The sequence below is a fragment of the Sphingomonas sp. BK069 genome (genome assembly GCF_014193405.1).
Lineage (GTDB): Bacteria > Pseudomonadota > Alphaproteobacteria > Sphingomonadales > Sphingomonadaceae > Sphingomonas.
In genome coordinates this window covers 336,581-555,553 of the sequence record NZ_JACHZH010000001.1, presented here as the reverse complement: position 1 = coordinate 555,553, position 218,973 = coordinate 336,581, and the positions used below count along the sequence as shown (strand labels likewise).

Annotated in this window: 246 protein-coding genes, 5 tRNA genes, 1 other RNA gene and 1 pseudogene (2 of these 253 only partly in view); 136 read left to right on the top strand and 117 right to left on the bottom strand. The window is 69.7% G+C overall.

The annotated features are described in order from the left end of the window. Both FHY02_RS02905 and FHY02_RS02900 read left to right on the top strand, forming a co-directional pair. Positions 1-923, top strand: partial view of a glycoside hydrolase family 3 protein gene (locus FHY02_RS02905; RefSeq protein WP_183920278.1) — the 3' portion only. It extends 1,477 nt beyond the left edge of the window; the window shows 923 of its 2,400 coding nt (coding positions 1,478-2,400); the start codon falls outside the window, past its left edge; the stop codon is at positions 921-923. Positions 924-925: 2 nt separating this feature from the next. Beyond that, entirely contained in the window at positions 926-1,915 is a 990-nt protein-coding gene (locus FHY02_RS02900) for an alpha/beta hydrolase (protein WP_183921402.1), read from the top strand. A 222-nt stretch (positions 1,916-2,137) separates the two neighbouring features. Here FHY02_RS02900 and mltG read toward each other — a convergent pair whose 3' ends face one another. From mltG to fabD, 6 genes are all read right to left on the bottom strand, one after another. Further along, the gene (gene mltG, locus FHY02_RS02895; protein WP_183920277.1) at positions 2,138-3,106 is read right to left on the bottom strand and encodes an endolytic transglycosylase MltG; all 969 of its coding nucleotides are present in this window, start codon (positions 3,104-3,106) and stop codon (positions 2,138-2,140) included. 12 nt (positions 3,107-3,118) lie between these two features. Next, entirely contained in the window at positions 3,119-4,375 is a 1,257-nt protein-coding gene (gene fabF, locus FHY02_RS02890; protein ID WP_183920276.1) for a beta-ketoacyl-ACP synthase II, read from the bottom strand. A 137-nt stretch (positions 4,376-4,512) separates the two neighbouring features. Then, complete coding sequence (locus FHY02_RS02885) at positions 4,513-4,749, bottom strand: acyl carrier protein (protein ID WP_028056834.1); 237 nt, start codon at positions 4,747-4,749, stop codon at positions 4,513-4,515. Between the two features lie 130 nt (positions 4,750-4,879). Beyond that, positions 4,880-5,617, bottom strand: coding sequence for a 3-oxoacyl-[acyl-carrier-protein] reductase (fabG, locus tag FHY02_RS02880; protein WP_183920275.1), 738 nt, complete (start codon positions 5,615-5,617; stop codon positions 4,880-4,882). A 3-nt stretch (positions 5,618-5,620) separates the two neighbouring features. Further along, a complete protein-coding gene (locus FHY02_RS02875) occupies positions 5,621-6,046 on the bottom strand; it encodes a GxxExxY protein (protein WP_183920273.1) in 426 nt (141 codons plus the stop codon). Positions 6,047-6,079: 33 nt separating this feature from the next. Then, positions 6,080-7,039 (bottom strand): ACP S-malonyltransferase, encoded by a 960-nt coding sequence (gene fabD / locus FHY02_RS02870; RefSeq protein WP_183920271.1) that lies wholly within the window; start codon positions 7,037-7,039, stop codon positions 6,080-6,082. 209 nt (positions 7,040-7,248) lie between these two features. On the opposite strand from fabD, the gene rpsF reads away from it, so the two are divergent. The 5 genes from rpsF (at position 7,249) to FHY02_RS02845 (ending at position 10,428) form a co-directional block, all read left to right on the top strand. Further along, the gene (rpsF, locus tag FHY02_RS02865; protein ID WP_183920269.1) at positions 7,249-7,677 is read left to right on the top strand and encodes a 30S ribosomal protein S6; all 429 of its coding nucleotides are present in this window, start codon (positions 7,249-7,251) and stop codon (positions 7,675-7,677) included. Then, positions 7,677-7,901 (top strand): 30S ribosomal protein S18, encoded by a 225-nt coding sequence (gene rpsR / locus FHY02_RS02860; protein ID WP_007403456.1) that lies wholly within the window; start codon positions 7,677-7,679, stop codon positions 7,899-7,901. Before rpsF ends, rpsR begins: the two co-directional genes overlap by 1 nt. Before the next feature lie 12 nt (positions 7,902-7,913). Further along, positions 7,914-8,507, top strand: coding sequence for a 50S ribosomal protein L9 (rplI, locus tag FHY02_RS02855; RefSeq protein ID WP_183920267.1), 594 nt, complete (start codon positions 7,914-7,916; stop codon positions 8,505-8,507). A 418-nt stretch (positions 8,508-8,925) separates the two neighbouring features. After that, positions 8,926-9,090: a hypothetical protein gene (locus FHY02_RS02850; protein WP_183921522.1), complete on the top strand. Its 165-nt coding sequence runs from the start codon at positions 8,926-8,928 to the stop codon at positions 9,088-9,090. 381 nt (positions 9,091-9,471) lie between these two features. After that, positions 9,472-10,428, top strand: coding sequence for a transposase (locus FHY02_RS02845; protein WP_183920265.1), 957 nt, complete (start codon positions 9,472-9,474; stop codon positions 10,426-10,428). A 40-nt stretch (positions 10,429-10,468) separates the two neighbouring features. On the opposite strand, the gene mutL is transcribed toward FHY02_RS02845, so the two are convergent. Then, positions 10,469-12,247, bottom strand: coding sequence for a DNA mismatch repair endonuclease MutL (gene mutL, locus FHY02_RS02840; protein ID WP_183920263.1), 1,779 nt, complete (start codon positions 12,245-12,247; stop codon positions 10,469-10,471). Positions 12,248-12,394: 147 nt separating this feature from the next. Between mutL and FHY02_RS02835 the strand changes: the two genes are divergently transcribed. The 9 genes from FHY02_RS02835 (at position 12,395) to FHY02_RS02795 (ending at position 19,745) form a co-directional block, all read left to right on the top strand. After that, a complete protein-coding gene (locus tag FHY02_RS02835) occupies positions 12,395-13,435 on the top strand; it encodes a rod shape-determining protein (RefSeq protein WP_132907502.1) in 1,041 nt (346 codons plus the stop codon). A 24-nt stretch (positions 13,436-13,459) separates the two neighbouring features. Further along, a complete protein-coding gene (gene mreC / locus FHY02_RS02830; RefSeq protein ID WP_183920261.1) occupies positions 13,460-14,362 on the top strand; it encodes a rod shape-determining protein MreC in 903 nt (300 codons plus the stop codon). After that, entirely contained in the window at positions 14,359-14,868 is a 510-nt protein-coding gene (gene mreD, locus FHY02_RS02825) for a rod shape-determining protein MreD (protein ID WP_183920259.1), read from the top strand. The genes mreC and mreD overlap by 4 nt, the downstream gene beginning before the upstream one ends. Next, entirely contained in the window at positions 14,868-16,979 is a 2,112-nt protein-coding gene (gene mrdA / locus FHY02_RS02820; protein ID WP_183921400.1) for a penicillin-binding protein 2, read from the top strand. The genes mreD and mrdA overlap by 1 nt, the downstream gene beginning before the upstream one ends. Beyond that, the gene (gene rodA, locus FHY02_RS02815) at positions 16,976-18,082 is read left to right on the top strand and encodes a rod shape-determining protein RodA (protein WP_183920258.1); all 1,107 of its coding nucleotides are present in this window, start codon (positions 16,976-16,978) and stop codon (positions 18,080-18,082) included. The genes mrdA and rodA overlap by 4 nt, the downstream gene beginning before the upstream one ends. Before the next feature lie 113 nt (positions 18,083-18,195). Next, a tRNA-Lys gene (locus tag FHY02_RS02810) sits at positions 18,196-18,271 on the top strand. 86 nt (positions 18,272-18,357) lie between these two features. After that, the gene (locus tag FHY02_RS02805) at positions 18,358-18,726 is read left to right on the top strand and encodes a DUF6481 family protein (RefSeq protein WP_183920256.1); all 369 of its coding nucleotides are present in this window, start codon (positions 18,358-18,360) and stop codon (positions 18,724-18,726) included. Beyond that, on the top strand, positions 18,723-19,388 hold the full coding sequence (locus tag FHY02_RS02800) for a spermidine synthase (RefSeq protein ID WP_183920254.1): 666 nt from the start codon (positions 18,723-18,725) through the stop codon (positions 19,386-19,388). Before FHY02_RS02805 ends, FHY02_RS02800 begins: the two co-directional genes overlap by 4 nt. Before the next feature lie 84 nt (positions 19,389-19,472). Further along, positions 19,473-19,745, top strand: a complete 273-nt coding sequence (locus FHY02_RS02795; protein WP_132907495.1) for a DUF1488 family protein — start codon at positions 19,473-19,475, stop codon at positions 19,743-19,745. 497 nt (positions 19,746-20,242) lie between these two features. Here the strand turns inward: FHY02_RS02795 and FHY02_RS02790 are convergent, their stop codons facing one another. Continuing rightward, positions 20,243-20,857: a superoxide dismutase gene (locus FHY02_RS02790; RefSeq protein WP_183920252.1), complete on the bottom strand. Its 615-nt coding sequence runs from the start codon at positions 20,855-20,857 to the stop codon at positions 20,243-20,245. A 63-nt stretch (positions 20,858-20,920) separates the two neighbouring features. After that, positions 20,921-21,994, bottom strand: a complete 1,074-nt coding sequence (gene pspF, locus FHY02_RS02785) for a phage shock protein operon transcriptional activator (protein ID WP_183920250.1) — start codon at positions 21,992-21,994, stop codon at positions 20,921-20,923. Positions 21,995-22,169: 175 nt separating this feature from the next. On the opposite strand from pspF, the gene FHY02_RS22815 reads away from it, so the two are divergent. The 9 genes from FHY02_RS22815 (at position 22,170) to FHY02_RS02745 (ending at position 25,391) form a co-directional block, all read left to right on the top strand. Beyond that, positions 22,170-22,301 carry a hypothetical protein gene (locus FHY02_RS22815; protein WP_260159435.1) on the top strand — a complete coding sequence of 44 codons (132 nt, stop codon included), beginning with the start codon at positions 22,170-22,172 and terminating at the stop codon, positions 22,299-22,301. An 81-nt stretch (positions 22,302-22,382) separates the two neighbouring features. Continuing rightward, positions 22,383-23,045 (top strand): phage shock protein PspA, encoded by a 663-nt coding sequence (pspA, locus tag FHY02_RS02780; RefSeq protein ID WP_183920248.1) that lies wholly within the window; start codon positions 22,383-22,385, stop codon positions 23,043-23,045. Between the two features lies 1 nt (position 23,046). Further along, a complete protein-coding gene (gene pspB, locus FHY02_RS02775; protein ID WP_183920246.1) occupies positions 23,047-23,343 on the top strand; it encodes an envelope stress response membrane protein PspB in 297 nt (98 codons plus the stop codon). Beyond that, positions 23,343-23,723 (top strand): envelope stress response membrane protein PspC, encoded by a 381-nt coding sequence (gene pspC / locus FHY02_RS02770; protein ID WP_183920244.1) that lies wholly within the window; start codon positions 23,343-23,345, stop codon positions 23,721-23,723. Before pspB ends, pspC begins: the two co-directional genes overlap by 1 nt. 31 nt (positions 23,724-23,754) lie before the next feature. Further along, positions 23,755-24,063, top strand: coding sequence for a hypothetical protein (locus tag FHY02_RS02765; RefSeq protein ID WP_183921399.1), 309 nt, complete (start codon positions 23,755-23,757; stop codon positions 24,061-24,063). A 113-nt stretch (positions 24,064-24,176) separates the two neighbouring features. Continuing rightward, positions 24,177-24,374: a hypothetical protein gene (locus tag FHY02_RS02760; RefSeq protein ID WP_373369008.1), complete on the top strand. Its 198-nt coding sequence runs from the start codon at positions 24,177-24,179 to the stop codon at positions 24,372-24,374. Between the two features lie 42 nt (positions 24,375-24,416). Continuing rightward, a complete protein-coding gene (locus FHY02_RS02755; protein ID WP_260172579.1) occupies positions 24,417-24,653 on the top strand; it encodes a hypothetical protein in 237 nt (78 codons plus the stop codon). Positions 24,654-24,679: 26 nt separating this feature from the next. Further along, positions 24,680-24,919, top strand: a complete 240-nt coding sequence (locus FHY02_RS02750; RefSeq protein WP_183920240.1) for a hypothetical protein — start codon at positions 24,680-24,682, stop codon at positions 24,917-24,919. A 55-nt stretch (positions 24,920-24,974) separates the two neighbouring features. Beyond that, the gene (locus FHY02_RS02745) at positions 24,975-25,391 is read left to right on the top strand and encodes a SufE family protein (RefSeq protein WP_183920238.1); all 417 of its coding nucleotides are present in this window, start codon (positions 24,975-24,977) and stop codon (positions 25,389-25,391) included. 193 nt (positions 25,392-25,584) lie between these two features. Here FHY02_RS02745 and FHY02_RS02740 read toward each other — a convergent pair whose 3' ends face one another. From FHY02_RS02740 to FHY02_RS02680, 13 genes are all read right to left on the bottom strand, one after another. After that, on the bottom strand, positions 25,585-25,887 hold the full coding sequence (locus tag FHY02_RS02740; RefSeq protein WP_183920235.1) for a (2Fe-2S) ferredoxin domain-containing protein: 303 nt from the start codon (positions 25,885-25,887) through the stop codon (positions 25,585-25,587). After that, positions 25,884-26,432 carry a J domain-containing protein gene (locus FHY02_RS02735; protein WP_183920233.1) on the bottom strand — a complete coding sequence of 183 codons (549 nt, stop codon included), beginning with the start codon at positions 26,430-26,432 and terminating at the stop codon, positions 25,884-25,886. The genes FHY02_RS02740 and FHY02_RS02735 overlap by 4 nt, the downstream gene beginning before the upstream one ends. A gap of 55 nt (positions 26,433-26,487) precedes the next feature. Beyond that, an RNA gene (rnpB, locus tag FHY02_RS02730) (RNase P RNA component class A) lies at positions 26,488-26,880 on the bottom strand. 39 nt (positions 26,881-26,919) lie between these two features. Then, positions 26,920-27,609, bottom strand: coding sequence for an N-acetylmuramoyl-L-alanine amidase (locus tag FHY02_RS02725; RefSeq protein WP_183920231.1), 690 nt, complete (start codon positions 27,607-27,609; stop codon positions 26,920-26,922). Beyond that, positions 27,606-28,523 carry a DMT family transporter gene (locus FHY02_RS02720; RefSeq protein WP_311722364.1) on the bottom strand — a complete coding sequence of 306 codons (918 nt, stop codon included), beginning with the start codon at positions 28,521-28,523 and terminating at the stop codon, positions 27,606-27,608. The genes FHY02_RS02725 and FHY02_RS02720 overlap by 4 nt, the downstream gene beginning before the upstream one ends. 19 nt (positions 28,524-28,542) lie before the next feature. Continuing rightward, complete coding sequence (locus FHY02_RS02715) at positions 28,543-29,391, bottom strand: CheR family methyltransferase (RefSeq protein WP_183920229.1); 849 nt, start codon at positions 29,389-29,391, stop codon at positions 28,543-28,545. After that, positions 29,388-30,476: a chemotaxis protein CheB gene (locus FHY02_RS02710; RefSeq protein ID WP_183920227.1), complete on the bottom strand. Its 1,089-nt coding sequence runs from the start codon at positions 30,474-30,476 to the stop codon at positions 29,388-29,390. Before FHY02_RS02710 ends, FHY02_RS02715 begins: the two co-directional genes overlap by 4 nt. A gap of 35 nt (positions 30,477-30,511) precedes the next feature. Next, positions 30,512-30,877, bottom strand: coding sequence for a response regulator (locus tag FHY02_RS02705; RefSeq protein WP_183920224.1), 366 nt, complete (start codon positions 30,875-30,877; stop codon positions 30,512-30,514). 267 nt (positions 30,878-31,144) lie between these two features. Further along, entirely contained in the window at positions 31,145-31,585 is a 441-nt protein-coding gene (locus FHY02_RS02700) for a chemotaxis protein CheW (protein WP_183920222.1), read from the bottom strand. Beyond that, entirely contained in the window at positions 31,582-33,885 is a 2,304-nt protein-coding gene (locus FHY02_RS02695) for a chemotaxis protein CheA (RefSeq protein ID WP_183920221.1), read from the bottom strand. Before FHY02_RS02695 ends, FHY02_RS02700 begins: the two co-directional genes overlap by 4 nt. Positions 33,886-33,997: 112 nt before the next feature. Beyond that, positions 33,998-34,855 carry a hypothetical protein gene (locus FHY02_RS02690; protein ID WP_183920219.1) on the bottom strand — a complete coding sequence of 286 codons (858 nt, stop codon included), beginning with the start codon at positions 34,853-34,855 and terminating at the stop codon, positions 33,998-34,000. Between the two features lie 187 nt (positions 34,856-35,042). After that, complete coding sequence (locus FHY02_RS02685; protein WP_183920217.1) at positions 35,043-35,687, bottom strand: histidine phosphotransferase family protein; 645 nt, start codon at positions 35,685-35,687, stop codon at positions 35,043-35,045. A 9-nt stretch (positions 35,688-35,696) separates the two neighbouring features. Then, positions 35,697-36,149 (bottom strand): Mov34/MPN/PAD-1 family protein, encoded by a 453-nt coding sequence (locus FHY02_RS02680; RefSeq protein WP_183920215.1) that lies wholly within the window; start codon positions 36,147-36,149, stop codon positions 35,697-35,699. A gap of 22 nt (positions 36,150-36,171) precedes the next feature. On the opposite strand from FHY02_RS02680, the gene FHY02_RS02675 reads away from it, so the two are divergent. The 4 genes from FHY02_RS02675 to mtgA all read left to right on the top strand — a co-directional run bounded on the left by FHY02_RS02675 (position 36,172) and on the right by mtgA (position 40,061). Beyond that, positions 36,172-37,119 carry an RluA family pseudouridine synthase gene (locus FHY02_RS02675; RefSeq protein WP_183920213.1) on the top strand — a complete coding sequence of 316 codons (948 nt, stop codon included), beginning with the start codon at positions 36,172-36,174 and terminating at the stop codon, positions 37,117-37,119. Between the two features lie 73 nt (positions 37,120-37,192). Beyond that, positions 37,193-38,095, top strand: a complete 903-nt coding sequence (gene rpoH / locus FHY02_RS02670) for an RNA polymerase sigma factor RpoH (protein WP_183920212.1) — start codon at positions 37,193-37,195, stop codon at positions 38,093-38,095. 1 nt (position 38,096) lies between these two features. After that, the gene (locus FHY02_RS02665; RefSeq protein WP_183920209.1) at positions 38,097-39,317 is read left to right on the top strand and encodes an NAD(P)/FAD-dependent oxidoreductase; all 1,221 of its coding nucleotides are present in this window, start codon (positions 38,097-38,099) and stop codon (positions 39,315-39,317) included. Between the two features lie 69 nt (positions 39,318-39,386). Next, the gene (gene mtgA / locus FHY02_RS02660) at positions 39,387-40,061 is read left to right on the top strand and encodes a monofunctional biosynthetic peptidoglycan transglycosylase (protein ID WP_183920208.1); all 675 of its coding nucleotides are present in this window, start codon (positions 39,387-39,389) and stop codon (positions 40,059-40,061) included. Positions 40,062-40,247: 186 nt separating this feature from the next. On the opposite strand, the gene FHY02_RS02655 is transcribed toward mtgA, so the two are convergent. The 4 genes from FHY02_RS02655 to ald form a co-directional block, all read right to left on the bottom strand. After that, complete coding sequence (locus FHY02_RS02655; RefSeq protein WP_183920206.1) at positions 40,248-40,481, bottom strand: hypothetical protein; 234 nt, start codon at positions 40,479-40,481, stop codon at positions 40,248-40,250. An 84-nt stretch (positions 40,482-40,565) separates the two neighbouring features. Continuing rightward, positions 40,566-40,889 carry a YbaB/EbfC family nucleoid-associated protein gene (locus FHY02_RS02650; RefSeq protein WP_183920204.1) on the bottom strand — a complete coding sequence of 108 codons (324 nt, stop codon included), beginning with the start codon at positions 40,887-40,889 and terminating at the stop codon, positions 40,566-40,568. Further along, on the bottom strand, positions 40,886-42,517 hold the full coding sequence (locus FHY02_RS02645; RefSeq protein ID WP_183920202.1) for a DNA polymerase III subunit gamma/tau: 1,632 nt from the start codon (positions 42,515-42,517) through the stop codon (positions 40,886-40,888). The genes FHY02_RS02650 and FHY02_RS02645 overlap by 4 nt, the downstream gene beginning before the upstream one ends. Positions 42,518-42,691: 174 nt before the next feature. Beyond that, the gene (gene ald, locus FHY02_RS02640) at positions 42,692-43,777 is read right to left on the bottom strand and encodes an alanine dehydrogenase (protein ID WP_183920200.1); all 1,086 of its coding nucleotides are present in this window, start codon (positions 43,775-43,777) and stop codon (positions 42,692-42,694) included. Positions 43,778-43,889: 112 nt separating this feature from the next. On the opposite strand from ald, the gene FHY02_RS02635 reads away from it, so the two are divergent. Beyond that, positions 43,890-44,372, top strand: a complete 483-nt coding sequence (locus tag FHY02_RS02635; RefSeq protein WP_183920198.1) for an Lrp/AsnC family transcriptional regulator — start codon at positions 43,890-43,892, stop codon at positions 44,370-44,372. 110 nt (positions 44,373-44,482) lie between these two features. Here FHY02_RS02635 and FHY02_RS02630 read toward each other — a convergent pair whose 3' ends face one another. The 10 genes from FHY02_RS02630 to FHY02_RS02590 all read right to left on the bottom strand — a co-directional run bounded on the left by FHY02_RS02630 (position 44,483) and on the right by FHY02_RS02590 (position 50,548). Next, a complete protein-coding gene (locus FHY02_RS02630; RefSeq protein WP_183921396.1) occupies positions 44,483-46,012 on the bottom strand; it encodes a tryptophan halogenase family protein in 1,530 nt (509 codons plus the stop codon). Positions 46,013-46,171: 159 nt separating this feature from the next. Then, a complete protein-coding gene (locus FHY02_RS02625) occupies positions 46,172-46,315 on the bottom strand; it encodes an entericidin A/B family lipoprotein (protein ID WP_183920196.1) in 144 nt (47 codons plus the stop codon). A 58-nt stretch (positions 46,316-46,373) separates the two neighbouring features. Continuing rightward, positions 46,374-47,255: a hypothetical protein gene (locus FHY02_RS02620; protein WP_183920194.1), complete on the bottom strand. Its 882-nt coding sequence runs from the start codon at positions 47,253-47,255 to the stop codon at positions 46,374-46,376. Positions 47,256-47,257: 2 nt separating this feature from the next. Continuing rightward, positions 47,258-47,434 (bottom strand): hypothetical protein, encoded by a 177-nt coding sequence (locus FHY02_RS02615; protein ID WP_183920192.1) that lies wholly within the window; start codon positions 47,432-47,434, stop codon positions 47,258-47,260. Then, a complete protein-coding gene (locus tag FHY02_RS02610) occupies positions 47,431-48,930 on the bottom strand; it encodes a PAS domain S-box protein (RefSeq protein WP_221198463.1) in 1,500 nt (499 codons plus the stop codon). The genes FHY02_RS02615 and FHY02_RS02610 overlap by 4 nt, the downstream gene beginning before the upstream one ends. A gap of 25 nt (positions 48,931-48,955) precedes the next feature. Further along, the gene (locus tag FHY02_RS22610) at positions 48,956-49,327 is read right to left on the bottom strand and encodes a CsbD family protein (protein ID WP_221198462.1); all 372 of its coding nucleotides are present in this window, start codon (positions 49,325-49,327) and stop codon (positions 48,956-48,958) included. Positions 49,328-49,340: 13 nt separating this feature from the next. After that, positions 49,341-49,613, bottom strand: coding sequence for a hypothetical protein (locus tag FHY02_RS02605; RefSeq protein ID WP_183920188.1), 273 nt, complete (start codon positions 49,611-49,613; stop codon positions 49,341-49,343). A gap of 93 nt (positions 49,614-49,706) precedes the next feature. Beyond that, positions 49,707-49,871 (bottom strand): hypothetical protein, encoded by a 165-nt coding sequence (locus FHY02_RS02600; RefSeq protein WP_183920186.1) that lies wholly within the window; start codon positions 49,869-49,871, stop codon positions 49,707-49,709. Between the two features lie 195 nt (positions 49,872-50,066). After that, positions 50,067-50,142: transfer RNA gene (locus FHY02_RS02595), tRNA-Ala, on the bottom strand. Between the two features lie 85 nt (positions 50,143-50,227). Next, entirely contained in the window at positions 50,228-50,548 is a 321-nt protein-coding gene (locus FHY02_RS02590) for a TIGR02300 family protein (protein ID WP_183920184.1), read from the bottom strand. 100 nt (positions 50,549-50,648) lie between these two features. Between FHY02_RS02590 and aroA the strand changes: the two genes are divergently transcribed. The 7 genes from aroA (at position 50,649) to FHY02_RS02555 (ending at position 57,196) form a co-directional block, all read left to right on the top strand. Then, the gene (gene aroA / locus FHY02_RS02585) at positions 50,649-51,992 is read left to right on the top strand and encodes a 3-phosphoshikimate 1-carboxyvinyltransferase (protein WP_183920183.1); all 1,344 of its coding nucleotides are present in this window, start codon (positions 50,649-50,651) and stop codon (positions 51,990-51,992) included. Next, positions 51,989-52,639 (top strand): (d)CMP kinase, encoded by a 651-nt coding sequence (gene cmk / locus FHY02_RS02580; protein WP_183920181.1) that lies wholly within the window; start codon positions 51,989-51,991, stop codon positions 52,637-52,639. Before aroA ends, cmk begins: the two co-directional genes overlap by 4 nt. Before the next feature lie 336 nt (positions 52,640-52,975). Continuing rightward, a complete protein-coding gene (rpsA, locus tag FHY02_RS02575) occupies positions 52,976-54,682 on the top strand; it encodes a 30S ribosomal protein S1 (RefSeq protein WP_183920179.1) in 1,707 nt (568 codons plus the stop codon). A gap of 208 nt (positions 54,683-54,890) precedes the next feature. After that, positions 54,891-55,175: an integration host factor subunit beta gene (locus FHY02_RS02570; protein WP_183920177.1), complete on the top strand. Its 285-nt coding sequence runs from the start codon at positions 54,891-54,893 to the stop codon at positions 55,173-55,175. A gap of 49 nt (positions 55,176-55,224) precedes the next feature. Next, positions 55,225-55,308: transfer RNA gene (locus tag FHY02_RS02565), tRNA-Leu, on the top strand. A gap of 74 nt (positions 55,309-55,382) precedes the next feature. After that, positions 55,383-56,768, top strand: coding sequence for an ABC transporter substrate-binding protein (locus FHY02_RS02560; RefSeq protein ID WP_311731762.1), 1,386 nt, complete (start codon positions 55,383-55,385; stop codon positions 56,766-56,768). Positions 56,769-56,773: 5 nt separating this feature from the next. Beyond that, on the top strand, positions 56,774-57,196 hold the full coding sequence (locus FHY02_RS02555) for a DUF4112 domain-containing protein (protein ID WP_183920175.1): 423 nt from the start codon (positions 56,774-56,776) through the stop codon (positions 57,194-57,196). A 3-nt stretch (positions 57,197-57,199) separates the two neighbouring features. Here FHY02_RS02555 and FHY02_RS02550 read toward each other — a convergent pair whose 3' ends face one another. Further along, positions 57,200-58,315 (bottom strand): anhydro-N-acetylmuramic acid kinase, encoded by a 1,116-nt coding sequence (locus FHY02_RS02550; RefSeq protein ID WP_260172577.1) that lies wholly within the window; start codon positions 58,313-58,315, stop codon positions 57,200-57,202. Between the two features lie 73 nt (positions 58,316-58,388). Between FHY02_RS02550 and rimO the strand changes: the two genes are divergently transcribed. The 3 genes from rimO to FHY02_RS02535 all read left to right on the top strand — a co-directional run bounded on the left by rimO (position 58,389) and on the right by FHY02_RS02535 (position 60,878). Next, positions 58,389-59,726, top strand: a complete 1,338-nt coding sequence (gene rimO, locus FHY02_RS02545) for a 30S ribosomal protein S12 methylthiotransferase RimO (RefSeq protein ID WP_183920173.1) — start codon at positions 58,389-58,391, stop codon at positions 59,724-59,726. Between the two features lie 52 nt (positions 59,727-59,778). Next, positions 59,779-59,855 (top strand) — tRNA-Met (locus FHY02_RS02540). Between the two features lie 315 nt (positions 59,856-60,170). Continuing rightward, positions 60,171-60,878, top strand: coding sequence for a helix-turn-helix domain-containing protein (locus FHY02_RS02535; RefSeq protein WP_183920171.1), 708 nt, complete (start codon positions 60,171-60,173; stop codon positions 60,876-60,878). A 345-nt stretch (positions 60,879-61,223) separates the two neighbouring features. Here the strand turns inward: FHY02_RS02535 and FHY02_RS02530 are convergent, their stop codons facing one another. The 3 genes and pseudogenes from FHY02_RS02530 to FHY02_RS02520 all read right to left on the bottom strand — a co-directional run bounded on the left by FHY02_RS02530 (position 61,224) and on the right by FHY02_RS02520 (position 65,051). Continuing rightward, positions 61,224-62,051, bottom strand: coding sequence for a DNA adenine methylase (locus FHY02_RS02530; protein ID WP_183920169.1), 828 nt, complete (start codon positions 62,049-62,051; stop codon positions 61,224-61,226). Positions 62,052-62,182: 131 nt separating this feature from the next. Next, positions 62,183-62,989: pseudogene (locus FHY02_RS02525) on the bottom strand (phage portal protein); the annotation flags it as partial. Continuing rightward, complete coding sequence (locus FHY02_RS02520) at positions 62,874-65,051, bottom strand: terminase large subunit domain-containing protein (RefSeq protein WP_183920167.1); 2,178 nt, start codon at positions 65,049-65,051, stop codon at positions 62,874-62,876. The gene FHY02_RS02520 and the pseudogene FHY02_RS02525, both read right to left, overlap by 116 nt. Before the next feature lie 148 nt (positions 65,052-65,199). On the opposite strand from FHY02_RS02520, the gene FHY02_RS02515 reads away from it, so the two are divergent. The 11 genes from FHY02_RS02515 (at position 65,200) to FHY02_RS02465 (ending at position 71,504) form a co-directional block, all read left to right on the top strand. Continuing rightward, the gene (locus tag FHY02_RS02515; RefSeq protein WP_183920165.1) at positions 65,200-66,030 is read left to right on the top strand and encodes a GPO family capsid scaffolding protein; all 831 of its coding nucleotides are present in this window, start codon (positions 65,200-65,202) and stop codon (positions 66,028-66,030) included. Positions 66,031-66,056: 26 nt separating this feature from the next. Further along, positions 66,057-67,148: a phage major capsid protein, P2 family gene (locus FHY02_RS02510; protein WP_183920163.1), complete on the top strand. Its 1,092-nt coding sequence runs from the start codon at positions 66,057-66,059 to the stop codon at positions 67,146-67,148. After that, on the top strand, positions 67,145-67,885 hold the full coding sequence (gene gpM / locus FHY02_RS02505; RefSeq protein ID WP_183920161.1) for a phage terminase small subunit: 741 nt from the start codon (positions 67,145-67,147) through the stop codon (positions 67,883-67,885). The genes FHY02_RS02510 and gpM overlap by 4 nt, the downstream gene beginning before the upstream one ends. 119 nt (positions 67,886-68,004) lie before the next feature. Then, complete coding sequence (locus tag FHY02_RS02500; RefSeq protein ID WP_183920159.1) at positions 68,005-68,607, top strand: head completion/stabilization protein; 603 nt, start codon at positions 68,005-68,007, stop codon at positions 68,605-68,607. Then, positions 68,604-68,822, top strand: coding sequence for a tail protein X (locus FHY02_RS02495; protein WP_183920157.1), 219 nt, complete (start codon positions 68,604-68,606; stop codon positions 68,820-68,822). The genes FHY02_RS02500 and FHY02_RS02495 overlap by 4 nt, the downstream gene beginning before the upstream one ends. A gap of 4 nt (positions 68,823-68,826) precedes the next feature. Then, positions 68,827-69,165, top strand: coding sequence for a hypothetical protein (locus tag FHY02_RS02490; protein ID WP_183920155.1), 339 nt, complete (start codon positions 68,827-68,829; stop codon positions 69,163-69,165). Beyond that, on the top strand, positions 69,162-69,656 hold the full coding sequence (locus tag FHY02_RS02485) for a glycoside hydrolase family protein (protein ID WP_183920153.1): 495 nt from the start codon (positions 69,162-69,164) through the stop codon (positions 69,654-69,656). Before FHY02_RS02490 ends, FHY02_RS02485 begins: the two co-directional genes overlap by 4 nt. Then, positions 69,653-70,108: a hypothetical protein gene (locus tag FHY02_RS02480; protein ID WP_183920151.1), complete on the top strand. Its 456-nt coding sequence runs from the start codon at positions 69,653-69,655 to the stop codon at positions 70,106-70,108. Before FHY02_RS02485 ends, FHY02_RS02480 begins: the two co-directional genes overlap by 4 nt. Positions 70,109-70,118: 10 nt before the next feature. After that, positions 70,119-70,343 (top strand): hypothetical protein, encoded by a 225-nt coding sequence (locus FHY02_RS02475; RefSeq protein WP_183920149.1) that lies wholly within the window; start codon positions 70,119-70,121, stop codon positions 70,341-70,343. Position 70,344: 1 nt separating this feature from the next. Next, the gene (locus tag FHY02_RS02470) at positions 70,345-70,842 is read left to right on the top strand and encodes a phage tail protein (protein WP_221198461.1); all 498 of its coding nucleotides are present in this window, start codon (positions 70,345-70,347) and stop codon (positions 70,840-70,842) included. After that, positions 70,839-71,504: a phage virion morphogenesis protein gene (locus FHY02_RS02465; protein ID WP_183920147.1), complete on the top strand. Its 666-nt coding sequence runs from the start codon at positions 70,839-70,841 to the stop codon at positions 71,502-71,504. Before FHY02_RS02470 ends, FHY02_RS02465 begins: the two co-directional genes overlap by 4 nt. A 9-nt stretch (positions 71,505-71,513) precedes the next feature. Here the strand turns inward: FHY02_RS02465 and FHY02_RS02460 are convergent, their stop codons facing one another. The 3 genes from FHY02_RS02460 to FHY02_RS02450 all read right to left on the bottom strand — a co-directional run bounded on the left by FHY02_RS02460 (position 71,514) and on the right by FHY02_RS02450 (position 73,236). Further along, on the bottom strand, positions 71,514-71,921 hold the full coding sequence (locus FHY02_RS02460; protein WP_183920146.1) for a response regulator: 408 nt from the start codon (positions 71,919-71,921) through the stop codon (positions 71,514-71,516). Between the two features lie 180 nt (positions 71,922-72,101). Further along, positions 72,102-72,722 (bottom strand): PEPxxWA-CTERM sorting domain-containing protein, encoded by a 621-nt coding sequence (locus tag FHY02_RS02455; RefSeq protein ID WP_260172576.1) that lies wholly within the window; start codon positions 72,720-72,722, stop codon positions 72,102-72,104. A 196-nt stretch (positions 72,723-72,918) separates the two neighbouring features. Further along, positions 72,919-73,236, bottom strand: a complete 318-nt coding sequence (locus FHY02_RS02450; protein WP_183920144.1) for a hypothetical protein — start codon at positions 73,234-73,236, stop codon at positions 72,919-72,921. 541 nt (positions 73,237-73,777) lie between these two features. Here FHY02_RS02450 and FHY02_RS02445 point away from each other — a divergent pair. Next, positions 73,778-74,065, top strand: coding sequence for a type II toxin-antitoxin system RelE/ParE family toxin (locus FHY02_RS02445; protein ID WP_183920142.1), 288 nt, complete (start codon positions 73,778-73,780; stop codon positions 74,063-74,065). Continuing rightward, positions 74,065-74,370 (top strand): HigA family addiction module antitoxin, encoded by a 306-nt coding sequence (locus FHY02_RS02440; protein ID WP_260172575.1) that lies wholly within the window; start codon positions 74,065-74,067, stop codon positions 74,368-74,370. Before FHY02_RS02445 ends, FHY02_RS02440 begins: the two co-directional genes overlap by 1 nt. Here the strand turns inward: FHY02_RS02440 and FHY02_RS02435 are convergent. The 7 genes from FHY02_RS02435 to FHY02_RS02405 form a co-directional block, all read right to left on the bottom strand. Further along, entirely contained in the window at positions 74,352-74,501 is a 150-nt protein-coding gene (locus FHY02_RS02435) for a hypothetical protein (protein WP_183920140.1), read from the bottom strand. The genes FHY02_RS02440 and FHY02_RS02435 overlap by 19 nt on opposite strands. Next, complete coding sequence (locus tag FHY02_RS02430; protein WP_183920138.1) at positions 74,498-74,896, bottom strand: type II toxin-antitoxin system HicB family antitoxin; 399 nt, start codon at positions 74,894-74,896, stop codon at positions 74,498-74,500. The genes FHY02_RS02435 and FHY02_RS02430 overlap by 4 nt, the downstream gene beginning before the upstream one ends. 26 nt (positions 74,897-74,922) lie before the next feature. Continuing rightward, positions 74,923-75,111, bottom strand: coding sequence for a type II toxin-antitoxin system HicA family toxin (locus FHY02_RS02425; protein ID WP_183920136.1), 189 nt, complete (start codon positions 75,109-75,111; stop codon positions 74,923-74,925). Between the two features lie 74 nt (positions 75,112-75,185). Continuing rightward, positions 75,186-75,737, bottom strand: a complete 552-nt coding sequence (locus FHY02_RS02420) for a hypothetical protein (protein ID WP_183920134.1) — start codon at positions 75,735-75,737, stop codon at positions 75,186-75,188. A gap of 37 nt (positions 75,738-75,774) precedes the next feature. Continuing rightward, a complete protein-coding gene (locus tag FHY02_RS02415; RefSeq protein WP_183920132.1) occupies positions 75,775-76,245 on the bottom strand; it encodes a hypothetical protein in 471 nt (156 codons plus the stop codon). Between the two features lie 174 nt (positions 76,246-76,419). After that, on the bottom strand, positions 76,420-76,659 hold the full coding sequence (locus FHY02_RS02410) for a hypothetical protein (RefSeq protein WP_183920130.1): 240 nt from the start codon (positions 76,657-76,659) through the stop codon (positions 76,420-76,422). Further along, positions 76,656-76,883: a hypothetical protein gene (locus FHY02_RS02405; RefSeq protein ID WP_183920128.1), complete on the bottom strand. Its 228-nt coding sequence runs from the start codon at positions 76,881-76,883 to the stop codon at positions 76,656-76,658. The genes FHY02_RS02410 and FHY02_RS02405 overlap by 4 nt, the downstream gene beginning before the upstream one ends. Positions 76,884-76,935: 52 nt before the next feature. Here FHY02_RS02405 and FHY02_RS02400 point away from each other — a divergent pair, with 52 nt between their 5' ends. The 3 genes from FHY02_RS02400 (at position 76,936) to FHY02_RS02390 (ending at position 79,166) form a co-directional block, all read left to right on the top strand. Beyond that, positions 76,936-77,475, top strand: coding sequence for a hypothetical protein (locus FHY02_RS02400; RefSeq protein ID WP_183920125.1), 540 nt, complete (start codon positions 76,936-76,938; stop codon positions 77,473-77,475). A 130-nt stretch (positions 77,476-77,605) separates the two neighbouring features. Then, positions 77,606-78,472 (top strand): DNA/RNA non-specific endonuclease, encoded by an 867-nt coding sequence (locus FHY02_RS02395; RefSeq protein ID WP_183920123.1) that lies wholly within the window; start codon positions 77,606-77,608, stop codon positions 78,470-78,472. Between the two features lie 61 nt (positions 78,473-78,533). Continuing rightward, positions 78,534-79,166 (top strand): SOS response-associated peptidase, encoded by a 633-nt coding sequence (locus tag FHY02_RS02390; RefSeq protein WP_183920121.1) that lies wholly within the window; start codon positions 78,534-78,536, stop codon positions 79,164-79,166. An 8-nt stretch (positions 79,167-79,174) separates the two neighbouring features. Here FHY02_RS02390 and FHY02_RS02385 read toward each other — a convergent pair whose 3' ends face one another. Beyond that, entirely contained in the window at positions 79,175-79,873 is a 699-nt protein-coding gene (locus FHY02_RS02385; RefSeq protein WP_183920119.1) for a hypothetical protein, read from the bottom strand. Between the two features lie 286 nt (positions 79,874-80,159). On the opposite strand from FHY02_RS02385, the gene FHY02_RS02380 reads away from it, so the two are divergent. The 17 genes from FHY02_RS02380 to FHY02_RS02300 all read left to right on the top strand — a co-directional run bounded on the left by FHY02_RS02380 (position 80,160) and on the right by FHY02_RS02300 (position 94,958). Beyond that, positions 80,160-81,056 (top strand): baseplate J/gp47 family protein, encoded by an 897-nt coding sequence (locus FHY02_RS02380; RefSeq protein ID WP_183920117.1) that lies wholly within the window; start codon positions 80,160-80,162, stop codon positions 81,054-81,056. Next, complete coding sequence (locus FHY02_RS02375) at positions 81,053-81,589, top strand: phage tail protein I (RefSeq protein ID WP_183920115.1); 537 nt, start codon at positions 81,053-81,055, stop codon at positions 81,587-81,589. The genes FHY02_RS02380 and FHY02_RS02375 overlap by 4 nt, the downstream gene beginning before the upstream one ends. 1 nt (position 81,590) lies before the next feature. Then, a complete protein-coding gene (locus FHY02_RS02370) occupies positions 81,591-83,459 on the top strand; it encodes a gp53-like domain-containing protein (protein WP_183920113.1) in 1,869 nt (622 codons plus the stop codon). Between the two features lie 9 nt (positions 83,460-83,468). After that, the gene (locus FHY02_RS02365) at positions 83,469-83,933 is read left to right on the top strand and encodes a hypothetical protein (RefSeq protein ID WP_183920111.1); all 465 of its coding nucleotides are present in this window, start codon (positions 83,469-83,471) and stop codon (positions 83,931-83,933) included. Then, complete coding sequence (locus FHY02_RS02360; RefSeq protein WP_183920109.1) at positions 83,930-84,160, top strand: hypothetical protein; 231 nt, start codon at positions 83,930-83,932, stop codon at positions 84,158-84,160. Before FHY02_RS02365 ends, FHY02_RS02360 begins: the two co-directional genes overlap by 4 nt. Positions 84,161-84,320: 160 nt before the next feature. Beyond that, entirely contained in the window at positions 84,321-84,527 is a 207-nt protein-coding gene (locus FHY02_RS02355; protein WP_183920108.1) for a molybdopterin-binding protein, read from the top strand. A 1-nt stretch (position 84,528) separates the two neighbouring features. Further along, a complete protein-coding gene (locus FHY02_RS02350; protein ID WP_183920107.1) occupies positions 84,529-84,900 on the top strand; it encodes a winged helix-turn-helix domain-containing protein in 372 nt (123 codons plus the stop codon). Positions 84,901-85,011: 111 nt separating this feature from the next. Further along, the gene (locus tag FHY02_RS02345; protein ID WP_183920106.1) at positions 85,012-87,414 is read left to right on the top strand and encodes a TonB-dependent receptor; all 2,403 of its coding nucleotides are present in this window, start codon (positions 85,012-85,014) and stop codon (positions 87,412-87,414) included. A 231-nt stretch (positions 87,415-87,645) separates the two neighbouring features. Then, positions 87,646-88,233, top strand: a complete 588-nt coding sequence (locus FHY02_RS02340; RefSeq protein WP_183920105.1) for a phage baseplate assembly protein V — start codon at positions 87,646-87,648, stop codon at positions 88,231-88,233. A gap of 5 nt (positions 88,234-88,238) precedes the next feature. Next, positions 88,239-88,586: a GPW/gp25 family protein gene (locus FHY02_RS02335; RefSeq protein WP_221198460.1), complete on the top strand. Its 348-nt coding sequence runs from the start codon at positions 88,239-88,241 to the stop codon at positions 88,584-88,586. Positions 88,587-88,599: 13 nt separating this feature from the next. Continuing rightward, positions 88,600-89,784, top strand: coding sequence for a phage tail sheath subtilisin-like domain-containing protein (locus tag FHY02_RS02330; RefSeq protein WP_183920103.1), 1,185 nt, complete (start codon positions 88,600-88,602; stop codon positions 89,782-89,784). Positions 89,785-89,810: 26 nt separating this feature from the next. Further along, positions 89,811-90,317: a phage major tail tube protein gene (locus tag FHY02_RS02325; RefSeq protein WP_183920102.1), complete on the top strand. Its 507-nt coding sequence runs from the start codon at positions 89,811-89,813 to the stop codon at positions 90,315-90,317. 14 nt (positions 90,318-90,331) lie between these two features. Continuing rightward, on the top strand, positions 90,332-90,661 hold the full coding sequence (locus FHY02_RS02320) for a phage tail assembly protein (RefSeq protein ID WP_183920100.1): 330 nt from the start codon (positions 90,332-90,334) through the stop codon (positions 90,659-90,661). An 8-nt stretch (positions 90,662-90,669) separates the two neighbouring features. Continuing rightward, positions 90,670-90,792, top strand: a complete 123-nt coding sequence (locus tag FHY02_RS02315) for a GpE family phage tail protein (RefSeq protein ID WP_183920098.1) — start codon at positions 90,670-90,672, stop codon at positions 90,790-90,792. A gap of 1 nt (position 90,793) precedes the next feature. Continuing rightward, entirely contained in the window at positions 90,794-93,529 is a 2,736-nt protein-coding gene (locus FHY02_RS02310) for a phage tail tape measure protein (protein WP_183920096.1), read from the top strand. Beyond that, positions 93,526-93,930 carry a phage tail protein gene (locus tag FHY02_RS02305; RefSeq protein ID WP_183920094.1) on the top strand — a complete coding sequence of 135 codons (405 nt, stop codon included), beginning with the start codon at positions 93,526-93,528 and terminating at the stop codon, positions 93,928-93,930. Before FHY02_RS02310 ends, FHY02_RS02305 begins: the two co-directional genes overlap by 4 nt. Further along, on the top strand, positions 93,927-94,958 hold the full coding sequence (locus FHY02_RS02300; protein ID WP_183920092.1) for a contractile injection system protein, VgrG/Pvc8 family: 1,032 nt from the start codon (positions 93,927-93,929) through the stop codon (positions 94,956-94,958). The genes FHY02_RS02305 and FHY02_RS02300 overlap by 4 nt, the downstream gene beginning before the upstream one ends. Positions 94,959-94,997: 39 nt before the next feature. Here FHY02_RS02300 and FHY02_RS02295 read toward each other — a convergent pair whose 3' ends face one another. After that, positions 94,998-95,756 (bottom strand): hypothetical protein, encoded by a 759-nt coding sequence (locus FHY02_RS02295; protein ID WP_183920090.1) that lies wholly within the window; start codon positions 95,754-95,756, stop codon positions 94,998-95,000. A gap of 98 nt (positions 95,757-95,854) precedes the next feature. Between FHY02_RS02295 and FHY02_RS02290 the strand changes: the two genes are divergently transcribed. Beyond that, positions 95,855-96,835, top strand: coding sequence for a hypothetical protein (locus FHY02_RS02290; RefSeq protein ID WP_183920088.1), 981 nt, complete (start codon positions 95,855-95,857; stop codon positions 96,833-96,835). Between the two features lie 228 nt (positions 96,836-97,063). On the opposite strand, the gene FHY02_RS02285 is transcribed toward FHY02_RS02290, so the two are convergent. Genes FHY02_RS02285 through FHY02_RS02275 form a run of 3 tightly spaced genes read right to left on the bottom strand, consistent with a single transcriptional unit; the run spans position 97,064 to position 98,548 of the window. Then, positions 97,064-97,471, bottom strand: a complete 408-nt coding sequence (locus FHY02_RS02285; protein ID WP_183920085.1) for a thermonuclease family protein — start codon at positions 97,469-97,471, stop codon at positions 97,064-97,066. A gap of 39 nt (positions 97,472-97,510) precedes the next feature. Continuing rightward, positions 97,511-97,807: an excalibur calcium-binding domain-containing protein gene (locus FHY02_RS02280; RefSeq protein WP_183920083.1), complete on the bottom strand. Its 297-nt coding sequence runs from the start codon at positions 97,805-97,807 to the stop codon at positions 97,511-97,513. 15 nt (positions 97,808-97,822) lie between these two features. After that, on the bottom strand, positions 97,823-98,548 hold the full coding sequence (locus tag FHY02_RS02275; RefSeq protein WP_183920081.1) for an XRE family transcriptional regulator: 726 nt from the start codon (positions 98,546-98,548) through the stop codon (positions 97,823-97,825). 85 nt (positions 98,549-98,633) lie between these two features. Here FHY02_RS02275 and FHY02_RS02270 point away from each other — a divergent pair, with 85 nt between their 5' ends. The 7 genes from FHY02_RS02270 to FHY02_RS02245 all read left to right on the top strand — a co-directional run bounded on the left by FHY02_RS02270 (position 98,634) and on the right by FHY02_RS02245 (position 102,721). Beyond that, entirely contained in the window at positions 98,634-98,990 is a 357-nt protein-coding gene (locus FHY02_RS02270; protein WP_183920079.1) for a hypothetical protein, read from the top strand. After that, the gene (locus FHY02_RS02265; RefSeq protein ID WP_183920076.1) at positions 98,987-99,481 is read left to right on the top strand and encodes a hypothetical protein; all 495 of its coding nucleotides are present in this window, start codon (positions 98,987-98,989) and stop codon (positions 99,479-99,481) included. Before FHY02_RS02270 ends, FHY02_RS02265 begins: the two co-directional genes overlap by 4 nt. Next, complete coding sequence (locus tag FHY02_RS02260; RefSeq protein WP_183920074.1) at positions 99,478-99,792, top strand: ogr/Delta-like zinc finger family protein; 315 nt, start codon at positions 99,478-99,480, stop codon at positions 99,790-99,792. Before FHY02_RS02265 ends, FHY02_RS02260 begins: the two co-directional genes overlap by 4 nt. Before the next feature lie 109 nt (positions 99,793-99,901). Then, positions 99,902-100,369, top strand: coding sequence for a hypothetical protein (locus FHY02_RS02255; protein ID WP_183920072.1), 468 nt, complete (start codon positions 99,902-99,904; stop codon positions 100,367-100,369). Next, positions 100,366-100,659 carry a hypothetical protein gene (locus FHY02_RS02250; RefSeq protein ID WP_183920070.1) on the top strand — a complete coding sequence of 98 codons (294 nt, stop codon included), beginning with the start codon at positions 100,366-100,368 and terminating at the stop codon, positions 100,657-100,659. The genes FHY02_RS02255 and FHY02_RS02250 overlap by 4 nt, the downstream gene beginning before the upstream one ends. Further along, positions 100,656-100,790 carry a hypothetical protein gene (locus tag FHY02_RS22810; RefSeq protein ID WP_260172564.1) on the top strand — a complete coding sequence of 45 codons (135 nt, stop codon included), beginning with the start codon at positions 100,656-100,658 and terminating at the stop codon, positions 100,788-100,790. The genes FHY02_RS02250 and FHY02_RS22810 overlap by 4 nt, the downstream gene beginning before the upstream one ends. 323 nt (positions 100,791-101,113) lie before the next feature. Next, positions 101,114-102,721 carry a recombinase family protein gene (locus FHY02_RS02245; RefSeq protein WP_183920068.1) on the top strand — a complete coding sequence of 536 codons (1,608 nt, stop codon included), beginning with the start codon at positions 101,114-101,116 and terminating at the stop codon, positions 102,719-102,721. 621 nt (positions 102,722-103,342) lie between these two features. On the opposite strand, the gene FHY02_RS02240 is transcribed toward FHY02_RS02245, so the two are convergent. Together FHY02_RS02240 and FHY02_RS02235 are read right to left on the bottom strand one after the other, a co-directional pair. Further along, positions 103,343-103,870, bottom strand: a complete 528-nt coding sequence (locus FHY02_RS02240) for a 2'-5' RNA ligase family protein (RefSeq protein ID WP_183920066.1) — start codon at positions 103,868-103,870, stop codon at positions 103,343-103,345. Beyond that, the gene (locus FHY02_RS02235; RefSeq protein ID WP_183920064.1) at positions 103,867-105,789 is read right to left on the bottom strand and encodes a potassium transporter Kup; all 1,923 of its coding nucleotides are present in this window, start codon (positions 105,787-105,789) and stop codon (positions 103,867-103,869) included. Before FHY02_RS02235 ends, FHY02_RS02240 begins: the two co-directional genes overlap by 4 nt. A gap of 135 nt (positions 105,790-105,924) precedes the next feature. Here FHY02_RS02235 and FHY02_RS02230 point away from each other — a divergent pair, with 135 nt between their 5' ends. Beyond that, on the top strand, positions 105,925-106,146 hold the full coding sequence (locus tag FHY02_RS02230) for a DUF3072 domain-containing protein (RefSeq protein WP_183920062.1): 222 nt from the start codon (positions 105,925-105,927) through the stop codon (positions 106,144-106,146). Between the two features lie 16 nt (positions 106,147-106,162). Here the strand turns inward: FHY02_RS02230 and FHY02_RS02225 are convergent, their stop codons facing one another. The 6 genes from FHY02_RS02225 to guaB form a co-directional block, all read right to left on the bottom strand. Further along, a complete protein-coding gene (locus FHY02_RS02225; RefSeq protein WP_183920060.1) occupies positions 106,163-106,804 on the bottom strand; it encodes a hypothetical protein in 642 nt (213 codons plus the stop codon). Continuing rightward, a complete protein-coding gene (gene ccmE, locus FHY02_RS02220) occupies positions 106,804-107,241 on the bottom strand; it encodes a cytochrome c maturation protein CcmE (RefSeq protein WP_183920058.1) in 438 nt (145 codons plus the stop codon). The genes FHY02_RS02225 and ccmE overlap by 1 nt, the downstream gene beginning before the upstream one ends. Positions 107,242-107,338: 97 nt before the next feature. Beyond that, positions 107,339-108,064 (bottom strand): heme ABC transporter permease CcmC, encoded by a 726-nt coding sequence (gene ccmC, locus FHY02_RS02215; protein WP_183920056.1) that lies wholly within the window; start codon positions 108,062-108,064, stop codon positions 107,339-107,341. A gap of 86 nt (positions 108,065-108,150) precedes the next feature. After that, positions 108,151-108,672 carry a M48 family metallopeptidase gene (locus FHY02_RS02210; RefSeq protein ID WP_183920054.1) on the bottom strand — a complete coding sequence of 174 codons (522 nt, stop codon included), beginning with the start codon at positions 108,670-108,672 and terminating at the stop codon, positions 108,151-108,153. 33 nt (positions 108,673-108,705) lie between these two features. Continuing rightward, a complete protein-coding gene (locus tag FHY02_RS02205) occupies positions 108,706-109,860 on the bottom strand; it encodes an RsmB/NOP family class I SAM-dependent RNA methyltransferase (RefSeq protein WP_183920052.1) in 1,155 nt (384 codons plus the stop codon). Then, entirely contained in the window at positions 109,861-111,318 is a 1,458-nt protein-coding gene (gene guaB, locus FHY02_RS02200; protein WP_183920050.1) for an IMP dehydrogenase, read from the bottom strand. Between the two features lie 132 nt (positions 111,319-111,450). On the opposite strand from guaB, the gene FHY02_RS02195 reads away from it, so the two are divergent. After that, entirely contained in the window at positions 111,451-112,413 is a 963-nt protein-coding gene (locus FHY02_RS02195; protein ID WP_183920048.1) for an SPFH domain-containing protein, read from the top strand. Next, the gene (locus FHY02_RS02190) at positions 112,413-112,859 is read left to right on the top strand and encodes an NfeD family protein (RefSeq protein WP_183920046.1); all 447 of its coding nucleotides are present in this window, start codon (positions 112,413-112,415) and stop codon (positions 112,857-112,859) included. Before FHY02_RS02195 ends, FHY02_RS02190 begins: the two co-directional genes overlap by 1 nt. 241 nt (positions 112,860-113,100) lie before the next feature. On the opposite strand, the gene FHY02_RS02185 is transcribed toward FHY02_RS02190, so the two are convergent. From FHY02_RS02185 to rpsB, 13 genes are all read right to left on the bottom strand, one after another. After that, positions 113,101-113,424 carry a PilZ domain-containing protein gene (locus tag FHY02_RS02185; protein WP_183920044.1) on the bottom strand — a complete coding sequence of 108 codons (324 nt, stop codon included), beginning with the start codon at positions 113,422-113,424 and terminating at the stop codon, positions 113,101-113,103. Between the two features lie 36 nt (positions 113,425-113,460). After that, the gene (gene rpmE / locus FHY02_RS02180; RefSeq protein WP_183920042.1) at positions 113,461-113,691 is read right to left on the bottom strand and encodes a 50S ribosomal protein L31; all 231 of its coding nucleotides are present in this window, start codon (positions 113,689-113,691) and stop codon (positions 113,461-113,463) included. A gap of 98 nt (positions 113,692-113,789) precedes the next feature. Next, positions 113,790-114,302, bottom strand: coding sequence for a 3-hydroxyacyl-ACP dehydratase FabZ (gene fabZ, locus FHY02_RS02175; RefSeq protein ID WP_183920040.1), 513 nt, complete (start codon positions 114,300-114,302; stop codon positions 113,790-113,792). Beyond that, positions 114,299-114,958, bottom strand: a complete 660-nt coding sequence (locus FHY02_RS02170) for an OmpH family outer membrane protein (protein WP_183920039.1) — start codon at positions 114,956-114,958, stop codon at positions 114,299-114,301. The genes fabZ and FHY02_RS02170 overlap by 4 nt, the downstream gene beginning before the upstream one ends. Then, complete coding sequence (bamA, locus tag FHY02_RS02165; protein ID WP_183921389.1) at positions 114,958-117,627, bottom strand: outer membrane protein assembly factor BamA; 2,670 nt, start codon at positions 117,625-117,627, stop codon at positions 114,958-114,960. The genes FHY02_RS02170 and bamA overlap by 1 nt, the downstream gene beginning before the upstream one ends. A gap of 124 nt (positions 117,628-117,751) precedes the next feature. After that, complete coding sequence (locus tag FHY02_RS02160; RefSeq protein ID WP_183920037.1) at positions 117,752-118,885, bottom strand: RIP metalloprotease; 1,134 nt, start codon at positions 118,883-118,885, stop codon at positions 117,752-117,754. Further along, entirely contained in the window at positions 118,882-120,039 is a 1,158-nt protein-coding gene (locus tag FHY02_RS02155) for a 1-deoxy-D-xylulose-5-phosphate reductoisomerase (protein WP_183920035.1), read from the bottom strand. The genes FHY02_RS02160 and FHY02_RS02155 overlap by 4 nt, the downstream gene beginning before the upstream one ends. Next, entirely contained in the window at positions 120,036-120,848 is an 813-nt protein-coding gene (locus tag FHY02_RS02150; protein WP_183920032.1) for a phosphatidate cytidylyltransferase, read from the bottom strand. Before FHY02_RS02150 ends, FHY02_RS02155 begins: the two co-directional genes overlap by 4 nt. Before the next feature lie 10 nt (positions 120,849-120,858). After that, positions 120,859-121,590: an isoprenyl transferase gene (locus FHY02_RS02145; protein ID WP_183920030.1), complete on the bottom strand. Its 732-nt coding sequence runs from the start codon at positions 121,588-121,590 to the stop codon at positions 120,859-120,861. Between the two features lie 28 nt (positions 121,591-121,618). Further along, positions 121,619-122,176, bottom strand: a complete 558-nt coding sequence (gene frr / locus FHY02_RS02140; RefSeq protein ID WP_183920028.1) for a ribosome recycling factor — start codon at positions 122,174-122,176, stop codon at positions 121,619-121,621. After that, on the bottom strand, positions 122,163-122,906 hold the full coding sequence (gene pyrH / locus FHY02_RS02135) for a UMP kinase (RefSeq protein ID WP_183920026.1): 744 nt from the start codon (positions 122,904-122,906) through the stop codon (positions 122,163-122,165). The genes frr and pyrH overlap by 14 nt, the downstream gene beginning before the upstream one ends. A gap of 329 nt (positions 122,907-123,235) precedes the next feature. Beyond that, on the bottom strand, positions 123,236-124,171 hold the full coding sequence (tsf, locus tag FHY02_RS02130) for a translation elongation factor Ts (RefSeq protein ID WP_183920024.1): 936 nt from the start codon (positions 124,169-124,171) through the stop codon (positions 123,236-123,238). Between the two features lie 144 nt (positions 124,172-124,315). Next, on the bottom strand, positions 124,316-125,101 hold the full coding sequence (gene rpsB, locus FHY02_RS02125) for a 30S ribosomal protein S2 (RefSeq protein ID WP_183920022.1): 786 nt from the start codon (positions 125,099-125,101) through the stop codon (positions 124,316-124,318). A gap of 319 nt (positions 125,102-125,420) precedes the next feature. Here rpsB and FHY02_RS02120 point away from each other — a divergent pair, with 319 nt between their 5' ends. After that, positions 125,421-125,660, top strand: a complete 240-nt coding sequence (locus FHY02_RS02120) for a hypothetical protein (protein WP_183920020.1) — start codon at positions 125,421-125,423, stop codon at positions 125,658-125,660. Here FHY02_RS02120 and FHY02_RS02115 read toward each other — a convergent pair. From FHY02_RS02115 to FHY02_RS02105, 3 genes are read right to left on the bottom strand one after another with little or no spacing between them, the layout of a single operon-like run. Next, entirely contained in the window at positions 125,596-126,408 is an 813-nt protein-coding gene (locus FHY02_RS02115; RefSeq protein WP_183920018.1) for a phosphatidylcholine/phosphatidylserine synthase, read from the bottom strand. The two genes, FHY02_RS02120 and FHY02_RS02115, sit on opposite strands and share 65 nt — an antisense overlap. Positions 126,409-126,410: 2 nt before the next feature. Further along, positions 126,411-127,133, bottom strand: a complete 723-nt coding sequence (locus FHY02_RS02110; protein WP_183920016.1) for a phosphatidylserine decarboxylase — start codon at positions 127,131-127,133, stop codon at positions 126,411-126,413. A 59-nt stretch (positions 127,134-127,192) separates the two neighbouring features. Next, on the bottom strand, positions 127,193-127,600 hold the full coding sequence (locus tag FHY02_RS02105; RefSeq protein WP_183920014.1) for a hypothetical protein: 408 nt from the start codon (positions 127,598-127,600) through the stop codon (positions 127,193-127,195). A 236-nt stretch (positions 127,601-127,836) separates the two neighbouring features. On the opposite strand from FHY02_RS02105, the gene FHY02_RS02100 reads away from it, so the two are divergent. From FHY02_RS02100 to FHY02_RS02090, 3 genes are all read left to right on the top strand, one after another. After that, entirely contained in the window at positions 127,837-129,057 is a 1,221-nt protein-coding gene (locus FHY02_RS02100; protein ID WP_183920012.1) for an NADP-dependent isocitrate dehydrogenase, read from the top strand. A gap of 371 nt (positions 129,058-129,428) precedes the next feature. Then, positions 129,429-131,204, top strand: coding sequence for a cation:proton antiporter (locus FHY02_RS02095; protein ID WP_183920010.1), 1,776 nt, complete (start codon positions 129,429-129,431; stop codon positions 131,202-131,204). A gap of 55 nt (positions 131,205-131,259) precedes the next feature. After that, positions 131,260-132,438: a glycosyltransferase family 1 protein gene (locus FHY02_RS02090; RefSeq protein WP_183920008.1), complete on the top strand. Its 1,179-nt coding sequence runs from the start codon at positions 131,260-131,262 to the stop codon at positions 132,436-132,438. A 171-nt stretch (positions 132,439-132,609) separates the two neighbouring features. On the opposite strand, the gene FHY02_RS02085 is transcribed toward FHY02_RS02090, so the two are convergent. Together FHY02_RS02085 and FHY02_RS02080 are read right to left on the bottom strand one after the other, a co-directional pair. After that, the gene (locus tag FHY02_RS02085; RefSeq protein ID WP_183920006.1) at positions 132,610-132,900 is read right to left on the bottom strand and encodes a DUF2218 domain-containing protein; all 291 of its coding nucleotides are present in this window, start codon (positions 132,898-132,900) and stop codon (positions 132,610-132,612) included. After that, the gene (locus FHY02_RS02080; protein ID WP_183920004.1) at positions 132,897-133,502 is read right to left on the bottom strand and encodes a PadR family transcriptional regulator; all 606 of its coding nucleotides are present in this window, start codon (positions 133,500-133,502) and stop codon (positions 132,897-132,899) included. Before FHY02_RS02080 ends, FHY02_RS02085 begins: the two co-directional genes overlap by 4 nt. A gap of 120 nt (positions 133,503-133,622) precedes the next feature. On the opposite strand from FHY02_RS02080, the gene FHY02_RS02075 reads away from it, so the two are divergent. From FHY02_RS02075 to FHY02_RS02035, 9 genes are all read left to right on the top strand, one after another. Further along, positions 133,623-134,945: a replication-associated recombination protein A gene (locus FHY02_RS02075; RefSeq protein ID WP_183920002.1), complete on the top strand. Its 1,323-nt coding sequence runs from the start codon at positions 133,623-133,625 to the stop codon at positions 134,943-134,945. Further along, a complete protein-coding gene (locus tag FHY02_RS02070) occupies positions 134,929-136,290 on the top strand; it encodes a serine hydrolase (protein WP_183920001.1) in 1,362 nt (453 codons plus the stop codon). Before FHY02_RS02075 ends, FHY02_RS02070 begins: the two co-directional genes overlap by 17 nt. After that, positions 136,287-137,150 (top strand): hypothetical protein, encoded by an 864-nt coding sequence (locus tag FHY02_RS02065; RefSeq protein ID WP_183920000.1) that lies wholly within the window; start codon positions 136,287-136,289, stop codon positions 137,148-137,150. The genes FHY02_RS02070 and FHY02_RS02065 overlap by 4 nt, the downstream gene beginning before the upstream one ends. A 17-nt stretch (positions 137,151-137,167) precedes the next feature. Continuing rightward, positions 137,168-137,243, top strand: a tRNA-Thr gene (locus FHY02_RS02060). A gap of 245 nt (positions 137,244-137,488) precedes the next feature. Further along, a complete protein-coding gene (locus tag FHY02_RS02055) occupies positions 137,489-138,262 on the top strand; it encodes a helix-turn-helix domain-containing protein (protein WP_183919999.1) in 774 nt (257 codons plus the stop codon). A 228-nt stretch (positions 138,263-138,490) separates the two neighbouring features. Further along, the gene (locus FHY02_RS02050; protein WP_183919998.1) at positions 138,491-139,030 is read left to right on the top strand and encodes a hypothetical protein; all 540 of its coding nucleotides are present in this window, start codon (positions 138,491-138,493) and stop codon (positions 139,028-139,030) included. A gap of 102 nt (positions 139,031-139,132) precedes the next feature. Further along, positions 139,133-140,146, top strand: a complete 1,014-nt coding sequence (locus FHY02_RS02045; RefSeq protein ID WP_183919997.1) for a hypothetical protein — start codon at positions 139,133-139,135, stop codon at positions 140,144-140,146. Positions 140,147-140,383: 237 nt separating this feature from the next. Beyond that, on the top strand, positions 140,384-141,619 hold the full coding sequence (locus FHY02_RS02040) for a hypothetical protein (protein WP_183919996.1): 1,236 nt from the start codon (positions 140,384-140,386) through the stop codon (positions 141,617-141,619). A 125-nt stretch (positions 141,620-141,744) separates the two neighbouring features. Beyond that, positions 141,745-142,410, top strand: a complete 666-nt coding sequence (locus tag FHY02_RS02035) for a hypothetical protein (protein WP_183919995.1) — start codon at positions 141,745-141,747, stop codon at positions 142,408-142,410. A gap of 427 nt (positions 142,411-142,837) precedes the next feature. Here the strand turns inward: FHY02_RS02035 and FHY02_RS02030 are convergent, their stop codons facing one another. Both FHY02_RS02030 and parA read right to left on the bottom strand, forming a co-directional pair. After that, positions 142,838-143,104, bottom strand: coding sequence for a ribbon-helix-helix domain-containing protein (locus tag FHY02_RS02030; RefSeq protein ID WP_183919994.1), 267 nt, complete (start codon positions 143,102-143,104; stop codon positions 142,838-142,840). 61 nt (positions 143,105-143,165) lie between these two features. Then, complete coding sequence (gene parA, locus FHY02_RS02025; protein ID WP_183919992.1) at positions 143,166-143,810, bottom strand: ParA family partition ATPase; 645 nt, start codon at positions 143,808-143,810, stop codon at positions 143,166-143,168. A 289-nt stretch (positions 143,811-144,099) separates the two neighbouring features. Between parA and FHY02_RS02020 the strand changes: the two genes are divergently transcribed. From FHY02_RS02020 to FHY02_RS01990, 7 genes are all read left to right on the top strand, one after another. Then, a complete protein-coding gene (locus FHY02_RS02020) occupies positions 144,100-144,375 on the top strand; it encodes a hypothetical protein (protein WP_183919990.1) in 276 nt (91 codons plus the stop codon). 4 nt (positions 144,376-144,379) lie between these two features. Then, the gene (locus tag FHY02_RS02015) at positions 144,380-144,652 is read left to right on the top strand and encodes a hypothetical protein (protein WP_183921521.1); all 273 of its coding nucleotides are present in this window, start codon (positions 144,380-144,382) and stop codon (positions 144,650-144,652) included. Positions 144,653-144,773: 121 nt separating this feature from the next. Then, the gene (locus FHY02_RS02010; RefSeq protein WP_183919988.1) at positions 144,774-145,028 is read left to right on the top strand and encodes a hypothetical protein; all 255 of its coding nucleotides are present in this window, start codon (positions 144,774-144,776) and stop codon (positions 145,026-145,028) included. 102 nt (positions 145,029-145,130) lie between these two features. Then, on the top strand, positions 145,131-146,567 hold the full coding sequence (locus tag FHY02_RS02005) for a hypothetical protein (protein WP_183919987.1): 1,437 nt from the start codon (positions 145,131-145,133) through the stop codon (positions 146,565-146,567). 11 nt (positions 146,568-146,578) lie between these two features. Further along, positions 146,579-146,872 (top strand): DUF2523 family protein, encoded by a 294-nt coding sequence (locus tag FHY02_RS02000; RefSeq protein ID WP_183919986.1) that lies wholly within the window; start codon positions 146,579-146,581, stop codon positions 146,870-146,872. After that, positions 146,872-147,969, top strand: a complete 1,098-nt coding sequence (locus tag FHY02_RS01995; RefSeq protein ID WP_183919985.1) for a zonular occludens toxin domain-containing protein — start codon at positions 146,872-146,874, stop codon at positions 147,967-147,969. Before FHY02_RS02000 ends, FHY02_RS01995 begins: the two co-directional genes overlap by 1 nt. Beyond that, positions 147,966-149,264 (top strand): type II secretion system protein GspD, encoded by a 1,299-nt coding sequence (locus FHY02_RS01990; protein WP_183919984.1) that lies wholly within the window; start codon positions 147,966-147,968, stop codon positions 149,262-149,264. The genes FHY02_RS01995 and FHY02_RS01990 overlap by 4 nt, the downstream gene beginning before the upstream one ends. 319 nt (positions 149,265-149,583) lie before the next feature. Here the strand turns inward: FHY02_RS01990 and FHY02_RS01985 are convergent, their stop codons facing one another. Together FHY02_RS01985 and FHY02_RS01980 are read right to left on the bottom strand one after the other, a co-directional pair. Further along, positions 149,584-150,195 (bottom strand): RloB family protein, encoded by a 612-nt coding sequence (locus FHY02_RS01985; protein WP_183919983.1) that lies wholly within the window; start codon positions 150,193-150,195, stop codon positions 149,584-149,586. Continuing rightward, positions 150,182-151,555, bottom strand: a complete 1,374-nt coding sequence (locus tag FHY02_RS01980) for an ATP/GTP-binding protein (protein WP_183919981.1) — start codon at positions 151,553-151,555, stop codon at positions 150,182-150,184. The genes FHY02_RS01985 and FHY02_RS01980 overlap by 14 nt, the downstream gene beginning before the upstream one ends. Before the next feature lie 494 nt (positions 151,556-152,049). Between FHY02_RS01980 and FHY02_RS01975 the strand changes: the two genes are divergently transcribed. Then, the gene (locus FHY02_RS01975) at positions 152,050-153,123 is read left to right on the top strand and encodes a tyrosine-type recombinase/integrase (protein WP_183919979.1); all 1,074 of its coding nucleotides are present in this window, start codon (positions 152,050-152,052) and stop codon (positions 153,121-153,123) included. Between the two features lie 435 nt (positions 153,124-153,558). Next, positions 153,559-154,044, top strand: coding sequence for a nuclear transport factor 2 family protein (locus FHY02_RS01970; protein ID WP_183919978.1), 486 nt, complete (start codon positions 153,559-153,561; stop codon positions 154,042-154,044). A 52-nt stretch (positions 154,045-154,096) separates the two neighbouring features. Here FHY02_RS01970 and FHY02_RS22805 read toward each other — a convergent pair whose 3' ends face one another. The 3 genes from FHY02_RS22805 to FHY02_RS01955 all read right to left on the bottom strand — a co-directional run bounded on the left by FHY02_RS22805 (position 154,097) and on the right by FHY02_RS01955 (position 157,139). Continuing rightward, positions 154,097-155,080: an SGNH/GDSL hydrolase family protein gene (locus FHY02_RS22805; RefSeq protein ID WP_183921388.1), complete on the bottom strand. Its 984-nt coding sequence runs from the start codon at positions 155,078-155,080 to the stop codon at positions 154,097-154,099. 119 nt (positions 155,081-155,199) lie between these two features. Further along, the gene (locus FHY02_RS01960) at positions 155,200-156,828 is read right to left on the bottom strand and encodes a cation acetate symporter (RefSeq protein WP_183919977.1); all 1,629 of its coding nucleotides are present in this window, start codon (positions 156,826-156,828) and stop codon (positions 155,200-155,202) included. Continuing rightward, positions 156,825-157,139 carry a DUF485 domain-containing protein gene (locus FHY02_RS01955; protein WP_183919976.1) on the bottom strand — a complete coding sequence of 105 codons (315 nt, stop codon included), beginning with the start codon at positions 157,137-157,139 and terminating at the stop codon, positions 156,825-156,827. The genes FHY02_RS01960 and FHY02_RS01955 overlap by 4 nt, the downstream gene beginning before the upstream one ends. Before the next feature lie 143 nt (positions 157,140-157,282). Here FHY02_RS01955 and mgrA point away from each other — a divergent pair, with 143 nt between their 5' ends. The 3 genes from mgrA to FHY02_RS01940 all read left to right on the top strand — a co-directional run bounded on the left by mgrA (position 157,283) and on the right by FHY02_RS01940 (position 160,316). Then, positions 157,283-158,359, top strand: coding sequence for an L-glyceraldehyde 3-phosphate reductase (gene mgrA / locus FHY02_RS01950; protein ID WP_183919975.1), 1,077 nt, complete (start codon positions 157,283-157,285; stop codon positions 158,357-158,359). A 103-nt stretch (positions 158,360-158,462) separates the two neighbouring features. Next, entirely contained in the window at positions 158,463-159,467 is a 1,005-nt protein-coding gene (locus FHY02_RS01945) for an NAD(P)-dependent alcohol dehydrogenase (protein ID WP_183919974.1), read from the top strand. A gap of 270 nt (positions 159,468-159,737) precedes the next feature. Beyond that, positions 159,738-160,316 carry an alpha-ketoglutarate-dependent dioxygenase AlkB gene (locus tag FHY02_RS01940; protein WP_183919973.1) on the top strand — a complete coding sequence of 193 codons (579 nt, stop codon included), beginning with the start codon at positions 159,738-159,740 and terminating at the stop codon, positions 160,314-160,316. Between the two features lie 18 nt (positions 160,317-160,334). Here the strand turns inward: FHY02_RS01940 and FHY02_RS01935 are convergent, their stop codons facing one another. Further along, positions 160,335-161,651, bottom strand: a complete 1,317-nt coding sequence (locus FHY02_RS01935; protein ID WP_183919971.1) for a chloride channel protein — start codon at positions 161,649-161,651, stop codon at positions 160,335-160,337. A 120-nt stretch (positions 161,652-161,771) separates the two neighbouring features. On the opposite strand from FHY02_RS01935, the gene FHY02_RS01930 reads away from it, so the two are divergent. Then, on the top strand, positions 161,772-162,131 hold the full coding sequence (locus FHY02_RS01930) for a PilZ domain-containing protein (protein WP_183919968.1): 360 nt from the start codon (positions 161,772-161,774) through the stop codon (positions 162,129-162,131). A gap of 1 nt (position 162,132) precedes the next feature. Next, positions 162,133-162,540, top strand: coding sequence for a PilZ domain-containing protein (locus FHY02_RS01925; protein WP_183919966.1), 408 nt, complete (start codon positions 162,133-162,135; stop codon positions 162,538-162,540). A gap of 718 nt (positions 162,541-163,258) precedes the next feature. Here FHY02_RS01925 and FHY02_RS01920 read toward each other — a convergent pair. Further along, positions 163,259-163,453 carry a hypothetical protein gene (locus FHY02_RS01920; RefSeq protein ID WP_183919964.1) on the bottom strand — a complete coding sequence of 65 codons (195 nt, stop codon included), beginning with the start codon at positions 163,451-163,453 and terminating at the stop codon, positions 163,259-163,261. Positions 163,454-163,569: 116 nt separating this feature from the next. Then, the gene (gene fliL, locus FHY02_RS01915) at positions 163,570-164,058 is read right to left on the bottom strand and encodes a flagellar basal body-associated protein FliL (RefSeq protein WP_183919962.1); all 489 of its coding nucleotides are present in this window, start codon (positions 164,056-164,058) and stop codon (positions 163,570-163,572) included. Between the two features lie 110 nt (positions 164,059-164,168). Here fliL and FHY02_RS01910 point away from each other — a divergent pair, with 110 nt between their 5' ends. The 10 genes from FHY02_RS01910 to FHY02_RS01865 all read left to right on the top strand — a co-directional run bounded on the left by FHY02_RS01910 (position 164,169) and on the right by FHY02_RS01865 (position 174,302). Next, complete coding sequence (locus tag FHY02_RS01910) at positions 164,169-164,867, top strand: endonuclease/exonuclease/phosphatase family protein (protein WP_183919960.1); 699 nt, start codon at positions 164,169-164,171, stop codon at positions 164,865-164,867. Beyond that, positions 164,864-167,167, top strand: a complete 2,304-nt coding sequence (locus FHY02_RS01905; RefSeq protein ID WP_221198458.1) for a patatin-like protein — start codon at positions 164,864-164,866, stop codon at positions 167,165-167,167. The genes FHY02_RS01910 and FHY02_RS01905 overlap by 4 nt, the downstream gene beginning before the upstream one ends. A gap of 367 nt (positions 167,168-167,534) precedes the next feature. Then, positions 167,535-167,891 (top strand): lipopolysaccharide assembly protein LapA domain-containing protein, encoded by a 357-nt coding sequence (locus FHY02_RS01900; protein ID WP_183919958.1) that lies wholly within the window; start codon positions 167,535-167,537, stop codon positions 167,889-167,891. Then, positions 167,891-168,565: an orotidine-5'-phosphate decarboxylase gene (gene pyrF / locus FHY02_RS01895; RefSeq protein WP_183919957.1), complete on the top strand. Its 675-nt coding sequence runs from the start codon at positions 167,891-167,893 to the stop codon at positions 168,563-168,565. The genes FHY02_RS01900 and pyrF overlap by 1 nt, the downstream gene beginning before the upstream one ends. A 330-nt stretch (positions 168,566-168,895) precedes the next feature. After that, positions 168,896-169,534: a phosphoribosylanthranilate isomerase gene (locus FHY02_RS01890; protein ID WP_183919955.1), complete on the top strand. Its 639-nt coding sequence runs from the start codon at positions 168,896-168,898 to the stop codon at positions 169,532-169,534. Continuing rightward, a complete protein-coding gene (trpB, locus tag FHY02_RS01885) occupies positions 169,531-170,790 on the top strand; it encodes a tryptophan synthase subunit beta (protein ID WP_183919953.1) in 1,260 nt (419 codons plus the stop codon). The genes FHY02_RS01890 and trpB overlap by 4 nt, the downstream gene beginning before the upstream one ends. Further along, on the top strand, positions 170,787-171,596 hold the full coding sequence (gene trpA, locus FHY02_RS01880; protein ID WP_183919951.1) for a tryptophan synthase subunit alpha: 810 nt from the start codon (positions 170,787-170,789) through the stop codon (positions 171,594-171,596). The genes trpB and trpA overlap by 4 nt, the downstream gene beginning before the upstream one ends. Next, positions 171,593-172,456, top strand: a complete 864-nt coding sequence (gene accD / locus FHY02_RS01875) for an acetyl-CoA carboxylase, carboxyltransferase subunit beta (RefSeq protein WP_183919949.1) — start codon at positions 171,593-171,595, stop codon at positions 172,454-172,456. The genes trpA and accD overlap by 4 nt, the downstream gene beginning before the upstream one ends. Positions 172,457-172,475: 19 nt before the next feature. Beyond that, entirely contained in the window at positions 172,476-173,798 is a 1,323-nt protein-coding gene (locus FHY02_RS01870; RefSeq protein WP_183919947.1) for a folylpolyglutamate synthase/dihydrofolate synthase family protein, read from the top strand. Positions 173,799-173,867: 69 nt separating this feature from the next. After that, complete coding sequence (locus FHY02_RS01865) at positions 173,868-174,302, top strand: DUF6628 family protein (protein WP_183919945.1); 435 nt, start codon at positions 173,868-173,870, stop codon at positions 174,300-174,302. A 195-nt stretch (positions 174,303-174,497) separates the two neighbouring features. Here the strand turns inward: FHY02_RS01865 and FHY02_RS01860 are convergent, their stop codons facing one another. Together FHY02_RS01860 and FHY02_RS01855 are read right to left on the bottom strand one after the other, a co-directional pair. After that, positions 174,498-175,832, bottom strand: a complete 1,335-nt coding sequence (locus tag FHY02_RS01860; RefSeq protein WP_183919943.1) for an AmpG family muropeptide MFS transporter — start codon at positions 175,830-175,832, stop codon at positions 174,498-174,500. A 638-nt stretch (positions 175,833-176,470) separates the two neighbouring features. Continuing rightward, complete coding sequence (locus FHY02_RS01855; RefSeq protein WP_183919941.1) at positions 176,471-176,914, bottom strand: response regulator; 444 nt, start codon at positions 176,912-176,914, stop codon at positions 176,471-176,473. Between the two features lie 96 nt (positions 176,915-177,010). On the opposite strand from FHY02_RS01855, the gene FHY02_RS01850 reads away from it, so the two are divergent. Both FHY02_RS01850 and rsmD read left to right on the top strand, forming a co-directional pair. Then, positions 177,011-178,390, top strand: coding sequence for a pseudouridine synthase (locus FHY02_RS01850; RefSeq protein ID WP_183919939.1), 1,380 nt, complete (start codon positions 177,011-177,013; stop codon positions 178,388-178,390). Further along, the gene (rsmD, locus tag FHY02_RS01845) at positions 178,387-178,926 is read left to right on the top strand and encodes a 16S rRNA (guanine(966)-N(2))-methyltransferase RsmD (RefSeq protein WP_183919937.1); all 540 of its coding nucleotides are present in this window, start codon (positions 178,387-178,389) and stop codon (positions 178,924-178,926) included. Before FHY02_RS01850 ends, rsmD begins: the two co-directional genes overlap by 4 nt. Before the next feature lie 7 nt (positions 178,927-178,933). Here rsmD and FHY02_RS01840 read toward each other — a convergent pair whose 3' ends face one another. From FHY02_RS01840 to FHY02_RS01830, 3 genes are all read right to left on the bottom strand, one after another. Beyond that, positions 178,934-180,244 (bottom strand): MFS transporter, encoded by a 1,311-nt coding sequence (locus FHY02_RS01840; RefSeq protein WP_183919935.1) that lies wholly within the window; start codon positions 180,242-180,244, stop codon positions 178,934-178,936. Between the two features lie 274 nt (positions 180,245-180,518). Continuing rightward, positions 180,519-182,159, bottom strand: coding sequence for an inorganic phosphate transporter (locus tag FHY02_RS01835; RefSeq protein ID WP_183919933.1), 1,641 nt, complete (start codon positions 182,157-182,159; stop codon positions 180,519-180,521). 141 nt (positions 182,160-182,300) lie between these two features. After that, on the bottom strand, positions 182,301-182,714 hold the full coding sequence (locus FHY02_RS01830) for a GFA family protein (protein WP_183919931.1): 414 nt from the start codon (positions 182,712-182,714) through the stop codon (positions 182,301-182,303). A 108-nt stretch (positions 182,715-182,822) separates the two neighbouring features. Here FHY02_RS01830 and FHY02_RS01825 point away from each other — a divergent pair, with 108 nt between their 5' ends. Beyond that, complete coding sequence (locus FHY02_RS01825) at positions 182,823-185,144, top strand: UvrD-helicase domain-containing protein (protein ID WP_183919929.1); 2,322 nt, start codon at positions 182,823-182,825, stop codon at positions 185,142-185,144. Between the two features lie 43 nt (positions 185,145-185,187). Further along, complete coding sequence (locus tag FHY02_RS01820; RefSeq protein ID WP_183919927.1) at positions 185,188-185,682, top strand: hypothetical protein; 495 nt, start codon at positions 185,188-185,190, stop codon at positions 185,680-185,682. 138 nt (positions 185,683-185,820) lie between these two features. On the opposite strand, the gene FHY02_RS01815 is transcribed toward FHY02_RS01820, so the two are convergent. From FHY02_RS01815 to FHY02_RS01805, 3 genes are all read right to left on the bottom strand, one after another. Continuing rightward, positions 185,821-186,249, bottom strand: a complete 429-nt coding sequence (locus tag FHY02_RS01815) for a hypothetical protein (RefSeq protein WP_260158995.1) — start codon at positions 186,247-186,249, stop codon at positions 185,821-185,823. A 5-nt stretch (positions 186,250-186,254) separates the two neighbouring features. Further along, the gene (locus tag FHY02_RS01810) at positions 186,255-186,578 is read right to left on the bottom strand and encodes a hypothetical protein (protein WP_183919925.1); all 324 of its coding nucleotides are present in this window, start codon (positions 186,576-186,578) and stop codon (positions 186,255-186,257) included. Positions 186,579-186,677: 99 nt separating this feature from the next. Then, on the bottom strand, positions 186,678-188,786 hold the full coding sequence (locus tag FHY02_RS01805) for a prolyl oligopeptidase family protein (protein ID WP_183919923.1): 2,109 nt from the start codon (positions 188,784-188,786) through the stop codon (positions 186,678-186,680). Positions 188,787-188,874: 88 nt separating this feature from the next. Here FHY02_RS01805 and FHY02_RS01800 point away from each other — a divergent pair, with 88 nt between their 5' ends. Continuing rightward, complete coding sequence (locus FHY02_RS01800; protein WP_183919921.1) at positions 188,875-190,311, top strand: MFS transporter; 1,437 nt, start codon at positions 188,875-188,877, stop codon at positions 190,309-190,311. A gap of 120 nt (positions 190,312-190,431) precedes the next feature. On the opposite strand, the gene FHY02_RS01795 is transcribed toward FHY02_RS01800, so the two are convergent. The 5 genes from FHY02_RS01795 to radA all read right to left on the bottom strand — a co-directional run bounded on the left by FHY02_RS01795 (position 190,432) and on the right by radA (position 195,171). Then, on the bottom strand, positions 190,432-190,764 hold the full coding sequence (locus FHY02_RS01795) for a DUF423 domain-containing protein (RefSeq protein ID WP_183919919.1): 333 nt from the start codon (positions 190,762-190,764) through the stop codon (positions 190,432-190,434). Continuing rightward, positions 190,761-192,527, bottom strand: a complete 1,767-nt coding sequence (locus tag FHY02_RS01790; RefSeq protein WP_183919917.1) for a cation:proton antiporter — start codon at positions 192,525-192,527, stop codon at positions 190,761-190,763. Before FHY02_RS01790 ends, FHY02_RS01795 begins: the two co-directional genes overlap by 4 nt. Beyond that, complete coding sequence (locus tag FHY02_RS01785) at positions 192,527-192,967, bottom strand: iron-sulfur cluster assembly scaffold protein (RefSeq protein ID WP_183919915.1); 441 nt, start codon at positions 192,965-192,967, stop codon at positions 192,527-192,529. The genes FHY02_RS01790 and FHY02_RS01785 overlap by 1 nt, the downstream gene beginning before the upstream one ends. Further along, positions 192,964-193,524, bottom strand: coding sequence for a CvpA family protein (locus tag FHY02_RS01780; protein WP_183919913.1), 561 nt, complete (start codon positions 193,522-193,524; stop codon positions 192,964-192,966). Before FHY02_RS01780 ends, FHY02_RS01785 begins: the two co-directional genes overlap by 4 nt. 270 nt (positions 193,525-193,794) lie before the next feature. Continuing rightward, the gene (radA, locus tag FHY02_RS01775) at positions 193,795-195,171 is read right to left on the bottom strand and encodes a DNA repair protein RadA (RefSeq protein WP_183921383.1); all 1,377 of its coding nucleotides are present in this window, start codon (positions 195,169-195,171) and stop codon (positions 193,795-193,797) included. A gap of 158 nt (positions 195,172-195,329) precedes the next feature. Between radA and FHY02_RS01770 the strand changes: the two genes are divergently transcribed. After that, positions 195,330-196,046, top strand: a complete 717-nt coding sequence (locus tag FHY02_RS01770) for a hypothetical protein (RefSeq protein ID WP_183919911.1) — start codon at positions 195,330-195,332, stop codon at positions 196,044-196,046. Positions 196,047-196,352: 306 nt separating this feature from the next. Here FHY02_RS01770 and FHY02_RS01765 read toward each other — a convergent pair whose 3' ends face one another. After that, a complete protein-coding gene (locus tag FHY02_RS01765; RefSeq protein WP_183919909.1) occupies positions 196,353-197,960 on the bottom strand; it encodes a phosphoenolpyruvate carboxykinase in 1,608 nt (535 codons plus the stop codon). Positions 197,961-198,138: 178 nt separating this feature from the next. Between FHY02_RS01765 and FHY02_RS01760 the strand changes: the two genes are divergently transcribed. Genes FHY02_RS01760 through FHY02_RS01730 form a run of 7 tightly spaced genes read left to right on the top strand, consistent with a single transcriptional unit; the run spans position 198,139 to position 203,235 of the window. Continuing rightward, entirely contained in the window at positions 198,139-198,843 is a 705-nt protein-coding gene (locus FHY02_RS01760) for a response regulator transcription factor (RefSeq protein ID WP_183919907.1), read from the top strand. After that, positions 198,812-200,389, top strand: a complete 1,578-nt coding sequence (locus FHY02_RS01755) for a stimulus-sensing domain-containing protein (RefSeq protein WP_183919905.1) — start codon at positions 198,812-198,814, stop codon at positions 200,387-200,389. The genes FHY02_RS01760 and FHY02_RS01755 overlap by 32 nt, the downstream gene beginning before the upstream one ends. Beyond that, positions 200,386-200,814, top strand: coding sequence for an HPr kinase/phosphorylase (locus FHY02_RS01750; protein WP_183919903.1), 429 nt, complete (start codon positions 200,386-200,388; stop codon positions 200,812-200,814). The genes FHY02_RS01755 and FHY02_RS01750 overlap by 4 nt, the downstream gene beginning before the upstream one ends. Continuing rightward, a complete protein-coding gene (gene rapZ, locus FHY02_RS01745; RefSeq protein WP_308462232.1) occupies positions 200,811-201,710 on the top strand; it encodes an RNase adapter RapZ in 900 nt (299 codons plus the stop codon). The genes FHY02_RS01750 and rapZ overlap by 4 nt, the downstream gene beginning before the upstream one ends. Positions 201,711-201,739: 29 nt before the next feature. Then, a complete protein-coding gene (locus tag FHY02_RS01740) occupies positions 201,740-202,147 on the top strand; it encodes a PTS sugar transporter subunit IIA (RefSeq protein WP_183921381.1) in 408 nt (135 codons plus the stop codon). Continuing rightward, a complete protein-coding gene (locus tag FHY02_RS01735) occupies positions 202,144-202,413 on the top strand; it encodes an HPr family phosphocarrier protein (protein WP_183919901.1) in 270 nt (89 codons plus the stop codon). The genes FHY02_RS01740 and FHY02_RS01735 overlap by 4 nt, the downstream gene beginning before the upstream one ends. Positions 202,414-202,434: 21 nt before the next feature. Further along, positions 202,435-203,235, top strand: a complete 801-nt coding sequence (locus FHY02_RS01730; RefSeq protein ID WP_183919899.1) for an RNA methyltransferase — start codon at positions 202,435-202,437, stop codon at positions 203,233-203,235. 562 nt (positions 203,236-203,797) lie between these two features. On the opposite strand, the gene FHY02_RS01725 is transcribed toward FHY02_RS01730, so the two are convergent. From FHY02_RS01725 to recR, 4 genes are all read right to left on the bottom strand, one after another. Then, positions 203,798-204,205, bottom strand: a complete 408-nt coding sequence (locus FHY02_RS01725) for a putative quinol monooxygenase (RefSeq protein ID WP_221198456.1) — start codon at positions 204,203-204,205, stop codon at positions 203,798-203,800. A 38-nt stretch (positions 204,206-204,243) separates the two neighbouring features. Next, positions 204,244-205,638, bottom strand: a complete 1,395-nt coding sequence (locus FHY02_RS01720; RefSeq protein ID WP_183919897.1) for a DNA recombination protein RmuC — start codon at positions 205,636-205,638, stop codon at positions 204,244-204,246. Positions 205,639-205,917: 279 nt separating this feature from the next. Further along, a complete protein-coding gene (def, locus tag FHY02_RS01715; RefSeq protein WP_183919895.1) occupies positions 205,918-206,451 on the bottom strand; it encodes a peptide deformylase in 534 nt (177 codons plus the stop codon). 45 nt (positions 206,452-206,496) lie between these two features. Then, complete coding sequence (gene recR / locus FHY02_RS01710; RefSeq protein ID WP_183921378.1) at positions 206,497-207,093, bottom strand: recombination mediator RecR; 597 nt, start codon at positions 207,091-207,093, stop codon at positions 206,497-206,499. A 55-nt stretch (positions 207,094-207,148) separates the two neighbouring features. On the opposite strand from recR, the gene fmt reads away from it, so the two are divergent. Together fmt and truA are read left to right on the top strand one after the other, a co-directional pair. Then, positions 207,149-208,054: a methionyl-tRNA formyltransferase gene (fmt, locus tag FHY02_RS01705; RefSeq protein WP_183919893.1), complete on the top strand. Its 906-nt coding sequence runs from the start codon at positions 207,149-207,151 to the stop codon at positions 208,052-208,054. After that, entirely contained in the window at positions 208,051-208,794 is a 744-nt protein-coding gene (truA, locus tag FHY02_RS01700) for a tRNA pseudouridine(38-40) synthase TruA (RefSeq protein ID WP_183919891.1), read from the top strand. The genes fmt and truA overlap by 4 nt, the downstream gene beginning before the upstream one ends. 197 nt (positions 208,795-208,991) lie before the next feature. On the opposite strand, the gene FHY02_RS01695 is transcribed toward truA, so the two are convergent. The 8 genes from FHY02_RS01695 to dapA form a co-directional block, all read right to left on the bottom strand. Then, entirely contained in the window at positions 208,992-210,167 is a 1,176-nt protein-coding gene (locus tag FHY02_RS01695) for a class I SAM-dependent RNA methyltransferase (protein ID WP_183919889.1), read from the bottom strand. Next, on the bottom strand, positions 210,164-211,564 hold the full coding sequence (locus FHY02_RS01690; RefSeq protein ID WP_183919887.1) for an NAD(P)H-hydrate dehydratase: 1,401 nt from the start codon (positions 211,562-211,564) through the stop codon (positions 210,164-210,166). Before FHY02_RS01690 ends, FHY02_RS01695 begins: the two co-directional genes overlap by 4 nt. Positions 211,565-211,972: 408 nt before the next feature. Continuing rightward, positions 211,973-213,694, bottom strand: a complete 1,722-nt coding sequence (gene ilvD, locus FHY02_RS01685) for a dihydroxy-acid dehydratase (RefSeq protein WP_183919885.1) — start codon at positions 213,692-213,694, stop codon at positions 211,973-211,975. 332 nt (positions 213,695-214,026) lie between these two features. Next, positions 214,027-214,374 carry a response regulator gene (locus FHY02_RS01680; protein WP_183919883.1) on the bottom strand — a complete coding sequence of 116 codons (348 nt, stop codon included), beginning with the start codon at positions 214,372-214,374 and terminating at the stop codon, positions 214,027-214,029. Positions 214,375-214,425: 51 nt separating this feature from the next. Then, positions 214,426-216,840, bottom strand: coding sequence for an ATP-binding protein (locus FHY02_RS01675; RefSeq protein ID WP_183919881.1), 2,415 nt, complete (start codon positions 216,838-216,840; stop codon positions 214,426-214,428). 320 nt (positions 216,841-217,160) lie between these two features. Further along, positions 217,161-217,727 carry a DUF2062 domain-containing protein gene (locus FHY02_RS01670; RefSeq protein ID WP_311731724.1) on the bottom strand — a complete coding sequence of 189 codons (567 nt, stop codon included), beginning with the start codon at positions 217,725-217,727 and terminating at the stop codon, positions 217,161-217,163. Then, positions 217,728-218,210 carry an SsrA-binding protein SmpB gene (gene smpB / locus FHY02_RS01665; protein ID WP_183919879.1) on the bottom strand — a complete coding sequence of 161 codons (483 nt, stop codon included), beginning with the start codon at positions 218,208-218,210 and terminating at the stop codon, positions 217,728-217,730. 436 nt (positions 218,211-218,646) lie between these two features. Next, positions 218,647-218,973 carry the final stretch of a 4-hydroxy-tetrahydrodipicolinate synthase gene (gene dapA / locus FHY02_RS01660; protein ID WP_183919877.1) on the bottom strand. It continues 555 nt past the right edge of the window, so the window shows 327 of its 882 coding nt (coding positions 556-882); the start codon falls outside the window, past its right edge; its stop codon occupies positions 218,647-218,649.

The following is a 218,973-nucleotide window of genomic DNA, read 5'->3' as shown; positions in this document are numbered from 1 at the left end:
TCGCCACCAAGCCCGACGTTGCGATCGTCGTCTTCGGCGAGCAGCCCTATGCCGAGATGCGCGGCGACGTGCGCACGCTGGAGTTCGAGGCCGGCGACAAACAGTCGCTCGCGCTGCTCAAGAAGCTGAAGGCGGCGGGCGTGCCAACCGTCTCGGTGTTCCTCTCGGGCCGGCCGCTGTGGGTGAACCCCGAGCTCAACCAGTCGGACGCCTTCGTGGCGGCCTGGTTCCCGGGTTCGGAGGGCGAGGGCGTCGCCGACGTGCTGGTCGGCGGCAAGCGCGACTTCACCGGCAAGCTCTCCTTCAGCTGGCCCAAGAACGCCGGCCAGTTCACGCTCAACAAGGGCGCGCCGGGCTACGACCCCTTGTTCGCGTTCAGCTACGGGCTGAGCTATGCCAGCCGCGGCAGCGTACCGACGCTGAGCGAGGAGGCGGGGGTCGACGCCAGCCTCGCCAACACCAGCCTGTTCTTCGCGCGCGGTCGCGTACCGGCACCGTTCCAGCTCGCGCTCGATCCGACGGTAACGCGTACCGCGGTGGACAGCGCGACCGCGCAAGAAGGTGCCGTGCAGCTGAGCTGGCGCGGCCCAGGCAGCGCGCGGATCACCGGCCCGGCGCTGTCGCTCGTGCGCGAGACCAACGCCGACCTCAATCTCCAGGTCAGCTACCGCATCGACCGCGCCGCGACCGGGCCGGTGTCGCTGGCGCTGGGCGCCGGCAAGGTCGATGTCGCGCGTGCGCTCGACTCGGGCGGCGGCTGGCACGTGCTGCGCGTCCCGTTGAAATGCTTTCGCGCCGCGGGCGCGACCATGGAGTCGGTCGACACACCGATGGCGCTGACCGCGGCCGCGCCGTTCTCGGTCGCGATCTCGGATATCCGGCTCGCCACCGACCCCGCGGGTGCGGTATGTCCGGGCGCATGACGATGGATCTACCCAGCCGCCGCGCGGTGGTCGCCGCGCTCGCCGCCGCGCCGCTCGCCGCGCCCCTCGCCGCCGCCGCGGCGCCGGCCGCTCCCGACGACATCCCGGGCGCGACGATCCAGCTCTGGCCCGACGCCGCGCCCGGCGCGCCCGCGACGTTGCCAACGCCCAAGATCGAGCAACGATCGAAGGACGCGGGCTTCAACGATCGCTGGGTCACCGGCGTGGCGCGGCCGGGGTTGACGGTGCGACGTCCCGCGCGCGCCAACGGCGCCGCGGTGCTGCTGATCCCCGGCGGCGGCTATGGCTTTATCGCGTGGGACAATGAGGGCGAGGAGCAGGCGCGCTGGCTCAACAAGCTGGGCGTCACCTGCTTCATCCTCTCGTACCGGCTGCCCGCAGAGGGCTGGGGCAACCGCGCGCTGGTACCGCTGCAGGACGCGCAGCGCGCGGTGCGCGTGATCCGCGCGCGCGCGGGCGAGTTCGGGGTCGATCCCAAGCGAGTCGCGGTGCTGGGGTTCTCCGCGGGCGGGCATCTCGCCGGCAGCCTCGCCACGCGTCACGCCGAGCCGGTCTACGCGCCGGTCGACGCCGCCGACGAGCAGTCGGCGCGGCCCGATCTCGCCGGGCTGATCTACCCGGTGGTCACCTTGGCGGAGACGTTCACGCACGAGGGTTCGCGCGACAACCTGCTGGGCACGCCGTCGAGCGACGCGCTGCGCCGCGACGCGTCGGTCGAGCGCCGCGTCACCGCGGACACGCCGCCCGTCTTCCTCGTCCATGCGAGCGACGACAACACGGTGCCGATCGAGAACAGCCTGGTGCTGTACCGGGCGCTGCTGGCGGCGAAGCGGCCCGCCGAGTTGCACGCCTTCGACCAGGGCGGGCACGGCTTCGGCACGCGTCTGCCCGACAGCGCGCCGGGATCGGTGTGGCCGAAGCTGTTCGCCGCTTATGCCGCTCGGCACGGGGTGCTCCCGGCGGCGGTGTGAGTCGGAATCGTCACTGGGCGCGGCCGGCATACGATCGTTGCGCCTCCCCCATTATTCCTGCGAAGGCAGGAATCCAGCTACGCAGAGCTTGCGGCTAGAAGCGAGACGTTCGCGTGTCTGGATCCCCGCCTGCGCGGGGATGACGAGGGTGGAGAAGACGGGAGCGGCCGCTCCACAAGGCCGTCGCTTAACCTGAACCCGTCCAGTGTGGCACCTCCGCCCTCACATCTCCCCGCGCGCGCGCCGGATCGCGAACCAGCGCTTCACGTTGGCGTTGTGCTGCTCGAGCGTGTCGGCGAAGACGTGCCCGCCGCTGCCGTCCGCCACGAAATACAACGCGCGCGACGGCGCCGGATCGAGCACCGCGTCGATCGACAGCCGCCCCGGGTTGGCGATCGGCCCGACCGGCAGTCCGGGCGAAGCATAGGTGTTGTAACCGTTCTTGGCGCGGAGCTCGCTCTGGCGGATGCGGCGGCCGAGCGGTCGACCCTTGGTGATGGGATAGATCACGGTCGGATCGGCCTGGAGCGGCATGCCGAGCCGCAGCCGGTTGGCATAGACCGACGCCACCATGCGCCGCTCCGCGGGCTTGCCGGTCTCCTTCTCGACGATCGAGGCCAACACCAACGCCTGCTGCGGCGTCGTCACCGCCGCCGTCGGCTTGCGCCGCGCCCAGGCCGTGGCGAGATAGTCGCGCATCGCGCGCTGCATCCGCGCCAGCACCGCGGCGCGCGGCTCGCCGCGCTCGAACGAATAGCCATCGGGCAGCACCGAGCCCTCCGCCGGTACCGCGACGTCGCCGCTGAGCGCGTCGGCGCGCAGCAGCACGTCGCGCACCATCACCGCGGGCAGGCCCTCGGGGATTACCACCAGCCGCTGGACCACCTTGCCGCTTTGGAGCAGCGCCAGCACCTGCGACGCGCTGGCCCGCGCGGGGATCGCATATTCGCCCGCGCGGATCGGCGTCGCGCTGCCGAACAGCCGCGCCTGCAGGCGGAAGTGGTGCGCCGAGGCGATCACCCCCGCCCGCTCGAGCGCGGTGGCGGCGCCCGCCAGCGAGCTGCCCTCGGCGACGGTCACGGTGGCGTCACGCCGCAGCGGACCGGCGCCCTTCCATCCCTGCGCGATCCACACGCCCGCGCCGAACAGCAGCAGCGCGACGATCAGTCCCAGGCAGCCGAGCCGGCGCATGATCCAGCGGCCTCAGATCGTCTTCATCACCAGCGAGGCATTGGTGCCGCCGAAGCCGAAGCTGTTGTTGAGCACCGCGCGCACCTCGCGGCGGCGCGCGACATGCGGCACGAGGTCGACCCCCTCGGCGCCTTCGGACGGATTGTCGAGGTTGAGCGTCGGCGGCACGATCTGGTCGCGCATCGCCAGGATGCAGAAGATGCTCTCCACCGCGCCGGCGCCGCCGAGCAGGTGCCCGATCGCCGACTTGGTCGAGCTCATCGACAGGCCACCGATCGCGTCTCCGAAGAGCCGCTTTACCGCGCCCAGCTCGATCATGTCCGCCATCGTCGAGGTGCCGTGCGCGTTGATGTAATCGATGTCCGACAGCGCGAGGCCCGACTTGCGCATCGCCATCTCCATCGCGCGATACGCGCCCGACCCTTCCGGCTCCGGCGCGGTGACGTGGAAGGCGTCGCCCGACAAGCCGTAACCGACCACCTCGGCGTAGATCTTGGCGCCGCGCGCCTTGGCCCGCTCATATTCCTCGAGCACGACCACGCCCGCGCCCTCGCCCATGACGAAGCCGTCGCGGTCGCGATCATAGGGGCGGCTGGCCTGCTCGGGCCGGTCGTTGAAGCTGGTGTTGAGCGCGCGCGCCGCGGCGAAGCCCGCGATGCCGATCGGGCACACCGTGCTCTCCGACCCGCCCGCGAGCATCACGTCGGCGTCGTCCAGCGCGATCATCCGCGCGGCGTCACCGATCGAGTGCGCGCCGGTCGAGCAGGCGGTGACGACCGCGTGATTGGGCCCCATCAGCCCGTATTTGATCGAGACCTGACCAGAGATCAGGTTGATGAGGCGGCCGTGGACGAAATGCGGGCTGACCCGCTTCGGTCCCTTCTCCGCCAGCACCAGCGACTCGCTCTCGATGCCCGGCAGACCGCCGATGCCCGAGCCGATCGAGCAGCCGGCGCGGAACCGCTCGGCCTCGCTCATCTCGGTGAGACCGGCGTCCTCCAGCGCCTGCCCCGCCGCGTCGATGCCGTAGACGATGAACGGATCGACCTGGCGCTGGATCTTGTGATCGACCCTTTTGTCGGGATCGAAGCCCCAGGGATGGTCCGCCGGCTTCACCTCGCACGCGATCGTGCACTTCTGGTCCGACGCGTCGAAGCGCGTGATCGGGCCGGCGCCCGACTTGCCCGCGATCAGATTGGCCCAGCAGGTCTCCACGTCGGCCCCGAGCGGGGTGACGAGGCCGAGACCGGTGACGACGACACGGCGCATAGACGTTCCTTCTTCCCCGGCACTGCGCCACGCGTCGCGCCGCCGGTCCTTCCAAACGAAACGGCTCCCCACCCCCTAGCCGAGGACGGAGAGCCGCTCAGATCAGCTCGCTAGAGCGGGAGGTCTCCCCCCGTTCCTCAGCCCTTGTGCTCGTCGATATAGGTGATCGCGTCCTTCACGGTCGAGATCTTCTCGGCCGCATCGTCGGGGATCTCGACGCCGAACTCTTCCTCGAACGCCATCACCAGCTCGACGATGTCGAGGCTGTCCGCGCCCAGATCGTCGATGAAGCTGGCGTCCTCGGTGACCTTGTCGGCCTCGACGCCGAGATGCTCGACGACGATCTTCTTCACGCGGTCGGCGGTCTCGCTCATAGCTTTCCCTCTTTCAATTGGGGGGTAGGTTTCGAATTGCTGAACGCAGGTAGAACGGGCTCGCTCCCGTGGCAAGGGTGCGAATGGCTCGCGACACCCCCCTCGCCTTAGCGTTTGCCGTCCCGGTGGCTCAGACCATCGCCATGCCGCCGTTCACGTGCAGCGTCTGGCCGGTCACGTAACCCGCCTCGCGCGACGCCAGATACACCACCGCGGCGGCGATGTCCTCGCCGCTGCCGAGATCGCCCGCGGGGATGCGGCCGAGCAGCGCGCTCTTCTGCGCCTCGGGCAGCACGTCGGTCATGGCGGAGCGGATGAAGCCCGGCGCAACGCAGTTGACGGTGATATTGCGGCTGGCGAGCTCCTGCGCCAGCGCCTTGGACATGCCGACCAGCCCGGCCTTGGAGGCGGCGTAATTGGCCTGGCCCGGGTTGCCCGTCTGCCCCACCACCGAGGTGATCGACACGACGCGGCCGAAGCGCGCCTTCATCATCGGCTTGGCGGCGGCGCGGATCAGGCGGAAGGCGGCCTCGAGGTTGACCCGGATGACCTGGTCCCACTCGTCGTCCTTCATCCGCATCGCGAGATTGTCGCGCGTGACACCGGCGTTGTTGACGAGCACGTCGAGCTTGCCGAGCGCCGCGACCGCGCGCGGCACCAGCGCGTCGACCGCGGCCGCGTCGGACAGGTCGCAGGCGAGCGCGACATGATCACCGCCGAGCTCGTCGCGGAAGCGCTCCAGCTTGTCGGGGTTCGAACCCGACAGCGCGAGGCGGGCGCCCTGCGCGGCGAGGCCGCGCGCGATGGCGGAGCCGATCCCGCCGGAGGCGCCGGTGACCAGCGCGGTCATGCCTGAGAGATCGAACATGCTTCACTCCGTATTTTGGTTCACGCGGAGGCGCGGAGACGCGGAGGGTCGATAGCGGTTGACGATCCGTCGCACCCCCTCCTTCAACGTCTCACCCCCGAAGTTGATGAGCAGCCCGACGGGCTGCTCGATGAGTCTCAGATATGTCAGAAGCTGCTTGCCGTGTACCGGCACCAGCTTCTCGACCGATTTCACCTCGACCACTAATCGGTTGTCGACCAGCAGGTCGATCCGAAAGGCCGCCGGAAAGACCTGCCCTTCGAAGCAGATGTCGACCGGGTGCTGCCGGGAGACAAGATAGCCGAGCGCCGCCAGACGCGCCGCGAGCACCCTCTCATAGACGCTTTCCAACAAGCCCGGTCCAAGCTCGCGGTGAAGACGAAGCGATAGGTCGAGAACGTCACCGCTGATCGCGCCGATATCCCTCACTTCTTCTCCGCGTCTCCGCGCCTCCGCGTGATCTCACATCCTTTTTAGCAGCGCCTCGACGTCGTCCATCGATACCACACTGACCGCCTCGACATCCGGCGCGATGCGCTTGACCATCGGCGCGAGCACCTTTCCGCCGAACTCGACGAACTCGGTCACCCCCGCCTCCACCATCGCCAGCACTGACTCGCGCCAGCGCACGCGCCCGGTCACCTGCTCCACCAGCAGCCGCCGGATCGCGCCGGGATCGGCCACCGCGGCGGCGTCGACGTTGGCGAAGACCGGCACCAGCGGCGCGCGCAGCTCGGCCTCGGCCAGCGCCGCCTCCATCGCCTGCGCCGCATCCTCCATCAGCGAACAGTGGAACGGCGCCGATACCGGCAGCAGCACCGCACGCTTGGCGCCCAGCTCCTTCGCCAGCGCGACCGCACGCTCCACCGCGAGGCGATGACCCGAGATCACAACCTGCGACGGGTCGTTGTCGTTGGCGACGGTGCAGACCAGCGGCTCGCCGCCCTCAGCGAGGATCGAGTCGACCGCGGCGCCCGCGATCGTCTCGGCCTTGGCGACGTCGGCGCCGAGCAGCGCCGCCATTGCCCCCTCGCCCACCGGCACCGCCGCCTGCATCGCCTGACCGCGCCGCTTGAGCAGCCGCGCCGTCGTGGCGAGGTCGAAGGTCTCGGCCGCGCACAAAGCGGTATATTCGCCGAGCGAATGACCCGCGACATAATCGGCCTTGTCGGCGACCATGACGCCGCCCTCGCGCGTCAGCACACGCAGGGTGGCGACGGCGTTGGCCATGATCGCGGGCTGCGCGTTCTCGGTCAGCGTGAGCTCGTCCGCCGGCCCCTCTGCCATCAGGCGGCGCAGGTTCTGGCCGAGCGCCTCGTCGACCTCGCCGAACACCTCGCGCGCGACCGCCGAGGCGTCGGCCAGCGCGGCGCCCATGCCGACTGCCTGGCTGCCCTGACCGGGGAAGATGAACGCGCGCATCGTGCCTCTCCTTGGAAAGGCTGCGCTGCTAGGGCGGCGCTCCCGGCCGGTCAACCGCGGGCCCTTGCGCGCGGAGGGGTTCTGCGGCATAGCACGCCTACTCGGGGCGGGAAGCTACGGCTTCTTCCGCCCCTTGCTGTTGCACGACAGCCGGAGGGGCGTGGCACGTGGGGTGTCCGTCAGCGATCGGCCAACATTGAGGTACATGCATGGCTCTGTACGAGCACGTGTTCCTTGCGCGCCAGGATCTGGCACAGGCGCAAGTGGACACGCTGGCGGAAGCCGCGACCAAGGTGGTCACCGACCACGGCGGCACGGTCGTCAAGACCGAGACCTGGGGCCTGCGCAGCCTCGCCTATCGCATCGCGAAGAACCGCAAGGCGCATTACGTGATGCTCGAGATCGACGCGCCGGGCGACACCGTCGCCGAGCTGGAGCGTCAGACCAGCATCAATGAAGACGTGATCCGCTACATGACCGTGCGCGTCGACGAGCACGAGCAGGGTCCGACCGTGATGATGCGCAAGCAGGAGCGCGACCGCGAGCGTCGCGGCGAGCGCGGGGAGCGTGGCGACCGCGGGGATCGTGGTGATCGGGGCGACCGTCCGCGTCGTGACCGCGAAGAGGAGAACGCATAATGGCGCGCCCGTTTTTCCGCCGCCGCAAGTCGTGCCCGTTCAGCGCCAAGGACGCGCCGCGGATCGACTATAAGGACGTGCGTCTGCTGCAGGGCTTCGTGTCCGAGCGCGGCAAGATCGTCCCGTCGCGCATCACCTCGGTGAGCGCGAAGAAGCAGCGCGAGCTGGCGCAGGCGATCAAGCGCGCCCGCCACCTGGGCCTGCTGCCCTACGTCGTGAAGTAAGGAGAAGAGCAGATGGATATCATCCTGCTTGAGCGCGTCGAGAAGCTCGGCGGCATCGGCGACGTGGTGAAGGTGAAGGACGGGTTTGCCCGTAACTACCTGCTGCCGAACAAGAAGGCGCTCCGCGCCAACGAGGCCAACCGCAAGGTATTCGAGGCCAATCGCGCGCGCATCGAGGCCGACAACGCCTCGCGTCGCTCGGACGCGGAGAAGGAGGCCGGCTCGTTCAAGGACGCGCAGGTCACGCTGATCCGTCAGTCGTCGAACACCGGCCAGCTGTACGGCTCGGTCGCGGTGCGCGACCTGGTCGAGGCGCTCGAGGCCGACGGTCACAAGGTGACCAAGAGCCAGGTCGTGCTCGACCGCCCGATCAAGGCGATCGGCGTGTACGATGTGCGCGTGCAGCTTCACCCCGAGGTGGCGGTGACCGTGAAGGTCAACGTCGCGCGCTCGCCGGAAGAGGCCGAGATGCAGGCGCAGGGCGTCGACGTCATGGCGCAGGTCTTCGAGGAAGGTCGCGACCAGGGCGGCTTCACCGAGGATTACGATCCCAACGCCGAGCCGGGCGCGACCGCCGAGGCGCAGGACGAGCCGGCGCAGGGCTGAGCCTCGCGCCACCGCTCGCGGTGAACAGAGAAGGCCCGCCCGGAGCGATCCGGGCGGGCCTTTCCGTTGGGCGCCGGGGGGGGGGGTGGGGGAAACGACGCCCGGGGGGCTCTTGGTTCAGGGCACCGTCACGACCGCGCCGACGACCGCGGCAAGCGGCACAAGTGCTAGAACTAGCGGCATAATTTTGCTCATGGCGCGACCTGTTGTAATGGATCGTCGGGGAGAATGCCTGCCGCGCGCAAAGGTTGCGGCAGGCTGAACGAAAAGGCGCTGCGACAAAGCGTTTTTGCGTGCGACGAGCGACGCTGCCGAGCGGAACGCGGGCGATCTGGGCGGGTTGATCCTGCAGTAGCGGCGACCGCGCATCGGACCGGGTGCGGCGGTCGCCTTGTATGAGCGTAAGGACATTCGGGTCGTGACGGCGACGGACAGAGACAGGAGAGAGCGCCTCACCGCGCTGGGCAAGATGCTGCGCAGGAGCGTGATGGTGCCGACCGACACCTATATCACGCACGATATCCCGCTGCTGCTGACGCGGCTGTCGCAGGTGCCGGCGAGTGGGACGAAGCGGGAGGATTAGGCTTCGCGCTATCATCTGATGGCGTCATCCCACGGCACCACTATACCGCGTCATCCCACGTCTCCATCTCCCGGCGTCATCCTGAGCTTGTCTCAGGATCCACCGGTCTGCGAGCGCCGCCGCGTTTGCTCACGCGGCACCGTGGATCCTGAAACGAGTTCAGGATTGTCTCTCAGGATTGTGGTGTAGGCTGTCGGAGCTGGAGAGCGTGCCGCGGGGTGGCCACCCCGCGGCACTTGGTGTCACGGCGTCCGGTTCAGGATCGGTCGCAACGACCGCGGTCATCATGGGACCGTGCCACCCCAGCATCGCATCGCTTGCTGACTTGGATGGGCCGCCTCTCGGTACGCCCGCAGACAATCCGAAGCATGGGAGACCATCATGACCGACAAGGCCGCCACGCGCCAGAGGGTGTTGGGGATCGACGTCTCGTGCCACCGCGTCACGCTGTACGACGAGGCCACCGGGCGCACCCACGACATCGCCAACGACATCGACAGCCTGCACGACGCGCTGGCCGGCTACACCGGCCACGCGCTGGCGGTGTGCGAGGCTACCGGCGGGCACGAGGACACGCTGCTCGCCGCGCTTCACGTGCTCGGCATCCCCGCGCACCGCGCCGACGCCGCCAAGGTAAAGGCCTATATCCGCTCGTTCGGCAAGCGCGCGAAAACCGACGCGATCGACGCGCGCTGGCTCGCGCGCTACGCGCTCGACCGCGGCGCCACGCTGCCGCGCTGGCAGCCTCCCGTGCCGGCCCAAGCCGAGCTCGCCGCGCTGGTCGCGCGCCGGCTCGACCTCGTCGCGATCAAGACCCAGGAGAGCAACCGCCTCAAGGCGCCGCGCAGCGATCTCGTCGCCGAGCACATCCGCGCGCATCTCGACCAGCTCGCCGAGCATATCGCCCGACTCGACGCGCGCATCGCCGCGCTCGTCGCCGACCAGCCCGACCTCGCCCAGCGCGCCCAGGCGTTGCGCTCGGTCCCGGGCATCGGCCCCGTGCACGCGCCGCTGCTGCTCGCCACCCTGCCCGAACTCGGTACGCTCGGCCGCCGCCAGGCCGCCAGCCTCGCCGGCTGCGCCCCCCATCCGCGCGACAGCGGCACCCGCGCCGGGCCGCGCCACCCCGCCGGCGGACGACGACAGATCAGACCAGCGCTCTTCATCGCCGCCATGGCCGCCGCGCGCGGCACCAACCCGCTCGCCGACTTCTATCGACGACTCGTCGCCACGGGCAAACCCAAGCGACTCGCCCTCGCCGCCGTCATGCGAAAGATCGTCACCATCGCCAACGCGCGCCTCCGCGACCTCCCACACCCCGCGTCACAACTGACTTGATGACGCCGGTGAGGGGTGACGGCAGCGCGCGCCCCCCCCATCACCGTCGCGCGAACAGTTTCTCGATGTCGGGGAAATCGAGCTTCACCCAGGTCGGGCGCCCGTGGTTGCACTGGCCCGAGTGCGGCGTCGCCTCCATCTCGCGCAGCAGCGCGTTCATCTCCGCCAGCGAGAGCGCCCGCCCGGCGCGGACCGAGCCGTGGCACGCCATCGTCCCCGCCACAGCGTCGAGCCGCTCGCGCAGCGACAGCGCCTCGTCGTAGGCGGCGAGCTCGTCGGCCAGGTCGGTCACCAGCGCGGTCGGGTCGCCGCTGCCGAGCAGCGCGGGGGTGGCGCGCACCAGCATCGCGCGCGCGCCGAATCGCTCGAGCTCGAGCCCGAACTCCGCCAGTTCGGCCGCACGCGCCTCGAGCCGGTCGCAGGCGGGCTCATCGAGCTCCACCACCTCGGGGATCAGCAACGCCTGGCTCGCCACGCGCCCGCCGGCGAGCGCGGCGCGCATCCGCTCCAGCACCAGCCGCTCGTGCGCGGCATGCTGGTCGACCAGCACCAGCCCGTCCTGCGCCTCGGCGACGATGTACGTCTTGTTGACCTGCCCGCGCGCGGCGCCGAGCGGAAAGTCGTCGCGCTCGGGCGGCGGCGCCCAGCTCGCCTCCGCGCGCGCCTGCGGCGGCGGCGTCAGGAAGGTGGTGCGATGCTCGCGCAGCAGCGTGCCGCCGGGCGACGGCGCGGCCATCGCCGCGTGATCGAAGCCGATCGCGGGCGCCGCGACCGCAGCGGTCGGCTCGGACCGCCACAAGGCGCCGAAGTCCGCCGGGGCCGAGTGTGCGACCCGGTGGCCCGCGGCGTCGAGCGCGCGGCGCAGCCCCGACACGATCATGCCGCGCACCAGCGCCGGGTCGCGGAAGCGCACCTCGGTCTTCGCCGGGTGAACGTTGACGTCGACCTCGCTCGCGGGGACGTCGAGGAACAGCGCCACCACGGCGTGACGGTCGCGCGGCATCATCTCGGCATAGGCACCGCGGATCGCGCCGATCAGCAGCCGGTCGCGCACCGGTCGGCCGTTGACGAAGAGATATTGGTGATCCGCGACGCCGCGGTGGAAGGTCGGCAGCCCCGCCACCCCGCCGAGCACGTGCCCATCGCGCTCGAGGTCGACCGCCACCGAATTGTCGGCGAGCGCGCGGTCGGTCAGCGCCGCGACTCGCCCCGGCCGCCCCTCCGCCGCGGGCACCGCCAGCACGCGACGGCCGTCATGCTCGACCGCGAAGGCGATATCGGGGCGTGCCATCGCGAGCCGTTTCACCACATCGAGGCAGCTGGCATATTCGGAACGCGGCGAGCGCAGGAACTTGCGCCGTGCCGGCACCCGCGCGAACAGCCCCTCCACCACCACGCGCGTGCCGGGCGGCAGCGCGGCGGGCCCGTCGCGCTCGACGGTGCCGTTGTCGACGGTGCGTGCCCAGCCCTCGGCGCCGCGCGGGCGGCTCTCGATCGTCAGCCGCGCCACCGAGGCGATCGAGGGCAAAGCCTCGCCGCGGAAGCCCAGCGTCCGCACCGCCTCGATCGCGTCGTCGGGCAGCTTGGAGGTGGCGTGGCGCTCGAGCGCGAGCGCGATCTCGTCGGGGGTCATGCCGCAGCCGTCGTCGGCCACCTCGATGCGCTCGACACCCCCGGCCGCGAGCACCACCGCGACCCGCGTCGCGCCGGAGTCGATCGCGTTCTCGACCAGCTCCTTCAACGCGCTGGCCGGTCTTTCCACCACTTCGCCCGCGGCGATGCGATTGACCAGATGCGAGGGGAGCCGGCGTATTGACACAGCGCAGCACCTAGCCCAAGCCGCCGCTTCCCGCGACCCCGCAGATAGAATTGCACGCATGATTCACGGCGGCGGCGCGCGGATCGGATATAGACGAACATGGCCGGTCAAGTCGCCCGGCGCGCACAGCAACGGACCCCAACCGCAATGGTATTCTCGCGCTTGTTCAAGATGACCTCGCACGACATGGCGATCGATCTCGGCACCGCGAACACGGTGGTGTACGTGCGCGGGCGCGGCATCGTGTTGAACGAGCCGTCTGTCGTCGCGGTCGAGACGGTCAACGGCCAGAAGCGGGTCAAGGCAGTCGGCGAGGACGCCAAGCTGATGATGGGCAAGACCCCCGGCTCGATCGAGGCGATCCGCCCGCTGCGAGACGGCGTCATCGCCGACATCGACGTCGCCGAGCAGATGATAAAATATTTCATCGAGAAGGTGCACGGGCGCCGGCGCTTCATGCGCTGGCCCGAGATCGTGATCTGCGTGCCCTCGGGCTCGACCAAGGTGGAGCGGCGCGCGATCCGCGACGCCGCGCAGAACGCGGGCGCCAGCGCGGTCTATCTGATCGAGGAGCCGATGGCGGCGGCGATCGGCGCGGACATGCCCGTCACCGAGCCGGTCGGCTCGATGGTGGTCGACATCGGCGGCGGCACCACCGAGGTGGCGGTGCTGTCGCTGCGCGGCCTCGCCTACACCACCTCGGTCCGCGTCGGCGGCGACAAGATGGACGACGCGATCGTCAGCTACGTCCGCCGCAACCACAACCTGCTGATCGGCGAGGCCACCGCCGAGCGGATCAAGCAAGAGCTGGGCTGCGCCAAGCCGCCGATCGACGGCATCGGCAAGACGGTCCACATCAAGGGCCGCGACCTGGTCAACGGCGTGCCCAAGGAAATCCAGATTAACCAGGCGCAGATCGCCGAGGCGGTGAGCGAGCCGGTCGCCGCGATCGTCGACGGCGTCCGCATCGCGCTCGAGAATACCGCGCCCGAGCTCGCCGCCGACATCGTCGACCAGGGCATCGTCCTGACTGGCGGCGGCGCGCTGCTGCAGGGGCTCGATGAGGTGCTGCGCGACGAGACCGGGCTGCCCGTGACGGTCGCGGACGACCCGCTGATCTGCGTCGCGATCGGCACGGGCCGTGCGCTCGAGGACCCGATGTTCCGCGCTGTTCTTCAGAACGGGTAAGCTCGAGGCGAGGAGATGGCGGCAATGGCGCCGTCACGGGATCGGCGTCCGGGCTTCTCGCGGCGCGCGCAATATAGTCTGTTCCTGACCTACATCCTCGGCATCGCCGGGGCGGTGGTCGGCGGCGTACTGCTCGCGCTGTCGACCTTCAACCCGGTCGCGTTCAACGCGTTGCGCTCGGCGGTCGCCGAGCTGACCGCGCCGCCCGCCGCGCTGCTGGCGGGCGCGGGGAGCCAGCTCGCCTCTGTCCCGGACGCGATCGCCAGCCACTTCCAGGTGCGCAGCGAGAACCGACAGCTGCGTGCGCGGCTGAACCAGGCGCGCGGCGCGCTGCTCGCCGGCCGCCAGGCGCAGATCGAGAATGTGCGGCTGCGACGCCTTCTCGTACTGCGCGATCGGCTACCGCAGACGATCGCGGCGGCGCGGATCGTGAGCACCAGCGCGTCGAGCACACGCCGCTTCGGGCTGCTCAACGCTGGCAGCTTCCAAGGCGTGGCGGACGGCCAGCCGGTGACGGGACCGGAGGGGCTGATCGGGCGCGTGCTGTACGTCGGCCCTGATACCGCGCGCGTGCTGCTCATCACCGACCCGGAGAGCGTCGTACCGGTCCGCCGCACCCGCGACGGCCGCCCCGCGCTGGCGGCCGGTCGCGGCGACGGGCTCGTCGACGTGCGCACGATCGACACCGCGGACGGGCGCTTCCGCCCCGGCGACCTGTTCGTCACCTCGGGCACGGGCGGCATCTTCGTCCCCGGCGTGCCGGTCGCGCGGGTGCTGCGCGCCGGTACGGACAGCGCGCCGGCGCGGCCGTTCGCGCGCCCCGACTCGCTCGACGTCGCGCTAGTGCACCGCGCCTTCATGCCGCCGCCCCCTTCCCCGCCCGCTCCCGCGCCCAAGCCGTCGCCCACTCCCACGCCTGACCCGTGACGCTCCCCGCGCGCCCGCTGTTCAAGGAACCGCTACCGCCCGGCCGCGCGCGCCTGCTCCCCTGGGCGAGCGTGCTCGCCGGCTCGCTGGCGACGACGCTGCCGTGGAATGCCTCGCTCGGGCTCCTGCCGCCGCTGGGACTGCTGATGATGCTGTCGTGGCGGCTGCTTGCGCCACTGTCGCTGCGCGTCTGGGCACCGGCGCTGCTCGGGCTGTTCGACGATCTCGTCTCGGGTCAGCCGCTCGGCAGCGCGATGCTGCTGTGGACGCTGGCCTTTTTCCTGGTCGAGGCGCTTGAGGCGCGCTCGGGCGTGCGCGACTTCGCGCAGAGCTGGGCGATCGCCGCGGTGGCGATCGCGCTCGCGCTGGCGGGGGGACGGCTATTCGCGAGCCCGCTCTCCGCCTATGTCGACGGCGTGCTCGTGATCCAGATCATCCTCTCCGTCCTGCTCTTCCCCGCCGCCGCCCGGCTGGTGGCGTGGATCGACCTCAAGCGGGCACGCTGATGGCGCGGCCGCCGCGCGTCATGACCGAGGCCGCGCAGGCCTACAGCTTCTCGCGCCGCGCGTGGCTGCTCGGCGCGGGCCAGATCGGGCTGGGCGGGCTGCTGATCGGGCGGATGGGCTATCTCGCGATCACGCAGAACGAGCATTACAACCTGCTCTCCGAGCGCAACCGCGTGAGCATGACGATGATCCCGCCGCGGCGTGGCTGGATCGTCGACCGCAACGGCCAGCCGATCGCGAGCAACCGCACCGACTTCCGCGTCGACGTCATTCCCGACCGGCTCGAGGACAAGGAGCGCACGCTGGCGCGGCTGCGCGCGCTGCTCGGGCTCGACGACGAGGAAGTGGCGCAGATCGAGGCCGAGCTGAAACACTCGCCCGGGTTCCGCCCGGTCGAGATCGCCGAGAACATCGACTGGGACCGCTTCGCCGCGGTGCAGGTGCGCCAGCCCGAGCTGCCCGGCGTGGCACCGTCGCGCGGCTTCGCCCGCCACTATCCGCAGGGCGCCGCGGTGGCGCATCTGATCGGCTATGTCGGCGCCGCGACCTCCGAACAATATAAGAAGGTGCGCGACCCGCTCTATCTCACCCCCGGCTTCAAGCTCGGCAAGGACGGGCTGGAGAAGACGATGGAGCCGCTGCTGCGCGGCACCGCCGGCGCCAAGCGCGTCGAGGTCACCGCGCGCGGCAAGCTGGTCAAGGAGCTCGCCACCCGCCCCGACGTGCCCGGGCGCACGCTGCGGCTGACGATCGACGCCGGGTTGCAGGAATATGCGGCGCGGCGGCTCGGCACCAACTCGGGCTCGTGCGTGGTGTTCGACTGCACCAACGGCGAGATGCTCGCGATGGTGTCGATGCCGGCCTATGATCCCAACAGCTTCTCCGAGGGAATCAGCCAGCTCGAGTGGAAGATGCTCAGCGAGAACGACCACGTTCCGCTGATGAACAAGGTGACCCAGGGCCTCTACCCGCCGGGGTCGACGGTCAAGCCGATGAACGGGCTGGCGCTGCTCGCCGCGGGGATCGACCCGAACGACCGCGTGTTCTGCTCGGGTGCGTTCCAGGTCGGCAACGGCGTGTGGCACTGCCACAAGCGCCACGGTCACGGCCCGCTCGATCTCAAGAACGCGATCATGCAGAGCTGCGACATCTACTTTTACGAGATGGCGCGGCGCGTCGGCTACGACAAGATCGCGCCGGTGGCGCGCGCGCTCGGGCTCGGCCAGAAGTTCGACCTGCCCTTCGCCACCCAGCGCTACGGCACCGTGCCCGACAGCGAGTGGAAGCGGCGCAAGTACAAGACCGAGTGGAAGGTCGCCGACGCGATCAACGCCTCGATCGGTCAGGGCTACGTCCTCGCCAACCCGCTACAGCTCGCGGTGATGGCAAGCCGGCTCGGCTCGGGGTTGGAGCTGCAGCCGACGCTGATCCGCGACCCGTTCAAGCCGCGCGCTCAGCCGATGGCGATCGACCCCGACCATTTCCGCCTCATCCGCGAGGCGATGTACGGCGTGGTCAACGCCGGCGGCACCGGCGGCGCGGCGCGGATGCAGGTGCCCGGCGTCGCGATCGCGGGCAAGACCGGCACCGCGCAGGTGCGCCACATCAGCACGGCGGAGCGGCGCAGCGGCGTGCTCAAGAACGGGCAGCTTCCGTTCAAGCTGCGCGACCACGCCTTGTTCGTCTGCTTCGCGCCCTATGACAATCCGCGCTACGCCGCGGCGGTGGTGCTGGAGCACAACGGCCATACCGTGCGCAACCTCGACACGCCGATGATCGGGCGCGATATCATGACCTATCTGTTCGACCGCGAGCGCGCGCTGAAGAGCCTCGCCGAGGTCGAGCCGACCTGGGGCGGCGACATCCGCACGCGGATGGCGGCGGAGGCTGCGGCCTATCGCGCCGCGCACGCCCCGCCCCCGCCGCGCCCCGACCTCGACGACGTCGCCGCCACCGGCTCGGACGCGGTCGCCGCGGCGACCGACGCATTGAACGCCACCGCCGAGGCGCAGGCGGCCGATACCGCGCGCGGCGATGGCCCCGCACGCACCGGCTCGCCCGAGCCCGACAGCGAGAGCGGGCGCGGCGACGGCGGGACCGGACGCGAGTGAGCGGCTTCGTCCCCGCCCCGCTCGCGGCGCTGCCGTGGCGCGTGCTGCTGCTGGTCGCCGGGATCGGCGGCTTCGGGCTGATCGTGCTCTACTCGGCCGCGGGCGGCAGCATGACTCCCTGGGTGGTGCCGCAGGGGCTGCGCTTCGTCGTGTTCCTCGCGGGCGCCGTGGTGCTGTCGCGCGTGCCGCTCGACTGGTGGAAGCGCTCGGCCTTCTGGATCTACGCGGTGATGCTGGTGCTGCTGATCATGGTGGAGCTGCTCGGCGCGGTGCGCGGCGGCAGCCAGCGCTGGCTCGGCTTCGGCCCGATCCGCATCCAGCCATCCGAGCTGATGAAGCTGGCGATCGTGCTGGCCTGCGCGCGCTTCTACGCGCTGCTGCCCGCGACCGAGACTCGGCGCTTCGCCGCTTTGTGGCCCGCGGCGGTGCTGATCGGGTTGCCGGCGATGATCGTGATGGCGCAGCCCGATCTCGGCACCGGGCTGATGATCTGCGCCGGCGGCGCGACCGTGATGTTCCTCGCCGGCATCCCGCTGCGGCTGTTCGCCGGCGGCGCGCTGGCCGCCGCGGTCGCGATTCCCCTCGCCTTCGAGTACGTGCTCCACGATTACCAGCGCCACCGCGTGCTGATCTTCCTCGATCCCGAGAGCGACCCGCTCGGCACCGGCTATCACATCAGCCAGTCGAAGATCGCGATCGGCTCGGGCGGACTGTTCGGCAAGGGCTTCCTGCAGGGCACGCAGAGCCACCTCGACTATCTGCCCGAGGGGCACACCGACTTCGTCTTCGCCACCATGGCGGAAGAATGGGGGTTGGCGGGCGGCGCTTTCCTGATCATCGCCTTCCTGCTCGTCATCCGCTGGGGCATCAACGTCGGCGTGCGCGCCGAAGACCGCTTCGCCAAGCTGGCCGCGGCGGGGCTCGCGACGACGATGTTCTTCTACATGGCGATCAACCTGATGATGGTGATGGGACTGGCGCCCGTGGTGGGCATCCCGCTGCCGCTGGTCAGCTTCGGTGGCTCGGCGCAGATGACGGTGCTGATCTCGCTGGGCATCCTGATGGGGATCGATCGCTCCTCCAAGTTGCGTCAGCGCTGGTGAGCGGCTTTTCTCGCCGCAGCGCGAAAATAGGGGTTTGCAAAGCCGGAGCACGTTGGTAGAGGCGCGCTTCCCGATCGCGGGGCGGCACCAACCGCTTCCTCCCCGCCGGTCACGGACGCATAGCTCAGTTGGTAGAGCAGCTGACTCTTAATCAGCGGGTCCTTGGTTCGAGCCCAAGTGCGTCCACCAGTTTTTTCAACGGCTCCGCAGCGATGCGGGGCCGTTGTGCTATGGGCCGGGACATCAACGGCCCCTTCGACGGAGACGACTCAGGCATGGCAGGCTTCAAAGCCCCCGATTTCAACGACCGCGCACAGGCGGCACGCGAGGCCAAGCAGAAGGCGCTCGAGCTGCTCAAGAACCGGCCTGCGCCCGACCCCGAGCAGGTGGCGGCGCGCGCCGCCGCGCGCGCGGCCAAGGAAGCGGCCGAGGAGGAGAAGCGCGCCGCGCACCGCGCCGCGATCGAGGCGAAGAAGGTCGCCAAGGAAGAGGCGCGCCGGCAGGCCGAGGCCGAGGCCGCCGCGGCCGAGCAGGCTGCCGCCGAGGCCGCCGCCAAGCGCGCCGTGTCGCTGCCGACCGCGGCCGAGCTCAAGGCGGCGCGCGACGCCCGCTACGCCGCCCGCAAGGCACGTCAGCGCAAGTGATCCAGCGCGAGCTGGTCGGGGTCGCCGAGGTCCCGGGCGGCCCGCCGCTGCGCCTGTTCCGGCGCGGCGCCGATCACATGATCGTGCTCGACCGCAACGAGCTGATGACCACGCGCATGAGCGGCTCGGAAGAGGCGCTCGGCACGATGACGTGCGATCGGCTTGGCGATCGTCCTGCGCCGCGATTGCTGGTCGGCGGTTACGGCATGGGCTTCACGCTCCGCGCCCTGCTCGGCCGGCTCGGTGCAGACGCCGAGATCCTCGTCGCCGAGCTGGTGCCTGGCATCATCGACTGGGCGCGCGGGCCAATGGCCGAGCTCACCGCAGGCTGCCTCGACGATCCCCGCGTCACGCTTGAGATCGGCGACGTCGGCGCGGTTATCCGGCGCGCGAGGCGTCGCTACGACGCGATCCTGCTCGACGTCGACAACGGCCCCGACGGACTGACGCGCGAGGCGAACGACTCGCTCTATCATGCGGGCGGCCTCGACGACGCGCGCGCGGCGCTGGCACCGGGCGGGGTGCTCGCGATCTGGTCGGCCGCACCCGACCCCGCCTTCGCGCGCCGGCTGGCGCGCACCGGCTTCGCGGTGGACGAGGTGAAGGTGCGCGCGCGCTCCAACGGCAAGGGCGCCACCCACGTCATCTGGTTCGCGCGCTGACCCGATCATGCGGGTCGCGGGAACACCCGCGCCGGCTGCGGCTTTACCGCTCTTCTGTAGCTGCTGCATTCAAAGGGAGACGTTATGGCCGCGAACGAGCTGGAGATCGACAACAACTCGCTGCTCGACAACATCGACGAGCGCCAGGTGGAGTTCACCGCCGAGGTCGATGGTGACGAGCAGGAGTTCGCCGTGCAATATGACGTGCTCGAGGCGCTGAGCGGCGACGCCCCGGACGGCGACGCAATCGACATGTTCAACCGCTTCGTCGACGCGATCAGCGAGGCAGCGCTCTCGGCGCTGTCGCGCGGGAATGGCACCGGTCTCGTGATCGTCAGCGAGAACGATCTGGAATAATTCGGAAAGTTCGTTTGTCGGGCGGCGCAACAACACCATTGCGCGGCTCGCCGACTCGCGTCACTCTCCTGTCACAACGATAGCCGCACGACGGCGAGGAGAGGATCATGGACGTACCCAGCGCGCTGGTAGTGGCGGTCGGCGGGATCGGGGCTCTGGCCACGCTCGGCATGGTCGTGGTGTTCGCGCGCCGCGCACCGGGGACACCGCGGCGCTGAGGGTGGTTCGAGCGGCGCGTCTCGCGAGGAAGCGAGGGGTCTTTCGAAAAGCTGAGTTTTCCTAAAAACCTTCTCCGTAAGGCGAGTGCGCGCGCAGCGCGTCGGTGGGGCGTTCGGGGTGGTGAGTCCAACAAACCTCGCGACGCGCGACACCCTCCCGTCAGGCCCTCGGCCTGCCACCTCCCCTTGCAGACGAGGACCTCTCCCGGCGAGGTTCGAGAAGTCGCCGGCAGGAGCGCCACCCCGGTCTCCCCGAGGCGGCGCCCTTACTCATTTACCTCAGGCCGCAGCAGCGTCGAAGCGACGACCCACCTCGTCCCAGTTCACCACGTCCCACCACGCCTTGAGGTAGCCCGGCCGGTCGTTCTTGTAGGTGAGGTAATAAGCGTGCTCCCACACGTCGTTCCCCAGGATCGGCGTGCCGCGGTCGCTCACCACGTCCATCAGCGGATTGTCCTGGTTCGGCGTCGACGTGACCTTAAGCTGGCCGCCCTGGTCGACGATCACCCAGGCCCAGCCCGAGCCGAACTGGCCCGCGCCCTTGGTGTTGAAATCCTCCTTGAGCTTGTCGAGCCCGCCATAAGCGTTGATCGCGTCGGCCAGCTTGCCGCTCGGCCCGCTGGTGCTGCCGGGCTTCCCCATGATCTTCCAAAAAAAGTCGTGGTTCCAATAGCCACCGCCATTGTTGCGCAGCAGCGGCGGCAGCGACGAGATCTGGCCCAGGATCTGCTCGATCGACTGGCCCTCCAGCTTCGGGTCCGCCGCGACGCCCTCGTTGAGCTTGTCGGTGTAAGCCTTGTGGTGCTTGTCGTGGTGGAAGGTCATCGTCTCCTTGGAGATGACCGGCTCCAGCGCGTCATAATCAAACGGCAGCGGCGGGAGTTCGAAAGCCATGGGATCCTCCTGTGGGTTCGCGTGCGCAACGCGACGCCCGCCCAAATGGCTCCCGCGCGATCGTTACGCAACCGCCCCGATCAGGTCGTGGCGGCGCAGCGCGTGCCGCAGCTGGTCGTAGCTCAGCCCCAGCGCCTCGGCGGTGGCGCGCTGGTTGAAGCGGTTGTCGGCGAGCGCCTTGGCGAGCAACTCGCGCTCGAACCGCGCAACCCGGCTCTTGAAGTCGGACGGGCCGACCTCGCAGGCCGCCACCTCCTCGTCTTCCGGCTCGGCGGGCGCCTCGCGCGACGGCTCGCCCGGCGATGTGCCCGCCGCGGCGGCTGATGGCGGCGCGCTCGACGCTGCCGGCCTCGGCGTACCGGGACGATAGGGCGAGGCGAAGGGATCGAACTCGATCTCGCCGATCGCACCGCCGCGTTCCCAGCGGTAGACCGCGCGCTCGACGACGTTGCGCAGCTCGCGCACGTTGCCGGGCCAACGATAGGAGCGCATCAGCTTCATCGCCTCATCGGTGAACCCCTCCCATTCGTCGCGGCCGAGCTCGGCGGCCATGCGGCGCCCGAAGAAGTCGGCGAGCACCGCGATGTCGCTGCGCCGCGCCCGCAGCGGCGGCAGCGTCACCACCTCGAACGACAGCCGGTCGAGCAGGTCGGCGCGGAAGGTGCCGGCGTCGACTCGGTCGGGCAGATGCTCGTTGGTCGCGGCGACGATGCGGACGTCGACACGGCGCGGGCGCGAGGCGCCGATGCGGGTCACTTCGCCATATTCGACCGCGCGAAGCAGCCGCTCCTGCGCCCCCATCGACAAGGTGCCGAGTTCGTCGAGGAAGAGCGTGCCGCCATCGGCCTCCTCGAAGCGGCCGACACGGGCCTTGGTCGCGCCGGTGAACGAGCCCGCCTCATGCCCGAACAGCTCGGCCTCGATCAGCGTCTCGGGCAGGGCTGCGCAGTTCATCGTCACCAGTGGCTGGTCCCAGCGCTGGCTGAGATGGTGGAGCCGCTCTGCCACCAGCTCCTTGCCGGTTCCGCGTTCGCCGATCACCAGGACCGGACGGTCGAGCCCCGCCGCGCGGCTGGCGCGCTCGAGCGCGTCGAGGAAAACGCCCGATTGACCGACGACCTGAGTGGTTCGCTCCATGCGCCAACTTCTGGCGCACAACGCCAAGCGCTGGCAACCGTCGAAATCTTCCTAGTGGCTTGAAGACGTGCTGGTGCGACCGAAAATGGCGGAAAAGCTAGGCTGACGAGCGTGCGGGTGGATTTGGCACGCCTCCTGCAAAGCTTCCGGTAACTCAGGACGAAGGAGACACACCATGACCCGCACCGATCGCACCAGCAAGCTCGCCGCGCTCGCCCTCACCCTCGTCGTCAGCGCCACCATGGTGCTCGGCGCCGTCGGTCCGGCGACCGCGCTCGGCGACGCACCGATCCACCGGGTGGCGTGACACGCCGCGCGGCACGGCACCCTCCCCGCCGCCCGCGCGATCCGCTACAAGGGACCGACTGACGCAGGAGTCCTTATCGAGATGGGCATTTTCTCCCGCACCCGCGACATCGTCGCCGCCAATATGGCCGAGCTGCTCGAGCGAGCGGACGACCCGGCGAAGATGGTCCGCATGATCATCCTCGAGATGGAGGAGACGTTGGTCGAGGTGCGCGCCTCCGCCGCCCGCACCATCGCCGATCAGAAGGAGATGCGGCGGCACATCCAGAAGCTGGCCGAGATCGAGGCGAGCTGGACGGAGAAGGCCGAGCTGGCGTTATCGAAGGATCGCGAGGACCTCGCGAAGGCGGCGCTGGTCGAGCGCGGCAAGGCGGCCGAGATGGGTGCGCAGCTGCGCGACGAGGTCGCCACGCTCGACGAGGCGCTGCGCTCGTCCGAGGAGGACATCGCCAAGCTGCAGAACAAGCTGCGCGAGGCGCGCGCCAAGCAGAACGCGATCGCGACTCGTCTGGAGAGCGCCAACACCAAGGCCAAGCTGCGCGAGATGTGGAACGGCCCCAAGACTCACGACGCGTTCAGCCGCTTCGAGGTGCTGGAGCGTCGCGCCGACGAGGCCGAGGGTCGCGCCGAGGCGATGGGCCTGACCCCGCGCACCCTCGACGACGAATTCGATGCACTGCGCTCCAGCGACAAGATCGACGCCGAGCTGGCGGCGCTCAAGGCCAAGCTGAACCGGGAGAATTGAGGTGGAAGACGTCTTTGTCCCGTTGATCGCGATCACCTCGCTGTTTATCGGCCTGCCCTGGCTGATCCTCCACTATGTGACGCGGTGGAAGACCGCGCCGCGGATGACCGACGAGGACGAGCGGCTGCTCGACGAGATGTACAATCTCGCGCGCCGGCTCGAGGATCGCGTCAACACCGTCGAGCGCATCGTCGCCGCCGACAATCCCGATTTCCGCCCGGGCATGGCCGATTACCGCGGCCAGCCCGACTATCGCCTCGACCAGCCCGCGACGCGCTCGATCGATCGGAGGAACTGATGTCCGACAGTCGTACCAAATTCTACCTCGATCCGCAGAACCGCCAATGGAAAGGCGTCTGCGCCGGGATCGCCGATTATACCGGTATCGAGGTCATCTGGGTTCGGGTGGCGATGGTGCTGCTGACGCTGGCGGGCGGCTTCCCGTGGACGCTGATCGCTTATGGCCTGATCGCCTGGATGGCGGAGCCCAAGCCCGCCGGCCTGTACCAGGACCGCGAGGACCAGAAGTTCTGGCAGGGCGTGCGCTCCAATCCGAAGCGCTCCACCGCCGAGGTGCGCGCCAAGTTCCGCGAGATCGACCGGCGGCTCGCCGACATCGAGCTGCACTATACCAGCCGCAACAGCGCACTCGCGCGCGAGATCGACAGCCTGCGCTGACACGGCGCGAGAGGGAGGCACGGACATGGACATGGGTTGGATGGTGCCGGTGGGGATCGTCACCGCGGTGAGCGCCTCGCACGCCTTTCGCACCTGGGTGCGCGCGCGCCACGGCTATCCGCTCGACGACGACCGGCGCGGCCGGCGACACCATGGCGCGCACCCGCTCGCCGGCGACACGATCGGCGCCGATCGCAGCGTCGCGCTGCTGGAGGCCGAGAACGAGCGGCTCACGGGCAAGGTCGGCCGGTTGGAGGAGCGGATCGCGGTGCTGGAGCGGATCGCGACGGATCCCGCAGTGCGCACCGCGCGCGAGATCGAGGCGCTGCGCGACCGCTGACGCCATAACCGGAGGAACACGCCATGTGGTTTGAACAGCTCAACGGTTTCACCCTCTTCATGCTGGCCTTCGTGGTGATCGGCCTGCCCGTGATCCTCGGCGTCGGCGGCGAGATGTTCCGCCGCTGGCTGACCCACAAGGAGCGGATGGCGCAGGTCCTGACCGAGGCCACCGCGGAAAGGGCCGCGCAATATGCGGCGCAGACCGAGCGGCTCGAGGCACGCGTCCGCGTGCTGGAACGGATCGCCACCGATCGCGGCGCCGACGTCGCGGCTCAGATCGAACAATTGCGCGACGATCGGCTCAACTGAGCCGCGCGCGCCACGAGGGAGAGTAAGATGGGTCCGTTCTCGATGGTCGTCGCCATCGTCTTCATCCTGATGATCGGCCGCGTACTGCAGGAACGCTACCGCGCGATCGGCCGGGTGCGCGACGGCGACGGCGCCGGTTACCCGAGCATCGACGTCGCCCGCTCGCAGGACGAAGTGCGCCAGCTCAAGGAGCGCGTCGCCGTGCTCGAGCGCCTCATCACCGACAACCACGGCCGCGCCGATCTGGAACGCCAGATCGAGCAGCTGCGCGACCGCTGACCTCAACCCGTACGGAGACGGCAGCCATGTCCGATCCCACTTTCTACCTCAGCATGGCAGCGACCGGGCTCGCCGGGCTGGCGATGCTGATCTACGCCGCGCTCAACGGCTGGCGCGGCTGGCTCCAGCTTCAGCACGAGCAGCTCGGGCACGAGCGCGTGGGCCACGCCCCGGCGCCGCCCAGCGCGGGCGCGCGGATCGAGATCGCCGATCTCAAGGAGCGGATCCGCAAGCTCGAGGCGATCGCGGCGGGAGTGGACCTCTGACCGGTGCAGCTCTGCGCGGTTGCGGCGCGCGCGTGCGGCGGCTAGCCCGCGCGCGATGACCGACACCGCTCCCACGCTCGACGCGATCCGCGAGGAATATGAGTTCGTCGAGGGCGATGACCGCTACCGCCTGCTCGTCGAGCTGGGCCGCTCACTCGAGCCGATGCCCGCGGCGCTCAAGACCGAGGCGACGCTGGTGCGGGGCTGCTCCGCCTCGGTCTGGGTCTATCCGACGGTGGCCGAGGACGGCACGCTCCACTTCCTCGCCGACAGCAACGCCGGGATCACCAAGGGGATCATCGCCCTGGTCCTGCTGACGGTGCAGGACCGCGCGCCGGGCGAGATTCTGGCGACGGATGTCGAGCGCGAACTCGAACCGTTCGAGCTCAAGGCGCAGCTCAGCTCGAACCGCACTCAGGGCATCCCGAACATGATCGCGCTTATCCGCGAGACCGCGAGGCGCTACGCTTGAGGCAAGCGGGTGGCGCGTGACATCCGCGCCTCCGTCCTCTCCGCCGTCATGCTGAACTCTATTCAGGATCCACCTGCCCGCAGGCGCCGCCGGCGGTGGATGCGCGGCACCGTGGATCCTGAAACGAGTTCAGGATGACGCGGAAGAAGGGCGACCATTGCGCTCCCTCGCCAGTGCGGCCACCCGTGTGCTCTCACCCTTCGCCGCGCAGCCCCGCCGCCAGCGTCGCGATATCGGCACCCGCCTCGACCAGCCGCCACCGATCGGGCGCCCGCGTGTCGACCAGGGTCACCGCCCCGCGCGGGCACACCCCGAGGCAGCGCACCTCGATCACGCCGAGCGCCGCCTTGCGCCCCTTGCCCAGCCCCGGCTCGTCGCGCAGCGCCTTCGCGAGCGACCGTTTGCCCTTGCGACCGAAGCCGCCGCCCAGCTTCTTCGAGCATTTGCCGCAGACCAGCAGCGCGCCGCCCCAGCGCGCGCGTACCTCATCCCTCACGCCTCTGCCCGCGGCTTCCAGGTGCGCGCGTCCTCGGCGGCGCGCAGCACCTCATAGGCCGCCTGAATCGCCTGGAAGCGCTTGGCCGCCTCGGCGTCGCCGGGCCGGACGTCGGGGTGGTTCGACTTGGCCAACCGGCGCCATGCCAGCCGCACGTCGTCGAAGGATGTATCGACCTCGAGCTCCAGCACCTCGAGCGCGCGCATCTCGTCGCGCGAGCGCGTGCCGTCGCCCGGCCCCGCCCAGGCCTGGTGGCGCGATTGCTGATAGCCGCCGGCGTCGCGGCGCTCGTCGGCCTCGCGCGCAGCGGCCTCCTCGGCGGAGAGGCCCTCGAAATAGTTCCAGCCGCGATTGTACTCGGCCGCGTGCGCCTGGCAGAAGTACCAGCGATCGGGGCTGTTGGGCGACTTAGGTGCGGGGCAGTCGCCGGGCTCCTCACAGCCGTGGCGATCGCACAACCGCACGTTCGCCGCTTCGCGGCCCGCGCCATAGCCGCGCCAGCGCGGGAAGCCCCAGTCGTTCGAGCGGGTGGGAATACGTGCCATGCGCCCCGGCACATAGGGTCCGCCGCCGCGCGCGCCAAGCGAGCGCGGCGGCGAAAATGCCAGGGGGCCTGTAAGCCGGGTTCTGTCCATCCCTCGCGGGACTGGGCGACCATTCCTCTCGGCGCGCCGTCGCCGACGCGCTCCAGCAACCAACCCGGGCGGCGAGCGGGAACACGCCCCGGACGCGCGAACGCGCCCCTGCCGCCCCTATTCGGTCTTGCTCCCGGTGGGGTTTACCGTGCCACGACCGTTGCCGGCCGCGCGGTGCGCTCTTACCGCACCCTTTCACCTTGGCCCGGCCGAAGCCGTGGCCGTCTGCTCTCTGTTGCACTGTCCCTGACCGCGGGCTCGCGCCCTTGGCCGGCGGGCGTTACCCGCCACCGTCGTTCCGTGGAGCCCGGACTTTCCTCGGCACGCTGTTGCGTGACGCGGCCGCCCGGCCCCCTGGCGCGGTCGCCCTAGCGGCTGCCGAGCCGCCTGGGAAGCGTCAGTCGTCGCCCCGCGGCCGCGGCAGCAGCAGCGCGAGCAGGATCATGCGGCACTCGGCGTCGATCTCCCCGTCGATCAGCTCCGGGCGGAAGCGCCGCTGGAATGCCATGATCGCCGCCATGCGGTCGGTGACGTCATAGCCGAAGCGCTCGAGCGCGAGGCAGAAGGCGGGCTCGCTCCAGAACGGGTCCATCAGGTTCTTGGTCGGCCGCGGCAGCGCCAGCCGCAGCCGCGCCAGCCGGTGCCACGGGAACAGCTCGCCCGGATCGCGCTTGCGCGCGGGTGCGACGTCGGAATGGCCGACGATATTGCCGCGCGTGATCTCGTAGCGGTCCTTCAGGTGCGCGACGAGCCGGATCACCGCGTCGACCTGCGGCTCGGGAAAGGCGCGGTAGCCGAACTCATGCCCGGGGTTGACGATCTCGATCCCGATCGCGGCCGAGTTGACGTCGTCGACGTCGCGCCAGTGCGACGCGCCGGCGTGCCAGGCGCGCTTGTCGTCCTCGACCAGCCGAAGGATCGTACCGTCCTCGTCCACGACATAGTGGCTCGACACCTCGGCCGCGGGGTCGCGCAGCCGCGCGACCGCCTCCTCGGCGCTGCGCATCCCGGTGTAATGGAGCACGATCATCGAGATCGGCAGCTTGCGCTCGTTGAAATTGGGCGACGGCGCCTCGACACATCTCATGCTCGTCGCTCACCCTTTGCCGCCGTCCGGATCGTCACGATCGCCACCCCCAGCATCGCCACCGCGCCCCCGGCGACCATCGGCCAGGTCAGCGGCGTGCCGAACCAATAGGATGCGGCGGCGACGCTGACCACCGGCGCGGCGAGCGTCAGCGGCGTGACGGTCGAGACCGGGTGGCGCTGCAACAGCCACATCATCGAACCGTGGCCGAGCACGGTCGAGCCGATCCCGGAGAAGGCGATCGGCAGCAGCGCCGCGATCGGCGTTCGCGGCAGCCGCGCGATCGCCCCCGGCTCGAACCACCACGACGCCGCCGCCAACGTCAGCGTCCCGAGCAGACCGATCCACGCGTAGATCGTCAGCACCGGCACGCCGACGAGCCGGCGCTGGATCAGCGAGCAGATCGCCCACACCAGGCTGCTCGCCGCCGTCAGTGCCAGTCCCAGTCCCTCGCGCGCCGCGGCAGGATCGAACACCAGCAGCCCCACCCCGGCGAAGGCGAGCAGGATCCCGATTACGCGCGGCGCGTGGATCCGCTCGCGCAGCACCGCGATCGCGAGCAGCAGCGAGAAGGGCACGCCAAGCTGTCCCGCGATCGCGAGCGCCCCGACATTGTCGGACACCGCGAGGCTGAGATTGATGAAGACGTAGAACAGTCCGCCCGAGAGCACGCCCAGCGCGAGCAGCGGCACCATCTTGCCTGGCACGACGCGCAGCGCACTGGCGCAGACCAGCAGCACGATCAGCTGGCGCAGCATGCCCGCGGTGATCGGCGGGACGAGCGCGACCGCCTCCTTCACCGCGACGATGTTGAGCCCCCAGAGCAGGTTCATCATCACCACCACGGCGAGATCGCGCGCGCCGAACGTGGTGGCGGACGGCGGGGCGGCGGTGATCGGGTCGGCGCTGCTCACGCCCCGTCGAATCGCGGACTTAGCGAGCGGTGTAAAGCTGCTCCGGTGTGTCGGGCGCGCCGACCCGCTCGTAGAAGCCGCGCGCGCGCCGGCACGGGCGCAGCCGCTCCGACTGGCCGATCACCGTCTCGCCCGCGCCGAGCAGCAGCACGCCGCTGGGCTTGAGCGCGGCGGCGAGCCGCTCCAGCACCTGCTCGCGCAGGTGCGGCGCGAGGTAGAACAGCACGTTGCGGCACAGGATCAGGTCGAATAGGCCGGCCGGCGCCGGGTCGGTCACCAGATTGTGGCGGCGATAGGCGATCGTCGCGAGCAGCTTGGGCTGCGCCACCCACTGATCGTTCAGCGCGCTCTCGAACCACTGCATCATGCGCCGGATCGGCAGGCCGCGCTGGATCTCGAACTGGCTGTAGCTGCCCGCGCGCGCGCGGGCGATCGCGGCGGCGGAGACGTCGGTGGCGACGATCTCGGGCATAGGCCCGCCCGCCTCGGCGAACAACATCGCGAGCGACAGCGGTTCCTGCCCCGTGGCGCAGGCGGCGCACCACACGCGCGCGGGCGCCGGCTGCTCCTGCACCAGCTTGGCGGCGGCCTCGATCACGCCGGCGTCGCGGTAGAAGCTGGTCTCCTGGTTGAGCAGCGAGTCGACGATCCGGTCCGCCAGTGCGGTATCGTGACGTTCCATCAGCCTCGCCGTGAGTTGTTCGACCCGATCGAGCCCGAGCGACTGAAGCAGCGGCTTCAGCGCGGCGTCGAATTTCCAGCTGCGGCCGGCGGCAATGCGCTGGCCGGTGCGCGCCTCGAGCAGCGCGGCGAAGACCTGCGCCGAGCCCGCGTCGATCGTCGGCTGTCCCTGCGCCGCCGCGCTCACCGCCCGCCCCCCGCAGCGATCATCGCGCCGAGCTCGGCGGGCGACATCACGCCCTGCGCCAGGCCAGCCTTGGCGACCGCGCCCGGCATGCCCCACACCACCGAGCTGCCGCGATCCTGCACCAGCACGGTGCCGCCCGCGTCGCGCACCGCACGCGCGCCCTCGAGCCCGTCGCGGCCCATGCCGCTCAGCACGATCGCGAGCAGGCGCGGGCCGTAGACCGCGGCGAGGCTCGCGAACATCGGATCGACCGAGGGCAAATTGCCGGTCGGCGCGGGCGCCTGCGACAGCCGCGTGGCCGCCCCGCCGTCGTGGAGCGCGTGCGCGACGAGGTGGGCGTTGCCCGGCGCGATCACCACTTCGCCGGCGCGGACGCGGCCATGATCCTGCGCGATGACGCTAGGGCGCTTCGCCGAGACGCCGACCTGGGCGGCGAAGTAGGGCGAGAAGGACGGCGGCAGGTGCTGCGTGACCAGGATCGGCTGGGTCACCGCGGCGGGCACCTCGGCGAGCAGCGAGGCGAGCGCGTGGATGCCGCCGGTGGAAGCGCCGATCGCGATCGCTTCGAAGGCGGGCGCCGCCGGTACGAGCGTCGCGGGAGCGAAGCCGCGGCGCGCCGGTTCGATCACGGCCACCGCGCCGGCCGGCGCAGCAGGGGCGGCGAGCACGTCGAGCCGCGCCAGCAGGGTGTCGCCGAAGCGGCTGGCGAAGGCACCCGCGACAGGCTTGACCAACGTGTCGGCCGCGCCGAGCGCGAGCGCGCGCATCGTGACCTCGGCGCCCTCCGCCGCGGTGCTCGACACGATCAGCACGCGTGCGCCGGCCCCGGCGACGAGCAGCTGCGGCAGCGCGTCGATCCCGCTCTGTCGCGGCATCTCGAGATCGAGCAGGATCACGTCGACCCGCTGCGTCGCCAGGAAGGCGAGCGCGCGCGAGGCGTCGCCGACCGCGCCGGCCAGCTCGAACCGGCCGCTCGCCTCGATGTAGCGACCGAGGGCGGCGCGCGCGACCGCCGAATCGTCGACGATCAGCACGCGCGGCGCCGCGCCGCGCGACGAGGCCAGAGAGGACGCGAACTGCGGCATGGCAGCGATCGGCGCGGGTGCGGCGGGCGTCGGCGTCAGGCGACGCCGACGATCTGGAGTTTGCTCTGCAGCGTCTCGCGATCGAACGGCTTCATCACATATTCGTCGGCGCCGGCCTCGATCGCCGCGCGGATGTGCGCCATGCCGTTCTCGGTGGTGCAGAACACCACCTTCGGGCGCGCGGGCAGCGGCTCGTCGCCGAGCGCGCGGAGGAACTCCATGCCGCTCATCACGGGCATGTTCCAGTCGAGCAGGATGACGTCGGGGCAGGAGGCGCGGCAGGCGGTGAGCGCCTCGCGGCCGTCCCCCGCCTCCGCGACGGTGAAGTCGAGCGTCTCCAGGATATGCCGGGCGACCTTGCGGATCACCTTGGAGTCATCGACGATCAGGCAAGTTCTCATGGGGCGGTCCTGCGATACCAAGCGTGGCCTGCTTGTGCCGCGCGAGGGGTAAGTTTGACGTTAACGGCGACGGGAAAGTTGTTCCGGTCGCGGTGTCACAGGGCACTGAATGGATGACACCGCGGATTCAGTTTCATCCGCCATCCCGGACGTGATCCGGGATCCATGCTCGCGCTTGCGTGAAGCCGGAAGAGTGCGCGGCGCCATGGATGCCGGGCCAAGCCCGGCATGACGAACCGGAGACGCTCGCCCCCTGGCTTGGCCCGGTCAGGCCAGCGCGCTGGCGCGCGCGACCAGCCGATCGACGTCGAGCGCCAGCAACGTCTCCTGCTGCCCCTCGCCGATGCCGGTGACGAAATCCCACTCGCCAGCGGTGTCCAGCCCCGCTGGCGCAGCGCCGAGCTGGAAGGTGGAGACGTCCTCGAGCGAGTCGACGGCGATGGCGTAGAGATGGCCGTCGACGATCGTCGCCACGGCGCGGCCACCCTCGCGACGCGTCTCGTCGGGACAGCGAGCGACCCCGAGCAGCGTGCGCACATCCAGCACGGTGGCGACGCGGCTCCGCATCGCCGCCAGCCCGATCACCGAGGCGGCGGCGCCGGGCGCGGGCACCACCGCGCCGACCTCGACCACCGAATCGACCCGCTCGGCGTCGAACAGCACGCCGCAGCCGCCGATCCGCGCCACGAGTTGCAGCGATCCGATCATGCGCGATGCTCCTTCAGCGCGGCGATCAGCGCGCCGCGATCGTAACGGTAGAGTGGCTGGCCGCGCGAGCGGCTGAGCCGCAGCGCGGGCACCGGCGCGCTGTCGGCTTCCTCGTCGATGGCGAGCGCGATGGCGGGGCGCTCGCCCGGGTTGACCGCGCGGACCACCCGGTAGCCGGCCTGCTCGATCGTCGGTTTGAGGAAGGCCTCCATCCATGCACCCTCGCTGCCGTGGAGCAGGCAGAGCGGACGCTCGGCCGCGACGGGCAAGGCGGCGAACAGCGCGAGCGGGTCGACCATTTCGATCGGCTCGCCCGCGACCACCGCCAGCCCCGCGATGATGCCGTGCGGATCGGCGGCGGGCGACAGTTCGTCGGGCAGCGGCACGATCTCGACCGCCTCCTCCACGGGATAGGCGAGCTCGAGACCGTCGGCCTGGAGCCGCAGCACGGTTCGCACGGTCTCAGCGACCACCCCCTGGCCCGCCCAGACCGGCACCGAGCGGCCGTCGATGGTCAGCCAGGTGCCGCCCGCGAGCGAGCGCACCGCGCCGGCGGCGACCTTCTCGATCCGGTCGACCGCGTCGGACACGATCAGGCGGCGCTCGCCGTCGACGTCGAGGAAGAGCAAGGCCCGCACCGGCTCGACCGCGACGGAGGCGGAGGCCTGCGCCTGGGCCTGCTCGAAGGTCAACCCCGCCTTGGCGGCGATGCCGGAACAGTCGAGCAGCAGGATCGGCAGACCATCGTCGGGCAGCATCTGCCCGGCGTAGAGGCCCGCGCGCATCACCGCGGGCGCGGCGGGCTTGACGACGAGCTCCTGCGTGTCGCGCACGCCGTCGAGTGCGAGCGCGAAGCGGCCCTCGCGCAGGGAGACGATGGCGAGATAGCGCGGCGGCTCGGCGGGCGCGCGATCGAGCAGGTCGCCCAGCTCGACCATCGGCAACCGCTGGCCGCGCAGCAGCACGATCGAACCCGTCCCGACGCGATCGACCCGCACCGCGCCGCCGTCGACCGCGACGATCTCGTCGACCGACTGGCGCGGCACCGCGAAGCGCGTGCCCGCGGCGTCGACCAGCACCGCGTTGAGGATGGCGAGCGTCAGCGGCACCTCGAGCGATACGGTGAGCCCCTGCCCCGGACGGTTGACCAGCGAGATGCGCCCGCCGGCCTGTTCGACATTCGCCTTGACCACATCCATCCCGACGCCGCGGCCCGACAGCGCGGTGACCTCGTCGCGCGAGGACAGGCCGGGCTCGAAGATCAGTCGCAGCCGTGCCTCCTCGTCGAGCCCGCGCAGCTCGGCGGCGCGCGACGGCTGGTCGCGCAGGATCTTGGCGATGAGCCGGTCGGTGTCGACGCCGCGGCCGTCGTCGACGATGTCGATGATGATGAGGTTGCCCGCCTGTCGCGCGACCACGCGCAGCTCGCCGGTGCCGGGCTTGCCTGCGAGGATGCGATCGGCGCGGTCCTCCAGCCCGTGATCGACCGCGTTGCGGACGATATGAACGAGCGGATCGCGCAGCAGCTCGATCATCTCGCGGTCGAGCTCGACGTCGCCGCCCTCGATCACCAGCGACACCGCTTTCCCGAGCGAGGAGGCGGAGTCGCGCGCCAGCCGCGGCAGCGCCGAGAAGAGCGCCTCGACGCGCTGCATGCGGGTGCGGGTAACGGTGTCGCGCAGCTCGTCGACCGACAGGCTGAGCCGCTCGAGCATGGCTTCCAGCCGCGGGTCCTCGATCAGGCGCAGGTGGCGTGCGAGCTGGTTGCGCGCCAGCACCATGTCGGACACGCCGCTCATCATGCGGTCGAGCAGGTCGACCGAGAGCCGCACCGAGCGCTTGTGCCCGGCGCGCTGCGCGGTAGCGGCGAGCATCGAGGGGTCGGGCGGCGTCGCCGTGCTCGGGACCGCGACGGCGGATGTGGCGGCGGCGGGAACGGCGTCGAGCGCGGCGATCAGCAGCGCCTCGCCGCCATCGTCGAGCGACTCGCCCGCGTCGATCGCCTCGACCAGGTCGCCGATCCGGTCGATGATCGCGAGGATGGCGCTGACGAGCGCGCTGTCGGGCACCCGGTCACCGCCGCGGACCGCGGCGAGCGCGTCCTCGGCGGCGTGGCTGAGTCGGGCGAGCCGCGGCAGGTCGAGGAAGCCGCAGCTGCCCTTGATGGTGTGGACGAAGCGGAAGATCGAATCGAGCCGCGCGCGGTCGCTCGGATCGGCCTCCCAGCCGACGATCTCGCCCGAGAGCGCCTCGAGCGTCTCGCGCGTTTCGGCGATAAATTCCTGCAGCAGATCGTCCATGCGGCCCCGTCGCGTCGTGTCGGCGAGCGGGGCATGGCACGGCGGCGGTTAAAAGGGTGTTTACTGAAGGAAGGCGCGGCGCCGGCGGAGCCGAGGCCGCGCCGCGAGGCTCCTACTTGAGCGTCCCCGTGAGGCGGAACGAGGCGAGTGTGCCGTCGTCCTTTTTCACAGCGACGACCATCGCCAGCTCCTTGCCGCCGGGGCCGAACGGCCGCCCACGGAACTCGCCCGTCACCTTGCCGTCGCTGCTCTGGAACGTGCCCTTGATGTGCTTCGTCGCGTCGATTGACCCGGTGAGCACGACATCCGTCGCCTGACCGCCGTCATGGATCAGCGGGATGGTGCCGCCGATCGTGCTCTTCGCCAGATCGACGGTGAGCGGCGCAGGCTTGACGCCCAACTTGTTTCCTTCCTCTCCGATGAGAGCGGCATAGGTGAGCGTTCCCGTACCGTTGATCTCGGCCGGGTTGGTCGGCGCACCGATGACGAAGTGGCGATACGTGCCGGCGTCAGCATACTCGGCGAACAGGAAATACTGGTACGATGACAGTGCACTCGGTAATTCGAGCGCCACTAGTTGTCCACCGCTTTGAATGTGTATTCCCGCCCCACCGCTGATCCCAGGAAACGAGAATACACCACCGTTGGGAAGATCGGCGCTGTCGGCAAAGGTGATCTTACTTTCACCTTTTACGAAGGAAGTGGCAGCACTATCAGACGATGAAAACTCTGCGGTCTTGAATTTACCGTCCACGGCGGTGGACGAGAATCGGTCATACCCTTTGAAGGTCCGATCGATCGTGAGATTGGCGGCCTTGTCGTACGAGTAGGTCTGCGGCGTGGGCGAAGGCGCCGGTGCTGGGGTCGTCGTTCCAGCCTTCTTGCTGCTTGCCGTGGCGGACGCCTGGGCATCCTTGCCGTCGTCACCGCAGCCGCTGAGCATCAGCGCCAGCATCATCGCGGTCGCCATCGTTGTCCGTCGCATCATAAATTTCGCCCCAAAAGATCTCACATCCGCACGGTCGGATGCATGATCATTTTAGAGCGAACCCCGTTCCCGCGTTGTTCCTTTAGCGCCTGTATGGGTCAGCCGTTTCAATCCCTCCGCTCAACGGCTTGTCGTCGCGGCTCGCCGAGTTGAGCCGGAGAGGCGACTTTTATCTATTCGGCAGCGCCGCGCCGAATAGCAAGGTCCCGTCGACCGCGTCGCTCACCATCACCGAGCCGCCCGCCTCGGCCGCTATCGTATTGACCAGGAACGCCGCCGCCGCCCGCGGGGTGATCGCCGCGCCGTTCGCGCCGTCGGTCAGCGTCGCGCGCAGCTCGGGGTCGAGCACCAGCCGAGGACCCTCGGCGCGCAGCACGATCTCGGTCGTCTCGGCGCTCTCCTCCACCCCGATCGTGACCGTGCCGCCCCGCACCAAGGTGTCGCCCGCGATCAGCGCGAGATTGAGCAGCACCTTCACCGCCGCCTTGGGCAGCTCGGGCTCCTCGATCAGCCATTGCAGTTGCAGCCGCTTGTTGTCACCGAGCAGCCCCTCCACCGCCTGACGCGCCTCGCGCACGTCGACCCGCTCGCCGAAGCCCCCCGCCGCGCCGAACGCCAGGCGGAAGAACTTGAGCTTGTTGGCGGACACCCGCGCGCTCTCGTTGAGCAGCTCGAGGCAGCGCGCGCGCATCTCGGGATCGGTCTCGTCGTTGAGCAGCTCCAGCCCGTTGTTGAGCGCGCCGACCGGAGAGAGCAGGTCGTGGCACAGGCGCGAGCACAGCAGGGAGGCGAAGTCGACCGGGCTGATCGTCATGTCGAGGAATTACTCCGCGCGGGGGGCGTCGCCGCCTTGTGGCGGCTCGTGCCCGGCTCCGCAACCGTCGTCGCGCATCGCGACCGGAACGAAGCGGCCGTGCAGCGCGCCGTCTTCGACCGCGCGCCATGCTGTCACCGCCTCGCCCGCCACGATGAGCCACAGGCTGCCGTCGGGTATGGCGTCGGCGGCGTCGCGCGGCGAGGGACTCGCGTCACCGCTCGGGTGCGAATGGTAATGGCCGAGCACCGCCGGTGCGCCGGCGCGCGCCGCGCGATGCGCCGCGAGCAGCGCGGCGGGATCGAGCTCGAAGCGCGTCGCCGGGGTCGCGGCGACGTTGCGGCACGGCAGCGCCCGCTCCACGTGCTCCCCGCGACCGAGCAGCAGACCGCAGACCTCGTCGGCGCTGCCGGCCGCGGCTGCGATCAGTTCGTCACGCAGGCGGATTGAAATATCGACCATCGTCGCCACATAGCATGGAGCAATGGACCGGGGGGTTTCCATCATCTCAGCGACGATCGCACCCTCCTCGGACGGGTGGCGGCTCGATCGTGCGCTCGCGGAGGCGGTGCCGACGCTGTCGCGCGAGCGGCTCAAGGTGCTGATCAACGCGGGTCAGGTGACGCAGGACGGCGCGGCGGTGCGCGATCCGTCGCGCAAGTCGCGCGCGGGCGACGCCTATGCGGTCGCGGTCCCTGCCCCCGCCCCCGCGCACAACGAGGCGCAGAACATCCCGCTGGTTGTCGCGTACGAGGACGATCACCTCATCGTCGTCGACAAGCCTGCCGGTCTGGTCGTCCACCCGGCGGCGGGCAACCTCGACGGTACGCTGGTCAATGCGCTGCTCCACCATTGCGGCGGGTCGCTCTCCGGGATCGGCGGCGTGGCACGGCCGGGGATCGTGCATCGCATCGACAAGGATACGTCGGGGCTGATGGTGGCGGCCAAGACCGACCGCGCGCATGAGGGCCTCGCCAAGCAGTTCGCCGCGCACACCATCGATCGTCGCTACCGCGCGATCGTCAATGGCCGGCCGATGCCGGCGGCAGGCAGCGTCGACGCGCCGCTCGCGCGGTCGGCCGCCAACCGCAAGAAGGTCGCGATCGTCGCCGGTGGCAAGCGGGCGGTGACCCACTATTCGCTGCTCCAGCCGCTGCGCGACGCAGCGTTGGTCGAGTGCCGGCTCGAGACCGGGCGGACTCACCAGGTGCGCGTCCACATGGCGTCGCTCGGCCACGCCTTGCTGGGCGACCCCGTTTACGGTAGAACGAAACCAGCACATCGCGGCGTGATCGAAACGCTCGGTTTCCGCCGCCAGGCCTTGCACGCCGCCCGCCTCGGGTTCATCCACCCGATCACTGGCGACGCGCTGTCGTTCGACAGTGCGATGCCGCGGGACATGCAGGAACTGTTCAGTCAGCTCGTCGTATAGGTGCGAAGCGCATGCCGTCTGGCACTAGTCCGGACATCGTCGCGTTTCCCGCCAGGAAGGGAGATCAAGGATCATGGCAGCACGCAGCAACGTCCCGGCGACGATCCCTGCGCTCGGCGGGGAGCAGAGCCTCAACCGCTATCTCGCCGAGATCAAGAAATTCCCGATCCTGGCGCCCGAGCAGGAATATATGCTCGCCAAGCGCTTCCAGGAGCATGGTGATACCGAGGCGGCGGCGCAGCTCGTCACCAGCCACCTGCGCCTCGTCGCCAAGATCGCGATGGGCTATCGCGGCTATGGCCTGCCCGTCAGCGAGCTGATCTCCGAGGGCAATATCGGGCTGATGCAGGGCGTGAAGAAGTTCGAGCCCGATCGCGGCTTCCGCCTCGCCACCTATGCGATGTGGTGGATCCGCGCCTCGATCCAGGAATTCATCCTGCGCTCGTGGAGTCTGGTGAAGATGGGCACCACCGCGGCGCAGAAGAAGCTCTTCTTCAATCTCCGCCGCATGAAGGCGCGGCTCGACGCGTTCGAGGACGGCGACCTTCGTCCCGAGGACGTGCAGAAGATCGCGACCGATCTCGGCGTCACCGAGGCCGACGTGGTCAGCATGAACCGCCGCATGGCGATGGGGGGCGACACCTCGCTCAACGTCTCGATGCGCGAGGACGGCGAGGGCCAGTGGCAGGACTGGTTGCAGGACGACGCGCCGCTGCAGGACAAGGTCGTCGCCGACCAGCAGGAGGCGGACGTGCGCCACGACATGCTGGTCAACGCGATGAGCGACCTCAACGATCGCGAGAAGCACATTCTTACCGAGCGGCGTCTCACCGACGATCCCAAGACGCTGGAGGAGCTGAGCCAGGTCTATGGCGTCAGCCGCGAGCGCGTCCGCCAGATCGAGGTGCGCGCGTTCGAGAAGCTCCAGCGCGCGATGATGCGGCTGGCGGGCGAGAAGCGGCTGCTGACCGCCTGACGTGGCGCGCGGCGCGGATGCGGTGATCGTCGGCGGCGGGGCCGCCGGCATCGCCGCGGCGCGCCACCTTCACGACGCCGGTCGCGACGTGTTGCTGCTCGAGGCGGGCGATCGGCTCGGCGGGCGCGCCCATAGCATCGCGATCGGGAAGGCGACGCTGGACCTCGGCTGCGGCTGGCTCCACTCCGCCGGACGCAATCCTTGGACCGGGATCGCGCGCGCGCGCGGCTTCACCGTCGCGACCGACACCGCGCGCTGGGGCGAACAGTGGCGCGACCTCGGCTTTCCGCGCGACGATCATCGTGCCGCCAACGCCGCACGCGAGCGGATGACGGCGGCCGCTCATGCCTTGGCGGCAGCGCCCGATCGCGCGCTGGGCGCGGCGGTGCCGTCGGATGAGCGCTGGCGGCCGCTGCTCGACGCCATCTCGCGCTTCGCCAACGGCGCCGCGATCGACGACGTCTCGCTCCATGACTGGCTCGCCTATGAGGATGCCGCGACGGAGGACAATTGGGCGGTGCGCGAGGGTTACGGCACGCTGATCGCAGATCATGCGCGTGGGCTGCCGGTGCGGCTCGGCTGCGCTGTGACGCGGGTCGATCACCGCGGCGCGCGCCTACGTGTCGAGAGCGCGGCCGGAACGATCGAGACCGAGGCGGTGGTCGTGACGGTCCCGACCCCGGTGCTGGCGCGCGGCGGGATCGCCTTCGAGCCCCCGCTGGCCGACAAGGTCGGCGCCGCGGCCGGGCTGCCACTCGGCGTCGCCGACAAGGTGATGCTGCGCGTCGACCGGCCCGACTGGCCCGCCGACTCGCACCTGATGGGCAATCCCCATTCGGCGGATACTGCGACCCATCGCCTGTCGCCCTTCGGCTACCCGCTGATCGAGAGCTTCCTCGGCGGCCCGACCGCCGACGCGCTGGAGGACTCGGACGCCGCTGCCGCCTTCGTCGTCGACGAGCTGGTCGCGCTGCTCGGCGGTGAGTGGCGCGCGCGGCTCCATCCGGTCACCGCGACCCGCTGGCGGCACGAGCCGTGGATCGGGGGCAGCTACTCGCACGCGGCGGTCGGCCACGCCGGTGCGCGCGCGGTGCTCGCGGCGCCGGTCGACGCGCGGCTGTATTTCGCGGGGGAGGCCTGCTCGCCGCACGATTTCTCGACCGCGCACGGGGCATATGAGACCGGGATGGCGGCGGCGCGGGCGATCCTCGGCGAGGTGTGAAGGCGTCAGTACACTGACAGCCTCTCTCCATGCTTCTCACCGCCACGCGGGCCCGCTACCACGCGTCACATGTTCCGCCTGCTCCGGCTCCTGCTCAAGCTCGTCCTCGGCTTCATCCTGGTCTCGGTCGCCTGGGTGCTCCTCTACGCCGTCGTGCCAGTGCCGTTCACGCTGACCATGGCGGGCGACCTGTTCGCCGGACGCGGCGTCACCAAGGAGTGGCGTCCCCTCGCCGCGATCGACCCCGACATGCCCCGCGCCGCGATCGCCGGCGAGGACAGCAAGTTCTGCACGCACCACGGCTTCGACTGGGGCGCGATCGCGGGCGCGGCCATGCACAATGCCGAGGGCAAGCGCATCCGAGGCGGCTCCACCATCAGCCAGCAGACCGCCAAGAACGTCTTCCTGGTCCAGGGCGGCGGCTATGTCCGCAAGGCGCTGGAGGCGTGGTTCACGCTGCTGATCGAGACATTCTGGGGCAAGCGCCGGATCATGGAAGTCTATCTCAACGTCGCCGAGACCGGGATCGGCACCTACGGCGTCGAGGCGGGCTCGATCCGCTATTTCCGCCACTCGGCCGAGCGGCTGAGCCCGATCGAGGCGGGACGGATCGCCGCGGTGCTGCCACTGCCCAAGAAGCGCGCCGCGATCGACCCGAGCGGCTTCGTGCGCCGGCACGGCGACCGGCTGGCGCGCTACGTCGGGGTGGTGCGCCGCAACGGGCTGGACGCTTGCCTGCGATGAGGCGTGGCGTGGAGGCTTAGGCGCAACCTTGGCCCACTCTATCTCCGTCATCCCGGACTTGGTCCGGGATCCACCTCGCCTCACTCTCAGGAACCGAGGTGCTCGCGACACGGTGGGTCCTGAAACAAGTGCAGGATGACGCTGCCAACTGAGGTGCGGTCACTTCTCAGAGCCGCCACGATTCCGTTACTTCGCGGCGCGATCCACGGCGGCGCCAGCTTTGTCGGCGGTGTCGCCGACGCTCTTCGCCGCCGAGGTGATCGCGTTGTTCTTGGCGACCTCACTATCGTTGCGGACGAGCAGCAGATAGGCGCCGACGATCACCGCCAGCAGCACCGCCAGCCCGATCAGCACGCCGCCGCCGCCGCGACGCTCGATCACCGTCGTGTGCGGGGTCTGGATTACGCGGTCGTCGCTCATGGCATCCTCCTCTCACCTGAGTGAGCGAAGGAATGCGAGCGACGGGCGCTTGTTCCCGCCGCGCAACAATCCGACTGTCCCGCCTCAGAACGGTAGCTTGAACCCCGGCGGCAGCGGCAGACCGCTGGTCATCTTCGACATTTCAGTCGAGGAGACCGCGTCCGCCTTGGTCCGCGCGTCGTTGAACGCGGCGGCGACGAGGTCCTCGAGCATCTGCTTCTCCGAGGGCACGATCAGCGAGTCGTCGATCGCGACGCCGATGATCCGCCCCTTCGCCGAGGCGCGGACCTTGACCAGCCCGCCGCCGGCGACGCCCTCCACCTCGATCGTGTCGAGGCTGTCCTGCGCCTTCTGCAGTTCGTTCTGAACGTTCTGGGCCATCGCCAGGATGTCGTTGAGATCCTTCACGTGATACTCCGCTTGGCTGGTTTGGGGTCGATCAGTTCGGCCTCGGGAAAAGCCTCGAACGCGGCCGCGACGATCGGATGCGCGCGCGCCGCATCGTGGCGCGCCTGCACCGCGTCCTGCTCCGCCTCGAACATCGTCGGCGCGCCGGGTGCATCCGCGACCGCGATCTTCCACGGCATGCCGGTCGCCTCGCGCAGCACCGCGGCGAGTTCGGTCAGCGTGTCAGTGGAGAGCGGACGCGCGCCGCTCAGTACGATCTCGGGCGGGGCGTAGCGGACCAGGCTGGCGCCGCGCTTGAGGCGGACGAGCAGCTCGAGCTTGTTGAGGTCGTCGAGCAGCGCGAGCACGCCCGCGAACTCGCTCGGTACGCGGTCCGCCGGCGACGGCGGTGCGGGCGGCGCCACCGGTGCGGCGGCGGGCGCCGGCATCGCCCCGCCCGCGAGCCGGCGCGCCAGCTCGCCCGGATCGGGCAGCGTCGAGGCGTGGATCGCGCGCAGCAGCGCCATCTCGGCGGTCTCGATCGGCAGCGCGGCGCGCTGGACCTCCTCATGCCCCTTGAGAAACAGCTGCCACAGGCGGTGGAGCAGCGGGAACGACAGCTTGTCGGCCCAGTCGCGATAGGCGGCGCGCTCCTCGGCGGGCTGCGCCATATCATCGGGCGCGCCGACCTTGACCTGGGTGACGCCGTGCACCGCCTCGAGCAGGGCGCGGATCACGCCGAGCGGGTCGACGCCGAGATCGTACTGGCGCCGCAGTGCGGCGAGCGCTCCCGGCGCGTCGCCCGCCAGCACCAGCCCGAGCAGGTCGCGCACCGCGCTGCGGTCGGACAGGCCGAGCATCTCGCGCACCGCGTCGGCGCTGACGCCGCCGCCGGCCAGGTCGGCGTGCGCGATCGCCTGGTCGAGGATCGACAGCCCGTCGCGCGCCGAGCCTTCCGCGGCGCGCGCGATCAGCGCCAGCGCCTCGGGCTCGGCCAGCGCGCCCTCGGCCTCGACCACGCGCGCGAAATGATCAGCGAGCAGGGTCGCGGGGATGCGGCGGAGGTCGAAGCGCTGGCAGCGCGACAGCACGGTGACCGGCACCTTGTTCACCTCGGTGGTGGCGAACAGGAACTTGACGTGCGCGGGCGGCTCCTCGAGCGTCTTGAGCAGCCCGTTAAAGGCCGCCTTCGACAGCATGTGGACCTCGTCGACGATGTAGATCTTGTAGCGCGCCGAAACCGCGGCGTAGCGCGACGCCTCGATGATCTCGCGCACGTCGTCGATGCCGGTGTGGCTGGCGGCGTCCATCTCGATCACGTCGATATGGCGCCCCTCGGCGATCGCGCGGCACGGTTCGCATACGCCGCACGGGTCGATCGTCGGGCCGCCCTGCCCGTCGGGACCGACGCAGTTGAGCGCCTTGGCGATCAGCCGCGCGGTCGAGGTCTTGCCGACGCCGCGGACACCGGTGAGCAGGAAGGCGTGCGCGATGCGGTCGCGCTTGATCGCATTGGCGAGCGTCTGCACCATCGCGTCCTGGCCGATCAGCGCCTTGAACGACTGCGGGCGATATTTGCGCGCCAGCACGCGATAGGGCTGTGCGCCCGCGGGCGGCGGCGGGGTCTCGAGATCGAGGGATTCGGCCATCGCTGCCGGATATAGGGCGTGGGGTCGCGCTTGTCGAAGGATGCGGGCGCGGCGAGGCTCATGCCCGCGCGCCGGTCATCGCGACGCGCGCAACAAGACCGAGCTTGGGGGTCGGCGGTATACCGACCCCGCACGCACGAAGGTCACGGTGGCGCGGCGAAGCGCGCCTTGGCCTCACCCTTGGCCGAGCGCCTCCGCCACGACGCGGTTGACGATCCGTCCGCCGCGCACGTTGACGCCCTCCATCAGCCCGGCGTCCGCCTCGGCCGCGGCATAGCCCTTGTCGGCCAGCGCGAGGCCGTACGGCAGCGTCGCATTGTTGAGCGCGTGGCTCGAGGTGAGCGGCACCGCGCCGGGCATGTTGGCAACGCAATAATGGATCACGCCATCGACCTCATAGGTCGGCTCGGCATGCGTGGTGGCGTGGCTGGTCTCGAAGCAGCCGCCCTGGTCGATCGCGACGTCGACCAGCACTGCGCGCGGCTTCATCAACGCGAGCATCGGCCGGGTCACCAGCTTGGGCGCCGACGCGCCCGGGATCAGCACCGCGCCGATCACCGCGTCGGCCTCGGCCACCTCATGCTCGATCGCCTCCAGCGTCGAGACTCGCGTGCGCACGCGCCCGCCGAACAGCTCGTCCAGCTCGCGCAGCCGCGGGATCGAGCGGTCGATCACGGTCACCTCGGCGCCGAGCCCAACCGCCATGCGGGCGGCATGGGTGCCGACCACGCCGCCGCCGAGCACGACGATCCGCGCCGGCTGCACGCCCGGCACGCCGCCGATCAGCACGCCGCGCCCGCCGTTGACCGCCTTGAGCGCGGTGCCCGCCGCCTCGATCGACAGCCGCCCCGCGACCTCGCTCATCGGCGCGAGCAGCGGCAGGTGGCCGCGCCGGTCGGTCACCGTCTCATAGGCCACCGCGGTGACGCCCGATGCCATCAGCCCCTTGGCCTGCTCAGGATCGGGTGCGAGGTGGAGATAGGTGAAGAGGATCTGGTCCTCACGCAGCTGCACCCACTCGCTCGGCTGCGGCTCCTTGACCTTGACGATCATCTGCGCGGTGGCGAACACCTCCTCGGCGGTGTCGACGATCGCGGCACCGGCGGCGCGATAGGCCTGGTCGTCGGCGGCGATGCCCGCCCCCGCGCCCGTCTGCACCACCACGTCGTGGCCACGCGCGACATATTCGCGCACCGCGCCGGGCGTCAGGCCGACGCGATATTCGTGGTTCTTGATCTCCTTGGGTACGCCGACGCGCATGTTCCAGGCTCCTCTATCCTGCGCGAAGGATAGCGCGTCGGCGGCGCCGAGTCCGCGCGAAGAGGCCCGTCCGCAGGTGGCCGCGCACCGAGTTCATGCGCTAATGGGAAGCATGCCGCAGGAATCCACCGCTCTCGACCGAATCGACCGCCGCCTGATCGCGCTGCTGCTCGGCAACGCGCGCGCGACCGCCTTAACGCTCGCCGAGGCGATCGGGCGTTCCGCCACCGCGGTCGCTCGGCGCCAGCGCGCACTGGAGGAGGCTGGCGTGATCACCGGTTACGCCGCGCGGCTCGACCTCGCCAAGCTGGGCTGCGCGACGATCGTCCACATCAAGGTGACGCTGGAGAGCCAGCGCAAGGACGTGCTCGACTCGTTCGAGCAGGCGATCGCGGCGAGCCCCTCGGTGGTGCGCTGCGACCTCATGTCGGGCAGCTACGACTATCTGGTGACCATACGGGCGCGCGACCTCGGCGACTTCGCGCGGATCCACCGCGAGGAGCTGTCGCGGCTTCCGGGGGTCACGCAGATGGAATCGGGCTTCGTGCTGCGGGAGGTGGTCGCGCCGCGGTTGCCGCTGACGCTGCTGGAGTGATGGGTGAAACGATAAGCGGGCGGCGCCCAGCTAAACCTTCTGCTAGCGTTGAACCGCGATGTTCCGTCTCGAGCCCGCATCTAGTCGTGAAGACGACCGCCCCCGCGGCTCTATTCCGCCCCCGCCATGAGCCCCGACCGACGCAGATAATCCGCGTGGGTCGGTAGTGTCGCCACCGCGGCGGCGCCGGCGGCGTGCATCTGGCGCAGAGCGGCGGCGACCTTGGCCTCGTCGAGCGCGTCCACTGCGGGCTCATAGTCCGCCGGCACCAGCCCTTGACCGAGCCCCACCGCTACCCAGCTCGCGGTGGTGAACAGCTCGGCGGTGTCGCGGAAGATCCGCCCCTTGCCTGCGAACAGCGCCATCCGCCGCCGCAGCGTCTCGGGCACGTCCATCGTCCGCACCGCGTCCCAGAACGGCGTGTCGTCGCGCCGCGTTGCTTTGTAGTGGAGGATGATGAAATCGCGCACGTCCTCGTAGAGGTCGCGCATGTGGCGATTGTACTCGTCGCGCTCCTCGCGATCGAAGCGGCGGTCGGGGAAGAGCGCGATCAGCTTGGCGATGCCGGCCTGGACGAGGTGGATCGAGGTCGACTCGAGCGGCTCGACGAAGCCGCTGGCCAGCCCCAGCGACACGACATTGGCGTTCCACGCCAGCGTCCGCCGCCCCGCGACGAACGACAAGCGGCGCGGCGCTGCCTGCGGCTCCCCCTCGAGCGCGCCGAGCAGCGCCGCCTCGGCCGCGTCGTCGTCGAGGTAACGGCTGGCGTAGACATAGCCGTTGCCGAGCCGGTGCTGCAGCGGGATGCGCCACTGCCAGCCGAACGGCCGCGCGGTCGCGCGCGTGTAGGGTTCGGGGTCCCTCGGCAACGCGCAGGGCACCGCGACCGCGCGATCGCACGGCAGCCAGCGGCGCCAATCCTCATAGCCGGTCGCCAGTGTCTCCTCGATCAGCAGCCCGCGGAAGCCGGAGCAGTCGACGAACAGCTCGCCCGCCACCTCACGGCCGTCGGCGAGGCGCAGCGCGGCGACCTGCCCGGTCGCGGCGTCGCGGCGGACCGACACGACGCACCCGTCGACTCGTGTCGCGCCCGCCGCCTCGGCGTAGCGGCGCAGGAAAGAGGCGTAGCGTGCCGCGTCGAAGTGGAAGGCGTAGCGCAGGTCGCGCAGCGGCGCGGGCGAGTCCGGTGCGGGCCGCGCGAAGCGACCCGCGCGCGCGGCGACGCCGCTGACCGCCCAATCAGCGATATCGGGCACGGCGCCGCCGGCCTCGCGCGCGCGCCGCGCCGTGCGCAGCCAGAGCTGGTGGAAGTGGATGCCCTGCAGGTCGCGACCGTGTGCGCCGAACGGGTGCAGATAGCGCTCGCCCAGCGCGCCCCAGTCGACGAACTCGATGCCGAGCTTGAACGTCCCCGCCGTGGCGCGCAGGAAGTCGTCCTCGTCGATGCCGAGCATCTGGTTGAAGGTGATGAGCGGCGGGATCGTCGCCTCTCCCACGCCGACGGTCCCGATCTCCTCCGACTCGACCAGCGTGACTCGCGTCACGCCGTTATCGAGGAAGCGCGACAGCGCCGCCGCTGCCATCCAGCCCGCGGTGCCGCCGCCGAGGATGACCACGTCGCGGATCGTATGCTCGTTGATCAACCGCTCGCCCCCTGCCGCGGGGGACGCGGCGCTATGCCGTCTTTGGCGCAGCCGGGTCGCGGCGGGAAGCGGCCGCGTCGCCTCGACGTGACGCGAGCGGCCGGGTCGCGCCCGTCGACGCGACCCGGCTGCCCCTATCGCGCGGGCAGGCGGCGATCACTTCTTCTTGCTGGTCCCCGACGCGTCGGACACGGCATTACCCGCCGACTCGAGATCCTTGCCCGCCCCATGCACGGTGTTGCAGGCGGTGAGCGCGAGCAGTGCGCCGAGGCCGATGCCCAGGCCGATCGTCTTGGTCATAGCAGGCTCCTTGCAGAAAGAGGGCGGCGGGCCCGATACGCCGGCCCGCCGCCGATCATCAGCGCAGACGGCGGCGAGTCGCCGTCGTCGCGCCGAACGCGGCCGCGCCGGCGCCGGCGAGCAGCGCGAGCACGAGGATGAAGGAGGTGCCGGCGGCAGCACCGGCGGCGGCGTCGGTGGCGGACTTGGCGGTCTGCACCGCGTCGTTCTTCGCCTTGACGACGTCCTGCTTGGCGCGAGTGACCTGCGCCTGCGCCTCGGCGCGGCTGATCTTGCGCTGCGCCGCGACGATGTCGACGATGCGGCCCTCGGCGCGCGCGCCATCGGTGCCGCCGCGTGCCAGCGCCGGGAGCTGTTTGGCGATCTCCTTCGGCGCCTGCTCCGGCGTCATCTGCGCCGGGTCGCTGGGCGCGTCGGCGAGATAGGCCGATGCCTCTTCGCGCACGTCGCCCTGGTCGATGCCCGCGATCTGCGCCACCTTCGGTGCCGCCGCGCCGACGGTCGAACCCGCCGCGCCGGCAACCGCGCCGACCGTACGGAACGCGCCGCCGATGATGCCGCCCACCGCGGAGGTGAGCAGGTAGAGGGTGAGGATCAGCGTGACGCCCCACACGACCAGCCCGTGGACGAGCGCGTCGAACCGCTCCGTCACGCCCGACAGCCGCGCCGCGGCATAGCCGCCCGCGCCGAGCGCGACGACCGTGGTGATCAGCCAGTAGAGCCCCGCGCCGATGCCGAACCCGGTCGCGCCCGGCGTCGTGCCCTCGACCGGGTCGACCATCGAGAGGCCGATGCCGGTGCCCAAGATGCCGAGCAGCAGCTGTACCGCCACCGCCAGCACCACGCCCGCGAAGATCGCGCCCCAGGACACGCGCGTGCCGGCGCGCGCGACGGCCCTCTCGTCCAGCGGCGCGTAGCCGCCCGTCACATTCGTCGTCATAGTCACTCCTGTTCTGTCGGTTCGCGGGCGGGGTCGGGCGTGCACCCCGCCTCCTCCTGTTGCGCGCGCCCCTCGCGCACTGCGGCATCATCGCCGATCAGCTTGCCGATCGCCTCGCGTGCCGCTCCCTTGGCGCGACGACGGTCGGCCGCCTCGCCCCGTTCGGGATTCTTCGTCATGCCGACACCTCCCGCGGCCCGACCGCGACCGTCTCGCTCTCGAACCCGCGCGCGCGTGCCCAGGCAGCGGCCGCGGTGCGGCGATTGACCCCGATCTTGGCGTAGATCCGCGCGACATGGTTGCGCACGGTGTTGCCGGAGACGCCCAGCGAGCGCGCGATCGACTTGTCATCGAGCCCACGGCAGATCAGCGCCAGCACCTCGCGCTCGCGTGCGGTGAGGTCGTCGATCCCCGCCCCGCCCAGATCAGGCTGGGGCGCGCGCAGTCGCGCCAATTTGTCCATGATCGAGCGGCTGAACCAGCTGGTGTCCTTCATCACCGCCTCGATCGCCTCGACCAGTTCGAGCTCGGTCGCCTTGCGCTGGGTGATGTCCTGGAAGGCCCAGAGCAGGCAGGCATCGTCGCCGAGTGTGATCGCCTCGGTCGAGACGAGGCAGTCGATCGCGCCGCCGTCCTTCGCGGTGATGCGCGCCTCGTGCGCGCGCAGGTCGCGTCCGTCCTCGATCACAGCCTCGATGCTGGCGCGCACCGCGTCGCTCGACCACAGGCCGGCGTCGGCGAGCGAGCGACCGATGATCTCGGTCGCGGCATAGCCGGTCAGCGCCGTGAAGCTGGCGTTGACCTCGCACAGAAGATGGCCGTCGCGCGCGCCGATCGCCATCGGTACCGGCGCCATCTGGAAGGTACGGGTGAAGCGCTCCTCGCTGTGGCGCAGCTGCGACTCCGCCTTCCGCCGCGGCTCGAGGTCGGCGAAGGTGAACAGCATGCAGGGCTGGTCGCCCATGTCGATCGGCTGGCCGGCGACGATCACCAGCTTGGTGCCGCCGCCTGGCAGATCGAGCTCGGCCTCCATCTGCGGGATCGTGCGCCCCACGGCGAGCCGCTCCTTGGCGAGCTCGCGGCGGTCGGCGCGGCGCAGCACGTCGATGTCGTAGACGGTCTTGCACAGCACTTGGTCGCGCGTGTGACCCGTCATCTCGAGGAAGCCCTGGTTGACCTTGACGTATCGGAGGTCGGCGAGCCGACAGATCACCGCCGGTGCCGGGTTCGCGTTGAACGACTGCTCGAACCGGTCCTCCGCCTCGTAGCGCGCGGTGACGTCCTGGATCACCAGCACCACGCACGACGGCGCGTCCTCGTCGCCGTCGTTGAGCACGAGGCTGCGCACCTGGTGGACCCAGCGCGGCTCGCTCTCGCCCGCGACGGTGACCTCGACCACCACTTCGGAGAAGGAGTCGCCCGCCACCACCCGCTCGATCGGATAGTCGTCGGCCTCGAGCCGGTGGTTGTTGCGGTAGCGCAGCTGGAAGCGCGCGCGATACGCGTCGACGGTGTCGCCGAGGTCCTCGAGCCGCTCGACCCCATGCATCGCCAGCGCCGCAGCATTGGCCCACAACAGGGTCTCGTCGGGATCGATCAGGATCACGCCTTCGTCGAGACCGGCGATGATCTGGCGCAGGTGGCGCAGATCCGCGGTCTCGCGGAGGGTTTTCAACGACGGTGACACGGGCGCTCCCGGGTCAGCCGCGCTGGCCGCTGGCGAGCCAGCCGAGCGCGAACCCGCCCAGCGCGGCGACCGCCGCCCACAGCAGCCGCTCGTCGCCGCCCCGCACCGTGGCGCGTGCCTCGTGCGCGCCCCGCCGGGCGACATCGGCCGCGCGCGTGGCGGCGTCGCCGGCCCTCTCGCGCACCTCTTCGATCAGCCCCGGCGTGGCGTCGGCAACGTCCTCGGCGGCCGATTGAGCGCGGCCAAACAGGTTCTCGGCACCGCCGGCGACCTCATCCTTGACCCCGCTGACCCGCCAGTCGCGGCTGTCGACGGTGTCGCCGATCGCCTTCTCGACCTTGCCGCCGAGATACCGGGCACCACCGTGAAGCTCATGCTTGTTCATCTTGATTCTCCTGTCAGATGCTCGAACGGGTCGGCGCCGCCCCGCGCGACCGGGGCGAGCGCTGGCTCGTGGAGGCGATCGTCGCACGATCGATCCCACCCGCGTCGCGCCCTTCGCAGCGACGTGGCTTGGCAGTGGCGAAGCGGGCGGGATCGCGGCCGCCGCGGCGATACGCTGCCGCGGTCGTGCCGAGCGGGTGACGCGAGCGACCGGCCGACCGGCGCACCGCGACGACCGCGCCGAGCGGCGCCGGAACAGCAGCGATCCGATCAACGAGGAGGCGCACGAACAACCCTCCGGGCCGGACACGACATGCATCCGGTTCGGGAGCTAAACCTATCGCAGATTAGGCCGTTCCTGGTAACTTTGCGCTTAAGGACTAGTCCTGTTGTACCAGGCGTTCGCCGTTCGCACGCGCGCGGTACAGGTCGGCGAAGCGCTGGTGCAGCACGCGCGCGGCATCGTCGCTGGCGCGCGCGGCGCGGATCAGATGCTCCTCGGAGCGGCGCAGGAGATACGCCCGGTCGATCTTCTTGGCCACCATGCTCGCCTCGTTCCTCGTTCGCAGCCGTTCAGGCCGGAACACCGACCTAGGCGGCGCGCGGAGACGAGAAAATGAGCGTGAAGTACCAGCCGACTAGTAGGCCGGACTGGTAGCACGCGAAGGTCGCGGCGGCGCGAAGATCAGCGCTGGGGGGTACGACCCGGCAGCATCGGCGCGGGCGGCGGGACGAGGGAATGGTGGAGCCGAGGGGGATCGAACCCCTGACCTTCGCAATGCCATTGCGACGCTCTCCCAGCTGAGCTACGGCCCCATTCCGTCCCGGGAGGCAGCCCCCTAGCCGGGGGCCGCTGGCTTGGCAAGCGGCCTGAGCCGCCTGCCTCGCATTTTTTTCAGTCTTAGTTGTTCTCGTCTTCGTCGCTGCTGGTCTCGACGCCGAGATCGTCGTCACCGCCGAGGTCGACCTCGTCGTCGGCTGAGGGCTCCTCGTCCTCGTTGGTGTCCAGATCCTCGTCGTCACCGGCGAGATCGCGATCGGGCTCCTGCTTGTCGGGCTTGGCCTGCTCGAACGGCAGCGGCTGCTTGGACTTGAGGATCGGTTCGGGCTCCCACGCGTGCCCGCAGTTGATGCAGGTGACGGGGTCGTCCTTCTCGAGGTCGTAGAAACGCGTCGCGCATTTCGGGCACGTACGCTTCGTGCCCCATTCCGGCTTGATCATGCCGTGCAAAGCCTTTCGGATGGGTGGATCGACGATGGGTGGCCGCCGAAGTGGGGCGCGCCTTGCCATAGCACAAGCCGGCTGGCAAGCACCGCGCACCATGGCGCATTCCCCTCACACCTCCCCTTCCCCACGCGTGATCCGCGCGCCGGCCCGACTGAGCGGTCGCATCCGTGTTCCCGGCGACAAGTCGATCAGCCACCGCTCGCTGATGCTCTCGGCCCTGGCGGTCGGCGAGAGCCGGATCGAAGGCCTGCTGGAGGGCGAGGACGTGCTCGCCACCGCCGCGGCGATGCGCGCGATGGGAGCGACGATCGCGCGCGGCGACGACGCGGTGTGGCGCGTTCAGGGGGTGGGCGTCGGCGGGCTGCTCCAGCCCGCGCAGGCGCTCGACATGGGCAACTCGGGCACCTCGACGCGGCTGCTGATGGGGCTGGTGGCGAGCCACGCGGTCAGCGCGACGTTCGTGGGCGACGCCTCGCTCTCGGGCCGGCCGATGGGACGCGTGATCACGCCGCTCGCGCAGATGGGCGCCGACATCACCGCGGCGCCCGGCGGCCGGCTGCCGCTGACGGTGCGCGGCCTCGTCCCGGCGGTGCCGATCGTCTATGAGCTGCCGGTCGCCTCCGCGCAGGTGAAGTCGGCGGTGCTGCTCGCCGCGCTCAACACGCCGGGCATCACGCGCGTGATCGAGCCGGTGCCGACACGCGACCACAGCGAGCGCATGCTCGCGGGGTTCGGTGCGCGCCTCACCGTCGAGCAGGGACCGCGCGGCCGCGTGATCGCGCTCGAGGGCGAGGCCGAGCTGCGGGCGCAGTCGATCACGGTGCCGGGCGACCCCTCGTCCGCGGCGTTCTGGATGGTCGCCGCCTCGGTCGTCCCCGACAGCGATGTCGTGATCGAGAACGTCGGCCTCAACCCGACCCGCGCCGGGCTCGTCACCGCGCTCCGCATGATGGGCGCCGACATCGCGGAGCTGGAGCCCCGCACGGTGGGCGGCGAGCCCGTCGCCGACCTGCGCGTGCGCCACGCCGCGCTGCGCGGGATCGAGGTGCCCCCCGATCTCGCGCCGTCGATGATCGACGAGTATCCGGCGCTGTTCGCCGCCGCCGCCTTCGCCGCCGGCGCGACCGTCGCGCGTGGTGCGGAGGAGCTGCGCGTCAAGGAGAGCGACCGGATCGCCGCGATGCGCGTCGCGCTCGAGGCCAATGGCGTCACCACCGTCGAGCACGAGGATGGGCTCACCGTACACGGCAACGGCGGCGAGAAGATCGCGGGAGGCGCCACCGTGGCGACCCAGCTCGACCACCGCATCGCGATGAGCATGACGGTCGCCGGCCTGTACGCGCGCGACTCGATCACGCTCGACGACGCGAGCCCGGTCGCCACGAGCTATCCCGCCTTCTATCAGCAACTCGCAGAGCTTTCCGGAGAGACGGCGTGATCATCGCGGTGGACGGGCCGGCGGCCTCGGGCAAGGGCACGATCGCGCGCGCGCTGGCCCGTCATTATCATGTCCCCCACCTCGACACCGGCCTGTTGTACCGGGCGGTGGCGCTCACCGTCATGCGGCTCGAACTCGACCCGTCGATCGAGGCCGACGCGGTCGCAGCCTGCGGCTTCGACGAGGATCTGCTCGCCGACGCGGCATTGCGCGACGACGCGACCGGGCAGATCGCCTCGATCGTCTCGGCGCATCCGCTGGTCCGCGCGGCGCTGCTCCAGCGGCAGAAACGGTTCGCGCACCAGCCCGGCGGCGCGGTGCTCGACGGGCGCGACATCGGGACGGTGATCGCCCCCGACGCCGACGCCAAGCTGTTCATCCGCGCGACCCCTACGATCCGGGCGCAGCGCCGCCATGCCGAGCTGCGCGCGCGCGGCGACGACACCAGCTACGACCAGGTGCTCGCCGACATCCGCTCGCGCGACGACCGCGACAGCTCGCGCGCCACCGCCCCCCTGGTGCCCGCGATCGACGCGGCGCAGCTCGATACCAGCTTCCTGTCGATCGAGGCCGCGGTGGCCAAGGCGATCGCGTTGGTCGAGGGGCGGCTGGCGCGCGCCGCCGCGGTGGCCGCGCCGCCGGCGTGAGGGTGGTGCCCGGTGCGCGGGCAGCGCGGTAACATGGGTCGCCCCACTTCTCCGCCGTGCCAGCGATCGGGCGGTGGCAGCACCCCGGCCGCCTCTGCGGCTCCCGCTTGTCCGTCCTCGCCTTATCCGCTATATGGCAATGGTCCGGTGGGCTGGGGCTCGCGGAGGCATGGCGCGACAGGCAGGTCCTCTCGCGCCTTTTCGCTTATGGGCGGCGTCTCCTCGCACCTCGTGCCGACACGGATGTCGCGCGCGGCATGCGGCCGCCGCGACGGTGATGGCCAAGACCAGCGGACCCAACCGCTTGGCCGGAAACACGACTAGGACGAAGCATTTATGGCCTCTACGGCAACTCCCTCGCGCGACGAATTCGCGGCGCTGCTCGATGACATGTTCGGCGGTGCCGACAGCTTCGAGGGCCGCGTGGTGCTCGGCACCGTGACCGGCATCGAGAACGACCTGGCGGTGATCGACGTCGGTCTGAAGAGCGAGGGCCGCGTGCCGCTGCGCGAGTTCGCGCCGGCGCCGGGACAGAAGGCCGAGCTCAAGGTCGGCGACGAGGTCGAGGTCTATGTCGACCGCGTCGAGAACATGCACGGCGAGGCGATGCTCAGCCGCGACCGCGCGCGCCGCGAGGCCGCCTGGGACAAGCTCGAGCTCGAGTTCAGCAAGACCGCGCGCGTCGAGGGCGTGATCTTCGGCCGCGTCAAGGGCGGCTTCACCGTCGACCTCAACGGCGCGGTGGCGTTCCTCCCCGGCTCGCAGGTCGACATCCGCCCGGTGCGTGACGTCACGCCGCTGATGGACATTCCGCAGCCGTTCCAGATCCTCAAGATGGACCGCAAGCGCGGCAACATCGTGGTGTCGCGTCGCGCGGTGCTGGAAGAGACCCGCGCCGAGCAGCGCTCGGGCCTGATCCAGTCGCTCCACGAGGGCCAGATCATCGACGGCGTGGTGAAGAACATCACCGACTACGGCGCCTTCGTCGACCTGGGCGGGATCGACGGCCTGCTGCACGTCACCGACCTCAGCTACAAGCGCGTCGGCCATCCGAGCGAGATGATCAACATCGGCGACACCGTGAAGGTGCAGATCATCCGCATCAACAAGGACACGCAGCGCATCTCGCTGGGCATGAAGCAGCTCGAGAGCGATCCGTGGGACGGCGCGTCGTCCAAGTACCCGGTCGGCGCCAAGCTGTCGGGCCGCGTCACGAACATCACCGAATACGGTGCGTTCGTCGAGCTCGAGGCGGGCATCGAGGGCCTCGTCCATGTGTCCGAGATGTCGTGGACCAAGAAGAACGTCCACCCCGGCAAGATCGTGTCGACCTCGCAGGAGGTGGACGTGGTGGTGCTCGAGGTCGACGAGGACAAGCGCCGCATCTCGCTGGGCCTGAAGCAGGCGCAGAACAACCCGTGGGAGGCGTTCGCCGCCGCGCACCCGATCGGCTCGACCGTCGAGGGCGAGGTCAAGAACGCGACGGAGTTCGGTCTCTTCATCGGTCTGGACAACGACGTCGACGGCATGGTCCACATGTCCGACATCGCCTGGGGCGTGTCGGGTGAGGATGCGCTCAACCTGCACCGCAAGGGCGAGACCGTCCAGGCGGTGGTGCTCGACATCGATCCCGAGAAGGAGCGCATCTCGCTCGGCATGAAGCAGCTCGAGCGCGGCGGTACCGTCGCGGCGGGCGCGGGAGACCGCCTGGGCAAGAACCAGGTCGTCACCGTCACCGTGCTCGAAGTGCGTGACGCCGGTCTCGAGGTGCAGCAGGGCGATGACGGCGCGACCGGCTTCATCAAGCGCACCGACCTGGGCCGCGATCGCGACGAGCAGCGTCCCGAGCGTTTCCAGGTCGGGCAGAAGTTCGACGCGATGGTCACCGGCTTCGACCGTTCGAAGAAGCCCACCTTCTCGATCAAGGCGATGCAGATCTCCGAGGAGAAGCAGGCGGTGGCGCAGTACGGCTCGTCCGACTCGGGCGCGTCGCTGGGCGACATCCTGGGCGAGGCGCTCAAGGCACGCGACACCAAGAAGTAAGCTATTCGACGCCGCGAGGTGACGAGCGAGGGGATCGGTCGCGAGGCCGGTCCCCTTTCTTGTTCGAGCCTCTTCCGGCCCGATGGTAGCGCTCAACCGTACAACACTGACCCATATTGCTGAAAAGCGACCAGATCGGTGCTATCGCGCGGGGAAGCTTATCTGTATCAACCCGGCTCGCTTAGTATACGCCGGAAGTGGACGCAGGATGATACGCTCGGAGTTGGTGCAGCAGTTGGCCGCCGGTAATCCGGAGCTGGCGCAGCGCGACGTGGAGGCGATCGTGGCCACCTTCTTCGACGAGATCACCGCGCGGTTGGCCAGCAACGGCCGCGTGGAGCTGCGCGGCTTCGGGGCCTTCTCCACGCGCGCGCGCGACGCGCGCGTCGGGCGCAATCCCCGCACCGGCGAGACGGTCGAGGTCGACGCCAAGCGCGTGCCCTTCTTCAAGCCCGGCAAGGAGATGCGCGTTCGCCTCAACGTCAGCGAGTGACGCGCCGGGTTGACGCGGTCCGTCGCAACCGCTTCGTGGGCGACGATGGGCGGACGTGGCGGAATCGGTAGACGCTGGGGACTTAAAATCCTCTGCCATCGGCGTGCGGGTTCGAGTCCCGCCGTCCGCACCATCCTCGGGCGAGCGACCGCGGCGGCGCTCCTGTTCACCACCGCCAGCTGCGGGCGGCGCGCCGACGTCGGACCAGTGGTCGTCAGCGTGATCGGCGGCGCGCCGCAACTTCCCGGCCGGGGCCGAGCGCGACTGAGCGAGCCCGAACGGTTGCTCACCGACTCGCTCGCCGAGGGCCTCGTCCGGCTCGACGCTTCGGGGCAGGTCGAGGCGGGCGTGGCCGAGCGCTGGATCGTCACCGACGAGGGCCGCAGCTACATCTTTCGCCTGCGCGACGCGCATTGGGCGGATGGCGCACCGGTGCGCGCGGCGCAGGTGGTGGCGCTGCTGCGGCGCGAGATCAACGCGCGCTCGGGCAACCGGCTCGCGCCCTATCTCACGGCGGTCTCGTCCATCGTCGAGATGACCCCCGAGGTGATCGAGGTCGAGCTGACGCGACCGCGCCCTGACCTGCTGAAACTATTTGCCCAGCCGGAGCTCGCGCTGGTGCGCGATCGCCCGCGCCCGCCCGGCGGTGCGGGGCCGTTCCGACAGCGCGCCGAGCGCGCCGGGGGGCTGCTGCTCACGCCCGCGCTCGATCCCGAGCGCGATCCGGAGGAACCCGGCCCCGCGCCGGAGGACGACGTGCTGTTGCGCGGCGAGCGCGCCGCCAGCGCGATCCTGCGCTTCGTCGAACGCCAGTCGGACCTCGTCGCCGGCGGCACGATCGCCGACTGGCCGCTGCTGCGCGCCGCCAATCCAGCCCCGATCAACGTCAAACTGGATCCGGCGGCCGGACTGTTCGGCCTGGCGGTGGTCCGGCGCGACGGCTTCCTCGCCGACGCCGCCAACCGCGGCGCGGTCGCGATGGCGTTCGACCGCGGCGATCTCGTGGCGAGCGTGTCGAGCGACTGGGCAGCGCGCGAGACCGTTCTGCCCGAGCAGCTCGACTCCGCCGCGCCTCCCGCCAACCCGGGCTGGAGCACGGTCCTCCCCGAGCAGCGCCAGGCCGCCGCCCGCGCGCGCGTGAGCGCGTGGCGGCTCGCCGATGGCGCGGCGCCGACGCTGCGGCTCGCGCTGCCCGGCGGCGCGGGCGGGACGTTGCTGTGGGCGCGGATGGCGCGGGACCTGTACGCGATCGGCGTGAGGCCAGTCCGCGTCGCCGCCGACGCGGCCGACGCCGACCTGCGCCTGGTCGACGAGGTCGCGCCCTATGACAGCGCGCGCTGGTATCTGGCCGAGGCCTGTGTCGCCTGCGCGGACCCGGCGCGCGAGGCGATCGAGGCGGCGCGGCGCGCGGACACGCTCGACGCGCGCGCTCGCGCCAGTGCCACCGCCGATCGGCTGCTGACCGACGACGTCGCCTTCATCCCGCTGGCGCGACCGTTGCGCTGGTCGCTGGTGGCGCTGCGGCTGCGCCAATGGCAGTCCAACGCGCGTGCCTGGCACCCGTTGAACCGGCTGCGCGCCGACACCAATTGAGTCGCATGAACGCTCGCCCCAGGCCGCTGACCGCGCCGCTGCTCGACTCGCTGCCGACCGGCAGCGACCCCGCATCCGTGCGCCGTCGGGTCGAGGCGGTGGAGCAGCTGCTCGAGGGGTTGTTCGTGATCCCGGGCATCAACCGTCGCGTCGGGCTCGACGCCATCATCGGGCTGGTGCCGGTGGCGGGCGATCTGGTCACCGCGGCGATGGGCATGTGGATCGTGTGGGAGGCGCGCAATCTCGGTATGGGCCGCGCCGCGCTGATGGGTATGACGGCGCGGATCGGCTTCGACACCTTGCTCGGCGCGGTTCCGCTGATCGGCGACGCGGCCGACCTGATGTATCGCTCGAACACGCGAAACGTGAAGCGGATCAAGCGCTATCTCGACAAGCACCACCCCGCGACGGTGACCGTCACACGCTGAGCCTCAGCGCGTACGGGACCGGAACACGGTACCGCCGCACAGCGGACGCGGCGCACCGGTGGTGCCGGGAAAGCTGATCGGCAGGCCGCGCAACGTCCGTACCGCCATGAAAGCGAAGCCCTCCGCCTCGAGCGAGTCGCCGTTCCATCCGAGCACGTCGACCGGCTCGACCGGCAGGCCGGTCTGCTCGGCGATCATCCGCATCAGGGTCGGGTTGAGCCGCCCGCCGCCGCCGACCAGCAGCCGCCGCGGCGCGCGCGGCAGCAGCCGCAGCGCCACCGCGACACTCGCCGCGGTGAAGGCGGTCAACGTCGCCGCGCCGTCGGCCAAACCCAGACCACGCGCCGGTTGTATCGTGAAGTCGCTGCGGTCGAGCGACTTGGGATAAGCCGCGTCGAAGAAGGGGTGGTCGAGCATCGCGCCGAGCACGCTCTCGTCGACCCGACCCGCCGCCGCGGTGGCGCCGTCGCGGTCGAAGCGCTCGCCCGCCTCCTGCTCCATCCAGCTGTCGATCAAGCCGTTGGCGGGGCCGGTGTCGAAGGCGGCGAGCGGGGCGCCGTCCGCCACCAGGGTGATATTCGCGACGCCGCCGAGGTTGAGCACCGCCACCGGCTCGTCGAACGCGGCGGCGCGCGCGGCGTGATAGACCGGCAGCAGCGGCGCCCCCTGCCCGCCCGCGGCGACGTCGGCGGAGCGGAAGTCGGCGACCGTGGCGATGCCGGTGACGTCGGCGAGCGTCTGACCGTCACCGATCTGCCAGGTCCAGCCGCGGTCGGGGCGATGCGCCACGGTCTGGCCGTGGAAGCCGATGACGTCGACCTCGCCCGCCGTCACCCCGGCGTCGCGCAATAACTTCTGCACCGCCAATGTGTGGGTGCGCGTGATCAGCTCGGCGGCGGCGACGATCGGCGGGCTCGCGCGCGGACGCTGGAAGCCGAGCGCGAGCTGGGTCGCCTCGGCGAGCTGCGCGCGCGCCTGATCCGAATAGGGCTCACCGCGAAACGCCACCAGCCGCGCCGCGCGCTCGCCGTCGGTCTCGACCAGCGCCGCATCGATGCCGTCGAGCGAGGTGCCCGACATCAGCCCGATCGCCAGCATCGCGTCTGTCTCCCGCCCCATCATCGCGCGGTCCTAACGCTACGTCAGCAGTGCTGGCAAATCGGGCCGTCGCGCATTATGTGCGCGGCGTCTCATGGCAACTCTACTCCCCTCCCCGCCGCGCGTCGGCATGGTCTCGCTCGGCTGCCCGAAGAATCTGGTCGATTCCGAGCGCATCCTGACTCAGCTGCGCGCCGACGGCTATCAGATGTCGCCCGACTATGCTGGCGCCGACGTCGTGCTGGTCAACACCTGCGGCTTCCTCGACTCGGCCAAGGAGGAGAGCCTCGAGGCGATCGGCGAGGCGATCGCCGAGAACGGGCGCGTGATCGTCACCGGCTGCATGGGCAAGGAAGCCGAGGCGATCCGCCAGCGCTTCCCCGACGTGCTCGCGATCACCGGCGCGCATGAGTATGAGCAGGTGGTCGAGGCGGTCCACGCCGCCGCGCCCGCCGCGATCAGCCCGTATGTCGATCTGATCCCCGACGCCGGGCTCAAGCTGACCCCGCGCCATTACAGCTATCTGAAGATCTCGGAGGGCTGCAATCACCGCTGCTCCTTCTGCATCATCCCGTCGCTGCGCGGCGACCTGGTCAGCCGTCGTCCCGACGCGATCCTTCGCGAGGCGGAGAAGCTGGTCGCGGCGGGGACGCGGGAACTGTTGGTGATCAGTCAGGACACGTCCGCCTACGGAATCGACATTCGCGATCAGCCGCGGCGCTGGAAGGACCGCGAGGTGCGGCCGCACATGACCGACCTCGCGCGCGAGCTCGGCCGGATCGCGCCCTGGGTGCGGCTCCACTATGTCTACCCCTATCCGCACGTCGACCAGGTAATCCCGCTGATGGCGGAGGGGCTGGTGCTGCCCTATCTCGACATCCCCTTCCAGCACGCCGCGCCCGCGGTGCTGCGGCGCATGAAGCGGCCCGCCAACGACGCCAAGGTGCTCGGCCGCATTCGCGCGTGGCGCGAGATCTGCCCCGACATCGCGATCCGCTCGACCTTCGTGGTCGGCTTCCCGGGCGAGACCGAGGCCGATTTCCAGTATCTGCTCGACTGGCTCGACGAGGCGCGGCTTGACCGCGTCGGCGCCTTCCGCTTCGAGCCCGTCGCGGGCGCGTCGGCGAACGACCTGCCCGACCCGGTTCCCGAGACGGTCAAGGAGGAGCGCTACGCCCGCATCATGCAGAAGACCGCGGCGATCTCGGCGGCCAAGCTCGCCGCCAAGGTCGGGCGCACGCTGGAGGTGATCGTCGACGCGGTGGACCCGGCGAGCGGCGGCGCCACGGCGCGCTCGCAGGCGGATGCACCCGAGATCGACGGCGAGGTACAGCTGCGCGATGCCGGTCATCTCGCGCCCGGCGACATCGTCCGCGTCGCGATCGAGGACGCCGACGAGCATGATCTTTACGGCGTGCCGGTTGCCGCTTGACGGCACCGCGCGCCCTGCTAAGAGGCGCCCTCGCTTCGGCGAATGCCCTTGGGGCGGAGTAGCTCAGCTGGTTAGAGCAGCGGAATCATAATCCGCGTGTCGGGGGTTCAAGTCCCTCCTCCGCTACCATCGTAATCGCCAACACCGCTCGTTCAGAGCTTGAGCCGTTCGTCACTCGTGGCGGGCGGCTTTGTGCATGTGCGCTCGTCAGCGCGCATCCCCGTTCCTCCTTGAGCCCGATTCGAGATGGCGACCGATGTCGCCGCCCTGCCTCGCACGTCCTGCCACGGTCGGAGTCGCCTCGGCCGCTGACGTCGTGCGCCCTACGACCGCTAGCTCCGGGATTTCGACGATGTCGCACCCAGGGATGCCGGCCTGCGCGCTCCTTAAGCGCCGAGCTCTCCTATTCACCGTCTATGATTTCGATCTGTCGGAGGCGCGGCAATGACGGCGCGCTCGCTCCATGAGATCGTCTCCGCCGTCGGGCCGAAGAAGCACCGCACAGGTCAGCCGATACGACGATCGAGCTACCGCATCGGCATGCGCGAGGGCGACTTCTGGTCCGCCTTCGACCGGCGCGAGCGCAACGCGCGGATGCGCGCGGCCGAGCGCTACGACCGCGAAGGCAAGCAGCCGGGCAAGCGCAACGGTCCGCTAGGACATATCGCGATCGAAGTGCTGCGCGAGATGATGCGCATCATCGACTTTCGCACCGGCCGGCTCGACCCCTCGATCGACTATCTCGCCGAACGACTGCGGCGGACGCGGAGCGCGGTGCACGCGGCCTTGAAGCGGCTCCGCTCGCACGGCTTCCTCGACTGGATCCGCCGCTTCGCGCCGCGAGAGGACGCTGAGCCGTTCGGCCCGCAGGTGCGCCAGATCAGCAACGCCTACCGGCTGACGCTGCCGCGCTCGGCCGCCGAGCTGGTGCGCCGGCTGCTCGGCCGCGCGCCGCCGCCCGACGATGACGTCACGCGCCGTCGCGAGGAGGAGGAGCGAGTGGCGACGATGCTGGCGACGCTGTCGGCCGAGGAGCTGGCGCGCTTCCGCGCCGGCGACGGCGTGCTGGGCCGCGAACTCGCTCGCCTCGGGCGCGCGATCGACCGCAACGCGATACCGCCGCGTGGTCTGAACCCGGCACTGCGAGGTTAGAGAGATGAGGAATGGCCTCGCCGAGGGCGAGGCCATGCGCTGATTCGTTCGCCCCCGTGGCGAAACGGTGTGGCCCACGCCCTTCGACCGCTCAGACGCGGCGGTCGAGCGTGGCGGCTTGCGCCGCCCCGGGGCTGCCAGGGGGGCGGAGCAGGAACCGTGCCGAACTTCGCGGGTTGTGGCGCTCGCGGATGCGTCGATCCGCGTCTCGCTCCATCGCCGAAAGTGTGCTTCCTCCGCCACTCAGAGCGGAGGTGCTTTACGGCTGCGTCGAATCCGACCCGAAAAGGGGGCGGGCGCGGCGGGGGGAAAAGCGCGGCGGCGGGGGTAGTGGCGGCGCGCGGCCTACCCGCCTGGGGGCGTCGGCAGGGGCTCGTTCGAGATGAGGAGTTCCGCCGCGCGCTTCGTCTTGCCGCGCGCCAGCGTGTAGGTGGTCGACAGCTCGCGCAGCGGGAAGCCGGCGAACAGCGCGCGCACCTCGGGCGTGTCGTTGAGCGACAGCAGGAAGCGACCGCGCAGCCCGCGTAGCGCCACCGCCAGGCGCGCGAAGTCGTCGCGGCCGAACAGCTCCTCGCCGTAGTCGCCCTCGCTGCCCCAGTAGGGCGGGTCGAGGTAGAACAGCATGCCCGCGCGGTCGTAGCGCCGCAGGAACTCGGCGAAGTCGAGCCGCTCGATCACCACGCCGGCGAGCCGCTCGTGCAGGTCGGCCAGCATCGGCTCGAGCCGGGTCACGTTGAAGCGCGCCCCCTGGCGCGAGTCGACGCCGAAGGTCCGCCCGTCCACCCGCCCGCCGAACGCCAGCCGCTGAAGGTACAGGAACCGCGCCGCGCGCTGGAGATCGGTGAGCCGCTCGGCGGGCAGCGCGCGCAGCCGCTCAAACTCGCCCCGGCTCGCCACGCGGAAGCGCAGCATGTCGAGCAGATAGGGGTAATGCTCCTGCAGCACGCGGAAGAAGGTGGCGACGTCGCCGCTGGCGTCGTTGATCACCTCCACTCTCGGCCGCGATCGCCGCCGCAGGAACACGCCGCCCATGCCGACGAAGGGCTCAGCATAGCCGTCGTGCGGGATACGCTCGATCAGCGCCACCAACCGCGCGGCGAGGTTGCGCTTGCCGCCGATCCAGCCGGCCGCCGGCGCCACCGGCGCCACCGGCGCCACGTCACGGGTACACATGTTGGAAAATCTCGCTCAGATGAGAGGGCGCCCGGCCTGCACCCGGGTGCGGGCGACCGACGGGTCATCGGTCGTGGCGAGGTGCCCCCTCGTCGGCGAGCCCGGGCGGCCACCCGGCTCCCCCGCCGACCTCAGCCGACGGGATCGCGCGCGCGGAAGCGGATCACCTCGGCGCCCAGATGCGCGTTGAGCTCGAGGAACACCGCCTGGAGCGGCGCGATCTCGAGCTGGAGGAACATGGCGGTCGCGTCCTTGGGATTGCCGAAGGCCGAGCCCTGCGCCGGCACGATCCCGAGCAGCTGCGGCGGCACGCGGTGCGCCGCCATCACGTCGGCTTGCGTTGCGTTCTTGATGCCGAGGAACTCGTCCTTTGCGCCGACCTCGGCGATCGGGAGCACGCGGATCGAACCCTCCTTCCCATTGGGCGCGTGGACGAACATGTTGCGGAAGTTGCCCGGCCCTTTGGACGCGCGCATCGCCGCCTTGATCGCCTCGCAGTCATTGGGGTCGATGTCGCCGGTGGCGTAGAGAATGAAGCCGGCGTGGCTGCCGTTGAGATAGTAGCGCCGGCGGAACAGCGTCGCGGCCTCGTTGAGCAGCGCCGACTGGAGCGCCGACAGATACTCGGGCACGCCGTACAGCTCTTGGCTCACGTCGGGCATCATCAGCTGCACCGTGCCGGCGGCGAGCGGCGTCGCGTCGACAGTGCCCGGCACCCACCAGAACTGGCCGTCGACCAGCCCGCGCCGCGTGAAGCGCGCCAGCGCGTGGCGCAACCCGATCACGCCGCCGAGCCGGCTCGTCACCGGCTCCAGGTACGCGTTACCGAAGACGAGATAGTCCTGCACCGCGCGCCGCAGCGTCGCGGGATCGATCAGCGAGGCCGGGTCGAGCGACTCGACGATCAAATTGACCTTGAGCAGGATCGCCGAGCTGTGGTGCGGCGAGACACGGAAGGCGCGCGCCAGCCCGTCGAGTGGCAGCGGCGGCTCGTACCAGCGGTCGTTGTGCCAGCATTCGAGCAGGTCGATCCACTGGCGGCGTTCGAGCACCGGCTCGGGATCGCCGAAGGCGAAGTCGAGCGCGCCGCCACCCCGCGCGCTCGCCGCCGAGACGAGCGCCCGGCCATCCGGGCGCCCCTGCCCCGCCCGCGGCGTCACCCGCCGCGCCCGCTTCCTCGCCACCCAGGATCTCCATGGTCATGCCCGCGCGACGCTGCCCGTCGAGCGGCTCGTTGATGAAAATGTGCATCGCCGCCCAGGCGAGATCGGCGTGGCCGACCTCCTCGCTGCGGCTGGCGCGGAAGGTGACGTGGCGGCCCGAGGCGGTCAGCGCCTTCTTGATCGACAGGAAGGAGGATTGCAGGTCGATCCAGCCGGCGTCGAACTCGACCCGGCCGCGCGCGAAGCTGTGCTGCGCCTTCATCACCATCGCGGCCTTGGCCTCGAGCGAATAGTCGATCTTCACCACGCCGCGCACGCGATCGCGCAGCAGCTGCCACACCGCCGCGCCGACGCCGTTGGCGTCGATTCCAAGGTAGGTGCAGCGATAGCGCGCGAGCACCTTGACGATGAACTCGGCCTGCGCCTGGAAGTCGGCGCCGCGCAGCTGGTGGCGCTCGATCAGGCGGAACTTGCCCGCCGGACCGTCGGGCGGCAGCGCGATGACGAGCGCGGCATTGTCGCCGTCCTCGCTCTCCTGCGGATCGTAGCCGGCCCACACCTCGCGCTCGCCGACCGGCCGCGGGCTGAGCAGGTCGACGTCGCGCCAGTCGACCGCGGCGTCGACGGTGGCGCGCTGGAGCTCGTTGAACTTGAACGCCGACAGCGAGTCGTCGACGAACTGGCACAACAGCAGGTTGGCGAATTCATCGGGCGCGTACTCCACGCGCAGCTCGTCGAGGTCGAACAGGTCGCAGCCGCGCGCCGCGGCGTCCTCGATCGTGACGATCTGGCGCCACACCCGGTCCTCGCACAGCACGCCCGCGGCGAGCCGCGCGTGGCCGGTGTCGATCGTGACGCGATCGACCTTCCTGAGCCGCCGGTTGCGCCGCTCGCCGGTCCAGTAGCCGTGCGCCTGGTGCGCGACCGACGACGGCGTCGAGAAGTAGGTGCGGCGCCAGCGCTTGTGCATCGCCATCGCGCTGGCGACCTTGTTCAGCTCCTCGAAGCCGTAGGTCCAGAAGAACTCGTCGAAGTAGAAATTGCCGTGATAGCCCTGCGCGGTGCGCGCGTTGGTGCCGAGGAAGATCAGCTCGGCCGCGGGTTCGCCGGTGGGGATCGTGTCGGCGCTGAGCACGATCGGATCGCCCTGCAGCTTGACCCCGGCGCGCGCGGCGAACTGGATGATGTAGCCGCGGAAGATATGCGCCTGCGCCTTGGAGGCGGAGAGGAAGATCTGATTGCCCCCGCCCCGCAGCGCGTCGAGCAGCGCCTCGCGCGCGAAATACCAGGTCGCGCCGATCTGGCGCGACTTGAGGATCATCCGCGTGCGCTTGCGCCGCGCCGCCCACCAGTCGCGCTGGTAGGCGAACAGCTCCTCTTCGAAGATCGCCTCGAGCTGCTCGACCTGCTCGGTCGTGAAGTGATCGCGCGGCGCCGGCTTCTTCGGCGCGGCGTTGCGGTTCGCCACTTTCGGGTTGAGGTCGCCCTCGTGCCCGCCCGGCGCCTCGTAGCGGCGCACCCGCGCGGTGGCGGTGAGCGCGCGCATCAGCGCGTCCAGCTCCTTGTAATCGGCACCGGTCTTCGCCTCCTTGCCGATCAGCGTGTTGAGCCGGCACTCGAGCGCGTCGTCGATGCGGTTGAGCGAGGGCGCCTTGTCCCAGCCGTCGCGCTGCTTCCACGCCGCGACGGTGGTGCGCTTGAGCCCGAGCTCGGCCGCGACCTGCGTCACGCCCCAGCCGCGCCAGTACAGGCTGCGCGCCTGCCGCCGCGCGTCGACCGGGATCGGGAAGGCCGCGGCGGGCAGCGGCATCGCGTGATCGGGCGGCAGCTTGTCCATCGCTCACCGGCTTAGCGGCGCCGCCCCGCCCTGCCCGACCGCCCGTGCCTGTCGCACCCGCCCGCCACAGGCACCCGCGCTGGCATTCGCGGCCACGCTCGCGCTCAGTCGACCGCGACACCGATTACGCCTGAGGATCCGCGCCGTCATGGGCCAGAAGAGCCAGTTCTTCCGCTGCTTCGTCGCGGGCAACACGATCAGCGACGGGCGCAAGATCACGCCCGAGATGATCGACCAGGTGGTCGAAACCTTCGATCCCAACACGTACAGCCCCCGGATCAACGTCGAGCACGTCAAGGGCTTCAGCCCCGAGCCACCGTTCAACGGCTACGGCGACGTGATCGCGGTGCGCGCGCAGGACGACGCCATCTCGGTCGGCGGCACGACCGAGACGCGCCGCGCGCTCTACGCCCAGGTCGACGCCAACCCGCAGCTGGTGCGGCTCGCGCGCGGCGACCAGAAACCCTTTCCTTCGGTCGAGCTGACCGACAGCTACGCCGGCACGGGCAAGTTCGGCCTGGTAGGCCTCGCCTTCACCGACAGCCCGGCCTCGATCGCGACGCAGCGCCTCTCCTTCTCGCGCCACGCGCCCGGCACCGTGTTCGCGCAGGGCGACGACGCGGTCGCGCTCGAGCTGGCCGCGGCTGACACGGCGGGCATCGCCGAGGCGATCCGCTCGGGCTTCGCCGCGGTCGCCGCCCTGTTCGCGCGCTCGCCGGAGCCGACCGGCGAGCCCGAGGCCGAGACGCCGCCGACGCCACCCACGCCCGCCAACGACAACAATGCCGCCTTCGCCGCCGCGCTCGGCGCCTCGCTCGCGACCAGCGTCTCCGCCGCGGTGCAGCCGATCGCCGACGCCCAGGCCGAGGTGCGCCGCGACCTCGACGCGCTCGCCGCGAAACTGGCCGCCGAGCCCGCCGACGCCTTCCGCCGCGCTCCCGCGACCGGCGCGGGCGCGACGCACCTCACCGATTTCTGATCCCCCGGACGAGACAGGGACCCACGATGCGCAACGAGACCCGCGCCGTCTTCAACACGATGCTCGCGCGCATCGCGCAACTCAACGGCATCGACGCCAGCGTCGTCGCCGCGCAGCACGAGTTCGCGGTCGCCCCCGTCGTGCAGCAGAAGCTCGAGGAGGTGATCCAGCAGTCGAGCGAGTTCCTCGGTCGCGTCAACGTGGTGACGGTGAAGGAGCAGGAGGGCGCCAAGGTCGGCGTCGGCGTGACGCGCCCGCTCGCCAGCCGCACGCGCACCGACAGCGCCACCGGCGTGCGCCGCCGACCGATCGACCCGACCGAGACCTCGGATCGCGGTCGCTACCGCTGCGAGCAGACCAACTCCGACACCGCGATCAGCTACGCCAAGCTCGACATGTGGGCGCACCGCCCCGAGTTCCAGACGCTCTACGCCTCGACGATCGCCAAGCAGCGCGGGCGCGACCGGATCATGATCGGTTGGAACGGCGTCGCCCGCGCGGACACCACCGACCTCGCCGCGCACCCTTTGCTCCAGGACGTGAACTACGGCTGGCTGCACAAGCTGCGCACCTATGCGCCGGCACGCCACCTCGCCGGCGGACACCTCGACAAGGAAGCGCGTGACGGCACGGGCGTGGTCACCGCGCCCGGCAAGATCCACGTCGCCGCAGGCACGCCCGGCGTCGATGTCGACTACGTCAACCTCGACGCGCTCGTGTACGACGCGACCGAGCTGCTCGACGAGTGGCACCGCGACGACACCGACCTGGTCGTGATCCTCGGCCGCGAGCTGGTCCATGACCGTTTCCTCAACGTGATCAACACCGCCGGCGATAAGGCGACCGAGATGGAGGCGCGCGACCGCATCCTGACGTTGCCCAAGCAGGTCGGCGGCAAGACCGCGATCCTGGTCCCCTTCTTCCCGGCCAACGCGCTGATGGTGACCAGCCTCGATAACCTCTCGATCTACGTCCAGGAGGGCACGCAGCGCCGAGCGCTGCGCGAGGAGCCCGAATACGACCAGGTCGCCGACTATCAGTCGGTCAACGAGGCTTATGTCATCGAGGACTATGGCCGCTGCGCACTGGTCGAGAACATCGTCACGGCGAAGAAGTGAGCCTGGCGCGCCGCCATCGCGAGTATATCGCCGCGCTCGCGGGCGGGCGCGCCGGCACGCCCGTGCCAGCCGCGAGCGAACCCTCGCCCGCGGCGCGACAGATCCAGCTGCGGCTCCAGCACGACCTGCGGCGGCTCAAGGACATCAAATCGGTCGCCGCCAAGGTCGCGGCCAAGCGCGAGATCCTCCCGGCCTATCACGCCTGGGTCGACGGCGCGCTCGCCGCCGCCACGCCCGACGCGGCCGACGAGGTGCTGCCGACGGTGATGGTCTGGTCGATCGACACGGGCGACTGGGATCGCGCACTGGCGCTCGCCGAGCACGTGCTGCGCCACGACCTGCCGCTGCCCGCGCGCTACCAGCGCGACGCCGCGACGCTGGTGCTGGAGGAGATCGCCGAAGCGGCGCTTCGAGACCAGGCGCGCGGCGAGCCCTTCCCGCTCGCGGTGCTCGAGCAGGTCGAGTCGCTGGTCGACGGCGTGGACATGCACGACGAGCCCCGCGCCAAGCTCCAGAAGGCGATCGCCGCCGAGCTGGCGCGCGCCGCCGACACCGCCGCGGCGCCTGCCGCGCGCGCGCTGACCGAGCGCGCCATCGCCGCGCTCGACGCGGTGCAGCGGCTAGACGAGCGCGCCGGCGTGAAAACGCAGCGGCGCGCGCTCGAGAAGGCGCTCGCCGCGCTGCCGTCCCCCACCGACACCAACACCGACACCGCCGGCGCCGCCGCGCCGGCCTGACCTCTCGCCCCCCGGCGCTCGGGGGCGGATCGCGCGACGCGGGAGACCTTCGGGTCGCAGGGCCGCGCTCGACCAGGTCCCCACCCCCGTAGCCGGCGGCCGCCACCGAGGAAGCTGCGATGCCGCTCGCCAGTGCCGACCTCCGCGACGGGAGCGACGTCGCGCCGCCGGGCGACACCCCGCTCGACGGCGATCTGCGCGCCGCGGGCGGCATCGTCGCCGGCCCGCCGCTGCTTATCCCCGCCTTCGCCGACGGCGCGTGCGACACCCCCGCGCCGCTGCCGCCGCCCTATCCCGAGCCGCTCGCCTCGGACGGCTGGTACCCCGAGATCGACCTCACCCGCCTGCGCACCGAGGCCCGGATCCGCGACACGGTGACGCCCGAGCGCTGCCGCGACGCGGTCGTGTCGGCGCTGGTGTGGGTCGTCGACCAGCTCGCCGCCTGGCAGCTCGAGCAGCTCGAAGCCGGCTATGCCACGCTCGCCGACGTCCCCGCCGCGACGATCCTGGGCGAGAGCCGTCTCGTCATGCTCTACCGCCAAGCGGTCGCCGGCTGGGCCAAGGCACTGCTGGTCGAGCGCTACCGCGACACCGACCTCACCGGCCGCGGCGACCGCCGCATCGAGGACGTCGAGCCCGCGGTCGGCGAGCACCGCCGCGACGCGATCCACGCGATCCGCGCGCTGCTCGGCCGCCCGCGCACCGACGTGGCGCTGCTGTGACGCGCGAGACCCTCACCGCGCGCGAGGGCGACACGCTCGACGAGCTGGCGTGGCGCGAGCGCGGGCTCGGTCCGGCCGACCTGCCCCGGCTGTTCGCGCTCAACCCTGGCATCGCCGACCTCGGCGCGGTGCTGCCGCTCGGCACCGTCGTGGTCGTGCCAGCCGCGGCGGCGCCGGCGACGCCGGTGCGCGACCTCGTCCAACTCTGGAGCTGACCGAATGACCCTGCGCGACGCGGCCGTCGCCGCCACCACCTTCGCCGCCGGCCTGGTGCCGAGCGCGCTCGGCGCCGCGGTGAGCCTCGCCTACGAGCCGGGCCTGACCTGGTCGCAGCGCTTCGCCCAGCTCTCGGTCGGCGTGTGCGTCTCCTACTTCGTCGGCGGGGTCGTGCACGGGCTGACCGACTGGAGCGCCTTCGTGCTCCAGGCGGTCCAGTTCGTCACCGGCATGATCGCCTACAAGGCGACGCCGCGCGTCACCCAGGCGCTGCTCGAACGCGTCGTCGCGCTACCCGGCGCGCTGCTCGACCGCGTGCTGCCGCGCGGGGACCGCCCGTGACCGCCGGCTACGACCGCGCGCGGCTCGAGGCCGAGCTGATCCGCGACGAGGGCGAGCGGCTGCGCGTCTATCTCTGCCCCGCCGGGCATCGCACGATCGGCGTCGGGCGCAACCTCGACGCGACCGGGATCCGCGCCGACGAGCGCCGCGACCTCGGGCTGAGCGTGGCGCGCTGCTGCGCCTACGGCATCACGCGGGCGCAGTCCCGCGCGCTGCTCGCCAACGACATCGCGGCGGCCGAGCTCGCGCTCGACGCGCGGCTGCCGTGGTGGCGCGGCCTCGCGCCGGTGCGCCAGCGCGTGCTGCTCGAGATGGCGTTCAACCTCGGCGCGGCCAAGCTCGCCGTCTTCCACGCCACGCTCGCGCACGCCGAGCACGGCGCCTTCGAGGCCGCGGCCGACGACATGCTCGCCTCGCTGTGGGCGCGCCAGGTCGGCGCGCGCGCCGAGCGGCTGGCGGCGATGATGCGAACCGGAAAGGAGCCGTCGTGATCCGACTTCTCACCCGCTGGCTGATGGCGCGGCTGCGCGCCGAGGCCGCCTTCGTCGTGCTGCTCGCGGTCGCGGGCGTCGGCGCCTGGCTCTACGTCGGCTGCCGCGAGGCGCGCGCCGAGCGCGACCGCCTCCGGCACCGCCTCGCCGAGATCTGCGCGCGCGCCGGCAGCGACGCCGGCGACGGCTGCGTGCGCCACGTCGCCGCGCTCGCCGACTTCCGCGCGCGCACCGACCAGCTCACCGCGCGCACGCTCGCCGACGCGCTCGCCCAGCACGACGCGCGCGCCCGCGCCGACGAGGCCGCGGCGCGCGAGGTCACCGCTGCGGCGCAGGCCGCTGCCCAAGAGATGGAGATCGCCGATGCCCGAGCCGACCACCAGGACCTGGTCGATCGCCGCTGGACTGCTGCTGTCAACGCTGTCGCCGGGCTGCGCGCCCCGCCCGAGTGAGCCGGCGCAGATGCCCGTCGCGGTGCCGGTGCGCGACCGTCCGCCGGCCGAGCTGCTCGCCTGCGCCGAGCGCCCCGCCGGCCTGCCGACCGACCCGGCGCTGACCGCGCAGCTGCCGGCGCGGCTGCGCGCGGGCGTGATCCGGCTGGCGCGCGCCTTCGCGGCCAACGCCGCGCGGCTCGACCGGCTGGTGGAGTGGGACGCGCCGGGCCGCTGCGCCGGCGCGGGCCGATAACGTGGCGCTGGCGAAGATCGCCTCGCTGCGCGCGCTGCTGCTGCGCGCGGTGCCGAGCCTCGCCGCGGCGCCCGAGCGGCTCGCGATCTTCGTCGACCGCGGCCGCATCGCGGCGCGCGCGAGCGCGACGGGGTCGCTGTCGTTCGAATATCGCTTCACGCTCCACCTGGTGGTGCAGGATTACGCCGGCGACTGGGACGCCCTGATCGTGCCTTTGCTCGGCTGGGTGGCGCGCTACCAGCTCGAGCTGCTCGAGGGGCCGAACGACGCGCCGATCGCGTTCGAGGCCGAGCTGCTCGACGCCGACTCGTGCGACCTGTCGCTGACGCTCGAGCTGAGCGAGGCGGTGGTGGTCACGTGCGACGAAGGCGGCGGCTACGCCGCCCGCCACCTCGCGGACGACCGCGACCGCGACGACCATTTCCCCGACACCTGCGGCGCACGGCTGTGGTCGCTGGTGCTCGGCGACGAGCTGGTCGCCGCCAAGGCGGCGCCGTGAGCGACGGGCTCGACCAGATCGAGCGGCTCGCGCGGCTGTGCCTCGCGCGCGCGTCGGGTGCGGAAAAGCGGAAGCTGCTAGCGACCCTCGCGCGCGACCTGCGCACCGCGCAGGCGACACGGATCGCGGCGCAGCGCCAGCCCGACGGCGAGCCGTTCGCGCCGCGCCGTCCACGCCGCCCCGACCCGCCCGGCGCGTACAGCATCCGCTTCCTCTACCCGCGCGGCGACCCGAACCCGCGCGCGGTGCTGCTGCGAAGCTGGGTCCACCAGGGCGACGTCTTCACCGGGCTCGACGTCGCGACCGGCGCGCTGCGCAGCTACCGCTGGGACAAGGTGGTGCGCTTCCTCCCCGTCGCCCCCGACCAGCGCGCCCCCGGCCCGCGGCTGCCACAGCGCGGGAAGATCCGCGCGCGCGCGATGTTCCGCAAGCTGCGCACCGCACGCTACCTGCGCGCCGGCGTCGAGGGCGACGAGGCCTGGGCCGGCTGGGACGGCGCCGCCGCGACGATCGCGCGCGTCCACCACGAGGGACTCAGCGACCGGCCGACACCGGGCGCCAAGCCGGTGCGCTACGCGCGGCGCGTGCTGCTGGGGCACAGCGAGGCGGACCGGGCGGCGCTGGCGGACAGGCTGATGCGCGCACTGGCAGGGGGGCTGTAGCTCGACCCTCTAGACGTATCGCTTCAACGGCTCAGGCTTCTTACCGTCGGGCAACTTGTCAGCGAGGTGCTCGAGGACGATCCGCTCGCTGAACGGCTTCGGGATGAAGGATGCCTTCTCAGGCATATCGTCCTTCTCCGGCAGGACATGCCCGCTGGCGATCACGATCTCTATATGAGGCCAGTGGTAGTCAACATGCCGCGCCAACTCAAACCCTGTCATCCCGGAGCCCAGGTCTACATCGGAGAACAGCAGCGTGACGTCCTGAAACCTTTGCTCCAGCAGCCGCACGGCCTCCTCGCCCTCTAAGGCGTCATGGCAGCGGAAACCGGCGTTCTCCAGGATGTCACGCGCCTGCATGAGAATGAAAGCATCGTCGTCGACGACGAGGGCGTAAGGCTCGGTGGACGGCGTCATGGCCGCTAAAGCTGATCAAGGTGAGGATCGTTCCGGCTACTTCGGCCCTGCGCACGTCCCGCTTTGCTACAAAGCAAGCGCTAACTCCTGTCCCTGCGTCCCACCTATCGGAAAGGGGGCGACGATGTGAAGCGCGCTTGAGAAGCACCACCCGGTCCGCCGTCGTGGTCGTGTCGCTGGTCAATACGCATCCCCGACCAGCTCGAAGGTTCGTCCCGATCGCCGGCGCATCGCGTAGCCGATGACACCGAAGCCAAGGATCATCATCATCCAAGTGGCGGGTTCAGGAACGGCGCGCTCAACCGAGAATGTGAGACCGCGATTCCCCGGCACGATAAATTGCAACACTTTGCCATTCTCTTGGAACCCCGCAACACCAGACCAGAGAAGGTTCAGCGGGGTCTCAGAGAGTGGCGAGATATAATTGTATCCCACGAGCGCCGGGCTAGTTGCGTTGACGCCATTGTCAAAGGTCTGGTCGAACGCGAGATAGAAGCCGTTTGTGCCGGTCCGGAATTCCACTTTGTTCGTGACTTGGTAAAGTCCCGTAGAAAGTCCTATCGCGGCGGTCCGGATCGGGAGCACATAAGGACTCGGCTTCAGATCCGATGATTCGCCTGTCAGGTAGATCGAGATCGGCGTCTCGAACAAGGGCTGACCCGAATCGAGCTGAGCCAAACCGCTCATATTGATGGTATAGTTGAAAACTTCAGCGCTGCTCGCGGTTGCCACCAGCGACAGGGCGCCCGCGAACGCAGCCGCAACGAGCTTTCTCATCTCCATCCCCTTTTCGTCGTGCATTGGCACGACACAGGGAGGTAGAGGCTCGTTAACCATCCGTTAAGCTAAATCTGGGCCGAGAGCCGGTACTTACCCTTCAGGGTTAGCCTAAGCTGAGCGACACGACGCGGCTGCGACATCGTCGCTGAAATGAGGCGCCCCTAGGCGTCTGCGGGCGTCCGCGCGGGCTGCGTCAGCCGCTCCAATCCCACCCTTCTCAGTCGATGTACATGTCCTCGTCCTCGTCGGTCACGCGCGCCACCCGGCGGACGTGATCGATCGCGGCTTGCAGGCTACGCGCCGGCGCCGCCGCGCGTGAGCCGAACTGCTCGAGGCACGCCAGCGCGAAGCGCATCAGCATCAGCGGTGTCACCCAGCGCGCCACCTCCTCGTGCGGGTCGAACTCGTCGCGGATCGCGGCGGCGACACCGCGCACCCGCACCGCCGCGATCCACTCGCCGCGGGCGTCGAGCGGCACCGCGGCGTGCTCGAGCAACGCCATCGGGTCTGCCGTCGTGGTCGCCTCGCTCGCCATGATCCTTCGTCCGACGGAGCGGTTGTCGCTGCGGCCGGCACGCCGCGCAAGCGCTCGGCGCCAGCGCGGGTCAGAAGGGGAAAGGGACGCCGGCGGCATGCCTGCCGCCGGCGCCAGCCCGCGCTGGCCAACGCGGGGATCTCGGTCGCGTCGCAACGACCAAAGCTCCGGGGAGGGCCGCTTGCGGTTCTCCGCTGTCGCGGCGGCGGCAGATAGACGAACGGCTATGCTTCTTTTCACCGCCCGCCCGGTGCACCCGAATCAGTCCCGGCTCGACGGGCTGATCATCACAGCGGAGCCGCTCCGACGAAAGAGGAGTTAGCGAGTCTTCTGAGTCGCTTAGCCGGCTCCATTTACCTAAATCTATGAGGTGCTAAGACGATGCGCGGCCACGCTGCTCGGTCATTTTGAGTCACTTGGGCAAACGCTTAGCGGAGGTCGCTGGATGAGCCAGCGACCCATTACGCATGCAATAATCCTATCGCCGTAATGCGTCACGCGACGCTTGTCATTCGCAGGCCGAGCGCGCAAATTGGCGGCCATGCTGATCGAGAGCATCCGTCACAAGGCGCTCCGCCGCTTCGCCGAAACCGGCAACCCGCGCGGACTGCCGGGCGACCTCGTCCAGCGGCTGCGTCTGATGCTGCTCTTCCTCGATCAGGCCAACTCTCCCGCCGCACTGCTCGCACCGCCCAACTACGACGCGCACCAGCTCACGGGCGACCGCGCGGGCACTTGGTCGCTGACGGTCACGCGTAACTGGCGCATGACCTTCGCGATCGACGCGGAGGGCGCGATCATCGACCTCGACCTGGAGGATTATCACTGATGGCGATTCAGCTGCACGACAGCTTCTACGTTCACCCCGGCATCTGGCTGGCGAGCGAGATCGTGTCGGCACACGGGCTCAGTGTGACCGACGCGGCGCGGCTGCTCCACGTCACGCGGCAGGCGCTGAGCACCCTGCTCAACGGCCGCGCCGACGTGTCGCCCGAGATGGCGATCCGGTTCGAGAAAGTATTCGGCGTCGACGCCGAGACGCTGTTGCGGATGCAGCTGGCCTGGGACCTGCGCCAGGTCCGCGCGCGCGCCGACGCGATCGAGGTCGAGCCGCGCTACGTGCCGGTGGGTTGACGGGCGCCCGCGCCGCGGCGACGTGGATCCGCCCGGTCGCGCCGGACGCGTCCGCGGGTCTCGTCTCCCTCGACGAAGGCGATCGCGTCCTGCAGCCCGGCGGCGATCTTGTCGAACGCGCTCTTCGTCACCCGCCGACCTCCTGCGCGCCGGCCAGCGCCGCGCGCGCCGCGTCGGCGAGGAAGCGCGATCGGTTAGTCGCGACGCGGTCGATCCGCGCCAGCAACCCCTCCTCGATCGACACCTGGACGCGTACCGCGCGCCCCGGGCGCTCGCCGCGCACCAGCAGCCGGGCGACCTCATCGACCTCCGGGTCGCGCGCGAGCGCGTCCAGCTCGCTCGGCTCGGGCAGCACGTCGCCGTGCGCGACCATCACCGCAAGATGGCCGCCGAGCGCTTCCTCAGCGCCGAGCGCCGCCTCCTGCGCGGTCGCACCGGCCGACACACAGCCCGGCAGGTCGGGGAAGAAGGCGCCATAGCCTTGCGCCCCGCGTTCGAGGATCGCCGGATAATAGACCGTCGCCATCGCGCTCACTCCTCCGTTCCGCCGCGTCACGCGAGATCGACCCCGGTCTGCCGCGCGATGCTCTTGAGCGTGCCGATCGGCAGCTCGCGCTTCGGATGCGGCACGGTCGCGGTGCCGGGCTTGACCGGATGGCGGAAGTGCCGGTGGCTGCCGGTCTGGCGGACGACGTACCAGCCGTCCGCCTCGATCCGCCGGATCACCTCCGCGCTCCGCATCGGCCCGCCCTCGCGTTGTGTAGCTATTACACACTTAGACGAGATGGGGCAACGACCGGGCCGGGAGGTAAGCTTTATCTGTCCGACCGGCGGTGCTCGGGCCGCCGCGCTGATCGTCCGGCTTCGTTGCTGCGAGTGAAAGCACCGTTGCTGTACGTCCACAGCACTGGGCGGAGGGACGCGATCCCACTCTCACTCTCGAACGTACGGATGATAGCGCGACCGAACCGATCGCTCTCGAATGCCGGCCTTCCCCGGCTTGAAAGCTCCGCGATCTCAACGATGCCTGATTGTCTGAGCGTCCAGACGCGGACACGGTACGCCGACCCGGCGCTCCACGTCGAGAACAACAGGTCGTCCTGGTCGCGCGTGAAGAGTCCCAAGGGTGTGTCGTCCACCGACTCCCGCAGGCCGATCGCGGCCGGACAGCCGGAAACGCAGGTGATCTTGACTTCGTAGCCGGCTTCCCCGCCCTCCGAGATGATCGCGCTGAAGACGCCTTCGTCGGTCGTCAGGCGTAGCGAGGCCGCGAGATGAGGCGGGACCTCGATCGGCCCGTCATCCGCGCGTGCGACTCCGACCGCCAGCCACGGCAGGGCCGCGATGATAATGAACGAGGGTCTCATCGTCAGACGATCGCATCGAGCAGTCATCGTCGCGTGCTCAGCGGAAGGGCGTGAGCGTCACCCAGGCGCCGACCGGCTGTCCGTCACGCCGAGCGGGCTCGAACCGCAGGTCCGCGGCATAACGCTCGATGAGACGGCGCTCGCCGGCGGACGCACCCTCGGTCCGCATTCGATCCACGCGACCGTCCGGGGCGACGTGCAGGCAGGTCAGCTCGCTGCCGCCGATCGCGGCCTTAGCCGGCTCGAGAAGACGGGGGAAACGGTCAAGCCGCGCTCGATTGCGGCAGCCGTTCAACGGGAAGGCTAGAGTCTCGACGTCACTCACAACGATCGGACTAAGCGGCGCGTCGATCGCATAGACCGCTGGCGCCGGCACGAGCGCTTCCTCGACGTGCGTGAAGTCCGGATCCACGTACGTCATCGGGATCGGCGAGAAGACGCTCGCCAGCGCCGCGCAGAGCAGCACGTGGACGGTCGACGTTCCGAGGGCGGCGCGCAGTTCGATCACATGCTGACGCTATGCTCCACGAGCCTTGGGCGCCAGCCGAAACCGTGCCCACGCGGTGGCAAGTATGCGGCAGCCGCGCTGCCGGCGATCCCGGCCCGATGCAATGAGAGATCGTCCAGCGTCGTGCGAATACCGACGGTACCGAGGTGATCCGCGCCGCGCGTCACGGGTGCCTTATCCGCCCTCCGCCGCGCCACTGAGCATATCGATCGCGGTCCGCGCCAGCTCGCGGAAGCGGATGTGCCACAGGTCGCCCGCATCGGCCCAGCGCCGCGCCCATTGCGTGTCGTCCTGGCGGCTCTCCCACAGCTCCTCGGCGAGCCGCTCGACCAGCCCCGCGTGATCGATCGACGTGCACAGCACGCAGCCGGCCGAGTTGTGCCCGACGCCGGCGCTCGGACGATCGTGGATCACGCCGGTTCGCCCGGCGCCCAGGGATCGCGCGCGCCGAGCAGCCGCTCGTCGAGCTCGAGCACGATCGCGAGGTGGCGCCGCTCGACCTCGGGCAACCGCCGCGGCGACCCCCGCGTGACGAAGCGCGACAGATAGCCGCGGCTGCGGCCGACCTTCACCGACAGCTGGGTGAGGCTCTCGCCGCGCTCGGCAGCGACTCGGATGAGGGTCTCGCGGGCGCTCATCGCTTTCAGATGGCTCAATCTTCCAAGCCGATCCAGTCTTTTTGTTCGTGCTATGTTCCGGCATTCTGGGCGGATGGTCGGCCCACCCAAGACACTCCACGATCTCCGCCGAGTCGAGGGCTCGGTGCGCGTCACCTGCCGCGGGTGTGGCGCGGTGAAGCAGCACGACCGGGAGGAATTGATCGTCGACCGTCACTTCCGTCGCCTGTCGATGGACTGGCAGGTGGTACTGCGCGACCTGCCCTGCCACGCCTGCGAGTCCAAGGACACGAAGGTCGACGGCGTCCCCTTCGGCGGCACCGCTCCGGAGATGCGCGCCCAGCGCGCGCGCACGACGCTGATGAACCTGGCGCTGCGGGTGCTCGAGGACGCGGCGCGGCGCTCGCGCGAGGAGGACGTCACCACGCCTGCGCTGCGGCTCGCGCTGCGCGTGCTGCGGCTCTACCTGCCCGATCGCACGCTGCTGGTGGAGTTCTGGGACAGCGCCGCCAAGAGCCGCGGCGCCGCCTTCAGCCACGCGCTGGTGGTGCACCGCTGGATCGTGACCAGGCTGGTCGACGACGGCCACGCCGTATGGGCGGAGTTCCGCTGACCGGATGAGCCGGCATTTCGGGTCAGCCACACGCCCCCGCCGCGACGGCGCGATGCTAGTCGGCCGCCGTGCCACGCCCTTCTCCAGCCGACCGACACGCTGAGGCGAGACCGATCGCCGGAGCGCGGTCGTGACCCGCGCGCGCACCGCCGGCGCCGCGCTCGCCGCGCTCGCCCTGCTCGCGGCGCCGCTCGTCGCGACGCTGTTCCCGGACGCGATCGGCGATCTGGTCGACGCGCTCGAGCGCCCCGCGCCGCCCGACGAGGCGACCTGCGCCGCTCACTTCGCCGCGGCGATACCCCCGGCCTATCGCGACCGCTCGCTCGAGCGGCGCGCGACGACGATCTGCTACCACGCCTTCTCGATCGGCTATTCCGGCGCGACGCGCACGCCGCTGTGGAGCGCCGAGCATCTCACCGCCGCGTCGGTCGACGAGGCGCGCACCTTCGGCCGCCACGACGACTTCCACCCCGACCCTTACGTCCGCCGCGCCGATCGCGCGCGGCTCGACGACTATCGCGGCTCCGGCTTCGACCGCGGCCACATGAGCCCGTCGGGCGACATGCCGACCCCCGAGGCGCGCGAGGAAAGCTTCACGCTGGCCAACATCGTGCCGCAGGACCGCGACCTGAACGAGCATCTCTGGGCCGGGATCGAGGGCGCGGTGCGCGGCCTCGCGCGGCGCTACGGCGCGGTCTACGTCGTCAGCGGCCCGGTGTTCGACCGCGCCGCGCCGCCGCGGCTGCACGACCGCGTCGCGGTGCCGAGCGCGATCTACAAGGCGGTGCTGGTGCCCGGCGTCGGCGCCGCGGCCTATCTCGCGCCCAACGCGCCGGGCTATCGCTACGAGACGCTGAGCGTCGAGGAGCTGGCCGAGCGGGTCGGCATCGATCCGTTCCCCGGCGAGCCTGCAAAGGAGAAGCGTGCCGTGATCGAGCTGCCCGCCCCGCGGACGCCGCACCGCCACGCCCGTCACCGGAGCAGACACGACACCTGAGCGGCGCCCGGGCGACACGTTATGTTGCTGATAGTGCGGAGATCGGGCAGCTTACCTCGCGATGTGCAACCGCTACCGCATGACCGAGGCGCAGATCGCGCTGGCGACCCGCTACGGCGTCGCCGTGCCCTTCCCGCCCGACCTCGAGGTGCCCCCGCCCGAGCTCTTCCCCGATCGCCTCGCCTATGTCGTGCGCGAGACCGACGCCGGCCGTGCCCTTGACGCCATGGCCTGGGGCTTCCCGCACCAAGTGCCGGGCAAGCGCATCGACAAGGCGACCGGCAAGCCGGTGCTGTTGACCAAGAAGATCACCAACGTCCGCAACTACACCTCGCCCTTCTGGCGCTCGGCGCTGGCCAACCCGCGGCGGCGCTGCCTGGTCCCGTTCACTGCCTTCAGCGAGTACGGCCAGGATCGCGGCGAGGATGGCAAGCTGCCGCTCCACTGGTTCGACGTGCCGAGCCGCGCGATCGTCAGCTTCGCCGGCGTGTGGCGCCCCACCGAGCAGGGCGCGGTGTTCGCCTTCCTGACCTGCGCGCCCAACCCGCTGGTGGCACCGATCCATCCCAAGGCGATGCCGGTGCTGCTCCACGAGGAGGACGAGGAGCGCTGGCTCAGCTGTCCGTTCGACGACGCGGTCGCGCTGGCGCAGCCCTATCCGTCGCAGCTGATGGCTGTGGATCGCGAGGAATAGCGAGTTAGCTACCGTAAAGTAACGCGTTTTCCAGACTTTGGGTCATAGTCGGGGCTGCAATTTATCACACTTCCGTTTGAAGACAGCTGAATACATGGCCCCGACCAGTATACGTTACCTAACGTGTCCTTGTATTGTATCCTTACAAACAAACGAGCATATAAACTCTCATTCCGCTTGGGATTATCGCGGGCTCCCAAAAATTGGGCTGTCCCCCACTTTGACTCATTTGACGCCATTTCCCGTGGACCGAACGTTTTCCTACCCTGAAACGGAAGACCGTAGATACTTACCATGGGAAAGGTGATTACATCATACGCTGGACTTAACCCTATATTCTTGTAGGTGTAATTCCACATCCACGTTCCATCGGGCATTTCAGCGGGCGGACCATAGTGAGTCGAATTTTCATCAAATATAAGGACTGGCCTCTGCTGAGCTGCGAAAAATTTCGCGCTCTGGTTTACGCCTCTGATATTCGCGGAAGCCGTTGAAGAGGCTGCGTCGGCTTGGCGTTTAGATGCATCAACGGCCTCGTTCGCAAAGCGCGCAGCAGCCTGCGCTGCGTCTGCTTGGCTAGCCAAGATCGGCCGATCTTTATCCATTGCCACTGCAATGTTGCGCATCGCAGCAATCGCATCAGCTGTATCTTTGTCGTTACTCTTATTAGCAAGTATAGTGATAATTATTGTTGCGATGACCGCCACGAAGCCAACTGCCTCGAGGAACAGCGTCGCATAATCGTACCAGTCTCGATTATTTGGCGGTGTGGCCGATTGATTCGCACGTCGCCGGCTCCGAAAACCGCGCATTTTGGACCTCAAACCTGATGTCGAGGCAAGTTAGGGTGAGCCAACGAGGTCCGCTAGTTGTTTCAGTGCGCTGTTTGTTCACCCCGCGAGAAGCACGAAATCGAGCGTCTCCTGTCGCACCCCGCTCCCACAGGCACGACCCCTAGCCTCCCGCCCCCGCCGTGCGCTTCGCTCGCGCGCGATGACCGAGACCGCCGCGACCGCCGTCGACCTCTCGCGCCTGCCCGCGCCGCAGGTGGTCGAGCCGCTCGACTATGAGGCGATCTACGCCGCGATGCTCGCCGACCTGCGCCGGCTCGTCCCCGACTTCGACGCCACGGTGGAGAGCGACCCCGCGGTCAAGCTGCTCCAGGTCTGCGCCTATCGCGAGCTGCTGCTGCGCGCGCGCGTCAACGACGCCGCGCGCGCGGTGATGCCGGCCTTCGCGCGCGGCAGCGACCTCGACCAGCTCGCCGCACTGATGGGGATCACGCGCCACCTGCTCTCCGCCGGCGACGCCAGCCGCGGCATCCCGCCCACCTACGAGGACGACGACGACTTTCGCCGCCGCCTGGTGCTCGCGCCCGAGGGCTTCTCGGTCGCCGGGCCGGCGGGCGCCTACGTCTTCCACGCGCTCTCGGCCGACCGCGACGTGCTCGACGCCAGCGCGATCAGCCCCGCGCCCGGCGACGTGCTCGTCTCCGTCCTCTCGCGCACCGGCGACGGCACCGCGCCGGACGCGCTCGTCGCCACCGTCGACGCCTATCTCTCCGCCGAGACGCGCCGCCCGCTCACCGACCACGTGCGCGTCCGCGGCGCCACCATCGTGCCCTACGTCGTGGAAGCGGTGCTCACCACCTACGCCGGCCCCGACGCGGCGACCGCGCTCGCCCAGGCGCGTGCCAACGTCGCCGCGCACGCCGCGCGCTGCCACCGGCTCGGGCTCGACATCACGCGCTCGTCGCTGTTCGCCGCGCTCCACGTCGAGGGCGTGCAGAACGTTGCGCTCCACCAGCCAGCCGCCGACGTGGTGGTCGACCGCACCGCTGCGACCTGGTGCAGCGGCATCAACGTCACCGTCGGCGGGGTCGACGAATGACGCTGCTCCCGCCCAACGCCACGTCGCTCGAGCGCGCGCTCGAGGTAGCGACCGCGCGGCTCGGCGACGTGCCCTCGCCGCTGCGCCCGCTCGTCGATCCCGACACCTGCCCCGCCGAGCTGTTGCCCTATCTCGCCTGGGCGGTCGCGATCGACGGCTGGTCGGAGGACTGGCCCGAGACGGTGCGCCGCGCGCGCGTCCGCGCCGCGATCCCGATCCAGCGCCGCAAGGGCACGGTCGCCAGCATCCGCGACCTGGTCGCCAGCTTCGGCGGTGGCTTCACGCTGCGCGAGTGGTGGGAGTTCAGCCCACCGCGGCGCCCGTACACGTTCGCGCTGGTGATCGACGTCGACGGCGTCGTTCCGGGCGACGTCAACGCCGCGTACGTCGAGGCGATCGGCGCCGAGGTGGCGCGCACCAAGCCGGTGCGCTGCTCGTTCAGCCTGACGCAGAAGGTGCGCGCGGCGGAGCGCTTCGCCGCGGTCGCCGCGGCGCGCCCGGCGGCGCACGCGCGCCTCGCGATGGTGGCCTGACATGGGCGTGCAGCTCGTCATCACCGACGCGGGCCGCGCCGCGGTGCTCGACCAGGCGAACGGCGGCTTCCGAGCCGTTCGCGTCGAGACCGTCGGCTTCTCCGCCAGCGCGCTCGTCGCCTCGCCCACGACCGTCACGCTGCCTGACGAGGTGAAGCGCGTCGGCACGCTCTCCGGCGAGGCCACCGCGCCGGACACGCTCCACCTCACCGTCACCGACGACAGCGAGGACAGCTACACGGTGCGCTCCTTCGCGCTGTACCTGTCCGACGGCACGCTCTTCGCGCTCTACGGGCAGCCCGGCGTGATCGTGGAGAAGTCGTCGCAGGCGCTGCTGCTGCTCGCACTCGACGTCGAGCTGGTCGACCTGCCCGCGACCGCGATCACCTTCGGCGACGCGCGCTTCAGCAACCCGGCCGCGACGACGCGGCGCGCCGGCGTCGTCACGCTCGCCACGCAGGAACAGGCGAGCGCGGGCGACGACACACGGAGCGCGCTCACCCCGGCTACGGCGAAAGGCGCGGTACTGGCCTGGCTCGGCTACACGCCGGTGCAGCAGGGGACCGGCGCCGGCCAGTATCCTAACACGGTCAAGATCGGCTGGTCGGGGTCGCGCCTGCTCGGGACCGTCGACACGACCGATCAGGGCGCCTTCGTCTTCGAGCGCGGCGGGGACATGGTGTGGCGCGTCAACAACGACGGCGCTGGCTCGGGCCTCGACGCCGATCTGCTCGACGGCTTCGACAGCAGCTACTTCCTCGACGTCGCGAACCGCCTCGGCTTCACCCCGGTGCAGCAGGGGACCGGCGCCGGCCAGTATCCTAACACGGTCAAGATCGGCTGGTCGGGGTCGCGCCTGCTCGGGACCGTCGACACCAGCGACCAGGGCGCGTTCGTGTTCGAGCGCGGCGGCGACACCGTCTGGCGCGTCGACAACGACGGTGCCGGCTCCGGCCTCGACGCCGACCTGCTCGACGGCCTCGACAGCAGCTATTTCACCGACGTCGTGGGCCGCCTCGGCTTCACGCCCGTGCAGCAGGGCACCGGCTATTACCAGTCGAGCAACACGGTGAAGATCGGCTGGTCGGGCAGCGGCCTGCTCGCCACCGTCGACAACGGCCACCTCGGCGCCTTCGTGTTCGAGCGCGGCGGGGACGCGGTGTGGCGCGTCAACAACGACGGCGCCGGATCGGGGCTCGACGCCGATCTGCTCGACGGCCTGGACAGCAGCTACTTTCTCGACGTCGCCGGCCGACTCGGCTTTACCCCGGTGCAGCAGGGCACCGGCGTCGGTCAGACCGCCAACACGGTCAAGATCGGCTGGTCCGATCACGGCCTGCTCGCCACCGTCGACGCCACCGATCACGGCGCCTTCGTGTTCGAGCGCGGCGGCGACACCGTCTGGCGCGTCAACAACGACGGCGCCGGCTCGGGGCTCGACGCCGACCTGGTCGACGGGCTCCACGCCGACCAGCTGCGCGACTGGAACAACCTGCTCAACCGGCCGAAGGTCTTCCCGCCTGCCGGACACACCCACGGCGCGGCCGACATCGCCGGTGCCTTCCGCGGCAGCCTGACCGAGAACGGCTACACCGTCCTACCCAACGGCCTGATCCTGCAATGGATGACCGGAGGAGAAGATGGCGACGCGGGCATGATCGGCCGGGAGATGCTGTTTCCCATCGCTTTCCCCTCCGCCTGCCTCATCGCCCTCGTCACCACGAAGGCGAAGGAGGTCGAGAAGGACATGCTGATGATCTACTCGGTCCTGACCGTCGCCACCGACCGCATCAGGTTCGCACGGCAGCTCGTCGGAACGGACAGCAACGCTTCCGTCGGCAACGCGTACGTCGTCGCGCTCGGTCACTAGGTGGTCGCCATGACGCTTCATTACAGTGCCCGGCGAAACGCCTTCTTCGACTCGGCGGTGCAAGCCGAGCTACCGGACGACGCGCGCGCGATCACCGCCGAGCAGCACCAGCAGCTGCTCGCCGGGCAGTCGCGCGGCGAGGTCATCACCGCTGGCGATGACGGCTCCCCGACCAACCGCGCGCCGGTGGAAACCGCCGATCAGCTTCGCGCGCGCCTGGTCGCGGGCACGAAGCGCGAGGCGGCGCGCCGCATCGCCGCGATCGCGCCCTTGTGGCACCAGCTCAACGACTGGCGCGCGCTCGCCGCCGCCACGGGGGACGCACGCGCGGCGATCGAGCGGCGCTTCGCCGCGATCGACGCGGTGCGTGCGGCCTCGAACCGGCTAGAGGCCGAGCTCCAGACGATGACGCCGCGCCAGCTCGCGCGCGTCGACCTCACCGACGACAGCCACTGGACGGAGCAGACATCATGAAGATCAGCATCGGCGCGTTCGACGCCGCCACCCGCACCGTCGCGGTCACCTTCGAACACGACGGCGTCCGCCACGAGCGCGCCGTCAACACCTGCCTCGATGCCAAGGGCGGCTACGACGCCACCGCGACGGCGGCGCGGGTCGACGAGGTCGGGCGCGGGGTCGAGTACAAGATCGAGGCGGGCGTGATCGGCGCGGCTGCGTCACCTATCACTGTGCGCGAGTGACTACCGATGGCCCGTGTAACTTGATGTCGGCTTATGGCAGGATTGCGGCCGGACGGCTTTCGGGTACCCTCTGCGCCCTTACGACAAGCGTAGCGGACGTCCTGCGGCTCAGGCAGGATGATGCGGCCAGCCATAGCCGGCGTAGACATGAGGAGCTAAGATGAAGCTGAGCGCCCGTAATCAGATCTCCGGTAAGATCACCTCGATCACGCCTGGTGCCGTCAACGGCTCGATCAAGGTCGACATCGGTGGTGGCAACGTCGTGACGGCCAGTATCACCGAAGAAGCCATTAAGGAGCTTGGCCTTGCTGAGGGGGACACCGTTACCGTCATCGTCAAGGCGAGCGACGTCATGATCGGCAAGTGAGATGAAGATCGGCCCGCTATGGCTGAAGCTGCAGATCGCCTGCGGCGATGCGCTCGCTTTAGGACCCGGCAAGGCCGATCTCCTCGAGGCTATTGGTGCGCATGGGTCGATCACGGCCGCGGCACAGGCGCTTGGCATGAGCTATCGCCGCGCCTGGATGCTCGTCGACGAGGTGAATCGCTGCTTCGAGCCGATCCTCGTCGAGACGCTGAAGGGCGGCGGACGCGAGCGAGGCGCCCGGATCACACCTACTGGCCAAGCTGTCCTTGAGGCATATCGCGAGATGGAGCGAGAGGCAGGGCGCATCGCCGATCACGCGGCCTATGATCGGTTGCGCTCTCACCTGCGCGGCCAGCCCCGCCCGCAGGAGTGACGCCAGAACGATAAGTCACCCGGGCACCTTGACTATATACGGCAGAATACTGCCTCGATATACGGCCGAACACAATGGCGCGGCCACGACCGCGAACAGGGGTGTTCCACGATGTCGACGCGTCTCGCAGTGTTCCTGTGTGCGGTAGCCATGCCTGCGCTGAGCGCATCCGCTCTCGCGCAGAACGTACCCGCCACGGCTGATACGGCTCGCGACGGCACGTCGGCTGAAGGCGACGCCGACGGCCTGCCCGACGTCACTGTGACCGCGCGGCGTCGGGTAGAGAATGCTCAGCGCGTGCCTGCGTCTCTGTCCGTCGTCGGTGGCGATCTCGTTGACCGAAGCTACACGGTGAACACGCAGGGACTGACGACGCTGATCCCCAGCCTCAACTACTCGTCGGCCAACCCGCGCAACACCGCCTTCACGATCCGCGGGCTCGGCTCCAGCGTCGTCGCGGTGAGCCAGGCCAATGACGGGTTAGAGCCCGGCGTCGGCTTCTACGTCGACCAGGTCTATCACGCGCGCCCCGCCACCGCGGCCTTCGACTTCGCCGACATCGAGCAGGTCGAGGAGCTACGCGGCCCGCAGGGGACGCTGTTCGGCAAGAACACCACCGCCGGCGCACTCAACATCACCACGCGCGCGCCGAGCTTCACGCAGGAAGGCTTCGCCGAGCTCTCCTACGGCGAGTACAACTTCGTTCAGGCCAAAGGCTGGGTCTCAGGACCGATCACCGACAGTATCGCCTACCGGATCTCGGGCGTGTCGACCCGGCGCGATGGCGTGATCGACAACGTTCGCACCGGGCGTGACACCAACACGCTCGGGACGCAGGCGGTGCGGGGGCAGCTGCTGTTCAAGCCCGACGACACCATCCAGATGCGCCTGATCGCCGACTTCACCAACTTCCAGGCCTATTGCTGCGGACAGGTGTATCTCCGCACCGGCACCAGCCTGCGCGCGGCCGGCCGCCAGTTCGGCGGCCCGGGCGGCCTCGCCGCCCAGTTCGGCTACGCGCCCGCGAGCACGAACCCCTATGACCGCGAGACCGACATCGACGGGCCGCTCGGCGTCGACACCAACGAGGGCGGCGTCAGCGCGATCACGGACTGGAACCTCGGCTTCGCCACGCTGACCTCCGTCACCGCGTGGCGCTTCTGGAACTGGGACGCGGAGAACGACCGCGATTATACCGGCCTTCCGGTGCAGCTGTCGCAGCACATCCCCTCGCGCCAGGACCAGTACAGCCAGGAGCTGCGGCTCGCCTCGAACGGCGACGGCCCGCTGTCCTATGTCGTCGGCCTCTACGGCTTTCGCCAGCGGCTCACCGGACGCCCCATCAGCATCTACGGCCCAGCCGCGGCGCGCTACCTGATCGGCACGACCACCGGCGCCAACAACACGCCGGTGCCGTCCAACCTGCTCGACGGCTACGGCCAAGACGGTCGCACCGACTTTCGCAGCCTCAGCTATGCCGCGTTCGGCGAGATCAATTACCGGATCGTCCCCGCGGTCACCGCGACGCTCGGGCTGCGCTACACGCAGGAGGACAAGGACGGCTATTACACGACCACCGTCGCCGGCGGCCCCGCGACCACCAGCACCGCGCTGATCAACGCGAGACTCGGCGTATTGCGGCCGCAGAGCTACGAGGCGCATGACAGCGATGGCAGCCTGTCGGGCCGCGGTAATCTCGCCTGGCAGGTGACTGGGCAGACCATGGCCTATGCGAGCTACGCGCGCGGCTTCAAGTCGGGCGGGATCAACATGTCCGGCCTGCCGCTCGACAACGCCAACCAGCCGGTGCTCGCCACCGCGGTGGTGCGGCCCGAGCGCAACGAGACCTACGAGGTAGGAGTCAAAAATACGCTGTTCGACCGCCGGCTGATCCTCAACCTCGACGCCTTCTACACCAAGGTGCACGACTTCCAGGCGACCGTGGTCGAGAACTCGCTGACGCAGACGGTACAGCTGCGCGGCTATCTCTCGAACATCCCCGAGGTGACGGTGAAGGGCGTTGAGGCCGACGTCACCGCGCTGATCCTGCCCGGCCTGAGCGCGCGCACCAGCGCCGCCTACTCCGAGGGCGAGTACAGCGACTATCCTGCCGGGCCGTGCCCGCTAGAGGTGCAGACCGCGGCGACGACTCAGTGCAGCCTGACGGGGCGCCGCCTCGCCTCGTTGCCGCGCTTTGCGATCAGCGCCGGGCTCGACTATGTCCGCCCACTCGCCGACGGCGCGCTGACGCTCCACGTCGATACGGCGTCGCGCAGCGGCTATAACGGCGACCCGAGCCTGTCGCGCTTCACCTACATCCGTGGCTACAATCTCACCAACGCCAACATCGGCTATCGCTTCGCCAGCGGGCTGGAGCTGATCGTCTGGGCGCGCAACCTGCTCAACGCCGACTACATCCAGAACCTGACGATTCAGGCAGGCAACTCCGGTCTGATCCTCGGCAGCCCGAGCGATCCTCGGACGATCGGGGGAACAGTCCGCTTTCGCATCTAGTTCGAACCGGGTGCCTCACCATACCGCTTCGACCATGCTGTACGAAGGGCGAGTTTCCGGAAGCCGAACAAGCGCGTGAATGTCCGATGTTGGGCGCAATCAGACGCGGCGGCTGACGCCCTAATCGCTGACAGGAGCGCATCGCCTCCGCGCTGAGCACCTGTCGCAGCCACCTCCCACAGGCACGCGCCCGCGCGCCGCGGCGGGCGTGCTGCCACAGTCGCGCCCGTCATGACCGCGCTCTCCGACCCGCGCCGCCTGATCGGCAACCTGCTCCAGCTCGGCACCGTCGAGTCGGTCGACCTCGCCGCGGCGGCCTGCCGCGTCCGCGTCGGCGACCTCGTCACCGGCGCGCTGCCCTGGCTGACCGCGCGCGCCGGCACCACGCGCGTCTGGTCGCCGCCCGCGGTGGGCGAGCAATGCCTGCTGCTCTGCCCCGAGGGCGACGTGGAAGGTGGGCTGGTGCTCGCCGGCCTCTACTGCGACGCCAATCCCGCCCCCGCGACCGATCGCCGCGACGTCATCGCCTTCAGCGACGGCGCCGAACTGTCCTACGACGCCAGTGGCAGCGGCCTGGTGCTGCGGCTGCCAGGCGGACGCCCGCTCAAGATCACCGCACCCGCCGGCGTCACCATCGAGGCACCCGTCACGATCAAGGGCGTGACCAAGATCGAGGGCGACGTCAAAGTCGCGGGCAAGCTCGCCGCGGACGGTGACGTCACCTCCGGCGGCGACGTCCGCGCCGGCGGCAAGAGCCTCAAGACCCACACCCACGCCGGCGTCCAGCCCGGCGGTGGCACCTCGGGGCCGCCGCAGTGAACGGCATGGACGCGCGCACCGGCAGATCGCTCGGCGGCGAGGCACACCTGCGCCAGTCGGTTGCCGACATCCTCTCGACCCCGATCGGCAGCCGCGTCGCGCGCCGCGATTATGGCTCGCTGCTGCCCGAGCTGCTCGACCAGCCGATGAACGCGCTCGGCCGCATGCGCCTGATCGCCGCGACCGCGCTCGCGTTGTCGCGCTGGGAGCGCCGGCTGCGCGTATCCGCCATCCGCGTCGACGCGCGCGCCGACGGTCGCGTGTCGCTCGCGATCGACGCCACCCGCACCGACCTGCCCGCGCCCAACGCGCGCGCGCGGCTGATCGTCCCGCTCGCCCCCCGCCCCGCCTGAGGACCGCCCGCGCATGCACGGCATCACCGTCACCGAATATAGCGAGGGCGCTCGCGCGCTCACCGCCGTCGCCACCGCGGTGATCGGGCTGGTCGCGACCGCCACCGCACCGGCCGGCGCGGCGACCGCCGCACTCGACGCCGCCTTCCCGCTCGATCGCCCCGCGCTCGTCACCGATCTGCCCTCCGCGATCGGCGTCGCGGGCACCGGCGGCACGCTCCGTGCCGCGCTCGTCGCTATCGCCGATCAGGCGCGCGCGCCCGTCGTGGTGGTGCGCGTCAACACCAACGTGGACGCGCGGTGGGTCGACTCGAACGTAATCGGCAGCACCGTCAACGGCACCAAAACGGGCCTTCAGGCGCTGCTCGCCGCCGAGCCGCAGCTGGGCGTCCGCCCGCGCATCCTCGGCGCACCGGGGCTCGACACCCAGCCGGTCGCCGCCGCGCTGGCGGGGGTCGCGGACAAGCTGCGCGGCTTCGCCTACGTCAGCGCGCTCGGCGCCGACAGCGACGCCGCCATCGCCTATCGCGCCAACTTCGCGTCGCGCCGGCTGATGCTGGTCTACCCCGACTTTCTCGCCTTCGACAGCGTCGCCGGCACCAGCGCGCCCAGCGCCGCGGTGGCGCGCGCGCTCGGCCTGCGCGCGCGGATCGACCAGGAGATCGGCTGGCATAAGACGCTCAGCAACGTGCCGGTCCAGGGCGTGCTCGGCCTCACCAAGGACGTCGGCTTCGATGTACAGGATCCCGGCTGCGAGGCGGCGCTGCTCAACGACAAGCAGGTCACCGCGCTGATCCGCACCTCCGCCGGCTACCGCTTCTGGGGCAATCGCACCACGGTGGAGCCCGAGAGCCCGTACACCTTCGAGTCGACCGCGCGCACCGCCGACGTGCTGGTCGACACCATCGCGAACGGTATGCAGTGGGCGATCGACCAGCCGCTGCGCCCCAGCCTCGCCAAGGACGTGGTCGAGACGATCAACGGCACGCTGCGCGAGTTCAAGGCGCAGGGCCGCATCATCGACGGCCGCGCCTGGTTCGAGGTCAAGGCCGGCAAGAACGACGCCGCGCAGCTGAGCGCCGGCAAGCTGACGATCGATTACGACGTCACCGCCGTCCCGCCGCTCGAGAACCTGCTGCTCAATCAGCGCATCACCGACAGCTATCTCGCGGATTTCGCGAGCCGGTTGGCGGCGTGACGCCTGCCCTCTGACGGAGCCGACCGATGGCGCTGCCGCGCAAGCTGAAGAACATGAACCTGTTCAACGAGGGCCGCAGCTGGCTCGGTGAGGTGGCGTCGGTGACGCTGCCGCCGCTCCACCGCAAGCTCGAGGCGTATCGCGGCGGGGGGATGGACGCCGAGGTCAAGTACGACATGGGCGGCGAGGCGCTCGAGCTGGAGGCGACCTACGGGGGCCCGATGCGCGAGATCCTGCGCCAGTTCGGGCACACCAACGCGAGCGGCGTCTATCAACGCTTCACCGGCTTCTACCAGGACGATTCCTCCGGCGCCGGCGCCACGGTCGAGGTCACCGTGCGCGGGCGTCACTCCGAGATCGACGCCGGCGAGCAGAAGCCCGGCGAGGCCGGCACGTTCAAGGTGAAGTCGGCGCTGACCTATTACCGGCTCGACTGGGACGGCGTCACCGAGATCGAGATCGACGTGCTCAATTTCGTCTTCCTGGTCGGCGGCGTCGACCGGCTCGCCGCGCAGCGCGCCGCGATCCTGTGAGCGAGGCACCGACCATGACCGACACGCCCGATCTCTTCCCCGCCGCGCCAGCCCCAGCCAGCTTCACCCTCGACGCGGCCGTCACCGTCGGTGACGCCGAGGTGATCCCCGCCGGCACCGTGATCCAGGTGCGTCGCCCGACCTCGGGCGAGCTGCGCGGGCTGACGATCAACGCTTTGCTCAACTGCGACGTGGTCGCGCTGCTGACGCTGGCGCCGCGGATCACGACACCGATGATCCCCAAGGGCGCCACGCTCGACCCCGCCGACCTCACCCAGCTCGGCGGCGAGGTGATGGATTTTTTGCTGCCGAGGGCCGCCAAGGCGGCCTTGCCGACGAGCTAGACGAGGCGATGGCCGACCTCGCCGCGGTGTTCGGCTGGTCGCCCGCGATGATGGACCCGATGCCGCCCGCCGAGCTGATGCGCTGGCACGCGCGCGCCGTCGCGCGCGGCTCGGCTGAGACGGAGGACTGAGGTGGACCGCGAGCTGCGCATCCGCCTGCTGCTCGAAGCCGGCGACCGCTTCTCCAAGCCGCTGCGCGATCTCGCCGCGGGTGGGCGCCAGGCCGACGCCGCGCTGAAGGGTGCGCGCGACCGGCTGCGCGAGATCGAGCAGGTCCGCGGCAACGTCGCCGCCTTCCGCGCGCTCAAGACCGACTCGCTCGCCACCGCGCGCGCGCTCGAGGCGGCGCAGACGAAGGTGGCGGCGCTGGCGCGCGCCGCGGCCGAGGTCGAGCGCCCGACGCGCGCGATGTCGCGCGAGCTGGAGCGCGCCAAGCGCGAGGCGCGCGGGCTGTCCGACACGCACGACGACGAGCTGCGCCGGCTCCAGCAGCTGCGCGGCGCGCTGCGCGAGGCGGGCGTGGCCACGCGCGAGCTGGCGCGCCACGACCGCGAGCTGCGCGTCGCCGCCGGCGAGGCGTCGCGCGCGCTCGAGGGTCAGGTCGCGCGCGCCGAGAAGGCCGCCGAGCGCCAGCAGCGGCTCGCCGCCGCGCGCGAGCGCTTCCAGGCGATCCAGGGCACCGCCGGCAATATCGCCGGCGCCGGCGCGGGCGCGATCGGCAGCGGCATGGCGCTCGGCGCGCCGCTGTGGGAGGGCGTCAAGGCGGCGCAGGCCTACGAGTCCAAGATGACCGACATCGCGCAGAAGGCCGACATCGGCCGCGCGCAGGCGGCGAAGATGGGCGCGGAGCTGCTGAAGGCGGCGCGCCAGGCCAATCAGCTGCCCGAGGCGATGCAGGAAGGCGTCGACACGCTCGCCGGCTTCGGGCTCGACCCGCGCCAGGCGACGAAGATGATGCAGCCGATCGGCAAGGCGGCGACCGCCTACAAGGCCGAGATCGGCGACCTCGCCAAGGCCGCCTATGCCGCGCACGACAACCTCAAGATCCCGGTCGCGCAGACCGGCCGCATGATCGACGCCATGGCACAGGCGGGCAAGGCCGGCGCGTTCGAGATCAAGGATATGGCGCGCTTCTTCCCCTCGCTGACCGCGGCTTATCAGGGGCTCGGGCAGACCGGGGTGCGCGCCGGCGCCGACCTCGCCGCCGCGCTGCAGATCACGCGTAAGGGCGCCGGCGACGCGCATGCGGCCGCGACCAACCTCAACAACATCCTGCAGAAGATCAGCTCGCCCGAGACGATCAAGAAGTTTGGCAAGATGGGCGTCGACCTGCCGGCCGCGCTCAAGAAGGCCTACCAGGAGGGCAAAACCCCGATCGAGGCGCTCGCCGAGATTACCGAGCGCACGCTCAAGGGCGATCTCGGCCGCATCGGCTATCTCTTCCAGGACGCGCAGGTGCAGCAGGGCCTGCGCCCGCTGATCCAGAACCTCGGCCTGTACCGCGACATCCGCGCCCAGGCGAACAAGGCGGCGCGCGACGGCAACGTCACCGATCGCGACTTCGCCGAGCGCATGCGCGACTCGGCCGAGGCCAGCAAGGCGCTCAGCGTGCAGGGCAAGATCCTCGCCGTGAACCTCGGCACCATGCTGCTGCCCGCGGCGACCGCGCTGATCGGCAAGCTCGCCGCGCTGACCAGCTGGGTCGGCGCCGCGGCCGAACGCCACCCGCGGCTCGCCAAGGCCGCCGCGCTGGTCGCCGGCGGTCTGGCGCTGCTGCTGGTCGGCTTCGGCGCGGTGGCGCTCGGCGTCGCCGGGGTCCTCGGGCCGATCGCGGTCGCCAACGCCGGGCTGGTCGCGCTCGGCGTCGCCGGCGGAGTCGCCGCGGTCGGGCTGCTGCCGATCATCGGCACCGTCGCCGCGGTGGTCGCCGGCGTCGCGCTGCTCGCCGGCGCCGCCTATCTGCTCTACGCAAACTGGGGGAAGATCACCGGCTTCTTCGCCGGGCTGTGGCGCGGGGTTGCCGGCGCTTTCACGCAAAACTGGACGACGATCCGCAACGTCACGCTCGGGCTGACGGTGCTATTCTTCCCGTTGGTCGCGGGAATGATCCTCGTCGCCAAGAAGATCTACGACAACTGGGCCGCGATCCGCGGCGCCTGCGCGCGCGCGGTGGCCTGGCTCGCCGGCTTCGTCGCACCGGCGGTGCGGCCGGTGCTGGCCATCCTGCGGGGCTACGAGGCGCTGCGCGCCCGCTTCGCTCAGGCCGGGCTCGACCTGATCAAGGGGCTGGTGAAAGGCATCCTCGCTGGCGCCGGTTACCTGCTCGCGCAGGTCGGCAAGCTCGCCGACCAGCTCGGCGCGCGCTTCGCCGCCAGGCTCGGGATCCAATCGCCCAGCCGCGTCTTCGCCGTGCTCGGCGGGCACGTGATGGCGGGGCTCGACCGCGGACTGGTGGAGGGGTCGGCGCTGCCGCTGCGCCGCGTCCGCCAGGTCGCCGGCGCGCTCACCGGCGGGTTCGCCGCCGGCGCCGCGCTCGCGGCCCCTGCCCTGCCCGCCGCGGCGGCGCGCGTGGCGCCCGCGATCGCGCGCGCCGCCGCGGTGGTGGAGCGCGGCGCCGACGCGCGCGGTGCGCTGCGGCGGATCGGAGGCCCGACCGGCACGGTCCGCGCCGGCCGCGACGGCGCACCCGGCCGCGCGATCGTCGCGGCTGCCGCCGGGCCGGTGACCATCCACGTCCACGCCGCGCCCGGACAGAGCGAGCGCTCTATCGCCGAGGAAGTCGCCCGCGCGCTCGCGGCGCACCGCCGCCGCGAGGCCGCGCACGCCCGCGCCAGCTACCGCGACGATCCCGACGGGGCCGACCGATGAACCTGATGGCGCTCGGCATGTTCGTCTTCTCGATCGACACGCTCGCCTATCAGGAGCTGGCGCGCGACCGCGCCTGGCGCCACGCCCGCGCACCGCGCGTCGGCGCGCTCGACGCGACGCAGTTCCTCGGCCGCGACAATGACGAGATCACGCTCGCCGGCGACGCCCCCGCCGAGCTGATGGACGGCGCCGCCTCGCTCGCGCAGCTGGTCGATATGGCCGCGGACGGCGCCGCCTGGCCGCTGGTGAGCGGCAGCGGCGACGTGCTCGGCCAGTTCGTCGTCACGCGCGTGAGCGAGCGCCACACCGCCTTCTTCCCCGACGGCACGCCGAGGCTGATCAGCTTCCAGCTCCAGCTGCTCGAGATCGACGCCGAGCAAGGCGCGGGCGCCGCGGCGTGAGCGCGCCGGCGAACCGGCCCGACTATCGCATCACCGTCGACGGGCAGGACATCACGCCGGTGCTGCGCGGTGACGGCGCGCGCGGCGGGCGCCCGCGGCTGGTCGCGCTGCGGCTCAGCGAGCGCCGCGGCGACGAGGCCGACCAGCTCGAACTCACCGTCGACGACAGCGACGGCCAGGTCGCGATCCCGCCCGAGGGCGCGACGATCACGCTCCAGCTCGGCTGGGCCAGCGGCGCGGGCGTGACGGTCGGGCTGGTCGACAAGGGAAACTTCGTGGTCGACGAGGTCGAGCACGGCGGGCCGCCCGACGCGCTGGTGATCCGCGCGCGCTCGGCCGACCTCGCCGGCTCGCTGCGCACGCGCCGCGAGCACGCCTGGCACGACACGACGCTGGGCGAGGTCGTGCGCGCGCTTGCCGGGCGCAACGGGCTGCGCGCGCGCGTCGATCCGACACTGGCGGGGATCGCGGTCAAGGTGCTGGCACAGACGCGCGAGAGCGACATGGCGCTGCTACGCCGGCTCGGCCGCGAGCACGACGCGCTCGCGACGGTGAAGGCTAAGACGCTGCTGTTCGCCCCGATCGGCGTGGGCACGACCGCGGGCGGCGCGACGATCCCGCCGGCGATGATCGCGCGCGGCGACGGCGACCGCCACAGCTACCGCGTCGAGAAGCGCGAGGCGGCGGGCAAGGTCGAAGCGGCGTGGCACGATCGCGGCAAGGCGAAAAGGCAGGTGGTGACGGTCGGCGACGGCGACGGCGCGGCGAAGCGGCTGGCGCGCGTGTACCCGAGCGAGGCGGCGGCGCGCACCGCGGCCGAGGCGGAGCGCAAGCGCTCCGGGCGCACGCCGCGCCGGCTGGAGCTGTCGCTCGCGCTGGGGCGGCTCGACCTCTACCCGGAGCGGCCGGTGACGGTGCGCGGGTACAAGCGCGCGATCGACGAGACGCGCTGGGTGGCGAGCGAGGTGTCGCACGAGCTGGGGGCGCGGGGTTGGACCACTAGTGTGATGGTCGAGGCAATCGCATAACGGGCGATGAGGCTAAGGAGAGCTGAGCACGACAATCTGTCAGCGCATGCTCTTGCCACGAATTGGGTTGAATTCGTAACCGGTACAGGAGCGGGTGCGTACTTCCTTGGCCTTTGCGTCCCTCAACGAACGTTTATGTCGCGCAATCGTGTTTTCACGTGCACCTTGCAAACGTGGCGACGATGGAACAAGAGGACAACTCACCTGATTATTGATAACTTGCATCGGATTCTCTTCCTTAGACGCGCCATCAACTTTCGGTGTGTACGACCTCCATAGATAAATCATTGCCACAATCAACAGAATAATGCAGGTTAAGACAATGTACTTAGAAAGAACATACGTTCTTTCACCGCGCTTTACCCTTTTCCATTCATGTTTCAGAAGATTTTTTGAGGCGCTCACATAGACCTTCTCAGCTTCTTCAATATTAGTAGGGGTCAGGGTTGCGTTATTTTTTGCCAGATTTTCAAACGCCGACATACTAGCCAGAAGTGCCTTGGCCGTTGCCTCGTCCGGATTCACTCGGAGCACTATCCCGTGGCTAGCCTCATTAAGAGCTTTGTAATTTTCGATGATCGCTGCTGTACCAGGCCCACCTGGCTGTGCGCGCGAGCGAATGGCGTCTGCAATTGCATTAATTTGGACAAGATACGCGATTAAACATTTTCGAAGATCATTGATCCAAGCCTGCCTAAACTCCGATATCTTTTGCTCCTTGCCGATAATAAGGCCGAGTAGCGATACCAACCCCGCTATAATCGCGGCTCCCACCGCTCCGACGCTAATATCGTTCATTGATCCCGTTCTGTTCTCTTGCGCCTAACTAGCTGACGGTGCGAGTTTTATCGCTTCGAGGCAAGGAGGGCAGCAGCCTTTCTCAACGGAGGGGCAGAATGGCCGAGCGGTTGACGTTCCATTTCGAAGGTGCGCAAGCGGACGATCACCGCATGAATTTCTATGAGGCCGCAAGATTTCAATATGGCGCAGCCCGACTTCTCGTTAAGCTCGCCCAATTTCGAGAAACCGGGAAATTTGCGGATAATATCAGCCACAAAAGCAACCCTGACATCGAGCTGGTCGCTCAAAAGGGCGGATCCTTCAATTATAATGTTGAAGATTATGAGCCCAAAAAGGACGACTTCCTAAATATATCTTTATCCGACCTAGTCGCCTACGTGGCCGAGAGAGTGGTCGAGAAAATCAGTGAGTCAGCACTTAAAGGAATTGAAATAGCTTCACTAGGTGACGATGAAGGCGATGATGCGTCAGGTCCCAATCTGGTCCCTGCTGAAATCGACGAATTGGCGGACGCAGTCTTATCGGGAGATAGTCTGACGGCATCCTTGCCGCCGGAAACATCAAAGATAATCAAGCGTCGCGTCGCCGAGATTCATCGTGAACGACGCCTAGCCACGGCCGCAAGAGCCGTAGCGAAAATCTCAGATGATCAGAGTCAAAAATTAGTCGCGATGGCCGCGCCCCTGATAGTTGAGATGGGCACCGCACTGCGAAAGAGCGCCACCACCCTAGAGATCACGACCCAACGCAGAGGCCCTGTTAAATCTGTTTTATTTTTGGATCGCAAAATGGCTAGAGAAATCGAAACTGCGGTCGTCGATCGACAAATTACACCTATTCTCGGTGATATCACTCAGTTCAATAAGGAAAACGGCTGGGGGAAGCTACGGATTGAAGAGGGAGTTAAGACTGTTAGCTTCAGCGTTCCGTCGGACGTCTTGCCGGATATCAGGCAGGTCATTATCGACAATATGAAAAAGGATTTAGTCAACTTTAAAGTCTACTTCGTTCGAGATCGAGCAGGCAAGGTAAAGCGTCTAATCATTGTTGGCATTCTACCTTCACCTTCTAGGTAGTTTATCGACACTCTGTGATGCTGCCCCTCTCTTCGCACGTCTCGCAGCGACGCCTACTCAACCGTATCGGTGAAATTGTCGTTTGGACCTGCCAATATGACTGGAACTGATGTGAGACACTGTGCGTGTCGCTCGCAGTGGTGGGCGATCAGCAATATGAGAAGGTTCAGCAGTCGCGTCAGGCACCTGCTAGATCGTCAGCAGACCTCGTAGCCCCCGAGCGCCCACTCAATGCGCCCAAGTGACCGCCACTTTTCGCATCACCATGGAGTGTCCGAGGTCACGATCATCAGCCATGCTACACGCCGCCACCGTCCGCCGGTACCGATCCGGCCCTCGCGATCGGCACTGCATCGGCGGTCCCGCCACGATGACGTGCCCGTCGCGAGTCGTCCCGCGGCTGCCCCCGAGCAGCTCTACCAGCGCGTCGCGCGCCTCGATGCCGCTCGCCTTCGGGCACGGGTGACCGCGGCGGCACGAACCGTCGAGCTCGCGCGCGGCGATGTCGGCGATGCGCAGCCGCGGCCCCTCGGCGCACCAGATCGGCCCGTCGCCGTCCCACACGCGCACCGGCGTGCAGCGGAAGCTCTCGCCCGCCGGCACGATCACCGCCGCGAGCAGCGCCAGCGTCAGCATCCGCTCACCCCCCCGCCCCCAACCCGCCGCATCATCGTCCTACTCACACGCGATCCCGTTGTTGTTGCGGTCGAGCCCCGGCCGGTAGCCGGGCGCGCCGCGGCGCATAGGCGCCACGCCCGCGGCACGCGCCTTCTTGCAGCTCGAATAGTAGCTCCCCGGCTTGGCGGCGACGCGGGCGTGGCGGTTCCAACGCGCGTGCCGCCGCGCCGCCGCCTGCCCGGCCGCCGACGCATGCCCGGCGACGTGTCCCGATTCGGCGGCCGACGCGAGCGCGACGATCGCGGGCGCCGGTGCGACGCTCGCCAGCACTGCGAGCGCATACAGCGCGATCATCGCGCGTGCTCAGCGTCAGAAGCCGAGCGCCTCGTCCCACGGCATGACTCGATGAATCGCGGCGATCTGCTCGTTCGGCACGTCGAAGACCAGCTCCGGGTTGAACTGGCGTAGTACAACTGCGCCGGGTCGGCGCCGGACCAGCTGCTTGATGAGTACATGACGCACCTCCTCGCCGTCGAACGTGGGACCGCGCAATTGCACGATCACGTCGTCGCCGGCGCCGGGCGAGCGCTTCGGGTCGACGAGAACCCGCCGGCCCGAGTCGAAGCGAGGCTCCATCGAGTGCCCCGCGACCGTTACCACGTACAGGTCCGGCCGTCCGGTCACTCCGATCGGACGGGCCATGTAGTCGACCGGCGCGGCCTGGTGCACCTCGGTTTGCTCAACGCTGACAACGACGCCACTCTCGCCATTGTAGTCGAGGTCTGCGCCGAGCGCGCTCCCGAACACGGGCAGATCCTTCGGCAATCGCCGGAACGCGTCGCCCGACACGCGCTGCTCGTCGCGCACGGTACGCTCCGTCGCCTGCTCGCGTCCGAGCAGCCAGTCCGAGGTCGTACCGAGTTCGGCTGCGAGCGCGTCGAGCCGGACGATGCTGGGCATCGCACCCTTGCGGATGATGTTTCGGATCGCGTCGGGCTGACCCAAAGCGGCGATCGAAATCTCGCGCGCCGTGACGCCTCGCTCCAACAATTTGGCGGAAATCCGCTCCTGAAGCAGGTCGATCGGGCGCGTCATGCGGCACGCATGCACCATTTCTCTGCCGCGCTCCAGCGGCAGGGATGCCGTTGACCATACGGCAAACGTACCGCACAAAGCGGGCATGGACGCAGCATACGACAGCGCACTGCGGCGGATCGCCGACAGCTACGAGGCCGAGGCGGTGCGCTGGGGCGGCCGCTCGCTCTCGCGCGTGTCGACCATCGTGTTGAACAACGGCACCTTCTTCGAGCGCCTTCGCCACGGCCGCACATTCACGGTCGCCAACCTTGAGCGGATCGCCGCGTGGCTCCGCGATCCCTCCAACTGGCCGGGTGGCGTCATCCCTGATCCCGCCGTCCTCGCCCTCATCAGCATCGGCCGCCCCCCACTCACCCACACACCCGTCAGTTGGCGCCTTCCGCTACCGGCTGTCGCGTACCATCGCGAGCACACTTCGCAGGAGATGCGGCAGCAATGACGCACCTCCGCGCGCCCCTCACCTTCGCCGATGCGATGACGCGCGTCGCCGGCCTGATCGGCTACGCCGAGGCGTCGCGCATCGCCGGCCGCGCCGAGCGCACCATCTACGCCTGGGCGCTGCCGACCAACTCCACCGTGCCGCCGATCGACCAGGCGCTCGAGTTCGACGCCGCCTGGCGCGCCGCCGGGGGCACCGGAGCGCCCTTCCACGAGGCATACAGCTTCCAGCTCGATCTCGCGGTCGAGCGCCGCGACGCCGACGCGCGGCTGCTGCTCGCCGAGGTCGCCACCACCGCCAAGGAGGCGGGCGAGGCGATCGCCGCCGCGCTGGCGCTCGCCAACAACCGCGCCTCGCCGCTCGACGCGCACCGCGCCTTCGCCGAGGTGACCGAGGCCGTCGACGCGCTCGCCGCGCTCCAGCGCCGCGTCGCCAGCTTCCTCCCCGAGGCGATCGGCGCGCACGCCGGCAGGCCCGGAGCCGCCGCGTGACCGCGCGCCGCCCCCCGCGCGCGCCGCTGGTGCGCTGCCCCCACTGCGGCGCCCCCGCGCTGATCCGCTACAGCGAGCAGATCACCGCCACCGTGCGCGAGCTCGGCGTGCTGTGCAGCAACGACGCCTGCGGCTGCCGCTTCGTCGCGCAGATCGTGGCGCTGCGGATCGTCCAGCCGAGCCTCACGCCCGATCCGGCGGTGCAGCTCCCGCTGGTCGAGCGCCGACGCCGCGCCGCCAACGACGACGAGCGCGTCCCCGCCAACGACGACCGCCCGCCCGCCGCCGAGGCCGACCCCGCGCCGAGCTGACGCGCGCCGCCGGCGCCGCGCCGGCCCCCACACCGCCCAAGTCCCCACCCCGCCGGCCGCCCGCGCGCGACCGGTGATCGCCTCCCCGTGCCCGAAGGAGTTCCGCTAGATGGCTCACGCTCTCCCCACCGCTGCCTCCACCTTCCCGCGCCGCTTCGATCTGGCCGCGTCGCGCGCCGCCAGCGCCGCGCCGACGGCGCTGCCGCCGCTCACCCCCGCCGCCTACCTGCGGTTGTGCCGCGAGGCGGCGCGCCGCCCGCTCGACCTGGTCGCGCTCCGCATTGCGCCGCGCCCCGCCGACTTCGAGGCGGCGCGCGCGCTGGTCCAGCAGCTCGAGCGCCCCGGCGTTGTCGCGCGCCACCCCGAGACACTCGAGGCGCTGGCCGAGGCCTTCGCCTTCGACCCCGACGTGTACCGCCAGCTCGCCACCGAGCCGCCCGAGCGCCACCCGCGGATCTGCCGCGGCTGCGGCCTCAGCGACTGGGACCCGCGCGCGCTCGACGCCTCCGCCTGGCCGAGCGACCAGCGCTGTGCCCGCTGCGCGGACGAGGCCGGCGCGCGGGAGGTGACGGCGTGAGCGCGCAGCCTCCCGCGAGCGACGCGCCCGCGCCGGCGCCGCTGCGCCCCGTCCCCCAGGCCTGGCTCGACCGCGCGACGCAGATCGAGGCGGCGGCCCGGGGCCTGTTCGCGGGCGTCATCGATGTCCTGGAGAGCGTCGAGAGCGGCACCGCCCGCCTGGACGCGGCGATCGTCGCGCGGCTCGACGAGCGCTCGCACGCGCTGATCCAGGCGCTCCACCTGCCGCGACCCCCGCTCGACCAGCCCGTCGCGGCGGCGAGCCCCACCGAGCCGGAGCCGGAGGCATGACCCGTCAGCGCCTCACCCGCGACCAGATCGCGGCGCGCGTGCTGCTCGGTCTCGCGATCGGGCAGGCGGTGGTCGTCGTGCTCGACGCGCTGCTCGGCGGCCCCGGCGCCTTCGTCCTGTTCGGCGTGTGACCCACGCCGACGCGGGCGCGGCACCTCCGGCCCGGCCGCGGGCGGCCGGCGGCGCCGTGCCCGCACCTGTCGCGACCCGCTCCCACAGTTTCTCGGCCGTCCGTCCGCGACGGAAAGCCCGCATCAGGAGAGTCACGGATGACGCCTCAACCGCCCCCCGGCGATTCGCCCCCCTCGCCAGCACGGCGCGTCCCGAGTCGCGCCGGCCCCGCGGTGCCGCCCGGGTCGCTACCGCCATCGCTCGCCGAGTTGGTACGCGCCTTCGCCCGCTCGATGGCGAGCGAGGACGCTCGCGCGCTCGACCTCACTGCCAGGACCATCCGATGCCCCGTTGCGCCATCTACGCCCGCTACTCCTCCGACCGACAGTCCGAGACGTCGGCCGAGGACCAGGCGCGCGTCTGCCGCGCCCGCGCCGAGCGCGAGGGCTGGGACGTCGTCGAGGTCTACAGCGATCTCGCCATCTCCGGCGCCTCCAACCGGCGCCCCGGGTTGAACGCGCTGCTCGCCGACGCCGCCGCGGGCGCCTTCGACATCGTTCTGTCGGAGGCGCTCGACCGAGTCGCGCGCGACCAGGCGGACATCGCCACGATCTACCAGAAACTGTGCTTCGCCAACGTCCAGCTGGTCACGCTGTCCGAGGGCGCGATCAACGAGCTGCACATCGGACTTAAGGGCACGATGGGCGCGCTCTTCCTCAAGGAGCTCGCCGACAAGGTACGCCGCGGCCAGCGCGGCAACATGGCGCGCGGGCGGCTGCCCGGCGGGCTCTGCTACGGCTATGCGGTGGTGCGCACGCTCGACGAGCGCGGCGAGATCGACGCCGGCCGCCGCGCCATCGTGCCCGAGCAGGCCGCCGTGGTCCGCCGCATCCTCGAGGAATATGTCGCCGGCAAGAGCCCCAAGGCGATCGCGCGCGACCTCAACCGCGACGGCATCCCCAGCGCGCGCGGCGGCGAGTGGCGGGTGTCGGCGATCGTCGGCAACCGCGCGCGCATGATCGGGATCCTGCACAATCCGATCTACGTCGGGCGCTTCGCCTGGAACCGCGTCCACATGCGGCGCGATCCCGAGACGCGCAACCGCGTCTCGCGCCCCAACGCCGCCGAGCAGATCGAGTTCGTCGACATGCCTGAACTGCGCATCGTCTCCGACGAGCTGTGGCAGGCCGCGCAGGACCGCCGCCTGGCGCAGTCGGCGCAACCGCTGTCGCATCGTCGTCGCCCCCGTCACCTGCTCTCCGGCCTGGTCAGATGCGGGGTGTGCGGCGGCAGCTTCGTCCGCGTCTCCGACACGCGACTCGGCTGCGCGCGCCACAAGGACGCGGGCACCTGCGACAATCGCCGACGCGTCCAGGCGGCCGAGCTGCAACGCCGCGCGCTCGCCGGCCTCGAGCACCAGCTGCTCGCGCCCGAGGCGGTCGCGCTGCTGGTCGAGGAGTATGAGCGCGAGCGCCGGCGCCGCGACGGCAGCGCCGCGGCGGCGCGCCGTCAGCTGGCCGCGCGGCTCGCCAAGTCGGAGGCGGCGGTGTCGCGGCTGGTGACGGTGCTGGCGGAGGGCGGCGCCGACTTCGCCGACGTCCGCGCCGCGCTGGCGCAGCACAGCGCCGAGCGCGACCGTCTCCGAGCCGCCGTGGCCGAGGCCGACGCCGTGCCCACGATCGCGCGCCAGCCGGCGATCGCCGCGGCCTACCGGGAGCGCGTGCTGCGCCTGGTCGCCGGCCTCTCGCCGGAAGCCGAACCCGGCGACGCGACGATCGAGCAGCTCCGCGAGCTGATCGACGTCATCTACGTGCACCCAACCGATGACGGGGTGGAGCTGGAGGTCGTCGGCTCCCTAGCCGCCGCCCTCTCGATCGCGACCCCGACCCGCCAGGGAGGAGCGAAGGCGACAACGAAGGTAGCAGACCTCCGCTACCATCGCGCAGAGTAGCGACCGGGCGCGGCAGGCGCGCAGCAATCTGTCGCCCTGCGTTAGGCTATGTACCCCCGGTCACGGTCACGCGGCGTGGCCCTGCCCGCTTGACGTGCCCATAGCTGCGTCGCCAGGGTGCTCGGCGTACCTGTCCAAGGCGCCCATCAGCGCGATTCTTCGAGCAGGCTCAGCGACCTTCGACTGACCTGCGGCGAGCTTGAACCATTCCGTGCTAACGGACGGTATCGCGCGAGGCGAGGTAGAAGGCCTTGGTCGACCGCGAGCGCCACTCCGCCACCCGCTCCGCCTCGGCGGCTCGGTGTCGCTGCACCGCGAGCTCCCAGGCTCGCCCGGGCTGGCAGACCTGTCGCGGTACTGCGCCACCCGCGTCATCGCGTTCCTGGACACAGACGATCCTCTGCTGCTCCGCCCGGGACAACCGGCTCGGCCGCTCGCGTGCCTCGGCCACGCCCACGCCGGACATGGCGGCGGCGACCAACGGAAGGAAGAGGATCACGCGCATCGGTCTCAACTCCGAAAAACGGACACCATAGAGACGATGATCGCCGCGCAGGTCAACGGCCGAGCGGCACCAGAGCGGAGCGAAACGCCGTGACAGGCCCTAGGATCAATTCTCCGTCAGCCGCCGAACAGGTGGCGCGACAGCGGCTCCCACGGGCCGCCGCGGTACCAGTAAGCCGCCAGCCCGGCGATCGTCACCGGTCGCGCGACGAACACCGCCTTGAGCCGCTCGAGCAGTGCGCGCGCCTCGCCCGGCTCGACCTTGTTCTGCACCGTCACGTGCGCGCGCCAGCCGGCCTGGTCCTGCGGCGTCAGCGAGCCGCGGAACGATTCCGCGAGGCGCGCCCGAATCGCTTCCAGTTCGGGACTCTCGACACGATAGGCGACACCGCGCCCGAGCGAGATCACGCCCGCAAGCCGCGCGCGCGGCGGCACCACGCCGCGGGTCTCCGCCACCAAGCGCTGGCGCAGCTCGGCCGCACCGCTCGGCGGCAGGTGGTGGAACATCGTCAGGTGCGCCGCCAGCTGGTTGCGCTCGGCCGGGAAATAGGCGCGGCGCTGCGCGTCGAGGAAAGCCTGGTCCGCCGCACCGAACAGAGCGGTGACGATGATCGGCGCCTGGGTCGGGGCGGCCGGCTCGCTCAAATCTCGATCTGACTGCCCAGCTCGACGACCCGGTTGGTCGGCAGGCGGAAGAATTCCATCGCGCTCTCGGCATTGCGCAGCATCCAGCTGAACAATTTCTCGCGCCAGATCGCCATCCCCGGCCGGTCCGAGGCAAGCAGCGTCTGGCGGCTGAGGAAGAAGCTGGTGTCCATCATCCGGAACTCGGCGCCGCAGCCGTCATAGGAGCGCAGGTGCGCGGGCACGTCGGGCTCTTCCATGAAGCCGTAGCGCAAGACCACCCGATGGAAGCCCTGACCCAGGTCCTCGTGGAGGAAACGGTCCTCCTCGGGAAAATACGGCATGTCGGTGACGCGCACCGTCAGCAGGATCACGCGCTCGTGCAGCACGCGATTGTGCTTGAGATTGTGCAGCAGCGCGTGCGGCACGCCCTCGGGCGTCGACGTCATGAACACCGCGGTGCCGGGCACGCGCGTGGCGGAGGTGGCGGCGGAGTCGATGAAAATCTTGATCGGCATCGCCGCCTCGCGCATCCGCTCGAGCATCAGCTTGCGCCCCTCCGACCAGGTGGTGAGCAGCACGAAGACGATCACCGCCACCAGCAGCGGGAACCAGCCGCCGTCTGGCACCTTGGTCAGGTTCGAGGCGAAATACAGCCCGTCGATCGACAGGAAGGTTATCTCGAACAGCGCGGTCGCCCAGATCGGCCAGTGCCACACGCGGCGGATCAGCACCCCGACCATGCAGGTCGAGATGAACATCGTCCCCGTCACCGCGATGCCATAGGCCGCGGCGAGGTTGGACGATTCGCCGAAGCCGAACACCAGCAGCAGCACCATGATCATCAGCGCCCAGTTCACGGCGGGGATGTAGATCTGGCCCGCCTCCGACGCGCTGGTGTGGGTGATGCGGATCCGCGGCATCAGCCCGAGCTGCACCGCCTGCTGCACCACCGAATAGGCACCGGTGATCACCGCCTGGCTCGCGATCACCGTCGCCATCGTGGCGAGGATCACCAGCCACAGACGCCAGCTCTCCGGCGCCATCAAGAAGAAGGGGTTCTCCGCCGCGGCGGGGTTCTCCAGCAGCAGCGCGCCCTGGCCGAGATAGTTGATCATCAGCGCGGGCAGCACGAAGCCGAGCCAGGCGTAGGAGATCGGCTTGCGCCCGAAATGCCCCATGTCGGCGTACAGCGCCTCCGCGCCGGTCACCGCCAGCACCACCGAACCGAGCGCGAGGAAGGCGAGCGTGCCGTCATTGGCGGCGAAGCGCACCGCGTACATCGGGTTGAGCGCGTAGAGGATATCGGGTCGCGCGACGATGTGGATCCCACCCATGACGGCGAGAACCACGAAATAAACCAGCATGATCGGCCCGAACAGCCGCCCCACCTTCTCCGTCCCGATCGACTGGAGATAGAAGAGCGCGATCAGGATCGTCACCGCGATCGGCAGCACGAACGAGTCGAAGCCCTGCTCCACCGTCGCCAGGCCCTCGACCGCGGACAACACCGAGATCGCGGGCGTGATCATACAATCACCGAAGAACAGCGCGGTGGCGAGCACGCCCAGGATGACGAGGCTCGGCCCCCAACGCTTGCCCGCGCCCGAGCGGCGCTGGATCAGTGCGAGCAGCGCAAGGCTGCCCCCCTCGCCGTTGTTGTCGGCGCGCAGGATGATCAGCACATATTTGAGCGTGACGATCAGCATCAGCGACCAGAAAACCAGGCTGATCACGCCGAAGATATGAAGCGGGTCGACCGCGAGCGGATGGTGTCCGACGAACACCTCCTTCATCGCGTACAAAGGGCTGGTGCCGATGTCGCCGTATACCACGCCGATCGCGCCGAGCGCGAGCCGCGCGAGCCCGTCGCCGCTGCCGTGATGATGCCCCGCCTGGGCCTGCGCCCGGACCGCCGGATCGTCGGTGTTCACGCTCATGCGTTGCCGACCGTTCTCGAGGCGTCGCCCGCGTGTCTACCCATGGTGCTGGCGCGCCTAGCACGCGCGCAGGGTACCGGCAACGCGGAACAGATATCGAACGGCGGGGTTGTGGACACGCTACAGGAGATGGTGATGAGCGACGACAACCCCAAGACCCACCCTTTCTCGAATGCGGAGAAGAACCCCGACGACTGGACCACCGGGGACGAGCCGATGACCGGCGCGCAGGCGAGCTATCTCAAGACGCTGAGCGAGGAAGCGGGCGAGTCGTTCGACGAGACGCTGAGCAAGGCCGATGCGTCGAAGAAGATCGACTCGCTGCAGGAGCAGACCGGGCGCGGCAAGGCCGACTGATCCGATCGCGCGGGCGTCACCCTCCGCGCGAGGGATCGACGCCCGCGGCGATGAACTGATCGAGCACCAGCACGCGCCGCACCAACTCGCGGCGGTAGTCGGTGCCGGGCGCGGAGAGCGCCACGGCGTGCAGCCAGAGCGCGCGCGCCTGGGCGAGCTGGCCCGCCTTCAGATAGGCCATGCCGAGATAGTATGGCGGCGCCGGATGCTCGGGCGCGAGTCGCGCCGCCTGGCGGAAGGCGAGCAGCGCCGGGGGCGAGAGCCGATCGCCCGCCTCTGCCGCCAGCGTGACCCCCGCCCAGGTCCACAGGATGAAGCTCTTCGGCAGCTTCGACAGGCCCCCCAACACGACTCGAGCAGCGGCGCGGCTGTTGCCGCTGCGCGTCATCGCGTCGGCGGCGACGAGATAGGCGGTGTCGGCAGTGTAGCGCCCGAGCAGGCTGTCGCGCAGCGCGATCTCGTCGGGGTCGATCGGCGCGATCTCGGTGCGCGGCGTCGCCGGCCGGACGCCGAGCAGCGGCGAGCCCTGCCAGGCATAGCCGGCGCCGCCGAGGCAGAGCGCGGCGGCGAGCAGGGTCCACAGGGCACGATCGGCGCGCAGCAACGCCAACGCGCCGAAGGCGCCGGCGCCGAGCAGCAGCAACGCGACGAAGCCCATCACTGTGTCTCCAGCGTGCGGGTCTCGTGCATCTTGCCCGCCATCTGCGGCGGCATGTACTTCTCGTCGTGCTTGGCGAGCAGGTTGGTCGCGCTGAACGAACCGTCGGGATTGAAATGCCCCTCCGCGACCACGCCCGAGCCCTCGCGGAACAGGTCGGGCGCGATGCCGCTGAAGCGCACCGGCGTCGTCGCCTGCCCATCGGTGACGGTGAAGGCGATCGACACGCCGTCGCCCGCGCGGCGGATCGAGCCGCGTTCGACCATGCCGCCCAGCCGCACCGCGCGGTCCGGCGCGGGCAGCGCGCCGCGCACGTCGCTGGGCGCGTAGAAGAAGGCGGCCTGCCCGCGCAGTCCCGACAAGGCCAGCAGCGCGGCCGCGGCGAGCGCGACGATGCCGAGCAGCACCAGCGTCATCCGCTGCGACTTGGGCGTCATTTCTCGTGCTTCCGCATCGCGCGATAGCTCAGCCAACCCACCAGCGCGCCGGCGCCGAGGACCAGAACATAGGCCGCGGTGACGAAGGGCCAGGGGTTCACGCCAGCGCCCTCCGCCGCAGCCGCGCCTCGGCTTTCGCGGCGGCGAGGATGGCGCGCATCCGCATCAGCACGATCGCGCCGAACAGGCAGGAGAAGCCGACCAGCATGATCGGCAGCGGCCAGAGCAAGGACCGGTCGATCGTCGATGAGGTCAGGCCGATGCTCGGCCCCTGGTGCAGCGTGTTCCACCACACCACCGAGTAGCGGATGATCGGCAACAGCACGGTGCCGGCGATGCCGTAGATCGCGGGGACGCGCCCGTCGCCACCGCGCTCCCGGTCGGCGTTGGAGAGCGCGATGAAGCCGAGATAGACGAAGAACAGCAGCAGCATCGAGGTCAGCCGCCCGTCCCACTGCCACCACGTCCCCCAGGTCGGCCGCCCCCAGATCGCGCCGGTGACGAGGCACAGGGCGGCGAAGGTTGCGCCGGGTACCGCGGCGGCGCGCGCGGCAACCTCGGCGAGCGGGTGGCGCCACACCAGGAAGGCGGTGCTCGCGATCGCGATCGCGCTCCAGCCGCCCATGCCGAGCCACGCCGTGGGCACGTGGACGTAGAGGATCCGCACCGTCTCGCCCTGCAGATAGTCGGGCGGGGTCTGGGTCAGCCCGGCCCAGCTGCCGAACGCCACCAGCACAACCCCCAGCCACCACAGCCAGGGCGTGAGTGGGCGCGCGATCCGCAGGAATCGGGCGGGATTGGCGAGGGCGTGGAGCGTCGGCAAGAGGCGGTGCGTCTCGATCGGTCAGGCGGAAGGAAGGGCTAGGCGTTGCAGGAGCTTAGCGACTCTTGCCCGGGGACGCGAGCGGCTCAGTCGCGCGATGACGGCGGTGCCGCGGGCGGCACGGTGCTGGGCGCTGTGACCTGCGCGGTGGTGACGGGCGGGCCCTTGGCGATCACCGCGGCGAGTTCGGTCGCCTGAGTGCACTGACCCTGGCACAAGGTGCGCACTCGGGCGAGGTTCTGCTTGGCGCGCTCGACCGCCCCCTTGGCCACCATCGCCTCGCCCTGCCCGGTCAGCGCGGCGATGTCGTTGGGCTCGAGCAGCAGCGCCTCGCGGTAGAGGCGGATCGCCTTGCCCGGCAGCTGGCGCGCCTCCGCCACCTGCGCGAGCGCGATGAAGGCCTGGCGGTTGCGCGGATCGACCGTGACCGCGCTCTCGAACAGATCGGTCGCACCGTCGATATTGCCCGCGGCGCGTGCCGCCTTACCCTGTTGAAGCAGCGCCATGCTGCGCGCGTCGATCTGGTCGTCCGGGCGCTGGCCGTGCAGCGAGGTCGAGATCGATACCAGCGCCAGCGCCGCCGCAGCGGCGACCGAGGTGAAACGCATGAACGGCTCCAGCTTCGACACGATCGCCAGCGCCTAGCATGGCGCCCGCAGCCGCGCGACGAAAAAACCGTCGGTGCCGTCGTGCGCGGGAGTGAGCCGGACGCCCTGCCCGCGCGCGCGCCCGCACGGCAGCGCGAGCGGCTCGGCCTGCCATCCGGGATGGTCGGCGAGGAAACGCTCGACTTGATCCGCTCCCTCGGCGTCGAGCAGCGAGCAGGTGACGAACACCAGCGCGCCGCCGGGGCGCACCGCGGGCGCCCCGAGTGCGAGCACGTGGCGCTGCATCGCGGCGTAGCGCTCGAGCCGATCGGGGGTGAGCCGCCAGCGCGCCTCGGGATTGCGCCGCCACGTGCCGCTGCCCGAGCAGGGCGCGTCGACAAACACGACGTCCGCGCTGATGTCGGCGAGCGCGTCGGCCTCGCGGCCACCGTCGAGCAGGCGAGTCTCGATGATCGTCGCCCCTGCCTTGCCCGCGCGCGGCGCGAGCCGGGCGAGGCGCGCGCGATCGACGTCGCTGGCGATGATCCGCCCCCGGTTCGCCATCGCGGCGGCAAGCGCGAGGCTCTTGCCCCCCGCCCCGGCGCAGAGGTCCAGCACCGTCATACCCGGCGCGGCGCCGGCGGCGAGCGTCACCGCCTGGCTGCCGGCGTCCTGCGCCTCGACCAGCCCGGCATAGGGTGCGAGGTCGGTGCCGGCGGGTAGCCGGAGCGCATCAGGGAGGCCGGGGATCGACGCCGCACCGTCGATCGCGGGCGCCTCCCCGCGCAGCCGATTAACGCGGACGTCGAGCGGCGCGCGTTCGACTAACGCAGCCTGCTCTTCGTCGCCGAGCCCCGATGCGGCGAACCGCTCGGCTAGCCAGTGCGGCAGCACGCCCGGCATCGCCGCGGGCTCGTCGCCGATCGGCGCGGGGCCGTGGGGCGAGCCGTCGAAGGTGGCGGCGAGCGCCGGCTCCTGACGTGCGAGCGCGACCAGCGCCGCGCGCCCGTTCGCCGGGCGCTCGCCGAGCGCGCGGACCGCGGCATAGACCAGCTCACGCACCGCGCGCCGGTCTTTCGACCCCGCATAGCGGCGGGTCGCCAAATAGCGCGCGATCAGCGTGTCAGCCGCCGCGCCGCCCTGCTCCGCGGCGGCGACGATCGAGTCGAGCAGCTCGATCGCCGCCTGGGTGCGCGCCGCCGGAGTCACTCAGCGGGTCGGATAATTGGGCGCCTCGCGCGTGATCGTCACGTCGTGGACATGGCTCTCCTTGAGCCCAGCGCCGGTGATCTGGACGAAGCGCGCGCGCTCCTGCAGGTCGCGGATCGTCGCCGAGCCGGTATAGCCCATCGCCGCCTTGATGCCGCCGACCAGCTGGTGGATCACGTCGCGCGCCGGCCCCTTATAGGGCACCTGCCCCTCGATCCCCTCGGGGACGAGCTTGAGCTGGTCGCGCACCTCTCCCTGGAAATAGCGGTCGGCGGAGCCGCGCCCCATCGCGCCGACGCTTCCCATCCCGCGATAGGATTTGTACGCACGCCCCTGATACAGAAAGGTTTCTCCCGGCGCTTCCTCAGTCCCGGCGAGCAACGAGCCGACCATGCAGGTCGACGCGCCCGCCGCCAGCGCCTTGGCGAGATCGCCCGAGGTGCGCAGGCCGCCGTCGGCGATCACGGGCACGCCCGCGGCGGCGCCGGCCTCGGCACAGTCCATCACCGCGGTGAGCTGCGGCACGCCCACGCCCGCCACGACACGCGTGGTGCAGATCGAGCCCGGTCCGATGCCGACCTTGATGCCGTCCGCGCCGGCGTCGATCAGCGCGCGCGTCGCCTCGCCGGTGGCGACGTTGCCGGCGACGACCTGGACCGAGTTGGACAGCTTCTTCACGCGCTCGACCGCGCGCGCGACGTCGCGATTGTGGCCGTGCGCGGTGTCGATGACGATCAGGTCGCACTCGGCGTCGACCAGCGCCTCGGTGCGCGCGAAGCCCTTGTCCCCCACGGTGGTGGCGGCGGCGACGCGGAGGCGTCCGGCGGCGTCCTTGGTCGCCTCCGGGTACATCACCGCTTTCTCGATGTCCTTGACGGTGATGAGCCCGACGCAGCGATAGGCGTCGTCCACCACCAGCAGCTTCTCGATGCGGCGCTGGTGGAGCAGCCGGCGCGCCTCTTCCTTCGCGACGCCGATCGAGACGGTGACGAGATTCTCGCGCGTCATCAGCTCGGCGACGCGCTGGTTCGGGTTCTCGGCGAAACGCACGTCGCGGTTGGTGAGGATGCCGACCAGCTTGCCGTCGCGCTCCACCACGGGAATGCCGCTGATCCGGTTGGCCTTCATCAGCGCCTGCGCCTGGGCCAGCGTCGCCTGCGGCGCGATCGTGATCGGGTTGACCACCATCCCGCTCTCGAAGCGCTTGACCTGCCGCACCGCGGCGACCTGCTCGTCGACGGTGAGGTTGCGGTGGAGCACGCCCATACCGCCCAGCTGCGCCATCACGATCGCCATGTCGGCCTCGGTGACGGTGTCCATCGCCGAGGACAGGATCGGGATGTTGAGCGCGATGTCGCGAGTCAGCTTCGTCCGCGTATCCGCCTCGCCGGGGAGCACCGCGGACTCGGCGGGCGTTAGCAGCACGTCGTCGAAGGTGAGGCCGAGACGGATATCCATGAGGCGCCGAATCCTTGGGAGCGAGGAGTGGCGCGCCATGTAACCGCGTTCCCCGCATCTCGCTAGGCCCCCCGCCCCGCACGGGCTATGATGGCATCGTGGACGCGGTGAGCCCGCGGGGGGAGAGAAACGATGACGGTGACGCTGGCCTTGTTGTTCCTGGCGCTGGTCGTCTTCTACCTGCTGACGAGCATCAAGATCGTCCGCCAGGGCTATCAGTACACGATCGAGCATTTCGGCCGCTACACCGGCACCGCCGCGCCCGGCTTCAACTTCTACCCTGCCTTCTTCTACCGCGTCGGGCGGCGCGTGAACATGATGGAGCAGGTGATCGACATCCCCGGACAGGAGATCATCACCAAGGACAATGCGATCGTCTCGACCGACGGCGTCGTCTTCTTCCAGGTGCTCGACGCCGCCAAGGCGGCCTATGAGGTGTCCGACCTCTATGTCGCCCTGCTCCAGCTGACGACCACGAACCTGCGCACCGTGATGGGGTCGATGGACCTCGACGAGACGCTGTCGAAGCGCGACGAGATCAACGCGCGGCTGCTCTCGGTGGTGGACCACGCCACCGTACCCTGGGGCGTCAAGATCACGCGAGTCGAGATCAAGGACATCCGCCCGCCCGCCGACATCGTCGCGGCGATGGGCCGGCAGATGAAGGCCGAGCGCGAGAAGCGCGCCAACATCCTCGACGCCGAAGGGTCGCGCGCCTCGGAGATCCTGCGCGCCGAGGGACAGAAGCAGGCGCGTATCCTCGAGGCCGAGGGCCGGCGCGAGTCGGCCTATCGCGACGCCGAGGCACGCGAGCGGGCGGCGGAGGCCGAGGCCAAGGCGACGCAGGTGGTGTCGGACGCGATCGCCGCGGGCGGGACGCAGGCGATTAACTACTTCGTCGCGCAGAAATATGTCGAGGCGGTCGGCAAGTTCGCGACCAGTCCGAACGCCAAGACCATCCTCTTCCCGGTCGAGGCGACCCAGCTGATCGGCACTCTTGGAGGGATCGGCGAGCTGACCAAGAGCGTGCTCGCGCCGAAGGACTCGCCCGCGCCGCCGCTCGACCTGCCGCGCTCGGCACTCGATCCGCGGTGATGGGCTGGGACTGGCTGGGTGACCCCGGCGCAGCCTGGCTTGCCGCGGCGCTGCTGCTCGGCATCGCGGAGCTGGCGGTACCGGGCGTGTTCCTCGTCTTCCTCGCGCTCGCGGCGGCGGTCACCGCGGCGATCAGCTACGCGCTCGCACCGCTGCCGCTCGCGGCGCAGCTGGTCTGCTTCGCGCTCTGGAGCGCGGTGGCGGTGGTGGTCGGCCGACGCTGGTACCGCGACTATCCGGTGGGCAGCGGGGACACACGACTGAACGACCGCGCCGCTCGACTGGTCGGCGAGGTCACGCGGCTGGAGAGCGCGATCATCGACGGCCGCGGCCGCGTCGTTGTGGGTGATGGGAGCTGGCCCGCACGCGGTCCCGACCTTCCCGCGAACGCGCGCGTGCGCATCGTCGCGGTGCGCGACGGCGTGGTCAGCGTGGAGGAGGCGTGAGGGCGGGAGCACATCGGTGCGGTAGAGGCGATCTCCCACGCCCTCCTCGCGGTCTTGCGGAGCAGCCGCCTGCCCCCGTTCCGGCGTCATCCTGAACTCGTTTCAGGATCCACCGTGCCGCGGACTCAGCGATGGGAGGCGTGTGCGGATGCGTGGATCCTGAAACGAGTTCAGGATGACGCTAGTCAGAAAGACGGTTTGCGGACAGTCGCCACCGCCTGCTCACGCGGCGCGTGACGCCTCAGTGCGGTAGGCCGTACCGCAGGACGAGCGACTCGAACGTCTCGTCCGTCAGCGGCGAGAGGAATTGGCAGCCCGCCACCAGATCGTCGGCCCAGACGACGATCGCGGCGACCACGCCCAAACCGGGGATCGTGAGCCAGATCGACTCGTCGCGCGCCATGGCGGAGAAGGTCAGCAACCGACAGCCGTGCAGCGAGAGATCCATGACCTTGCACAGGGTGCGCGCCATGCCGCTCTGCTCGACCGGTGCCGGGACGGCGACGGGGGCGCGACGTCCGCGGCGGACGGGGCGCTCGGCGGGGACATATTCGGCAGCGAACATGGCGGCGATGCTACGCCGCCATGCCTAACAACAGGTTTACTTACGCAGCGTGAGCCCGCCGCCGAAGCGCTTGTTGAAGCGCGCGACCTGGCCACCCTGGTCGAGCATCTGGCCCTTGCCGCCGGTCCAGGCCGGGTGCGCGAGCGGATCGATCTCGAGCGTCATCACGTCACCTTCCTTGCCCCAGGTGGAGCGGGTCTCGTAGACGGTGCCGTCGGTCATCTGCACCTTGATCATGTGATAGTCGGGGTGGATATCGTTCTTCACGGTCACGCTCCTGAGCGGCTGGTTCCGACCAGCCTGGGACAGCAAGCCGCGCGCCCTACAGCGCGCGCGCGGCAAAGTCAAAGCACGGCGGAGGGGTGCTACGCCGCGGCGGGCGGATCGGCGATCATCGCGGTGAAGTTCGCCTCGGCGGCGACCGCGCCGTCGATCTTCGCGACGCCGGCGAACTTGCACACCGCGCTGCGCTTCTGGACGAACTCGACCTCAAGCGACAGCAGCACGCCCGGCTCGACCGGCTTGCGGAACTTCGCGCCCTCGATCGCCATGAAGTAGACCAGCTTGCCCGAGCCGGCCAGGCCGAGGCTCTCGACCGCCAGCACGCCCGCGGCCTGCGCCAGCGCCTCGATGATCAGCACGCCCGGCATGATCGGGCGGCCGGGGAAATGCCCCTGGAAGAAGCTCTCGTTGATCGATACCGCCTTGGTGGCGCGGATCGAGCGATCGCGCACCAGCGTCTCGACGCGGTCGACGAGCAGCATCGGGTAGCGATGCGGCAGCAGCGCCATCACGCGAGTGACGTCGAGCGGGCCGATCGGCCCGCCCGAGTCACCGTTCGCCCCGCCGGGCGACTGACCGAGCGGGGCGTCGCTCATCGGCCGGTCGGCGCGCGATTGTTGGTCGCGGGCGCGGCCGCGGCCGGCGCCGCGGCGGCGGCACCGCCGTCCTGCTGGCCCGGCTGCCAGTTGGCCGGCGGCGTGATGCCGACGGTCGGCACGGTGCGGTCGAGCTCCGCGGTGATCGCCGAGGTGATGTCCGCGGTGGGGTTGGCGAACAGCGCCGCGTTCGGGCGCAGCAGCAGGCTGACGTTCTTGGCGCGCGCCGCGGCGCCCACCGCGTCCTGCAGCTTGGCCGAGATCTGCTCGATCGCGTAGGACTGGGCGCGCGAGGCGGGCGCGGTGAGGCGCTGAAGCTCGGCGTTGGCGGTCTGCTCGCGGGTCTGGATCGCCTGCGCCTGGGTGCGCAGCGATGCCTCGGTCGCGCCGGGGGCGGCGGCGGCCTTCTGATAGGCGGCGACGAGCGGCTGCAGCTCGGTCTGGATCGCCTGGCGGCGCGTGTTCGCCTGGTCGAGCTGCGCCTTATACTGGGTCTGGATCTGCGTGCGGGCGGTCGCCCAGGCCTTGGAATTGGCGACCGCCGCCTCGGGATCGGCGACGGCGACGCCGCCGACCTGCGCGGTCGCGGCGGGGGCGGTCAGCGCGGCCGGCGCGACGAGCGCGGCGGCGAGCAGGAGGTGCTTGAAGGTGGTCATCAGAACTGAGTCCCTACGTTGAAGGTGATGAGCTTCTTGTCGTCGCCGGGCTGGGTCAGCAGCGCCTTGGCGAGATCGATGCGGAGCGGGCCGAACGGCGAGTTCCAGTTGACGCCGATGCCGACCGAGAGGCGCGGACGCGCCGAGTCGCCGAGGAACGTCTCCTGGAACGGCTGCGACGCGATCTGCGGGTTGTTCGCGATCACGCCGTTGCAGCTGCCATTGGCGCCCGGAATGCCGGCGGCGCAGGTGGTGGAGACGCTGAGACCGTCGGCATTGGTGTAATAATAGAGCGGTTGCTTGGCATCGTTGTACACCGGCAGCGGCAATACCACCGTATTGCCGTTCGCGTCCGTGGTCGTCGGGAACACCGCGGTCGGCAGCGGACGGGTGATGTTGAAGAGGCTGCCGACCTGCGCGTAGATCGACGGGCGCAGCCCTAGCTCGCGCGCGCCCGAGCCGAGCGGGATCTCGATCTCGAAGCGGCCGAGATAATAAGCCGTGCCGCCGAGCGCGTCGTCGATGATCTGGTCGCGGTCGGTGACGAGCACCTGCGCGCCATTGGCGTCGGTCGTGTAATATTGCCGCTTCACGCGTGGCCCCACACCGCGGATGTCGAAGCCGCGGAACTGCGGCTCGCCGAGGTAGAAGCGGTCGGTGATGCGGACCCGATCGACCCCCTCGCCGCGCGACTTCTCGAGCGAGCGGATATACCCGCCCTCACCCACGATCGAGGCGATGAACCCGCCGCCGACGTTCCAGAACTTAGATCCCTCGACCCGGGTGCGGACATATTTCACCGAACCACCCAGCCCGGCGAAGTCCTGGCTGAACACGAAACGCTGGCCCGCTGTCGGGCGCAGGCGGCTGTTGAGGCTGTCGTAGATCAGCGAGTAGCCGACCATCGAGGTAAGCCGGTTGCCCAGCGCCTCGCAGAGATAGCGCCCGGCCTTGAGCGGGTCGCAGGAGCCGTTGGTGAAGAAGGAGTTCTGGTCCAGCCCCACCTTGTCGTAGGAGAAGGTGTAGCGGCCGGCGAGCTGCCAATATTCGGTCAGCGGCACGCCGGTGCGGATCTGGAAGCCGGTCGACACCTGGCTGTAGGTCGTGCGGCGATCGGTACCGTAGAAATTGAACGAATTATAGTCGCGGCGGAACAGGTCGACGCCCAGCGCGATGTTCTTGTCGAACACATACGGTTCGGTGAAGCCCAGCTCGATCGACTTGGAATAGCTGGAATAGTTCACGCCGGCGCGGAGCGTCTGCCCCTTGCCGCGGAAATTGTTCTGCGTGATGTTCGCCTGGATGATGAAGCGCTCCAGGCTGGAGAAGCCCGCCGAGAGCTGGAGCTCACCCGTCGATTTTTCCTCGACGTTGGCCTCGAGCACGACGCGGTCGGCGGCGCTGCCGGGCGTCTGCTTGATCTCGAACTTGTCCTGGAAATAGCCCAGGCTGTTGATGCGATCCTGCGAGCGCTTGACCTGGAAGCTGTTGAAGGCATCGCCCTCGGCGAGGCGGACCTCGCGGCGCACCACCTTGTCCTGCGTCTGGGTGTTGCCGGTGATGTCGATCCGCTCGACATAGGTGCGCTGCGCCTGGCCGATGTGGAAGTTGATCGACATCGTGTGCGCTTCGGAGTCGCGCTGGAAGTCGGGCTGCACCTCGGTGAAGGCATAGCCGAACAGCCCGGCGGTCTCGCTGAGATGCTCGACCGTGTCCTCGACCAGCTTGGCGTTGTACCAGTCGCCCTTCTTGATGCCGAGCGTGGTCGCCATCTTCTTGCCGTCGAAGTCGCGGATGTCGCTGTCGACGGTGACGTCGCCGAACTTGTATCGCTCGCCCTCCTCGACCACGTAGGTGATGATGAAGTCCTTGCGGTCGGGTGTCAGCTCCGCCACCGCCGAGGTGACGCGGAAGTCGGCATAGCCCTCGGTAAGGTAGAATTGCCGCAGCTTCTGCTGGTCATAGGCGAGCCGGTCCTGGTCGTAGGACGTGCCCGATGACAGGATGCGGAAGAAGCGCGCCTCCTTGGTGGCCATCTGCGCGCGCAGCTTCCCGTCGTCGAATACCTTGTTGCCGATGATGTTGATCTGGCGGACCTTGGACTTCGGCCCCTCGCTCACCTCGAAGATCACGTCGACGCGGTTCTGGTCGAGGCTGACCATCTTGGGCTGCACCGTCGCGGCGAAGCGGCCCTGGCGGCGGTACAACTCGATGATCCGCGCGACGTCGGCGCGCACCGCAGAGCGGGTGAAGATCTGGCGCGGCTTGAGCCGCACCTCCTTGCCGATCTTGTCTTCCTTGAGGCGCTTGTTGCCCTCGAAGATGACGCGGTTGATGATCGGGTTCTCGCGCACGCGGATCACGATGTTGCCGGTCGCGGCGCCGTCGATCGTCACGTCGGCGAACAGGTCGCTGGCGTAAAGGTCCTTGATCGCCTGATCGAGCGTCTCGTTGGTATAGGGCTGGCCCTGGCGCAGCTTGGTGTAGCTCAGCGCGGTCTCGGGCTCGATCCGCTGCGTTCCCTCGACGCGCAGCGAGGTGATCGTGCGCGCGGCCTGCGGCGCCGGCGTGACCGTGGCGGCGGGCGGCTGCGCCGCCGCGGTCGCCGGAGTCGCGGCGGGCGCGGGGCGGGTCTGCGCCGCGGCGGCGAGCGGCACGCCGGCCAGCATCGTGCAGCCCAGCAAGGTCGCCGAGGCACGCGCCCGCGAAGTTGAAACGTTCAGCACCGTCACCTAAATCCCACCCGAGAGTAACCGCCACGCATGCGGGCCGCGTCGCCCTGCCTTACCTTGCTCACCCGATCAAGCCGGCCAGCTGCTGCCACAGCCCGCGGTTGCTGAGGTCGTTGAACGTCACCAGCAGCATCAGCGCGAGCACCGCCGCCAGCCCGCCGCGGAACGCCCATTCGACCAGCTCGGGCGGCGCCGGTTTCCGCCGCACCGCCTCGATCGCGTAGAAGAACAGGTGACCGCCATCGAGCATCGGCACTGGCAAAAGATTGATGAACCCGAGATTGATCGACACGAGCGCGATCAGGAAGACGAACGCGTCCGGCCCCAGCGTGAGCTGCTCGCCCGACGCCTTGGCGATCGAGAGCGGCCCGCCCAGCTCCTTGACCGAGCGCCGCCCGGTGACGATCTGGCCGATCGTCTCGACCATCATCCCGACGATCTGGCCGGTGCGCCGCACCGCGACGACCGGTGCCTCGAACACGCCGACTTCGGTGATGACCGGCGTCGTCGGCGCAATGCCGAGCAGGCCGACACGATATTCGTTGCCGAAGCGATCGCGCTGCAGCTGCGTACCGATCGTCGCGTCCACCGCGGCGCGGCGGTCGCCCCGGACGTAATCGATGCGGACGCGCTCGCCCGCCCGGATCTTTACGTAGCGGACCATGTCCTCGAACGTGTCCATCTCGCGCCCGCCGAGCGCGGTGACCCGGTCGCCCGCGCGCAGGCCGGCGGCCGCGGCGGCGGTGCGGGGCAGCGCCTCGCCCACCACCGCAGGCGTGCGCGCGTCGCCGTACGCCAGCGCGAAGCCCGCGAGGATCAGCACCGCCAGCACGAAATTGACGACGGGTCCGGCAGCGACGACGATCGCGCGCTGCCACACCGGCTTGGCCTGGAAGGTGCGCGCGCGCTCCTCGGCGGGCAGCGCGAGCCACTCGGGCCCGGGCTGGCTCGCCGGGTTCATGTCGCCGGCGAAGCGGACGTACCCGCCGAGCGGCAGCCAGGCGAGCTTCCAGCGCGTGCCGCGGCGATCGGTCCAGCCGGCGATCTCGCGCCCGAAGCCGATCGAGAAGGCCTCGGCGTGCACCCCGAACCAGCGCCCGGCGAGATAATGGCCCATCTCGTGGACGAAGACGAGCGGGCCGATCACCAGGACGAAGGCCAGAGCGGTGATCAATACGCCAGGGGTCTGGATCAAGCGACGCAATCCTTCACGCGCTCGCCGGCTCTCCTTCGCGCTTCCGCGTCGATCGCGAGCACCGCGTCGAGCGTCTCCGGCGCGGCCGGGTCGTAGCGTTGTAGCGTATCGTCGACGATTGCGGCGATTTCAAGAAAGCCGATCGCGCCCGCCAGGAAAGCGGCCACCGCCACCTCGTTCGCGGCGTTGAGGATCGCCGGCCGCGCCCCGCCCGCCTCGGCGGCGTCGCGCGCCAGCGTGAGCGCGTGGAAGCGCAGCGCGTCGGGCGCCTCGAAGTCGAGCCGGCCGAGCTTGACGAGGTCGAGCGGCGCCATCGGCGTCGCCATCCGCTCGGGCCAGGCGAGGCAGTGCGCGATCGGCACGCGCATGTCGCTCGGACCGAGCTGCGCGAGCATCGAGCCGTCGACATAATCCACCATCGAGTGGATCACCGACTGGCGGTGGATCACGATCTCGATCCGCTCGGGCGGCACCGGGAACAAGCGCGCCGCCTCGATCAGCTCGAGTCCCTTGTTCATCATCGTCGCGCTGTCGACCGAGATCTTGGCGCCCATCGACCAGTTCGGGTGCGCCACCGCCTGCGCGGGCGTCACCGCTGCCATCTGCTCGAGCGTCCAGTCGCGGAACGGGCCGCCGCTCGCCGTCAGGATGATCCGGCGGACGCTCTCGGGGCGGGTCGGATCGAGGCACTGGAACACCGCGTTGTGCTCGCTGTCGGCGGGCAGCAACGTGGCGCCGTTCGTCGCCGCGGCGGCGGTGATGATGTCGCCCGCGGAGACCAAGGGCTCCTTGTTGGCCAGCACCACCGTGCCGCCGCGCTCGATCGCCGCCAGCGTCGGCCGCAGCCCGGCGCAGCCGACGATCGCGCCCATCGTCCAGTCCGCGCCCGAGGCGGCGGCGTCGCACACCGCCTGCGCGCCCCCCGCCACCGCGGTGCCGGTCCCGGCGAGCGCCTCGCGCAAAGCGGGGAGACACGCCTCGTCCGCCACCACCGCCAGCTCGGCCCCGGTGCGCCGCGCCGCCGCGGCGAGCCGCTCGACGTCGCAATTGGCGGTGAGCGCGACGACGCGGAAGCGGTCGGGCTCGCGCTCGACGAGGTCGAGCGTCGAGGTGCCGACCGAGCCGGTCGCCCCCAGGATCGAGACGGTCCTCACCCGAACGCACCCAGCGACACGACCAGCAGCGCCGCCACGGGCGCCACCGGCACCAGCCCGTCGAGCCGGTCGAGCACGCCGCCGTGGCCCGGCAGGATGTTGCCCGAATCCTTCACGCCCGCGCGGCGCTTGAGCCAGCTCTCGTAGAGGTCGCCCGCCTGCGCCAGCACCGCGAGCAGCGGCGAGGCGAGCGCCAGCACCAGCGGCAGTCCCGCGGCAGCGTGCAGCAGCGCGCCGAGCGCGGTGGCCGCTACGGCGCCGCCGATCAGCCCGGCCCAGGTCTTGTTGGGACTGAGCCGCGGCGCCAATTTGGGCCCGCCGATCGATCGACCGGCGAAGAAAGCGCCGATGTCGCACGCCCAGACCAGCGACATCGCCCAGAAGGTCTCGAGCAGCCCCTCGCCCTGCCGCCGCAGCACCACCAGCGCGAGCACGGGCAGCGCGCAATAGACCACGCCGAGCGCGAGCTGCGGCAGCCGCGTGACGATCGCGACGAAGAAGGCAGCGCCCGCGATCAGCCCGAGCGTGAAGAAGGGCCGCGGCTCGATGATCAGCCACGCCGGTGCCATGGTCGCCAGCGGCACGCTCAGCGCGAACTGCGCCAGCCGCTTCGTTTTGGGCGAGACCTTCTCCAGGTCCGACCATTCCGCCATCATGAACAGCGCGATCACCACCGCGAGCAGCCAGAAGGCGATGTCGCCCAGCACCAGCGCGACGCTCGCCACCGCGATCATCGCGACGCTGGCGATCATTCGCAGCCGCAGGTTGGACGGGGTACGCAGCTTGGCGTCGGGCGTCGGCTCGGTCATGCGCGGCGGGTCACAGCCCGCCGTAGCGGCGCTGGCGCTTGCCGAACGAGTCGAGCGCGGCGGCGAGCGCGGCGGAGTCGAAGTCGGGCCACAGCGTGTCGACGAACAGCAGCTCGGCATAGGCCGCCTGCCACAGCAGGAAATTGGACAGGCGCTGCTCGCCCGAGGTGCGGATCAGCAGATCGAGCGGCGGCAGGTCGCGCGTCTCCAGCTCGGCCTCGATCGCGGCGGCGTCGATCGTCTCGGGCGCGAGCCCGTCGCGCGCGGCACGCTCGGCGAGGCGGCGGGCGGCGGTGACCAGCTCAGCCTGCGCGCCATAGTTGAGCGCGATCGCGAGGATCGGGCCGGTGTTGGCGGCGGTGCGCGCCAGCGCGTCGTCGACCAGCTCGACCACGTCGGCGGGGAAGCGGCGATAGTCGCCGAGCACGCGCAACCGCACATTCTCACGCACCAGCTCGGCGAGGTCGTTGCGGATGAAGAATTTGAGCAGCTTCATCAGCGCGCCGACCTCGTCCTCCGGACGGCGCCAGTTCTCCGAGGAGAAGGCATAGAGCGTCAGCGCCTCCAGCCCCATCGCGCGCGCGGCGCGGGTGACCGAGCGCACCGCCTCGACCCCGGCGCGATGGCCCGCGGCCCGCGGCAGGTGGCGCTGCGCCGCCCAGCGGCCATTGCCGTCCATGATGATGGCGACGTGGCGCGGCAGCACCGCCGGCGCCTCGCGCGGCATCGCGGCGGTCGCCATCAGCCCTCCCCCCCAGGCGCGAGCGACGTCACTTGTTGAGGATTTCCTTTTCCTTCGCGGCCGAGACCGAGTCGATGTCGGCGATCGTCGCGTCGGTGAGCTTCTGCACCTCGGTCTCGAGCCGCTTGCGCTCGTCTTCGGAGATCACGCCCTTCTTCTCGTCGGTCTTGAGCGCGTCCATGCCGTCACGGCGGACGTTGCGCACCGCGATCTTGGCTTTCTCCGAATACTGGCCGGCGAGCTTGGCGAGCTCCTTGCGGCGCTCCTCGGTCAGGTCGGGGATCGGCAGGCGCAGGGTCTGTCCGTCGTTGATCGGGTTGAGCCCGAGCCCGGCGGAGCGGATTGCCTTCTCGACCGGGCCGACATTGGTCTTGTCCCACACCTGCACCGACAGCATGCGCGATTCCGGCACCGACACGGTCGCCACCTGGTTGAGCGGCATGTGCGCGCCGTACACCTCGACCGTCACCGGATCGAGCAGCGACGTCGAGGCGCGGCCGGTGCGAAGCCCGCCGAGATCCCCCTTGAGCGACTCCACCGCGCCGTGCATGCGGCGCTCGAGGTCGGCCTTGTCATACGCGGGCATCGGTCGTCTCCATCTTCTTCTGCACCACCGTCGAGACGCCCTCACCGCGCAGCACGGCGGCGAAGTTGCCGTGCTCGCGGATGTTGAACACGACGATGGGAATGTTCGAATCCCGGCACAGCGCCACCGCGCTGGCGTCCATCACCTTGAGGTTCTTGGCCAGCACCATGTCGTAGCTGACCGTCTCGTAGCGGGTCGCCTGTGGGTCCTTCTTCGGATCGGCGTCGTACACGCCGTCGACCGAGGTGCCCTTGAACAGCGCGTCGCAGTTGAGCTCGGCGGCGCGCAGCGCGGCGCCCGAATCGGTGGTGAAGAAGGGTGAGCCCACGCCGGCGGCGAAGATCACGACGCGCCCTTTCTCGAGGTGGCGCTCGGCGCGGCGGCGGATGAAGGGCTCGCACACCGAGTGCATCGGGATGGCCGACTGGACGCGCGTGTCGACGCCGATCTGCTCGAGCGCGTTCTGCACCGCGAGCGCGTTCATGACGGTGGCGAGCATCCCCATGTAATCGGCGGTGCCGCGCTCGAAGCCCTTGGCCGCGGCGGCGAGCCCGCGGAAGATGTTACCCCCGCCGACGACGATGCACAGCTCATAGCCCTGCGCCTTCACGTCCGCGATCTCCTCCGCGACGCGCGCGGTGACCGCGGGATCGATCGCGAGACCGCCCTCGCCCATCAGCACTTCGCCGGAGAGTTTCAGCAGGATGCGTTTGTAGCGGGGCTGGGTCATTGGGTCTCGTTGTACAGGGGGCGGAGCGGCGCGGACCCTAGGCGGCGGGTCCGCGGCTGGCAATGGGTTGACACAGTCGGCGAGACGGGAGGGAGAGGCTGTCGAGGCCTGAAGATCCTCCCCGCTCGCGGGGAGGGGGACCATGCGCAGCATGGTGGAGGGGGCTATCCGCGAAGGCCGCGTTGCGTGGAAAACCCCCTCCACCACCCGGCTGCGCCGGGCGGTCCCCCTCCCCGTCCCGGGGAGGAGTTCACCCGCCAAAACGCGAACCGCCGCCCCGGCACATCGGCCAGGGCGGCGGCGCATTGTCTTAACCGGACGGTTCGGTATCAGACCGGCTGCGGCACGCCCGAGGCCGCGGCGACCTCGGCGGCGAAGTCGGAGACTTCCTTCTCGATGCCCTCGCCGAGCTGGAAGCGGACATAGTCCACCAGCTTGATCTCGGCGCCGGCGTCCTTGCCCGCCTTGGCGACGACGTCGCTGATCTTGGTCTTGCCGTCCATCACGAACAGCTGGCTGACCAAAGCATGCTCCTTGCGGTACTTCGCGATCGAGCCCTCGACCATCTTGGCGATGATGTCGGCCGGCTTGCCCGACTCACCCGCCTTCTCGGCCGCGATCGCGCGCTCGCGCTCGATCTCGGCCTCGTCGAGATCCTCCTCGTTGAGCGCCTTGGGGAAGGCCGCGGCGATATGCATCGCCAGCTGCTTGCCGAGGCCCTGCAGCACCTCGTCCGACGCCGCGCTCTCGAGCGCGACGAGCACGCCGATCTTGCCCAGGCCCGGCGCCTGCTGGTTGTGGACATAGGCCACGACCGCGCCCTGGCTCACCGACAGCGAGCGCGCGCGGCGGATCGACTGGTTCTCGCCGATCGTCGCGATATTGTTGGTCAGCGCCTCGGCGACGGTGGTGCCCGACGGCATCTGCGCCGCCTTGATCGCCTCGACGTCGCCGCCGCTGGCGAGGGCGATCTGGGTGACCTCGCGGACGAAGTTCTGGAACTGCTCATTCTTGGCGACGAAGTCGGTCTCCGAGTTGACCTCGACCGCGGCGCCCTTGGTGCCGCTCACCGCGACGCCGACCAGGCCCTCCGCCGCGGTGCGGCTCGACTTCTTCTGCGCGGCCGCGAGGCCCTTGGTGCGCAGCCAGTCCAGCGCGGCGTCCATGTCGCCCGAGGTCTCGCTGAGCGCCTTCTTGCAGTCCATCATGCCCGCGCCGCTCTTCTCGCGCAGGTCCTTGACCATCGCTGCCGTGATATCGGCCATCGTCTTGTCCTCAGCTGGTTTTGCATCGACGCGCGACGATCGGTGAATCGCCGCGCGCCGAGGGGAAATGAGGGAGGCCGCGGCTTAGGCAGCCTCCGTGACAATCGTGCGTCCGCGCGAGGGCTGCCCGCGCGGACGTCCGGGTCAGGCGGCGGCGGGCTCGGCCGCGGGCGTCTCGACCGTGAGCGCCTCCTCGGCGGGCGGCTCGCTCATCGCGCCCAGGTCGACGCCACGGCCGGCCTGCTGCTGCTGGTTGCCGCGCGTCGCCGCGATGGCGATTGCCTCACAGTACAGGCGGATGGCACGCGCCGCGTCGTCGTTGGCGGGCACCGGGAAGGCGATGCCGTCGGGCGACACGTTCGAATCGAGGATCGCCACGACCGGGATGCCGAGCGTGTTGGCCTCCTTGATCGCGAGCTCCTCCTTGTTGGCGTCGATCACGAACATGACGTCCGGGATGCCGCCCATGTCGCGGATGCCGCCGAGCGAGAGCTCGAGCTTGTCCTTCTCGCGGGTGAGCTGCAGCACTTCCTTCTTGGTGAGGCCGGCGGTGTTGCCCGACAGCTGCTCCTCGAGCGCCTTGAGGCGCTTGATCGAGTTGCTGATCGTCTTCCAGTTGGTCAGCATGCCGCCGAGCCAGCGATGGTTGACGAAGTGCTGGCCAGCGCGACGCGCCGCCTCGGCGACCGGCTCCTGCGCCTGGCGCTTGGTGCCGACGAACAGCACCTTGCCGCCCGAGGCGACCGACGAACTGACGAAGTCGAGCGCGCGCGCGAACAGCGGCACGGTCTGCGACAGGTCGATGATGTGGACGCCGTTGCGCTCGCCGAAGATGTAGGGCTTCATCTTCGGATTCCAGCGGTGCGTCTGGTGGCCGAAGTGAGCGCCGGTCTCAATGAGCTGCTGCATCGTGACGACAGGTGCCGCCATAATCAAATTCCTTCCGGTTAAGCCTCTGGGAAGCGAGTGACGCGGCCTGGAAGGCGGCGCACCGGTAGCTGATGCTTCCCATGCGGGGTTGAGGGGCGCGCCTTAGCTGATCGGCCGGGCGATCGCAAGCGGGAGAACAAACGCTTGACAAGCGTGAACATAGTTGGAACAAGGCGGGAGAACACAGGGTGAACGGCAGAAGCACGGCAGGATCGTTCCGAAGCCGGATCGGACCAGTACCGATCTGGGATTGATCTCGGAACCCTCTGCAGACGCAGAGGTTCTACTGGCCAAGCCGCGGAACGGGAGTCGAACAATGATGACGGTGATGACCCTCGCGATCTTCGGCGGCGCGCTCACGACCGCGGGCTATGCGCTCCACGCGACGCTGGCGCCCAGTCTCGACAAGATCGTCGGCGCGCTGCGCGGCGAGATGGCGGCGGCGCGTCCCGCCCCGCTCGCGACTCTGGTTCGCGCCGAGCGGCGGATCGCGGTCAGGCGCTGGGCGGGTTCGGCGGTGCCGGCAGTGACGCCGCTCCGCCAGCGCGGAGCCGCCTGACCCGCGCGTAGCTGGCGACGCTGAACGGCATCGCCAGCAGATAGGCGATGCCCGCGGCCGCGGCCGTCTGCCACGGCGCGCTGACCGCCGCTGCTCCTACCGCCACCACGACCGCGATCGCCTCGAAGCGGATGTTGGGGCGCAGCCGCAATGACGACCAGGAGAAGGTCGCGAGGCTCGACACCATCAGCAGTGCGATGCCCACCGTCCAGGGTGCGACCAGCCGCGGGTCGCGCAACAGCGGCTCATCGGTGACGAACCACAGGAACAGCGGCAGCATCGCCAGACCGGCCCCCGCGGGTGCGGGCACGCCGGTGAGGAAGCCGGCCGATTTATGCGGCTGGTCGTCGGCGTCGATGTTCGCGTTGAAGCGCGCCAGCCGCAGTGCGCAGAATACCGCGAGCACCAGCGCCGCCATCCAGCCGAAGCGCGGCAGGGCGTGGAGCGACCACAGATACAGGATCAGCGCGGGCGAGACGCCGAACGAGATCGCGTCGGAGAGCGAGTCGAGCTCGGCGCCGAAGCGGCTCTCGCCGTGGAGCATGCGCGCGACGCGGCCGTCGAGCCCGTCGAGCACACCCGCGAGCAGCACCATCGTCACCGCCAGCTCCCAGTGCCCCGAGATCGCGAAGCGGATCCCCGACAGGCCGGAGCAGAGCGCCAGCGCGGTAACCGCGTTGGGCGCGACCGCGCGCAACGGAAGTCCGCCAGGCGGGCGACGCAGCGGGCGGCGGACCGGGCGGCGCATGATTATTGCGCGACGCCACTGACGCGCTCGGCGCCGAACCGCGCCAGCACGGTCTCGCCCGCGATCGCGCGCTGGCCGAGCGCCACCTGCGGGGCGTAGCCCTCGGGCAGGTAGACGTCGACGCGGCTGCCGAAGCGGATCAGGCCGACGCGCTGGCCGGCGGCGACGATGTCGCCGATCTTGGCGAAGCCGACGATGCGGCGCGCCACCAGGCCCGCGATCTGCGTGAAGCCGACACGGCGCCCATCGAAGCCCTCGACCACGAAATGCTGGCGCTCATTCTCCTCGGACGCCTTGTCGAGATCGGCGTTGAGGAACTTGCCCGAGATATACACGACCTGGCGGATCGTCCCCGCGATCGGCGAGCGGTTGATGTGCACGTCGAACACCGACATGAACACCGACACGCGCACCATCGGCATCTCACCGAGATCGCCGATCAGCTCGCGCGGCACAGGGACGCGCTCGATCATCGTGATCAGCCCGTCCGCGGGTGAGACGATCAGATCGTCGCCCATCGGGGTGGTACGCACGGGATCGCGGAAGAAGGCGGCGACCCACAGAGTCAGGCCTAGGAAGGGCCAGAAGAACACCTTGGACACGATCGTCATCAGCAATGTGATGCCGAAGGCGATGGCGGTGAATTTCTGCCCCTCGGGGTGGACGGCGGGAAAGCGCCACTTCACGGTCGTGGTGACGACCGGCGGCTTGTCGAGCGAAGTCATCGCTTCGTCCTATCGACCGGCGCGCGCGGTGACAACGCGCTTGCTGGCCGGCGTCACCGTCACAGGTTAGTCGTCCGGCACCAGCGATACTGCGCACCGGCGCGCAGGTCGGTGTAGCTGGTGCGGCTGTCCACCCGGATCTTGAGCCGCTCGGCGGCGCGATACTGGCGCGGCCCGCCATATTGCACGCAGCTCTGCCGCAGCGTGTAGCGCTGGCCGATGCGGGCGAGGACGCGCGCGTGGCACTGACCGGCCTTGCTCGAGCCGATCCCGTCACCCTGATAGTCGCGCAGCGCCACGTTGGGTGCGCCGCGGCACGGCCTCCCGGCCTCGACGTAATAGCCGCGGGTGAGCGGCAGCGTGTCGGCGAGCGCAGGGGCCGGTAGCAGCAGCGCGAGGACGGCGGGGAAGCGGATCGTTCGCATCGCGACACGAACGGCGGTGCCGCCGAAAGGGTCCCGCGGCATCGCGGCCGGGACCTCCCATCTTCTGGTTCGAGCGGTACCCCCCGGGCGTCATCCTGAACTCGTTTCAGGATCCACCGTCCGGCAGGCACCGCCGCCGCTGAGTATGCGGCGCGGTGGATCCTGAGACGAGCTCAGGATGACGGCGGGAGGAGAGGCGCGAGCTTCCACCCCCCGGTTGATCCCCCGCGCCCTTGCCCCTATCGACCGCGGCAACGCTTCTCAGCAAGGACACCGGCATGGCCAAGATCAAGGTGAAGACGCCCGTCGTGGAGATCGACGGCGACGAGATGACTCGCATCATCTGGGAGTGGATCCGCGAGCGCCTGATCAAGCCCTACCTCGACATCGATCTCGATTATTACGACCTCGGCATCGAGCATCGCGACGCGACCGACGATGCCGTCACGGTGGAGAGCGCCAAGGCGATCCAGAAGTATGGCGTCGGCGTCAAGTGCGCGACGATCACGCCCGACGAGGCGCGCGTCGAGGAGTTCGGCCTCAAGAAGATGTGGCGCTCGCCCAACGGCACGATCCGCAACATCCTCGGCGGCGTGGTTTTCCGCGAGCCGATCGTGATGAAGAACGTGCCCCGCCTGATCCCGGGCTGGACCCACCCGATCGTGGTCGGCCGTCACGCCTTCGGCGACCAGTACAAGGCGACCGACTTCAAGGTGCCCGGCAAGGGCAAGCTGACGATGAAGTGGGAGGGCGAGAGCGGCGAGACGATCGAGCACGAGGTGTTCGATTTCCCCTCCGCCGGCGTCGCGATGGGCATGTACAACCTCGACGAGTCGATTCGCGACTTCGCGCGCGCCTCGCTCAACTACGGGCTAGGCCGCAACTGGCCGGTGTATCTCTCGACCAAGAACACCATCCTCAAGGCCTATGACGGCCGCTTCAAGGACATCTTCGCCGAGGTGTTCGAGAGCGAGTTCGTCGACCAGTTCAAGGCCGCGGGCATCGTCTACGAGCACCGCCTGATCGACGACATGGTCGCCTCCGCGCTGAAGTGGAACGGCGAGTTCGTCTGGGCCTGCAAGAACTATGACGGCGACGTCCAGTCCGACCAGGTCGCGCAGGGCTTCGGCTCGCTCGGGCTGATGACCTCGGTGCTGATGACGCCCGACGGCAAGACGATCGAGGCCGAGGCAGCGCACGGCACCGTCACCCGCCACTATCGCCAGCACCAGCAGGGCAAGGCGACCTCGACCAACCCGATCGCCTCGATCTTCGCCTGGACCGGCGGGCTCAAGTATCGCGGCAAGTTCGACGGCACGCCCGACGTCACCCGCTTCGCCGAGACGCTGGAGCAGGTCTGCGTCGAGACGGTCGAGAGCGGCGACATGACCAAGGATCTCGCGATCCTGATCGGGCCGGACCAGAAGTGGATGACGACCGAGCAGTTCTTCGAGGCGGTGCGCGTCAACCTCGAGAAGAAGATGGCCGCCTGGGCCTGAGCTGACAGAGGGCGGCGCGTTCCGGTGCGCCGCCCTGCTGGATCTTTATACGTGCGCGAGGCAGGGTGCGGAGCGCGGATGCGTCGCCTGTCCCTCCGCGACATGGCCGGAACGGAAGGAGCAACGAGGGCTCGTCGCCGTCCTCCCCTTCGACGATCCTTCGTCATCCCCGCGAAGGCGAGGATCCATGAACGCCGGCGTCGCGGCTCCTTCTCAGGTCCGCGCGTCTGGATTACCGCCTTCGCGGGAATGACGGGCTTGGGCGATCGGCAGCGGGTGACCGGCGACGACCGCCCCATCCGCGCGGCCCCGGCACTTTTTCTCGCCGCGCTGCGCGACAAGCGCGACCGATCCCGCTTACAACCCACATCATGGCAATCGGACTTCAGAATGAGGGCTTCAGCGACGCGCTCGTGATCCTCGGCGCGGCGGGGCTGGTCATTCCGGCGTTCGCGCGCTTCCGCATCAGCCCGGTGATCGGGTTCATCCTCGTCGGCGTGCTCGTCGGTCCGGCCGGGCTCGGCGCGCTCGTGCCGCGCGCGCCCTGGCTCTACTATCTGACCATCTCCGATCCCGAGGCGATCGAGCCCTTCGCCGAGTTCGGCATCGTGCTGCTGCTCTTCTCGATCGGGCTCGAACTCTCCTTCCGGCGCCTGTGGGCGATGCGACAGCTCGTCTTCGGCACGGGGTCGATGCAGCTGCTCGGCTCGTCGCTGCTGATCGGCGTGACGCTCCACTATCTCGGCCAGGACTGGAGCGGCTCGGCCGGGCTCGGGCTCGCGCTGGCGCTGTCGAGCACCGCGCTGGTACTGCCGCTGGTCGGCACGTCCAGCCCGGTCGGGCGCGGCGCCTTCGCCATCCTGCTGTTCCAGGACCTCGCGCTGGTGCCGATCATCTTCGCGCTGGGCGCCATGGCACCGACCGCCGCGGCCGGCTGGGCCGGCATCGCGGGGGTCGCGCTGCGCGGCTCGCTCACCGTCGTGGCGATGTATGTCGGCGGGCGGCTGGTGCTGCCGCGGCTGTTCGCGCAGGCGGCGCGAACCAAGAGCCCCGAGCTGTTCCTCGCCGCCTCGCTGCTGGTCGTGATCATCGCCAGCGTGGCCACCACCGCGGCCGGGCTGTCGCCAATCGTCGGCGCGCTGCTCGCCGGGCTGCTGATCGCGGAGACCGAGTATCACAGCGAGGTCGAGGTGATGACCGCGCCGTTCAAGGGCCTCGCGCTCGGCGTGTTCCTGATCACCGTGGGGATGAGCCTCGACCTCAAGCTGATCCTCGCCAACTGGGGGTCGCTGCTCGCCGCGGTGATCGGGGTGGTGAGCGCCAAGACGGTGGTGACCTACCTGCTGCTGCGCGTCGCCAACGCGCGCCGCGGCATCGCGCTGGAGACCGGCCTCTTGATGGGCAGCCCGTCGGAGACGACGCTGATCGTGCTCGCCACCGCGGCGCAGGCCCAGCTGATCCTCGGCTCCACCGCCGCCTTCTGGCAGACCGTCACCGCGATCGGGCTGACGATCACGCCGCTGCTCGCCAAGCTGGGCCGCGTCGTGTCGCGCCGGATTGAGGGACGCGACCCGCTGCCCGACGCGGTCTCGGCCGAGCAGGGAACGCGCGCGGTGGTGTTCGGCTTCGGTCGCGTCGGTCAGCTCGTCGCCGACATGCTGGCGCGCCACCAGCAGCCGTTCGTCGCGGTCGAGGCCGACATCGACGCGGTCGCGGAAGCGCGCGCCGCGGGCTATCCGGTGGTGTTCGGTGACGTCTCGCGCGCCGAGCTGATCGATCGGCTCGACCTCGCCAGCGCGCGCGCGCTGATCCTGACGATGGACGATCCCGTGCTGACGGTGCGGCTGGCGCGGCGGCTGCGCGAGGCTTTCCCCGAGCTACCGATCATCGCGCGCGCGCGCGACACGGTCCACGCCGCCGAGCTGTACAAGGCCGGCGTCACCGACGCCGTCCCCGAGACGCTGGAGAGCTCGCTGCAGCTGTCCGAGGCAGTGCTGGTCGATCTCGGCGTCGCGATGGGGCCGGTGATCGCCTCAATCCACGACAAGCGCGACGAGCTGCGCCAGACGATCCGGCGCGTCGCGATGCTCGACCGTGAGCCGCGCATCCGCCGGCTGCGGCGTAGCGACGAGATCGAGCCGGCCTGACCCGCAATGCTGATCAGCCGCGATTTCGCCGCAGAAACGGGCTAGCGGGCGCGCGATGAGCCCGTCTCCCGCCTCTCCTGCCGCCGAGGGCAGCACGCCGTCGCCACGCGTCGCTTTCTTCAGCGGCAACTACAATTACGTCCGCGACGGCGCCAACCAGGCGCAGAACCTGCTGGTCGGCCACCTGCTCGACCGCGGCGTGGCGGTGCGCGTCTACTCGCCGACCACGCCGACCCCGGCGTTCGAGGCGCGCGGCACCGTCGTCGACGTGCCCGCCATCCCGATGCCCGGCGGGCGCGGCGAATATAAGCTCGGGCGCGGCCTGCCCGCGCGCCCGCGTCGTGACCTGGAGGCGTTCGACCCCAATATCGTCCATGTCTCGTCGCCCGAGTTCCTCGGCCACGCCGCGGTGACCTGGGCGCGGCGACACGGCATCCCGGTGGTGTCGGCGGTGCACACGCGCTTCGAGACCTATTTCGAATATTACGGCCTCGCGGTCGTGCAGCCCGCGATCAAGTGGATCCTGCGCCGCTTCTACGATCGCGCCGACCGCGTGCTGGTGCCGACCCCGTCGATGGCGGAGGTGATCCGCGGGCTCGGCGTGACCACGCCGGCGTCGCTCTGGGGCCGCGGCGTCAACCATCGCCGCTTCCACCCGTCCGCGCGTGATCTGGCGTGGCGACGCTCGCTCGGCATCGCCGACGACGAACTGGCGATCGGCTTCCTCGGGCGGCTGGTGCTGGAGAAGGGGCTCGGCGTCTTCGCCGACGTGCTCGCGCGGCTCGACGCCATGGGGATCAGGCACCGCGCGCTGATCGTCGGCAAGGGCCCCGCGCGCGACTGGTTCGCCGAGCGCGTCCCGCAGGCCGCGTTCGCCGGGTTCCAGAGCGGCGACGACCTCGGCCGCGCGGTGGCATCGATGGACCTGCTGTTCAACCCGAGCGTCACCGAGACCTGGGGCCAGGTGACGTCGGAGGCGATGGCGGCGGGCGTGCCGGTGGTCGCGGCGCGCGCGACCGGCGCGGTCGACCTGCTCGACGACGGCGTCACCGGGCTGCTGGTGACGCCGCAGGACGTCGAGGGCTATGCCGCCGCAATCGCGACGCTGGCGCGCGACCCGGCGCGGCGCGAGGCGATGGGCGCGGCCGCGCACGAGCACGCCAAGAGCTTCCGCTGGGACACCGCCAACCAGGCGGTGCTCGACGTGTATCGCGAGCTGCTCGCGGGGCGGTAACGCAGTCGGCGCGGTCGACTACTCTCACGCGCGAGCCTTCCAGCTAGCCGTGCCCCGGCGAAGGCCGAGGCCCGGTTGGGAAGGCCGAAGTGAGAGCCACCAGCGTCCCCCAAACTGGGCCCCGGCCTACGCCGGGGCACGAGGCGAGATGGGTAGTGAGAACGTCCCCTGTCACCCCTCCTGCCAGTCGAAGGTCAGCGGCGCCTCGCGGAAGGCGAAGCGGTCGAGGTGGCTCGACACCACCTCGCGCATCCGCGCGACATCCTCGCCCTCGGGCACGGTGAGCACCACGTCGAGCGTCTCGCTGTCCGCGCGCATCGCCAGGCGCGCACCATTGGGGAAGTCGATCTCGCCCTCCTCAGCGGAAAAACGGACCGTCATCTTATGGCTCCAGTGCTTGGCGAGCTGCTGGAGATAGCGGCTCGCCGAGTGCGTCGGCACGCGCGCGACCGAGACGCTCACTTCCGCCGCTCGATCGTCTGCGCCAGCTCGTCGATCAGCGCGGCGACCTGGAACATTTCCTCTTCGTCCGCCGCGCCGTGCAGACGGTTCTGCACCGCGTGGCGCAGGTTGTGGAGCGCGCGCCGTACCGGGGCATGATCGCCGCGCGACCGCTCGGCGCCCAGCCCCGCGAGCCGCTCCAGCAACATCGCCACCTGCGCCTCATTCTCGGCGAGGTGCGCACGCCCACTCGCGGTGGCGGCGAAGCGCTTGCGCGCGCCCTCGCTTGCCTGTTCCTCGATCTGCTCCATCTCGGCCAGCATCGACAGCGCGGGATAGACCACGCCCGGGCTGGGCGCATAGGCGCCGCCGGTGAGGTCCTCGATCGCCTTGATCAGCTCATAGCCGTGGCGCGGCGCGTCCGCGATCAGCTTGAGCAGCACGAGCCGCAGCTCGGCGCCGTCGAACATCCGCCGCCGCCCGCCGCCGCCGCGCGCCGCCTCGTCCCAGCGTGTCGCGAACTCCGCCGCGACCCGCTCCCAGCCGCCGCCGCGACCGCCGCGCGGCCCGCAGCCGCGCCCCATGCCGCCGTGGCGACCGTGGCCATACATATGTCCAAACATCATCGACTCCTCGTTACGATGCGCTCAAGATATATCGTGAGACCATGTCGTCAAGATGCCTTGCGATATATCGCGAGATCACGAGATGACGGGCTGGCCACGCGCGCCTACATCGGCGCGATGGCCGACCTGTTCGCCGGGCTCGACCCGGCCGTTCCCTCCGATTTGCCCGCCGCGGCTGACGCGCCGCTCGCCGACCGGCTGCGCCCGCGCGCGCTCGACGAGGTCGTCGGGCAGGCCCATCTCACCGGCGCCGAGGGCGCGATCGGGCGGATGGTGGCCGCGGGCCGGCTCTCGTCGATGATCCTGTGGGGGCCGCCCGGCACCGGCAAGACCACGATCGCGCGGCTGCTCGCCCAGGCGGTGGGGCTGCGCTTCGCCGCCATCTCGGCGGTGTTCTCGGGCGTCGCCGACCTCAAGAAGGCCTTCGCCGAGGCGCGCGACCATGCCCGGCTGGGCAAGCGCACCCTGCTCTTCGTCGACGAGATCCACCGCTTCAACCGCGCGCAGCAGGACGGCTTCCTTCCTTACGTCGAGGACGGCACGGTGACGCTGGTCGGCGCCACCACCGAGAACCCGTCGTTCGAGCTCAACGCCGCGCTGCTCAGCCGCGCGCAGGTGCTGATCCTTCACCGGCTCGACCGCGCCGCGCTGGAGCAGCTGATCGCGCGCGCCGAAACCGAGGTCGGCCGCCCGCTCCCGCTCGACGCGGCCGCGCGCGACGCGCTGGTGGCGAGCGCCGACGGCGACGGACGCTTCCTGCTCAACCAGGTCGAAACACTCTTCTCGGTCGACCTGCCCGCCCCGCTCGACCCGGCCGGCCTGTCGAGCTTCCTCCAGCGCCGCGTCGCGGTCTATGACAAGGACCGCGAGGGGCATTACAACCTCATCAGCGCGCTGCATAAGTCGATCCGCGGCTCGGACCCGCAGGCGGCGCTCTATTATCTCGCGCGGATGCTCACCGCCGGCGAGGAGCCGCTCTACCTGCTGCGCCGACTGACGCGCGCCGCGGTGGAGGACATCGGGCTGGCCGACCCGCAGGCGCTGGCGCAATGCCTCGCCGCCAAGGAGGCCTATGATTTTCTCGGCTCCCCCGAGGGCGAGCTGGCGATCGCGCAGGCCTGCGTCTATCTCGCCACCGCCCCCAAGTCGAACGCGGTCTATGCCGCGCAGAAAGCCGCGTGGAAGGTGGCGCGCGAGACCGGCTCGCTGATGCCGCCCGCCAACATCCTCAACGCGCCCACCAAGCTGATGAAGCAGATCGGCTATGGCGCGAACTACGAATATGACCACGACAGCGAGGGCGGCTTCTCGGGCGCGAACTACTGGCCCGACGAGCTACCGCCGCAGCGCTTCTACGCGCCGACCGATCGCGGCTACGAGAAGCGCGTTGCCGAGCGGCTCGCCTGGTGGGATGAGCGGCGGCATGCGCACCGCGACTAAGCTCCTCCCGTTCGCCCTGCTCGCGATCCCCGCCGCGGCGCAGTCGCCGCAGTCGGCGCGATACGACGACCATCAGCGCTACGCGCGCGCCATCGCGGCGGGGTACAAGGCCTATAATCTGTGCGACGGGCTGTTCACCGCGGGCCGCAGCGAGCGCCAGGTCGAGGCGTTGGAGCTACGCGGCATCTATCCGGAATATGACGCCCTCGTGCCGACGCTGGCGGCGCGGATCGACCGTGCCGGACGCACGGTGAGCGTCGCCTTCGATCCCGCGCAGCCGCCGCGGCACGCCAGCTGGGCAGCGGGCGCGGGCTGCACGCTCGCGCCGATCGGTGCCGAGGCGATCGCGCGCGCCCCCGCGCCCGGCCTGCCGCGCGCTCCCGGACCCGACCCGCGGCGGTGGCCGCTCGGCGACGCGAATATCGCGCCCCGCCCCGCGCCCGCGCTCGCCGGCGCGGTGGCGCGCGCGTTCGAGGGCGCGTACGGGCGCGGCACCGAGACGCTGGGCGTCGTGGTGCTGCGCGACGGGCAGGTGGTTGCCGAGCGCTACCGCGACGGCTTCGGACCCTATGTCCCCAACCGTACCTGGTCGGTGGCGAAGAGCATCACCGGCACGCTGGTCGGCATGAGCGGAGTCGACCCGCTGCGCCCCGCGACCGTGCCTGAATGGCGCCGCGCGGGCGACCCGCGCGCGCGGATCACGCTCGACCAGCTCCTGCGGATGAGCTCGGGGCTGCACAGCGACACCGCCGGCAACCGCACGGACGCGCTGTATTTCGGCGGCACCGCCGTGACCGAGCAGGCCACCGGCTGGCCGCTGTCGTCGCGCCCCGGCACGCACTTCCGCTACGCCAACAACGATATCCTGCTCGCGGTGCGCGCGCTGCGCGCGTCGCTCGGCGAGGCACGCTATCGCGCGCTGCCGGCGCGGCTGCTCGCGCCGCTGGGCATGCGGCACACCGTGATCGAGTCGGACTGGCAGGGCAATTACCTGCTCTCCAGCGCGGTATGGACCACCGCGCGCGACCTCGCGCGGCTTGGTCAGTTCTGGCTGCAGGACGGCGTGTGGGAGGGGCGGCGGCTGCTGCCCGCCGGGTGGATGCGCTACATGACCACGCCGCGCCTGCCCCAGCCCGAGCGCGACGAGGGCTATGGCGCCTCGATCTGGCTGTTCGGCGCGCGCCAGGGGCTGCCCGCGGGGAGCTACTCCGCACAGGGCAATCGCGGGCAATATGTCATGGTGGTGCCGTCCGAGCGGCTGGTGGTGGTCCGCCGCGGCGAGGACCCGACCGGCGCGCGCTTCGACGTCGCGCGCTTCACCGCGGACGTGATCGCGGCGCGGTGAGCGCGCCGCCGCCCGGCCGCTTCACCGAGTTCGTCGCGATCGACTGGTCGGGCGCGCGCGGGCGCCGCCACCGCGGCATCGCGGTGGCGCGCTGCGGCCTCGGCGACGACGCGCCCGTGCTCGTCGCCCCGGCGGAGCGCGAATGGTCGCGACAGGAGGTGCTCGACTGGCTGATGGTGCGGCGCGACCGCGCCATGCTGGTCGGCTTCGACTTCAGCTTCTCCGCGCCCTTCGTCGCGCGCGGCGCGCATCTGCCCGGCGAGACCGAGACGCGCGACGCGCCCGCGCTGTGGCGCTACGTCGACGCGGCGAGCGCGGACGAGGACCTCGGCGCCGCCTCCTTCCTGGAGGCGCGGCGCGGGCGTCATTTCTATCTCGGCGCGGCCGACGGCGCCAAGCGCGATTTCCTCCACTGGCGCGTGTGCGAGGTGGCGCACGACGGCAGCACCAAGCCCTCCACCGTCTATGACGCGATCGGCGCCGCCCAGGTCGCCAAGGCGAGCTTCGCTGGCATGCGCCTGCTCCATCACCTCGCCGGGCGCGCCGCGGTGTGGCCGTTCGACGCGGTGCCGCCGTCGGGCGCGCTGGTCGTCGAGATCTATACCGCGATCGCGGCACGTGCGGCGGGGCTGCGCAAGGGGCGGAGCAAGCTGCGCGACGCCGCCGCGCTCGACGCCGCGCTGGCGGCGCTCGGCAGTGCGGCCCACGCGCCGCTCGCGCGCTACGACGACCATGCCACCGACGCGATCCTCGCCGCCGCCTGGCTGCGCGCGCGCGTCAACGAACCCGGTCTGTGGCGACCCAAGGGGCTCAATGCGGCGGTGGCGCGGACCGAGGGCTGGACCTTCGGCGTCGGCTGACGCATGAGGGCCGCCGCGCCGGTTTAGCTCAGCTGGTAGAGCAGCGGTTTTGTAAACCGAAGGTCGCGGGTTCGATCCCTGCAACCGGCACCACGCCTGCACCTGATTTCAGTCAATTGGGGCAGCGTTAACCTCGATCCTGGCGGTCGGAGCGGCCACTGCCGCTCGGCACGATCGGCGGCACAATCTGTTCCCCATCCATTCTACTGGCTTCGCAGTCGAGGTCCGCCGTGAGCGTGCGTCAGCACCTCACGCCCATCTCGCACGCCTAGCGACGACCGACTGCGTGTCGGCCGGCGTCTTCGTGCGCCTTTCGTCTTCCAAACGGGAGCCGGTCGATGACCTTTACGCTCGCTGAAGCCGCCGCCTGTGCAGCAGGCAAATTCGCTGACATAGTTCATGCCGATAAGAACTGCTCATCATCCAGACGCAAGCCGGCCGCGGCGGCACGCCGGGGCAGTCTGGAAGAAGGCTCCTTCGAAGAAACGTTCTTCCGCGCACCCAGCCCGGGCGAGGTTTATTCGCTCTCGAGATTGGCGCGGAGTCTCTGCGATCAGGGACGCGTCCTGACCAGAGAGGCACGCAGTCTGAAGCGGAAGCTATCCGTTCGCGAACGATCGGTAGCCAAGATGACGGCGCTGATGCTGCGGGTCTATGACGAGTTCCTGAAGCTGGCGAGAACCTGCAACGGCCGCATCTTCCCGTCCTACGAGTGGCTCGCGAAGGCAGCCGCGGTATCGATCTCGACCGTAGCCGAGGCCATTAAGGTCTTCGTCGAGGTCGGCCTGCTCGATCGCCAGCGCCGCTTCCGCATGGTGGCAGTCGAGGGAGGTGGCACGCGCTATGCGCAAACCTCTAACGCCTACCGCGTGTGCGTGCCCCAACGCGTGCTCTCGCTGCTGCCGCGGGCGTTCCGGCCCGCGCCAGCGCCGCACGGCACGGTTTCGTCGCAGCACGAGCAGCCTGCCGACGAGGATGCGTACGGCGATGCGCCCCGGCCTCAATCTGCTCCGGGCCAGCTGAACAAGAGTCCACTGTTAAGGGCCCTGGCGGACCTGCGTGACGCGATCGAACGACGAGCGAGCGATTCTGAATTTCGGACGCAAAGTTGATTGGAGATTCTTAGTCTAGCTTAAGCAGGCTCGCTCTCCGCAGCATCGAACCGAGATGCTTGCTGTGTGAAGCATCAACGCGCCAGCGCCACAGATAGGGCGTGCTGACGTGATCCTTGATCTGCGACCATTCTATAATGCTCTAGAGTCTCGTGATTTGCTGACGCTGGCAAGCGTGAGATCGATAAGTGGCGTGGAAGCGCTACAAAAATCGTGGTGGAAGGTAGGATGGCTAAGCGCCGAAAACTACGTCGTCGTAAGGATGGCAGCATAGCAGATGGACGGCTCGATCCGCAGCAGGCCGACGGTGCTTATAGGGTCAACATCGATAGCTATGAAGCGTTGATGATTGAGCAGTTCGCTAATGCGGCCAGGCGCGATTTAAGAGGACCGGTCGACCCTGACTTGCTGTTAAAAGGGCTTCAATTCAAACAACAATTCATGCCTTTTGAGGCCGCTGAGTGGCGGGCTATCGAAGAGCGGGAGAGCGTGCGCCTCCTTCGACAGCGCGATAACCGCTACAGCCGCGCGATCAGTAAACTGGTTCCTGACTCGTTCGCGGCGTTCGCGCTCGGCGAAAGGGTAGATGCGCTCGCCGCCTTTCTCGGCGACGAGGGCGCTTCCTACTATCGGATTGAAGAGGACGGCACGATCTGGGTGCATCCCGACCTGCTCGTATTCGCGGCAACGACCCCGCTCAGCGAGAACCTGGAAGAAACTTTAACCTGGTCGCCGGAACAGGCGAGAGACGACGGGAGCGCGGGCTGAACGATGGGTCGGAGCCCGGGGCTACGCATGCTCGAACCGGTCCAGCACCGGTAGCGATTATGGCTAGCCGCCTTACTTCTGCGCGGACTCAAGGAAGCGCCGGTGGCTCGGCAGCGATGTGAGTTTCTCGCCCTGACGCGCGACTGGCTCGACGTTCGCCTGCCGTTGCACTGGACCATGGCAACGTCCTGGTTCGAGCACGCGATCGGAGACGCCGTTGTCGCCTTCGAGCCGCCTGGACGAGCAGGGTATCGGGCAGGTTTGAAGGCTGCCTCTCCAGTGAACTCCGGCTCGATATCCATCATCGGCGACAATCCGCGGTCGCTTGGCTGGTCACTGCTTTCGGCGACAGGCGGCGCGGCGGAGTGGGGCTGGAACGCTGCCGCTCATGGCTTCGATGTGGTGCAGGCCAACCGCATCGATGCCGCGCTCGATTTCCGATGTTCGCAGCGAACGTTCGACCGCCTCTTTGACGAGCTGACCGGCATCGTGAGAGTCGCTGGGTTGCGGCCCCACCCCGTGGGCGACGCCGAGTGGGGTCGCACCTGCTACGTTAACTGGCCTCGCAAGCTGAGGTACGAGCGCACCGGCAACGAGAAGGCGGCGACGTTCACCGGCCGTCTGTATGAGAAGGGCAAGGAACTGGGTCAGGATCCGGACTGGCGTCGGTTCGAGGTCGTGATGCGGCCGGATAAGCCGGAGAAGAAGGAGCGCGCATTCCTACTCGAGCCGCATGAGATCATCGGCAGCCCCGCCTGGTCTCGTTCGTTCCTCACTGCCATCGGCTATAATGAAGCCGTGAAGCCGGGGCGGGCGTCGCCGTTCGCGACGCCAGGGCCGGTCAGTATTGACGCTAGGGTGGCGAGACGCATGAAGACGCTGGCGCACATGGGCGAGCAATATGGCGAATCGGTACGCGAACTCGTCAACTTAATCGGCGAAGAAGAAACTCGCAGGCTGGTGGAGCTGGCCCTGTTCAGGCCGGTTATTGTCGATCCTAACGGACGCGAAATATCAGGTCCGGCCTTGATCCAGCGGGAGGCGCAGATCAGATGGGACAATGTTTTTGTTCCTAGTCTGCGTCGGCCTGTAAGCGCGGCTCGCCAGGGTTCGTGAAGATCACGAAGGTATGGAAAACGTGAAGGCTACTCGAGGCGCAGCCGCTCTGACCAAAATCGTCGGGCGGCCCAGCGAAATTTATCACATCAGCCTTGATACTTTTGGGCTATGATGGAAGCTCGATTGTGGAATGTACATGGATCAGCTCCACTCCGTCGCTGAAGTGCCACTAAAGCTTGAGGCGGCTGGGTCCAGTCGCTGTCCCGGTTGGCGCTCGATAGCGTATGTGACATCATGCGCCTCATGGATCCAACGCGCACACTCAATCCCCTGCCCTTCGAGCATTTAGATCCGCGAAGATTCGAGGATCTAGTGCGTCAACTCGCTTACGATTTTCGCCCGTGGCAAGTGCTGGAAGCGACGGGACGGAGCGGAGCGGACGCTGGTTTTGATGCGCGTGCAGTAGAGGTAGGACGCGCATCAGGTAGTGGCGTCGCTGACGGCGAGGACAAGGATGAGGCTGACTCGAGCGCGAGATTATGGCTCATTCAATGTAAGCGAGAACGCGCGATCGGACCAGCCAAGATAGTGAAGCATCTTGAGGATATACCTAAGATCAGCCTTGAGGATTTGCATGGTTTGATATTCGCTGCGGCATGTGATTTTTCTTTGGCGACGCGCGAGGCATGTCGGAATTGGTGTCGTAGGCAAGGCATCCAGGAAATTCATTTGTGGGGCCGGGGTGAAATTGAAGATCAGCTTTTCCAATCAAAAAACGACAATCTTCTTTTCGCGTACTTTGGCATCTCGCTTCACATTCGGCGACAAGGGACGGCAACTCGCATAAGACGTGAGATTGCACTCAAGCGCAAGATTAGGCAAGTTCAGGATCGGGCAACATGGCCGGGCGCGGCAATCATTCTTAGAGATCCGAGCGATGACCGCTATCCGCATGTCGATGCAGAAGGTTGGCGTCGAGGTGACTACCGATGGCGCCCGGTCTGGTCGTGTGGAGCTGGCACGGAAGGATTGCGAATAATTATTCGACAGCATTACGGTTATTTCGATCCAGATACCGGAAATTGGGATTTCGCTAGTGCATTTAATGCCTCTTATCCACGTGAGGCAGAGGATTTATGGATAATGCCTGAGGTTTTTGGAAATGCGCAGGAAATAGTCGAAGCTTGGTCATCCATGCCCCGTCGCAATCAAGTCCATTTTAGACTTATCGGAACGATACCATATAGTGAAATTATAGAAATCGATCAGGAGCCTGACGATTTTAGTGATTTACCGCTGGTGTACACTACGTTTAGGCCGTGGCCCAACCGAGGATTTGAGCCGCCTTATACCGAGCTAGTCACTCTTCAGGTAGAAACCTCATTACCGTACCAAGAGGTAGCTTGGATCCCGGAACGGCATGTCAGGGCGTTTCCAGAGTCGATGCGAGATTTGGATTGGGAAGCATCGTGGACGGAAAGAAATGGCTGGACGTTATCGGATTTAAAAGTACCATTTCCATCAAATTGAAAGGTAACACAATAAAATAGGCACGCCGGGTTTCAAAACGGCAATGCCACTTGAGCGCCCTCGCAAAGGGATGAGTCCCGTTATCCGTTCCAAGTGCGAACATTTTACTGTCTTGAGGTGCGCCGATGGGATCTGAACTTTTCGCACTGTCATTTGCGGTTCAACTAGCCCTTGGGGCGGGGTACTTAGCCTATCTCATCGCGTATGCTGGCATTCGCCAACATCACACGACCGCGGACGCAATATTCAAATCATTTGCATTTGGCGTTCCCGCAAGTGCTATGATGACGTACGGCTATCAGACGCCCGTGCTGACATCTCTAATTGCTTTCGCGCTGACTATTTCCGCGGGCGTTTGCTGGCGCTGGTTTGGAATGAACGCTTGGGCTGCCTTGGCTCGAAATGCCAAAATAAGTTGGGCGGACGATATTCCAAGTGCGTGGATCAGCATAACCGCTCAAGCAACCGGCGCCGCACCTTCTCAGGTTATCGTCGAAATGATCGATGGTCGGGTACTAATGTGCGATGATACGCGGGACTTCGAGAATGCTTATCAAGGCCCAGTCACCTTGGGGTTGATTGGGGATATAGCCCTGTATGTCACATCGGAGGAAAGACCGGACGGAAAATGGTTCGATAAAACCGATGTTATTCATGCCGAGGGTGACTTGCTGACTTACGTCCCGGTAGCTCAAATAAAGCGTGTTGAGCTTCGCTACCTTAGCGGGAAGGTTTCGCGGGCGGGGGCGACGGCTGCCGAGGTGGCGGGGGAGGAGGAGCCGGCGGTCTAGCTGAATCAGGAATGTATGGAGGGCGCTGAGCCACCTTTATCGACTCGGTTTCGCTGGCCTTTGGCCACCCGAGCCAGTGGTAGGCGGAGGGGCAACGGGGCGTGTGGATGCTCCTTCGTTACCATCGTTTCCACTGAAGGAGCCTGGACGTGAGCTAGGATTCGCGCGTTCACCACTTCGATCTCGGGTCATACGTTCACCTCGACGGTTTCGACGGTTTCGACGGTTTGCTGGTTGCGGCTGCTGCTGGCGGCGCAGCTGGTCTGGCAGAAAATTGTCCCCATTCGCTGTTACGCTCCGGTGGCAGCGGTCGAGTGCTCTTTTTCTCGTAACGGGGCGTATCGTCGTCGGTCATGTTCACCTCGAAGTCTGATGCTAACTCAAGCGTGTGCGCCCGTCGAATCGATAATGGTTCAATGCAGCACACTTACCGCTCACCGAATGGATGCCTGCCGTACTGTCGCATTAGAAGGTCGATTGCCTCGCCCATGAGCGCTTGAAGAGTGGTCTCGTTCTCGGCGGCGAGCACGTTGAGCGCACGGCTGACCTCAGGCGAGAAATAGGCGCTTACGGCTTTCTTGCCTCTTCTCGAGCTACTGGACGGTGCGGGTGCGGCGACACCGCTGACCTCAGCCGGGTCGATCGGTTTTGACCGGACCGAACGCTGCTCCTTCATGCCGCTGAACCTGCTCACTCCAGAGCTCCTTCACATTCGACGGCTGACCTCGCGTGCACGTAATCACGCGTCGACATGTTCACACGTCCACCTGCGCACGTGTCCACGTCCATAGCGTCGCAACTTCCTCGGCGGCCTTGCTGGTCGGCTCAAACTCGCTCGCGGTCCGCCCCTCTCCCGAACTGTGATGGTACGCGGCGCGTTGGGTGAGCATCACCGGTGCGACCGCGACCTTCCTTGTTTCGAGCCTGTCCGTTCCCTCGATAAGCTCGCGTGCTTCCCGATAGATCGCCGGGGCACGCGGCGGTCCGCCCATGAAGAGCACGAAGGCGGGTTTGTCCGCTGCCCTGACGAGGTCGGCCGTGGCTTCAATGGCCGCCAGGTCGAAGGCCTGGGGGCGGCACGGGATCAACACGAGGTCTGCTACCCGACATGCTTCACGCGCCATAATGTCGGCATGCGGCGGCGTGTCGATCACGACCAGCTCGGCGCCCAGCTCGCTGGCCTGCTGGACCTTGCGCGCGAGCAGCGCGTGCGCGGCGCAGTCGATGACGTCGGGCTCGCCCCCGCCGCGCCACTGGTACCACTGACTGGCAGTCGCTTGCGGGTCGGTGTCGAGGATCAGCGTCGCGAGACCTGACTGCATCGCGGCGACGGCGAGATGAATGGCGAGCGTCGTTTTTCCGGCGCCGCCCTTCTGGCTGATGATCGAGATGGTTCGCACGTGAACACTCCCACACGTGCCCATGTGGACACGCTCTCACGTCATCATAGGAACACGTGCACGCGCGGACGTGTGAACGCGCTCACGTTTAGCCCAACGTTGCTGACTCGCTCTGGCGATTGTGCGAGAACAACCGCTTGACGCTCCGTTCCGCCGCAGAGATTCTTCATGCGTCGGGCAGCTACAGGCCGCCCTCTGTGTCTCGCCACATAGTCGTTGGAAGGAAAGATGCATGGCCAGTGCAGCTGCGGACTCACGCCCTTTTGGAGCTGGCGGTGAGGGATTGTTCGTGAACATCAGCGGCAAGCTCGTCGAGCAGCGCTACGCTTCGCCTCATTACTATTCCGTGCTGCTGGTCGCGTCGTCCGATGAGTACGCCCATCCGGTGCCGTTCGAGATCCGCTCCGATCGACGGCTCGGCGATCTCAACTCGATCGTACGCGTGCGCGCCCAACTCGGTGGCTACTATCGTCGCTCGTACAAGGTGACCGACACGCAGACGGGCGAGATCCGCACGGTGCGCCCGGTGCAGATGACGCTCACCGCGGACCAGGACCCGTTCTGACGCCATGGCGACGAAGCAGTACGTCGTGGCGTGCCTACCGGCCGCGAATGGGATTGCTGTCGATCCGTGCGGCACGATCGATGGCCGACCCTACGCACCTGGCGTTGCCGAGGTTCCGGTGCTCTCCGCAGCGACGGTTGCCGCGGTCGAAGCGGCAGCGGCACCGTTCGACTATCGCGCCGCGGCGGAGTTCTGGGCCGCCTCGTTCGGCGCAGTGCTGCTGTTCTTCTGCCTCGGGCTCGCGGTTGGCTCGGTGCTGAAGGTGCTGCGTGGTTGAGGGGCTGCTCGTGCTCGTCGGTGCCGCGCTGGCGCTCGTGCTCGTCCTCCTGTCCTCGTTTCTCATCTGGGCGTGGGAGTGGCGCCGGTGAGGACCGCGCGCGGCGGTTTCCGCGCTGATCATGGAGCTGACTATGAGAAAGGTGTTCTCGGCGGGCGTGATGCTCGCCTCCATGCTGGCGGCTGTGCCGGCGTTCGCGGCCGACACGACTACGACGACGACTACGGCTCCGTCCTCCGCGGACGTGACGCGCATGCTTGCCGGCGTCGATTTCTCGAATGCCGAGGCGGGCATCATCTCGGCCGGCGGTCTCATCGCCGGGCTCATCGTGGTGGCGACCGCGGTGAAGTGGGCGCTCAAGTTCCTCAGGGCGTGAGGGCAAGGGGTCGGGCGAGAGCCCGGCCCCTTCGCGCATCAGGGAGGCGCGCATGACGCAGCAGGTCGCATGGGAGCTGATGCTGTTCGGGCACGGTATCGCGTGCGCGTTCGTCGCAGTTCTCGGGATGAAGGTGGGGATGACGGCGTGACGTTGCGCTTGCTGCGACGGCTACGCCTGGTGCGTTGGTGCCTTGTCGCCGCTTTCGCGATTCAGGCGCACCAGGCGTCGATCGCGAAGATGCCGTTCCCAGGTCGCGTCAACAATCTGCTCGGCGAGGCGATGGAGTCGCGCGCCGCTCGCATGGGTTTCAGCCTCGCCGATCCGCGCGTCGAGGGCACGCTGTCGGGTATGGGTGAGGCTGCGGCCGGGCTGGTCGAGGAGGTCGCGATCGGCGCCGCGGCCGGCACGGCGCTGACCTGGGGTGCGCTGATCCTGGGCGCGGTTCTGGTCGGCGCGGGCATCTGGTATCTGACGAGCGATCACGGCACGAGCGTGCGTTGCGATACCGCGGCCTCCTGCACGCTGATGCGCGGCAGCGCGTACGCGAAGCTGGGAGCGGGCGGGACCTACTATCACAGCGTCTCGGCGTTCAATCGCGACGTTTATTGCAGCGAGCCGGCCGGCTGCGCGGCTGAGGTCGTTACGCTACGCAACAACGATCACGGCAATTACGGGAGCGGCAAGACCTGGTCCGTCGGCGAGATGCGTGCCGTCTCCGGCGGGGTCGAATGGGACACGTACTTCGTCGATTCGGATGGCAAGCGGTACAAATCCTTCGATCCTATCGGTGCGAGTGGCCCTCTCAAGGCTTACTCGGGAACCGAATGCCTATCGGGCGTCGCAGTCGGATCGAACTGCGTCGATGTCGGGTCCGCACCGAGCGAGGTGAAGCCGCTTGAGCTGCCTGATCACCTACCACAGACCGAGCTCGACAAGCCGGCCGACCCGGCATTGATGGCGCAGGTCGCGAACAGGCTGTGGCAGAAGGCCGCCAACACGCCGGGATACAGCGGCTTCCCGTACACCGCGACCGATCCGATCACGACGGCGGACATGGAGACGCTGCGCGAGACGCGGCCTGATCTCTGGCCCACGGTCGGTGACCTTACCGCTCCTGTCGCGGAAGGCGCAGAGGCAGGCACGCAGCTCCAACGGGTCCCGCTGCCAGCGAACGGCACAAAGACCGCGACCGATCCCGGCTACGTGCCGGAGCCGGCCAAGGCCACGAACCCCGCCGCTGCCCAGCCTCTCGCCAACCTCGGTCCCGATCCTGGTACGCCAGCGCCAGACGCGACGGCCGACACACCGACCGCCAGCTCGATCCTCGATCCGATCTTCGACATGGTGCCGAAGCTCACCGGGCCATCGATCACGGTGCCGGCAGGTACCTGTCCGGTGTTCAGTGGCAAGGTGTACACCTGGGATCTCAAGATCGATCGCCACTGCGACTTCATCGCCGAGCATGCGGCCGCGATCTCGGCCGCGATGGTGCTGTGCTGGTCGATCGCGGCCACCTTCATCATCCTTCGCGCCTGAGAGGCACGCGCATGTACGGTATCCTCGTCTCCGCGCTGAACTACCTGCTTGCATGGGTCTTCCGTGCCATCGTCTTCAAGGCGATGATCTTCGGGGTGCTCTACTTCATCACCACCGAGTTCATGGCGGTGGTGACGGCGTACCTCGCCAACTCGCCGGCGGGCTCGTTGCAATCGTCGGTCAACGGGCTGAGCGGCGCGGTGCTCTGGGCGTTCGGCGTTTTCCGCCTCGACGTCGGGCTGCCGATGCTAGTCTCGGCCGCCGGTCTTGCCTTCGCGATCCGGCGCATACCCGTGATCGGCTGATGGCGATCACCGCCTACACGGGTGTGCCTGGCAGCGGAAAGAGCTACGCACTCGTCGCCGAGGTGATCGTGCCCGGAGTGCGCGCCGGCCGGCGCGTGCTCACCAACGTCGAGGGCATCAAGCCCGAGCTGGTGGCTGAGTACGTCCGCAAGAAGTGGCCGCGACTCGAGCACGTCGGCGAGGTGCAGCTGTTCGATCCGCACCGGACCCTCGAGCCGGGCTTCTGGCCGTCGGTCGACGAGCCGAACGCGCCCTCGCTGGTGCGGGCGGGCGACCTGGTCGTGTTCGACGAGGTGCGCATGTTCTGGCCGCGCCGCGGGCGCTTCCCGCCCTCCGTCATGAAGTTCCTGCGGTACCATCGCCACTTCGTGTCGGCGGAGACGCATCAGTCGACCGACATCGTGGTGGCGTCGCAACTCGCCACCGACTTCCACGAGGATTTCCGTGGCTGCATCGAACGCAGCTACAAGTTTCGTAAGCTGAAGGCGGTCGGGCTGGCGAAGCGCTACACCTGGCACACCTGGGAAGGCGCCGAGCAGCGCAAGGGCCAGTCGGTTGGCCGCGGCGGTGGGCGCTACCAGAACGAGATCTCAGCGCTTTACTCCAGCTACAAGGGTGGGGTCGGCAAGGAGGCTGCGACCGATCGGCGCGAGAACGTGCTGGCGCAGCCCAGGGTGCTGCTGATGATGGCGGCTACGATCGCGGTGCTGATCGCCTCGGTGTGGTTCCTGTGGTCGTTCTTCCACCCTCATCCGAAAAGCGAGCGGGCGTCTGCTACGGCGATCGTGGCGGCAGCTCCGCCGGTGGCGGTCACGCCGATCGGTGCGGTGCCGACTGACTCGGCGGCGGTGCCTACGGTCAACGGCGCGCCGCCTGTCTCGCAGGTCTGGCGCATTTCGGGCATGATCGAGACGCCGGGTATGCGGGTCGTCGTGCTCGTCGATCGAGCGGGCAACACCCGATACGAGGACCCGTCCGGCTTTTCGATGGTCGATGGCCGTCCCTCGGTGGGCATCATCGACGGGCAGCGCGTGCTGCCGATCGGCATGCAGGCCGCGTCCGCCTCATCCTCGCCGTTCGCAGGAGTGGTAAGATGAGGAAACTCGGGCCCTTGCTGGCGCTCGCGCTGGTCGCTGCCGCGCCTGCGCCGCCAGGCCATGTTTCGGTGCAGCTCGACGCGGTGCCTGTCTCCGAGCTGGTGACGATCCTGTACCGCGACGTGCTCCGCGTGCCCTATGTAGTGGCACCGGAGGTCTCGACCGATCGACGCACGGTCTCCGTGCGTCTGGTCGCGGCGCCTACTGAGGCGCGCGCCAAGGTCGTGGCCTACCTGCGGGCGATGGGCCTCGCGGTGGTCAGTGTCGATGGTGTCGATCAGATCGGCGCTGGAGCCTCTCAGGGCGTCGTAGGAGCGCTCGGTTCGCCTAGTCCTGGCATTGGTGCTTCGATTGCTCGGCAGCCGTTCTCCGCCGGTCCTGCGGCCAAGCGCGAGCCCGTGGACGTTGCGGTCTACGTGCCGCACTTCCGGTCGCCCAGCTTCCTGTCCGATATTCTGCGCGGTGTGTTGCCGGATCTCCGCTTCGGTACGCGACCGCAGGCGCAATCGGATGCGTCGGGTGTGCAGTCGGTGAACGAGCCGGATGCGCTGGTCTTCTCGGGGAGCAAATCGGACGTCGCGCACGCACGGGCGCTTCTCGACCAGCTCGACACCGAGCAGGGCGAGTTGACGGTGCGAGCGACGATCTACGAGGTGCAGACCGGACGTACGAATCAGTCGGCCCTGTCGATCGCGCTCTCGCTGCTTGGGGGGCGCTTGCTTGGCGGGTATCTGGCTGGTGGTCCTGTCTCGGACACGCTCGTGCGGCTTCGCACCGGCAACGTCGACGCCGTCGTGTCGGCGCTTAATTCGGACAACCGCTTCAAGGTCGTCACCTCTCCATCGGTGCGGGCTCGTTCGGGTACCGAGGCTGTCCTGAACTCCGGCTCCCAGGTTCCGGTTCTGGGTGCCGTGAGTTACCAGGGTCAGAATGGCTCGACGCCTGTGCAGTCGATCGAGTACCGCGACAGTGGCGTGATCCTGAAGGTTCGGCCGACGCTTCACCGCGATGTCATCGACCTGGATGTCGACCAGGAGATCTCGTCCTTCGCTCGAACGACGACGGGGGTTAACGCGAGCCCGACACTCAATAGGCGTTCTCTGACGAATTCGCTCTCCCTTCGGTCAGGGGAGTTGGTTGTCATGGGTGGGTTGACCGAAGATAGCGAGACTGCAACGCACTCGGGATTGTTCAAGGGGCTGATTGGGTCTCGGTCACGGTCGGCGGCGCGGACGGAAGTGCTGCTTGTCCTTCAGGTGACGGCGCTTGCCGGTAAGGAGACCTCTTCTTCCTGATGTGCTTTGTTCGACGCGCCGCAGGCCGTCAAATCGTTGACGTGCTTCGTCCCGACGCCTTTAGAACGCCCTCGTGCGCAGGCCGGGTCAAGGCAGCCCGCAGGGCTCCCCGAAGGGGTCGCCTTGACCTGGTTGAGCACGGGGGCATGCTGGGGTTATCGGGCAGTAGTCCCATGAAGTGCATCGCAATCGCTGTTTAGGCGGCGAGATGTAATGTTTCTTCAATTTAAGAAACTTCGGTCTCACAGCCTTGTCAGGCGGACTTGTAAATCTAAACCTTAAACGGACGAGCCACATGCGCGTAAACTGATTCAGTCACCTAAGGAATTTGAACACCTGCGGCAATGATGCTTTTCATTAAGATGTAAACATGAGAACCTACTGATACTGGCCATCTTCGTCCCTTTGGGTTATCGAGTGCTTCTGCGTGATTGATCGCGGCTCTGACCCTCGTAAGAAGTGGTTTAGGATCATAGTTCCCTTTTTTATAAGATCCATGAAGAGATCGGAAAAAGCCGTCAGCAGTCGTACTTTGGAGTTTTGCTGGAATGCTGCTGGTATAATGAAAGGATAACCATACTTCGAAGCACGGATTGCTTACAGCCAAATTGACCCTCTGAGACACACATTTGCGAGCGATGTCGGATATCATTTTTGGCGTCCATCTATCACGATCAATCACAAGCCAAAGTTCATCAGATGCGTCAAGTTCATATTCTTGCTTGAATTGATTTAGTCGTTCTAAAGTTGCTTCAGGTGAACTTTTTCCATCGACACAAGGGACTACGTGGAGCCTAACTCTTGTGGAGTGGAAAATATCAAAATAAATTGGCTCTGATCTCTCACCTTCAGTCGCGATGATAATGAGACGGGCGTCACGGACGGCTACAACGCGATCGAGAGGACGCTTTTTTCTACTAGTTAGCGCCACGAGATCTCTCCGACTTGCTTAATCCTAGATCGGCTGCGCTGCCGATAAAAGGAATGGCGCCGAAGCGGCCCGAGATATACCCTTTGCGAATATTTAAATCGTTTCGTACCTTCATCTCAGATAAAGAGTACAAATCTGAGCTCCCGTCGGGCTTCTTCTGAACAAACCAGAGCTCGTCACGGCGCAAAAGATCAAGCGACATTAGATATGTATTGTGGGTGGTAAAAACTAGCTGAGTAGAAGATGAGTTAACAAAGGATTGCACAAACTCATAGGCCAAGAGGGGGTGCAGCTTTCTGTCGAGCTCGTCTACCACATATACTCGTTCATCCCCTGCGTCGCTTATCATAGGCAATAGGTCAAAAAGTCGGCGCGTTCCAGAGGACTCTTCATCCAAGCTAAATTTAACAATATCACCATTCACATTTCTTCTAATTGACGCCACGTCTCGAACGTAGACCTGTCCCTCATCATCTTTTTCGATCTTCATCGACGAGCCTTCGTTTCCGCCAATTTCCATAGCAGAAGCATTATCTAGCTGCTCGACTTCAGACCGAAAAGAGGTTGGCATTGAATCTAGGATCGCAAGGTCAAGCTTCCTTCTATGGCTTTCAATCCGTTCGATACCGATGTCGCAGCGCATCATATACTCGCCGATAAACTTACGGAAGGTCTCTTCGTCGCTCATTCGATCAAACAACGCCGCATAAGACGATGTAGCGGAGACAGGAGTAAGAATATCGTCAAACCATTTAAAAGCTTGTGACGCTAAGCCAAGATCGTGATCGTCAGATTTGCTGATAAACGATTCAGTCGGCTTAAGGCTACTCCCCAATACCTTTATAAACAGTGGCATTCTGACGCCATCCGAAGGGCTGGGCAACGCGGACAGTGCCTTACCGGACGTTACAGTGGTCTTGAATTTATTATCTTCGGTGCGTTTAGTTGCACGTTCAAAAATTTTTTCTTCTTTTTTTGAGGCGTCGGTAGCAAATAGCCATTCTTCCGCGACATGATCCTTTTCTATGACGGTGCCATACTCAAAATCATGATTGTCGAACCGGAACTCCATGATCATTTTTGTTGGTTTTTTTGCAGAAGCAGGGTCAAGCTTGAAAGGGGCGTGGCGCCACCCTTTTCCGCGAACGTGCCGCTGAAGAGCGGTGATCGCTTCTACTAACTTTGATTTGCCATGTCCGTTTGCACCATAAACCGCTGCAATGCGTAGTGCGGCCGGCCTTCGTTCGTCATCTGTTCCGTATAAATGGTTTGGGTGTGAACGATCCGCCGTTGCGACGAGGGAGATGCTAGCCTCGTCGTTAAACGACAGATAATTCTCGACTGTAAAACGCAGCAGCATGGCTGTCCTAACTAGGTGGTCCCGCGCGCGGAAAAATCACGCATAGGGGTCATCTAGGCGCTCTCTCGCCAATTGCATATGGTCGATGTCGTGGAAATTTCTCGTCCAGCAAGGCTTGAGCCTTGGTCAGGCAGCGTCGTGCCTGTTTCATGCACTGGTTCAGTCTACGTGCTAACGCGATGTCGGTTGCGCCCGCAGCGGAGCGAGGACGCAACCGACGTAGCAGCGAAAACAGGTTCCTCCAGGTATCGCTGACGCTAGCCCCCGTTAGGTAATACGGGGGTCCTTCGTTACACGTGGTTGGAACTAGCTGTTTGACGAGGGGAGAAAACGATTGGTCGACGGGCCGAAATTAATGCGGTGTTAGTTACGTCGCCCGGGCTCGGCTCACCGAAATGAGCAACTTTCTCCGTTGACACTTTCTCTTCAACCGCAATGCTGGCCGACTGACGGTATAGACCGTCATTGTCGGAGAGCGGTTGTCGATAACGACGATGCCCAAGAACCTCTATGTCCGAGAAGGTATCTACTGGGCGCGCTTTAAAATACGCGGAGTGGAGCATCGTCATAGCCTTCGAACTCGGTCGGAGAGGGTGGCGTTGCGGCGCTTGCGCGCTCTCCGCGAGCAAAGTGAGGATCAAGCGATCTATGGCATTTCCGGGCCGGTTCGTTGGTCCGACGTCGTAGCGAGCTGGAAGGAGAACGTCGCCCCCAGCCTCGGGGTTCGGACTTTCGATCGATATCTGTGTTCCTTACGCCAAATCGGTGACGAACTCGACTCTAGGGCGGTCCAAGAAATAACCGCCGACTACCTCAAGACGCTGATCAAGGGACGCCGCTACGAAGGGGTCAAGAACGCGACGATCCGTCGTGACCTGACCGCTTTGTCGAGTGTGTTGAATCATGCTGCGGACGAGGGATGGATTGCTGACAATCCCGCGGTGACGCTGAACCGGCGTCGGCTCGTGCCGGAGCGCCCTACCCGGATCGTCCTTCCGCAAGCCGCCTCAGTGGCACTCGTATTCGCGCGCCTTCCCGCTCGCATTCGTGACCTGTGCGAGTTTACCAGAGAAACGGGATTGCGCCTCGAGGAGGTCACATCCCTTCGTCATGCTGACGTCGACCTTGTCGAGGGCATTATCACCGTGCGACGGGGTAAAGGCGACAAAACCAGGGTCGTCCCGCTCACGAGAGCGGCTCGTGAGATCATGGCGCGCCAGCCGGCATGGAAGGGTAAGCCGTGGGTGTTCTGGCAAGGCGAAGGCGATCGTTTGTCGGGCGTGTCCTCGCGCCCGGGTGGGTACATGCGGCGGGTGGCACGACAGGCGGCACGCGATGGTGTTGAGTTCCACCCCTTCAGCCATCACGACTTCCGTCACCTATTCGCTGTCGAATACCTGAGACGGGGCAAAGGGTCGATCTACGATCTGCAAGGTGAGCTGGGTCACGGTACGATCGTTGTGACGGAGCGGTATCTCGCCTTTCTCACGCCCGAGCAGGTGAAAGCTGCAAAGGCCGCGGTGGCACAAAAGACGGCACAGGTACTTCGGTCTGGGGCAGCAACATGACTTGCGCGCCCCTGCCCGGCCTAATTTTGAGGCCTTGGGAGCACCAAAAGAGCAGCGGTTTTGTAAACCGAAGGTCGCGGGTTCGATCCCTGCAACCGGCACCACGCCTCCGCCTTCATCGCCTGCGAGCGGCGCTCCTCGCTCGCTGAGGACCGAAATAGCGGCGGTCCAACATGACCATGCTCCAGATGTTGACAGAGCCCTTGGCGGAGGGCGCGTGCTCGCTGCCGCGGCGTCGAGGGCGGGCTCGGCGATCAGGCCACCCCTCGGGCGACCCGCGTCGCTTCTCTTGCGCACGTGGCAGCTCGCAGGAGCGGATCAGGCGGTGTCGCCGCCTCCATGCTGGCGCTGTCCCTTGCGCCAACGTGACCCGTTGGGGCGATTGTTTCCGGACTCGCTTCAGTCCATTCTGCCCGGCTCGATAGGAGATCGGCGATGCGTCAGCTGTTGATCGTCGCGACCGGCGTCGCGGGCCTCCTCTCCGCGGTCGCGACGACGGCGCCCGCCGCCCCACGCGATGTCGAGGCGGCGCTGGCGCGGCTCGACATGGCGCAGAAGGACATGGTGGCGCAGGCCGATGTCGCGAAGTTGGCGGCGCTGTCCGCGCCCGAGCTGACGATCAACGCCCCGACCGGCCGTGTCCTCTCGCGTGAGGAGTTTCTGGCGATGATGCGTGACGGACGCATCGGCGCGGAAGAGTTCGACCGCACGATCGAGCGCGTCCGCGTCAGCGGCGACACCGGCGTGGTAATGGGCAGCGAGCTGTTCACCCCCACCGCGGCGAGCGAGCTGGGGCGGACCTACGGCACCGCCCCGCTGCGACGGCGCTACACCAACATCTACCAGCGCCACCACGGCCGCTGGTATTGGCTCGCGCGTCACGCCAACGTCGTCCCGGCGCCGCCGGGACGATCGCCGTGAGCCTCCTCGCGCACCGTCGTCCGCGCGACCGATCGCGCAGCAGGTCGTCCTGTCAGGCCGCGCTTGCCAAGGCGACACGGCGCCGGCGGCCGAGCCGCAGCGCCGCGCCGACCAGGCCGAAGCCGAGGATCAGCATCGACCAGACCGAGGGTTCGGGCACCGCGCTGGTCAGGCCGAAGCGCTGGTCCATGTCGCGGAAGCCGGCCGCCTGCACCGCGCCGGTGACGTGGACGCCGTCGAACGAGAAGAAGCCCGCGCAGCCGCTCGCCTGCGCGCCCGCGGCGACGCAACTGGTGTCGGCACGCAGCGGCGGCAGCCCGAACCGGTCGGGGTGCTGCAGCACCCGCACGTTGAACTCGCTGAGGCTGTAGAAGTACAGGTCTGTCCCGGCGCTGACGGTCAGCCCGTCCAGTGCGGTGCGCAGATAGTTGTTGGCCGCGATGGTGTACGGGTCGCCGGCGAGCGGGAAGTCGGTGAACAGGATGTTGCGCGCGCCGCGCTCGTTGAGCGCCTTGATCCCGGCGACATACTGGTTCGCCGCCGCCTCGAGATAGCTGTTCACGTCGGGATAGTCGCCGATGGCGCCGACCGGGCCGAACACGCCCTTGGCGCCGAACACGTCGTTGCCGCCGAAGTTGAGGATGTACAGGCCGTTGGGGTCGATCGCCTTGCCCGAGGCAGCGAAGGTGCTGAGCTGCGCGCCGAGGTCGGGGATCACGTCACCGGTATCGACCACGCGTGCGCCGCCATAGGCATAGTTGCTGCCGCCGTTGAGCGAGGGCCTGGTCGGCACGCCGAAGAGCTTGAGCGAGATCAGATCGGGATAGTCGAAGCCGTCGGTGAAGCGGTTCTGAAAATAGCCTTGGCTCGGGTCGGGGCGGGTTCCGCCGTTGGAGAGATAGAGATTGCCGGCGTCGACCAGACTGTCGCCGAACACCGTCACCGAGGTGAACTGCGCGGTGCTTCGGTCCGCGCCCGCCGGTTGTGCCGCGATCAGCCCCAGCGCGCTCAACGCCAAGGTCCATTCCCTCTTCATCTTCGGTCTCCCGCGTCGCCGACATGGCGCACCACACGACGGACCGTGCCGCAGAAACGATGATCTGAAAAGGGGGTGTTAAGGCTATGTAAAGATTCTTTGCCGCCACTCCGAACTGATCAGTGATCGTTCGCTCTGGCAGCGCCGATGCCGGTCTCGGACCGGACCCGCTGCGCGACATAGCCGGCGCGATCCACCACCGCGCGTCCGCTGCGATCGAGCCGCGAAACCAGCCAGATCGTCGCGAACGCCGCGGGCATCGAGAAGAGCGCGGGCGAGCCATAAGGGAAGATCGCGGATGCGTGACCCAGCACCGTCACCCAGATGGCGGGCGACAGGATCGTCAGCCCCAACGCGAGCGCGAGGCCGACCGCCCCGCCCGCGACCACGCCGCGCGTGGTGCAGCCGCGCCACAGCAGCGACAGCAGCAGGACCGGGAAGTTGGCCGAGGCCGCCATGGCGAAGGCCAGGCTGACCATGAAGGCGACATTCTGCTTCTCGAACAAAACGCCCAGCGCGATCGCGACCAGCGCGAGCACCACCACGGTCACGCGCGAGACGCGCAGCTCCGCCACCTGGTCGGCGCGGCCGCGGCGGAACACGCTGGCGTAGAGGTCGTGGCTCACCGCCGAGGCGCCCGAGAGCGTCAGCCCAGCGACCACCGCGAGGATGGTCGCGAACGCCACCGCCGAGACGAAGCCGAGGAACAGGTCGCCCCCGATCGCGTGCGCGAGATGGACAGCGGCCATGTTGCCGCCGCCACGCAGCGCGCCCGCGGCGTCGAGATAGCGCGAGTCGGTGCCGACCAGCACGATCGCGCCGAAGCCGATCACGAAGGTCAGTAGATAGAAGTAACCGATCCACCCCGTCGCCCACAGCACCGAGGTGCGCGCCGCGCGCGCGTCGGGCACGGTGAAGAAGCGCATCAGGATGTGCGGCAGGCCGGCGGTGCCGAACATCAGCGCGAGCCCGAGCGAGATCGCCGAGACCGGGTCCTTGATGAAGCCGCCCGGCCCCATGATCGCGCGTCCCGCCGCCATCGCCTCGCCCGGCGCCGCACCCTTGGCGGCCGCGGCGGCGGCCTTGGCCTGCACCGCGCGCGCGAACAGCGCCTCGGGCGAGCCGAATTGCCACAGCACCGCCGCGGCCATGAAGCTCGCCGCGCCGAGCAGCAGCACCGCCTTCACGATCTGCACCCAGGTGGTCGCGAGCATGCCGCCGAACAGCACGTACAGCGTCATCATCACGCCGACGATCGCGACCGCATAAGGGTAAGGCAGCCCGAACAGCAGGCGGATCAGCTGCCCCGCTCCGACCATCTGCGCGATCAGGTAGAACAGCACTACCAGCAGCGTCGACAGTGCCGCGAGCGTGCGCACCGGCGTCTGCGCGAAGCGGAACGAGGCGACGTCGGCGAAGGTGAAGCGGCCCAGGTTGCGCAGCCGCTCCGCCATCAGGAACAGCACGATCGGCCAGCCGACCAGGAAGCCGATCGAGTAGATCAGCCCGTCATAGCCGTCGGCGAAGATCTGCGCCGAGATGCCGAGGAACGACGCCGCCGACATGAAGTCGCCCGCGATCGCCAGCCCGTTCTGGAAGCCGGTGATCCCGCCGCCCGCGGCGTAGAAGTCGGCGGCGGTGCGCGTCCGCCGCGCCGCCCAGCGCGTGATCGCGAGCGTCAGCAGCACGAAGCAGCCGAACATCGCCAGCGCGGGCCAGCCAGGTCCGCCACCGCTCGCGCCGGTCATCGCCGCGCCTCGGCGACGATGGCGGCGACCTCGGCGTCGAACTCGCGGTTGGCGCGGTACACGTAGATCCCGGTCAGTGCGATCGCGAGCAGGATCACGCCGAGCCCGATCGGAATACCCAGCGAGGTCGCCCCGCCCGCCAGCGACCGTGCGAGCAGCGGCTTGTCGAAGGCGACCAGCAGCACGAAGCCGAGATAGGCGACGAGCATCACCGCGGTCAGCGCCAGCCCGAGCCGACCGCGGCGCCGCACCAGCCGCCGGTAGCGCGGGTTCTCCGCCAGCCGCTCGAGCGCGGCCTCGCCCTGCTCCATCCTCGCCTCTCCCCTCTGCCGCCGGATCATAGAGGCTCGCGGCGGTTTGGCGAGCGGTGATCGCGTGTCGTCGCGTTCGTCGGGACCGCCCTGCGCCGATGGACGTTAGGGGCGCCATTACCCGGTCGTCACGGAGCCGTCGCATGCCCTTTCCTGCCCCCTATGTCGCTGATCCTGCACGCTATGACGGCCGCATGCCGTACCGCCGCGTCGGCCGCAGCGGGCTGCGGCTGCCCGCGATCAGCCTCGGCCTGTGGCAGAATTTCGGGGGCAGCGACGTGTTCGAGACCGGCCGCGCGATCCTGCGCCGCGCCTTCGACCGCGGCGTCACTCACTTCGACCTCGCCAACAATTACGGGCCGCCCTACGGCTCGGCGGAGGAGGCGTTCGGCCGCGTGCTCGCGACCGACTTCGCCGCGCACCGCGACGAGCTGATCGTCTCCACCAAGGCGGGGTGGGACATGTGGCCCGGGCCGTACGGCGACGTCGGCTCGTCGCGCAAATATCTCATCGCCAGCTGCGACCAGAGCCTGCGCCGTATGGGGCTCGACTATGTCGACATCTTCTACTCGCACCGGGTCGACCCGAACACGCCGCTGGAGGAGACGATGGGCGCGCTGGTGCAGCTGCACCGTCAGGGCAAGGCGCTGTACGTCGGCATCTCCTCTTATGAGCCCGGCCTGACTGCGCGCGCCGCGGCGATCCTGGCCGAGGAGAAGGTCCCGCTGTTCATCCACCAGCCGAGCTACTCGATCCTGAATCGCTGGATCGAGCGCGGGCTGCTCGACACGTTGGAGGCGCTCGGCACCGGCTGCATCGCCTTCTCGCCGCTGGCGCAGGGCATGCTCACCGACAAATATCTTCACGGCGTGCCGGAAGGCGCGCGCGCCACGCGCGGCGGCTCGCTCGGCCAGTCGCTGCTGAGCGAGCAGAATCTCGCCGCGATCCGCGACCTGAACGCGATCGCCGCGGCGCGCGGGCAGACGCTGGCGCAGATGGCGATCGCCTGGGTGCTGCGCGACCCACGTGTCAGCTCGGCGCTGATCGGCGCGCGCACGGTCGCGCAGCTCGACGATTCGCTCGACGCGGTGAAGCGGCTCGACTTCGCGGAGGACGAGCTGGCGCGGATCGACTCGCTGGCGCGCGACGGCGGCATCAACCTGTGGGCGGAATCGTCCGACATCGTCGAGCTCCCCGCGGCGCAGGGCGTGCCCGCCTGAGCGTAGCGCCTCGCGAAGGTACGCGCGGCGGCGCTTGAACGCGCGCGCGGCGACACGACATCGCCGCCCGCTCCATCGACACGTGAAGCATGAAGGACCCGACATGAAGGCCATGACGATCGGCGCCCCGCCCACCCTCGACACGCTCGGCTTCACCGAGCGCGCCGACCCGGGCGCGCCCGGCCGCGGCGAGATCCGCGTCGCACTGCACGGCAGCTCGCTCAACTACCACGACCTCGGCGTCGTTACCGGCGGCATGCCCGCGGGCGACCGTGTGATCGCGCTCGCCGATGGCGCCGGCACGGTGGAGGCGGTCGGCGAGGACGTCTCCGAGTTCCAGGTCGGCGATGAGGTCGTCTCCTGCTTCTTCCCCGACTGGCAGGACGGCGCGCCCACGATCGGCGACTTCCGCCGCACCCCCGGCGACGGCATCGACGGCCACGCCACCGAGGCTGTCGTCCGCCCCGCCACCGCCTTCACGCGCGCGCCCAAGGGCTATGATCCGGTCGAGGCGGCGACGATCACCACCGCGGGGCTCACCGCCTGGCGCGCTCTGGTCGGCGAGGGCGCGCTCAAGGCGGGCGACACGGTGCTGCTGCTCGGCACCGGCGGCGTCGCGATCTGGGGACTACAGATCGCCAAGGCGATGGGCGCGACCGCGATCGTCACTTCCTCCTCGGGCGAGAAGCTGGAGCGCGCGCGCGACCTCGGCGCCGACCATGTCGTCAACTATCGCGAGGTGCCCGACTGGGGCCGCGCGGTGCGCGACTGGAGCGGCGGCGGGGTCGATCACGTGCTCGAGCTCGGCGGCGCGGGCACGCTGACCCAGTCGATCGAGGCGGTGCGCGTCGGCGGGCAGATCGCGCTGATCGGCACCGTCGCGGGCGTGACCGGCGACGTGCCCACCGCGGCGCTGATGGGCAAGCAGGCGCGGCTGCAGGGGCTGATCGTCGGCTCGCGCCGGCAGCAGCAGGCGTTCGTGCGCGCGATCGAGGCCACCGGCATCCGCCCGGTGATCGACCGACGCTTCCCGCTCGAGCGGCTGCCCGACGCCTTCCGCTTCCAGCAGTCGGCCGGGCATTTCGGCAAGATCGGCGTCGAGTGGTGATAGGCCGCTACTTGAATGTCTAATGGAAACAACCATCTCCGCGACATCGTCAACAACGGAAAGGAGGTGATCGAATGTCTCATTGTCACAAGCCGGTTACGGCACAGGGCGCGGGCATGATCGCTTCTGCGGGGCATGCCGCCGCCTGACACACTGCCGGCCCCGGCCGACAATGGAGAGGCCGTCCCGCGAGGGGCGGCCTCTCGCTCATGGGAAGCCTGTCCGCACCTCCGTCATGGTGCTTCGCGGCAATCCTTGTAGTGGACCACGGTGAACGACCTCTTCGACCTGCCGCTGATCCCCGGCCTGCGCAGCGTCCCCGGCTTCGTCGACGCCGACGAGGAGCGCGCGCTGATCGGGCGGCTCGACTCGCTCGCGCTCGCGCCGTTCCGGTTCCAGGGTTGGCTCGGCAAGCGGCTGACGCACAGTTTCGGCATCCACTATGATTTCGATCGCGCCGCCTTGGCGCGCACCGACCCGCTGCCCCCGTGGCTCGCGGCGGTGCGCGACCGCGCCGAGGAAGCCGTCGGCCTCGCGCCGGGCACGCTCGAGCAGGCGCTGCTGATCCGCTACGATCCCGGCGCCGGGATTGGCTGGCACCGCGATCGGCCGCACTTCGACCATGTCGTCGGCATCTCGCTCGGCGCTCCGGCGGCGATGCGCTTCCGCCGCCGCGCCGGCGAGCGGTTCGAGCGACGTACCGCACCGCTGCCGCCGCGCGGGCTCTACCATCTCCGCGGCGAGGCGCGGTACGAATGGGAGCACAGCATCGCCGCGATGGCGGCGACGCGCTGGTCGATCACGCTGCGCAGCCTGTCCGATCGCGGGCGCGCCGCCGTGAGCGACTGAGCCGCATACCGAACGGGCTCAGGGCCGCGCGAAGGTGCGCGCCAGCCCGTGGTACAGTTTCTCGCGACACACCAGGCTGCTCGCGCCGTCGGCGAGGAAGGCGGCGGCGAACATCGGCAGCATCAGCCCGCGGCTCGCGGTCGTCTCGGAGAGGATGATCACCGCGGTCAGCGGCGCCCGCACCACGCCGGCGAAATAGCCCACCATGCCGAGGATCACGATCGCCGAGGCGGGCTCGTCCGGGAACAGCGGTCGCAGCAGGTTGCCCAGCCCGGCGCCCACCGCCAGCGACGGGGCGAAGATGCCGCCGGGCAGCCCGGCCACCGCGGTCGCCAGCGTGGCCAGGAACTTGGCCGGGCCGAACCACAGAGGCGCGTCGACCCCGACGATCATCGCGCGCGCCGCGTCATAGCCGGTGCCCCAGGTCAGCCCGGTGCCGACGCCCAGGCCACCGACCACCACGCCGCAGAGCGCCGCGAAGGCGACCGGGCGCTGCTTCGACCAGGCGGTCAGGCGGCCGCCGCCGGTGGCGAGCGCCAGCATCAGCCGCGCGAACAGCCCCCCGCTCAACCCGCCCGCTATCCCCGCGACCGGCACCGCCAGCAGCGCCGGGCCGAGCGCCAGATGCGCGCCGATCACGCCGAAATAGACGTAATCGCCCTGTACCGACTGCGCGACCATGCCCGCGATCACGATCGCCGCGATCACCAGCAGCGTCACCCGCTGCTCATAGGCGGAGGCGAGCTCCTCGATCGCGAAGAGCAGCCCGGCGAGCGGCGTGTTGAACGCCGCCGCCACGCCCGCCGCGCCGCCGGCGATCAGCACCGCGCCGCGCAGCGGCACGCGCAGCAGCCGGTGGCTCAGCCCCATCACCGCGGCGGCGATCTGCACCGTCGGCCCCTCGCGCCCGGTCGAGGCGCCGCCGAGCAACGCGGCGAGCGTCAGCATCGTCTTGCCCGCCACGGTGCGGATCGACACCAGCGAGCCGGTGGCACGCTCCGGGTCCTGCTGCGCCACGATCACCTGCGGGATGCCCGATCCGCGCGCGAGCGGGACCCAGCGCCGCGTCAGCCACACCAGCGCGGCGAACAGCAGCGGCGTGGTGAGCAGCGGGGCGTAGCGGTACCGGCGCGCGTAGCTCGCGAACAGCGCCCCGACCGTATCGGCGGCGAGCGCGAAGAGCGTGGCGGCGACGCCGATCGCGACCGCGCCCGTCAGGATCGCCATGCGCGTGCGGAACCGCACGGAGCGAGGCCCCTGCGCGCGCAGCAGGGCGCGATAGCGGCGCGCGGTCCACCGACGCTGGCCATCGGTGGAGGAACGCGGTTCGATCATGCCCCGCTCCTACCGCCATGCCGCGAAAAGGCCAGCGCGGCGCGGATGCATCACGCCGTTACGGGCTGTTAAGCCTATCGCGCCATAAGCGGATCATCGTGCGAGGCAGGTGGACGTGAGGTGGAGCAGGTGAGCGCAGGCGGCGATGACGTGTGGCTGGAGGCGGCGTCGTGGAGCGACAACCGCCGCGAGCTGCGCGTGCCGACCGCGCTCGAGGGCAGCCTGCGCCTGTTCCTGGGCGAGAGCGAATCGGTCCAGGTGGTCGATGTCTCCAACCGCGGCTGCCGGCTGCGCGGCGTCGCGCTCAAGCCCGCGCAGCGCGTCTGGCTGCGCATCGGCGGGCTCGAGACGCTCGTCGGCTCGGTGGCGTGGTGCGACGACGGCGAGGCCGGGATCCGCTTCGAGCAGCGACTGCCGCGCGAGGTGATCCTGCTGCTGTCGGGCGGCGCGCGCGACGACGACGGCTATGAGGACATCTGACGTGAGCGGCCCGGTCAGCAGCGACTCGGCCGCACGCGAGCATCAGCCGCGCGCGGAGCGCCATCGCGTGATGCTGGGCGCGCTGATCGAGCGCTTCGGCCATGGCGGGGCGACTCGCCACCGCGTGCGCGACCTCTCGAGCACGGGCGTGCGGGTCGATCAGGCCGAGCGGCTGCAGCGCGGCGCGACCGTGCTCGTCACGGTGGGCTCGCTCGCCGCGGTGGGCGCGACGGTGATCTGGGTCGACCAGGGCGCCGCCGGGCTGCGCTTCGCCCAGCCGATCAACCCTGACGACGCGCGCGCCAAGACCTTCGTCGCCAAGCCGTCGAGCGCGCCGACTCGCCCGCCGGAGGAGCCGCTCGGCAAGGCCGGCTGGCTCGGCCATATCCGCGGCGCCTACGACCGCTGAGGCGGGAAGGAAGGGTGAAAAGGCGCTCCCGCTCAGGCAGGAGCCCAGTCTCGTACGATCATGACCTAGAGAACCGCTTCACCTGTCGGGGCAGGAGCGCGGTTCAGCTGATCGTCGTCGTCACGGCCGCCGGCGGCAGGACCAGACCAACGCGGCCAAGCTGCCGATCACCGCGGCCACGGCCGTGATCAGCGGGGCGTCGAGCAGGATCATCGGGCACCTCCTTCCACGCGCTCAGCCATAGCGCGAGCCCGCGATGTAGGACAGAACATATTGAGAACATTGCGCTTGCGACATGGTGTGCGGCGCGATCGCGATCGTCATCGACGTGATGTCGGCGGCGTGCGAGTTCAGTGGACGTGCGACTTGGGATGAGCCCGAATTCGGGTACGCCCACGGGTGAGACGTCACACCATCTCGTCACCTCGGACGTGTTTCGGGATCGACCATTCCATCAACTCAGCGCGCGTTGCCTCCGGGGTGGAGATGGCGTGGACCCGAAAGGCGGCTTGCTCTCTCACCACCGTCCTCCCGTCCTCGATACCGCTCAAGCCCGGGATGACGGTGGGGCTAGCCGCTCGCGCGACAATGAACCTTCCGGGTCCGGACCGGTGTATTCCGGAACGGGTTCGGGATAACGGGCAACCGCGGCGCGATGTCGTCCATGGAGACGCGGCAGGCTCTCGCCCGGCGCGCCACTGTTGGACCGTTCGCGACCCTACACGCCCTCGGCGCGCTCCGCGGCCATGCGATGCTGTCCGCGCGCGCGCGCGGCGCTGCGGATCAGATGCTCGCTCATCTGCATCGCCACCTCGGCGCTGACGTTGAACGAGCGGCCGCAGCTCGACTCGATGATCACCACGCCGTCTCGCGCGGCGACCAGCGGCACGCTGGTGCAGACTCTGGCGCTCACGCTCACTCTCCGGTTCGTGGCGGCGCGCCGCGCCGCCCGCAGCGCACCCGTGTGCGCCATTGAAGTGACACAAACCGGCTGGCCGACTCGCCGTTCCACGGCGCGTCGCGCCGCACTCACTGGTCGTCGCTGCCGCCCTGCACGATGAAGTCGGTGAAGTAAGCGGCGTCGACGTGCCCGACATAGCCGTCGGTGGCGAGCTGGCGGTTGACCGCGCCGGTGATCGCGCCGAGCAGCTGCTGCTTGCCAGCGTCGCTCATGTCGGCGGCCTCGCTGGCGTCGCCGAAGGCGAGGATCATCGCCGAGCGCAGCGCCGGATCGTCGCGCCGCAGCGCGTCGAGCACCTTCGGGTCGCGCGTGCTCACCGACACGCCCGCCTGGAGCACCGCATCGGTGTCCTTGATGTTGACCGTCAGTGGCGGGTCGAAGGCGTAGAACTGCACCGGCAGCACCGCCGGCACGACGGGGGTCGCGTCCGCGCGCAGGTCCGCCTCGATCGCCGCGGCGCCGCCGTCACGCGACAACACCACCCCACCTGCCGCGCCCAGCCCGATCACCAGCACCGCCGTCACGGGCACCAGTGCCAGCTTGATCCCTCGCTTCATCCCGCGTCCATCCGCTGCCTCGCCGGGCATCGTAGCGCCAGGTGATTACCGTCGCGCTAACTAGCGCCCGCGGCTGCAACCGCGGGGCCGCCCGACTCGTTACGCCTGCGATGAGGCTAAAGGTCGCCAGCTACAACATCCGCAAGGCGATCGGCACCGACCGCCGTCGCAACCCCGAGCGGATCCTCCAGGTGCTGCGCGAGATCGACGCCGACGTGGTGGCATTGCAGGAGGCCGACCGCCGCTTCGGCCAGCGCGCCGCGGTGCTCACCCCGCACCTGCTCGAGGAGCACAGCGACTGGCGCTCGGTCGGGCTCGGCATGCGCGCGACCAGCATGGGCTGGCACGGCAACGCCTTGCTGGTGCGCAAGTCGGCGACGATCCTCGACTGCCAGCAGCTGCATCTGCCCGCGCTCGAGCCGCGCGGCGCTGTCTGCGTCGACGTCGAGGTCGCGGGCGAGGCGGTGCGCGTGATCGGCATGCACCTCGATCTCTCGGGGCTGTGGCGGCGCCGCCAGGCGGCGGCGATCCTCCAGCACGCCGCGCACCGTGCTCCCGGTCCGGCGACGGTGATGATGGGCGACCTCAACGAGTGGAGCCGCGCCTCGGGCTGCCTCAGCGACTTCGCGCGCGACTTCCACTTCGCCGAGACCGGGCCGAGCTTCCACGCCCGCCGACCGATCGCGCGGCTCGACCGCATCATGGTGTCGCGCGCGCTGCGCGTGGCGGCCTGCGGCGTCCACCAGTCGCCCGCGTCGCGGGTCGCCTCGGACCACCTGCCGATCTGGGCCGAGATCGTCGCCGCATGAGCCAGGCCGCGGTGCGCGAGAAGGAGCTGCGGCTCGCGCTCGTCTGCTACGGCGGGATCAGCCTGGCGGTCTACATGCACGGCATCGTCAAGGAGGTGTGGCATCTCGCCCGCGCCAGCCGGGCCACGCGCGATGACGCGCCCTGCGACGGCGCCAGCGCGCGGATCTATCGCGCCTTGCTCGACGAGATCGAGGAGAGCGCGGGCTGGCGCGTGCGCGTGCTGCCCGACATCGTCGCGGGCGCGAGCGCGGGCGGGATCAACGGCGTGTTCCTGGCACAGGCGATCGCGAGCGGGCAGTCGCTCGACCCGCTCACCGACCTGTGGCTCGACGGCGCCGACGTCGAGCGGCTGATCGACGCCGACGCCGCCCCCGCCTCGCGCTTCTCCAAGGTCTGGGCGCTGCCGCTCGCCTGGATGGCGGCGGGGCGCAGCGCCGACCAGCTCGAGGCGCTCGACGAGGCGACCCGCGACGAGGTGCGCGCCAAGCTCTCGCATTTCGTCCGCTCGCGCTGGTTCGAGCCGCCCTTCTCGGGCGAGGGCTTCACCGCAATGCTGCTCGACGCGTTCGAGGCGATGGCGGCGGCGCCGCGCGGGCCGCGGCTGCTGCCGCCGGGACAGCCGCTCGACCTGTTCGTCACCGTCACCGACTTCGGCGGCCACCCCGAGCGGCTCCAGCTGCACTCGCCGCCCGAGGTGATGGAGACCGAGCACCGGCTGGTGCTGCCGTTCAGCGACCATGGTATCGCGCTCGACACGCTGGCCGCCGTCCCCGAGCTTGCCTTTGCCGCGCGTGCGACCTCGAGTTTTCCCGGCGCCTTCCCGCCTTTCACGGTGGCCGAGCTGGACCGCGTGCTGCGCGCGCGGCGGCGTCGCTGGCCAGGCCGACGCGACTTCCTCGAGCGCGTGCTGCCGCGCCACGCCGCCGCGCGCGCCGCCGAGCGCGCGGTGCTGATCGACGGGTCGGTGCTCGCCAACGCGCCCTTCCGCCCGGCGATCGACGCGCTGCGCGAGCGCCCGGCGAAGCGTGAGATCGACCGCCGCTTCGTCTATGTCGACCCCTCGCCCGGCCACAAGCTGACGCTCGGCGCCGGCAGTGCCGGACCGCCCGGCTTTTTCCAGACGATCCTCGGCGCGATCAGCGAGCTGCCGCGCCAGCAGCCGATCCGCGACAATCTCGAGGCGCTGGCCGAACGGTCGCGGCGGATCGAGCGGATGCGCGCGATCACCGAGGCGATCCGGCCGCAGGTCGACGCCGCGATCGAGGAATTGTTCGGGCGCACCTTCTTCCTCGATCGCCCCACCCCGGCGCGGCTGGTGGCGTGGCGCCGCCGCGCGCAGGCGGCGGCGGCCGAGCGCGCCGGCTTCAGCTATGTCGGCTACGGCCAGCTCAAGGCCGCGGGCGTGGTCGAGTTCGTCGCCGCGCTGCTCCATGCCATCGGCGGCGCGCCCGGGGCGCAGCGGTGGAGCCGCACGCGACAGCGACTCGACGCCGCGCTCGCCGCGCGCGGGCTCGGCGCCGACGCGGTCTATGCCGGCGGCGCGAGCGAGGCGATGGTCGCCTTCCTGCGCACCTTCGACCTCAACTTCCGCGTGCGCCGGCTGCGGCTGCTGGCGCGCCGCCTCGGCGAGCTGGAGCATGAGGCGAGCGCCGCGGCGCTCCAGCCGCTGCGCGACGCGATCTACGACTCGCTCACCGACTACCTCGCCGCCAAGCGCACCGACACGCACGCGGCGCTGCGGCGCGAGGTGCGCGCGCTGCGCGACGACGCCGGGCCGCTGCTCGATGGCTTCGGCGCCTCGCTCGACCTCACCGCGCGCGACGCCGCGACCGACGCGCGCATGGCCGCGGCGCTGGCCGCGGTGCCGCGCGAGGTGCGGCGGCCGATGCTGCTCAACTATCTCGGCTTTCCGTTCGTCGACGTGGCGTTGCTGCCGCTGCTGCAGGGCGAGGGCCTCGACGAGTTCGACCCGATCAAGGTCGACCGCGTCTCGCCCGACGACGCCCGCTCGATCCGCTCGGGCGGTGCGGCGGCCACGCTGAAGGGTATCCAGTTCAACAGCTTCGGCGCCTTCTTCAGCCGCGCCTATCGCGAGAACGACTATCTCTGGGGCCGCCTGCACGGCGCCGAGCGGATGATCGACATCACCGTCTCGACGCTGCCTGCGGCGACGCGGCTGCGCGCGGGGCGCGTCGCGGCGATCAAGCGCGCCGCCTTCCGCGCCATCCTCGACGAGGAGGAAGCGCGGCTGACGCACTCGCCCGGACTGATAGAGGCGCTGCGGCGCGAGGTGGGGTGACGCCCCGGGGACGCGGCGACGCGCCTCCGTGCCCCGGATGTTTGCTCGCGCTATCGTCCTCACCGCCCTCTCTCGTCATGCCCGCCCTCTCTCGTCATGCCCGCGCAGGCGGGGATCCAGACGCGCAGACGTGGCGGCAAGAAGGGAGGCGTCAGCGTGTATGGATCCCCGCCTGCGCGGGGATGACGAAGGGAGCCGGGATCGACGAACGTTCACGGAAGCGCGCTTCACCGAAACGTCGGCGGCGTTGTGAGCGTAATCACGTCGTGCCCCCTCCTCCTTTCGAGCCACGCCAGTCCCATTCCGCGCCGCCGCGGTGCGCCACCGCGCACTGGTAAATTCGGGACGCGCCGCCTAGCGTGGCGCGATGCAGTTCCTGAAGCTCCTGTTCTGGTGCCTGATGGCGTTCCTCGCCGCGGTGTTCACCTTCGGCAACTGGACCAACGTCTCGATCCAGCTGTTCGGCGGCCTGGTGGCGGAGGTGAACCTGCCGCTGCTGCTGCTCACCACCTTCCTGCTCGGCTTCGTGCCGACGCTCGTCTACCAGCAATGGCTGCGCTTCCGCCTGCGCCAGCGGCTCACCGCCGCGGAACGGTCGCTCGAGACCGAGCGCGCGCTGGCCGCCGCGCGCGCGGGCGAGCCGGTCGCGCCAGGCGCTGTTGTCCCGGTCACGCCGCCGCCGCCCGCCGCGATCCCCACCGCCGTGCCGCCGGGGGTCGCGTGATGAGCAGCCGCGTCTATGTCGCGCTCGACACGCCCGATCTCGCCCGCGCGCAGGCGCTCGCCGCCAGGGTCCGCCACCATGTCGGCGGGATCAAGCTCGGGCTCGAGTTCTTCTGCGCCAACGGCCCCGCCGGGGTGCGCGCGCTCGAGGAGGTCGGCCTACCCGTTTTCCTCGATCTCAAGCTCCACGACATCCCCAATACCGTCGCCAAGGCGGTGCAGTCGCTGGCGCCGCTCGCCCCCGCGGTGCTGACGGTCCACGCCGCCGGCGGCCGCGCGATGCTGGAGGACGCCAAGGCGGCGGCGCACCCCGAGACCAAGGTGGTCGCGGTGACGATGCTGACCAGCCTCGACGAGCGCGACCTCGCCGACACCGGCGTGGCGGGCAGCGCGCACGACCACGTGCTGCGGCTCGCCGAGCTGGCGCGCGCCGCCGGGCTCGACGGCATCGTCTGCTCGGGCGCCGAGGTGCGCGCGGCCAGGGCGGCGTGGTCGGACGGCTTCTTCGTGGTGCCGGGCGTGCGGCCCGCGGACGGCGTCGTCGGCGACCAGAAGCGGGTGGTGACGCCGCGCCAGGCCGCCGACGACGGCGCCTCGATCCTGGTGATCGGCCGCCCGATCACCCAGGCCGAAGATCCCGACGCCGCCGCGCGCGCGATCGCCGCGACGCTGTAGGACTGCGACCGCGCGGTCACGACCCGCACCTAGGTTGGCGAAGAAGCCGTTTTCGCCCACTGCCGCCGTCATCCCGGCCTTGGTCCGGGATCCACCGTGCCGCACGTCATACGGCGTTGCTCTCGCGGAAGAGTGGATCCCGGATCAAGTCGGGGATGACGGGTGAGGAACTTCGGGATAGCGGGCGGGGACGTCCGCGCCGACGGCATAGATGGGCGTCGACGCCGCGAAAGGCTCGCCGACGGTGACCCGCTTGTCTTGTCGCCCGCTGCCACGTGGCAATCGCTCGCCGCCACGCCTATGTCGCCGCCTCCACCGCTCGAGTTCGTCATGCCCGTCACCGTCAAGATCTGCGGCCTCTCCACGCCCGACACGCTCGACGCCGCGCTCGCGGGCGGCGCGAGCCATGTCGGCTTCGTCTTCTTCCCGCCCTCGCCGCGCCACCTCGCGTTCGACCAGGCCGCCGCGCTCGCCGCCCGTACGGGTGACCGCGCGCGCCGCGTCGGCGTCTTCGTCGATCCTGCCGACTCGCTCGTCGTCGAGGCGGTCGCCGCGGCGCGGCTCGACGCGATCCAGCTCCACAAGGTGACGCCCGCGCGCGCCGCCGCGCTGCGCCAGACCGCCGGCGTCGAGACCTGGGTCGCGCTCGCGGTGAAGACCGTCACCGACCTCGCCGCCGCCCCCGGCTACGCCGGCGCCGCCGACCGGCTGCTCTACGACGCCAAGACGCCCGACGACGCCGCGCTGCCCGGCGGCATGGGCGTGCGCTTCGATTGGCGACTGCTCGACGGCGCGCGCCACCCGCTTCCCTGGGCGCTGTCGGGCGGGCTGGATGCCGGGAACGTCGCCGAGGCGGCGGTGCGCACCGGCGCGCGGCTGGTCGACGTCTCCTCCGGCGTGGAGCGCGCGCCGGGCGTCAAGGACGTGGACAAGATCACCGCCTTCCTGCAACGGGTCGCCCAGCTATGACCGACACGCTCACCCCCGCCCTCGATCCCGCGGCGCGCGCCAACAGCCTGCGCCAGCAGCCCGACACGCGCGGCCATTTCGGCGACTACGGCGGCCGCTACGTCGCCGAGACGCTGATGCCGCTGATCCTCGAGCTCGACCGCGCCTATCGCTCGGCGCGGCAGGACCCGGCGTTCAAGGCGCAGTTCGACGACCTGCTTGAACATTATGTCGGCCGCCCGTCGCCGCTCTATTACGCCGAGCGGCTGACCGAGACGCTGCGCCAGAGCGCCGACGAGGGCATGGGCGCGCAGGTCTGGTTCAAGCGCGACGAGCTCAACCACACCGGCGCGCACAAGATCAACAATTGCATCGGCCAGATCCTGCTCGCGATCCGCATGGGCAAGACGCGGATCATCGCCGAGACCGGCGCGGGCCAGCACGGCGTCGCCACCGCCACGGTGTGCGCGCGCTTCGGCCTGCCCTGCGTGATCTACATGGGCGCCAAGGACGTCGAGCGGCAGCAGCCCAACGTGTTCCGCATGAAGCTGCTCGGCGCCGAGGTGCGCGCGGTGGAGAGCGGCGCGCGCACGCTCAAGGACGCGATGAACGAGGCGCTGCGCGACTGGGTCGCCAACGTCCACGACACCTTCTACATCATCGGCACCGCCGCGGGCCCGCACCCCTACCCCGAGCTGGTGCGCGACTTCCAGAGCGTGATCGGGCGCGAGGCGCGCGCGCAGCTGCTCGACCGCACCGGCCGCCTGCCCGACCTGCTCGTCGCCGCGATCGGCGGCGGGTCGAACGCGATCGGGCTGTTCCACCCTTTTCTCGACGATGACGTCGCGATGCTCGGCGTCGAGGCCGCGGGCGAGGGACTCGACGCCAAGCATGCCGCCAGCCTCGCGGGCGGCTTCCCCGGCGTGCTCCACGGCAACAAGACCTACCTGCTCCAAGACGAGGACGGGCAGATCGCCGAGGCGCACTCGATCTCGGCGGGTCTGGACTACCCCGGCATCGGCCCCGAGCACGCCTGGCTCAAGGACATCGGCCGCGTCGAGTATACCGCGGTGACCGACACCGAGGCGCTCGACGCCTTCCAGCTGCTGTGCCGCACCGAGGGGATCATCCCCGCGCTCGAGCCGTCGCACGCGATCGCCGCGGTGGCGCAGCGCGCCAAGCACATGCCGGCGGACCGCATCATCCTCGCCAACCTGTGCGGGCGCGGCGACAAGGACATCTTCACCGTCGCCGCGGCGCTGGGAGTGAGCATGTGACGCGGCTGTCCGACGCCTTCGCCAAGGGCAGGGCCGCGCTCGTGTGCTTCGTCACCGCGGGCGACCCCGACGCCGCCGCGACGCCGGCGATCCTCGACGCGTTGGTCGCGGGCGGCGCCGACGTGATCGAGCTCGGCATGCCCTTCACCGACCCGATGGCGGACGGCCCCGCGATCCAGGCAGCCAACATCCGCTCGCTCGCGGCGGGCACCCGCACCGCCGACATCCTGCGGATCGCGACCGACTTCCGCAGGCGCCACCCGCAGGTGCCGCTGGTGCTGATGGGGTATGCCAACCCGATGCTGCGGCGTGGCCCGGAATGGTTCGCCGCCGCGGCGCGCGCCGCGGGCGTCGACGGCGTGATCTGCGTCGACATCCCCGCCGAGGAGGACGAGGCGCTCGGCCCGGCGCTGCGCGGCGCCGGCGTGGCGATGATCCGCCTCGCCACGCCGACCACGGTCGGCGAGCGGATCGGCGAGGTGCTCGCGGGCGCGGACGGCTTCCTCTACTACGTCTCGGTGGCGGGCATCACCGGCAAGCAGCAGGCGGTGCAGGCGTCGATCGAGGAAGCGGTGGCGCGGCTCAAGGCCGCGACCGACCTGCCGGTCGCGGTCGGCTTCGGCGTGCGCACCCCCGAGCAGGCGGGCGCGATCGCGCGCGTCGCCGACGGCGTGGTGGTCGGCTCGGCGATCGTCGAGCTGGTCGCGCAGCACGGCGCGGCCGCGGCGGCGCCCGTCACCGCCTATGTCCAATCGCTCGCGGCGGCCCTCGCGGCCACCGCCGAGGCAAGAGAGATGACCGCATGAGCTGGCTCAGCAACGTCCGCAACGCGATCGGCGGCTTCGTGCCCGGCGCCAAGACGCAGGGCGCCGACACGCTCTGGCACAAGTGCAAGGGCTGCGGCACGATGGTGTTCAACAAGGAGCTGGAGGACAACCAGTTCGTCTGCCCGAACTGCGACCACCACGAGCGCATCGGGCCGAAGCAGCGCTTCGCCTATCTGCTCGACGAGGGCAGCGCCGAGGTGCTGGCGCCGCCGCGCGCCGCCGAGGACCCGCTCAAGTTCCGCGACTCGAAGCGTTATGCCGACCGGCTCAAGGCGGCGCGCGCCAGCACCGGCGAGCAGGACGCCTTCGTCAACGCGCGCGGCACGATCCACGGCCAGCGCGTCGTGATCGGCGTGCAGGACTTCGCCTTCATGGGCGGCTCGATGGGCCAGGCGGTCGGCGAGGCGTTCGTCCAGGGCGTCGAGGCCGCGATCAAGGACCGCGCGCCCTTCATCGTCTTCACCGCGAGCGGCGGTGCGCGCATGCAGGAGGGCATCCTCAGCCTGATGCAGATGCCGCGCAGCACGGTCGCGATCCAGCTGCTCCACGACGCCGGCCTGCCCTATATCGTCGTGCTGACCGACCCGACCTCGGGCGGCGTCATGGCGGCCTACGCGATGCTGGGCGACGTGCAGATCGCCGAGCCGAAGGCGACGCTCGCCTTCACCGGGCGCCGCGTGATCGAGAACACCATCCGCGAGAAGCTGCCCGAGGACTTCCAGACCAGCGAATATTATCTCGAGCACGGGCTGATCGACATGGTGGTCCACCGCCGCGAGCTGCGCGACCGGCTCGCCACCGTGATCGGCTATCTCTGCGGCGAGCGCCGCGCCGCCTGAGGCGACGCGCCCCCGCCCGATGGCCGACCACGCCGTCTCCGCCGACCCGCGCGTCCAGGCGCAGCTCGACCGGCTGTGGGCGCTCTCGCCCGGCGCCGACGTGCTCGGGCTGGAGCGGATCACGCGGCTGCTCGCGCGGCTGGGCGACCCGCAGCGCCATCTGCCGCCGGTGTTCCACGTCGCGGGCACCAACGGCAAGGGCTCGACCTGCGCCTATCTCCGCGCCGCGCTGGAGGCGGCGGGCTACCAGGTCCACGCCTACACCAGCCCGCACCTCGTCCGCTTCAACGAGCGCATCCGCCTCGCCGGCCGGCTGATCGAGGACGACGCGCTCGCCGCGCTGCTGGCGGAGGTGCTCGACGTCGCGGGCGACCTCGGCGCGAGCTTCTTCGAGGTGACCACCGCCGCCGCCTTCTTCGCCTTCGCGCGCACGCCAGCGGACGCCTGCGTGATCGAGGTCGGGCTCGGCGGCCGGCTCGACGCGACCAACGTGCTGCCCGCGCCGCTGGTCTGCGGCATCGCCGCGCTAGGGATCGACCACCAGGCCTTCCTCGGCGACACGCTCGCGCAGATCGCGGCGGAGAAAGCGGGCATCGCCAAGCCCGGCGCGCCGCTCGTAACGATGCTGTACCCGCCCGAGGCGGCCGCGCCGGTGGCGCGCGCCGCCGCGACGGCGGGGGCTGCGCTGCTGGTCGAGGGTGCGGCGTGGCGGCATCGCGTGACCGAGGCCGGCATCGAGCTCAGCGACCGACGCGGCATCGTCACCCTCCCCCTGCCCGCGCTGCCCGGCGCACACCAGGCGCACAATCTCGCGCTCGCCGCAGCGATGCTGCGCGCGCAGGATCGGCTGGCGGTGGGCGACGCCGCGCTCGCCGACGCCGCGCGCGGCGCACGGTGGCCGGCGCGTCTCCAGCGCCTCGCCGACGGACCGCTCACCGCCTCGCTCGGCGCCACTCCGGTGTGGCTCGACGGCGGTCACAATGAGTCCGCCGGCCGCGCGCTCGGCGCCGCGATCAATCGGGTCGCCGGCGAGGACAACGGGCGCTCGCTCGCATTGGTGCTTGGCATGCTCGCCAACAAAGACCCGCGCGGCCTGCTCGCGCCGATCGCGCACCGCGTCGGGCTGCTCGTCGCGCTGCCCGTGCCCGGCCACGCGCACCACGATCCGGCCGATCTCGCCGCCCTCGCGCGCGAGCTCGGCGTGCCCGCAACTTCGACCGCGGAGACGATCGGTGCGGCGTTCGCGGAGGTGGCGCGCAGCCGGCCCGGCGCGGTACTCGTGCTCGGCTCGTTGTACCTTGCCGGTGAGGTGTTGAAGGCGAACGACGAACTGCCCGACTGATCCTAAACTTTGCGATTGACTATCAATAGCGCGTGAACGACCTTGCGGGCCGAACGAGGAGTCGCCCGTATGTCCGAGCTGTCCGCCGCCGCCACCCTCCAGGCCCTGCCCTATGCCTTGCCCGAGTGCGGCAACGCCCGCGTCGTCCTGTTCGCGATGCGGCGGATGGGCGCGCACGGGCTCGCCGACGCGCGCGCGGCGCACGCGCTGTTCACCGCCTTCGGCGAGGCATTCCGCCGTCCGCTGACGCTGATCCGCGCGCTGATGGCGGACATGGCGGCCAGCGCCGCCGCGCCGATCGCGATCGCGCCGTGCTGCTGCGCGCGCATGACGCCCTCGGAGCAGGTGCTGCTGTCGATCCTCGCGCGCGTCGAGACGCGGGTCGAGAGCGCGCGGCTGCTGATGCAGGACCTGCTCGGCCAGCGCCACGTCGACGGCGTGCTCGCCAGCGCCGCCGCGGTCGCCGCCGCCTTCGCCGACGAGGGGCGACCGGTGTCGCTGTGAAAGTGCGGGGGGACGGCGGCAGGATGCGGACTTCCCTACCGGCCCGTGCGTCTCCGCTCCTCCACCACCCTCCCATCGTCATCCCCGCGCAGGCGGGGATCTAGACACGCTGACGCTAGCGATGGAGCCGCCACGGCAGCGGATCTGGGTCCCCGCCTGCGCGGGGATGCCGTCCGGGAGGGGGGCAGCGCGGCCCTACGCCATCCGCCCGTCGCGCGCGTCGCCCGGTCCCTCGGTGCCGGCGCTGCCGACCGAGCGGTCGATCAGCCCGGAGCGCCCCATCCAGAAGAACAGCAGCACGCCCGGCAGCGCCGCCGCGACCGTCAGCCAGTAGAAACCGACATAGCCGAACCGCTCCACCAGCGCGCCCGCGGTGGTGCCGGTGACGATCCGCCCGACGACGCTCGAGGCGGCCGAGATCAGCGCATATTGTGCGGCGGTGAAGCGCAGGTCGCACAAGGCCGAAAAATAGGCGACCACGGTGACCCCGCCGATCCCGGAGGCGACGTTCTCGAAGATCATCGCGCCCGCGAGCCCCAGGTTGCTGTGCCCCGCCGCCGCGAGCAGCGCGAAGCTGACGTTGGACACCGCCATCAGCACGAGACTGAGCAGCACCGAACGCTTCATGCCCAGCCGCGCGTAGAGCCAGCCGCCGATGAAGATGCCGACGAGGAAAGCCCAGAAGCCGATACCAAGATCGTAGAGCGCGATCTCGTCGTTGCTGTAGCCGAGCGAGTCAAGCAGCAGACGCAGGACGAGCTGGCCGAGGGTGTCGCCGATCTTGTGGACCAGGATGAAGAGCAGGATCAGCACGGCGCCCGGCCGCTGGAAGAATTCCGTGAACGGGCGCCATGTCGCGGCGAGCGCCTCGCCGACGCCTCGCCTGCGCACCGGGTCGCGGTGCCGCCGCGGCTCGCCGACGATCACCCCCGCCACCATCGCGGGCAGCGCGAGCATCGCACAGGCGCAATAAGCGAGCGTCCACCCGTGCCGAGCGGAGACGTAGAGCGCCAGCGATCCGGCCGCGAACGATCCGATGCGCCAGCCATATTGGCTCATCCCCGAGCCGACGCCGAGCTGACGCGGCTCGAGGATCTCGACCCGGTAGGCGTCGATCACGATGTCATAGGTCGCACCCGCCACACCGACGAGCACCGCTGCCAGCGCCGTCGCGGCGATACTCGCGTGCGGATCGGCGAAGGCGAGATGGACGACGGCCGCGATCACCAGCGTACCCGCGAATAGCAGCCATGACACGCGCTGCCCGAGCCCGCCGATCACCGGCAGCCGTACGCCGTCGACGATCCATGCCCAGAGGAACTTCAGATTGTAGGCGAGAAAGGCCAGGCTGAACGCGGTGACGGTCTTCTTGTCCACACCCGCCTGCGCCAGGCGCGTCGTCAGCGTCGCGGCGATCATCGCGTAGGGAAAGCCCGAGGAGACGCCGAGCGAGAAAGCGGCGAGCGGCCCCCGCTCGACATAGGGCCTGATCCCGTCCCGCCAGGTCGTGCCGTCCGCGCGCGTCGCCATCAACTCGATCCGCTCCGTCCTCTGCCCCGCCGCGGCGCGCGCCGGACAGCGAGCGCTAGACGATCCCCGGCGCGAGCGGAAGGCGCAGCGGCGGCGGGCTTGCGGCAGAGCGGTGCGGGCGGTGGACGGGGCGGAAGAGTGGAGATGTCGACGCCGCCGCACAGCGGCGCTGATCTCCGAGCAGCATGCTACTGCGCGCCGCGGGTCGAACGCGCGCGTCCTCTGCGTCTCCGCACGAACGATCCTTCTTCTTGGCGTCCTCGCGTCATCGCGGCGCCGCATCGCCGATCCACACGTCCGAACCGCCATGGGCCGGCACGCCGTGTGGCGGCGGTTAGAAGCGGTCGCGCTGTCCTACACCTGCGTCGTCGTGGCAAAGTGAGCGCATGCGGTTCTCCACCACCGATCGTGCGGTCGCGTCGACTCGGGCGAGCGCGACCTCGCTCCAACATGACTCAACATTCGCTTCGCGCGAGTGTCGCGACTTACTCCTTCCTGAGGACCAGGGAGATCAGGAATATCATGTCAAAGTAAGCCTTAACGAGCAGTATCTCACCAAGACTCCCCGCTTCACGCCAATCTTGAGTGCTACGCACGAACCGCGTCAGCGACTCAACATTCGCAACATTCGCGCGCGGTCAGGTGGTCGCCGGGCCGCCGGAGTGGAACAGCTGGAACCCGCCCGGCAGCCGCCGCGGCGGCTTGCCCGCGACGCTCTGCTCGATCGCCACGATCGCGCCGAGCAGGTCGCGCTGCGCATAGGGTTTGGCGAGGAAGCCGCTCGCCAGCGTCGCCGCCTCGTCGGGGCAGTCGCCGGTGACGAACAGCACCGCCACGCCCCGCGCGCGCGCGACCCGCGCTACCTCGACGCCGCTGCCGTCGGCGAGCGTGACGTCGACCAGCACGAGGTCGACCGGCGTCTCGGCGGCGAGCACCGCCAGCGCGTCGGCGACTCGATCCACCGTGGCGACGATGCTGTAACCCTGGTCGGTGAGCAGATGCTCGGCGTCGAACGCCACCAGCGGCTCGTCCTCGACCAGGAGCAGCCGCTCGAGAACCCGCTGTTTGCGCCCGAAGACCATGTGCCCTCACCGTCGTTACGCCGGCACAACGCGCGGGCGGGCGCACGGGTGCAAATAAATGCCGCTAAGTGCGCGACGATCGGCTAAGCGGCCGCGATGGTCGACCCCCATCCCGAAGCGCGCGCGGAGCGACGCGCCGAGCATCGTATCGCCAAGCTGCTCGCGCGCGCCGGCGTCGCCTCGCGGCGCGAGATCGAGCGGATGATCGCCGAGGGGCGCGTGGCGCGAGACGGCGTCGTGCTCGACACGCCCGCGACGCTGCTCGCCTCGCTCGACGGCGTCACCGTCGACGGCCAGCCGGTCGCGGCACCCGAGCCGGCGCGGCTGTTCCTGTTCCACAAGCCCGCGGGCGTGCTGACCACCGAGCGCGACTTCAGCGGGCGGCCGACCATCTACGACCGCCTGCCCCACGACCTGCCGCGCGTGGTGCCGGTGGGGCGGCTCGACCTCAACACCGAGGGGCTGCTGCTGCTCACCACCGACGGCGAGTTCAAGCGCGAGCTCGAGCTGCCCGCCACCGGCGTCGAGCGCAGCTATCGCGCGCGCGCCTATGGCGCGGTGACGCAGGGGCAGCTCGAGGAGCTGATCCACGGCGTCGAGGTCGAGGGTGTACGCTACGGTGCGATCGACGCCAATCTCGAGCGCCGCACCGGCGCCAACGTGTGGATCGAGATGACGCTGCGCGAGGGCAAGAACCGCGAGGTACGGCGCGTGCTCGAGCATCTCGGGCTCCGCGTCGGGCGCTTGATCCGGACGCGCTACGGCCCGTTCGTGCTCGGCGACCTGCCGGTGGGCGGCGTCGGCGAGGTGCGCGCCGCGGATCTCGCCGGCTTCCGCCAGACGCTGCGCTCGCCCGCGGCGACGCGGCTGCCGGTCGAGCCGGTGGCGGTGCGGGACCAGCGCGCGGGGCGCGGCGCGGCGCCGCGGGTGGCGCGGCCGACGGCGGGAGCGAGCGAACGGTTCGCTGCCGCGAGGCCGGCGCGACCTTCCGCCGGTACGGGTGAGCACGCGGATGCCGCGCGCCGCACGCGGCCGTCGGCCACAGGTGCGGCGCGCGCGGCGCAACAGCCCGCCGCGGCGAACCATCGCTCACGGACGCGTGATGGCGTTATGGCCGAGCGCCCAACCCGTACCGCCGACGACCAGCGCACGCGCCGTGCTCCGCCGCGTGCGGGCGCGCCGGCCGAGCGACCGACCCGCTCCGCCGAGGACCAGCGCACCCGCCGTGCTTCGTCGCGCGCCGCCGCGCCGGCCGAGCGGCCGAGCCGCGCGGGAGACGAGACTCGCCGCGCCCGGCCGCGCGACGAGGCCGAACAGCGCGCCCGTCGCGCCCCGACCCGCGCGGGCGCGTCGTCGCCGCGCGTGCCGGCCGACACCGATCCCACGCCGCCGACCCGGCCCGAGCGGCCCAAGCGCCAGCCGGGCTGGGCCAAGCCCAAGCCGCGCTCGGGTCCGCCGCGCAAGGGCCGGCGATGAGGATCGTCGCCGGCAGCTGGCGGGGGCGCGCGCTCGTCGCTCCCGCGGGCGAGACCACGCGTCCCACCGCCGACCGCACGCGCGAGGCGCTGTTCTCGATGCTGCTCAGCCGCGTCGGCAGCTTCGAGGGGCTCGCGGTGGCGGATCTGTTCGCCGGCTCGGGCGCGCTCGGGCTGGAGGCGCTGTCGCGCGGCGCGCGATCGTGCCTGTTCGTCGAGCAGGACAAGGCCGCGCTCGACTCGCTGCGCGCCAACGTGGCCAAGCTGGGCGCGACCGGCGCCGACGTGCGCGCGGGCTCGGTGCTCGCGCTCGGCCCCGCCGCCGCACCACTCGATCTCGTGATGATGGACCCGCCTTATGGCACCGGCGCGGGCGCGGTGGCGGCGGACAAGCTCGCGCGGCTCGGATGGATCGGTTCGGCCACCTGGGTCACGGTCGAGACCGCGCGCGGCGAGGCGGTCACGGCCACCGGGTTCGAGACGGTGGTGGAGCGAGTCTACGGCCGCGCCCAGGTCACGCTGCTGCGGCTCGCCTGAGCGCGCGTCACGGCCCCTCGACCGGCACCGGGCCGACGTGGCGCGCCGGGCGCATGACCAGCAGCGCGACCAGGCTCAGCAGCGACATGGCGGCGAGATAGACTCCGACCGGGGCGAGCCCGCCGCGCTGCGCCAGCGTCTGCGCCGCGATCGGGGTGAGCCCGCCGCCGATGATGCCCGCCATGTTGAAGGCGAGGCTCACCCCGGTGTAGCGCACCCGCGCGGGGAACAGGCCGGGCAGCCAGGCGCCCAGCGGGCCGTAGACGAAGCCCATGACGAAAAGCGCGAAGGCGAGCGTCGCGAAGACCGCGAGCGGCGCGCCCGAGCCGAGTCCCGGCACCAGCGCGAAGCCGGCGATCACCGCGCCGACGCAGCCCCAGCGCAGCACGTGCGCCGGCGAGCGCCGATCGCTCCACTCGCCCGACAGCGCGATACCGAGCGCCATGAAAAGGATCGCGCCGAGCTGGAGTGCGAGGAACAGCTGCCGGTCGAACCCGCGCGTCACCGCATAGCCGAGCGCGAAGGCGGTCGCGACGTAATAGACCGCGAAACACGCCACCGCCCCCAGCGTCCCCCCCAACGCGGCGCGCCAATGGTGGCGCAGCAGCTCGCCGATCGGCACCGCGGGCGGCGGACCTTCCTCGATCATCGCAGAAAAAGCAGGTGTCTCCGCTATCGTCAGCCGCACCCAGAGGCCCAGCGCGATCAGCACCGAGGAGAGCAGGAATGGCAGCCGCCAGCCCCAGGCCATGAAGGCGTCGCGGTCCATGGTCGCGCCGAGCAGCAGGAACAGCCCGTTGGCCGCGATGAAGCCCACCGGTGCGCCGAGCTGCGGGACCATGCCGTAGCGGCCGCGACGGTGCGGCGGCGCATTCTCCACCGCGAGCAGCGCCGCCCCGCCCCACTCGCCGCCCAGCCCGAAACCCTGGCCGAAGCGCAGCAGGCATAGCAGCAGCGGCGCGACATAGCCCGCCTGGGCGAAGGTCGGCAGGAAGGCGATCGCCATGGTCGAGCCTCCCATCAGCAGCAGGCTGGCGATCAGCGTCGACTTGCGCCCGACGCGGTCGCCGAAATGACCGAACGCCCAGGCGCCGATCGGCCGGGCGAAGAAGGCCACGGCCAGGCTGCCATAAGCGGCGAGCAGCTCGACCGCGGGATCGCCGGTCGGAAAGAACAGGGGGCCGAACACGAGCGAGGCCGCGGTGGCGTAGATGTAGAAGTCGTAGAATTCGACCGATGTCCCGACCAGGCTGGCGAGCAGGATGCGGCGATGCGAGGCGCTGGCGCGCGGGGTGGTCGGGAGCGGGGACGCTGACATGGCGGCGGTCATCGAGCGGCGGTCGGGTCCGGGTCAACGGGAAAAGTTTGCCGCACGGTCACGAAAGGCTCTGCGACCGACACACAGCAGCAACGTTACGCGGCTATGAAGAGGGTGACGGCGTCCCTCCCCCTGTGTGGCGCCGTGATGGTCGGACACTCCCCCTCGTCCGATCCTTCCCTGAACTACGGGGCGGCTCGCGAGGGTCGCCCCGGCTTTTCCGACAGCGACGTAGCCGCGCGTGCAGGGCGGCTAAACGTCGCTCGCCGCGGCATCACGACAAGCCGGCGGTCCGCACCAGCGCGCGCAGCAGCCAGAACAGCGCGCCCGACAGCGCCATCGCGACCGGCAGCGTGAGCAGCCAGGCCGCGGCCAGCTGCAGCAAGGTGCGGCGTTGCAGCCCCTGCCCGCTCGCCACCGAGGCGCCCGCCACGCCCGAGGAGAGGATATGCGTCGTCGACACCGGCAAACCGAAACGGTCGGCCGCCAGGATCGTGGCCGCGGCGACCAGCTCGGCCGATGCGCCCATGCCATAGGTCATGTGCTGCTTGCCGATCTTCTCGCCGACGGTCACGACGATCCGCTTCCAGCCGATCATCGTGCCGAGCCCGAGTGCCAGCGCCACCGCCACCTTGACCCACAGGGGGATGAACCGCGTGCCGCGCTCGAGCCGCTTTTGATAATCCGCCAGCGCGCCCTTCTCCGGCTCGCTCAGCCGCGACGCCTTGTCGGCGACGATCATCCGCGTCGCGTCGAGCACCAAGTACATGTCGTTGCGCACGTTGGGGGCGGCCTGCGCCGGCACGTTGCTGAGCGCGCCATAGCCGGCGACGCGCTGCGACAGATCGCGCGACACCGCCACCACCGCGCCATAGGCCTGCGGCGACACCGCGCGGCGCTGCTCCAGCGCATCCTTCAGCAGCGGCCGTGCGCGCTCGAGCGGCACCGCGGCGGCGCCGTGCCGGGTCAGCGTCGCGGCCGCGCCGGTGGCGCTGGCGAGGAAAGCGGGCGTCTCGCTCGCGGGCAAGGTGCGGTTGAGCGCGTAGGCGGTCGGGGCACAGCCGATCAGGATCAGCATGATCAGCCCCATGCCCTTCTGCCCGTCGTTCGATCCGTGGCTGAACGACACCGCGGTGCAGGTGAAAACGAGCAGCGCGCGGATGCCGAGCGGCGGCGGGGAGTCGCCCTCGGGCGCCCGCATCAGCTCGGGTGAGCGCGCGACGCGGCGCAGCACCAGCAGCAGCAGCGCCGCCGCGGTGAAGCCGATCAGCGGCGCCATCCACAGGCCGGTCAGCACCTTGGTCGCCTGGCTCCAGTCGACCCCGGCGGTGCCGCCCGCCCCCGAGGTCAGCAATTGGTTGGCGAGTCCGACGCCCAACACCGAGCCGATCAGCGTGTGACTCGAGCTGTTGGGCAGGCCGACGTACCAGGTCGCGAGATTCCAGATCACCGCGGCGAGCAGCAGCGCGAAGATCATCGCGAACCCCGCGCCCGAGCCGACGTTGAGGATCAGGTCGACCGGCAGCAGCGTGACGATCGAATAGGCCACCGCGCCAGAGGACAACAGCACACCGAGGAAGTTGAAGAAGCCCGACCACATCACCGCCAGATTCGCAGGCAGCGAGTTGGTGTAGATCACCGTCGCGACGGCGTTGGCGGTGTCGTGGAAGCCGTTGACGAACTCGAACCCCAGCGCGATCAACAGGGCGAGGCCGAGGAACAGGAACACGCCGACGGCGAGCTGCTCGCCGACCTGCTGCGTGTCGATGACGATGCTGATCCCGGCATAGAGGAGGCCCGCCGCGGCAAGCAGCAGGAACAGGAGGCGCGCGCCGGGGTGAACCGGCGCGTCAAATCGTCGCGCAGCAGCAAGCGACGGCGGCGACTCGCTGGCCGCGAGGACGGTGGTTGCCATGGTGGCTCCGCCATCCTCCCCGAAGGTGACACTTTAATGACGATTAATGTCCCAGGATGAGCCAGGTAGAGGACGCCTCCGACTAGATTGCCAGGGCACGCCCGGCACACCATCCGCCCTTGGACCCGCTATCGGCGCGGCTCAGTCCATGCCCGGATAGGTCGCGAACGCGGGCAGGTCCGCCATCCCGCTGGTCCACGGCAGCCGCTCCTTGACCATGATCTGCGCACCGGGCGGACACGTCGCCGGATCATCCAGCGTCCCCGACTGAACGTCGACCAGTCCCGGCAGCGCGCTGGCGTTGCGATAGAACAGGCCGGTACCGCAGCACCCGCAGAACTGGCGCTCGCCGTGCTCCGACGAGTGATAGGTCACCGGCTCGCCCGTCACGCTGAGGTGATCCTCGCGAAAGGCGATCCAGCCGATCACCGGCGCGCCCGACCAGCCGCGGCAGTCGGTGCAATGGCACAGAGCGTGATGCTCGGGCGCGCCCTCCGCCTCGTAGCGGATCGCGCCGCAGTGGCAGCCTCCCGCGATCACTGCCTGTTCCGCCATCTCGCTCTCCCTCGACTCGGCCGATGTTCCCATGATGTTCTCACGAGATCATGAACCTGGCAAGCCACGCGCTTGCTCCGCGGCGCGACGTTCCCTACCTGTTCGGGGGTGACCGAGCCAGCCAACGCCCTCCAGGACCCGCCCTATCTCGCGGGGCTCAACCCGCCGCAGCGCGACGCGGTGCTCACCACCGACGGCCCGGTACTCGTCCTCGCCGGTGCGGGCACGGGCAAGACCGCGGCGCTCACCGCCCGGCTGGCGCACCTGCTATGGACGCGCAAGGCGTACCCGTCCGAGATCCTGAGCGTCACCTTCACCAACAAGGCCGCGCGCGAGATGCGCGAGCGCGTCGGCCGCCTCGTCGGCGATGCGGTGGAGGGCATGCCGTGGCTCGGCACCTTCCACGCGATCGGCGCGAAGATGCTGCGCCGCCACGCCGAGCTGGTCGGGCTGCAGAGCAACTTCACGATCCTCGACACCGACGACCAGCTTCGCCTGCTCAAGCAGCTGATCCTCGCGGCCGACCTCGACGAGAAGCGCTTCCCGGCGCGCAGCCTCGCCGGGCTGATCGACGAGTGGAAGAACAAGGGCCTCACCCCGTCCGAGATCGACGCCGGCGAGAGCGAGCGCTACGGCAACGGTCGCGGCGGCGAGCTGTACCAGCAGTACCAGGACCGGCTGCGCGCGGTGAACGCCTGCGACTTCGGCGACCTGCTGCTCCACGTGCTGACGATCCTGAAGCGCGAGCGCACCGTGCTGGAGCAGTATCAGCAGCGCTTCCGCTACATCATGGTGGACGAATATCAGGATACCAACTCGGTCCAGTATCTGTGGCTGCGGCTGCTCGCGCAGGAGCGCCGTAACATCTGCTGCGTCGGCGACGACGATCAGTCGATCTATTCCTGGCGCGGCGCGCAGGTGGAGAACATCCTCAAATTCGAGAAGGACTTTCCCGGCGCCAAGGTGATCCGGCTGGAGCAGAACTATCGCTCCACCCCGCATATCCTCGCCGCCGCCTCGGGAGTGATCGCGAACAACGGCGGGCGGCTCGGCAAGGAGCTGTGGACCGAGCTTGACGCGGGCGAGAAGGTCCGCGTGCTCGGCGTGTGGGACGGCCCCGACGAGGCGCGTCGCGTCGGCGAGGAGATCGAGGCGGCGCAGCGCGACGGCACCAGCCTCGACCATGTCGCCATCCTCGTGCGCGCGCAGCACCAGACGCGCGAATTCGAGGACCGCTTCATCGCGATCGGCCTGCCCTATCGCATCGTCGGCGGCTTCCGCTTCTACGAGCGCGCCGAGATCCGCGACGCGCTCGCCTATCTGCGCGTCGTCCACCAGCCCGCCGACGACCTCGCCTTCGAGCGGATCGTCAACACGCCCAAGCGCGGCCTCGGCGACAAGGCGATCGCCAAGCTCCACCAGCTCGCCCGCGCCGAGCGGCTGCCGCTGTCGTTCGCGGCGGCGCGCATCCTCGACAGCGACGAACTCACCCCACAGGCGCGCAAGGCGCTCGGCCGCTTCGTCGGCGACGTCGCGCGCTGGCGCGACATGGCCAACGATCTGCCCCACGCCGAGCTGGCGCGTCAGATCCTCGACGAGAGCGGCTATACCGCGATGTGGCAGGCGGAGAAGTCGGCCGAGGCGGCAGGGCGGCTCGAGAACCTCACCGAGCTGGTGCGCGCGATGGAGGAATATGAGAGCCTGACCGCCTTCCTCGAGCATGTCAGCCTCGTCATGGACAATGAGGCAACGCGCGAGGACCCCAAGGTGACGATCATGACGATCCACGCCGCCAAGGGGCTGGAGTTCGACACCGTATTCCTCGCCGGCTGGGAAGAAGGGCTGTTCCCGTCGCAGCGCGCGCTTGACGAGGGCGGCACGCGCAGCCTCGAGGAGGAGCGCCGCCTCGCTTATGTCGCGATCACGCGCGCGCGCCGCCGCGCCACCATCCTCCACGCCGCCAACCGGCGCATCTACGGGCAATGGACCAGCTCGCTGCCGTCGCGCTTCGTCGGCGAGCTGCCCGACGCGCATGTCGAGAGTGAGACGAGCATGTCGGGCGGCGAGAGCCTGTGGCGCGCCAATTGGAGCGAGCGCGCCGATCCCTTCGCCGACGTAGCGCGCGGCACCGGCCGCGGCCCGGGCTGGCAGCGCGCGGCAGGGACGCTCGGCACGCAGGGCGGGAGCAAGCCCGGCGGCGAGTGGACCAGCCGCACCTTCTCGCGCGAGCCCGTCCGCGTGGTGGAGAGCCGCGCCTCGGCGGTGAGCATCGGCAACAAGGGCCGTGGCGACCTCGCCGTGGGGCAGCGCGTGTTCCACCAGAAGTTCGGCTATGGCGCGATCGCCGAGATCGAGGGCAACAAGCTCGAGATCGACTTCGAGCAAGCGGGGCGCAAGCGCGTGATGGACAGTTTCGTCAGCGCCAGCTGAGACTTTCCCGATGTCTCCGGGTTGTCCGCGTCGGAGGTGTGCCATGTCCGAGACCGCCGAGAAGACCGATCCCGACTTGTGGGAAAAGGTGAAGGACGAGATCACCGCCGGGGCGAAGGGCGGCAAGAAGGGCCAATGGTCCGCTCGCAAGGCGCAGATGGCGGTCGCCGAGTATAAGAAGCGCGGCGGCGGCTTTGAGGGCGGCAAGGACGAGGACAATTCGCTGCACCAGTGGAGCGAGGAGGATTGGGGCACCAAGTCGGGCGCGAAGAGCGAGGAGAGCGGCGAGCGCTTTCTGCCGAAGAAGGCGCGCGAGGCACTGTCCGACAAGGAATATGCGCGCACCAGCGCGAAAAAGCGGGCGGACACGAAGAAGGGGAAGCAATTCTCCGCCCAGCCCGACGATGTAGCGGCGAAGACGCGGCCGTACCGCGACCATCGCTCCAAGGCCGACCTCTATGCCGAGGCGAAGAAGCGCGACATTCCGGGTCGCTCGACGATGAGGAAGGACGAGCTGGCGAAGGCGCTCGCGCGGTAGCTGGCGATTCCCGATGGCCATTGCCGACCAATGTGCCCAAGCGAAGGCCTCGGCCAAGTTGAGCAGCGCTCGTGCCCCTTACCACGCCCTCCCCACCTAGATCGCAGCCTCCGCCACGGCACAAGGGGGCGCGCCTTCCTACTCGCGCAGCTCGACCGCGCCGCTTCCCCACAACGCCCACCAGATGATCGCGGGCTGAAGTAGCAGCCGCGGCGCATGGTACCAGATCGGCAGGCCCGTATCGCTGCCGAGGTCGAGCATCGCGTGGTAGATGTTGGCCGGCCACACGCACAGCGCATAGGCCGCGAGCCCCCATCCCGCGAAGCGCCGCGTCGCGCGCGGCAGCAGCATGGCCGCGCCGGCCAGCTCGATCACGCCGGTCACCACCACCACCGCGATCGGCAGCGGGATCACGGGCGGAACGATCCCCGCCATCGCGTCGGTGAAGACGAAATGCGCGATGCCGCCCAGCGCGTAGAACAGCGCGAGCGCCCATCGGCCCCAGCGCCGCGCGTCACTCTCGCGCTGGCGCTTGAAGCCGTAGGAAGCGTAGCGATCAACCGGCAAGCCGGTCAGACCTCCACGGCCAGGAGCGTCACGCCCTCGTACTTGTCGTCCCCCGGGACGAACAACTCGCTCGGCTTGAAGCGTCGGGGCGTGATCCGCAGACCCGTCAGCCCGGCGAGCTTGAACGCGCCGATCTTGGGTTCCTTGGGCGGCTGACCGTCGCGCTCCAGCGTGAGCGCGTCGAGATAGATTTCGCCGTGCTTGGTATACAGGATGTGGGGCGCCAGTGTCACCTCGCCGCGATTGTAGGTCGCGGCGATCGCCTGCTGCTTGACGATCGCCTCGAAGACGATCGGGACGGTGTCGGGGACGGCGCTTGGCTTGTTCATCGTCTGAGCATTCATCACGCTGCCCCTAGCCGATCACGCTGCATCGCAGCAAGAACCTCGCGAGATCGGCTACGTTCCCATCATAGCACGAGAAACCCTTCAACGCGGCATCAACTTCTGCGCGAAATAGGTCATCTGCAGCGCCTGCAGCCGCGCCCCCTGCTCGATATCCGCATCGCCCGAATGGCCCCCCGCCGTGTCCTCGTAGAAGAGGTAGGGCAGCCCATATTCCTTGAGCCGCGCGGCGAACTTGCGCGCGTGCTGCGGGCCGACCCGGTCGTCCTTGGTGGTCGTCCAGATGTACGGCTCGGGGTAGCGCACACCCTTGCGGATGTTCTGATACGGCGAGATCGTGCTGAGAAAGGCGCGCTCCTCGGGCACGCTGACCGAGCCATATTCGTCGACCCAGGAGGCGCCCGCCGCGATCTGTTCATAGCGCAGCATGTCGAGCAGCGGCACCTGGATCGTCACCGCCTGCCACAATTCGGGGTGCTGGTTGAACTCGACGCCCATCAGCAGCCCGCCGTTCGAGCCGCCGTAGATGCCCAGCTTCCGCGGGCTGGTCATCCGACGCGCGATAAGGTCCTTCGCCACCGCGGCGAAATCGTCGTAGATCACCTGTCGCTTGGTCTTGCGCCCGGCGTCGTGCCACGCCGGACCGAACTCGCCCCCGCCGCGGATGTTGGCGAGCACATAAGCGCCGCCGCGCTCGAGCCATAATTTGCCGGTGATGGCCGAGTAGCCCGGCAGCATCGGCAGCTCGAACCCACCATAAGCGGTCATGATCGTCGGCGTGCTGCCGTCGTGGCGGATGCCGTCTCGGTGGACGATGAAATAGGGGACCTTTGTACCGTCGGTGGAGGTCGCCTCATGCTGTTCGACCACCAGCCCGGCGGCGTCGAACTTCGCCGGCAGCGTCTTCACCGCCGCTCCCGCCGTCGCGGTCGCGGCGTCGAGCGGCAGCAGCGTCGTCGGCGTCAGGAAGCCGGTCACCGTCACATAGGCATGGTCGCTCTTGTCGTCGGCGCTCGCCACGCTCAGCGACGCATTGTCGGGGAGCGCGACGGGTCGTGCCGTCCAGCCCTCCTCCCCCGGCGTGTAGACTGTCGCCCGCCCGCGGACATTGTCGTTGTAGATCAGCACCAGCCGATCCTTCGTCGTCACCAACTCGTCGACCGACTGGCGCGGGTTGGGCGCGAACACCACTGTCGGGTTCAGCGTCCCCCCCTCGACGTCGGCGAGCGGCACGGAAGCGATCGCGCCCGCCGGCACCTTGCCCCACGGGTCGCTGGTGCGGAACAGCACCTGGCCGTGGACCATGGCCTCGGGGAAGGTGCGCGCCGGCACGTCGAGTTTGCGCGTCCCCGCCGGAGTCCAGACATAGGTCTCGCCGCCGAAGAAGGTCGTCTGCCGCGTGATCGTGACCAGCCGGTGGCCCTGGCCATCGGTGATCACCCCGGCATAGGTGCCGAGCTGGTCGCCCGGCTGGCCGCGGTAGACCTCGGTCGCCGCGTCCAGCGGCTGGCCGCGCTTCACCATCTTGACCACGAAAGGATAGCTCGAGGCGGTCATGGTCCCCGCGCCCCAGTCGCGGCTGACCAGCAGCGTATCCTTGTCGAGCCAGCTCGCGCCCTGTTTCGACTTGGGCAAAGCGAAGCCGCCGGCGACGAACGTGCCGGCAGCAAGGTCGAACTCGCGATAGCTGATCGCGTCCTCGCCACCCTCGGACAGCGCGACCAGGCACAGCCGCTCCTCGGGCTGGAGGCAGGTCGCGCCCTTCCACACCCATTTCTTGCCCTCTGCCTTCGACAGCGCGTCGAGGTCGAGGACGGTCGTCCATCTCGGCTGCGGTCGGGCATAATCGGCCTCGCTGGTCCAGCGCCAGATGCCCTGCGGATGATCGGCATCGCGCCAGAAGTTGTAGATGCGGCCATACAATTGGCTCGGCATCGGGATGCGATCCTTCGCCGCGGCGATCGCCAGCGCCTGCTGGTAGAAGGTCTGGTAGCGCGGATCGGCCTGCAGCCGCGGCAGCGTGCGCTTGTTCTCTGCCTCGACCCAGGCGAGCGCCCTGGCGCCGTCCTTGTCCTCGAGCCAGACATAGGGATCGTCGGTCATCGCCTTGCTCTGGGCGAGCGCCGCCGATGCCGCAAGCGCCGCGGCGAGCGCCACCCCGATGGCGAGCCTTCCCCGTTCCGAAACTCTCATCGCAGCGACCATTCCCTTCGTTGCCGCTATCCTTGCGGCGGGCGGCGGCGCGGAACAAGCCGCAACGTGGCGAGTCGGGCAGGCAAGGATGCCGCCCGCTGACCCGATCCGACGCGCCGCCGCGGGCGCCCCCGCCGCCGATGGCCTGCCCGCACCGCGCCGCTACGCCGCGGTCGCGGCGCTCTGCTTCGGCACCGCACTGGTGATCATTGACGGCGGCGTCGCCAATGTGGCGCTGCCGACGATCGCGCGCGACCTCGGCGTGGGGTCGTCGGCGGTAGTGGCGATCGTGACCGTCTATCAGCTGATGCTGGTGATGCTGCTGCTGCCCTTCGCCGGACTAGGCGAGCGGATCGGGCTGAAGCGGATGTACCAGCTCGGCCAGATGATCTTCACCGTCGCGACCTTGCTCTGCTTCTTCGCCAAGAGCCTGCCCTTCCTGCTGGTGGTGCGCGCGGCGCAGGCGATCGGCGCGGCGGGTGCCTTGGCGGTCGCCTCGGCGCTGATCCGCCAGACCTATCCGAGCGCCCAGCTCGGGCGCGGCCTCGGCATCAACTCGGTGGTGGTGTCGAGCTCGGCCGCGGCGGCGCCGACCATCGGCGGACTGGTGCTCGCGGTGGCGCCCTGGCCCTGGGTGTTCGCCAGCGCGATCCCCTTCGCGCTCGCCTCGCTGCTGTTCGGCCGCGCCCTGCCCGACCCCGTACCGCGCGACCAGCGCTTCGACGTGCTTGGCGCGGTGATGTGCGCGGCAATGTTCGGGCTGGTGATCGGGGGCGCCGAGAGCGCGGTCCATGGCGACAGCCCGGTGGTGTCCGCCGCGATCGTGCTGCTTGGCGTCGCGATCGGCGTGATCTATGTCCGGCGCGAGCGAGGGACCGCCGACCCGATCCTGCCGGTCGACCTGCTCGCGCGGCCGGTGATCGCGCTGTCGACGATCGGTGGCTTCACCGCCTTCGTCGCCTCAATGACGCTGCTGTTGTCGGCGCCGTTCCGGCTCACGCACGAATATGGCTTCACCGCGGCCGAGGTCGGCGCGGCGATCGCGCCCTGGCCGCTGACCAACATGATCGTCGCGCCGCTCACCGGCTGGCTATCCGACCGCGTGCCGGCGGGGCTGCTCGGCGGGATCGGCATGGCGATCTCAATCGTCGCGCTGGTGCTGATCGCGCTGATGCCGGCTGATCCGAGCTATTTCGACGTGGCGTGGCGGATGGCGCTGTGCGGCTCCGGCTTCGGCACCTTCCTGCCACCGAACGCGCGGCTGATCATCGGATCGGCACCGCGCGCGCGCGTCGCCGCGGCGGGCGGGCTGGTGAGCACGGTGCGGCTGGTCGGCCAGACCACCGGGGCGACCCTGGTGGCGGCGCTGCTGGCGGTCGGCGTCGGCGCCGGGGCGGTGCCGCCGCTGGTGTCGGCCGGCTTGGCGCTGGTGGCGGGCGCGTGCAGCCTCGCGCGACTGCGTCCCTCGGTGCGCGAGGCGGGTAGCGGTGAGGCGGAGGCGGTGCCGGCGGCGACCGTGCGGTAAGCGCGGAGATGTGTTCGCGCACGCGGGAACTGAGTGGCGGCAAACGACGGTGACATGGGTCTCTGAGCTCCTGCGGGGCGCAGGAGCAAGAGCCCCAAGTCTCAAGTCACCTGCCCGACCCTACCCTCGCATCCCCGCCCAGGCGAGCCACAGCCACCCCGCGATCAGCAGCGTCCCGCCGATCGGCGTCACCGCGCCGAGCCAGCGTGGCAGGCCGAGCGCCATCAGATAGAGGGTTCCCGCGAACAGCGCGCCGCCGGCGAGGAACAGCCACGCCGGCCCACGCGCCTCCAGCCGCAGCGCCATCAAAGCAGCGACTGCGTGGACCAACTGATAGTGGCTCCCCGTCTTAAGCCATTCCACCGCCGCGCCACTGGCGCCATGCGCCCCGAACGCGCCCGCGCCCACCGCCAGCGCACCCGACAGCGCCCCCAGGATCACTAGCCAGTTCACTCGCGCTGCCCCCCGCCCCACGGCGCCTGCTCGGCGACCAGCGCGCGCGCGGCGCGGATGTCGCCCGCCTCGATCTGAATGCGCAGCCGCTCACGGTCGCGCGCACGGTACATCTGCTCGGCGCGGTCGATCTCGGCGGGCGAGACGCCCAGCCCCTCCATCGCCAGCCGCGCCATGCGGATCGCGGACTCGAGCACCTCGCGCACCACGGCGCGCGCCGGCCCGGGCTTCAGCCGCACCAGCGCGCGCCGGTCGAAGGCCCGGACGTAAATGGCCGCGCGCGGGAAAGCCTCGTGCACCGCCTCGAGCTGGCCGAGATCGAGCTGGTCGCCGTCCATGCAGAACAGGAGGAGCTCGGCCTCGGCCGCACCGGCCTGGCGCAGCAGGTCGAGCCGCGTACCGTCACCGTAGTAGACCTTCGAGCCGAACTCCTCGGCGATGTCGATCATCTCGATGTCGGTGTCGATCAGCGTGACCGGTATGTCCTGCATCATCAGCATCTGCCCGACCGTCTGGCCGAAGCGGCCGTAGCCGACGATGATCGCGTTGGCGCCGTCCGCCTTGGGGCCGTCGCGCGCGCCGTCGCTGACGATCGGCTCCTCGCGGAAGCGGCGCGTGAACATCATCAGGAAGGGTGTTGTCGCCATCGACAGCGTGATGATCGCGCCGAACAGGCTCGCCGCCTCGGGCGCGATCAGATAGGCGTTCTGCGCCTGGGCGAGCAGCACGAAGCCGAACTCGCCGCCCTGGCTCAACAGCAGCCCGAGCGCCACGGCCTGCCGCCACTTCATGCGGAAGGCAAGCCCGATGGCCGTGATGATCCCCGCCTTGGTGGCGATCAGCGCCGCCGCCATCGCCACCACGAACAAGGGGCGCTCGGCGATCGCGTGCAGGTCGAGCATCATCCCGACCGCGAGGAAGAACAGCCCGAGCAGGATCGAGCGGAACGGCTCGACGTCGGTCTCGAGCTCGTGGCGATAAGGGCTGTCCGCCAGCATCACGCCCGCCACGAACGCGCCGAGCGCGGTGGAGAGTCCCAGCCACTCCATCAGCGCCGCCGCGGCGATCACGGTGAACAGCGCGGCGAAGACAAACATCTCGCGCTCGCCGAGATTGCCGATGCCGCGGAACAGCGGGCGGAGCACGAACCGCCCGACCGCGACCAGCCCGGCGATCGCGAGCACGGTGTAGATCACCAGCAGCCAGCCCGGCGGCCCCGCCGCGGCCTCGGGGTTACGGCTCATCGCGGCGATGATCGTGATCATCGGGATGATGGACAGGTCCTGGAACAGCAGGATCGAGAAGGCGCGCTCGCCAAACGGCGTGCGCAGCCGCCCGGACGATTGCAGCATGGGCAGCACCTGCGCGGTCGACGACAGCGCCAGCGGCATGCCAACCGCCAGCGCCGCGGCCAGCGAGAATTTGGCGGCAAGCGCGAGGATCGCGGCGATGGCGATACCGCAGCCGATCACTTGGATCGCACCCAGTCCGAGGATATCCTCCTTGAGCCGCCACAGCCGCGTCGGGCTCAGCTCCAGCCCGACGATGAAGAGCAGCAGGGTGATGCCGAGCTCGGCGAAGCCCAGCTTGGTCTCGGCGTCGCCCACCAGCCCCAGCAGCTGCGGCCCGACCAGCGCGCCCGCGACGAGGAAGCCCAGCGTCGCGCCCAGCCCGAGCCGGCGGAACAGCAGCACGAAGACCAGCCCCGCGCCGAGCAGGATGGTGCCGTCGCGGACCAGCGAGCCGTCGGCGGCGTGCTCCATCAGACCGCGACCTTGTTCGCCGCGCGCGCCTGCTCGGCCGCCTCCGCCGCGGCCTCGAAGGCGAGTCGGATCGAGGGATGGCGCGCGGTGAGCTTGAGCCCGGGCGCGAAGATCGCGATGCCGGGCCAGTCGGGCGTGTCGCCGGCGCCGGCGAGCCAGGCGGTGAGCGAGTCGCGCGCCGCCGCCAACTCCTCGGGTGTGCGACCGATGGCGTGCCGCGCCAGCAGCGTCGACGATGCCTGGCCGAGCAGGCAGGCGCGCACCTGCGTGCCCAGCGCCGAGACCCGCCCATCGTGGTCGAGATCAACGTCGACGGTCACACGGCTGCCGCAGATCGGCGATCGCTTCTCGGACGTGCCCGCCGGGTTGGCGAGCCGCTCCGCATAGGGGTTGCCGATCGCCAGCGCGCTGATCTCGGGGGTGTACAGGTCGAGGCTCATGACTCTCTGTTCTCTCTGGCCGGCCGCGGGGGGACGCGCGGCGCGAAGACGGGCTCGCCGCGACGCCGGCGGTCGACGAAGTCGGCGATCGACGCACTCGTCGCGCTGAGCAGCGGATAGGTCCGCGCCTGCGTCAGCCACGCCGGCCGATGCGACGGCCCGCCGCCCGTCGTGTCGAGCACGAGGATCAGCAGAAGATAGGCGAGGCTCGCCAGGATCAAACCCTTCAGCGCGCCGAACCCGAAGCCCAGCGCGCGGTCAATCGGTCCGAGCACCGAGGTGCGGGTGCGCCGCGCCACCGCGTTGACCACGATCTTGCTGAGAAAATATGTGCCTGCGGTGAGGATCACGAAGGCGAGCACCGCCGCGCCCGAGGCGCTGCCGAGGGTGCCGGCCAGCGCACGCGCGAGTGGCAGGTGGAAGATCTTGAGCGCGAACACCATCGCCACCCAGGCGAACAGCGCCAGCACCTCGCCGACGAAGCCGCGCCGGACGCCCCCGAGCGCGGTCAGCGCCACCGCGGCGAGCACGGCGATGTCGAGCCCCTGCAAGTTCATGCCCGCATCCTTATGGTGCCGAGGGGGCGGGGGCCAGTGCCAGTTGCGGATGAGGACGTGGGCGCAGGGGTAAAGACGGGTACCCGGAAAGGTGAAAGCGGTCGGCGCTTAGCGACTCCAATCCTCACCGGCACGGAGAGGGGGACCAGCCGCAGGCTGGTGGAGGGGCTGTCCGCGGGCGCAGCGTGCGTGGAGAGCCCCCTCCACCACCGCGCTGGAGCGCGGCGGTCCCCCTCCCCGCCATGCGGGGAGGATCTCAGCTCGCTCCCCTCACCCTCTTCCCAGCAGGTGATCGACGAATTGCCCCAGGGTCCGGAAGCTGGACCGCCGCATCACCTCACGCTCCGCCCCGGCCGCGCTCTCCGGCAGCAGCGCACGCTCGAAGCCGAGCTTGGCCGCCTCCTTGAGCCGCAGCGGCGCGTGCGCCACCGGGCGCAACTCGCCCGACAGCGCGATCTCGCCGAATGCCACCGCGTCGGCGGGCACCGGCCGCTCGCTCAGCGCCGAGACCAGCGTCGCCGCGACCGCGAGGTCGGCCGCCGGATCCTGCACGCGATAACCCCCCGCGACGTTCAGATAAACCTCGCAGGTCGAGAAGCTGAGTCCGCAGCGTGCCTCCAGCACCGCGAGGATCATCGCCAGCCGCCCCGAGTCCCAGCCGACCACCGCGCGCCGCGGCGTCGCCCCACTGGCGAGCCGCACCACCAGCGCCTGGATCTCGACCAGCACCGGGCGCGTGCCCTCCAGCGCAGGGAAGACGGTGGCGCCGGTCACGCCCTCGTCGCGCTGAGTGAGGAACAGCGCCGAGGGGTTGGACACTTCCTCCAATCCTTCGGCCACCATCGCGAAAACGCCGATTTCATCGGTGCCCCCGAAACGGTTCTTGAGGCTGCGCAGAATTCGATACTGGTGGCTGCGCTCGCCCTCGAAGCTCAGCACCGTGTCGACCATGTGCTCGAGCACGCGCGGCCCCGCGATCGTGCCGTCCTTGGTGACATGGCCGACCAGCACCACCGCGGTGCCACGCTCCTTGGCGAAGCGGATCAGCTCCTGCGCGCTGGCACGGACCTGGCTGACCGTACCGGGCGCGCCCTCGATCAGATCGGAGTGCATCGTCTGGATCGAGTCGATCACCAGCAGCGCGGGCGGGCGGTCCTGCGACAGCGTCGTCAGGATGTCGCGCGTCGAGGTCGCGGCGGCGAGCCTCACCGGCGCGTCGCCCAGGCCGAGCCGGCGCGCGCGCAGTCGCACCTGGTCGGCGGCTTCCTCGCCCGAGACATAGGCGACATCATGTCCGCGCCGCGCCAGCGCCGCGGCGGCCTGAAGCAGCAGCGTCGACTTGCCGATGCCAGGGTCGCCGCCGATCAGCGTCGCCGAGCCCGCGACCAGCCCGCCGCCGAGCGCGCGGTCGAACTCGGCGATGCCGAACGGCGTGCGCGGTGGCAGCGCCACCTCGGCGTCGAGCCCGACCAGCGCGATCGTGCGTCCGCCACCCTGGAGATTGTGTTTGGCCTGGAAGGGCGTCGCTACCGCCGGCGCTTCCTCCACCAGCGTGTTCCATTCCGAGCAGTCGGCGCACTGCCCCTGCCAGCGATGGGTTACCGAGCCGCATGACTGGCAGACATATCTCTTGTGCATCTTGGCCATAGCATGGTCGTAGCGCAGCCGGAACAGGAAGGGAACGCCCGTTCGATGAACGAGCGGTTCACCGCAGGTGCAGGGCGAGTCGGCCATCACTCGGAACCCTCGTTGTGACGCGATCGTTTCAGCGACGACATATTCGCAAACGACCATAGGAGTTTCTCGTGAAGCACTTCGCCGTTTTCGCCCTCGCTTCCGCCGCCGCGCTCCCCGGGACCGCGCTGGCGCAAGCGGCGGCGCCGGCCCAGGCGCCTGCCACGGGTGCGGCCACGGTCGCCACTGGCGCCACCGTCTATGACACCTCGGGCGGCGTCGTCGGCACCGTCGAGAGCACCGACGGCACCAATGCGGTGGTCAACACGGGCACGGTTAAGGCGGCGATCCCGCTGACCTCGCTCGGCCAGGGCGCACAGGGTCCGGTGCTGGCGATGACCAAGGCGCAGCTCGAGGCCGCAGCCGGGCAGCAGCAGGCGCAGGCCACCGCCGACTTCAAGTCGAAGCTCGTCCCGGGCGCCACCGTCTATGGCACCGGCGGCACGCAGCTCGGCACGATCAAGTCGATCGATGCCAGCGGCGTGACGCTGACCACCGCCGACGGCCCCGTCGTGCTGCCGACCAGCGGCTTCGGTCCCGGGCCGCAGGGTATCGTGCTCGGCATGACCGCGGCACAGCTCAAGGCGGCCATGACCGCGGCGGGCGGTGGCAGCGCGGCCGCTTCCTCGTCCAGCTCGTCATCGACCACCGCCGGTGACATGGCCGCCGGCACCACCGCCGCGACCGGTACCGAGAGCGCCTCGACACCTGGCACGACCGCGGACGCCTCGACGACCGCACCGGGCGCGACCACGACGACGACCAAGGCCAAGCGCAAGCCGCGCTGATCCGTGGGTCGGCTGTAACGGGAGCGCCGCCTGCGTCACGCGACTCGGGCGGCGCTTTCGCGTCGGTGGAGGCCCCCTGACCTTGCTTTGTTGCTCCCGGCGAGAGCCGGGAAACGAGGCGAGGGTACCGCTGACACGAGGCCGCGATCGAGGCGAAGACTTTCTCGCACCAATGCGCAGAGCGGAGGCTCGATGGCGCCGGCGTGGTGCCCGCTTCATCGCTCAAGGTGAAAAGCCGCTAACGCGGCATGAGCCCCCTTCCGAGTCTCCGCGCCTCCGCGCGAACAAACCTTGATACCCCCGACCTTACATCGCGGCGACCGTCTTGGGTGCCGCGTCCCGGACACCCTGGTCGACGTGCTCCGCGAACTGCGCGAAATTGTCGTTGAACAGGTCGACCAGCCGGGCCGCCGCCGCGTCATAGGCCGCCTTGTCCGCCCAGGTCGCTCGCGGGTCGAGGATCGCACTGTCGACACCCGGCACCGCCACCGGTACCTTGAACCCAAAGTTCGGGTCGGTGCGGAACTCGGCATGATTGAGGCTGCCGTCCAGCGCGGCTTCGAGCAGCGCGCGGGTCGCCTTGATCGGCATGCGATGGCCCACGCCGTACTTTCCGCCGGTCCAGCCGGTGTTGACCAGCCAGCAGTCGACTCCGCCGCGTGCGATCCGCTCCTTGAGCAGGTTGCCATAGACCGATGGGTGCCGCGGCATGAACGGCGCGCCGAAACAGGTCGAGAAGGTGGCGTCGGGCTCGGTCACACCCATCTCGGTGCCCGCGACGCGCGCGGTGTAGCCGGACAGGAAGTGGTACATCGCCTGATCGGGTGTCAGCTTGGCGATCGGCGGCAGGATGCCATAGGCGTCCGCGGTCAGCATGACGATGCTGCGCGGCGTGCCGCCCATGTTGCGCTCGGACGTGTTGGGGATGAAGTCGATCGGATAGGCGCCGCGGCTGTTCTCCGCGAGCGAGTTGTCGTCGAGGTCGAGCTGGCGCGTCACCTCGTCCATCACGACGTTCTCGAGCACGGTGCCGAAGCGCTTGGTCGTGGCGAAGATCTCGGGCTCGGCCTCGGGCGAGAGCCGGATCATCTTGGCGTAGCAGCCGCCCTCAAAGTTGAAGACCGCGTCGTCGGACCAGCCGTGCTCGTCGTCGCCGATCAGCGTGCGCTTGGGGTCGGCCGACAGCGTCGTCTTGCCGGTGCCCGATAGACCGAAGAACACCGCGGTACGCCCGTCGTCGCCCATGTTGGCGGAGCAGTGCATCGGCATCACTCCGGTCGGCGGCAGCAGGTAGTTGAGGATGCCGAATACCGACTTCTTCATCTCGCCGGCATAGCGCGTGCCGCCGATCAGCACGAGCTTCTCGCTCATGTTCACCGCGATCACGGTCTCGCTCCGGCAGCCGTGGCGGGCGGGATCGGCGCGGAAGCTCGGCAGATCGATGATCGTGTAATCGGCGACGAAGCCCTTCAGCTCGCGCTCCTCCGGGCGGACGAGCATGGTGCGGATGAAGAGGTTGTGCCACGCCAGCTCGTTGATCACGCGGACGCGCACGCGATGGCCCGGCTGCGAGCCGCCGTACAGGTCCTGCACGAACAGGTCGCTCTTGGCGCGCAGCGCGGTGAGGAAATCCTGCTTGAGCGCGGCGAAGTGGTCGGGCGTCATCGCCTTGTTCGACTTGCCCCACCACACGCTCGCCTCGGTCTCGGCGTCGCGCACGATGAACTTGTCCTGCGCCGAACGGCCGGTGTGCTGCCCCGTCTCGACCACCAGTGGCCCGTCGGCGGAGAGCTTGCCCTCGTTGCGCGCCACCGCGCCCTCGACCAGCCGTGCGGTGACCAGGTTCCAGTGGAGCGTGGCGCGGGTCTCAATACCCTGCGCCTCGAGCCCGGCGTCCGGAATGCGATCGCTCAACGGTTCATCCTCTTCTTCGTGCCGCCGAGCCGTCGCCGACTGGCCTCTGCTAAACATGTTTTACACCTGACCAGCCGAGGCGTCAAACATGTTAAACACGCTGCGGTAGCGCTTCGTCGCACGCCATTGAGCGTGCGCGCGCTTTGGATTACCCCGCTGGCATGACCCGGACCTTTCGATGACGGCCACGATCGCGCTGGTCGACGACGACCGCAACATCCTCACCTCGGTGTCGATCGCGCTGCAGGCCGAGGGCTTCCTCACGCGGGTTTATTCGGACGGCGAGGCGGCGTTGAAGGCGCTCACCGACAACCCGCCCGATCTCGCCATCTTCGACATCAAGATGCCGCGGATGGACGGGCTGGAGCTGCTGCGCCGGCTGCGCGAGAAGAGTCGCGTTCCCGTGATCTTCCTCACCAGCAAGGACGACGAACTCGACGAGGCGCTCGGGCTGGCGATGGGCGCGGACGATTACATCGCCAAGCCGTTCAGCCAGCGGCTGCTGATCGCGCGCATCCGGGCCATCCTGCGCCGCACAGAGGGCATCGCCGCGACCGGCGGTGAGGATGCCGTCGCGCAGGGCCCCATCGAGCGCGGCCGGCTGGTGATGGACCCGGCGCGCCACCGCGTCAGCTGGGACGGCCACGACGTGACGCTGACCGTCACCGAGTTCCTGATCCTCGAGACGCTGGCGCAGCGCCCCGGCATCGTGAAGACGCGCAACCAGTTGATGGATGCGGCGTACCAGGACGACATCTACGTCGACGACCGCACCATCGACAGCCATATCAAGCGTGTTCGCCGCAAGTTCCGCGAGGTCGATGCCGGCTTCGACTCGATCGAGACATTGTATGGCGCCGGCTACCGCTTTTCGGAGGAGTGACGCCGCCGAGCAGGCGCGCTCCTGGTCCGGCAAGGTCTCGCTCACCCCGCGCATCCTTGCCGTCAACATTCTGGCCCTGCTCCTGCTGGCGGGCGGCTTCTTCTACCTCGACACGTTCCGCAGCCGCATCCTCGACGAGCGCGCGGCGCAGGCCTCGCGCGAGGCGCGGCTGATGGCGGAGGCGCTCACCGCCATCCCCGATGCACGACGCGACTGGCTGCTGGAGCGGCTCGCCACCGACACGGGCACGCGGCTGCGGCTGTACGACGCCGGCGGCGTCGCGATCGGCGACTCGCGCGCGCTCGGCGTCGCGAACTTCCGCCTCGACGATCCCGACGACGACTCGCTCGCCAAGCGCAGCGCGCGCTTCCTCGACGCGGCGATCGACCGCGTCGTGCGCGCCCCGCTCGCACCGGGCTATCGCGAGCGCGCCGACGGACGACGCTGGCCCGACGTGCGCGCGGTGCTCGGCGGCGCACCGAGCGCGGTGACGGTCTGGCGCGCGCCCGATCGCACCCCGGTGATCACCGCCGCCGCCACGCTGCCGGGCGGCCGCGCGTTGCTCTCCGCCGTCAACGCGCGCGACATCACCGAGCGGGTGCGGCTCGAGCGCTTCCGGCTCAGCGTGGTGCTGCTGGTGGTGGCGGCGATCTCGATCGGCCTCTCGCTGTTCCTCGCGCGCACGATCGTCGAGCCGCTGCGCCGGCTCGCGCGCGCCGCGGTACGGGTGCGGCTCGGCCGCGCGCGCGAGGTGGTGGTGCCGCGGCTGCCCGAGCGGCGCGACGAGATCGGCATGCTCGCGCGCGCGCTCAGCGACATGAGCCTCGCGCTGCGCGCGCGCATCGACGCCACCGAGGCCTTCGCCGCCGACGTCACGCACGAGCTCAAGAACCCCCTCGCCTCGCTGCGCTCCGCGGTGGACGCGCTCGGCCATGTCCGCGCGCCCGAGGCGCAGGCGCAGCTGCTCGCGATCGTCGGCGACGACGTGCACCGGCTCGACCGGCTGATCAGCGACATCTCGGACGCGTCGCGGCTCGACGCCCAGCTCAGCCGCGCGACCTTCGAGCCGGTCGACGTCGAGGCGATGCTGGCCGCGATGGTGGCGCAGCGCGAGGCGCGCGGCGTGGCGCGCGGCGTTCGCCTGAGGCTCGACGCGCGCGACCACGGCGAGCTCCACGTGCTCGGTGAGGGCGCGCGGCTGGAGCGAGTCTTCGCCAATCTCATCGACAACGCCATCTCCTTCTCGCCCGACGACGGTGTGGTCAGCGTCGCGGCACGGCGCGACCGCTCGATGCTGGAGGTGCGGGTGGAAGACGAGGGCCCGGGCGTGCCCGAAGAGGCGCGCGAGGCGATCTTCCAGCGCTTCCACTCGGTGCGGCCGACGCAGGAGGGCTTCGGCGAGCATAGCGGCCTGGGTCTCGCGATCGCGCGCACCATCGTCGACGCGCACCAGGGCGACATCGGGGTCGAGTCGCGCGACGACCGGCTGAGCGGCGCGCGTTTCGTCGTGCGGCTGCCGCTCGCCGAGCGCGGGGCGGTGGCGTGACCGCGCCGGTGACGCTCCACGCCACCGCGGTCGCGCTCGGCGGGCGCGCAGTGCTGCTCACCGGGCCGTCGGGCGCGGGCAAGTCCGACCTGGCGCTGCGGCTGATCGATCGCGGCGCCGAGCTGGTGGCGGACGATTACACGATGCTGGTGCATGACGGTGCGGACCTGGTGGCGGGATCACCCGCGACGATCGCGGGGCGGATGGAGGTGCGCGGGCTCGGCATCGTCGACCGGCCGTACCGGCGCGTCGCACCGGTCGCGCTGGTGGTGGCGCTCGGCGAAGAGGGCGAGCGCATGCCCGAGCCGCGCTGGATCGAACTCGCCGGCGTCACCCTGCCCGAGATCGTGATCGACCCGCGCTGGCCCTCGGCACCGATCAAGGTGGAATATGCGTTGGCACGGCTGAAGGAGATGCCGTCGTGACCGAGGTGCTGCTGATCACCGGCATGGCCGGGGCGGGCGTGACCACCGTGCTCAAGACGCTGGAGGACCTCGGCTGGGAGACGGTGGACAGCGTGCCGCTGTCGCTGCTCACCCGCGTCGTCGCGCTGCCGCCCGACAGCGGCGAGACACCGCGCCCGCTCGCGTTCGGCTTCGGCACGCGCACGCGCAACTTCGACCCTGCCGCGGTGCTGCGCCGCTTCGAGCAGCTGCGCGAGGAGCCGGGGGTCGAGGTCGGCATGCTGTTCCTCGACTGTTCGGAGGGGGAGCTGGCACGGCGCTTCGCCGAGACGCGGCGCCGTCACCCGCTCGCCGACGATCGTCCCGCCGCCGACGGCATCGCGCTGGAGCGGCGCCTGCTCGAGCCGCTGCGCGCGCGCGCCAACCGGCTGATCGACACGACGCGGCTGACCAGCAACCAACTGGCGCAGGAGATCCGCCGCACCTTCCGCCGCGACGGCACCGTCGGCACGACGCTGACGGTCGAGTCGTTCGGCTTCGCGCGCGGCGTGCCGGCGGGGGTCGACCTGGTCTTCGACATGCGCTTCCTGCGCAACCCGCACTGGGTGCCAGAGCTGCGCCCGCGCACCGGGCTGGACCCCGAGGTCGCCGCCTATGTCGCGGCGGATCCGGCCTATGATGAGGCAGTTGGCCGGATCGAGGAGTTGCTCCTGCTGCTCGTCCCGCGCTATCACGCCGAGGGCAAGCCCTACGTCACCGTCGCCTTCGGGTGCACCGGCGGCAAGCACCGCTCGGTGCATGTCGCCGAGCGGGTCGGTCGTCGGTTGCGCGAGGCGGGCTTTTGTCCCACCATCACGCATCGTGACCTGGCGGCGGCACCGCAGGATGCGCTCGAAGGACGACCATCGCGTCAATGAACGAAGTATCGAAGCCCATGCTCGGACCCGTGATCGGTCTGGTGCTCGTCACCCACGGTCGCCTCGCGGACGAGTTCGTGACGGCGATGGAACATGTCGTCGGTCCGCAGGGGCAGGTGCGCACCGTCGCGATCGGCCCCGACGATGACATGGAGGCGCGCCGCGCCGACATCGCCGGCGCCATCGCCGAGGTCGACTCGGGACGCGGCGTGATCGTGCTCACCGACCTGTTCGGCGGCACCCCGTCCAATCTCGCCATCTCGCTGATGGAGCGCGGGCGGATCGAGGTGATCGCCGGCATCAACCTGCCCATGCTGATCCGGCTCGAGTCGGCGCGCAAGGCGATGACCGTTACCGCCGCGGTCGCCGCGGCGCGCGAGGCGGGGCGGAAGTATATCTCGGTGGCGTCCGAAGTGCTCGGCGAGGCGGCGGCATGACCGTGTCGCGCACCGTCGAGGTGACCAACCGCCGCGGGCTGCACGCGCGCGCCAGCGCCAAGTTCGTCACGCTCGCCTCGGGCCAGCCCGCGCCGGTGAAGGTGGCCAAGGGCGATTCTGAGGTGGTGGGCACCTCGATCATGGGGCTGATGATGCTCGGCGCGGCCAAGGGCGACCAGATCACGATCAGCGCCGAGGGTGACTCGGCCGAGGACGTGGTCGCGACGATGTGCGCGCTGGTCGAGGGCAAGTTCGGCGAGGACTGAGGTCCGCGCCGCCGCCAGCCTATGCCCCGCACCGTCACCGCTTACTCCAACCCGCTCGTCAAACGGGTCCAGGGCCTGCGCGACAAGCGCCACCGCCGCGAGGAGGGGCTGTTCCTCGCCGAGGGGCTGCGCATCCTGACCGAGGCGCGCGAGACCGGGCGCGTGCCGGTCTACCTCTTCTTCGCCGCGGCGAGCGCGCGCCACCCGCTGGTGCTCGCGCTGGTCGAGGCGGTCGAGGCGCGCGGCGGCGAGGCGATCGAGACCATCCCCGACATCCTCTCCAAACTGTCGGGCAAGGACAACCCGCAGGCGGTGGTGGGCGTGTTCGAGACGTTCGAGACACCGCTCGCGGCGCTCGACCGCCACGCCGCGCCCATCTGGCTGGTGGCGGAGCGGCTGCGCGACCCGGGCAATCTCGGCACGATCCTGCGCACCGGCGACGCGGTCGGCGCCGGCGGGCTGATCCTGGTTGACGAATGCGTCGATCCGTTCTCGACCGAGGCGGTGCGCGCCAGCATGGGGGCGCTGTTCACGGTCCCGATCGCGCGCGCGCCCTGGGCGGAGTTCCTGGCGTGGCTGCGCGGCGGCGCGGGTCAATTGGTCGGGCTGAGCCTTCAGACCGAACAGGGATATCGTGACGCGCGCTATGCCGCGCCGACCTTCCTGCTCACCGGCAACGAGGCGCAGGGCCTGCCCGAGGCCTATGAGCGCGAGTGCGACCTGCTGGTGAAGCTGCCGATGCTGGGCAAGGCCGACAGTCTCAACGCCGCGGTGGCGACCGCGGTGATGGCCTATGAGGTGCTGGCGCAGCATCGCAGGTGACTGATGCGGCGTGCGCCGGCGCGCGAATGTTGCGAATGTTGAGTCGTGGGCGAGGTTCGCGACAGGGGCGAATGTCGCCAATGTTGAGTCACGGGTGCGGGTAGCGATCGGTGCCGCGACGCGCGCGCGGATCGCGCGTGGCAGACAGGAGCGGCGCGGTTGCGGCTGTGCGGTCACGCCGTCGTGATAATGCCTGAAACCTCACGTAGGACAGAACAGCTGCGCGAACCGTGGGTGCCGAAGCAGGGCGCAGCGGTGCCGAGAGAACGCTTCATTAGCGTGTTGGGCGAAGCGCCAGCGCTTTCCTGGTGCTATCCACCGCGGCGGGGCAGGAATGCGGCATAAAAAGGTATGACGCGCGCCGGCGCTTCACGTCCCGCCGTCTTCCCGGACCTGATCCATATACATCTTACCGCGAGGCCAACCGCTTATGCGTACGCGGCGCGATGGAGTGCGGGACGACGGGGCGGCACCGGGCGAGCGGAAGCTGTGCGAATTGCGATATGTGATCATCCCGGCGGCGGGGGAGGTCAAGCGTGGGCCGCGCCCACGCGCGCGTTGCTCACAGGCAGGTGACGGGGCCGCCCCTAGCCCCCTTCGACTTGGCGCAGAGCAGGATCGGATCGGTCTCGACCAGCCGCAATGATCGCACCATCCGCTCGGTCGCGCTCTTGTATCTGAGGAAGTGCGGCGAACGGATATGCGCCTCGTAAGCGGCGCGGCTGGCATAGACTTCGAGGAGGCGCACCGACGTCGGCCGCTCCACCAGCGCCACGGAGTGGAGCATCAGCACGCCGGCTTCGAGACGCACCGACGCCTCCTGTTCCTCGGCGAGAAGCCGCTTGTACGCGTCGAGTTGCGCCGGATCGATCTCGAGCTCGGCGATCCGCACGATCGGCACCGGCTCCCGCGCCGGCGACCCGGGGGTGGTGGCGACGAGCGCCATCGCTGCGAAGACCATCGAACTCATGGCGATACTCCCGTCATCCTGACGGCCGACCCGTCACTTCACTCCGCGGCATCCTCCAGCGCGACCGGCTCCGCCGCCGCCAGCTTGGTCAGCGGCCGAGCCGCCTGCTCGCCGACCGGCAGCGGATCGATCGTCTTGTTGCCGGTGTCGATGTTGAGCGCCTCGAAGCGCCGCGCGCTGGTCAGCACCTGGCTCTCCAGGCTTCCCACGAAGCTATTATAGGCGCCCATCGCGGTGTCGAGATTCTTGCCGAGCCGGGCCACGTGCGTCCCCATCGTCGCCAGCCGTGCGTACAGCTCTTTGCCGAGCGCGCCGATCTCCTGCGCCTCGCGGGCCAGTTTCTCCTGCCGCCACACCGCCGAGACGGTGCGCGCGATCGCGATCAGGTTGGTCGGCGTCGCCAGCAGCACGCGGCGGTCGAACGCAAAATCCCACAGCGTCGGATCATGCTCCAGCGCGGCGGAGAGGAAATGCTCGCCGGGCACGAACATCACGACATATTCGGGCGCGTCGGCGAACTGGGTCCAATAGGCCTTGGCGCCGAGCGCGCTGACGTGCGTGCGCATCGACTGGGCGTGCGCGGCGAGGCCGAGCTGGCGCTCCGCCTCGTCCACCGCGCCGAACGCGTCCTGATAGGCGTTGAGCGAGACCTTGGCATCCACGATCAGCGACTTGCCGCCGGGGACCCGGACGATCGCGTCGGGGCGCAGCCGGCCGCCGTCCTCGCCCGCGACGCTGACCTCCATCTGGAAGTCGGTATGCTCGGCGAGCCCGCACGACTCGAGCACGTTGCGCAGCTGCTGCTCGCCCCATCGCCCGCGCGCCTTGGGCGCGTTGCGCAGCGCGTTGACCAACTTGGCCGCCTCGCCGGAGACCCGCTCCTGCCCGGCGCGCATCGCCTCGATCTGGCCGTGCAGCTGGCCGAACGCGTCGCGCCGCTCCGCCTCGATCTTGGCGACGCCCTCCTCGTAGCGCTGGAGTCGATCATTGACCGGCTGGAGCAACGCCTTGAGGCCCTGCCCGGCCTGCTCCTCGGACTGGCGCAACCGCGCCTCGGCGCGCTCCAGGAACGCTTTCTGCGCGTCGGTGAGCACGGTCTGCGCGGCGTCGCGGAAGCGCGCGCTGAGCTCGTCCGCGGCAAGCTTGAGGTCGGCGATGCGCTGCTCGGCGGCGCGCCCCTCGGCGGTGAGCCGCGCCACCTCGAGCCGCGCCGCCTCGCGCTCGTCGCGCGCCTGGGCGAGCTCGGCGCGGAGCGGCTCGGCGGCGCGCGCGCGCTCCTCCGCGCCGGCGAGATCGGCGATGGCGCGGCGGAACAGCTCGGCCTGCGCGTCGCGCTCGGCACGCATCCGCTCGGCCGCGGCGCGGGTCAGCAGCCAGCCGGCGAGCGCACCCAGCGCGAGCGCGATCAGCGCGACGGGAAGAAGATCGGTCATCGCTGGAACATAGATCGAACGGGAGCGCGATCGCAAGCGATGGGTGCGAGAGCAGGGACATCGCCCAAGGTCGTGCCCGTGCGAACGCGAAAGTTCAGAGCGGCGAGCGCGACGCTACGGGCCTGGTTTCCCGCGTGCGCGGGATCACGGGTGACGCCAGCACTCACCCTCACCCACCAGAGGCATCATCCTGAACTCGTTTCAGGATCCACCCGTTCGCGCGTCCAGACGCCGGATGGATGCGCCGCACCGTGGGGCGGCGTTCCGGCTACTCTCCCCTCACCCGCCGCGACGGAGCTTGTCCAACTTCTTCAGCAACATGCCCCGCTTCAGCCGCGAGATATGGTCGATAAAGAGCACGCCGTTGAGATGGTCGATCTCGTGCTGCATGCAGGTCGACATCAGCCCCTCGAACTCGGCCTCGTGGCGCTCGCCCGCGGTGTCGAGCCAGGTCACGCGACAGCGCTCGGGGCGGGTCACCTCGGCATACTGCTCGGGGATCGACAGGCAGCCCTCGTTGTAGCTCGACTGCTCCTCGCTCACCCAGCTGATCTCGGGGTTGATGAACGCCTGGGGCGCGCGCGCCGCCTCGGGCGGTTCGCCCTCCTCCAGCTCGCGCTCCTGCAGGTCGATCACGACGATCCGTCGCAGGATACCGACCTGGATCGCGGCGAGCCCGATCCCGCGCGCGTCATACATCGTGTCGAACATGTCGGCGACGATGCCGCGCACCTCGTCGTTCACCTCGGCGACGGGAGCGCAGGTCTCGCGCAGCCGCGCGTCGGGTACCTCTACGATCGGAAGAATGGCCATGCGCGCGAGCTAGGGGCGCGCCGGAGAAGCGTCAAGCGAGCGCGCTCACGCCACGGGACGCCGCGCGCGCAGCGCCTGCGCCAGCGTGCCCTCGTCGAGATAGTCGAGCTCGCCCCCGACCGGCAGGCCGTGCGCCAGCTGGGTCAGCCGCACCGGGAAACGCTCCAGCCGCTCGGCGAGATAATGTGCGGTGGTCTGCCCCTCCAGCGTCGCGTTCATCGCCAGCACCACCTCGTCGACCCCGCCAGCGGCGACTCGCGCGAGCAGCGGCTCGATCGACAAATCCTCCGGCCGCACGCCCTCCAGCGCTGACAGCCGCCCGCCGAGCACGTGAAACCGCCCCGGGAACAGCCGCGACCGCTCCAGCGCCCACAGGTCAGCGACGTCCTCGACGACGCAGAGCGAGCGGTCGTCGCGGCGCGGGTCGGCGCAGATCGCGCACGGGTCGGTGGTGTCGACGTTGCCGCAGGTCGAGCAGGTCGACAGCCGCTCCTCCACCGCCACCAGCGCCGAGCGCAGCGGCGCCAGCGCGCCCTCGCGCTTCTTGACGAGGTGGAGCACCGCGCGGCGCGCCGAGCGCGGGCCGAAACCGGGGAGCCGCGCCAGCGCGTTGGTCAGCGCCTCGATCTCGGGGGATGCCATGCGGAACAAGTAGGGGGTTGCGTCGCGCCGCGCCAGCGTGTCGAGAGCTGGCGCCATGCGGATCATCTTCATGGGAACACCCGAGTTCGCGGTGCCGACGCTCGAGGCTTTGGTGGCCGCCGGACACGAGGTCGTCGCAGTGTACAGCCAGCCGCCGCGCCCCGGCGGGCGGCGCGGGCGCGAGCTGGTCGCCTCACCGGTGCAGCGCCGCGCCGAGGCGCTCGGGCTGGCGGTGCGCACGCCGGTGACGCTGCGCGACGCGGGCGCACAGGCCGAGTTCGCGGCGCTGAGTGCCGATGTCGCGGTGGTCGCCGCCTACGGCCTCATCCTGCCGCGCGCGGTGCTCGACGCGCCGCGGCTGGGCTGCCTCAACGTCCACGGTTCGCTGCTGCCGCGCTGGCGCGGCGCCGCGCCAGTGCAGCGCGCGATCCTCGCCGGCGACGCCGAGACCGGCGTGGGAATCATGCAGATGGAGGCCGGGCTCGACACCGGGCCGGTGCGGCTCGAGGGGCGCACGCCCTGCGCGGGCAAGAGCGCGGGCGAGCTCACCGCCGAGCTCGCCGCTTTGGGCGCGCGGCTGATGGTGCAGGTGCTCGCCGACCCCGCCGCCTATCCGCCACGGCCGCAGCCCGAGGAGGGCGTCACCTACGCCGCCAAGATCAGCAAGGAGGAGGCGCGTCTCGACTTCACCGCCCCCGCCGCGCAGGTTGCACGCCAGGTGCTCGCCTTCGATCCCGCGCCGGGTGCCTTCGTCGAGCACGCGGGCGAGCGGATCAAGGTGCGTGCCGCGCGCGGCGAGGACGGCAACGGCGCGCCCGGCGAGGTGCTCGACGACGCGCTGCTGGTGGCGTGCGGCAGCGGCGCGATCCGGCTGCTGCGCTTGCAGCGCGCCGGACGCGGCGAGATGGACGCGGGCGAGCTGCTGCGCGGCTTCGCGCTGCCGCCGGGCACGAGGCTGTGACGCGGTACGCGCTCACCGTCGAGTTCGACGGGCGCCCGTTCATGGGCTGGCAGCGCCAGGCGCATGGGCCGAGCGTGCAGCAGGCGATCGAGGAAGCCGCACACGCGGTCACGGGCGAGACGGTCGTGGTCCACGCCGCCGGTCGCACCGACGCCGGGGTTCACGCCACCGCGATGCGCGCGCACCTCGACGTCGCGAAGCCGCTGACCGCCTTTCGCCTCGGCGAGGCGCTCAACGCGCGGCTGCGGCCCGCGCCGGTGGCGATCATCGCGTGCGAGGCGGTGGCGGACGACTGGCACGCGCGCTTCTCCTGCCTAGGGCGCGCGTACACCTATAGGATCGTCAACCGGCGCGCGCCGCTGACGCTGGAACGCGGCCTCGCGTGGCAGGTGACGCAGCCGCTCGACGCCGCGGCGATGCACGCGGCGGCGCAGCGGCTGGTCGGGCAGCACGATTTCACCACGTTCCGCTCGGCGCACTGCCAGTCGGCGAGCCCGGTAAAGTCGCTCGACTCGATCGCGGTGATTCGCGACGGTGATCGGCTAGCGGTGGACGTGGCGGCGCGCTCGTTCCTCCACCATCAGGTGCGCTCCATAGTGGGCTGCCTCGCTTTGGTGGGGCTCGGACGGTGGAGCGCCGACGATCTGGAGGGCGCGCTGCGCGCGGCGGACCGCGCGCGGCTCGGCCTCAATGCGCCGCCGGACGGGTTATACTTTGTGAGCGCGCGCTACCCGGGGTGAGGTGTTGAGCCCGCGAACCCGGCTCGCCGGCGTCGTACGCGATCTGCCCGCGCCGATCCCGACACTCCCACCGTCATCCCTGCGACAGCAGGGATCCGAAGTGCCGACGTCAGCGACATAAGTCGCTACGGCCGCGCGTCTGGATCCCCGCCTCCGCGGGGATGACGAGAGGAACGCCTTGACGGTTGCGCCGTCGCTCACGTCGCGCGCGACAGCCGCGCCGCGAGCTCGACATGGGTCGACCAGCGGAACTGCCCGACCGGCTGCACCCAGTCGAGCCGATAGCCCGCCTCGACCATCTCCTTAGCATCCCGCGCGAAGCTACTCGGATTACACGAAATATATGCCACCACCGGCACCTTGCTCGCGGCCAACTGCGCGGCCTGCTCGCGCGCGCCGGCGCGCGGTGGGTCGAGCACCACCGCATCGAACCGGTCGAGTTCGGTCGCGGTGAGCGGGCGGCGGTACAGGTCGCGGTGTTCGGTGAAGACCGGCCGCCCGGCACGCCCCGCCGCCGCCTTGAGCGCCAGCAGCGCGTCGCGCCCGCCCTCCGCGGCGTAGACGCGCGCGGGCAGCGCCAGCGCGAAGGTACCGAGCCCCGCGAAGAGGTCCGCCACGATCCGCGGCGCACCCACCGCTTCGCGCGCCGACGCGACCAGCGCCGCCTCGCCCTCGCGCGTCGCCTGGAGGAAGGCGCCGGGTGGCAGCGGCACCGCGACGCCGCCGAGCGTCACCGTCGCGGGCTCCGGCTCCCAGCGCGTCTCCGCGCCGAGCCCGTCGTCGAACGCCACGCGCGCGACACCGTGCGCCTGGGCGAAGGCGGTGATCGAGTCGTGATGCTGCAATCCCTCCGGCGTAACGCCGGTGACGAGCACGTCCGGCCCCAGGTCAGCGAGCGCGAGATGCACGTCGAGGCGCCGCTTCGCCCTGAACGAGGCGAGCAGGCGCTTGAGTGGCTTGACCAGCGCGAACAGCTCGGGCGCGAGCACGTGGCATTCGTGCAGGTCGACGAGCTGGTGGCTCTTCTCCGCGCTGAAGCCGAGCCGCCCCGAGGGCTCGAAGTGGAGCGTCGCGCGGCGCCGCGTCCGCGGCGGCGACAGCAGCGGCGCGCGGAGCGGCGCGACGAGCCCCTGCGCCGCGAGTGCCGACTCGACCCGCTCGGTGATGAAGCCCGCCCAGCTCGGATCGTCGAGATGCTGGAGCTGGCAGCCCCCGCAGGTCGGGAAATGCCGGCACGGCGGCACCTGGTGGTGTGGACCGGGCAGGACGCTGCCGTCGTCCGCGAGCGTGTCGCCCGGCGCGGCAAACGCTGCGTAGCGGCCGTCGGCGGTGACACCGTCGCCGCGACCGGCGACCTTGACGACGAGGCTCACGCGCGCGTTTCCCGGATCACCGCGGCGAGCGCGGGGGCGAGCGCCTCGGCGAGATCGTCGGCGATGAAGCCGGCGCCGAGCCGGCGCGCCGCCGCGGCGTGCAGCCACACGCCTGCGGCCACGGCCTCGAACGCGTCGCCACCACCCGCGACTCGCGCCGCGATCGCGCCCGCGAGCACGTCGCCACTGCCCGCGGTGGAGAGCCAGCTGCTCGCCTCGCCCGCCAGCAGGGCGCGGCCGTCGGGCGCGGCGATCACCGTATCGGGGCCTTTGTAGACGACGACGGCCCCGGCACGCTCCGCCGCGGCGCGCGCGGCGGCGAGCTTGGAGCCATGGACCTCGCCGAACAGCGCGTGAAACTCGCCCGCGTGCGGCGTGAGCACGATCGTACCGCCGCGCGCGCGCAACCGCTCGGGCGTGAGGAGATGGAGCGCGTCGCCGTCGATCAGCAGCGCGCGCTCGCTCGCCAGCGCCTGCTCGAGCAGATCGCGTGCGTGATCGTCACGGCCGAGCCCGGGGCCGACCACCAGCGCGCCGATGCGCGCGTCGGCGAGCGGGTCGTCGCGCTCGAGCGAGCGGCGCACCAGCGCGTGCGGCGCCTGCGGCATGGTCGCGCCGAACAGCGATACGTAACCCGCGCCGGCGCACATCGCGGCGCGCGCGGCGAGCTCACCCGCGCCCGCCATGCGGCCTCTGATCACCGCGACCATGCCGCGGCTGAACTTGTGGCTGTCGACGGGGGGAGCCGCGAGGAGCGGCGGCGCGAGCGCGCGCGTGTCGCCGCTCAGCGCGATCCCGAGCGGCAGCACGCGCACCGCACCGCAGCGCACGGAGGCGGGCTGGAGCAGATGCGCGGGCTTGGCCGCGCCGAGCGCGAGCGTGACATGGTAGTGCGGGACCTCGCCGAGCACAGCGCCGTCGTCGCTGACGACCCCGCTGGGCAGATCGACCGCGATCGCCAGCGCCGCGCTGGCGGCGAGCCGCGCCAGCGGATCGGCCTCGTCGGTCGCGAGCGCGCGGCTGAGCCCCGTGCCGTACAGTGAATCGATCAAGACGGGCGCGGGCTTGGCCGCGGCGAGCGGCTCGACCGCCCCGCCCCAGGCCTCGCGCGCGGCGATCGCGGCGGCACCGCGCGGCGCGGCAGCGGCGGCAACGCGGACAGTGCGGCCGAGCGCGCGCAGCCGCGCCGCAGCGAGGTAACCGTCACCGCCATTGTTGCCCGGGCCGCACACCACCAAGACGGCGTGAGCGCCCGCGAGCCGGTGCACCGCGTCCCCGATCGCGCGGCCGGCGCGCTGCATCAGCGACTCGACGCTGTCCCCGGCGGCGATCGCCGCCTGCTCGGCGGCGCGCATCGCCGCGGCGTCGAGCACGATCGTGCCGTCGAGCGGCGTCATGGCGTCAGGTCCCTCATCTCACGGCGCGGGCGCGATCGGCGCGGGCGCGAGCGGCACGTCTGAGCCGCATGGCGGCGCGCGTGTCAATGCGGGGGCGGTGCTGCGCGCGGATAATGCACGCGACGTGGGAGGTTAGCGGGTGTCGCCGACCCGCTTCGATGACCTGCCGAGTCGACCGCGAGTCATCGCACAGCCAATCGTCGCCCCACGCTCTTTGTCATCCCGGACTTGGTCCGGGATCCACGGTGCCGCGCAAGCAGAGGCCATCGTGCTGGTCGAGGGCTGGATCCCGAACCAGGTCCGGGATGACGGAGAGGGGTGAGGCGATGCGCTACCACCGCCAGATCCAGCCGCCCGCGATCCTCAGCGACCAACGGAAGACACTCGCGGCGCGCGACGTGCCCCCGCTCAGATGTCCGCGAACATGTGGCGCTCCGCCTTCGCGCCGGGGTGCGTCACCGCGCCCTGATACGCCGGCCCGACGTTCCGCGCGTAGCGCCACAGCGCGCCGGCGCCGTAAGCGTTCTCGCGCCCCTGCCAGCGCTCACGCCGCTCCGCCAGCACCGCCTCGTCGACGAGCAGGTCGATCGTCCCCGCCTCGGCGTCGATGCGGATCGGGTCGCCGTCCTCGACCAGCGCGATCGGACCGCCCTCGGCCGCCTCGGGGCCGACATGGCCGATGCAGAAGCCGCGCGTGCCGCCCGAGAATCGTCCGTCGGTGATCAGCGCCACCTTCTCGCCCATGCCGAGACCGTAGAGTGCCGCGGTGGTCGACAGCATCTCGCGCATGCCGGGGCCGCCCTTCGGTCCTTCGTAGCGGATCACGATCACCTCGCCCTCGGCGATCCGGCGCGCCTCAACCGCGGCGAAGGCGTCCTCCTCGCAGTCGAAGCAGCGCGCCGGTCCCTCGAACTGGAGCCGGTGCATGCCCGCCACCTTGACGATCGCGCCGTCGGGCGCGAGCGAGCCGCGCAGGCCGACCACGCCGCCGGTCGGGGTGATCGGGGTGCGGACGTCGTAGATCACTTTCTGGTCGGGGTTCCACGTCACCTGGTCGATGTTTTCGCCGAGAGTGCGGCCGGTGACGGTCAGACAGTCGCCGTCGAGCAGCCCGCCCGCCAGCATCGTCTTCATCAGCATGTAGACGCCGCCGGCCTCGTACATGTCCTTGGCGACATACTTACCGCCCGGCTTGAGGTCAGCAATGTAAGGCGTTGTTTTAAAAGCCTCAGCGACGTCGAACAGGTCGAAGTCGATGCCCGCCTCATTGGCCATGGCGGGAAGGTGGAGCGCGGCGTTGGTCGAGCCGCCGGTCGCCGCGACGACGCGCGCCGCGTTGACGAAGGCGGCGCGCGTGCAGATGTCGCGCGGGCGCAACTGGCGGCCCACCAGCTCCATCACCTGCGCGCCAGCGGCGACGGCGATCTGCTCGCGCGTGGTATAGGGTGCGGGCACCATGTTGCTGTTGGGCAGGCTCAGTCCGATCGCCTCGCCGACACAGGCCATGGTGTTGGCGGTGAACTGCCCTCCGCACGCGCCGTGGCCCGGACAGGCGACCTTCTCGAGCTCGTGCACCTCGGACAGCGGGCAGGCGCCCGCGGCATATTTGCCGACCACCTCGAACACGTCGACGACGGTGACGTCGCGATCGTGGAAGCGGCCGGGCAGGATCGACCCGCCGTAGACGAAGATCGACGGGATGTTGAGCCGGAGCATCGCCATCATCATGCCGGGCAGCGACTTGTCGCAGCCGGCGAAGCCGACCAGCGCGTCGTAGCAATGACCGCGCACGCTGAGCTCGACCGAGTCGGCGATCACCTCGCGGCTGACCAGCGAAGCCTTCATGCCCTGGTGCCCCATCGCGATCCCGTCGGTGACGGTGATCGTGTTGAAGCGACGTGGCATGCCGCCCCCCTGCTCGACGCCGCGGCGAGCGGCGTCGGCCTGGGCGTCGAGGGTGGTGTTGCACGGCGCGCTGTCATTGCCCGCGGAGGCGAGCGCGACGAACGGGCGCGCGATTTCCTCCTCACCGAGGCCCATGGCGTAATAATAGCTTCGATGCGGCGCGCGCTCGGGACCGACCGACACGTGGCGGCTCGGCAGGCGGGACTTGTCAAAGGTCTGGGTCATATCGCGCACGCCTATGTCGCGGGAGGAGGCGTTCACGCAAGTATGTTGTGGCGGAGAATCGGCTCAGGCGGCTGGGCGTACGTTGCCGTATGCGTGATCGGCTTCTCCTGGCGTCATCCCCGCGCAGGCGGGAATCCAGACACGTAGGTGCTCGATGGAGCCGCGCCGTCAGCGGTTATGGACCCCCGCTCTCCCGGGAGTAACGAGAGCGGGGGCGATGACCAAACAACGCTTCGCGGCGAACGGCCTGGGTGACGGAGGGCGCGAGACAATTCGAGCGGACCAGGAGCATGACGCAGCCCTTCGCCGCACGCTGCCAAGACGCGCCTGTCTCACCCCAGATCGGCGAGGGCCTTCTCGACATTGTCCATCGTGAACGGCTTGGCGAGCCGCGGGCGCGCGCGATGCTCGGGCGCGATCTCGTCGCCGCCGCCGCCGGTGGCGAACACGAACGGGATGTCACGCGCGGCCAGCGCGTCGGCGACGGCGAAGCTCTTCTCGCCGCCGCGCAGGTTGACGTCGAGGATCGCGGCGTCGAAGCCGCCCGCCTCCACCATCGGCAGCGCCGCCTCCACGCTGTCGGCGGTGCCGGCGTGGCTTTTGTCGAGCGCGTCGAGGAAATCCTCGAGCATCATCGCGATCAGGGGTTCGTCTTCGACCAAAAGCACGCGCATCGTCATGCCGCGTGCCATAGCGTGCTCGCGCGCCGGCGCAACACATGGTTGGACCCGTTATGATCCGCCGCGGGCCTCCTGCGCCACCAGCGCGTCGCGCGTCGCCTCGGCGAGCTGCTGGACCGAGAAGGGCTTCGGCAGGAAGGCGACATTGTCGAGGTCGATCGAGCGGCGCAGCTGCTCCTCGGCATATCCCGACATGAACAGGATCGGGATGTTCGGGTGCGCCAGGCGCAGCTGGCGCGCCAGCGTCGGCCCGTCCATCACCGGCATCATTACGTCCGAGATCACCAGCGTCGGCCGGTCGACTCCCTGCATCAGTTCCAGCGCCGCCTCGCCGTTCTCCGCGGCGAGCACGGTATAGCCCTGGCGCGCCAGCGCGCGCTCCGCCACCGCGCGGACCATATCCTCGTCCTCGACCAGCAGGATCGTGCCGCTGCCCCACAGGTCGCCGGTGCGCTGGCGCGGCGCCGGCCTGCTCGCGGCGGGTGCCGCCCCCGCTTCCGCCGCGGCGGCGGCATAGACCGGCAGATAGATGGTGAAGGTGGCGCCCTGCCCCGGCTTGGAATCGGCGAAGATGAACCCGCCCGACTGTTTGACGATGCCGTAGACGGTCGAGAGCCCGAGTCCGGTGCCCTTGCCGACGTCCTTGGTGGTGAAGAAGGGCTCGAAGATCTTGGGCAGCACCTCGGGCGGGATGCCCGTGCCGGTGTCGGACACGTCGAGCGCGGTATAGTCACCGAGCGGCACGATGTCGCTGCCGCGGCGGCGGATCTCGGCGATCGGCACCGAGCGCGTCTGGATCGTCAGCTTGCCGCCGGTGCCCTTGCTCAGCATCGCGTCGCGCGCGTTGACCGCGAGGTTGACGACGACCTGCTCGAGCTGCCCGGGGTCGGCGCGGACCGGCCCGAGGTCGCGGCCATGCTTGACCTCCAGCGTCACCGTCTCGCCCATCAGCCGGCGCAGCAGGTTCGACACCTCTGACACGACGTCGGGCAGCTGGAGCACCTGCGGGCGCAGAGTCTGCTGGCGCGAGAAAGCGAGCAGCTGGCGCGTCAGGCTGGCCGCGCGGTTCGAGTTGGCGCGGATCTGCTGGATATCGTCATAGTCGCTGTCACCGGGCGAGTGGCGCATCAGCATCAGGTCGCAATGGCCGATGATCGCGGTGAGGATGTTGTTGAAGTCGTGCGCGACGCCGCCGGCGAGCTGACCGACCGCCTGCATCTTGGTGGCCTGCGCCACCTCGCGCTTCAGCCGGTTCTCCTCGCCATTGTCCTTGAGGCTGAGCAGCACCGCGGCGTCGCCCAGCCCGCGCGCCGCGGCGATCGAGAGCGCCACCGGCTCGTCGGGATGGTCCTTGAGCCGCACCGCCAGGTCCATCGGCCGCCCGCCCCCGCTGGCGCGGCGGATCGCGTCCGCCACGGCGGCCTTGTCCTCACGGACGACCAGATCGCCCGGGTAGGTCGGGGTCGCGCCGGGCTCGACGCTGGCGGCGCGCGCGAAGGCGCGGTTCATCTGGGTGAAGCGACCCTCGCGATCGACGAGCGCGACGCCGAACGGCATCAGCATCAGCAGCCCCTCGAGGTCCTCCGCCGCGCCGCCGGCGGCGATGCCACCGTCGACGTCGACCATCGCCACCAGGATCGGCGCGTCCGGATCGTCACCGAGCGGGATCTGGAGCAGCCGCAGCGGCGTCGCGCTCGCCCCCTCGGCGAGGAAGCGGACGGTGCCGCCGGGATCCTCGCTGAGAAAGCGCGCGAGGTCCTCGTCGACGATCGTGCCCTCGGGCGTGCCCGTGGCGCGCGTGCGCAGCACCGCGTTGGCGGACAGGACATGGCCGTTGGCGGTGATCAGTGCGGCCATCACCCCCGCGGCGCCGAGCTGCTGGCCCAGTCCGCCGTCGATCGACTCGAGCAGCCGCGCCACCTGCCCGGTCGGCGCCGCCGCGCCGAGGAAGCGCCAGATCAGGAAGTCCTGCTGCTGCCCCGTGCGCGCGATCACCGCGTCGATCGCACCCGCCGCGCCGCGCAGCGAGGCGCGCGCGGTGCCGTCGCGCCACGCCGCCCGCCCGGCGACCGCCAGCTGCCCGGCGCCGTCGCCCACCAACGGTAGCGCGGGCGGGGTCGGGAAGCCGCCGAAGAGCTGCTCGTAGCGGTCGTTGGCGCACACCAGTTTCCCGCCACGATCGGTGATCGCAACCGCGTCGTCGCTCGACTCGGCGAGCGAGCGGACGAGTTCCCAGTCATGCTCGACCGCCGGCCCGGTCGCCTCGGGTGCGCGTAGCCGCATGGCCACCACCGCGACGCCGGCGAGGACCAGCGCGGCGGCGACGAAGCCGCATGCCACCGCCATGTCGCCGATCAGCCACAGCACCAGCGCCGCCGCGAGCGCGCCGGCGAGCAGCGCGATGCCCAGCGCGCCGCGCTGGCCGCGCCACCAGCCGCGTGAGTCGAGCGAGGCGAGCGGGATCATCGTGCCGCGCTCACCCGATCGTCACGCGCTGGTCTCCGGCAAGCCCCAGCGTCTCGCCCGGTTCCGCGCCGACCGCGTGACGCCAAGGCGTCATGTCACGCGCGAAAAAGGGCTTCGCTCGAAGGGCCCCCGCGCACGGCCATGCCGCCGCTGCACCCCATCGATCTCGCGGGCGGAGCGCCGCGGCGGGGCGGAGAGCGAGGGGCGACGTCGCGGCCGCGGCGGTCAAACGCATGTACGTGGCACCCTCTCGTCTGTCACAGCTGGGCTGCGCGCTCTCTTAACCACGCGCGCCACGCCGCGCCAGCGCCGCGGCACCTTCAGTGGCAGCCGCCATGGCGGCGATGCTCGTGGCGAAGCCGCCACTTGCGCGCGATCCACAGCCGCCAGCCGAGCGCCGCCAGCGCGTAGCCGAGCACCGCGGCGACCGCCGTCAGCACCAGCAGCCCCAGCACCAGCGGCGGCCCCGCGTCCCACAGCCACTGTAGCCAGCCGGTCGCCGCCTCCGCCACGGGCTGGGCCACCGCGGGCGCGTTGGAGCGCAGCAGCCAGGCGCCGATCTGATAGGCGGCGAACAGGATGAAGGGCGTGGTGAAGGGATTGGTGATGAAGGTCACCAGCGCCGCCACCGGCACGTTGGCGCGGAACGGCAAGGCGATCAGCGCGGCGATCGCGATCTGCGCCACCGGGAAGAGGATCCCCGCAACCATGCCCAGTGCCACCCCGCGCGGCACCGAGCGGCGCGTGAAGCGCCACAGCTCGGGCGCGAGCACGCGATGCGCCACCGGGCGGAGCAGCCGGCTGCGCTCCATCGACTCGCGCGTCGGCAGGTTGCGGCGGCTCCATGCCGCGATCCGGTCCCATAAGGTGAGCGGTCGCGCCGGCACTCAGCTATGCTCACGCAGCACGCGCCCGGCCTCGCGCTTCCACTCGCGCTCCTTGATATGCTCGCGCTTGTCGTGCGCCTTGCGCCCCTTGGCGAGCGCGAGCTCGACCTTGGCGCGGCCCTTGCCGTTGAAATAGACGGTCAGCGGCACGAGCGTCATGCCGTCGCGTGCCACCGCGCCGTGCAGCTTGTTGATCTCGCGTTCGTGCAGCAGCAGCTTGCGCGGGCGCTTGGGCTCGTGGTTGAAGCGGTTGCCGTGGCTGAACTCGGGAATGTTCGAGTTGACCAGCCAGACCTCGTCGCCCTTCACCTCGGCATAGCTCTCCGCGATCGATCCCTCGCCGAAGCGCAGGCTCTTCACCTCGGTGCCGCTGAGCACGATCCCCGCCTCATAGGTGGTGTCGATCGCATAGTCGAAGCGCGCGCGGCGGTTCTCGGCGACGATCTTCTTCTTGTCGAAGGTGGCGGGCTTGGGACGCGACATGCGCGCGATGTAGGCGCAGCCGCGCGCCAGGGCAAAGGGGGACGTGCGGGCCCTTCGTGATGAGGCCGGGACGATCGGCTCTGCCGGCAGATCGTGGTGGCGCTTCCGGTCATGGTTCTCGCTGGCCGGCGGCGTCCCGACGAGACGTCGTCACCCCTGCCTCCGCCATCTTCCCTAAGCCCTCGGTCATTTAATATTCTTGTCGTCATCCCCGCGCAGGCGGGGATCCATAAACGCTAACGTGGCGGCCCGATCGAGGACCTGCGTGTCTGGATCCCCGCCTCCGCGGGGATGACGAAAGAAGGGCGTGGGAATGACCGACCGGGGAAGGCCGTCGCGCGCTTCGTGCTCGAGCAGGCCGGCACGAGTGAGTGACCGATACAATTAGACCAATGTGAGAGGACGCACTTCCTCGTGCGTCGAACCCACCGGCACATCACAATCCCGCGTGCGCCATCGCCGCGTCGACCGCCTGCCGGCTCGCCTCGCCCGGCCACGTCATCGGCAGCCGCAGCCCGGCGGGGAAGTCTGGCCGTACCCGAGTCATCGCGTACTTCACCGGTCCCGGCGACGCGTCGCTGAACAGAGCGACGTGGAGCGGGAACAGCCGGTCGTGCAGCACCAGCGCCTCCGCCGCGTCACCGGCCGCGCAGGCGCGCTGGAAGTCGGCGCTGAGCCGCGGCGCGACATTGGCGGTGACGGAAATGCACCCCGTCCCGCCCATCGCGTTGTAGCCGAGCGCAAGATCGTCGTTGCCCGAGAG

What these genes read in the sequence shown, in the direction of transcription:
- FHY02_RS02230 (WP_183920062.1), top strand. Translation starts at nt 105,925, where the DNA reads ATGAGCGACGACAACCCCAAGACCCACCCTTTCTCGAATGCGGAGAAG.
- FHY02_RS02570 (WP_183920177.1), top strand. Translation starts at nt 54,891, where the DNA reads ATGATACGCTCGGAGTTGGTGCAGCAGTTGGCCGCCGGTAATCCGGAG.
- FHY02_RS02010 (WP_183919988.1), top strand. Translation starts at nt 144,774, where the DNA reads ATGGAGCTGACTATGAGAAAGGTGTTCTCGGCGGGCGTGATGCTCGCC.
- fabD (WP_183920271.1), bottom strand. Translation starts at nt 7,039, where the DNA reads ATGCGCGCGTTCATCTTCCCCGGTCAGGGCAGCCAGGCAGTCGGCATG.
- FHY02_RS02335 (WP_221198460.1), top strand. Translation starts at nt 88,239, where the DNA reads ATGGACGCGCGCACCGGCAGATCGCTCGGCGGCGAGGCACACCTGCGC.
- pyrH (WP_183920026.1), bottom strand. Translation starts at nt 122,906, where the DNA reads ATGACCCAGCCCCGCTACAAACGCATCCTGCTGAAACTCTCCGGCGAA.
- FHY02_RS02070 (WP_183920001.1), top strand. Translation starts at nt 134,929, where the DNA reads ATGCGCACCGCGACTAAGCTCCTCCCGTTCGCCCTGCTCGCGATCCCC.
- fmt (WP_183919893.1), top strand. Translation starts at nt 207,149, where the DNA reads ATGCGGATCATCTTCATGGGAACACCCGAGTTCGCGGTGCCGACGCTC.
- tsf (WP_183920024.1), bottom strand. Translation starts at nt 124,171, where the DNA reads ATGGCCGATATCACGGCAGCGATGGTCAAGGACCTGCGCGAGAAGAGC.
- FHY02_RS02690 (WP_183920219.1), bottom strand. Translation starts at nt 34,855, where the DNA reads ATGGCGACCGCGATGATGCTGGCGCTGATGCTCAGCGGCTGCGGTGAC.
- FHY02_RS02325 (WP_183920102.1), top strand. Translation starts at nt 89,811, where the DNA reads ATGGCGCTGCCGCGCAAGCTGAAGAACATGAACCTGTTCAACGAGGGC.
- FHY02_RS02475 (WP_183920149.1), top strand. Translation starts at nt 70,119, where the DNA reads ATGCCCGTCGCGGTGCCGGTGCGCGACCGTCCGCCGGCCGAGCTGCTC.
- FHY02_RS02835 (WP_132907502.1), top strand. Translation starts at nt 12,395, where the DNA reads ATGGTATTCTCGCGCTTGTTCAAGATGACCTCGCACGACATGGCGATC.
- FHY02_RS02210 (WP_183920054.1), bottom strand. Translation starts at nt 108,672, where the DNA reads ATGCGTTTCACCTCGGTCGCCGCTGCGGCGGCGCTGGCGCTGGTATCG.
- recR (WP_183921378.1), bottom strand. Translation starts at nt 207,093, where the DNA reads ATGGCATCCCCCGAGATCGAGGCGCTGACCAACGCGCTGGCGCGGCTC.
- ald (WP_183920200.1), bottom strand. Translation starts at nt 43,777, where the DNA reads ATGCGCGTCGGCGTACCCAAGGAGATCAAGAACCACGAATATCGCGTC.
- FHY02_RS02245 (WP_183920068.1), top strand. Translation starts at nt 101,114, where the DNA reads ATGCCCCGTTGCGCCATCTACGCCCGCTACTCCTCCGACCGACAGTCC.
- FHY02_RS02430 (WP_183920138.1), bottom strand. Translation starts at nt 74,896, where the DNA reads ATGGCGACGGTCTATTATCCGGCGATCCTCGAACGCGGGGCGCAAGGC.
- FHY02_RS02710 (WP_183920227.1), bottom strand. Translation starts at nt 30,476, where the DNA reads ATGCCGCAGTTCGCGTCCTCTCTGGCCTCGTCGCGCGGCGCGGCGCCG.
- mtgA (WP_183920208.1), top strand. Translation starts at nt 39,387, where the DNA reads ATGTTCCGCCTGCTCCGGCTCCTGCTCAAGCTCGTCCTCGGCTTCATC.
- FHY02_RS01850 (WP_183919939.1), top strand. Translation starts at nt 177,011, where the DNA reads ATGGTCGACCCCCATCCCGAAGCGCGCGCGGAGCGACGCGCCGAGCAT.
- FHY02_RS01905 (WP_221198458.1), top strand. Translation starts at nt 164,864, where the DNA reads ATGAGCCAGGCCGCGGTGCGCGAGAAGGAGCTGCGGCTCGCGCTCGTC.
- FHY02_RS02170 (WP_183920039.1), bottom strand. Translation starts at nt 114,958, where the DNA reads ATGACCACCTTCAAGCACCTCCTGCTCGCCGCCGCGCTCGTCGCGCCG.
- FHY02_RS02225 (WP_183920060.1), bottom strand. Translation starts at nt 106,804, where the DNA reads ATGGGCTTCGTCGCGTTGCTGCTGCTCGGCGCCGGCGCCTTCGGCGCG.
- trpB (WP_183919953.1), top strand. Translation starts at nt 169,531, where the DNA reads ATGACCGACACGCTCACCCCCGCCCTCGATCCCGCGGCGCGCGCCAAC.
- FHY02_RS02315 (WP_183920098.1), top strand. Translation starts at nt 90,670, where the DNA reads ATGGCCGACCTCGCCGCGGTGTTCGGCTGGTCGCCCGCGATGATGGAC.
- FHY02_RS01675 (WP_183919881.1), bottom strand. Translation starts at nt 216,840, where the DNA reads ATGATCCCGCTCGCCTCGCTCGACTCACGCGGCTGGTGGCGCGGCCAG.
- FHY02_RS02425 (WP_183920136.1), bottom strand. Translation starts at nt 75,111, where the DNA reads ATGCGGAGCGCGGAGGTGATCCGGCGGATCGAGGCGGACGGCTGGTAC.
- FHY02_RS02350 (WP_183920107.1), top strand. Translation starts at nt 84,529, where the DNA reads ATGAAGATCGGCCCGCTATGGCTGAAGCTGCAGATCGCCTGCGGCGAT.
- FHY02_RS02390 (WP_183920121.1), top strand. Translation starts at nt 78,534, where the DNA reads ATGTGCAACCGCTACCGCATGACCGAGGCGCAGATCGCGCTGGCGACC.
- FHY02_RS02845 (WP_183920265.1), top strand. Translation starts at nt 9,472, where the DNA reads ATGACCGACAAGGCCGCCACGCGCCAGAGGGTGTTGGGGATCGACGTC.
- FHY02_RS02320 (WP_183920100.1), top strand. Translation starts at nt 90,332, where the DNA reads ATGACCGACACGCCCGATCTCTTCCCCGCCGCGCCAGCCCCAGCCAGC.
- FHY02_RS01835 (WP_183919933.1), bottom strand. Translation starts at nt 182,159, where the DNA reads ATGGCAACCACCGTCCTCGCGGCCAGCGAGTCGCCGCCGTCGCTTGCT.
- FHY02_RS02695 (WP_183920221.1), bottom strand. Translation starts at nt 33,885, where the DNA reads ATGGACGATCTGCTGCAGGAATTTATCGCCGAAACGCGCGAGACGCTC.
- FHY02_RS02535 (WP_183920171.1), top strand. Translation starts at nt 60,171, where the DNA reads ATGACGGCGCGCTCGCTCCATGAGATCGTCTCCGCCGTCGGGCCGAAG.
- FHY02_RS02440 (WP_260172575.1), top strand. Translation starts at nt 74,065, where the DNA reads ATGGCGATTCAGCTGCACGACAGCTTCTACGTTCACCCCGGCATCTGG.
- FHY02_RS02705 (WP_183920224.1), bottom strand. Translation starts at nt 30,877, where the DNA reads ATGAGAACTTGCCTGATCGTCGATGACTCCAAGGTGATCCGCAAGGTC.
- FHY02_RS02885 (WP_028056834.1), bottom strand. Translation starts at nt 4,749, where the DNA reads ATGAGCGAGACCGCCGACCGCGTGAAGAAGATCGTCGTCGAGCATCTC.
- fabF (WP_183920276.1), bottom strand. Translation starts at nt 4,375, where the DNA reads ATGCGCCGTGTCGTCGTCACCGGTCTCGGCCTCGTCACCCCGCTCGGG.
- FHY02_RS02345 (WP_183920106.1), top strand. Translation starts at nt 85,012, where the DNA reads ATGTCGACGCGTCTCGCAGTGTTCCTGTGTGCGGTAGCCATGCCTGCG.
- FHY02_RS02380 (WP_183920117.1), top strand. Translation starts at nt 80,160, where the DNA reads ATGACCGAGACCGCCGCGACCGCCGTCGACCTCTCGCGCCTGCCCGCG.
- FHY02_RS02265 (WP_183920076.1), top strand. Translation starts at nt 98,987, where the DNA reads ATGACGCACCTCCGCGCGCCCCTCACCTTCGCCGATGCGATGACGCGC.
- FHY02_RS02365 (WP_183920111.1), top strand. Translation starts at nt 83,469, where the DNA reads ATGACGCTTCATTACAGTGCCCGGCGAAACGCCTTCTTCGACTCGGCG.
- FHY02_RS01860 (WP_183919943.1), bottom strand. Translation starts at nt 175,832, where the DNA reads ATGGCGACGCGCGCGGACGGCACGACCTGGCGGGACGGGATCAGGCCC.
- FHY02_RS01785 (WP_183919915.1), bottom strand. Translation starts at nt 192,967, where the DNA reads ATGAGCCTCGACCTGTACACCCCCGAGATCAGCGCGCTGGCGATCGGC.
- FHY02_RS02280 (WP_183920083.1), bottom strand. Translation starts at nt 97,807, where the DNA reads ATGATCGCGCTGTATGCGCTCGCAGTGCTGGCGAGCGTCGCACCGGCG.
- FHY02_RS02120 (WP_183920020.1), top strand. Translation starts at nt 125,421, where the DNA reads ATGACGGTGATGACCCTCGCGATCTTCGGCGGCGCGCTCACGACCGCG.
- FHY02_RS02290 (WP_183920088.1), top strand. Translation starts at nt 95,855, where the DNA reads ATGGCCGAGCGGTTGACGTTCCATTTCGAAGGTGCGCAAGCGGACGAT.
- FHY02_RS02520 (WP_183920167.1), bottom strand. Translation starts at nt 65,051, where the DNA reads ATGGACAAGCTGCCGCCCGATCACGCGATGCCGCTGCCCGCCGCGGCC.
- FHY02_RS02750 (WP_183920240.1), top strand. Translation starts at nt 24,680, where the DNA reads ATGTCCGATCCCACTTTCTACCTCAGCATGGCAGCGACCGGGCTCGCC.
- FHY02_RS02340 (WP_183920105.1), top strand. Translation starts at nt 87,646, where the DNA reads ATGACCGCGCTCTCCGACCCGCGCCGCCTGATCGGCAACCTGCTCCAG.
- fliL (WP_183919962.1), bottom strand. Translation starts at nt 164,058, where the DNA reads ATGAAGCGAGGGATCAAGCTGGCACTGGTGCCCGTGACGGCGGTGCTG.
- FHY02_RS01900 (WP_183919958.1), top strand. Translation starts at nt 167,535, where the DNA reads ATGCAGTTCCTGAAGCTCCTGTTCTGGTGCCTGATGGCGTTCCTCGCC.
- FHY02_RS01945 (WP_183919974.1), top strand. Translation starts at nt 158,463, where the DNA reads ATGAAGGCCATGACGATCGGCGCCCCGCCCACCCTCGACACGCTCGGC.
- rsmD (WP_183919937.1), top strand. Translation starts at nt 178,387, where the DNA reads ATGAGGATCGTCGCCGGCAGCTGGCGGGGGCGCGCGCTCGTCGCTCCC.
- pspF (WP_183920250.1), bottom strand. Translation starts at nt 21,994, where the DNA reads ATGGAGCGAACCACTCAGGTCGTCGGTCAATCGGGCGTTTTCCTCGAC.
- ccmE (WP_183920058.1), bottom strand. Translation starts at nt 107,241, where the DNA reads ATGACGCCCAAGTCGCAGCGGATGACGCTGGTGCTGCTCGGCATCGTC.
- FHY02_RS02795 (WP_132907495.1), top strand. Translation starts at nt 19,473, where the DNA reads ATGGCCGCGAACGAGCTGGAGATCGACAACAACTCGCTGCTCGACAAC.
- FHY02_RS02515 (WP_183920165.1), top strand. Translation starts at nt 65,200, where the DNA reads ATGGGCCAGAAGAGCCAGTTCTTCCGCTGCTTCGTCGCGGGCAACACG.
- FHY02_RS02620 (WP_183920194.1), bottom strand. Translation starts at nt 47,255, where the DNA reads ATGACGACGAATGTGACGGGCGGCTACGCGCCGCTGGACGAGAGGGCC.
- def (WP_183919895.1), bottom strand. Translation starts at nt 206,451, where the DNA reads ATGGCCATTCTTCCGATCGTAGAGGTACCCGACGCGCGGCTGCGCGAG.
- FHY02_RS02355 (WP_183920108.1), top strand. Translation starts at nt 84,321, where the DNA reads ATGAAGCTGAGCGCCCGTAATCAGATCTCCGGTAAGATCACCTCGATC.
- fabG (WP_183920275.1), bottom strand. Translation starts at nt 5,617, where the DNA reads ATGTTCGATCTCTCAGGCATGACCGCGCTGGTCACCGGCGCCTCCGGC.
- rpsB (WP_183920022.1), bottom strand. Translation starts at nt 125,101, where the DNA reads ATGGCGGCACCTGTCGTCACGATGCAGCAGCTCATTGAGACCGGCGCT.
- guaB (WP_183920050.1), bottom strand. Translation starts at nt 111,318, where the DNA reads ATGGATATCCGTCTCGGCCTCACCTTCGACGACGTGCTGCTAACGCCC.
- FHY02_RS02655 (WP_183920206.1), bottom strand. Translation starts at nt 40,481, where the DNA reads ATGAGCGACGACCGCGTAATCCAGACCCCGCACACGACGGTGATCGAG.
- FHY02_RS02615 (WP_183920192.1), bottom strand. Translation starts at nt 47,434, where the DNA reads ATGACGAAGAATCCCGAACGGGGCGAGGCGGCCGACCGTCGTCGCGCC.
- FHY02_RS02150 (WP_183920032.1), bottom strand. Translation starts at nt 120,848, where the DNA reads ATGACCGAGCCGACGCCCGACGCCAAGCTGCGTACCCCGTCCAACCTG.
- FHY02_RS02755 (WP_260172579.1), top strand. Translation starts at nt 24,417, where the DNA reads ATGGTCGTCGCCATCGTCTTCATCCTGATGATCGGCCGCGTACTGCAG.
- rpoH (WP_183920212.1), top strand. Translation starts at nt 37,193, where the DNA reads ATGGCAGCACGCAGCAACGTCCCGGCGACGATCCCTGCGCTCGGCGGG.
- FHY02_RS01760 (WP_183919907.1), top strand. Translation starts at nt 198,139, where the DNA reads ATGACGGCCACGATCGCGCTGGTCGACGACGACCGCAACATCCTCACC.
- FHY02_RS02455 (WP_260172576.1), bottom strand. Translation starts at nt 72,722, where the DNA reads ATGCACGACGAAAAGGGGATGGAGATGAGAAAGCTCGTTGCGGCTGCG.
- FHY02_RS02050 (WP_183919998.1), top strand. Translation starts at nt 138,491, where the DNA reads ATGGCTAAGCGCCGAAAACTACGTCGTCGTAAGGATGGCAGCATAGCA.
- pspA (WP_183920248.1), top strand. Translation starts at nt 22,383, where the DNA reads ATGGGCATTTTCTCCCGCACCCGCGACATCGTCGCCGCCAATATGGCC.
- FHY02_RS02115 (WP_183920018.1), bottom strand. Translation starts at nt 126,408, where the DNA reads ATGCGCCGCCCGGTCCGCCGCCCGCTGCGTCGCCCGCCTGGCGGACTT.
- FHY02_RS02600 (WP_183920186.1), bottom strand. Translation starts at nt 49,871, where the DNA reads ATGGTGGCCAAGAAGATCGACCGGGCGTATCTCCTGCGCCGCTCCGAG.
- FHY02_RS01995 (WP_183919985.1), top strand. Translation starts at nt 146,872, where the DNA reads ATGGCGATCACCGCCTACACGGGTGTGCCTGGCAGCGGAAAGAGCTAC.
- FHY02_RS02305 (WP_183920094.1), top strand. Translation starts at nt 93,526, where the DNA reads ATGAACCTGATGGCGCTCGGCATGTTCGTCTTCTCGATCGACACGCTC.
- FHY02_RS01910 (WP_183919960.1), top strand. Translation starts at nt 164,169, where the DNA reads ATGAGGCTAAAGGTCGCCAGCTACAACATCCGCAAGGCGATCGGCACC.
- FHY02_RS02185 (WP_183920044.1), bottom strand. Translation starts at nt 113,424, where the DNA reads ATGTTCGCTGCCGAATATGTCCCCGCCGAGCGCCCCGTCCGCCGCGGA.
- FHY02_RS01755 (WP_183919905.1), top strand. Translation starts at nt 198,812, where the DNA reads ATGGCGCCGGCTACCGCTTTTCGGAGGAGTGACGCCGCCGAGCAGGCG.
- FHY02_RS02760 (WP_373369008.1), top strand. Translation starts at nt 24,177, where the DNA reads ATGTTCCGCCGCTGGCTGACCCACAAGGAGCGGATGGCGCAGGTCCTG.
- FHY02_RS01990 (WP_183919984.1), top strand. Translation starts at nt 147,966, where the DNA reads ATGAGGAAACTCGGGCCCTTGCTGGCGCTCGCGCTGGTCGCTGCCGCG.
- ilvD (WP_183919885.1), bottom strand. Translation starts at nt 213,694, where the DNA reads ATGACCCAGACCTTTGACAAGTCCCGCCTGCCGAGCCGCCACGTGTCG.
- rplI (WP_183920267.1), top strand. Translation starts at nt 7,914, where the DNA reads ATGGATATCATCCTGCTTGAGCGCGTCGAGAAGCTCGGCGGCATCGGC.
- fabZ (WP_183920040.1), bottom strand. Translation starts at nt 114,302, where the DNA reads ATGAGCGACGCCCCGCTCGGTCAGTCGCCCGGCGGGGCGAACGGTGAC.
- FHY02_RS01980 (WP_183919981.1), bottom strand. Translation starts at nt 151,555, where the DNA reads ATGCTGCTGCGTTTTACAGTCGAGAATTATCTGTCGTTTAACGACGAG.
- rimO (WP_183920173.1), top strand. Translation starts at nt 58,389, where the DNA reads ATGGCAACTCTACTCCCCTCCCCGCCGCGCGTCGGCATGGTCTCGCTC.
- FHY02_RS02555 (WP_183920175.1), top strand. Translation starts at nt 56,774, where the DNA reads ATGAACGCTCGCCCCAGGCCGCTGACCGCGCCGCTGCTCGACTCGCTG.
- FHY02_RS02745 (WP_183920238.1), top strand. Translation starts at nt 24,975, where the DNA reads ATGACCGACACCGCTCCCACGCTCGACGCGATCCGCGAGGAATATGAG.
- FHY02_RS02035 (WP_183919995.1), top strand. Translation starts at nt 141,745, where the DNA reads ATGGGATCTGAACTTTTCGCACTGTCATTTGCGGTTCAACTAGCCCTT.
- FHY02_RS02590 (WP_183920184.1), bottom strand. Translation starts at nt 50,548, where the DNA reads ATGATCAAGCCGGAATGGGGCACGAAGCGTACGTGCCCGAAATGCGCG.
- FHY02_RS02450 (WP_183920144.1), bottom strand. Translation starts at nt 73,236, where the DNA reads ATGGCGAGCGAGGCGACCACGACGGCAGACCCGATGGCGTTGCTCGAG.
- FHY02_RS01690 (WP_183919887.1), bottom strand. Translation starts at nt 211,564, where the DNA reads ATGACGCCGCTCGACGGCACGATCGTGCTCGACGCCGCGGCGATGCGC.
- FHY02_RS02420 (WP_183920134.1), bottom strand. Translation starts at nt 75,737, where the DNA reads ATGAGACCCTCGTTCATTATCATCGCGGCCCTGCCGTGGCTGGCGGTC.
- FHY02_RS22810 (WP_260172564.1), top strand. Translation starts at nt 100,656, where the DNA reads ATGACCCGTCAGCGCCTCACCCGCGACCAGATCGCGGCGCGCGTGCTG.
- FHY02_RS02105 (WP_183920014.1), bottom strand. Translation starts at nt 127,600, where the DNA reads ATGCCGCGGGACCCTTTCGGCGGCACCGCCGTTCGTGTCGCGATGCGA.
- FHY02_RS02370 (WP_183920113.1), top strand. Translation starts at nt 81,591, where the DNA reads ATGGGCGTGCAGCTCGTCATCACCGACGCGGGCCGCGCCGCGGTGCTC.
- FHY02_RS02735 (WP_183920233.1), bottom strand. Translation starts at nt 26,432, where the DNA reads ATGGCACGTATTCCCACCCGCTCGAACGACTGGGGCTTCCCGCGCTGG.
- FHY02_RS02195 (WP_183920048.1), top strand. Translation starts at nt 111,451, where the DNA reads ATGACGGTGACGCTGGCCTTGTTGTTCCTGGCGCTGGTCGTCTTCTAC.
- FHY02_RS01840 (WP_183919935.1), bottom strand. Translation starts at nt 180,244, where the DNA reads ATGTCAGCGTCCCCGCTCCCGACCACCCCGCGCGCCAGCGCCTCGCAT.
- FHY02_RS02790 (WP_183920252.1), bottom strand. Translation starts at nt 20,857, where the DNA reads ATGGCTTTCGAACTCCCGCCGCTGCCGTTTGATTATGACGCGCTGGAG.
- FHY02_RS02725 (WP_183920231.1), bottom strand. Translation starts at nt 27,609, where the DNA reads ATGAGATGTGTCGAGGCGCCGTCGCCCAATTTCAACGAGCGCAAGCTG.
- FHY02_RS02460 (WP_183920146.1), bottom strand. Translation starts at nt 71,921, where the DNA reads ATGACGCCGTCCACCGAGCCTTACGCCCTCGTCGTCGACGACGATGCT.
- FHY02_RS02550 (WP_260172577.1), bottom strand. Translation starts at nt 58,315, where the DNA reads ATGGGGCGGGAGACAGACGCGATGCTGGCGATCGGGCTGATGTCGGGC.
- FHY02_RS01975 (WP_183919979.1), top strand. Translation starts at nt 152,050, where the DNA reads ATGCCCAAGAACCTCTATGTCCGAGAAGGTATCTACTGGGCGCGCTTT.
- FHY02_RS01890 (WP_183919955.1), top strand. Translation starts at nt 168,896, where the DNA reads ATGCCCGTCACCGTCAAGATCTGCGGCCTCTCCACGCCCGACACGCTC.
- FHY02_RS22805 (WP_183921388.1), bottom strand. Translation starts at nt 155,080, where the DNA reads ATGAAGAGGGAATGGACCTTGGCGTTGAGCGCGCTGGGGCTGATCGCG.
- pspC (WP_183920244.1), top strand. Translation starts at nt 23,343, where the DNA reads ATGTCCGACAGTCGTACCAAATTCTACCTCGATCCGCAGAACCGCCAA.
- FHY02_RS01790 (WP_183919917.1), bottom strand. Translation starts at nt 192,527, where the DNA reads ATGGAGCACGCCGCCGACGGCTCGCTGGTCCGCGACGGCACCATCCTG.
- FHY02_RS02190 (WP_183920046.1), top strand. Translation starts at nt 112,413, where the DNA reads ATGGGCTGGGACTGGCTGGGTGACCCCGGCGCAGCCTGGCTTGCCGCG.
- FHY02_RS02635 (WP_183920198.1), top strand. Translation starts at nt 43,890, where the DNA reads ATGCCGCAGGAATCCACCGCTCTCGACCGAATCGACCGCCGCCTGATC.
- FHY02_RS02295 (WP_183920090.1), bottom strand. Translation starts at nt 95,756, where the DNA reads ATGAACGATATTAGCGTCGGAGCGGTGGGAGCCGCGATTATAGCGGGG.
- FHY02_RS01820 (WP_183919927.1), top strand. Translation starts at nt 185,188, where the DNA reads ATGTCCGAGACCGCCGAGAAGACCGATCCCGACTTGTGGGAAAAGGTG.
- bamA (WP_183921389.1), bottom strand. Translation starts at nt 117,627, where the DNA reads ATGCTGGCCGGCGTGCCGCTCGCCGCCGCGGCGCAGACCCGCCCCGCG.
- FHY02_RS01955 (WP_183919976.1), bottom strand. Translation starts at nt 157,139, where the DNA reads ATGGAGCAGGGCGAGGCCGCGCTCGAGCGGCTGGCGGAGAACCCGCGC.
- FHY02_RS01735 (WP_183919901.1), top strand. Translation starts at nt 202,144, where the DNA reads ATGACCGTGTCGCGCACCGTCGAGGTGACCAACCGCCGCGGGCTGCAC.
- frr (WP_183920028.1), bottom strand. Translation starts at nt 122,176, where the DNA reads ATGCCCGCGTATGACAAGGCCGACCTCGAGCGCCGCATGCACGGCGCG.
- FHY02_RS02400 (WP_183920125.1), top strand. Translation starts at nt 76,936, where the DNA reads ATGTTCCGGCATTCTGGGCGGATGGTCGGCCCACCCAAGACACTCCAC.
- accD (WP_183919949.1), top strand. Translation starts at nt 171,593, where the DNA reads ATGAGCTGGCTCAGCAACGTCCGCAACGCGATCGGCGGCTTCGTGCCC.
- rpsA (WP_183920179.1), top strand. Translation starts at nt 52,976, where the DNA reads ATGGCCTCTACGGCAACTCCCTCGCGCGACGAATTCGCGGCGCTGCTC.
- FHY02_RS02275 (WP_183920081.1), bottom strand. Translation starts at nt 98,548, where the DNA reads ATGACGCGCCCGATCGACCTGCTTCAGGAGCGGATTTCCGCCAAATTG.
- FHY02_RS02805 (WP_183920256.1), top strand. Translation starts at nt 18,358, where the DNA reads ATGGCAGGCTTCAAAGCCCCCGATTTCAACGACCGCGCACAGGCGGCA.
- FHY02_RS02055 (WP_183919999.1), top strand. Translation starts at nt 137,489, where the DNA reads ATGACCTTTACGCTCGCTGAAGCCGCCGCCTGTGCAGCAGGCAAATTC.
- radA (WP_183921383.1), bottom strand. Translation starts at nt 195,171, where the DNA reads ATGGCCAAGATGCACAAGAGATATGTCTGCCAGTCATGCGGCTCGGTA.
- FHY02_RS01865 (WP_183919945.1), top strand. Translation starts at nt 173,868, where the DNA reads ATGTCCGAGCTGTCCGCCGCCGCCACCCTCCAGGCCCTGCCCTATGCC.
- FHY02_RS01855 (WP_183919941.1), bottom strand. Translation starts at nt 176,914, where the DNA reads ATGGTCTTCGGGCGCAAACAGCGGGTTCTCGAGCGGCTGCTCCTGGTC.
- FHY02_RS02360 (WP_183920109.1), top strand. Translation starts at nt 83,930, where the DNA reads ATGAAGATCAGCATCGGCGCGTTCGACGCCGCCACCCGCACCGTCGCG.
- FHY02_RS02270 (WP_183920079.1), top strand. Translation starts at nt 98,634, where the DNA reads ATGGACGCAGCATACGACAGCGCACTGCGGCGGATCGCCGACAGCTAC.
- aroA (WP_183920183.1), top strand. Translation starts at nt 50,649, where the DNA reads ATGGCGCATTCCCCTCACACCTCCCCTTCCCCACGCGTGATCCGCGCG.
- FHY02_RS02680 (WP_183920215.1), bottom strand. Translation starts at nt 36,149, where the DNA reads ATGGTCGATATTTCAATCCGCCTGCGTGACGAACTGATCGCAGCCGCG.
- FHY02_RS02700 (WP_183920222.1), bottom strand. Translation starts at nt 31,585, where the DNA reads ATGATCGGATCGCTGCAACTCGTGGCGCGGATCGGCGGCTGCGGCGTG.
- FHY02_RS02645 (WP_183920202.1), bottom strand. Translation starts at nt 42,517, where the DNA reads ATGGCCGAATCCCTCGATCTCGAGACCCCGCCGCCGCCCGCGGGCGCA.
- rpsF (WP_183920269.1), top strand. Translation starts at nt 7,249, where the DNA reads ATGGCTCTGTACGAGCACGTGTTCCTTGCGCGCCAGGATCTGGCACAG.
- mgrA (WP_183919975.1), top strand. Translation starts at nt 157,283, where the DNA reads ATGCCCTTTCCTGCCCCCTATGTCGCTGATCCTGCACGCTATGACGGC.
- FHY02_RS02685 (WP_183920217.1), bottom strand. Translation starts at nt 35,687, where the DNA reads ATGACGATCAGCCCGGTCGACTTCGCCTCCCTGCTGTGCTCGCGCCTG.
- FHY02_RS02900 (WP_183921402.1), top strand. Translation starts at nt 926, where the DNA reads ATGGATCTACCCAGCCGCCGCGCGGTGGTCGCCGCGCTCGCCGCCGCG.
- FHY02_RS02255 (WP_183920072.1), top strand. Translation starts at nt 99,902, where the DNA reads ATGGCTCACGCTCTCCCCACCGCTGCCTCCACCTTCCCGCGCCGCTTC.
- FHY02_RS02090 (WP_183920008.1), top strand. Translation starts at nt 131,260, where the DNA reads ATGAGCCCGTCTCCCGCCTCTCCTGCCGCCGAGGGCAGCACGCCGTCG.
- FHY02_RS01720 (WP_183919897.1), bottom strand. Translation starts at nt 205,638, where the DNA reads ATGACCGATCTTCTTCCCGTCGCGCTGATCGCGCTCGCGCTGGGTGCG.
- FHY02_RS01935 (WP_183919971.1), bottom strand. Translation starts at nt 161,651, where the DNA reads ATGATCGAACCGCGTTCCTCCACCGATGGCCAGCGTCGGTGGACCGCG.
- FHY02_RS02675 (WP_183920213.1), top strand. Translation starts at nt 36,172, where the DNA reads ATGGACCGGGGGGTTTCCATCATCTCAGCGACGATCGCACCCTCCTCG.
- FHY02_RS01810 (WP_183919925.1), bottom strand. Translation starts at nt 186,578, where the DNA reads ATGAACAAGCCAAGCGCCGTCCCCGACACCGTCCCGATCGTCTTCGAG.
- FHY02_RS02445 (WP_183920142.1), top strand. Translation starts at nt 73,778, where the DNA reads ATGCTGATCGAGAGCATCCGTCACAAGGCGCTCCGCCGCTTCGCCGAA.
- FHY02_RS01830 (WP_183919931.1), bottom strand. Translation starts at nt 182,714, where the DNA reads ATGGCGGAACAGGCAGTGATCGCGGGAGGCTGCCACTGCGGCGCGATC.
- FHY02_RS01800 (WP_183919921.1), top strand. Translation starts at nt 188,875, where the DNA reads ATGCCGCCCGCTGACCCGATCCGACGCGCCGCCGCGGGCGCCCCCGCC.
- FHY02_RS22815 (WP_260159435.1), top strand. Translation starts at nt 22,170, where the DNA reads ATGACCCGCACCGATCGCACCAGCAAGCTCGCCGCGCTCGCCCTCACC.
- FHY02_RS22610 (WP_221198462.1), bottom strand. Translation starts at nt 49,327, where the DNA reads ATGAACAAGCATGAGCTTCACGGTGGTGCCCGGTATCTCGGCGGCAAG.
- FHY02_RS01805 (WP_183919923.1), bottom strand. Translation starts at nt 188,786, where the DNA reads ATGAGAGTTTCGGAACGGGGAAGGCTCGCCATCGGGGTGGCGCTCGCC.
- FHY02_RS02235 (WP_183920064.1), bottom strand. Translation starts at nt 105,789, where the DNA reads ATGAGCGTGAACACCGACGATCCGGCGGTCCGGGCGCAGGCCCAGGCG.
- FHY02_RS01725 (WP_221198456.1), bottom strand. Translation starts at nt 204,205, where the DNA reads ATGAGTTCGATGGTCTTCGCAGCGATGGCGCTCGTCGCCACCACCCCC.
- FHY02_RS02015 (WP_183921521.1), top strand. Translation starts at nt 144,380, where the DNA reads ATGGCGACGAAGCAGTACGTCGTGGCGTGCCTACCGGCCGCGAATGGG.
- FHY02_RS02095 (WP_183920010.1), top strand. Translation starts at nt 129,429, where the DNA reads ATGGCAATCGGACTTCAGAATGAGGGCTTCAGCGACGCGCTCGTGATC.
- FHY02_RS02330 (WP_183920103.1), top strand. Translation starts at nt 88,600, where the DNA reads ATGCACGGCATCACCGTCACCGAATATAGCGAGGGCGCTCGCGCGCTC.
- FHY02_RS02375 (WP_183920115.1), top strand. Translation starts at nt 81,053, where the DNA reads ATGACGCTGCTCCCGCCCAACGCCACGTCGCTCGAGCGCGCGCTCGAG.
- FHY02_RS01870 (WP_183919947.1), top strand. Translation starts at nt 172,476, where the DNA reads ATGGCCGACCACGCCGTCTCCGCCGACCCGCGCGTCCAGGCGCAGCTC.
- FHY02_RS02490 (WP_183920155.1), top strand. Translation starts at nt 68,827, where the DNA reads ATGACCCTGCGCGACGCGGCCGTCGCCGCCACCACCTTCGCCGCCGGC.
- FHY02_RS02765 (WP_183921399.1), top strand. Translation starts at nt 23,755, where the DNA reads ATGGGTTGGATGGTGCCGGTGGGGATCGTCACCGCGGTGAGCGCCTCG.
- FHY02_RS02110 (WP_183920016.1), bottom strand. Translation starts at nt 127,133, where the DNA reads ATGACTTCGCTCGACAAGCCGCCGGTCGTCACCACGACCGTGAAGTGG.
- mltG (WP_183920277.1), bottom strand. Translation starts at nt 3,106, where the DNA reads ATGCGCCGGCTCGGCTGCCTGGGACTGATCGTCGCGCTGCTGCTGTTC.
- smpB (WP_183919879.1), bottom strand. Translation starts at nt 218,210, where the DNA reads ATGTCGCGTCCCAAGCCCGCCACCTTCGACAAGAAGAAGATCGTCGCC.
- FHY02_RS01780 (WP_183919913.1), bottom strand. Translation starts at nt 193,524, where the DNA reads ATGAACTTGCAGGGGCTCGACATCGCCGTGCTCGCCGCGGTGGCGCTG.
- FHY02_RS02040 (WP_183919996.1), top strand. Translation starts at nt 140,384, where the DNA reads ATGCGCCTCATGGATCCAACGCGCACACTCAATCCCCTGCCCTTCGAG.
- FHY02_RS01680 (WP_183919883.1), bottom strand. Translation starts at nt 214,374, where the DNA reads ATGACGATGCGCGTGCTTTTGGTCGAAGACGAACCCCTGATCGCGATG.
- FHY02_RS02000 (WP_183919986.1), top strand. Translation starts at nt 146,579, where the DNA reads ATGTACGGTATCCTCGTCTCCGCGCTGAACTACCTGCTTGCATGGGTC.
- FHY02_RS01970 (WP_183919978.1), top strand. Translation starts at nt 153,559, where the DNA reads ATGCGTCAGCTGTTGATCGTCGCGACCGGCGTCGCGGGCCTCCTCTCC.
- FHY02_RS02080 (WP_183920004.1), bottom strand. Translation starts at nt 133,502, where the DNA reads ATGTTTGGACATATGTATGGCCACGGTCGCCACGGCGGCATGGGGCGC.
- pyrF (WP_183919957.1), top strand. Translation starts at nt 167,891, where the DNA reads ATGAGCAGCCGCGTCTATGTCGCGCTCGACACGCCCGATCTCGCCCGC.
- FHY02_RS01960 (WP_183919977.1), bottom strand. Translation starts at nt 156,828, where the DNA reads ATGACCGGCGCGAGCGGTGGCGGACCTGGCTGGCCCGCGCTGGCGATG.
- mrdA (WP_183921400.1), top strand. Translation starts at nt 14,868, where the DNA reads ATGGCGCGGCCGCCGCGCGTCATGACCGAGGCCGCGCAGGCCTACAGC.
- FHY02_RS02530 (WP_183920169.1), bottom strand. Translation starts at nt 62,051, where the DNA reads ATGTGTACCCGTGACGTGGCGCCGGTGGCGCCGGTGGCGCCGGCGGCC.
- rpsR (WP_007403456.1), top strand. Translation starts at nt 7,677, where the DNA reads ATGGCGCGCCCGTTTTTCCGCCGCCGCAAGTCGTGCCCGTTCAGCGCC.
- FHY02_RS02285 (WP_183920085.1), bottom strand. Translation starts at nt 97,471, where the DNA reads ATGCTGACGCTGGCGCTGCTCGCGGCGGTGATCGTGCCGGCGGGCGAG.
- FHY02_RS02510 (WP_183920163.1), top strand. Translation starts at nt 66,057, where the DNA reads ATGCGCAACGAGACCCGCGCCGTCTTCAACACGATGCTCGCGCGCATC.
- FHY02_RS02145 (WP_183920030.1), bottom strand. Translation starts at nt 121,590, where the DNA reads ATGGCGACCGCCGCGATGCCGCGCGAGGCGCCGGCGGTGCTGCCGCGC.
- FHY02_RS02625 (WP_183920196.1), bottom strand. Translation starts at nt 46,315, where the DNA reads ATGACCAAGACGATCGGCCTGGGCATCGGCCTCGGCGCACTGCTCGCG.
- FHY02_RS02100 (WP_183920012.1), top strand. Translation starts at nt 127,837, where the DNA reads ATGGCCAAGATCAAGGTGAAGACGCCCGTCGTGGAGATCGACGGCGAC.
- FHY02_RS02075 (WP_183920002.1), top strand. Translation starts at nt 133,623, where the DNA reads ATGGCCGACCTGTTCGCCGGGCTCGACCCGGCCGTTCCCTCCGATTTG.
- FHY02_RS02405 (WP_183920128.1), bottom strand. Translation starts at nt 76,883, where the DNA reads ATGAGCGCCCGCGAGACCCTCATCCGAGTCGCTGCCGAGCGCGGCGAG.
- FHY02_RS01730 (WP_183919899.1), top strand. Translation starts at nt 202,435, where the DNA reads ATGCCCCGCACCGTCACCGCTTACTCCAACCCGCTCGTCAAACGGGTC.
- FHY02_RS02500 (WP_183920159.1), top strand. Translation starts at nt 68,005, where the DNA reads ATGCCGCTCGCCAGTGCCGACCTCCGCGACGGGAGCGACGTCGCGCCG.
- mreC (WP_183920261.1), top strand. Translation starts at nt 13,460, where the DNA reads ATGGCGCCGTCACGGGATCGGCGTCCGGGCTTCTCGCGGCGCGCGCAA.